At 74.1% G+C, this 227382-nt stretch carries 199 protein-coding genes, 3 tRNA genes and 3 pseudogenes (2 of these 205 running past the window's edge); 104 read left to right on the top strand and 101 right to left on the bottom strand.

The window, feature by feature from the left end; translation table 11 throughout:
- From pstC to IFT72_RS09830, 5 genes are all read right to left on the bottom strand, one after another.
- Window positions 1-495, bottom strand: the 5' portion of a protein-coding gene (pstC, locus tag IFT72_RS09850; RefSeq protein ID WP_056057090.1) for a phosphate ABC transporter permease subunit PstC. It extends 450 nt beyond the left edge of the window; only the first 495 of its 945 coding nucleotides appear in the window; it begins with the start codon at window positions 493-495; its stop codon lies off the left edge, out of view.
- Window positions 496-640: 145 nt separating this feature from the next.
- Window positions 641-1735, bottom strand: coding sequence for a phosphate ABC transporter substrate-binding protein PstS (gene pstS / locus IFT72_RS09845; RefSeq protein WP_185233708.1), 1095 nt, complete (start codon window positions 1733-1735; stop codon window positions 641-643).
- A gap of 278 nt (window positions 1736-2013) precedes the next feature.
- Complete coding sequence (locus IFT72_RS16510; RefSeq protein ID WP_167260204.1) at window positions 2014-2955, bottom strand: NUDIX hydrolase; 942 nt, start codon at window positions 2953-2955, stop codon at window positions 2014-2016.
- On the bottom strand, window positions 2952-5120 hold the full coding sequence (locus IFT72_RS09835; RefSeq protein ID WP_056057086.1) for an RNA degradosome polyphosphate kinase: 2169 nt from the start codon (window positions 5118-5120) through the stop codon (window positions 2952-2954). The genes IFT72_RS16510 and IFT72_RS09835 overlap by 4 nt, the downstream gene beginning before the upstream one ends.
- A gap of 36 nt (window positions 5121-5156) precedes the next feature.
- A complete protein-coding gene (locus IFT72_RS09830; RefSeq protein ID WP_192046280.1) occupies window positions 5157-6125 on the bottom strand; it encodes a DMT family transporter in 969 nt (322 codons plus the stop codon).
- 33 nt (window positions 6126-6158) lie between these two features.
- Here IFT72_RS09830 and IFT72_RS09825 point away from each other — a divergent pair, with 33 nt between their 5' ends.
- A complete protein-coding gene (locus IFT72_RS09825; RefSeq protein ID WP_192046279.1) occupies window positions 6159-6782 on the top strand; it encodes a TetR/AcrR family transcriptional regulator in 624 nt (207 codons plus the stop codon).
- Window positions 6783-6791: 9 nt separating this feature from the next.
- On the opposite strand, the gene IFT72_RS09820 is transcribed toward IFT72_RS09825, so the two are convergent.
- From IFT72_RS09820 to IFT72_RS09795, 6 genes are all read right to left on the bottom strand, one after another.
- Window positions 6792-7823, bottom strand: coding sequence for a DUF418 domain-containing protein (locus IFT72_RS09820; protein ID WP_192046278.1), 1032 nt, complete (start codon window positions 7821-7823; stop codon window positions 6792-6794).
- A complete protein-coding gene (locus IFT72_RS09815) occupies window positions 7820-8881 on the bottom strand; it encodes a glycosyltransferase family 4 protein (protein WP_192046277.1) in 1062 nt (353 codons plus the stop codon). Before IFT72_RS09815 ends, IFT72_RS09820 begins: the two co-directional genes overlap by 4 nt.
- Window positions 8882-9018: 137 nt before the next feature.
- On the bottom strand, window positions 9019-9240 hold the full coding sequence (locus IFT72_RS09810; protein ID WP_056057078.1) for a hypothetical protein: 222 nt from the start codon (window positions 9238-9240) through the stop codon (window positions 9019-9021).
- A gap of 137 nt (window positions 9241-9377) precedes the next feature.
- Window positions 9378-10517: a hypothetical protein gene (locus IFT72_RS09805; protein ID WP_192046276.1), complete on the bottom strand. Its 1140-nt coding sequence runs from the start codon at window positions 10515-10517 to the stop codon at window positions 9378-9380.
- A gap of 34 nt (window positions 10518-10551) precedes the next feature.
- Complete coding sequence (gene mshD / locus IFT72_RS09800; RefSeq protein ID WP_192046275.1) at window positions 10552-11385, bottom strand: mycothiol synthase; 834 nt, start codon at window positions 11383-11385, stop codon at window positions 10552-10554.
- A complete protein-coding gene (locus IFT72_RS09795; protein ID WP_192046274.1) occupies window positions 11382-12062 on the bottom strand; it encodes a winged helix-turn-helix domain-containing protein in 681 nt (226 codons plus the stop codon). The genes mshD and IFT72_RS09795 overlap by 4 nt, the downstream gene beginning before the upstream one ends.
- Window positions 12063-12170: 108 nt before the next feature.
- Between IFT72_RS09795 and IFT72_RS09790 the strand changes: the two genes are divergently transcribed.
- The 4 genes from IFT72_RS09790 to IFT72_RS09775 all read left to right on the top strand — a co-directional run bounded on the left by IFT72_RS09790 (window position 12171) and on the right by IFT72_RS09775 (window position 15618).
- Window positions 12171-12464 carry a hypothetical protein gene (locus tag IFT72_RS09790; protein WP_185233695.1) on the top strand — a complete coding sequence of 98 codons (294 nt, stop codon included), beginning with the start codon at window positions 12171-12173 and terminating at the stop codon, window positions 12462-12464.
- 207 nt (window positions 12465-12671) lie between these two features.
- A complete protein-coding gene (locus tag IFT72_RS09785) occupies window positions 12672-13307 on the top strand; it encodes an FABP family protein (protein WP_056057068.1) in 636 nt (211 codons plus the stop codon).
- Between the two features lie 55 nt (window positions 13308-13362).
- Entirely contained in the window at window positions 13363-14496 is a 1134-nt protein-coding gene (locus IFT72_RS09780) for a folate-binding protein YgfZ (RefSeq protein ID WP_192046377.1), read from the top strand.
- Window positions 14497-14505: 9 nt separating this feature from the next.
- Window positions 14506-15618, top strand: coding sequence for an aromatic acid exporter family protein (locus IFT72_RS09775; protein WP_192046273.1), 1113 nt, complete (start codon window positions 14506-14508; stop codon window positions 15616-15618).
- A 16-nt stretch (window positions 15619-15634) separates the two neighbouring features.
- On the opposite strand, the gene IFT72_RS09770 is transcribed toward IFT72_RS09775, so the two are convergent.
- Window positions 15635-16411: a class I SAM-dependent methyltransferase gene (locus tag IFT72_RS09770; RefSeq protein ID WP_192046272.1), complete on the bottom strand. Its 777-nt coding sequence runs from the start codon at window positions 16409-16411 to the stop codon at window positions 15635-15637.
- Between the two features lie 45 nt (window positions 16412-16456).
- Here IFT72_RS09770 and IFT72_RS09765 point away from each other — a divergent pair, with 45 nt between their 5' ends.
- The gene (locus tag IFT72_RS09765) at window positions 16457-17209 is read left to right on the top strand and encodes a phosphoglyceromutase (RefSeq protein ID WP_185233693.1); all 753 of its coding nucleotides are present in this window, start codon (window positions 16457-16459) and stop codon (window positions 17207-17209) included.
- A 90-nt stretch (window positions 17210-17299) separates the two neighbouring features.
- Here the strand turns inward: IFT72_RS09765 and IFT72_RS09760 are convergent, their stop codons facing one another.
- Together IFT72_RS09760 and phoU are read right to left on the bottom strand one after the other, a co-directional pair.
- On the bottom strand, window positions 17300-17833 hold the full coding sequence (locus IFT72_RS09760; RefSeq protein WP_056057058.1) for an AAA family ATPase: 534 nt from the start codon (window positions 17831-17833) through the stop codon (window positions 17300-17302).
- Window positions 17834-17855: 22 nt separating this feature from the next.
- Window positions 17856-18509, bottom strand: coding sequence for a phosphate signaling complex protein PhoU (gene phoU, locus IFT72_RS09755; RefSeq protein ID WP_056057055.1), 654 nt, complete (start codon window positions 18507-18509; stop codon window positions 17856-17858).
- 208 nt (window positions 18510-18717) lie between these two features.
- Here phoU and IFT72_RS09750 point away from each other — a divergent pair, with 208 nt between their 5' ends.
- Together IFT72_RS09750 and IFT72_RS09745 are read left to right on the top strand one after the other, a co-directional pair.
- Entirely contained in the window at window positions 18718-19908 is a 1191-nt protein-coding gene (locus tag IFT72_RS09750; RefSeq protein WP_056057053.1) for a cell wall metabolism sensor histidine kinase WalK, read from the top strand.
- A complete protein-coding gene (locus IFT72_RS09745) occupies window positions 19905-20591 on the top strand; it encodes a response regulator transcription factor (protein ID WP_056057051.1) in 687 nt (228 codons plus the stop codon). Before IFT72_RS09750 ends, IFT72_RS09745 begins: the two co-directional genes overlap by 4 nt.
- Before the next feature lie 111 nt (window positions 20592-20702).
- On the opposite strand, the gene IFT72_RS09740 is transcribed toward IFT72_RS09745, so the two are convergent.
- Window positions 20703-21311 carry a hypothetical protein gene (locus IFT72_RS09740; protein ID WP_192046271.1) on the bottom strand — a complete coding sequence of 203 codons (609 nt, stop codon included), beginning with the start codon at window positions 21309-21311 and terminating at the stop codon, window positions 20703-20705.
- Window positions 21312-21420: 109 nt separating this feature from the next.
- Between IFT72_RS09740 and IFT72_RS09735 the strand changes: the two genes are divergently transcribed.
- From IFT72_RS09735 to rlmB, 4 genes and pseudogenes are all read left to right on the top strand, one after another.
- Window positions 21421-21903 carry a CarD family transcriptional regulator gene (locus IFT72_RS09735; RefSeq protein WP_043597211.1) on the top strand — a complete coding sequence of 161 codons (483 nt, stop codon included), beginning with the start codon at window positions 21421-21423 and terminating at the stop codon, window positions 21901-21903.
- A pseudogene (ispD, locus tag IFT72_RS09730) lies at window positions 21893-23122 on the top strand (2-C-methyl-D-erythritol 4-phosphate cytidylyltransferase); the annotation flags it as partial. The gene IFT72_RS09735 and the pseudogene ispD, both read left to right, overlap by 11 nt.
- Window positions 23123-23270: 148 nt before the next feature.
- Window positions 23271-24689, top strand: coding sequence for a cysteine--tRNA ligase (gene cysS / locus IFT72_RS09725; protein ID WP_192046269.1), 1419 nt, complete (start codon window positions 23271-23273; stop codon window positions 24687-24689).
- Window positions 24686-25726: a 23S rRNA (guanosine(2251)-2'-O)-methyltransferase RlmB gene (gene rlmB, locus IFT72_RS09720; RefSeq protein ID WP_056057046.1), complete on the top strand. Its 1041-nt coding sequence runs from the start codon at window positions 24686-24688 to the stop codon at window positions 25724-25726. Before cysS ends, rlmB begins: the two co-directional genes overlap by 4 nt.
- A gap of 90 nt (window positions 25727-25816) precedes the next feature.
- Here the strand turns inward: rlmB and IFT72_RS09715 are convergent, their stop codons facing one another.
- Together IFT72_RS09715 and IFT72_RS09710 are read right to left on the bottom strand one after the other, a co-directional pair.
- The gene (locus IFT72_RS09715; protein ID WP_192046268.1) at window positions 25817-27109 is read right to left on the bottom strand and encodes a DUF4032 domain-containing protein; all 1293 of its coding nucleotides are present in this window, start codon (window positions 27107-27109) and stop codon (window positions 25817-25819) included.
- Between the two features lie 134 nt (window positions 27110-27243).
- The gene (locus IFT72_RS09710) at window positions 27244-28344 is read right to left on the bottom strand and encodes an ABC transporter ATP-binding protein (protein ID WP_056057042.1); all 1101 of its coding nucleotides are present in this window, start codon (window positions 28342-28344) and stop codon (window positions 27244-27246) included.
- A gap of 308 nt (window positions 28345-28652) precedes the next feature.
- Here IFT72_RS09710 and IFT72_RS09705 point away from each other — a divergent pair, with 308 nt between their 5' ends.
- Window positions 28653-29615, top strand: coding sequence for a thioredoxin domain-containing protein (locus tag IFT72_RS09705; protein ID WP_167260176.1), 963 nt, complete (start codon window positions 28653-28655; stop codon window positions 29613-29615).
- Window positions 29616-29658: 43 nt separating this feature from the next.
- On the opposite strand, the gene IFT72_RS09700 is transcribed toward IFT72_RS09705, so the two are convergent.
- The gene (locus IFT72_RS09700) at window positions 29659-30252 is read right to left on the bottom strand and encodes a YfcE family phosphodiesterase (RefSeq protein WP_192046267.1); all 594 of its coding nucleotides are present in this window, start codon (window positions 30250-30252) and stop codon (window positions 29659-29661) included.
- A gap of 31 nt (window positions 30253-30283) precedes the next feature.
- On the opposite strand from IFT72_RS09700, the gene IFT72_RS09695 reads away from it, so the two are divergent.
- From IFT72_RS09695 to IFT72_RS09680, 4 genes and pseudogenes are all read left to right on the top strand, one after another.
- Window positions 30284-31060 carry a glycosyltransferase family 2 protein gene (locus tag IFT72_RS09695; RefSeq protein ID WP_056057039.1) on the top strand — a complete coding sequence of 259 codons (777 nt, stop codon included), beginning with the start codon at window positions 30284-30286 and terminating at the stop codon, window positions 31058-31060.
- Between the two features lie 178 nt (window positions 31061-31238).
- Complete coding sequence (locus tag IFT72_RS09690) at window positions 31239-32372, top strand: AI-2E family transporter (protein WP_185233682.1); 1134 nt, start codon at window positions 31239-31241, stop codon at window positions 32370-32372.
- A gap of 272 nt (window positions 32373-32644) precedes the next feature.
- On the top strand, window positions 32645-34420 hold the full coding sequence (locus IFT72_RS09685) for an MDR family MFS transporter (RefSeq protein WP_167261332.1): 1776 nt from the start codon (window positions 32645-32647) through the stop codon (window positions 34418-34420).
- A pseudogene (locus IFT72_RS09680) lies at window positions 34401-34742 on the top strand (MarR family transcriptional regulator); the annotation flags it as partial. The gene IFT72_RS09685 and the pseudogene IFT72_RS09680, both read left to right, overlap by 20 nt.
- 317 nt (window positions 34743-35059) lie before the next feature.
- Here IFT72_RS09680 and IFT72_RS09675 read toward each other — a convergent pair.
- Together IFT72_RS09675 and IFT72_RS09670 are read right to left on the bottom strand one after the other, a co-directional pair.
- Window positions 35060-36103, bottom strand: coding sequence for an NAD(P)-dependent alcohol dehydrogenase (locus IFT72_RS09675; RefSeq protein ID WP_167260167.1), 1044 nt, complete (start codon window positions 36101-36103; stop codon window positions 35060-35062).
- A 255-nt stretch (window positions 36104-36358) separates the two neighbouring features.
- Window positions 36359-37300 carry an ROK family protein gene (locus IFT72_RS09670; protein ID WP_056059020.1) on the bottom strand — a complete coding sequence of 314 codons (942 nt, stop codon included), beginning with the start codon at window positions 37298-37300 and terminating at the stop codon, window positions 36359-36361.
- Between the two features lie 57 nt (window positions 37301-37357).
- On the opposite strand from IFT72_RS09670, the gene IFT72_RS09665 reads away from it, so the two are divergent.
- The gene (locus IFT72_RS09665; protein ID WP_192046265.1) at window positions 37358-38260 is read left to right on the top strand and encodes a carbohydrate kinase family protein; all 903 of its coding nucleotides are present in this window, start codon (window positions 37358-37360) and stop codon (window positions 38258-38260) included.
- Window positions 38261-38267: 7 nt separating this feature from the next.
- Here IFT72_RS09665 and IFT72_RS09660 read toward each other — a convergent pair whose 3' ends face one another.
- From IFT72_RS09660 to IFT72_RS16040, 3 genes are all read right to left on the bottom strand, one after another.
- Window positions 38268-39269, bottom strand: coding sequence for an NADP-dependent oxidoreductase (locus IFT72_RS09660; protein ID WP_192046264.1), 1002 nt, complete (start codon window positions 39267-39269; stop codon window positions 38268-38270).
- A 153-nt stretch (window positions 39270-39422) separates the two neighbouring features.
- Entirely contained in the window at window positions 39423-40316 is an 894-nt protein-coding gene (locus IFT72_RS09655; protein WP_056057026.1) for a neutral zinc metallopeptidase, read from the bottom strand.
- An 80-nt stretch (window positions 40317-40396) separates the two neighbouring features.
- The gene (locus tag IFT72_RS16040; RefSeq protein WP_192046376.1) at window positions 40397-40807 is read right to left on the bottom strand and encodes a DUF5997 family protein; all 411 of its coding nucleotides are present in this window, start codon (window positions 40805-40807) and stop codon (window positions 40397-40399) included.
- A gap of 75 nt (window positions 40808-40882) precedes the next feature.
- Here IFT72_RS16040 and IFT72_RS09645 point away from each other — a divergent pair, with 75 nt between their 5' ends.
- The 4 genes from IFT72_RS09645 (at window position 40883) to IFT72_RS09630 (ending at window position 42833) form a co-directional block, all read left to right on the top strand.
- Window positions 40883-41605, top strand: coding sequence for a LysR substrate-binding domain-containing protein (locus IFT72_RS09645; RefSeq protein WP_192046263.1), 723 nt, complete (start codon window positions 40883-40885; stop codon window positions 41603-41605).
- A gap of 158 nt (window positions 41606-41763) precedes the next feature.
- Window positions 41764-42240 carry a DUF1905 domain-containing protein gene (locus IFT72_RS16645; protein WP_192046262.1) on the top strand — a complete coding sequence of 159 codons (477 nt, stop codon included), beginning with the start codon at window positions 41764-41766 and terminating at the stop codon, window positions 42238-42240.
- Between the two features lie 132 nt (window positions 42241-42372).
- The gene (locus IFT72_RS09635) at window positions 42373-42582 is read left to right on the top strand and encodes a DUF2945 domain-containing protein (RefSeq protein ID WP_056057022.1); all 210 of its coding nucleotides are present in this window, start codon (window positions 42373-42375) and stop codon (window positions 42580-42582) included.
- 11 nt (window positions 42583-42593) lie between these two features.
- Window positions 42594-42833 carry a hypothetical protein gene (locus IFT72_RS09630; RefSeq protein WP_056057020.1) on the top strand — a complete coding sequence of 80 codons (240 nt, stop codon included), beginning with the start codon at window positions 42594-42596 and terminating at the stop codon, window positions 42831-42833.
- Between the two features lie 27 nt (window positions 42834-42860).
- On the opposite strand, the gene IFT72_RS09625 is transcribed toward IFT72_RS09630, so the two are convergent.
- Window positions 42861-44174, bottom strand: a complete 1314-nt coding sequence (locus IFT72_RS09625) for an MFS transporter (protein ID WP_192046261.1) — start codon at window positions 44172-44174, stop codon at window positions 42861-42863.
- A gap of 145 nt (window positions 44175-44319) precedes the next feature.
- Here IFT72_RS09625 and IFT72_RS09620 point away from each other — a divergent pair, with 145 nt between their 5' ends.
- Window positions 44320-45027 carry a TetR/AcrR family transcriptional regulator gene (locus IFT72_RS09620; protein ID WP_192046260.1) on the top strand — a complete coding sequence of 236 codons (708 nt, stop codon included), beginning with the start codon at window positions 44320-44322 and terminating at the stop codon, window positions 45025-45027.
- Window positions 45028-45030: 3 nt separating this feature from the next.
- Here IFT72_RS09620 and IFT72_RS09615 read toward each other — a convergent pair whose 3' ends face one another.
- Window positions 45031-45873, bottom strand: a complete 843-nt coding sequence (locus IFT72_RS09615; protein WP_056057014.1) for an ABC transporter permease — start codon at window positions 45871-45873, stop codon at window positions 45031-45033.
- A complete protein-coding gene (locus IFT72_RS09610) occupies window positions 45870-46901 on the bottom strand; it encodes an ATP-binding cassette domain-containing protein (RefSeq protein WP_192046259.1) in 1032 nt (343 codons plus the stop codon). Before IFT72_RS09610 ends, IFT72_RS09615 begins: the two co-directional genes overlap by 4 nt.
- Before the next feature lie 245 nt (window positions 46902-47146).
- On the opposite strand from IFT72_RS09610, the gene IFT72_RS09605 reads away from it, so the two are divergent.
- Window positions 47147-50722, top strand: a complete 3576-nt coding sequence (locus IFT72_RS09605) for a bifunctional proline dehydrogenase/L-glutamate gamma-semialdehyde dehydrogenase (RefSeq protein WP_192046258.1) — start codon at window positions 47147-47149, stop codon at window positions 50720-50722.
- A 118-nt stretch (window positions 50723-50840) separates the two neighbouring features.
- Here the strand turns inward: IFT72_RS09605 and IFT72_RS09600 are convergent, their stop codons facing one another.
- The 4 genes from IFT72_RS09600 to IFT72_RS09585 form a co-directional block, all read right to left on the bottom strand.
- Window positions 50841-51824 (bottom strand): NAD-dependent epimerase/dehydratase family protein, encoded by a 984-nt coding sequence (locus tag IFT72_RS09600; RefSeq protein WP_192046257.1) that lies wholly within the window; start codon window positions 51822-51824, stop codon window positions 50841-50843.
- A 139-nt stretch (window positions 51825-51963) separates the two neighbouring features.
- Complete coding sequence (locus tag IFT72_RS09595; protein WP_371741242.1) at window positions 51964-54738, bottom strand: alpha/beta fold hydrolase; 2775 nt, start codon at window positions 54736-54738, stop codon at window positions 51964-51966.
- A complete protein-coding gene (locus tag IFT72_RS09590; protein ID WP_156370250.1) occupies window positions 54735-55697 on the bottom strand; it encodes a 3-oxoacyl-ACP synthase III in 963 nt (320 codons plus the stop codon). Before IFT72_RS09590 ends, IFT72_RS09595 begins: the two co-directional genes overlap by 4 nt.
- A 624-nt stretch (window positions 55698-56321) precedes the next feature.
- On the bottom strand, window positions 56322-56603 hold the full coding sequence (locus IFT72_RS09585) for a hypothetical protein (protein WP_156370098.1): 282 nt from the start codon (window positions 56601-56603) through the stop codon (window positions 56322-56324).
- 76 nt (window positions 56604-56679) lie between these two features.
- On the opposite strand from IFT72_RS09585, the gene IFT72_RS09580 reads away from it, so the two are divergent.
- Window positions 56680-56925 (top strand): hypothetical protein, encoded by a 246-nt coding sequence (locus IFT72_RS09580; protein WP_056057002.1) that lies wholly within the window; start codon window positions 56680-56682, stop codon window positions 56923-56925.
- Here IFT72_RS09580 and IFT72_RS16505 read toward each other — a convergent pair.
- Window positions 56922-58148 (bottom strand): FUSC family protein, encoded by a 1227-nt coding sequence (locus IFT72_RS16505; RefSeq protein ID WP_192046255.1) that lies wholly within the window; start codon window positions 58146-58148, stop codon window positions 56922-56924. The genes IFT72_RS09580 and IFT72_RS16505 overlap by 4 nt on opposite strands.
- A 103-nt stretch (window positions 58149-58251) precedes the next feature.
- Between IFT72_RS16505 and IFT72_RS09570 the strand changes: the two genes are divergently transcribed.
- Window positions 58252-58800, top strand: coding sequence for a MarR family transcriptional regulator (locus IFT72_RS09570; RefSeq protein ID WP_192046254.1), 549 nt, complete (start codon window positions 58252-58254; stop codon window positions 58798-58800).
- A gap of 19 nt (window positions 58801-58819) precedes the next feature.
- Here the strand turns inward: IFT72_RS09570 and IFT72_RS09565 are convergent, their stop codons facing one another.
- Together IFT72_RS09565 and IFT72_RS09560 are read right to left on the bottom strand one after the other, a co-directional pair.
- The gene (locus IFT72_RS09565) at window positions 58820-60250 is read right to left on the bottom strand and encodes a family 16 glycosylhydrolase (protein ID WP_192046253.1); all 1431 of its coding nucleotides are present in this window, start codon (window positions 60248-60250) and stop codon (window positions 58820-58822) included.
- Between the two features lie 344 nt (window positions 60251-60594).
- A tRNA-Thr gene (locus IFT72_RS09560) sits at window positions 60595-60668 on the bottom strand.
- A gap of 155 nt (window positions 60669-60823) precedes the next feature.
- Between IFT72_RS09560 and IFT72_RS09555 the strand changes: the two genes are divergently transcribed.
- The gene (locus tag IFT72_RS09555) at window positions 60824-61006 is read left to right on the top strand and encodes a hypothetical protein (protein ID WP_056056995.1); all 183 of its coding nucleotides are present in this window, start codon (window positions 60824-60826) and stop codon (window positions 61004-61006) included.
- A gap of 9 nt (window positions 61007-61015) precedes the next feature.
- On the opposite strand, the gene IFT72_RS09550 is transcribed toward IFT72_RS09555, so the two are convergent.
- Window positions 61016-61570, bottom strand: coding sequence for a nitroreductase family protein (locus IFT72_RS09550; protein ID WP_192046252.1), 555 nt, complete (start codon window positions 61568-61570; stop codon window positions 61016-61018).
- Window positions 61567-62004, bottom strand: a complete 438-nt coding sequence (msrB, locus tag IFT72_RS09545) for a peptide-methionine (R)-S-oxide reductase MsrB (protein WP_192046251.1) — start codon at window positions 62002-62004, stop codon at window positions 61567-61569. The genes IFT72_RS09550 and msrB overlap by 4 nt, the downstream gene beginning before the upstream one ends.
- 100 nt (window positions 62005-62104) lie before the next feature.
- Here msrB and IFT72_RS09540 point away from each other — a divergent pair, with 100 nt between their 5' ends.
- The 5 genes from IFT72_RS09540 (at window position 62105) to groL (ending at window position 66457) form a co-directional block, all read left to right on the top strand.
- Window positions 62105-63091: a DUF2332 domain-containing protein gene (locus IFT72_RS09540; RefSeq protein ID WP_192046250.1), complete on the top strand. Its 987-nt coding sequence runs from the start codon at window positions 62105-62107 to the stop codon at window positions 63089-63091.
- A 77-nt stretch (window positions 63092-63168) separates the two neighbouring features.
- Window positions 63169-63462, top strand: a complete 294-nt coding sequence (locus IFT72_RS09535; RefSeq protein ID WP_156370092.1) for a DUF3263 domain-containing protein — start codon at window positions 63169-63171, stop codon at window positions 63460-63462.
- 20 nt (window positions 63463-63482) lie between these two features.
- Entirely contained in the window at window positions 63483-64115 is a 633-nt protein-coding gene (locus IFT72_RS09530; protein ID WP_185233649.1) for a LytR C-terminal domain-containing protein, read from the top strand.
- A gap of 312 nt (window positions 64116-64427) precedes the next feature.
- Window positions 64428-64631, top strand: coding sequence for a cold-shock protein (locus tag IFT72_RS09525; RefSeq protein ID WP_056056985.1), 204 nt, complete (start codon window positions 64428-64430; stop codon window positions 64629-64631).
- A 206-nt stretch (window positions 64632-64837) separates the two neighbouring features.
- Window positions 64838-66457, top strand: coding sequence for a chaperonin GroEL (gene groL, locus IFT72_RS09520; protein ID WP_056056983.1), 1620 nt, complete (start codon window positions 64838-64840; stop codon window positions 66455-66457).
- A 614-nt stretch (window positions 66458-67071) separates the two neighbouring features.
- On the opposite strand, the gene IFT72_RS09515 is transcribed toward groL, so the two are convergent.
- From IFT72_RS09515 to IFT72_RS09490, 6 genes are all read right to left on the bottom strand, one after another.
- Entirely contained in the window at window positions 67072-68823 is a 1752-nt protein-coding gene (locus IFT72_RS09515) for a cell wall metabolism sensor histidine kinase WalK (protein WP_185233647.1), read from the bottom strand.
- Window positions 68824-68931: 108 nt separating this feature from the next.
- Complete coding sequence (locus IFT72_RS09510; RefSeq protein ID WP_056056979.1) at window positions 68932-69624, bottom strand: response regulator transcription factor; 693 nt, start codon at window positions 69622-69624, stop codon at window positions 68932-68934.
- Window positions 69625-69705: 81 nt separating this feature from the next.
- A complete protein-coding gene (locus IFT72_RS09505; protein ID WP_056056976.1) occupies window positions 69706-70269 on the bottom strand; it encodes a hypothetical protein in 564 nt (187 codons plus the stop codon).
- A complete protein-coding gene (locus tag IFT72_RS09500) occupies window positions 70266-71903 on the bottom strand; it encodes a DNA repair helicase XPB (RefSeq protein WP_056056974.1) in 1638 nt (545 codons plus the stop codon). The genes IFT72_RS09505 and IFT72_RS09500 overlap by 4 nt, the downstream gene beginning before the upstream one ends.
- A 67-nt stretch (window positions 71904-71970) precedes the next feature.
- Window positions 71971-73839: a helicase-associated domain-containing protein gene (locus IFT72_RS09495; protein WP_192046249.1), complete on the bottom strand. Its 1869-nt coding sequence runs from the start codon at window positions 73837-73839 to the stop codon at window positions 71971-71973.
- A gap of 39 nt (window positions 73840-73878) precedes the next feature.
- Window positions 73879-74157, bottom strand: a complete 279-nt coding sequence (locus IFT72_RS09490) for a hypothetical protein (protein WP_156370090.1) — start codon at window positions 74155-74157, stop codon at window positions 73879-73881.
- A gap of 150 nt (window positions 74158-74307) precedes the next feature.
- Here IFT72_RS09490 and IFT72_RS09485 point away from each other — a divergent pair, with 150 nt between their 5' ends.
- Window positions 74308-74685 (top strand): cold-shock protein, encoded by a 378-nt coding sequence (locus tag IFT72_RS09485; RefSeq protein ID WP_192046248.1) that lies wholly within the window; start codon window positions 74308-74310, stop codon window positions 74683-74685.
- A complete protein-coding gene (locus tag IFT72_RS09480) occupies window positions 74678-75325 on the top strand; it encodes a DUF3027 domain-containing protein (protein WP_192046247.1) in 648 nt (215 codons plus the stop codon). The genes IFT72_RS09485 and IFT72_RS09480 overlap by 8 nt, the downstream gene beginning before the upstream one ends.
- A gap of 102 nt (window positions 75326-75427) precedes the next feature.
- On the opposite strand, the gene serC is transcribed toward IFT72_RS09480, so the two are convergent.
- The gene (gene serC / locus IFT72_RS09475; protein ID WP_192046246.1) at window positions 75428-76540 is read right to left on the bottom strand and encodes a phosphoserine transaminase; all 1113 of its coding nucleotides are present in this window, start codon (window positions 76538-76540) and stop codon (window positions 75428-75430) included.
- Window positions 76541-76626: 86 nt separating this feature from the next.
- On the opposite strand from serC, the gene IFT72_RS09470 reads away from it, so the two are divergent.
- From IFT72_RS09470 to IFT72_RS09390, 17 genes are all read left to right on the top strand, one after another.
- Window positions 76627-77319, top strand: a complete 693-nt coding sequence (locus IFT72_RS09470) for a metal-dependent transcriptional regulator (RefSeq protein ID WP_056056961.1) — start codon at window positions 76627-76629, stop codon at window positions 77317-77319.
- A 257-nt stretch (window positions 77320-77576) separates the two neighbouring features.
- Entirely contained in the window at window positions 77577-78533 is a 957-nt protein-coding gene (locus IFT72_RS09465) for a C40 family peptidase (RefSeq protein WP_192046245.1), read from the top strand.
- Window positions 78534-78853: 320 nt separating this feature from the next.
- Window positions 78854-79348, top strand: coding sequence for an HNH endonuclease (locus IFT72_RS09460; RefSeq protein WP_056056958.1), 495 nt, complete (start codon window positions 78854-78856; stop codon window positions 79346-79348).
- A gap of 34 nt (window positions 79349-79382) precedes the next feature.
- Window positions 79383-79457, top strand: a tRNA-Arg gene (locus tag IFT72_RS09455).
- Window positions 79458-79914: 457 nt separating this feature from the next.
- A complete protein-coding gene (locus IFT72_RS09450) occupies window positions 79915-81360 on the top strand; it encodes a sugar porter family MFS transporter (RefSeq protein WP_185233633.1) in 1446 nt (481 codons plus the stop codon).
- Complete coding sequence (iolC, locus tag IFT72_RS09445; RefSeq protein WP_371741241.1) at window positions 81357-82325, top strand: 5-dehydro-2-deoxygluconokinase; 969 nt, start codon at window positions 81357-81359, stop codon at window positions 82323-82325. Before IFT72_RS09450 ends, iolC begins: the two co-directional genes overlap by 4 nt.
- Window positions 82318-83247 carry a deoxyribose-phosphate aldolase gene (locus IFT72_RS09440; RefSeq protein ID WP_192046244.1) on the top strand — a complete coding sequence of 310 codons (930 nt, stop codon included), beginning with the start codon at window positions 82318-82320 and terminating at the stop codon, window positions 83245-83247. Before iolC ends, IFT72_RS09440 begins: the two co-directional genes overlap by 8 nt.
- Window positions 83248-83282: 35 nt before the next feature.
- Entirely contained in the window at window positions 83283-84824 is a 1542-nt protein-coding gene (locus tag IFT72_RS09435) for a CoA-acylating methylmalonate-semialdehyde dehydrogenase (protein ID WP_185233631.1), read from the top strand.
- Window positions 84825-84836: 12 nt separating this feature from the next.
- Complete coding sequence (gene iolB, locus IFT72_RS09430) at window positions 84837-85763, top strand: 5-deoxy-glucuronate isomerase (RefSeq protein WP_192046373.1); 927 nt, start codon at window positions 84837-84839, stop codon at window positions 85761-85763.
- Window positions 85760-87658, top strand: a complete 1899-nt coding sequence (gene iolD, locus IFT72_RS09425) for a 3D-(3,5/4)-trihydroxycyclohexane-1,2-dione acylhydrolase (decyclizing) (RefSeq protein WP_192046243.1) — start codon at window positions 85760-85762, stop codon at window positions 87656-87658. The genes iolB and iolD overlap by 4 nt, the downstream gene beginning before the upstream one ends.
- Window positions 87659-87705: 47 nt before the next feature.
- The gene (locus IFT72_RS09420; RefSeq protein WP_192046242.1) at window positions 87706-88674 is read left to right on the top strand and encodes a sugar phosphate isomerase/epimerase; all 969 of its coding nucleotides are present in this window, start codon (window positions 87706-87708) and stop codon (window positions 88672-88674) included.
- A 33-nt stretch (window positions 88675-88707) separates the two neighbouring features.
- Entirely contained in the window at window positions 88708-89769 is a 1062-nt protein-coding gene (locus tag IFT72_RS09415) for a Gfo/Idh/MocA family protein (RefSeq protein WP_192046241.1), read from the top strand.
- Between the two features lie 6 nt (window positions 89770-89775).
- The gene (locus IFT72_RS09410) at window positions 89776-90645 is read left to right on the top strand and encodes a sugar phosphate isomerase/epimerase family protein (protein WP_185234123.1); all 870 of its coding nucleotides are present in this window, start codon (window positions 89776-89778) and stop codon (window positions 90643-90645) included.
- A gap of 59 nt (window positions 90646-90704) precedes the next feature.
- Window positions 90705-91853 (top strand): transaldolase family protein, encoded by a 1149-nt coding sequence (locus IFT72_RS09405; protein WP_192046240.1) that lies wholly within the window; start codon window positions 90705-90707, stop codon window positions 91851-91853.
- Between the two features lie 122 nt (window positions 91854-91975).
- Window positions 91976-92395, top strand: a complete 420-nt coding sequence (locus IFT72_RS09400; protein ID WP_192046239.1) for a tautomerase family protein — start codon at window positions 91976-91978, stop codon at window positions 92393-92395.
- Window positions 92396-92437: 42 nt separating this feature from the next.
- Window positions 92438-93277: an alpha/beta fold hydrolase gene (locus tag IFT72_RS09395; RefSeq protein ID WP_192046238.1), complete on the top strand. Its 840-nt coding sequence runs from the start codon at window positions 92438-92440 to the stop codon at window positions 93275-93277.
- 417 nt (window positions 93278-93694) lie between these two features.
- Window positions 93695-94321, top strand: coding sequence for a hypothetical protein (locus IFT72_RS09390; protein ID WP_192046237.1), 627 nt, complete (start codon window positions 93695-93697; stop codon window positions 94319-94321).
- A 39-nt stretch (window positions 94322-94360) separates the two neighbouring features.
- Here the strand turns inward: IFT72_RS09390 and IFT72_RS09385 are convergent, their stop codons facing one another.
- On the bottom strand, window positions 94361-95179 hold the full coding sequence (locus IFT72_RS09385; protein ID WP_192046236.1) for a GntR family transcriptional regulator: 819 nt from the start codon (window positions 95177-95179) through the stop codon (window positions 94361-94363).
- A 256-nt stretch (window positions 95180-95435) separates the two neighbouring features.
- Between IFT72_RS09385 and IFT72_RS09380 the strand changes: the two genes are divergently transcribed.
- The 5 genes from IFT72_RS09380 (at window position 95436) to IFT72_RS09365 (ending at window position 98979) form a co-directional block, all read left to right on the top strand.
- Complete coding sequence (locus IFT72_RS09380) at window positions 95436-96491, top strand: methionine ABC transporter ATP-binding protein (RefSeq protein WP_192046235.1); 1056 nt, start codon at window positions 95436-95438, stop codon at window positions 96489-96491.
- Window positions 96488-97081, top strand: coding sequence for a methionine ABC transporter permease (locus IFT72_RS09375; protein WP_244634319.1), 594 nt, complete (start codon window positions 96488-96490; stop codon window positions 97079-97081). Before IFT72_RS09380 ends, IFT72_RS09375 begins: the two co-directional genes overlap by 4 nt.
- Before the next feature lie 21 nt (window positions 97082-97102).
- The gene (locus IFT72_RS16030; protein ID WP_244634318.1) at window positions 97103-97270 is read left to right on the top strand and encodes a hypothetical protein; all 168 of its coding nucleotides are present in this window, start codon (window positions 97103-97105) and stop codon (window positions 97268-97270) included.
- Window positions 97271-97436: 166 nt separating this feature from the next.
- Complete coding sequence (locus IFT72_RS09370; protein ID WP_192046234.1) at window positions 97437-98384, top strand: MetQ/NlpA family ABC transporter substrate-binding protein; 948 nt, start codon at window positions 97437-97439, stop codon at window positions 98382-98384.
- A 91-nt stretch (window positions 98385-98475) separates the two neighbouring features.
- The gene (locus IFT72_RS09365; protein ID WP_056056933.1) at window positions 98476-98979 is read left to right on the top strand and encodes a pyridoxamine 5'-phosphate oxidase family protein; all 504 of its coding nucleotides are present in this window, start codon (window positions 98476-98478) and stop codon (window positions 98977-98979) included.
- An 89-nt stretch (window positions 98980-99068) separates the two neighbouring features.
- On the opposite strand, the gene IFT72_RS16025 is transcribed toward IFT72_RS09365, so the two are convergent.
- The 7 genes from IFT72_RS16025 to IFT72_RS09330 form a co-directional block, all read right to left on the bottom strand.
- A complete protein-coding gene (locus IFT72_RS16025; protein ID WP_192046233.1) occupies window positions 99069-99581 on the bottom strand; it encodes a GNAT family N-acetyltransferase in 513 nt (170 codons plus the stop codon).
- Entirely contained in the window at window positions 99578-100807 is a 1230-nt protein-coding gene (locus IFT72_RS09355) for an MFS transporter (protein WP_371741237.1), read from the bottom strand. Before IFT72_RS09355 ends, IFT72_RS16025 begins: the two co-directional genes overlap by 4 nt.
- Complete coding sequence (locus tag IFT72_RS09350) at window positions 100804-101682, bottom strand: helix-turn-helix transcriptional regulator (protein WP_192046232.1); 879 nt, start codon at window positions 101680-101682, stop codon at window positions 100804-100806. The genes IFT72_RS09355 and IFT72_RS09350 overlap by 4 nt, the downstream gene beginning before the upstream one ends.
- Window positions 101683-101757: 75 nt before the next feature.
- Window positions 101758-103668 carry a beta-galactosidase family protein gene (locus tag IFT72_RS09345; RefSeq protein ID WP_192046231.1) on the bottom strand — a complete coding sequence of 637 codons (1911 nt, stop codon included), beginning with the start codon at window positions 103666-103668 and terminating at the stop codon, window positions 101758-101760.
- A gap of 110 nt (window positions 103669-103778) precedes the next feature.
- Window positions 103779-105134 carry an ABC transporter substrate-binding protein gene (locus IFT72_RS09340; RefSeq protein WP_192046230.1) on the bottom strand — a complete coding sequence of 452 codons (1356 nt, stop codon included), beginning with the start codon at window positions 105132-105134 and terminating at the stop codon, window positions 103779-103781.
- A 109-nt stretch (window positions 105135-105243) separates the two neighbouring features.
- Window positions 105244-106191, bottom strand: a complete 948-nt coding sequence (locus IFT72_RS09335) for a carbohydrate ABC transporter permease (protein ID WP_056056922.1) — start codon at window positions 106189-106191, stop codon at window positions 105244-105246.
- Between the two features lie 2 nt (window positions 106192-106193).
- Window positions 106194-107141, bottom strand: a complete 948-nt coding sequence (locus IFT72_RS09330) for a carbohydrate ABC transporter permease (RefSeq protein ID WP_056058994.1) — start codon at window positions 107139-107141, stop codon at window positions 106194-106196.
- 76 nt (window positions 107142-107217) lie between these two features.
- Between IFT72_RS09330 and IFT72_RS09325 the strand changes: the two genes are divergently transcribed.
- From IFT72_RS09325 to IFT72_RS09315, 3 genes are all read left to right on the top strand, one after another.
- Window positions 107218-108267, top strand: a complete 1050-nt coding sequence (locus tag IFT72_RS09325) for a LacI family DNA-binding transcriptional regulator (RefSeq protein ID WP_185233606.1) — start codon at window positions 107218-107220, stop codon at window positions 108265-108267.
- A gap of 204 nt (window positions 108268-108471) precedes the next feature.
- Window positions 108472-110127, top strand: a complete 1656-nt coding sequence (locus IFT72_RS09320) for a hypothetical protein (RefSeq protein WP_192046229.1) — start codon at window positions 108472-108474, stop codon at window positions 110125-110127.
- Window positions 110128-110357: 230 nt separating this feature from the next.
- The gene (locus tag IFT72_RS09315) at window positions 110358-112817 is read left to right on the top strand and encodes a polysaccharide biosynthesis C-terminal domain-containing protein (protein ID WP_192046228.1); all 2460 of its coding nucleotides are present in this window, start codon (window positions 110358-110360) and stop codon (window positions 112815-112817) included.
- 79 nt (window positions 112818-112896) lie between these two features.
- On the opposite strand, the gene IFT72_RS09310 is transcribed toward IFT72_RS09315, so the two are convergent.
- The 4 genes from IFT72_RS09310 to IFT72_RS16640 are packed head-to-tail and all read right to left on the bottom strand — an operon-like array spanning window position 112897 to window position 119760.
- Window positions 112897-114150, bottom strand: coding sequence for a hypothetical protein (locus IFT72_RS09310; protein WP_192046227.1), 1254 nt, complete (start codon window positions 114148-114150; stop codon window positions 112897-112899).
- Window positions 114147-115307 carry a glycosyltransferase gene (locus IFT72_RS15680; protein WP_197981326.1) on the bottom strand — a complete coding sequence of 387 codons (1161 nt, stop codon included), beginning with the start codon at window positions 115305-115307 and terminating at the stop codon, window positions 114147-114149. Before IFT72_RS15680 ends, IFT72_RS09310 begins: the two co-directional genes overlap by 4 nt.
- Window positions 115304-117592, bottom strand: a complete 2289-nt coding sequence (locus IFT72_RS15675; RefSeq protein WP_197981325.1) for an acyltransferase family protein — start codon at window positions 117590-117592, stop codon at window positions 115304-115306. The genes IFT72_RS15680 and IFT72_RS15675 overlap by 4 nt, the downstream gene beginning before the upstream one ends.
- Window positions 117589-119760: an acyltransferase family protein gene (locus IFT72_RS16640; RefSeq protein WP_197981324.1), complete on the bottom strand. Its 2172-nt coding sequence runs from the start codon at window positions 119758-119760 to the stop codon at window positions 117589-117591. Before IFT72_RS16640 ends, IFT72_RS15675 begins: the two co-directional genes overlap by 4 nt.
- Window positions 119761-119990: 230 nt before the next feature.
- Between IFT72_RS16640 and IFT72_RS09295 the strand changes: the two genes are divergently transcribed.
- On the top strand, window positions 119991-121307 hold the full coding sequence (locus IFT72_RS09295) for an O-antigen ligase (protein ID WP_192046226.1): 1317 nt from the start codon (window positions 119991-119993) through the stop codon (window positions 121305-121307).
- A gap of 16 nt (window positions 121308-121323) precedes the next feature.
- On the opposite strand, the gene IFT72_RS09290 is transcribed toward IFT72_RS09295, so the two are convergent.
- The 7 genes from IFT72_RS09290 to IFT72_RS09260 all read right to left on the bottom strand — a co-directional run bounded on the left by IFT72_RS09290 (window position 121324) and on the right by IFT72_RS09260 (window position 129527).
- Window positions 121324-122214, bottom strand: coding sequence for a nucleotidyltransferase family protein (locus IFT72_RS09290; RefSeq protein WP_192046225.1), 891 nt, complete (start codon window positions 122212-122214; stop codon window positions 121324-121326).
- On the bottom strand, window positions 122211-123968 hold the full coding sequence (locus IFT72_RS16635) for a polysaccharide biosynthesis tyrosine autokinase (protein ID WP_192046224.1): 1758 nt from the start codon (window positions 123966-123968) through the stop codon (window positions 122211-122213). The genes IFT72_RS09290 and IFT72_RS16635 overlap by 4 nt, the downstream gene beginning before the upstream one ends.
- Before the next feature lie 196 nt (window positions 123969-124164).
- Window positions 124165-125238, bottom strand: a complete 1074-nt coding sequence (locus tag IFT72_RS09280) for a glycosyltransferase family A protein (protein ID WP_192046223.1) — start codon at window positions 125236-125238, stop codon at window positions 124165-124167.
- Window positions 125235-126029 carry a WecB/TagA/CpsF family glycosyltransferase gene (locus IFT72_RS09275; RefSeq protein WP_192046222.1) on the bottom strand — a complete coding sequence of 265 codons (795 nt, stop codon included), beginning with the start codon at window positions 126027-126029 and terminating at the stop codon, window positions 125235-125237. The genes IFT72_RS09280 and IFT72_RS09275 overlap by 4 nt, the downstream gene beginning before the upstream one ends.
- Window positions 126029-127624: a sugar transferase gene (locus tag IFT72_RS09270; protein ID WP_192046221.1), complete on the bottom strand. Its 1596-nt coding sequence runs from the start codon at window positions 127622-127624 to the stop codon at window positions 126029-126031. The genes IFT72_RS09275 and IFT72_RS09270 overlap by 1 nt, the downstream gene beginning before the upstream one ends.
- Entirely contained in the window at window positions 127621-128838 is a 1218-nt protein-coding gene (locus IFT72_RS16630; protein WP_192046220.1) for an LCP family protein, read from the bottom strand. Before IFT72_RS16630 ends, IFT72_RS09270 begins: the two co-directional genes overlap by 4 nt.
- Window positions 128835-129527 carry a hypothetical protein gene (locus IFT72_RS09260; RefSeq protein ID WP_192046219.1) on the bottom strand — a complete coding sequence of 231 codons (693 nt, stop codon included), beginning with the start codon at window positions 129525-129527 and terminating at the stop codon, window positions 128835-128837. Before IFT72_RS09260 ends, IFT72_RS16630 begins: the two co-directional genes overlap by 4 nt.
- 129 nt (window positions 129528-129656) lie before the next feature.
- Here IFT72_RS09260 and IFT72_RS09255 point away from each other — a divergent pair, with 129 nt between their 5' ends.
- Complete coding sequence (locus IFT72_RS09255) at window positions 129657-130049, top strand: PqqD family protein (RefSeq protein ID WP_192046218.1); 393 nt, start codon at window positions 129657-129659, stop codon at window positions 130047-130049.
- Here IFT72_RS09255 and IFT72_RS09250 read toward each other — a convergent pair.
- Window positions 130046-132655 (bottom strand): LuxR family transcriptional regulator, encoded by a 2610-nt coding sequence (locus IFT72_RS09250; protein ID WP_192046217.1) that lies wholly within the window; start codon window positions 132653-132655, stop codon window positions 130046-130048. The genes IFT72_RS09255 and IFT72_RS09250 overlap by 4 nt on opposite strands.
- A gap of 243 nt (window positions 132656-132898) precedes the next feature.
- Here IFT72_RS09250 and tatA point away from each other — a divergent pair, with 243 nt between their 5' ends.
- Window positions 132899-133135: a twin-arginine translocase TatA/TatE family subunit gene (tatA, locus tag IFT72_RS09245; RefSeq protein WP_192046216.1), complete on the top strand. Its 237-nt coding sequence runs from the start codon at window positions 132899-132901 to the stop codon at window positions 133133-133135.
- On the opposite strand, the gene IFT72_RS09240 is transcribed toward tatA, so the two are convergent.
- Window positions 133132-134352, bottom strand: coding sequence for a GDSL-type esterase/lipase family protein (locus IFT72_RS09240; protein ID WP_192046215.1), 1221 nt, complete (start codon window positions 134350-134352; stop codon window positions 133132-133134). The genes tatA and IFT72_RS09240 overlap by 4 nt on opposite strands.
- 240 nt (window positions 134353-134592) lie before the next feature.
- Between IFT72_RS09240 and IFT72_RS09235 the strand changes: the two genes are divergently transcribed.
- The 7 genes from IFT72_RS09235 to IFT72_RS09205 all read left to right on the top strand — a co-directional run bounded on the left by IFT72_RS09235 (window position 134593) and on the right by IFT72_RS09205 (window position 144549).
- Window positions 134593-137022 carry an excinuclease ABC subunit UvrA gene (locus IFT72_RS09235; RefSeq protein ID WP_192046214.1) on the top strand — a complete coding sequence of 810 codons (2430 nt, stop codon included), beginning with the start codon at window positions 134593-134595 and terminating at the stop codon, window positions 137020-137022.
- An 84-nt stretch (window positions 137023-137106) separates the two neighbouring features.
- The gene (locus IFT72_RS09230; RefSeq protein ID WP_056056879.1) at window positions 137107-137769 is read left to right on the top strand and encodes a TetR/AcrR family transcriptional regulator; all 663 of its coding nucleotides are present in this window, start codon (window positions 137107-137109) and stop codon (window positions 137767-137769) included.
- Between the two features lie 149 nt (window positions 137770-137918).
- On the top strand, window positions 137919-140507 hold the full coding sequence (locus IFT72_RS09225) for an MMPL family transporter (protein WP_192046213.1): 2589 nt from the start codon (window positions 137919-137921) through the stop codon (window positions 140505-140507).
- A 210-nt stretch (window positions 140508-140717) separates the two neighbouring features.
- A complete protein-coding gene (locus tag IFT72_RS09220; RefSeq protein ID WP_192046212.1) occupies window positions 140718-141419 on the top strand; it encodes a TetR/AcrR family transcriptional regulator in 702 nt (233 codons plus the stop codon).
- Complete coding sequence (locus IFT72_RS09215) at window positions 141416-143176, top strand: MDR family MFS transporter (RefSeq protein WP_192046211.1); 1761 nt, start codon at window positions 141416-141418, stop codon at window positions 143174-143176. Before IFT72_RS09220 ends, IFT72_RS09215 begins: the two co-directional genes overlap by 4 nt.
- Complete coding sequence (locus IFT72_RS09210; protein ID WP_192046210.1) at window positions 143173-143598, top strand: DoxX family membrane protein; 426 nt, start codon at window positions 143173-143175, stop codon at window positions 143596-143598. Before IFT72_RS09215 ends, IFT72_RS09210 begins: the two co-directional genes overlap by 4 nt.
- An 84-nt stretch (window positions 143599-143682) precedes the next feature.
- On the top strand, window positions 143683-144549 hold the full coding sequence (locus IFT72_RS09205) for an SDR family NAD(P)-dependent oxidoreductase (protein WP_192046209.1): 867 nt from the start codon (window positions 143683-143685) through the stop codon (window positions 144547-144549).
- Window positions 144550-144575: 26 nt separating this feature from the next.
- On the opposite strand, the gene IFT72_RS09200 is transcribed toward IFT72_RS09205, so the two are convergent.
- Window positions 144576-144911, bottom strand: a complete 336-nt coding sequence (locus tag IFT72_RS09200; RefSeq protein ID WP_185233569.1) for a hypothetical protein — start codon at window positions 144909-144911, stop codon at window positions 144576-144578.
- A gap of 72 nt (window positions 144912-144983) precedes the next feature.
- Here IFT72_RS09200 and IFT72_RS09195 point away from each other — a divergent pair, with 72 nt between their 5' ends.
- The 4 genes from IFT72_RS09195 (at window position 144984) to IFT72_RS09180 (ending at window position 151086) form a co-directional block, all read left to right on the top strand.
- Complete coding sequence (locus IFT72_RS09195) at window positions 144984-147635, top strand: phosphoenolpyruvate carboxylase (RefSeq protein ID WP_192046208.1); 2652 nt, start codon at window positions 144984-144986, stop codon at window positions 147633-147635.
- Window positions 147636-147720: 85 nt separating this feature from the next.
- Window positions 147721-149085: a sensor histidine kinase gene (locus IFT72_RS09190; RefSeq protein WP_192046207.1), complete on the top strand. Its 1365-nt coding sequence runs from the start codon at window positions 147721-147723 to the stop codon at window positions 149083-149085.
- A complete protein-coding gene (locus IFT72_RS09185) occupies window positions 149073-149831 on the top strand; it encodes a response regulator (RefSeq protein ID WP_192046206.1) in 759 nt (252 codons plus the stop codon). The genes IFT72_RS09190 and IFT72_RS09185 overlap by 13 nt, the downstream gene beginning before the upstream one ends.
- A 232-nt stretch (window positions 149832-150063) precedes the next feature.
- On the top strand, window positions 150064-151086 hold the full coding sequence (locus IFT72_RS09180; RefSeq protein ID WP_244634390.1) for a BMP family protein: 1023 nt from the start codon (window positions 150064-150066) through the stop codon (window positions 151084-151086).
- Between the two features lie 198 nt (window positions 151087-151284).
- On the opposite strand, the gene IFT72_RS09175 is transcribed toward IFT72_RS09180, so the two are convergent.
- The 3 genes from IFT72_RS09175 to IFT72_RS09165 all read right to left on the bottom strand — a co-directional run bounded on the left by IFT72_RS09175 (window position 151285) and on the right by IFT72_RS09165 (window position 155952).
- Window positions 151285-152109: a carbon-nitrogen hydrolase family protein gene (locus tag IFT72_RS09175; RefSeq protein WP_192046205.1), complete on the bottom strand. Its 825-nt coding sequence runs from the start codon at window positions 152107-152109 to the stop codon at window positions 151285-151287.
- Window positions 152110-152194: 85 nt separating this feature from the next.
- A complete protein-coding gene (locus tag IFT72_RS09170; RefSeq protein WP_192046371.1) occupies window positions 152195-154999 on the bottom strand; it encodes a molybdopterin cofactor-binding domain-containing protein in 2805 nt (934 codons plus the stop codon).
- 62 nt (window positions 155000-155061) lie between these two features.
- On the bottom strand, window positions 155062-155952 hold the full coding sequence (locus tag IFT72_RS09165; RefSeq protein ID WP_192046204.1) for an FAD binding domain-containing protein: 891 nt from the start codon (window positions 155950-155952) through the stop codon (window positions 155062-155064).
- Window positions 155953-155994: 42 nt separating this feature from the next.
- Here IFT72_RS09165 and uraD point away from each other — a divergent pair, with 42 nt between their 5' ends.
- Window positions 155995-156537 carry a 2-oxo-4-hydroxy-4-carboxy-5-ureidoimidazoline decarboxylase gene (gene uraD / locus IFT72_RS09160; protein WP_192046203.1) on the top strand — a complete coding sequence of 181 codons (543 nt, stop codon included), beginning with the start codon at window positions 155995-155997 and terminating at the stop codon, window positions 156535-156537.
- Window positions 156534-156860 (top strand): hydroxyisourate hydrolase, encoded by a 327-nt coding sequence (gene uraH / locus IFT72_RS09155; protein ID WP_056056861.1) that lies wholly within the window; start codon window positions 156534-156536, stop codon window positions 156858-156860. Before uraD ends, uraH begins: the two co-directional genes overlap by 4 nt.
- A gap of 77 nt (window positions 156861-156937) precedes the next feature.
- On the opposite strand, the gene IFT72_RS09150 is transcribed toward uraH, so the two are convergent.
- Window positions 156938-157453 (bottom strand): nucleoside deaminase, encoded by a 516-nt coding sequence (locus IFT72_RS09150; RefSeq protein ID WP_185233549.1) that lies wholly within the window; start codon window positions 157451-157453, stop codon window positions 156938-156940.
- A gap of 71 nt (window positions 157454-157524) precedes the next feature.
- Entirely contained in the window at window positions 157525-158433 is a 909-nt protein-coding gene (gene pucL / locus IFT72_RS09145) for a factor-independent urate hydroxylase (RefSeq protein ID WP_082514567.1), read from the bottom strand.
- Window positions 158434-158695: 262 nt separating this feature from the next.
- Between pucL and IFT72_RS09140 the strand changes: the two genes are divergently transcribed.
- Both IFT72_RS09140 and IFT72_RS09135 read left to right on the top strand, forming a co-directional pair.
- Window positions 158696-159832 carry an acetamidase/formamidase family protein gene (locus tag IFT72_RS09140; protein ID WP_244634388.1) on the top strand — a complete coding sequence of 379 codons (1137 nt, stop codon included), beginning with the start codon at window positions 158696-158698 and terminating at the stop codon, window positions 159830-159832.
- Window positions 159825-161462: an AtzH-like domain-containing protein gene (locus tag IFT72_RS09135; RefSeq protein WP_371741235.1), complete on the top strand. Its 1638-nt coding sequence runs from the start codon at window positions 159825-159827 to the stop codon at window positions 161460-161462. The genes IFT72_RS09140 and IFT72_RS09135 overlap by 8 nt, the downstream gene beginning before the upstream one ends.
- Window positions 161463-161575: 113 nt before the next feature.
- Here the strand turns inward: IFT72_RS09135 and IFT72_RS09130 are convergent, their stop codons facing one another.
- Window positions 161576-162262 (bottom strand): NTP transferase domain-containing protein, encoded by a 687-nt coding sequence (locus IFT72_RS09130; RefSeq protein WP_371741234.1) that lies wholly within the window; start codon window positions 162260-162262, stop codon window positions 161576-161578.
- A 79-nt stretch (window positions 162263-162341) separates the two neighbouring features.
- Between IFT72_RS09130 and IFT72_RS09125 the strand changes: the two genes are divergently transcribed.
- The 3 genes from IFT72_RS09125 to IFT72_RS09115 are packed head-to-tail and all read left to right on the top strand — an operon-like array spanning window position 162342 to window position 165804.
- Window positions 162342-163631, top strand: a complete 1290-nt coding sequence (locus IFT72_RS09125) for an alanine--glyoxylate aminotransferase family protein (RefSeq protein WP_244634316.1) — start codon at window positions 162342-162344, stop codon at window positions 163629-163631.
- On the top strand, window positions 163628-164890 hold the full coding sequence (locus tag IFT72_RS09120; protein WP_192046200.1) for an allantoate amidohydrolase: 1263 nt from the start codon (window positions 163628-163630) through the stop codon (window positions 164888-164890). The genes IFT72_RS09125 and IFT72_RS09120 overlap by 4 nt, the downstream gene beginning before the upstream one ends.
- Window positions 164887-165804 carry a MurR/RpiR family transcriptional regulator gene (locus IFT72_RS09115; RefSeq protein ID WP_197981443.1) on the top strand — a complete coding sequence of 306 codons (918 nt, stop codon included), beginning with the start codon at window positions 164887-164889 and terminating at the stop codon, window positions 165802-165804. Before IFT72_RS09120 ends, IFT72_RS09115 begins: the two co-directional genes overlap by 4 nt.
- Before the next feature lie 195 nt (window positions 165805-165999).
- Here the strand turns inward: IFT72_RS09115 and IFT72_RS09110 are convergent, their stop codons facing one another.
- The 10 genes from IFT72_RS09110 to IFT72_RS09065 all read right to left on the bottom strand — a co-directional run bounded on the left by IFT72_RS09110 (window position 166000) and on the right by IFT72_RS09065 (window position 176363).
- Window positions 166000-166611 (bottom strand): TetR/AcrR family transcriptional regulator, encoded by a 612-nt coding sequence (locus IFT72_RS09110; RefSeq protein ID WP_082514564.1) that lies wholly within the window; start codon window positions 166609-166611, stop codon window positions 166000-166002.
- Between the two features lie 304 nt (window positions 166612-166915).
- Entirely contained in the window at window positions 166916-168331 is a 1416-nt protein-coding gene (gene allB, locus IFT72_RS09105; protein ID WP_371741232.1) for an allantoinase AllB, read from the bottom strand.
- Window positions 168324-169100: a YoaK family protein gene (locus tag IFT72_RS09100; protein WP_371741231.1), complete on the bottom strand. Its 777-nt coding sequence runs from the start codon at window positions 169098-169100 to the stop codon at window positions 168324-168326. Before IFT72_RS09100 ends, allB begins: the two co-directional genes overlap by 8 nt.
- A 106-nt stretch (window positions 169101-169206) precedes the next feature.
- Complete coding sequence (locus IFT72_RS09095) at window positions 169207-169803, bottom strand: pyridoxamine 5'-phosphate oxidase family protein (RefSeq protein WP_192046199.1); 597 nt, start codon at window positions 169801-169803, stop codon at window positions 169207-169209.
- On the bottom strand, window positions 169800-170627 hold the full coding sequence (locus IFT72_RS09090; protein WP_371741230.1) for a creatininase family protein: 828 nt from the start codon (window positions 170625-170627) through the stop codon (window positions 169800-169802). Before IFT72_RS09090 ends, IFT72_RS09095 begins: the two co-directional genes overlap by 4 nt.
- Window positions 170624-172054: an FAD-binding protein gene (locus IFT72_RS09085; protein WP_192046198.1), complete on the bottom strand. Its 1431-nt coding sequence runs from the start codon at window positions 172052-172054 to the stop codon at window positions 170624-170626. The genes IFT72_RS09090 and IFT72_RS09085 overlap by 4 nt, the downstream gene beginning before the upstream one ends.
- A gap of 3 nt (window positions 172055-172057) precedes the next feature.
- On the bottom strand, window positions 172058-173239 hold the full coding sequence (locus IFT72_RS09080; RefSeq protein WP_185233542.1) for an ABC transporter substrate-binding protein: 1182 nt from the start codon (window positions 173237-173239) through the stop codon (window positions 172058-172060).
- A gap of 177 nt (window positions 173240-173416) precedes the next feature.
- Window positions 173417-174301: an ABC transporter permease gene (locus IFT72_RS16000; RefSeq protein WP_056056848.1), complete on the bottom strand. Its 885-nt coding sequence runs from the start codon at window positions 174299-174301 to the stop codon at window positions 173417-173419.
- Entirely contained in the window at window positions 174301-175083 is a 783-nt protein-coding gene (locus IFT72_RS09070) for an ABC transporter ATP-binding protein (RefSeq protein ID WP_167260018.1), read from the bottom strand. Before IFT72_RS09070 ends, IFT72_RS16000 begins: the two co-directional genes overlap by 1 nt.
- A 5-nt stretch (window positions 175084-175088) precedes the next feature.
- Window positions 175089-176363: an amidohydrolase family protein gene (locus tag IFT72_RS09065; RefSeq protein ID WP_192046197.1), complete on the bottom strand. Its 1275-nt coding sequence runs from the start codon at window positions 176361-176363 to the stop codon at window positions 175089-175091.
- A gap of 299 nt (window positions 176364-176662) precedes the next feature.
- Between IFT72_RS09065 and IFT72_RS16625 the strand changes: the two genes are divergently transcribed.
- Together IFT72_RS16625 and IFT72_RS09055 are read left to right on the top strand one after the other, a co-directional pair.
- The gene (locus IFT72_RS16625) at window positions 176663-177295 is read left to right on the top strand and encodes a helix-turn-helix domain-containing protein (RefSeq protein ID WP_371741228.1); all 633 of its coding nucleotides are present in this window, start codon (window positions 176663-176665) and stop codon (window positions 177293-177295) included.
- A complete protein-coding gene (locus IFT72_RS09055; RefSeq protein WP_082514562.1) occupies window positions 177292-178254 on the top strand; it encodes a PDR/VanB family oxidoreductase in 963 nt (320 codons plus the stop codon). The genes IFT72_RS16625 and IFT72_RS09055 overlap by 4 nt, the downstream gene beginning before the upstream one ends.
- A 337-nt stretch (window positions 178255-178591) precedes the next feature.
- On the opposite strand, the gene IFT72_RS09050 is transcribed toward IFT72_RS09055, so the two are convergent.
- Window positions 178592-180073 (bottom strand): amidohydrolase family protein, encoded by a 1482-nt coding sequence (locus tag IFT72_RS09050; protein WP_192046196.1) that lies wholly within the window; start codon window positions 180071-180073, stop codon window positions 178592-178594.
- 93 nt (window positions 180074-180166) lie between these two features.
- Here IFT72_RS09050 and IFT72_RS09045 point away from each other — a divergent pair, with 93 nt between their 5' ends.
- Window positions 180167-180412 (top strand): glutaredoxin domain-containing protein, encoded by a 246-nt coding sequence (locus IFT72_RS09045; RefSeq protein WP_056056842.1) that lies wholly within the window; start codon window positions 180167-180169, stop codon window positions 180410-180412.
- A gap of 77 nt (window positions 180413-180489) precedes the next feature.
- Here IFT72_RS09045 and IFT72_RS09040 read toward each other — a convergent pair whose 3' ends face one another.
- Both IFT72_RS09040 and IFT72_RS09035 read right to left on the bottom strand, forming a co-directional pair.
- Complete coding sequence (locus tag IFT72_RS09040) at window positions 180490-181470, bottom strand: epimerase (protein ID WP_192046195.1); 981 nt, start codon at window positions 181468-181470, stop codon at window positions 180490-180492.
- The gene (locus IFT72_RS09035) at window positions 181467-182153 is read right to left on the bottom strand and encodes a DUF4166 domain-containing protein (protein ID WP_371741226.1); all 687 of its coding nucleotides are present in this window, start codon (window positions 182151-182153) and stop codon (window positions 181467-181469) included. The genes IFT72_RS09040 and IFT72_RS09035 overlap by 4 nt, the downstream gene beginning before the upstream one ends.
- Before the next feature lie 39 nt (window positions 182154-182192).
- Here IFT72_RS09035 and IFT72_RS09030 point away from each other — a divergent pair, with 39 nt between their 5' ends.
- Window positions 182193-183080 carry a sulfurtransferase gene (locus IFT72_RS09030; RefSeq protein WP_192046194.1) on the top strand — a complete coding sequence of 296 codons (888 nt, stop codon included), beginning with the start codon at window positions 182193-182195 and terminating at the stop codon, window positions 183078-183080.
- A gap of 203 nt (window positions 183081-183283) precedes the next feature.
- On the opposite strand, the gene IFT72_RS09025 is transcribed toward IFT72_RS09030, so the two are convergent.
- A complete protein-coding gene (locus IFT72_RS09025; RefSeq protein ID WP_056056834.1) occupies window positions 183284-183679 on the bottom strand; it encodes a hypothetical protein in 396 nt (131 codons plus the stop codon).
- A gap of 327 nt (window positions 183680-184006) precedes the next feature.
- Between IFT72_RS09025 and IFT72_RS09020 the strand changes: the two genes are divergently transcribed.
- A complete protein-coding gene (locus tag IFT72_RS09020; RefSeq protein WP_370543619.1) occupies window positions 184007-187771 on the top strand; it encodes an AAA family ATPase in 3765 nt (1254 codons plus the stop codon).
- A gap of 5 nt (window positions 187772-187776) precedes the next feature.
- On the top strand, window positions 187777-188007 hold the full coding sequence (locus IFT72_RS09015) for a hypothetical protein (RefSeq protein ID WP_056056832.1): 231 nt from the start codon (window positions 187777-187779) through the stop codon (window positions 188005-188007).
- Between the two features lie 93 nt (window positions 188008-188100).
- Here IFT72_RS09015 and mscL read toward each other — a convergent pair whose 3' ends face one another.
- The 3 genes from mscL to IFT72_RS09000 all read right to left on the bottom strand — a co-directional run bounded on the left by mscL (window position 188101) and on the right by IFT72_RS09000 (window position 189705).
- Complete coding sequence (gene mscL / locus IFT72_RS09010; RefSeq protein WP_192046193.1) at window positions 188101-188607, bottom strand: large conductance mechanosensitive channel protein MscL; 507 nt, start codon at window positions 188605-188607, stop codon at window positions 188101-188103.
- 65 nt (window positions 188608-188672) lie between these two features.
- Complete coding sequence (locus IFT72_RS09005) at window positions 188673-189056, bottom strand: FmdB family zinc ribbon protein (protein ID WP_192046192.1); 384 nt, start codon at window positions 189054-189056, stop codon at window positions 188673-188675.
- Window positions 189057-189126: 70 nt separating this feature from the next.
- Window positions 189127-189705 (bottom strand): 5-formyltetrahydrofolate cyclo-ligase, encoded by a 579-nt coding sequence (locus IFT72_RS09000; RefSeq protein WP_056056825.1) that lies wholly within the window; start codon window positions 189703-189705, stop codon window positions 189127-189129.
- Window positions 189706-189770: 65 nt separating this feature from the next.
- On the opposite strand from IFT72_RS09000, the gene galU reads away from it, so the two are divergent.
- The 7 genes from galU (at window position 189771) to IFT72_RS08965 (ending at window position 197344) form a co-directional block, all read left to right on the top strand.
- On the top strand, window positions 189771-190667 hold the full coding sequence (gene galU, locus IFT72_RS08995; RefSeq protein WP_056056823.1) for a UTP--glucose-1-phosphate uridylyltransferase GalU: 897 nt from the start codon (window positions 189771-189773) through the stop codon (window positions 190665-190667).
- A gap of 13 nt (window positions 190668-190680) precedes the next feature.
- Complete coding sequence (locus IFT72_RS08990) at window positions 190681-191328, top strand: GNAT family N-acetyltransferase (protein WP_056056821.1); 648 nt, start codon at window positions 190681-190683, stop codon at window positions 191326-191328.
- 88 nt (window positions 191329-191416) lie between these two features.
- Complete coding sequence (locus IFT72_RS08985) at window positions 191417-192484, top strand: hypothetical protein (RefSeq protein WP_192046191.1); 1068 nt, start codon at window positions 191417-191419, stop codon at window positions 192482-192484.
- 66 nt (window positions 192485-192550) lie between these two features.
- Window positions 192551-192623, top strand: a tRNA-Ala gene (locus IFT72_RS08980).
- A 285-nt stretch (window positions 192624-192908) separates the two neighbouring features.
- The gene (locus IFT72_RS08975) at window positions 192909-193898 is read left to right on the top strand and encodes a hypothetical protein (protein WP_192046190.1); all 990 of its coding nucleotides are present in this window, start codon (window positions 192909-192911) and stop codon (window positions 193896-193898) included.
- Window positions 193899-194208: 310 nt separating this feature from the next.
- Complete coding sequence (locus IFT72_RS08970) at window positions 194209-195654, top strand: right-handed parallel beta-helix repeat-containing protein (RefSeq protein WP_192046189.1); 1446 nt, start codon at window positions 194209-194211, stop codon at window positions 195652-195654.
- 118 nt (window positions 195655-195772) lie between these two features.
- Window positions 195773-197344 carry a methyltransferase gene (locus tag IFT72_RS08965; RefSeq protein ID WP_192046188.1) on the top strand — a complete coding sequence of 524 codons (1572 nt, stop codon included), beginning with the start codon at window positions 195773-195775 and terminating at the stop codon, window positions 197342-197344.
- A 135-nt stretch (window positions 197345-197479) separates the two neighbouring features.
- Here IFT72_RS08965 and IFT72_RS08960 read toward each other — a convergent pair whose 3' ends face one another.
- Entirely contained in the window at window positions 197480-198385 is a 906-nt protein-coding gene (locus IFT72_RS08960; protein WP_185233510.1) for an NAD(P)-dependent oxidoreductase, read from the bottom strand.
- 189 nt (window positions 198386-198574) lie between these two features.
- Here IFT72_RS08960 and IFT72_RS08955 point away from each other — a divergent pair, with 189 nt between their 5' ends.
- The 3 genes and pseudogenes from IFT72_RS08955 to IFT72_RS16620 form a co-directional block, all read left to right on the top strand.
- Window positions 198575-198772, top strand: coding sequence for a hypothetical protein (locus tag IFT72_RS08955; RefSeq protein WP_056056812.1), 198 nt, complete (start codon window positions 198575-198577; stop codon window positions 198770-198772).
- A gap of 416 nt (window positions 198773-199188) precedes the next feature.
- Window positions 199189-201759 (top strand): RNA helicase, encoded by a 2571-nt coding sequence (locus IFT72_RS08950; protein WP_192046187.1) that lies wholly within the window; start codon window positions 199189-199191, stop codon window positions 201757-201759.
- 97 nt (window positions 201760-201856) lie between these two features.
- Window positions 201857-202596 (top strand): annotated as a pseudogene (locus IFT72_RS16620) (SDR family oxidoreductase); the annotation flags it as partial.
- Window positions 202597-202608: 12 nt separating this feature from the next.
- On the opposite strand, the gene IFT72_RS08940 reads toward IFT72_RS16620, so the two are convergent.
- From IFT72_RS08940 to IFT72_RS08930, 3 genes are all read right to left on the bottom strand, one after another.
- Window positions 202609-203133: a ribonuclease H gene (locus IFT72_RS08940; RefSeq protein WP_192046185.1), complete on the bottom strand. Its 525-nt coding sequence runs from the start codon at window positions 203131-203133 to the stop codon at window positions 202609-202611.
- 75 nt (window positions 203134-203208) lie between these two features.
- Complete coding sequence (locus IFT72_RS08935; RefSeq protein WP_192046184.1) at window positions 203209-204039, bottom strand: aldo/keto reductase; 831 nt, start codon at window positions 204037-204039, stop codon at window positions 203209-203211.
- A gap of 28 nt (window positions 204040-204067) precedes the next feature.
- Window positions 204068-205276, bottom strand: a complete 1209-nt coding sequence (locus tag IFT72_RS08930) for an MFS transporter (RefSeq protein ID WP_192046183.1) — start codon at window positions 205274-205276, stop codon at window positions 204068-204070.
- 374 nt (window positions 205277-205650) lie between these two features.
- On the opposite strand from IFT72_RS08930, the gene nrdH reads away from it, so the two are divergent.
- The 4 genes from nrdH (at window position 205651) to nrdF (ending at window position 209627) form a co-directional block, all read left to right on the top strand.
- On the top strand, window positions 205651-205884 hold the full coding sequence (gene nrdH, locus IFT72_RS08925; protein ID WP_056056800.1) for a glutaredoxin-like protein NrdH: 234 nt from the start codon (window positions 205651-205653) through the stop codon (window positions 205882-205884).
- Between the two features lie 50 nt (window positions 205885-205934).
- Window positions 205935-206351: a class Ib ribonucleoside-diphosphate reductase assembly flavoprotein NrdI gene (gene nrdI, locus IFT72_RS08920; RefSeq protein WP_056056798.1), complete on the top strand. Its 417-nt coding sequence runs from the start codon at window positions 205935-205937 to the stop codon at window positions 206349-206351.
- A gap of 32 nt (window positions 206352-206383) precedes the next feature.
- A complete protein-coding gene (gene nrdE / locus IFT72_RS08915) occupies window positions 206384-208489 on the top strand; it encodes a class 1b ribonucleoside-diphosphate reductase subunit alpha (protein WP_056058956.1) in 2106 nt (701 codons plus the stop codon).
- Between the two features lie 112 nt (window positions 208490-208601).
- Complete coding sequence (gene nrdF / locus IFT72_RS08910; RefSeq protein ID WP_056056795.1) at window positions 208602-209627, top strand: class 1b ribonucleoside-diphosphate reductase subunit beta; 1026 nt, start codon at window positions 208602-208604, stop codon at window positions 209625-209627.
- A 739-nt stretch (window positions 209628-210366) separates the two neighbouring features.
- On the opposite strand, the gene IFT72_RS08905 is transcribed toward nrdF, so the two are convergent.
- Genes IFT72_RS08905 through IFT72_RS08895 form a run of 3 tightly spaced genes read right to left on the bottom strand, consistent with a single transcriptional unit; the run spans window position 210367 to window position 213558 of the window.
- The gene (locus IFT72_RS08905) at window positions 210367-211689 is read right to left on the bottom strand and encodes a kynureninase (protein WP_192046182.1); all 1323 of its coding nucleotides are present in this window, start codon (window positions 211687-211689) and stop codon (window positions 210367-210369) included.
- Entirely contained in the window at window positions 211686-212741 is a 1056-nt protein-coding gene (locus IFT72_RS08900; protein WP_192046181.1) for an amidohydrolase, read from the bottom strand. Before IFT72_RS08900 ends, IFT72_RS08905 begins: the two co-directional genes overlap by 4 nt.
- 34 nt (window positions 212742-212775) lie before the next feature.
- Entirely contained in the window at window positions 212776-213558 is a 783-nt protein-coding gene (locus IFT72_RS08895; protein ID WP_371741225.1) for a class I SAM-dependent methyltransferase, read from the bottom strand.
- A gap of 72 nt (window positions 213559-213630) precedes the next feature.
- On the opposite strand from IFT72_RS08895, the gene msuE reads away from it, so the two are divergent.
- Together msuE and IFT72_RS08885 are read left to right on the top strand one after the other, a co-directional pair.
- Window positions 213631-214287: an FMN reductase gene (msuE, locus tag IFT72_RS08890; RefSeq protein ID WP_197981322.1), complete on the top strand. Its 657-nt coding sequence runs from the start codon at window positions 213631-213633 to the stop codon at window positions 214285-214287.
- 22 nt (window positions 214288-214309) lie between these two features.
- Window positions 214310-214711: a hypothetical protein gene (locus IFT72_RS08885; RefSeq protein WP_192046180.1), complete on the top strand. Its 402-nt coding sequence runs from the start codon at window positions 214310-214312 to the stop codon at window positions 214709-214711.
- A 104-nt stretch (window positions 214712-214815) separates the two neighbouring features.
- Here the strand turns inward: IFT72_RS08885 and IFT72_RS08880 are convergent, their stop codons facing one another.
- The 7 genes from IFT72_RS08880 to hrpA all read right to left on the bottom strand — a co-directional run bounded on the left by IFT72_RS08880 (window position 214816) and on the right by hrpA (window position 225970).
- The gene (locus IFT72_RS08880) at window positions 214816-216351 is read right to left on the bottom strand and encodes an alpha-N-arabinofuranosidase (protein WP_192046179.1); all 1536 of its coding nucleotides are present in this window, start codon (window positions 216349-216351) and stop codon (window positions 214816-214818) included.
- 91 nt (window positions 216352-216442) lie between these two features.
- Complete coding sequence (locus IFT72_RS08875) at window positions 216443-217360, bottom strand: carbohydrate ABC transporter permease (protein WP_255465501.1); 918 nt, start codon at window positions 217358-217360, stop codon at window positions 216443-216445.
- Complete coding sequence (locus tag IFT72_RS08870) at window positions 217357-218325, bottom strand: carbohydrate ABC transporter permease (RefSeq protein ID WP_371741224.1); 969 nt, start codon at window positions 218323-218325, stop codon at window positions 217357-217359. Before IFT72_RS08870 ends, IFT72_RS08875 begins: the two co-directional genes overlap by 4 nt.
- 71 nt (window positions 218326-218396) lie before the next feature.
- Window positions 218397-219776: an extracellular solute-binding protein gene (locus tag IFT72_RS08865; RefSeq protein WP_192046178.1), complete on the bottom strand. Its 1380-nt coding sequence runs from the start codon at window positions 219774-219776 to the stop codon at window positions 218397-218399.
- A 169-nt stretch (window positions 219777-219945) separates the two neighbouring features.
- Window positions 219946-220842 carry a glucose 1-dehydrogenase gene (locus tag IFT72_RS08860; protein ID WP_056056776.1) on the bottom strand — a complete coding sequence of 299 codons (897 nt, stop codon included), beginning with the start codon at window positions 220840-220842 and terminating at the stop codon, window positions 219946-219948.
- Window positions 220843-220974: 132 nt separating this feature from the next.
- Window positions 220975-221991, bottom strand: a complete 1017-nt coding sequence (locus IFT72_RS08855) for a LacI family DNA-binding transcriptional regulator (protein ID WP_192046177.1) — start codon at window positions 221989-221991, stop codon at window positions 220975-220977.
- 58 nt (window positions 221992-222049) lie between these two features.
- Window positions 222050-225970 carry an ATP-dependent RNA helicase HrpA gene (hrpA, locus tag IFT72_RS08850; RefSeq protein ID WP_192046176.1) on the bottom strand — a complete coding sequence of 1307 codons (3921 nt, stop codon included), beginning with the start codon at window positions 225968-225970 and terminating at the stop codon, window positions 222050-222052.
- Between the two features lie 138 nt (window positions 225971-226108).
- On the opposite strand from hrpA, the gene IFT72_RS08845 reads away from it, so the two are divergent.
- On the top strand, window positions 226109-226618 hold the full coding sequence (locus IFT72_RS08845; protein WP_192046175.1) for a hypothetical protein: 510 nt from the start codon (window positions 226109-226111) through the stop codon (window positions 226616-226618).
- A gap of 763 nt (window positions 226619-227381) precedes the next feature.
- Window position 227382: a 1-nt sliver of a helix-turn-helix transcriptional regulator gene (locus IFT72_RS08840; RefSeq protein WP_192046174.1), read on the top strand. It continues 473 nt past the right edge of the window; a 1-nt sliver of its 474-nt coding sequence is all that appears in the window; the start codon is cut by the window's right edge — 1 of its three bases falls inside, at window position 227382; its stop codon lies beyond the right edge, outside the window.

The raw sequence follows: 227382 nt of genomic DNA, 5'->3' as shown, positions 1-227382 counted from the left end.
GATGGTCTTGCCGGTGCCCGAGACGGGGCCGGCGAAGAGCGGCACCCAGCCGAACCAGTCGACGAGGTTCGCGTAGAAGGGCTGCACGAAGGGAGCGAGCACGAGGACGCCCCAGAGGCCGAAGACGACGCTGGGCACGGCGGCGAGCAGGTCGATGACGTAGCCGAGGCCCTGGCTGATGCGGCGCGGCGCGTAGTGAGAGATGAAGAGCGCGATGCCGAGGGCGAGCGGCGTGGCGATCAGCAGGGCGATCAGCGACGCCCACACCGTGCCGAAGACGAGCGGCCCGACGTACGACCAGAAGTTGGTGGCGTCGTTCGGCAGCGTGCCGGCCTCGGCGACGAACGCCGGCAGGCTCTGCACGACCAGGAAGAGCGCGACGGCGGCGAGCACCACGAGGATGAGGATGCCGGAGAAGAGGGTGGCCCCCGAGAAGACGCGGTCGCCGGGGCGCACCGTGGACTTCGTCGTGGGGGTGGTGGCGGCGACGGTCATTCCCTGGTTCTTCCTGCTCGGGTGAGTGTCTCGGCGGCGGGCCTTCGGGTGGGCCACCGTCGGGGCGGAGCGCTGCGGCGGGCCGCAGCAGGGGAGCGGCCTGGGCCGCGCGGGAGCGCGCGACCCAGGCCGGGTGCAGCAGGTGCTACTTGATGGTGGCGATCGCCTCGGCGACCTTCGAGGCGAGGTCGCTCGACAGCGGAGCGGAGCCGGCCTGCTCAGCAGCGGCCTTCTGGCCCTCGTCGCTGGCGACGTACTCGGCGTACGCCTTGACGACGGCGCCCTTCTCGGCGTCGGCGTACTCGGAGCAGGTGATCAGGTAGCTGACCAGGACGAGCGGGTACGAGCCAGCCTCGTCGTAGGTGCGGTCGAGCTTGATCGCGAGGTCGTTCGACTCGCGGCCCTCGGCGAGGGGCGAGGCGGCGACGGCCTGCGACGCGCCGTCGGCGGTCAGCTCGCTGGCCTCGCCGCCGACCATCAGCTTGGCGGCCGAGAGGTCGCCGATGCCCGACTCGTCGGCGTAGCCGATCGAGTTGGTCGAGTTGTTGATCGCGTCGACGACGCCCGACGTGCCCTTGGCGGCGTCACCGGTGCTGTACGGGAAGGTCTGGCCCGACTCGGCGTCCCAGACGTCGCCGGCGTTCGCCTTGACGTACTCGGTGAAGTTCTGCGTCGTGCCCGAGTCGTCGGAACGGTGGATCGCCGTGATCGACTCGCTCGGCAGGTCGGCGTCGGGGTTCAGGGCGACGATGGCGTCGTCGTCCCACGTGGTGATCGTGCCCTTGAAGATGCCGGCGATGGTCGCCGCGTCGAGGGTCAGGTCGTCGACGCCCTCGACGTTGTAGGCCAGGGCGATGGGCGAGATGTAGACGGGCAGGTCGATGCCCTTCGTGCCGGGAGCGCAGGCGGCGAACTCGCTGGCGAGCTCCTCGTCCTTGAGCGCGGCGTCGGAGCCGGCGAAGTCGGCGGCGCCCGAGATGAAGCTGGTGCGGCCCGAGCCGGAGCCCTGCGGGTCGTAGTTGACGGTGACGTCGGGGTTGGCGGTCTGGAAGCCCGCGGCCCAGGTGGTCTCGGCGGTGCCCTGGGCGGACGAGCCGATGCCGTTGATGGTGCCCGAGAGGTCGGAGGCGCTGGCGGAGTCGCCGGCCTCCGCGCCGCCCTCGTTGCCGGCGCAGGACGCGAGGAGCATGGTGCCGACCGCGGCGATCGCGAAGATGCTGCCGGTGCGCTTGAAGTTCACAGAGGTTCCTTCGTGGAGTGTGTTGGCTGTGTGTGCGGGCCAGGTGCCGGCCCGTGCGTGACGCTACGGCGGCTGGTTGACCACGGTCGTCTGCGCCGGTGAACGGGAGGTTAACGAGGCGGGAACATCGGCCGGGCATCCGGCCCGCCGCGGGCGCGACGGGCTGCGGCGACGCGGGCGCCGTGCTGCCGCCCGGAGACGACGGAGCCCCCGGGGCCACCGCCTCGACGGCGGCCCCGGGGGCTCGACACCGACCCGCGGGCCGGGTGGGGTCGGCCTCAGCCCACCGGCCCGTGGGTCTCGACGGCGACGAGGGCGCCGCCCTCGACGGAGACGTGCAGCACCGTGAACTCGGCGGGGCTCAGCGAGGAGGCGCGGCGCAGGTCGAGCCGCTCGCCCCCCTTCGTGCTCGTGGCGATCTGACGCAGCAGCTCCGGAAGCACCGGGGCGTGCGTGCAGAACACCGCTGGCACCCTCTTCTTCAGCCTCTTCGCGACGACCCCGACGACGTCGTCGTCGTGGCGCTCGAAGGCGTCCTGGCTGAGCGAGTCGGTCTGCTTGACGCCCACGTGGGTCAGGGCGGAGAGCGGCTCGAGGGTCGCGAGGCAGCGGGCCGCGGTGCTGCTGATGAGCCGCTGCGGGGCCCACGCGGCGATGGCGGGGGCGATCGTCTTGGCCTGCCGGCGCCCCTGCGGCAGGAGCGGGCGGGTCGCGTCGGAGCCGCTCCACTCGGCCGGCGACGTGGTCTTGGCGTGCCGCAGCGCCACGAGGGCGAAGGTGCGCGCCGCCCCGCGCTCGACGCGGTCGGCGAACCGGTCGAGCACCTCGGCGTCGCGCTCGTAGGTGAGGGCGGCCCGCGCCTCGGCGAGCGGCACCCAGCGGATCGCGGCGACCTCGCTGTTGGGCACGAACGTGCCCGCGGCGGCGAACGACTCGTCGGTGACCTCGGCGGCCCAGTAGTGCACGACCTTGTCGCGCCCGCCGGGCATGACGTACTCGGCCGTGCCGAGCGGCGCCCCGAGCGAGACGCGGTAGCCGGTCTCTTCGTGGATCTCGCGCACCGCGGTCTGCGGCGTCGACTCGCCGGGGTCGACCTTGCCCTTGGGCAGCGAGACGTCACCGTGGTGGTCGCGGTGGATGAGCAGCACGCGCACGGCGCCCCCGACGTACCGGAAGCACACGGCGCCCGCCGCGACGACCGTCGTGGAGGCCACCGTCACCGGCTGCTCTTCTTCCGCTGCGTGATCATCTTCATCAGCGAATTCTGCATGTCGACGAGCGGCTTGTCCGCCTCGTCTCGGGCGTGGCGCGTCCAGGTGCCGTCGGCGGCGAGCCACCACGAGGCCGTCTCGTCGCTCATCGCGCGCTCGAAGAGCGAGCCGACCTCGTCGAGGTGGTCGGGCTGGGTGAGGCGCACGAGCGCCTCCACCCGACGGTCGAGGTTGCGGTGCATCATGTCGGCGCTGCCGATGAAGACCTGCGGGTCGCCGTCGTTCGCGAACCAGAAGAGCCGCGAGTGCTCGAGGTAGCGCCCGAGGATCGAGCGCACCCGGATGGTCTCGCTGAGCCCGGGCTGCCCGGGCTTGATGGTGCAGATGCCGCGCACCCACACGTCGACCGGCACGCCGGCCTGGCTGGCGCGGTAGAGGGCGTCGATGATCTGCTCGTCGACGATCGAGTTGATCTTGATGCGGATGCCGGAGGCGCGGCCCGCCTGGGCGTGCTCGATCTCGGTCTGGATCTGCTTGAGCAGCCCGCGCCGCAGGTAGCGGGGAGCGACGAGCAGGCGCTTGAACTTCTTCTCGATGGCGTAGCCGGAGAGCTCGTTGAAGAGCCGCGTCAGGTCCTTCCCGACCTGGTCGTCGGCGGTGAAGAGGCCCATGTCTTCGTAGATGCGGCTGGTCTTCGGGTTGTAGTTGCCCGTGCCGATGTGCGTGTAGTGCTTCAGCGTGCCCTTCTCCTGGCGGATCACCAGGGCGAGCTTGCAGTGGGTCTTGAGCCCGACCAGGCCGTAGACGACGTGCACGCCGGCCTTCTCGAGCTTGCGGGCCCAGGTGATGTTGTTCTGCTCGTCGAAGCGCGCCTTCACCTCGACGAGGGCCAGCACCTGCTTGCCGGCCTCGGCGGCGTCGATCAGCGCCTCGATGATGGGGCTGTCGCCGCTCGTGCGGTAGAGGGTCTGCTTGATGGCGAGCACGTTCGGGTCGGCCGCGGCCTGCTCCAGGAAGGCCTGGACGCTCGTCGCGAACGACTCGTAGGGGTGGTGCACGAGGATGTCGCGGCGCGCGATGCTCGCGAACATGTCGGGCTTCATGTTCGGCTCGGTCGGCTGCAGCTGGACGGCCGTCGTGGGCAGGTGCTTGGGGTACTTGAGGTCGGGCCGCGGCATCTTCGTGATCTCGAAGAGGCCCGCGAGGTCGAGCGGCGCCGGCAGGCGGTAGACCTCCTGGTCGGTGACGTCGAGCTCGCGCACGAGCAGCTCGAGCGTGACCGGGTCCATGTCGTCGGTGATCTCGAGACGGATCGGCGGGCCGAACCGGCGACGGAGCAGCTCGCGCTCGAGCGCCTGGATGAGGTTCTCCGACTCGTCCTCGTCGACCTCGACGTCCTCGTTGCGGGTCACGCGGAAGACGTGGTGCTCGACGACCTCCATGCCGGGGAAGAGGTCTTGCAGGTGGTTCGCGATCAGGTCTTCCAGGGGGATGAACCGCACCCGACCGCTGTCGTTGTCGGGCAGCTGCACGAAGCGCGGCAGCATCTGCGGCACCTTGAGTCGCGCGAACTCCTGGCGCATCGTCTTGGGGTTGCGCACCCGCACCGAGAGGTTGAGCGACAGGCCCGAGATGTACGGGAAGGGGTGGGCCGGGTCGACGGCTAGCGGCATCAGCACGGGGAAGATCTGCTCGGTGAAGATCTCGCGCATGCGCACCCGGTCGGCCTCCTCGAGGTCGGACCAGTTCTCGATGTGGATGCCGGCGTCGTCGAGGGCGGGCCGCACGAGGTCGAGGAAGGCCCGGGCGTGCCGCTCCTGCAGGTCGTGGGCCGCCGCGCTGATGTCGGCGAGCACCTCGTTCGGGCCGCGGCCGACGTTGGTCGGCACGGCGAGGCCGGTGGCGATGCGGCGCTTGAGGCCGGCCACGCGGACCATGAAGAACTCGTCGAGGTTGCTCGCGAAGATGGCGAGGAAGTTCGCCCGCTCGAGCAGCGGCGTCGACGGGTCCTCGGCGAGCTCGAGCACGCGCTGGTTGAACGCGAGCCAGCTCAGCTCGCGGTCGAGGTACCGCTCGGCGGGCAGCGTGCCCTCCTCGAAGCTGACGATCTCGTCGAAGTCGTCGAGGAAATCAGGGGTGACGCCGGCGCCGTCGACGCGTGGTTCGCTGTCCATGCCCCCCATCGTGCCACCCGCGGTGACCGGTCGGGGTCACCGACGGTGAACGGCAGGTGACGGAGGCGCGGGGCGGGCACCGGGGGAGGGCTCCTCGGGTGCTGCCCCGCGCCTCCCGCGCTCCCCGCCCAGCACGAGGGCGCTGCCCGCCGCGCTGAGGGCGAAGCCCCCGAGCGTGGCGAGCGAGAACGGCTCGCCGAGCAGGAGGGCGCCGGTCAGCGCCGTCGTCGGCGCGACCAGGAAGAGGAGCGCGTTGACGGCCGTCACGCCGAGGCGCCGCAGCAGCCACCAGTACAGGCCGTAGGCGGCGAGGGTCGGCAGGGCCGCGGCGAGGAGGGCGGCCAGCCAGAACGAGGCGTCGAGGGGCGGCCGCAGGGTGCCGGTGGCGACGGCGAGCACGACGAGGGCGAGCGCCGTGACGGAGACGTGCAGGGTCAGGGTGGTCAGCACGGGGAGGCGCACGGGCGCGCGGCGCTCGACCAGCGTGCCGGCGACCAGGCAGGCCATCGCCAGGGCGGGCAGCGCGTACGCGGCGGGCGCGGCGGAGGAGTCCCCCAGCTGCGAGCCCACGACCAGCACGACGCCGAGCGCTCCGAGCGCGAGCCCCGCCCACTGCCCGCCGCGCACCCGGAGCCCGAGCAGCGGGCCGACGAGCGTCGCGACGACCAGCGGCTGCACGGCGTCGACGAGCGCCGTCGTGCCCGTCGCCACCCCGGCGGCCACGGCCGCGTAGACGAAGACGCAGTAGCCGAACTGAGCCAGGAGCCCGACGACGGCCTGCTGCCCGAGGTCGCCGTGGGTGACGCCGCGCAGGCCGCCCCGGAGGCCGGTGACGACGAGCAGCACGAGGGCGAGCGGGGCGAACCGCCAGACCAGGAGGGTCGTCGCCGGCACGTCGACGGTCGCGAGGGCGGCGAGCGTGAAGCCCGAGCTCCAGGCCAGGACGAACGCGGCCGCCCCGCCGACCACGACGAGGCCACTCGGTACACCGATCTGTTTACTCATGGCCTCGACTATACACATCGGTATAGTCGAGGCATGGTCGATCTCGACAGCCCCGTCGGCAGCCTCGCCGTCCCCGCCCTGCCCGCGCTCACGCCGGGGGCCCGTCGCGTGCTCGACGCCGCCTCCGACCTCTTCTACGACCAGGGCATCCACGCGGTCGGCGTCGACACCATCGCCGAGGCGGCCGGGGTCACGAAGAAGACGCTCTACGACCGCTTCGGCTCGAAGGAGGCGCTGGTCGTGTCGTACCTCCGCCACCGCGACGCCCGGTGGCGGGAGCACCTCGCGGCCCACCTGGCGCGGGTCGCCGAGCCCGGGGTCGCGCGGGTCCTCGCCGTGTTCGACGCCGCCGTCGACTGGTCGCGGCAGCACGGCGGCAAGGGCTGCAGCGCGATCAACGCGCGGGCGGAGGTCGGCGACGGGCACGACGGCAACGCCGTCTTCCCCGAGGCGGCGCGGCAGAAGGGCTGGCTGCTCACGCTCTTCGCCGAGCTCTGCCGCGAGGCGGGGCTCGCCCGCCCCGACGACCTGGCCCGGACGCTCATGCTCGTGCACGAGGGGGCGATCGTCACGGTCGGGATGGAGACCTTCGACCAGCCCCTCGAGCACGCCCGCACCGTCGCGCGCTCGCTGCTGGAGGCGACGCCGCGAGCGTGACGGCCCGCGTCAGAGCACTCCTCCCCGGAAGGGAGCCCGTCGACGCCACGTGACGGTGCGCCAGGCCCACTCGACGGGGCCGTAGCGGAAGTGCGTGAGCCAGGCCCGGCTGACGACGGACTGCACCGTCAGCACGACCAGCGCCGTGACGACGGCGGGCAGCGGCGAGGTCATGCGCGTCCAGTCGAGGGCGGGCACGCCCGCCACGAGGGCGACGACGACGACCGACGCCCCCACGTAGTTCGACAGGGCCATCCGGCCGAGGGGCTCGAACGCGGCCGCGACGACGACCCGAGCGCGCGTGGACCACAGCAGGGTCAGCGCCGCCGTGTACGTCACGGCCAGGGTCAGCCCGGCGACGCCGCCCGCGGTCGTGAACCGGGGGTCGCCGGGCTGGGTGGTCTGCCAGGCGACGGCCGCCACGCTCGCCACGGCGGCGACCCCCAGCGTCGCCACGACGGGCCTGCCGCCGCGCTCGAGTGCGCGGGGGAGGCCCCAGGAGGCGGCGGCGGCACCCAGGAGCACCAGGCCGGGCAGCGACGCCAGCCCGCCGCCGAACAGGGCGTAGGCCGCGACGGTGCCGACGGTGCCCAGCGCCAGGGTCAGCCACCGGGGCGCCCAGAGCACGACCGGGAGCGCGAGCAGCCCGACGACCGCGTACTCGCGCAGGACCTCGCCGGGGTAGACGAGTGCGTGCAGGCAGCCGATGCCCAGGAGGGCGAGGAGGCGGAGGCCGACCGGCAGCCACGGGGCCGTGCCGCGGCGCCGCGCCGAGTCGACGACGAGCTGGAGGCTGAGGCCGAAGAGGACGACGAAGATCGGGACGAAGCGGGTCTGCACGGCGAACTCGAGCAGGGTCTGCGTGGTGCTCGCGGGGGCGTCGGCGTCGAACGGCACCGCGCTGCCCAGCCGGGTGATGTCGGGGACGTTGACGAGGAGGATCCCGCAGAGGGCGAACCCCCGCAGGCTGTCCAGCAGTCGCCACCGGGTGGAGGCGGGGGTGCCGTCGACGGGGGACGGAGCGGTGCGGGTCGTGGTCATCGTCGTCGCCCCTCGGTCAGCAGGCGGTCGTAGACGGCGAGGTACTCGCCCGTCATGCGGGTCACGTGCGCGCGCTCGAGGCCGCGGCGGGCGCGCTCGCCGAGCTCGGCGCGGGCCGTCTCGTCGCCGAGCAGGTGGTCGAGGGCCCGGGCCAGGGCGTCGACGTCGCCGGAGGGGAAGACCAGGCCGGCCGCGCCGTGGTCGACGGCCTCCGGCAGGCCGTCGGCCGAGCTGACGACGCACGCGAGGCCCGCCTCGCGCTGCTCGCCCACGACGAGGGGGAACGGGTCGCGGCGCGACGCCGTCACCGCGATGTCGGCGCCGTACAGGTGGGGCCTCGGGTCGGCGACCGAGCCGACCGTGTGCACGCGGTCTCTCCACGGGGCGCCGGCCGCCGCCTCCAGCGTGTCGGGCTCGTCGACGTTGCCGACGAACCAGAGCTGGGCGTCGGGGTGCGCCTCCGCGACCCGGCCGAACGCCGCGACGAGCACGTCGGAGCCCTTGCGGCGCGTCACCGAGCCGACGGCGACGACGGCGGGGTGCCCGAGGTCGGCGGCCGCCGGGCGCCCGGGGCGCCGGGGGCTGCCGATCGTCGCGTTCGTGACGGTGCAGGTCTTGCGGCGCGCGAGGGGTCGGCGCTGCATGGCACGCTCCACGGCCCCGCTCACGCAGACGACGGCGTCGGAGAGGCCCATGACGCCGACCCCCCGCTGGAACTCGTTGTGGACCGTCGCCACCGACGGCACCCGGGGGGCGGCCACGGAGGCGAGCACGGCGGGCGTGAGGGTGTGCGAGTGGACGACGTCGGGGTCGAGGCGGCGGAGCAGGCCCCGGACGCGGCGGAGGGTGGCGGGCAGCTGGCGGGGCGCCCGGCGGCTGAAGTCGACCTCCGCCGTCGAGACGCCGTGGGCGTGGAGCAGGTCGTACCAGTCGCCTCCTGCCGAGACGACCCAGACCTCGTGCCCCTGGGCGGCCTGCGTCGTGGCGAGGTCGACGACGACGTTGACGATGCCGTTGGCGGTGTTCGACATGGAGTCGGTCAGGTGGACGATCCGCATGGGGCCCCTCGGTCGGTCACCCGATCGGGACGTCGGGCAGAACTGAGATCGAAGATATCACATGTCGACCACGGGGTCGCGAGACGACGAACGCCCCCGCGACTCCGCGGGGGCGTTCGGCACAGCTCGAGCTGGTGCTACTTCTTCTCCTCGAGCTTCAGCGCGAGGCCGAGCCCGAAGAACGTGGGCGCCCAGTGGCCGATGAAGATGCCCCAGCGGTCGGACTGGGCCTTGTCGTTCGAGTCCTTGCCCTGCGACGCGAGCCAGGCCACGAGGGCGATGACGATGGAGGCGAAGCCGCCCCAGTAGGCGTGCTTGCTCTGGACTCCGAGGTCGGAGAGGAAACGGACGGGGTTCATGGTGTTCTCCTGCAGCTCGTGGGGATCGTGCGGTCCCCACAATCCACTCCGTCGCGCTGGGAGCCAGGTGGCAGCCCGGAGACCGGGCCGGAGTAGCCCCCGGAGGCGTCGACGACGTACCCCGATGTACCCCGGCCCTAGAGGAAGGGGCCGGCCTCGAACGCGGCGCCCTCGGGAGTCACGTCCGTGACGACCCCGGCCACGCGGACGGGCACGGGCGAGACCGAGCCGAAGGTGCCCGTCGCCCCCGACGCGTCGCGGGCGTCGGCGCTGTAGGAGGCGGCGCCCTCGGTCACCGAGGTGACGTCCCAGCCGGTGCCGTCCCACGCGCCCACGTCGTACGTCGGGGCCGTCTCGAGGGTCCACTTCTGGTTCGAGAGCTCGTAGCCGCCGTCGCCGTTGAGGAGGGCGAAGCTGCACCCCTCGGGGCGGGGGTCGGGGCTGCCGACGCAGCCGGAGACCCAGCCGTCGACGGCCGCCCGGGCCGAGGCCTCGCCCGCCTCGGTCAGCTCGGCCACGAGGACCGCCGGCGTGCCGCGGCTGCCGGCGCCCGAGGCCGTGCCGGTCGCGGCGGGTGCGCCCCAGAGGTCGCCGCCGCCGCCGAGCTCGACGTCGTAGCTGCCCGGCAGCGCACGCAGCTCCACGGTGGCCGAGTCGCCTCGCGGCAGCTCGGCGCCGGCGACCGAGACGGTCGCGGACGACGGCGCGCCGACCTGGACGGTCAGCGTCCCGAGCTCCACCGGCTGCAGCTCCCACCGCGGGAAGACCAGGAGGTCGCGGCCGTCGCTCACGAGGGCGAACGACTGCTGCCACCGGGGGCCCGCCTCGCCGCCCTGCTGCACCGTCGCCTCCACCGTGGCCGACTCGCCGTCGACGACCGCCGGGGCGACGTCGAAGTCGCTCACCCGGTCGCTCGCCGCGGCGTAGGCCTCGTCGGTGAGGAGGACGTCGTCGTCGCCGACCTCCGTGCCGTCGAGGGCGAAGGCTCGCTCGGCGTCGCCCTGCTGCACGGCTTCGAGGTACGCCGCCACGGCGGCCTCGGGGCGGTGCGACGCCGCCGTCCGCCCGACCCCGACGGCGGCCGCCGCCGCGAGCAGGAAGAGCAGCACGCCCGCGCCGATCAGCACGAGCCGACGACGCCGGCGCCGCGGCGCCGCGGGGGAGCCCGCGACCCCGGCGGTGCCCTCGGCCCCGTCTGCCCCCTCGGCCCCGTCGGCCCGTCCGGCCTGCCCGCCGTCGCGCGGCTCGTCCGCCGGCGTCCCCTGTGTCTCGCTCATGTCTCTCCCCCTGGAGTCGTCCTGACCGGCGGCGTCAGCGCCGCAGGGTCCACTGCACGTCGACCGCGTGGTCGACGAATCCCCGGCCGGCGTAGAGCCTCAGGGCCGGCTCGTTGTCGCCCTCGACGTAGAGGGCCGCGGTGTCGGCGCCGCGCTCGGCGAGGCGGGCGAAGCCGGCGTCGACCACCGCGCCTCCCAGCCCCTCGCCCTGGTGGTCGGGGCTCACCGCGACGGCGTAGAACTCGCCGGGCTGGCCCGCCTCGAGCTTGAGCCAGCACGACGCGAGCAGCTCGTCGCCCCGCCACAGCAGGAGCAGGTCGCCCGCGTCGAACCACGGCTCGGCGCGGCGCGCGTCGAGGTCGGCCTGGTCGATCGAGCCCTGCTCGGGGTGGCTCGCGAAGGCGCGGGCGTTGAGGTCGAGCCAGGCCGCGTCGTCGGTGCCCGGACGGAACACGGCGACGCGGTCGCCCTCGCGGAGGCGCGGGGTGCGCGGGGCCACCGGCGCGCGCTGCTGCAGCAGGCGCCGGGTCTCGTCGAGCCCGAAGCGCGCGGCGAGCACGCGGGAGCCCGGGTGGTCGCCGTGCGCCCAGAACGCGGTGGGGCCGGTCGTCTCGTCGAGGACACGCTGCACTATCAGGGCGCCGAGGCCCTCGCGACGGTGGTCGGGGTGCACGACCAGCTCGACCTCGGTGCCGGCCGGGCCGCCGTCGCCGCCGCTGACGGACCGCAGCACCGCGGCCGCGTGCGGCGCCTCGACGACCCGGGCCTCGCCGGAGCGCACCTCGACGAGGGCCTGGTCGTTGACCGGCGGGCTGCCGTCGACCGCCTGGGCCGCGCGGGCGAGCGCCTCGACGTCGGTGGGGGTCACGCGCCCGGCCCCGGCAGGTCGTCGTCGTACACGTTGAAGCGGTAGCCGACGTTGCGCACCGTGCCGATCAGCGACTCGAGGTCGCCGAGCTTGGCGCGGAGGCGCCGCACGTGCACGTCGACCGTGCGGGTGCCGCCGAAGTAGTCGTAGCCCCACACCTCGCTGAGCAGCTGCTCGCGCGTGAAGACCCGGGAGGGGTGCGTCGCGAAGAAGCGGAGCAGCTCGAACTCCTTGAAGGTGAGGTCGAGCGGGCGGCCGTGCACCTTGGCCGAGTAGCTCGCCTCGTCGATGACGACGCCCGAGGCGTGGATCTTCGAGCCGGTCTGCGACTGCGCCAGCCGACCCGTCACGAGGCGGATGCGGGCGTCGACCTCGGCGGGGCCGGCCGTCTCGAGGATGACGTCGTCGACGCCCCACTCGGAGTTGACCGCCGTGAGGCCCCCCTCGGTGAGCACGAGCACGAGGGGCACCGTGACGCCCGTCGTGCGGAGGATCTTGCAGAGCGACTTGGCGCTCGCGAGGTCGGTCCGGGCGTCGACGAAGATGAGGTCGCTCGAGGGCGCGTTCACCAGCTGTGCGGGTTCGGCCGGGATCTGCCGGGTACGGTGGCTGAGGAGAGCCAGAGCCGGGAGCACGTCAGGGCTGCCCGCAGAGGTCAAGACCAACAGCTGCGCCACACGGACCTCCAGTGAATGTATGGTCGGCAGTCTAAAACACGAGTGATGCCCGGCTCGACCACGTGTCGACGCCCCTCGGTGCTCGGGCCACGAACGGAGAACCGCGCAGTGACCACCCCGGCCGTCCCGCCCACCAGCCGCCGCGTGCGACTCAAGCCGCTGACCGTGGTGCCCGTGTGGGCCTTCACGCTGATCGTCGCGGTCGTCGTCTCGATCGCCGCCCCCGGCGACGACTTCTACGTGTGGCTCCCGCTCGTGCTGGCCACGAGCATCATCCTGAGCTTCGTGCTGCAGCTCGCCGCCAGCGAGAAGGACGGCCTGGTCTCGCGCTGCGTCCTCACGCTCTGCGGCAGCCTGGTCATCCTCGCCGTGGCGACCGGCGTGCTCGCGCTCGTCCACTGAGCCCGGTGCCCCGCCGCCGCTGGGCAGCCCCTGGGCACCGCCTCCCGCCCCTCCCGCCGACGGTGCCGCGCGGGTAGTCTTGCGGCATGGATTCCTTGCTCGCCCTCGAGATGTTCTACGTGGGGCTCCTCGCCCTCGCGTCGCTGGCCATCGCCTTCGTCTCCGTCGTCGTCCTCGTCAAGCTCTTCAAGGGCCAGCGCTAGACTCGTGATCGACATCCCCACCGACCTCCCGGCGGAGCTCGTCCCGCTGTCCTGGCTCATCGGCGTGTGGGAGGGCACGGGCGTCGTCGACTACAAGATCGGCGAGGGCGACCCCGACGCCCCTGTCGACGGCGCGCCCCCAGCCGTCCGTCGCACGCACGAGTTCGGCCAGCGCGTCAGCTTCAGCCACGACGGCCTGCCCTACCTCAACTACAGCTCGTTCAGCTGGCTGCTCGACGACGAGCGCACGCCCCTGGCGAGCGAGACCGGCTACTGGCGCCTCGAGCGCCCCGCCGAGGTGGGCGACCGCGGGCCCGGCATGCTGCCCGGCCAGGGCGTCGCGCCGTTCCGGTCGGCGCAGACCGTCGAGATCCTCCGCCGCCCCGACGACGGGTTCGGCCTCGAGGTGCAGCTCGTGCACCCCACAGGCGTCAACGAGCTCTACCTCGGCCGCGTCAAGGGCCCGCGCATCGACCTGTCGACCGACGCCGTGCTCCGCTCGAGCAACGCGAAGGAGTACTCGGCCGCCACGCGCATGTACGGCCTCGTCGAGAACCACCTGCTCTGGGCCTGGGACATCGCGGCCCTCGGCCAGGAGCTCCGCACCCACGCCTCCGGGCGCCTGGCCCGCGTTGACTGACGCCCCGGCCGCCGGAGTCGCGGGGGCGCCGTCCGCCGGCCCCGCCCCCGTCGTCGTGTCGCCCTTCGCGGCGCGCGACGGCTTCGTCGACGACGGCAGCGGGGTCGCCGCGCACTACGGCAACCCCCTCACCGAGCAGCGGGCGCTCGTCCGCGGCGTCGCGGTCGTCGACCTCTCCGACCGGGGCGTGCTCACCGTCAGCGGCCCCGACCGCCTCAGCTGGCTGAACTCCCTCACGAGCCAGGCCCTGCTCGGGCTGGAGCCCGGCCGGTCGACCGAGACCCTCCTGCTCGACGCCAACGGCCGGCTCGAGCACGCCGCCCGCGTCGTCGACGACGGCGAGACCACCTGGCTGCTCGTCGACCGCGACGAGGCGGAGCCCCTGCGCGCCTGGCTCGACCGGATGCGCTTCATGCTCCGCGTCGAGGTCGCCGACCGCACGGCCGACGTCGCGACGATCGGCGCCCTGGCCGAGGTCGAGCTGCCCGTCCCGGTGCTCGCCCCCGCCGGCGTGCCCGTCGTCTGGGTCGACCCCTGGCGCGAGGTCGCCCCCGGCGGCCACGGCTACGCCGACGCCGAGACGCACCCCGGCCGCGACTGGAGCTACCGCGAGGTGCTCGTCGACCGGGCCGACCTGGCGGCCCTCGCGGCGTCCGACCTGCCCGCCGCCGGCACCCTCGCCCTCGAGGCCCTGCGCATCGAGGCGTGGCGCCCGCGCCTCTCGACCGAGGTCGACGAGCGCAGCATCCCGCACGAGCTCGACTGGCTCCGCTCCGCGGTCCACCTGGCCAAGGGCTGCTACCGCGGTCAGGAGACCGTCGCCAAGGTGCACAACATCGGGCACCCGCCGCGGCGCCTGGTGATGCTGCACCTCGACGGCTCCGACACCGTGCTGCCCGCCCCCGGCGACCCCGTCGTCACCGCGGCGGCCGTCGCCGAGGCGACCGCCGCCGGCACCCCGCTCGCCGACCTGGCCCCCGTGGGCCGCGTCACGAGCTCCGCCGTCCACCACGAGCTCGGCCCCGTCGCGCTCGCCGTGGTCAAGCGCACCACCGACGAGACCGCGCCCCTCGCGGTGCTCTCGGCCGACATCGTCGTCGCCGCCGCTCCGCAGACGATCGTGCCGGCCTCCGCGGGCGCCGCCGCCGGGGTGCCCCGGCTGCCGCGCCTGGGAGCCGTCCGCCGCTAGGCGGCCCGGGTGGCGACCCGGCAGCCGGGTGCCGTCCGGCGGGCGGCCTCGCGCGCCTCCCGCGGCTTCGACCCCCGGGCGGCGACCCGTCGCACGCTGACGTCGATGCCGGCGATCGTGCAGATCGTCGTGGCCGCCAGCGCGTCGTACGCGATCACGCACCTGGGGCTCGGCCACGCGGTGCCGCTGCTCGCCGTCACGATCACGATCTCGTCGCTCGGCCTGGCCCGCGACGCCCGGCCCCGCGTCGTGCTCGAGAACGCGGTCGGGGTGCTGATCGGCATCGCCCTCAGCGAGGTCATGCTGCTCGTGCTCGGCAAGGGCCTCTGGCAGGTCGCGGCCGTGCTGCTGGTCGTGCTCGCGGTCGCGCGGTTCGCGTCGCCGAGCAGCGCCTTCGCCGCGGCGGCCGCCACCCAGTCGATGCTCGTCATGCTGCTGCCCGACCCGGAGGGCGGCCCCTTCGTGCGCAGCGTCGACGGCGCGGTCGGCGGGCTCGTCGCCCTCGCGGTGACGGCGATCGTGCCCCGCGACCCGGTCGGGCTGGCGCGGGCCGACGCCCGGGCCCTCTTCGCCGAGGTGGGGGCGGCCTTCGAGGCGCTCGTCGTCGCGCTCCGCACCGACGACGTCCGCCGGGCCGACGAGGCGCTCCGGCGCCTGAGGTCGACGCAGCCGCTGCTCGACGACTGGGCGTCGACGCTCGAGTCGGCCGTCTCGATCTCGCGCCTCTCGCCCTTCCTGAGGTCGCGCCTCCCTCACCTCCGTCAGCAGCAGTCGCTGCGGCTCCACGTCGACCTCGCGGTGCGCAACCTCCGGGTGATCGCCCGTCGGGTCGACACGTCGCTCGGCGACGGGCGCGACCGGCTCGGCCTCGCCGACCTCGTCGAGAGCACCGGCCGCGCGGTCGTCGTGCTCGGCGGGTCGGTCGACGACGTCGAGCGGCTGCCCGCGGCGAGGGAGGCGCTCAGCGCGGTCGCCCGCCGCCTCGACCCGGCCGTCGTCGCGCCCGGCGCCCCGGTCACCGAGGCGATCGTGGTGCTGATGATGCGCCCGCTCGTCATCGACCTGCTGATGGCCACGGGCCTGCCGCACGACGAGGCTCGCCGCCGCCTCGCCGTCGTCTGACCTCGGCTGCGCGGGCTCAGGGGCGGGGCTCCACCGCGCTCCAGGGCAGGGTCAGCTCGCCGAGCCGCCAGCGGGTCCGGCCGTGCCGCACGGGCCAGCCGGCGGCCCGCAGGCCCTCCACCGTCGCGATCCAGCGCTGCACCGGTCCGTAGACCGAGAGCGGGGCCGCGATCGCCCACTGCCGGTCGAGGTCGACCAGCAGGTCGTGCACGCGCTCGCCCGGCACGTTGCGGTGGATGAGCGCCTTGGGCAGCCGCTCGGCGACGACCGACGGGGCCTCGAGCGAGGCGAGGTGCAGTGCGACCGTGAACGTCTGCGGCCCCGCCTCGGTGACGTCGACCCAGCTCGCGACGCGGCCGACCTCGTTGCAGGTGCCCTCGACGAGCACCCCGCCGGGCTGCAGCCGCGACGTCATCAGCCGCCACGACGCGTCGACCTGCGACTCGTCGTACTGCCGCAGCACGTTCAGGGCCCGGATCACGGCCGGGCGTCGGCCGCCGTCGAGCGGCACCTCGAAGCCCCCGAGCCGGAAGCTCACGCCGGGCCGCGCCGAGAGCGACGCGAGCCGCACCCGCTCCGGGTCGATCTCGATGCCGACCACCTCGACGTCGGGACGGACCTTCCGGAGGCGCTGGTGCAGCTCCAGGGGAGTGGTCGCGCTGGCCCCGTAGCCGAGGTCGACGACCAGCGGGTCGTCGGCACGGCGCAGCACGGGGTGCGCGGCGATCCACCGGTCGACGCGGCGGAGCCGGTTGGTGCCGGTCGTGCCGCGCGTGATCGATCCGATGGGCATGGCTCCGAGTCTGACAGCCCGGGGCGTCGGCGATACGCTGGAGGCATGACTTCGACGCTCATCCTCCTCCGTCACGGCAACAGCGAGTGGAACCAGGCGAACCTCTTCACGGGGTGGGTCGACGTGCGCCTCAGCGAGCAGGGCCGCGCCGAGGCGAAGCGCGCCGGCGAGCTCCTCGTCGAGCACCAGATGCAGCCCGACGTCCTGTACACGTCGCGCCTCACCCGCGCCATCCAGACCGCCGACATCGCCCTCGAGGAGGCCGACCGCCTCTGGATCGACGTGAAGCGCTCGTGGCGGCTCAACGAGCGCCACTACGGCGCCCTCCAGGGCAAGGACAAAGCGCAGACCCTCGAGCAGTACGGCCCCGAGCAGTTCCAGACCTGGCGTCGGTCGTTCGACGTGCCGCCGCCGCCCCTCGACGACGACAGCGAGTTCTCGCAGGCGCACGACGTCCGCTACGCCGAGCTCGGCGTCGACGCCCCGCGCACCGAGTCGCTCGCCCTCGTGATCGAGCGCATGATCCCCTACTGGGAGAGCGACATCACCGCGAGCCTCGCCGAGGGCAAGGTCGTGCTGGTCACCGCCCACGGCAACTCGCTGCGCGCGCTCGTGAAGCACCTCGACGGCATCAGCGACGACGAGATCTCCGAGCTCAACATCCCCACCGGCATCCCGCTCGTCTACGAGCTCGACGACGACTTCCGCCCCACCGGCCCCGGCCGCTACCTCGACCCGCAGGCCGCCGCCGCCGGTGCGGCCGCCGTCGCGGCGCAGGGGGAGAAAAAGGGCCTGTAGGCGCGACCTCGCCACCGGAGCCCGCCCCCGCCGTCGTGCGGGGGCGGGCTCCGTCGTGTCACACGCCGTGCGTGTCACACGCAGTGCCCGTCACACGAAGTGCGCGCTGATCTCCATCACGAGGGAGTCGACGTCGACCTCGCCGCTCGTGTCGACGCGCACGACCGGCCAGGCGCCGAGCGGCCCCGCGCCCTCGACCCGGTCGGCCCAGCCGGCGGCCAGCTCGTCGGCCGTGCCGTGCACGGGGTGACGGCCGCCGCCCTCGACGCGGGCCGCCGAGCGGGCGAGCGCGAGCTCGGGAGCCACCTCGCACCACACCTCGAGCACGCGGGGCGAGCCGGCCTGCTCGACGCCGGCGCGCACGCCGTCGAGGTCGTCGTCGGGCCGCCAGCCCGCGTCGACCACGACGCCGGCCTCGACCTCGCCGGCCATCGCCCAGACGGCGTCCACGGCGATGCGCCGCACCGCCTGCGGGGCGATCATCGGCCCGGCCAGGTCGGCCAGCGCCTCCTGCACGGGGTCGACCGCGAGCAGGGGGCAGCCGAGCACGCCGGCCAGCGTGGCCGAGACGGTGGTCTTGCCCGAGCCGGGCAGACCGTTGACGAGGATCGCGACAGAAGCCATCCCCCCATCATCCCGCAGCGGGTCAGACCTCGGCGGCCACCCAGTCGCCGGTCGCGAGGTACTGGACCTTCTTGGCGATGGAGACCGCGTGGTCGGCGAAGCGCTCGTGGTAGCGCGACGCGAGGGTCGAATCGACGGTGTCGACCGCCGCGCCCTTCCAGGTCTCGCCGAGCACCTTGTCGAAGACGCTGAGGTGCAGCTCGTCGATGCGGTCGTCGTCGTTGCGGATCTCCTCCGCGAGGCGGACGTCCTCCGTCGTGAGCAGCTCGGTGAGCTTCTTCGCGATGGCGACGTCGAGGCGGCCGAGCTCCTGGAACGTCGGGCGCAGCGACTTCGGCACGACCTTCTCGGGGAAGCGGTACCGGGCGAGCTGGGCGATGTGCTCGGCCATGTCGCCCATGCGCTCGAGCGACGCGCTGATGCGCAGGGCGCTGACCACGATGCGGAGGTCGCGGGCGACGGGGTTCTGGCGGGCCAGGATGTCGATGGCGAGCTCGTCGAGGGCGATCGCGCGCTCGTCGATGCGGTCGTCGTCGGCGATGACCTTCTCGGCCAGCGTCACGTCGGAGTCGTTGAAGGCCGTGGTGGCGTTCTCGATCGAGACGGCGACGAGGCCCGCGATCTCGACGAGGCGCTCCTGCACCTCTTGCAGTTCCTGCTGGAATACCTCGCGCATGGGAGTCTGGGCCTCTCGTCGTTCCGGGGGTGTCCGGGTCTCGGGGCGACCGCCCCGTGCTGTGCCGGCGGAGCCGCCCGCACAGTCCCGTCGACTCTCACGGGTGGAGGTTAACGGTCGGTGACGGGAGGCCCAACAGTGCCCAAAGTACAGCGCTCCGGCTGGCTCTCGTCCGTTCCCGCCCCGGGCGTTCACTATCGTGACCTGCATGGAACCAACCTGGTTGGTGCCGGCCTCGCTGCTCTTCGGCGTCCTGGTCGGCGCCGCGGTCGTGATGGTGGTGGTGTCGGCTCAGCGCCGGGCCGCCCGCGTCGCGGCACTCGTCGAGACGACGCTGCCGGACGGCATCGACGCGGTGCTCGACGCCCTCTCGTCGGCCGGGCTCGTCGTCGACCCGTCGGGCAACGTGCTGAAGGCCTCGCCGTTCGCCCGTCAGCTCGGCCTGGTCTCCGCCCAGGAGCACCTCGTGCACCCCGAGGTCGAGGCCCTCGTCGACCTGGCGCGGCGGAGCGACGACCCGCAGGAGGCGCAGCTCACCCTGGCGCGCCTCCCCGGTTCCGAGGCCACCGTCGCCCTCGGCGTGCGGGCGGCAGTGCTGGGCGGCCGCTACGTGCTCGTGCTCGCCGAGGACCACACCGAGGGCCGCCGGCTCGACGACATGCGCCGTGACTTCGTGGCCAACATCAGCCACGAGCTGAAGACCCCGATCGGCGCGGTGGGCCTGCTCGCCGAGGCGCTCGACGCGGCCTCGGCCGACCCCGAGCGCGTCCGCCACTTCGCCGGCCGCCTGACGCGCGAGGCCGACCGGCTCGGCCGCCTCACCCAGGACATCATCGAGCTCTCGCGGCTGCAGGCCACCGACGCGCTCGAGTCGAGCGACCCCGTCGACGTGCGGGCGGTCGTCGACACCGCCGTCGACCGCAACCGGGTCGAGGCCGAGGTGCGGGGCATCTCGCTCGTCGTCCGGGGCGGCAAGAAGGCGCAGGTGCTCGGCGACGAGACGATGCTCGTCACCGCCGTCGACAACCTCGTCTCGAACGCCATCGCCTACTCGCCCGACGGGTCGCGGATCGGCATCGGCGCGACCGTCGACGACGAGGGCGGCGTCTCGATCGCGGTCAGCGACCAGGGCTACGGCATCCCGGAGCACGAGCTCGACCGCGTCTTCGAGCGCTTCTACCGCGTCGACCAGGCCCGGTCGCGCCGCACCGGGGGCACCGGCCTCGGCCTCGCGATCGTCAAGCACGTCGTCCAGAACCACGGCGGCGAGGTGCGCGTCTGGTCGCAGGTCGGCAGCGGGTCGACCTTCACGATCCGGCTGCCCGAGTTCGAGGCCCGCCCCGACACCCGTTCCGTCCCTGTCATGGTCACCACACGAGGAGACACCGATACCCGATGAGCACCCACATCCTGATCGTCGAGGACGAGGAGTCGCTGAGCGAGCCCCTGGCCTTCATCCTCGAGCGCGAGGGCTACCGCGTCACCGTCGCCGAGGACGGCCCGTCCGCCCTGGCCCTGTTCGACAAGTCGGGCGCCGACCTCGTGCTGCTCGACCTGATGCTGCCCGGCATCCCCGGCACGGAGGTCTGCCGGGTGCTGCGCTCGAGGTCGCAGGTGCCCATCATCATGCTGACCGCGAAGGACAGCGAGGTGGACATCGTCGTGGGGCTCGAGCTCGGCGCCGACGACTACGTCACCAAGCCGTACTCGACGCGGGAGCTGCTGGCGCGCATCCGGGCGGTCCTCCGTCGCCGGGCCGACGACGGCGACGACCTCGCCGACGGCATGCTCGAGGCGGGCGACATCCGCATGGACGTCGAGCGCCACGTCGTGACGGTGCGCGGCGAGGACGTCGCGATGCCGCTCAAGGAGTTCGAGCTGCTCGAGCTGCTGATGCGCAACGCCGGCCGCGTGCTGACGCGCGGCCAGCTGATCGACCGGGTCTGGGGCTCCGACTACTTCGGCGACACCAAGACCCTCGACGTGCACATCAAGCGCATCCGCTCGAAGATCGAGCCCGTGCCCTCCGAGCCCAAGGCGCTCGTGACCGTGCGCGGGCTCGGGTACCGCATCGAGGCCTGAGGCGCCCTCGGCGGGCGGCCCCCGTCCGCCCGCCGCCGCACGAGAGGCCCGGCCCCGCTGACGCGGGCCGGGCCTCTGGTCGTCTCGGCGCCGTTCGGGCGCCGCGTGCCGCTACGGGGTCGGCGTGGCCGAGGGCGTGCCGTCCTCGGGCGACGGGAGCGTCGTCGACTCGGCGGAGGGCGCCGTGGTCTCGCCCGGCGTCGGGAGCAGGGTCGCGTACTCGGAGAGCTCGCCGGTCAGCACGGGCACCTGCAGGCTCTTGCCGGTCTCGGTGCCGTACTGGACGAAGACGGGCAGCAGCGCGCCGGGGGTGACGTCGAGGTCGCTCATCACGAACTGCTCCTGACCGACCTCGGTGCCGAGGTCGACCTGCGAGTTCGCGTCGACGTCGACGGTCTGCGTCTCGTCGCCCGACTCGGTCTCGTACTGGAAGCTCACCTGCGCCGCGTCGTCGCCGCTGTTGACGATGGACATGACGAGGCTGGCCTCGGCGCCGTCCTCGGTCAGGGCCAGCGCGTTGAGCACCTTGACGTCGCCGACCGTGACGCTCGTGCCGTCGCTGGCGTCGTAGAACTGGGTCGTGCGCTGGGGGCTGATGAAGTTGCAGCCGGCGGCGACGACGAGCACGGCGGCACCCACGGTGGCGGCGGCGAGGGCGCGGGCGCCTCGACGGTCAATTGCAGATGCGACTCGCACGAGTGCCTCCAGGATCCAGTTCACGGCAAAGGTCTGCCCCAGCTTAGCGAGGGCAGAGCGGGGCGGTTCGTCAGGGCAGCCTTACCACCGACCTTCCATGGTATCCTGGGCGTCGCAGAATGGAGCCTGATTCATGCAGTTCGAGGTCGGAGAGACCGTCGTCTACCCCCATCACGGGGCCGCGACGATCTCTGAAGTCAAGAAGCGGATCATCAAGGGCGAAGAGAAGCTGTACCTCAAGCTTCGCGTCACCCAGGGTGATCTGACCATCGAGGTACCCGCAGACAACGTCGACCTGGTCGGCGTCCGGGACGTCATCGGCAAAGAGGGGCTCGACCGCGTGTTCGACGTCCTCCGTGCGCCGTTCACGGAAGAACCCACCAACTGGTCCCGCCGCTACAAGGCGAACCTGGAGAAGCTCGCGTCGGGCGACGTCATCAAGGTGTCCGAGGTCGTCCGCGACCTGTGGCGCCGCGACCAGGACCGCGGGTTGTCCGCCGGCGAGAAGCGCATGCTCGCCAAGGCCCGCCAGATCCTGATCAGCGAGCTCGCCCTCGCGGAGAAGACCGACGAAGAGAAGGCGTCGAGCGTCCTCGACGAGGTTCTTGCGTCCTAGCACCACCGACGACCGCACGGTCGGCTCCCTGACGGGGGTCGGTCGGGCGGTCGTCGTCGTCGCGGCCGGGAGCGGCACGCGTCTCGGCCTCGGCACGCCGAAGGCCTTCGTCGAGGTGGCCGGGCGCAGCATCCTGGCCCGCTCGCTCGACGCCGTGCTCGCCTCCGCGGTGCCCACCCAGATCGTCGTGGTCGTGCCGCAGGAGCAGCTCGCCGACGCCACGGAGCTCGTCGTCGCGGCGGCCGGGCACGTCGCCGACCACGTCGCGGTGGTCGCGGGAGGCGCCAGCCGACAGGCCAGCGTCGCCGCCGGCCTCGGGGCGGTCGCCCCCGACGTCGCGACCGTCCTGGTGCACGACTGCGCGCGCCCCTTCACCCCCACCGCCCAGTTCGACCTCGTCGCGTCGACGGTCGAGGCGACCGGCCGCGGCGTCGTGCCGGGGCTCCCCGTCAGCGACACGATCAAGCGCGTGGACGCGGCCGGCACGGTGCTCGACACCGTCGACCGCTCCGAGCTGGTCGCGATGCAGACCCCCCAGGGCTTCCCGCGGGCGGCCCTCGACGCCGCCTACGCCGCGGCCCGGGCCGAGCACACCGACGACGCCGCCCTGTTCGCGGCGGCCGGCCACGAGGTCGTCGTCGTCGAGGGCGACCCGGTCGCGTTCAAGATCACCACCCGGTGGGACCTCCAGCGCGCCGAGACGATCGCGGCGCAGCAGGCCGCGGCGGTCGGCGCTCCCGACCCGCGCCTCCGGCCCGACCCCGCCCTCCGCACCGGGCTCGGCATCGACGTCCACGCGTTCGACCCGGCCGCGCCGCTGCACCTCGGCCTCCTGCACTTCGAGGGCGAGGCGGGCCTGGCCGGCCACAGCGACGGCGACGCCGTCGCGCACGCCGTCGTCGACGCCCTCCTCTCGGCCGCCGGCCTCGGCGACATCGGCTCGATGTTCGGCACCGACGACCCGCGCTTCGCCGGCGCGAGCGGCGAGGTCTTCCTCACCGCGGCCGTCGAGCGCCTGACGCACGCGGGCGTCGACGTCGTCGACGTCGCCGTCCAGGTCGTCGGCAACCGGCCCCGACTCTCCGCCCGCCGCCTCGAGATGGAGGAGCGGCTGATGCAGGTCGTCGGCGCTCCCGTCAGCGTGTCGGCCACGACCACCGACGGGCTCGGCTTCACCGGGCGCGGCGAGGGGCTGACGGCGATCGCGACCGCGCTGGTGTCGGTCGTCGACCCGGCGGCGCGCACCGCGCCTCCCCGGGGCCCTGGCTCCGCCTCCGCCCCGGCACGGGGCGCCGTCGCCCCGACCTCGCTCACCGACGACGGGTCGTCCGACCCGTCCGCCGACGACCACTGAATAGGCTGACCGCGTGACCATCCGCCTCTACGACTCCCGCGAGCAGGCGCTCGTCGACTTCGTCCCCCTCGAGCCCGGCCGGGTGGGGCTGTACGTCTGCGGGCCCACCGTGCAGTCGTCGCCGCACATCGGCCACCTGCGCAGCGCGCTGGTCTACGACCTGTGGCGCCGCTGGTTCACCTACCGCGGCCTCGACGTCACCCTGGTGCGCAACGTCACCGACATCGACGACAAGATCCTCGCGCTCTCGAGCGGCACCGACGAGGAGTGGTGGGCGCGCGCCTACCGCTACGAGCTCGAGTTCACCGCGGGGTACCAGGCGCTCGGCGTGCTGCCGCCGACCTACGAGCCGCGCGCGACCGCGAGCGTCACCGAGATGCAGCAGATCGTCGCGACGCTGATCGAGCGCGGGCACGCCTACGCCGCGCCCGACGGCTCGGGCGACGTGTACTTCGACACCGCGAGCTGGCCGAGCTACGGCGCCCTGACCAACCAGGGCCTCGACGACATGGCCCCCGCGGCCGACGCCGACCCGCGCGGCAAGCGCGACCCCCGCGACTTCGCGCTCTGGAAGGGCGCGAAGGCCGACGAGCCCGCCTCGGCGAGCTGGTCGTCGCCGTGGGGCGACGGCCGGCCCGGCTGGCACATCGAGTGCTCGGCGATGTCGAAGCGCTACCTGGGCAGCGCCTTCGACATCCACGGCGGCGGCCTCGATCTGCGGTTCCCGCACCACGAGAACGAGCTGGCCCAGTCGACCGCGGCCGGCGACGCCTTCGCGCACCACTGGCTGCACAACGGCCTCGTCGCCGTCGACGGCCAGAAGATGTCGAAGTCGCTCGGCAACTCGATCTTCGCCGCCGACTTCCTCGCCCTCGCCCGGCCGGTCGTCGTCCGCTACTTCCTCAGCGCGGCGCACTACCGCTCGACCATCGACTACCACGACGGCGCGCTCGTCGAGGCGGAGGCCGCGCTCGACCGCGTCGAGACGTTCCTCTCCCGCGCCGAGCGCCGTCTGGCCGACACCCGCTTCGCCGGTGTCGGCGCCCGTGTCGTGCCCGACGAGTTCGCCGAGGCGATGGACGACGACCTCAACGTGCCGCAGGCGATCGCCGTGCTGCACGACGCCGTCCGGTCGGGCAACGTCGCCCTCGACGACGGCGACCTCGACACGGCCGCCCGCGACCGCCAGCACGTCGCCGCCATGGTGGCCGTGCTGGGCATCGACCCGCTGGCGCCCGAGTGGCGCGGAGACGACGAGGGCGACGCGCACCGCGCGCTCGGCACCCTCGTCGAGACCCTCCTCGCCAGCCGCCAGGAAGCCAGGGCCGCGCGCGACTTCGCGCAGGCCGACCGCGTACGCGAGATGCTGGCGTCCGCCGGCGTCACCATCGAAGACACCCCCAGCGGGTCGCATTGGAGCCTCGAACAGTGAAGAACACCAGCGGAGCGAACAAGGGGCGGCCGAGCAGCAGCGCCGTCCGCAAGGGCAGCAAGGGCAAGCAGGTCGGCAGCGGCGGCCAGGGGCGCCAAGCGCTCGAGGGCAAGAAGCCCACGCCCGCCGCGGAGGACCGCCCGTACCACCCCGCGGGCAAGGCGAAGGCGGCGCGCGAGCGCCTCGACGCCGCCCGGGGCCGCGGCGGCAACGGCCCCCGCGCCGGGTCGCCGATCGCCGGCCGCGGCGGGCAGGACGCCCCGCGCCGCAAGCCGAAGAGCTCCGACGACAGCGAGATGGTCACCGGCCGCAACTCGGTGCTCGAGGCCCTGCGCACGCGCATCCCCGCCTCGACGCTCTACATCGCGGCGCGCATCGAGATGGACGACCGCACGAAGGAGATCCTCAACCTCGCGACGCGTCGCGGGCTGCCGATCCTCGAGGTCATGCGCCCCGAGCTCGACCGCCTCACGGGCCCCGACTCGGTGCACCAGGGCGTCGCCCTCAAGGTGCCGCCGTACGAGTACGCGCACCCGGTCGACCTGCTCGAGGGCTCGATCAAGCGTCGCCAGAACCCGCTCTTCGTCGCGCTCGACGGCATCACCGACCCGCGCAACCTCGGCGCCATCATCCGCTCGGTCGCCGCGTTCGGCGGCCAGGGCGTCATCATCCCGCAGCGTCGCTCGGTCGGCCTCACCGCCTCGGCGTGGAAGACCTCGGCCGGCGCCGCGGCGCGCATCCCCGTCGCGATGGCCTCGAACTTGACGCAGACCCTCAAGTCGTTCAAGGACCAGGGCGTCTTCGTGCTGGGCCTCGACGGCGACGGCGACGTCATGCTGCCGGGCCTCGAGCTCGCCGACCGCCCGCTCGTGGTCGTCGTGGGCAGCGAGGGCAAGGGCCTCTCGCGCATCGTCGCCGAGACCTGCGACGCCATCGTGTCGATCCCGATCACGGGCGCCGTCGAGTCGCTGAACGCCGGCATGGCCGCGAGCGTCACGCTCTACGAGATCTCGAAGCTGCGCGCCGAGCGCTCGTAGCGCTCGTCAGCCCCGACACAGAGGAGGCGCGGTGCCGGTCGACCGGCACCGCGCCTCCTCTGCGTGGTCACGGAAGGGACCGCGTCGGGGTCAGACCTTCGAGCGCCAGTCGTCGTCGTCCTCGGCCTCGAGCAGCTCGGCGTCGGGCAGGGTGATCGACTCGGTGGCCGGGTCGATGACGGTGCGCTCGTCACGGCGGTGCCGCAGCACGTCGTTGATGTACGAGGTCAGCGCCTCGGCGATGGGCACGTCGCGGTTCTCCTGCTGCGAGCGGTACCAGCGGTGCTCGAGCAGCTGGTGGAAGACCTCCGCCGGCTCGAGGCGGCCGCGGAGGTCGCGGGGGATGGACCGGACGACCGGCTCGAACACCCGGGCGGCCCACTCGTGCGCCACCATCTCCTCGTCCGCGTCGGTGTTGCCGGTGCGCAGCCGGTAGGCGTCGAGGTCGTTGAGGAGGCGCCGGGCCTGGTTCTCCTCCACGTCGAGGCCGGTGAGGCGCAGCAGGCGGCGGGAGTGGTGGCCGGCGTCGACGACCTTGGGCTGGATGCGCACCTGGGTGCCGCCCTCGGCCGTCTTGATCGCGAGCTCCTCGATGTCGAAGCCGAGGTCGTTGAGCCGCTCGACCCGGTCGGTGATGCGCCAGCGCTCCGAGCTGGAGAACGTCTCGCTGCCGGTGAGCTCCGTCCAGAGGCTGCGGTACTTCGCGACGATGCCGTTGCTGACGTCGACGGCGTCGAGGTTGTCGTCGAGGCGTCCGCCGGCCTCGAGGTCGAGCAGCTCGCCGGCGATGTTGACGCGGGCGACCTCGAGGTCGTTCTCGCGCTGGCCGTTCGAGAGCCCGCCCGGGTAGAGCTTGCCGGTCTCGGCGTCGACCAGGTACGCCGCGAAGGCCCCCGCGTCGCGCCGGAAGAGCGTGTTCGAGAGCGAGACGTCGCCCCAGTAGAAGCCGATGACGTGCAGGCGCACGAGCAGCAGGGCCAGCGCGTCGACGAGCCGCTTCGCGGTGTCGGGGCGGAGGGTCTGCGAGTACAGCGCCCGGTAGGGCAGCGAGAACTTGAGGTGCCGCGTGACGAGCACGGGGTTGAGGGGCGAGCCGTCGACGTCGCGCCGGTTCGTGATGACCGCCAGGGGGTCGACGCAGGGGATGTCCATCCGCTGCAGGGTGCGGAGCATCTCGTACTCGCCCCGGGCCATCTCGCCCGAGGTCTCCTTGATCGCGATCACGTAGCCGCTGAGGTGCGCGAAGCGCACCAGGTGCCGCGAGATGCCCTTCGGCAGGGCCGCGATGGCCTCGTCGGGCCACTCGTCGAGGGGGAGGGACCACGGCAGGTCGAGCAGCGCCGGGTCGACGGTGGCCGAGGTGATGTTGAGGGAGTCGCTCATGGGTCTTCTCTGGTCGGACGGCCGGGGCGCGCCGGGCGATCGGGGGTGGTCGGGGGCGGAACGGGCGATCGGCCCGCCGGGTCGCTCGGAGAGGTTCTCCTGGCGACGCGACGGGCCGATCGGGGGTGCGGGGGCTACGCGCTGACGACGGCCTTGTCGCCGAGGCGCTGGCCGCTCTCGGTGTCGAAGACGTGCACGTGGTGCGCCTGCGGCGTGATGTAGATCGTGTCGCCGAGGCCCGGGTGGTTGCGGCCGTCGACGCGCACGACGATGTCGACGCGCGCGCCGTCGACCTCGGTGTGGCCGTAGAGGTAGCCGTCGGCGCCGAGCTCCTCGACCACGTCGACGGTGACCGCGAGGCCCTCGCCGGTGGTGTTGACCACGACGTCCTCGGGGCGGACGCCCACGGTGACGCTCTTGCCGTTGGCCTGGCCGACGGTGTCGCGGTCGACCGAGGTGACGGCCGTGCCGAACTTGATGCCGCCGTCGACGACGTCGGCGGGCAGGAGGTTCATGGCCGGCGAGCCGATGAAGCCGGCGACGAAGACGTTCTGCGGCTTCTCGTACAGGTCGCGGGGGGTGCCGACCTGCTGCAGGACGCCGTCCTTGAGGACCGCGATGCGGTCGCCCATGGTCAGGGCCTCGGTCTGGTCGTGGGTGACGTAGACCGTGGTGACGCCGAGGCGACGCTGCAGCGAGGCGATCTGGGTGCGGGTCTGGACGCGGAGCTTGGCGTCGAGGTTCGACAGCGGCTCGTCCATGAGGAAGACCTGGGGCTGGCGCACGATGGCGCGGCCCATGGCGACGCGCTGACGCTGACCACCGGAGAGGGCCTTGGGCTTGCGCGAGAGGTAGGGCTCGAGGTCGAGCAGCTTCGCGGCCTCGAGGACGCGGGTCGCGCGCTCCTCCTTGCCGACGCCGGCGATCTTGAGCGCGAAGCCCATGTTCTCGGCGACGGTCATGTGCGGGTACAGCGCGTAGTTCTGGAACACCATCGCGATGTCGCGGTCCTTCGGCGGCACGTCGGTGACGTTGCGGTCGCCGATGAAGATGTCGCCGCTGTTGACCTCTTCGAGGCCGGCCAGCATGCGGAGGGTGGTCGACTTGCCGCAGCCCGAGGGGCCCACGAGGACGAGGAACTCGCCGTCGGCGACCTCGAGGTCGATGGCGTCGACCGCTGCGCGGGTCGAGCCGGGGTAGAGACGGGTTGCCTTGCTGAACGTCACGGACGCCATGATTCGTTTCTCCTTCACCGGCAGGTACGTGCCGGACGATCCGTTGTGAATGGACGGTGATCAACCGTGTCGGTCGACGATGACCACCGCGCCTCAGCATGCCACAGAACGGCCCCTGGCAGGGCCCCCGGACGGGTGGCCGGAGGGGGGTCGGGGGGATGGTGTCCGGACATCTCCCAGCGCGCTCTCCTAGGATCACGGGGGGCCGGAGGCGCGCCACGTGCTCTCCGACCCGCTCCGCCCTACCCGTCTGCCCCTCAACGACGCGACGCCCCGACCCCCGTCGCGCATCGGAGAACCGCACCCCCATGACTGAGAACGACAAGTCGCTGACCAAGAACCAGCGTCGGGCCGCCGCCCGCGAGAAGGCGCAGCTCGCCCGCAAGAAGCAGAAGCGCCGTCAGCGGACGAGCCGCTGGGTGCTGCAGGGCGGCCTCGGCCTGGTCGTCGTCGCGATCGTCGTCGGCGTCGTCCTGGTCATCACGAACAGCATCAAGCCGGCCGGCCCCGGCCCCGCCAACATGGCCAGCGACGGCATCCGCATCGGCCAGGACTTCGTCGCGCAGACGACCCCCGCGCTCGACGCGGGCGACGAGCCCGTCGCGACGGAGACCACGGCGGCCTCCGACACCGTCGACATCGTCGTCTACCTCGACTACCTCTGCCCGATCTGCGGCCAGTTCGAGGCGGCCAACAACGACTACATCGCCGGCCTCGTGTCGTCGGGCGCCGCGACGGTCGAGTACCACCCGATCGCGATCCTGACCAACAGCTCGCTGGGCACGAAGTACTCGAACCGGGCCGCGAACGCCGCCGCCTGCGTCGCGAACTACTCGCCCGACTCCTTCTTCGACTTCAACACGGCCATGTTCGACCAGCAGCCGGAGGAGGGCACGCGCGGCCTCGACGACTCGCAGCTCGCCGACATCGCCACGGGCGTCGACGGCGTGCAGCAGGCCTCGGCGATCGAGACCTGCATCGACGACCAGGAGTTCGCCTCCTGGGTCAGCGCCTCGACCGAGCGCGTGCTCGACGGGCCGCTGCCGAACAGCGACGTCGAGACCTTCCGCGGCACGCCCACCGTCCTGGTCAACGGCCAGCAGTACGACCCGAGCCTGCCGTTCACCAACGAGGAGTTCCGCAACTTCGTCGTGACCGCGGCCGGCAACAGCTACTCCGACTCGGCGACGTCGACGGCCACGCCGACGCCCGAGCCCACCGAGTCGGCCCCGGCCGAGACGCCGGCCCCGGCCGAGACGCCCGCCTCCTAGCTGCGACGCCTCCCGGGCCGACAGCCCCCGGCTCGCGCCGCCGTCAGTCGCGGCGGCGCGGGTGGGGCACGATCACGTCGATCTCCCGCACCGGCCCCGCGGGCAGGTCGGCCCGGCGCGACCGGGTCGTCGGCCGGAGCGGCAGCTCGTGCAGCACGACGTCGCGCACGGTGCCCGCGTCGAGCACGAGGCTGAGGTACGTGGCCCGCGGCTGTCGCCGCTTGTCGGTCGGTGACCCGGGGTTGAGCAGGCGCGTGCCGGAGGCGGTGGTCGAGTCCCACGGGATGTGGCTGTGGCCGAAGAGCAGCAGGTCGGTCTCGGGGTGGAGGCGGTCCGCCCGGGCCTCCCGCGCCTCCTTCTGTCCCGTCTCGTGGACGACGGCGACGCGGACGCCGTCGATCGTCTCGCGGGCCACCTCCGGCAGCCGGGCCCGGAGCTCGTCGCCGTCGTTGTTGCCCCAGACGCCGACCAGGCGTCGGGAGCGACGCTCGAACTCGTCGAGGATCGCGATGCCGGTCCAGTCGCCGGCGTGCACGACGACGTCGGCGGCCTCGACCGCCGCCCAGAGCTCGTCGGGCACGGCGCGGGCCTTCTGCGGCACGTGGGTGTCGGACACGACGACGACGGTGGTGGTCACCGGCCCAGGCTAGGCGCGGTTGACTGGGCCGGTGCGAGTCTCCGTCGTGATCCCGGTCCGTGACGACGCGCGGCACCTCGAGGCCTGCCTCCGGTCGCTCGCGCGCCAGACGCGGCTGCCCGACGAGGTGCTCGTGGTCGACAACGGCAGCACCGACGACACCGTGGCGGTCGCGACCGCGGCGGGTGCGCGCGTCGTCACCGAGCCCGTCGTCGGGATCGCGGCCGCCGCCTCCACCGGGTACGACGCCGCGACCGGCGACCTGATCGGCCGCTGCGACGCCGACAGCGTGCTGCCGCGCACCTGGGTCGCCGAGCTCGCGGCCACCCTCGAGGCCGACGGCGACGTGCTCGCGGTCACGACGAACGCCCGCTTCTACGACGCGCCCGTGGGGGCCCAGAGGCTGCTCTCGGCGGCGTACGTCGGCGCGTACCACTGGCTCGTGGGCTCGGCGCTGGCGCACTGGCCGCTGTTCGGGTCGACCATGATGATGCGCCGGTCGGCGTGGGCCGCCGTGAGCGACGTCGTGCACCGCCGCGACACGGGGCTGCACGACGACATGGACCTCGCCCTCCACCTCGGCGACCTGGCGCCGACGCGGGGTGGCCGCCTCGTCTACCGGCGCGACGTCGTGGCGGGCATCTCGGCGCGGCCGTTCGACCGGGGCGCCGACCCGGGGCTGCGGACGCGGCGCGCGCTGCGGGTCTTCGCGGTGCACGGGCGCTCGGGGGTGCCGTTCACCCGCTGGTGGCGGGCCGACCCGCTGCGCACGCGCGCCGTCTGGCGTCGTCTGCGGCCCCGCGCCTGACGGGCCCCGCGGCTCCGCCCGGCGGCTCCGCCCGGCGGCTCCTCTCCCGTCGCCCGCGTGGCTGGTGGCCCTCCGGGCCCCTCAGGTAGTTCGATGAGACGGTCGCGCACCGCGCGACGTCGTCGCACGCCCTCCGGCCGCGCACCATGACCACCAGACAGAACGACGAGGACGAACCGTGGGACTCTTCCGCACCAAGGACGCCGAGGTGGTCGAGCACAACGCCGCCGTCCAGAGCAGCATCTGGACCGACGCGTTCGGCCGCCTGGCCATCCGCAGCCTGCAGATCATCGCCGTCGTCGTCGTCGGCATCGCCGTGATCTACACCTTCCTCTCGCTGAGCCTCGTCACGCTGCCCGTGCTGCTCGCGCTGATCTTCGCCTCGGCGATGTACCCGCTGATCGCCTTCCTGCGCCGGCACCGGGTGCCGAGCCTCCTCGCCACGATCATCGCCCTGCTCGGCGTCGTGGTCGTGCTGGGCCTCGTCGGCTGGCTGCTCGTCTGGGCCGTCGAGAACCAGGCGTCGACGCTCGCCAAGTCGGCGACGGAGGGCTTCAACCAGCTTCAGGACTGGATCACCACCCTGCCGTTCTCGATCACCGACGACCAGATCGAGTCCGTGCGGAACACCGTCGTCGACTTCGTGACGAGCGCGCAGTTCGGCTCGGGCGCCCTCGCCGGCGCGAGTGCGATCGGCAGCTTCGCGACCGGACTCGTGCTGATGATCGTCGTGCTGTTCTTCTTCCTCAAGGACGGCCCGGCCATCTGGGAGTTCCTCCTCCGCCCGTTCAAGGGCGAGCAGTACGCCCGGGCCCGTCGCATCGGCGACAAGACGGTCGCCACCCTCGGCGGCTACGTGCGCGGCACGGCCACCGTCGCCGCGGTCGACGCGATCGGCATCGGCATCGGCCTCGCGATCATCGGCGTGCCGCTGGCGCTGCCCCTGGCCGTGGTCGTCTTCCTCACCGCGTTCATCCCGCTCGTCGGCGCCACCGCCGCGGGCATCCTCGCGGCGCTCGTCGCCCTCGTGGCCAACGGGCCCGTGGCCGCCATCTGGGTCATCGCGGTCGTCGTGCTCGTCAACCAGCTCGAGGGCAACTTCCTCCAGCCGGTGCTGATGGGCCGCACCCTGCAGCTGCACGGCCTCGTCATCCTGGTCGCCCTGACCGCCGGCACCATCCTCGGCGGCGTGGTCGGCGCGGTCATCGCCGTGCCGCTGATGGCCGTGGTCTGGGGCATCACGCAGGTGTGGAACGGCGAGCACCAGCCGGCGGAGATGTTCCGGAAGAAACGGCCGGAGGAAGTGCGCTAGCCCGCGAGGGCCTGCCGGAGGCGCGGTGTGCGGAGGACGCACACCGCGCCTCCGTCGTGTGCGGACGTATCTCGGGAAAAAGTCTGCACGATCTGCAGCGAGATGGTTGCGTTCCGTCAACTACGGCGTATGGTTGACGTTCAGCAACTACCTGACCAACGGCGGTCAGCGACCCCCATCTCAGAACGACCACGGAGCGCACCTTGTCGCAGACCACCACCGCCGCGGGCACGAAGCCCGCGGCTCCCCACGAACCGGGCGAAGCGCCCGGCATGAGCCACCGCGAAGTCCTCACGGCCCTGTCGGGCCTGCTGATGGGCATGCTCGTGGCGATCCTCTCGTCGACCGTCGTGTCGACCTCGCTGCCGCGCATCGTCAGCGACCTCAACGGCAGCCAGACCTCGTACACCTGGGTCATCACCGCCACGCTGCTCGCGACGACCGTCAGCACGCCCCTCTGGGGCAAGTTCTCCGACCTCACGAACCGCAAGGTGCTGCTGCAGGTGGCCCTCGTGCTGTTCGTGCTCGCGTCGGTCGCGGCCGGCTTCTCGCAGGACACCGCGACGCTGATCACCTTCCGCGTCTTCCAGGGCCTCGGCGCCGGCGGCCTCACCGCCCTGGTGCAGGTCGTCATGAGCGACATCATCAGCCCGCGTGAGCGCGGCCGGTACATGGGCTACCTCGGCGCCGTGATGAGCGTCGGCACGATCGGCGGCCCGCTGCTCGGCGGCGTGCTCACCGACACCATCGGCTGGCGCTGGAACTTCTTCGTCGGCGTGCCCGTCGGCATCGCCGCGCTGATCGTCATCCAGCGCACGCTGCACCTGCCCGCCAAGCCGAAGAAGAAGGTCGTGGTCGACTACTGGGGCGCCGGGCTGATCGCCGGCGGCGTCTCGCTGCTGCTCATCTGGGTGTCGCTCGGCGGCAAGCAGTTCGAGTGGGCCTCGGCCACCAGCTGGCTGATGGGCCTCGGCGCAGCTGTGCTGCTCGCCCTCGCCGTCGTCGTGGAGTTCCGCTCGAAGGAGCCGATCATCCCGCTCACGCTGTTCAAGAACCGCACCTTCACCTTCGCGGTGATCGCCTCGCTGAGCGTCGGCGTCGCGATGTTCGGCACCAGCGTCTTCCTCGGCCAGTACATGCAGCTGGCCCGCGGCCAGTCGCCGACCATGGCCGGCATCCTGACCCTGCCGATGGTGCTCGGCCTGCTGATCTCGTCGATGGTCGCCGGTGCGCTCATCTCGAAGTACGGCAAGTGGAAGCCCTACATGATCGTGGGCTCCATCCTCCTCGCCGCCGGCCTCTTCCTCATGTCGACCATCGAGTACGACACGAACTTCGCCGTCGTCTCGGTCTTCATGGCGATGATGGGGCTCGGCATCGGCATGGTCATGCAGAACCTCGTGCTCGTCGTGCAGAACTCCGTCGACGTGAGCGTCGTCGGCGCCGCCTCCTCGAGCGTCGCGTTCTTCCGCAGCCTCGGCGGCACGATCGGCGTCTCGGTCATGGGCGCCGTGCTCGGCACGAAGGTCTCGGGCTACATCACCGACGGCCTCACCGACGCCGGCGTCGACCCGAGCGCGCTCGGCAGCGGCGAGTCGACCACGAGCATCCCCGACCTCAGCACCGTGCCCGGCCCGATCCGCACCATCATCGAGTCGGCCTACGGCCAGGGCGTCGCCGACGTCTTCCTCATCGCGGCCCCGCTCGCGATCATCACCATCGTGTTCGTCTGCCTGCTGCCGAACGTCGAGCTCGGCACGAAGTCCGGCATCCAGCGCGCCGCCGCGGCCGGCCCCCAGGGAGGCGCGGCACCGGTCGACGGAGCCGCCGCCTCCCCGGCGACCAAGGGCGCCGCGGCGACCGCCGGGCTCGCGCCCGCGGTCTCGAGCGCCCCGGCCGAGGCGCAGCCGCGCACCGGGACCGTCGATACGATCATCGCGACCGGGGCCGCCGAGGTGGCGGGCCACCCCGTGTCCGACGACGAGCTGAGCGAGAGCCCGGTGTTCTCGTCCCTGGTCGAGGAGAAGGATGTCGCAGCCGATCGATGACGGCCAGCCGGGAGGCGCGGTGCTCGACGCCCCGCGCCTCCCCGAGGCCGACGACGAGGGCCGAGAAGGCCTGATGGCCAGCGTGGTCGACGAGATCGGCTCGCTCATGGTGGAGGCCAAGCGCACCATCGCCGCAGCGGCCTCCCGCTTCGACCCCGACGTGCCGCCGACGGCGTTCTACGTGCTGCGCTACGTGATGAAGCACCAGCCCTGCACGGCCGGCGAGATCGTCCGTGCGATGGCGATGGACAAGAGCGCCGTGAGTCGGCAGGTCGCCCTGCTGCGCGACGCCGGGTTCGTCGACGTCGTGGCCGACGCCTCCGACGGCCGCGTCTCGACGCTGCGCAGCACCGAGCGGGCCGAGGCGCGCATGCTCGAGGTCCGGCACGAGAACCGCGCCGTGTTCCGCAGCCACGTCGAGGGCTGGACGGACGACGAGCTCGCCCAGTTCTCGGGCTGGCTGCACCGCTTCAACACGCCCGCCGGCCCGCGGTAGGCGACCCGCGACTCCTCGGGGTCGACGGCGGGCGACCACGACAGCGACGGGCTGACACCGTCGCCCGGGGTCGGCGGACCCGCCCGGGGACGACGACGGCCCCCTCCCTGGTCGGGAGGGGGCCGTCGTCGTGTCGCGGGCGACTAGATCGTGGCGGTGTCGATCACGAAGCGGTAGCGCACCTTGCTCGCGACGACGCGCTCGTAGGCCTCGTCGACCTGGTCGGCGCTGATCGTCTCGATCTCCGCGCCGATGTGGTGCTCGGCGCAGAAGTCGAGCATCTCCTGCGTCTCGCGGATGCCGCCGATGTTGGAGCCGGCGAGGCTGCGACGGCCCATGATGAGCGAGCCGGCGCGGAACGACTGCGGGTTCTCGGGCAGGCCGACGAAGACCATGGTGCCGTTGAGGCGCAGCGTGCGGGCGTAGGCGTCGATGTCCATGTCGGCCGAGATCGTGTTGATGATCAGGTCGAACGAGCTCTTCAGCTCGTCGAAGGTCGACGGGTCGCTCGACGCGTAGTAGTGGTCGGCGCCGAGCTTGAGGCCGTCCTCCTGCTTGGAGAGCGTCTGGCTGATGACGGTGACCTCGGCGCCCATGGCGTGGGCGATCTTGACGGCCATGTGGCCGAGCCCGCCCATGCCGACGACGGCGACCTTCGTGCCGGGGCCGGTGCCCCAGTGCTTCAGGGGCGAGTAGGTGGTGATGCCGGCGCAGAGCAGCGGCGCGGCCTCGTCGAGGGCGATGCCCTCGGGGATCGACAGCACGTAGTTCTCGTTCGCGACGATCTGCTTGCTGTAGCCGCCGTAGGTCTCTTCGCCCGTGTACTCGCGGCCGTTGTAGGTGGGCACGTTGCCCTTGACGCAGAACTGCTCTTCGCCGGCGAGGCAGTTCTCGCACTCGCGGCAGCTGTCGACGAAGCAGCCGATGCCGACGCGGTCGCCGACCTTGTGCTTCGTGACCTCGGAGCCGACCTCGGTGACGACGCCGGCGATCTCGTGGCCGGGCACCATCGGGAAGATGGCCTTGCCCCACTCCTCGCGGGCCTGGTGGATGTCGCTGTGGCAGATGCCGGCGAAGGCGATGTCGATCTGCACGTCGTGGGCGCCGACGTCGCGACGCTGGATGGTGCTGCGCTCGAACGAGGCGCCGGCCGAGGCGGCGACGAGAGCGGGGACGGTGGTGGGCACGGGGTTACCTCCGGGGGTTGCGGGTGTCTCGCGCGCCTGTGGGCGCGCTGATCTCCGACGACGCTGTGGGGGACGACACGAGCCTAGGCGCGCCTCCTGGGGGCTGCTCCTGCCGGGAACCGTTCTCACGGGCCGGGTGCCGCGGGCGCGCGACCGCGGGCGAGTTCGACCCGCGCGGGCCAGTACGCGCGCCCGCTCGCGTCGAACTCGCCCACCGGGGCGGTCTGCTGCAGGCAGAGTCGGGGGAGGCGCGGGTCAGCCGAGCAGGCCGGCCTGCCACACGAGCGCGGCCGCCCCGACGAGCGGGCTCTCGTCGCTCAGCCCGGAGCGCACGACGCGCACCCGGCGCGCGTAGTCGTTGACCGGGGCCTCGTCGACGGTGCGGCGGACGAGGTCGAGGTAGTCGGCGCTGACGCGGGAGAACCCGCCGCCGATGGCGACGACGTCGAGGTCGAGCAGGGTGCTGACCGACGACACGGCCTCGCCGACGGCGTTCGCCGAGCGGCGCACGGCCGCGACGGCGAGGGGGTCGCCCTCGAGGTAGCCGGCCGCCAGGTCTTCGCCGCGCTCGCCCTGCCAGCCCTGCGCACGGGCCCACGCCACGACGTTCGGGCCGGAGGCGATGACCTCGAGCGTCGCCGCCGAGGCGTTCTGGCCGGCCGGGCGGTCGGCGATCTGGATCTGGCCGATGTGCCCCGCGTTGCCGGTGCCGCCCGAGAGCAGGCGCCCGTTGACGATGAGGCCGCCGCCGACGCCGGTCGAGACCGTGATGGCCAGGGCGTTGTCGGCCCCCTGCGTCGCGCCCACCCAGTGCTCGGCCAGGGCGAGGCTGACGCCGTCGAGCCTCAGCGTGACCGCGCCGCCGGGGGCGACGACGCCCGCGGTGAGCTCGGCGACCAGGTCGCGGAGCGGGAAGCCGCGCCACGAGGGGAGGTTGATGGGCGAGACCGTGCCGTGCACGAGGTCGACCGGGCCGGCGCTGCCGATGCCCGCGCCGACGACGACGTCGTCGGGGCCGACGGCGGCCAGGGCGTGCGCCACGACGTCGCGCACCGCCCCGGCCAGCTCGTCGCTGCTCGAGGCGCGGCCGGTCGGGCGGCGGTCGCGGCTGCCCGGGGCGAGCGTGCCGTCGGCGGCCACCAGGGCGGCCTCGACCTTCGTGCCGCCGACGTCGACGGCGAGAGCGTAGTCAGTCACGGCGACAGCGTACCGGGGCCCGTCGCCCGTGACGGCGGGCCTCGGTAGGCTGCCCGCATGGACCAGACCGCAGGCCGGGTCGTCGTCGTCGGCGACGCCCTCATCGACGAGATCCGCACCCCCGCCGGCTCCGACGACCACGTCGGCGGTGCCGGCCTCAACGTCGCCGTCGGCCTCGCCCGGCTCGGCGTGCCGACCACCCTGCTCGCCGCCGTGGGCGACGACGCCGACGGCGCGGCGATCCGCGCGCACCTCGCCGAGCACGGCGTCGAGCTGGTCGCGACCGTCAACCCGCTCGGCACCGGCCGCGCGGTCTCCGAGCGCGTCGACGGCGAGCCGAGCTACTCGTTCACCGAGGCAGCCGTCGCGCGGGGCCTCGACTTCTCGCCCGAGCAGGTCGAGGCGATCACCGTGGCGCCCCTCGTCGCCGTCAGCTCGTACCCGTTCGACGACGCCTGGCTCACCGAGCGCCTGCTGCAGCACGTGGGCGCCGAACCGCCGCGGCTGGTGGTCGACCCGAACCCGCGGCCCGGGTTCCTCCGCGACGTCGACGACTTCCGCGCCGGGTTCGCCCGTGCGGCCGCCGTCTCGCTGCTCGTCAAGATCGGCTCCGACGACGCCGAGCTCGTGGCGGGCACCTCGCTCGAGGGCTGGCAGGAGGCGCTGCTCGCGTCGGGCGCCGGGGCCGTGCTGGCCACGCGGGGCGCTGACGGAGCCGACCTCCAGCTCGCGGGCGGCCCGGTGCTGCACCGTGACGTGGCCGTCTCGGCGGGCGAGGTGGTCGACACGATGGGCACGGGCGACGCGACGTTCGCGTCGATCGTCGCCAGCCTGCTCGCCGGCACGAGCGGTCCCGGCTCGACCGACTGGGCTGCCGCGCTGACCGACGCCATGGCGGTCGCCGCCGCCACCGTGCGCGCGCCGGGGGCGCTGCTGCGCCGCCCCGGCGACGTGAGCTAGGGGCGCGTCAGTCCCGCGCCTCCGCGACGGCCCGGGCCTTGCCCGACAGGTACCAGTGCGACCGCGCGCCGGTCTCGACCGGCTGCATGCCGACGACGACCTTGCCGCGGGAGTGCTTCTCGGCGAGGTCGTCGAACGCCTGCGCCACCGCGTCGAACGGGTAGAAGCCCGAGATGAGCACTCGCACCTTGTTCTCGGCGATCAGCTTGGCGAGGGCGCCGAGGATCATCGCCGGCTCGGCGTCGTCGCGCTCGGCCGTGATGAAGCGCACCTCGACGTCGAGGCGGTCGTCGCTCGAGCTGAACCGGCTGGCCGGCACGCCGAGGGCGGTCGCGAGCTCCGGGTTGTCGCCGCCGTGGTTGTCGATGAACGCCGTGACGGGGCGCGTCACCGCCGCCTCGATGCGCTCCTGGATGCCGTCGCCGTAGGTGATCGGGATCACGCCGATCGACCGCAGGTAGTCGTGGTTGCGGGGGCTGCAGGTGCCGATCACGGTCGCTCCCGCGGCCTTGGCGAGCTGGCACTCGATGTGCCCCACGCCGCCGGCCGCGGCGGTCACGACGACGACGTCCTCCGCGCCGAGGTGCAGCCCGCGGACGATGTCGTAGGCGGTGACCCCGGCGAGGTAGAGGCCGCCGGCGACCTCCCACTCGACGTTCATCGGCTTCTTGACGACCGCCGTGGCGGGCACGGTGACCCAGGTCGCGTGCGCCCCGCCGCCGATCGAGTGGCCGAGCACCTCGGCCCCGATCGCGAGGTCGCGCACCGCGGCGCCGCGCTTCTTGACGATGCCCGCGAAGCAGGAGCCCTGCCGGGCGGGGAACTCGAGGGGGAGGCGGTCGACGAAGTCGCCCTGCCGGATGAAGTTCTCGATGTGGTTGAGCCCCGCCGCCACGACCTCGACGACGACCTCGTCGTCGGCGGGGACGGGGAGCTCCTGGGCGACGAAGTGCAGCTCGTCGATGTCTCCGTACCGGTCGAACTCGACCGCCTTGCCCGAACGTGCCATGTCGTGCCTCCTCGCAGCGTGCCCTGAGTCTGCTCCGACCGGGGGACGACAGGTCGGGAGCTGGCTGGGAGTTCTCACGGAGCGGCCAGTGGTCGTCGGCCGGCCGGCGACGCGCACGGCCTCAGCGTGGTCGCGGGTGCCGGCCCGCGCCTCCTACAGCTGGGCGGCGGGCACGCTGAAGGTGTCGCAGGCCCCGGGCCCGCCGGCGCGCCCGGCCTCGAACCAGCGCTGACGCTGCTCGGCCGAGCCGTGCGTCCACGTGTCGGGGTCGACCTGGCCGCTCTGCGCCTGGATGCGGTCGTCGCCGACAGCGGCCGCCGCGTCGAGGGCGTCGGCGACCTGGGCGTCGGTGACCGGCTCGAGGAAGGTCGTGCCCTGGTCGTCCTGGATGGTGGAGGCGGCGCCGACCCACGCGCCGGCGTAGCAGTCGGCCTGCACCTCGAGCCGGATGGTGTCGGAGCCCGGCCCGGTCGCACTGCGGTCGGCCCGGTCGAACGCCCCGGTCAGCTGCTGGATGTGGTGGCCCCACTCGTGCCCCACGACGTACATCTGGGCGAGCGGGCCGCCCGTCGCGCCGAACTGCTCGCGCAGCTGCTCGAAGAAGTCGGTGTCGACGTAGAGGGTCTGGTCGGGCGGGCAGTAGAACGGGCCGGTCGCGCTCGAGGCCGAGCCGCAGCCCGTGTCGACGGCGGCCGTGAAGAGGGCGAACTCGGGCGTCACGTACTGCGCGCCGAGCTGCGGGGCCGCGGTGGCCCAGTAGGTGTCGAGGGAGTCGGCGGCGCCGGCCATGCGGCACTGGACGTCCTCGTTGGCCTGCGCACCGGTGGTGCAGTTCGCCACGCCCTGCTCGCCGGACTGCGCACCGCCGTCGGAGCCGGTGCCGCCGCCGAGCACGCCGCTGACGTCGACGCCGGTGAACTGCCCGATCAGCACGACGATGATCACGCCGACGATGCCGACCCCGCCGCCGGCGACGCCGATCGTGCGGCCGCGGCCTCGCCGCGTGACCTTGCTGCTGTCGATGCGGGCGTCGTCGTTGAAGGACATGGCTCAGAAGCTACGCGACGGGGGAGCCCGCCGCCCGCCAGCGGCCGCCCGGGGCGGGGCGGGGACGGGCTGGGGTCTGCCTACTTGCCGGAGCGCTCGGCCTCGCGGCGCTCCGCCTCGTCGCGCTCGGCGCGCAGGGCGGCGCGGCCGGCGTCGCGCTCCTTGACGCGCTGCTCCTCCTCGCGCACCTCGGCCATGTTGGCGCGCTCGGTGACGAGCCAGGCCGGCATCTGCTCGAGCAGGGCGTGGATCTCGTCGGTGGTCAGCGCCTCCTCGACGCCGCCCCGGGCGAGGCCCGAGATGGTGACGCCGAGCTTCTGCGCGACGACGGGGCGGGGGTGCGGGCCGGTGCGGCGCAGCTCGGCCAGCCACTCGGGCGGGTTCGCCGTGAGCTCGGCGAACTCGTCGCGCGTGATCGGGGTCGACTGGAACGACTCGGGCGTCGCCGGCAGGTGCACCCCGAGCTTCTTCGCGGCCGTGAAGGGCTTCAGGGTCTGCGGGGCCTTGCCGCNGGGCGGCCCGGCGGGCCCGCCGGGGCGCGACGGGGGCACCGGTAGCCTGGGCCGATGACGCCCGAGCCGACCCGCGCCTCCTTCCGCCTGGGGTTCGTGCCCGGGGTGACGCTCGCGAAGTGGTCGCGGATGTGGGAGGAGCGGCGCGGCGACCTGCCCCTCGACGTCGTCGAGGTCGACGGCGACGAGCCCCTCGCGGCCCTCGGCGGCGACGAGCCGGTCGTGATGCTGCTCGGCCGCCTGCCGCTGACCACCGGCGACGACTTCTCGGTGATCCCCCTCTACGAGGAGCGGATCGTCGTCGTCGTGCACAAGGAGCACCCGATCGCGGCGCTCGGCAAGGAGGAGGAGGTCGCGCTCGCCGACCTCGACGGCGAGCACCGCCACGACCTCGACCCCGCCCTCTCGCTCGCCGAGGCCGTGGCCGTCGTCGCCACGGGCGCCGGCGTCGCCGTCATGCCGCAGTCGCTCGCCCGCCTGCACGGCGTCAAGGGCACCACGCACCGCTTCGTCGCCGACCTCGACCCCACGACGATCGCGCTGGTCTGGCCCGAGGGCCAGCTCGACGACGACATCGACGACTTCATCGGCGTCGTGCGCGGCCGCACCGCCAACAGCAGCAGGTCGAGGAGGCGCGAGGACGAGCCCGCACCGGCGAAGGCCCGCAAGGGGTCGGCTCCCGACCCGCGCGGCACCGGCAAGGGGAAGACGCCGGCCAAGGGCCGCGGCGGGCCCCAGCGCGGCACCGGCCGCAGCCGCCCGCGCCGCAGCCGCTAACGCGGCGCAGCGCCGCGCCGCGCGCAGCGCACCCCGTTCCGTTCATCGCACCCCGTCCTGCAGGGGTGCGATGAACGGAACGGGGTTCGTGCGTCGGCAGGGTCGGCAGGCGTCCGCAGGGTGGTGGCCGCCCGCGCCGCCGCCCTAGGATCGCGACCGTGAGCACCCCCGCCGACGGCCCGGCCGCCCCCGCACCCGTCACCTTCACCACGACCGTGCACCAGGCGCGCGTGTCGGCCACCGGCCTGGTCGTCCCGCCCGAGGTCGTCGCCGCCCTCGGCGCGGGCGGCCGCCCTCCGGTCGTCGTCACCGTCGGGGGCCACACCTACCGCAGCACCGTCGGCGTGATGGGCGGGCTGTCGCTCGTGCCGCTGTCGGCGGCTCACCGCGCCGCGGCGGGCGTCGAGGGCGGGCAGCAGGTGGAGGTCACGCTGGGGCTCGACACGGAGCCCCGCACGGTCGAGCTGCCCGCCGCCCTCGACGAGGCGATCGGCGGCGACGACGGGTCCCGCGCCTCCTGGGCGGCCCTCCCTCCGGGCAAGCAGAAGGCCATGGCCCTGTCGGTCACCGACGCGAAGACCGAGGCCACCCGCGCCCGGCGGGTCGAGGCTGCGCTCGCCGCGCTGCGCCCGTAGGCGGTGCGCGGCCGTCGTCGTACCCCGCCTCCCGACGAGCCGAGAACCCCGGGGAGTCGCGGCGTAGCGTGCACGGCACCGCACCATCACCGACCCGCGGCTCGACCCCGGGCCGCCAGCCAGGAGGCAACGATGACGTTCAGCAAGGGTGACCATGTGACGTGGAACACGCCGCAGGGCGAGACCCACGGCACCGTCAAGGAGAAGCGCGTGAAGGAGTTCGAGTTCGACGGCCAGACCTTCAAGGCCTCGGGCGACGAGCCGTACTTCATCGTCGAGTCCGACAAGTCCGGGTCGGAGGCGGCCCACAAGGAGTCCGCCCTGACCGCCGCGAAGAAGTAGGAGCGAAGACCATGGCAGACCTCACCGACGTCGTCTGGAACGACGAGGCCCGCGACAAGATCCTCACCGACGCCGACCGCGTGCTGCAGGAGGCCGTCCGCGACGTGGCCGCCGAGACCGGCGAGGGCGACTCGTGGGAGGACGCCTTCGCGGCCCTCAACGAGCGCCTCAAGGGCCGCTTCATCGACTACGAGCCCGGCCCGGACGTGCGCAAGTACGCCGAGGCCATCGTCCGCGGCGACTACCGCTGACCCAGCCACGACGGGGGCGGTCCGACCTCAGGGTCGGGCCGCCCCCGTCGCGTCCGCGGGGCCCGCGTCCGCCGGGTCGGCACGCCCGGCGGGCACGCGCGGCGCGTCGACCCGGCGCACCCGCGGCGTCGCGGCCACGGCGAGGGCGACGACCGTCACGAGCCCCGCGAGCGCGGTGAGCGTCAGCGGCTCGCCGATCACCCGCGACAGAGGCCCGACGGCGAGCTCGCCCGCGGGCATCCCGGCGAGCGAGGCGAGCGTCAGGCAGGCGAAGACGCGCCCCAGGTACGAGCGGGGCACCTGCAGCTGCACGGCCACGTCGAGGGGCACGGTGAAGACCTCGAGGCCCACGCTCGCGACGAACAGCCCGACGCAGAGCCAGAAGAACCAGTGCAGCGGGTCGATCAGGGGCGGGTCGAGCACGTAGGGCAGGTCGACCAGGGTGCCCGCCAGCAGCATCAGCGGTGCGACGAGGGCGACGGCCCCGAGCGCCGCGGTGGCCAGGCGCAGCCGCCCCCGCAGCGACCCCGCCCAGACGGCGCCGACGACGAGCCCGGCCGTCTGCACGGCCCCGGCGAACCCCCAGGCGACGCGCCCGAACGACTGGTCGGCGATCAGCGGGCCGAGCACGTGCACCCCGCCGGCGAACGCGAACTGGTAGACGAACGTCAGCACGACGGTCGCGGTGAGCCAGCGCGAGCGGGAGACGAACGCGACGCCGGCGGCCAGGTCGCGCAGCAGCGAGGCCCCGCCGGAGGCGCGGGACGGCCCCCCGGGGACGCGCACGAACACGACGGCCGCCGCCCCGAACAGCACGGCCCCGACGATCAGCCCGGCGCCCGTGCCGAACACCCCGACGACGGCGCCGCCGAGGGCCGTGCCGACGACGAGGCCGGCGTTCATGCTCGTGCGCGCCAGCACCGTCCCGTCGCGGACGGCCTCGTCGGGGACGACGTCGCGGAGCAGCGCACTCGTCGCGGGGCCGAAGAACGCGGCGGCGGCGCCGTTGACCGCCGCCGCGACGGCGAGGGTGACCAGGGTCTCGCGGTCGGCGAGGAGGAGCACGCCGGCCACGGTGAGCGACGCGGCGGAGAGCACCGACGAGCCGACGGTCACGACGCGACGGGGCAGGCGGTCGGACACCGCGCCTCCCACGAGCACGAGCACGACGTTCGGCACGGAGCGGGCGGCGACGACGAGGCCGACGCCCACCGCGTCGGCGCCGAGGTCGATCGCCGCGAAGACGAGGGCGAGGGGCGCGAGCCCGCTGCTGACCCACGACAGCAGCCGCCCGACCCACAGGGCGCGGAACGCCGGGATGCGCAGCAGCGACCATCTCACCCGGCGCACTCTACGCGCGGCGGCCGCGAGCTCCCCCCGCCCGGCCCTGCGGCCCGTGCGCGGCCGCCGCCCGTGCCCGCCGCCCTCGGCCTCCCGCGACGTCACACGCCGTCGCCCCGCGGGCACCCGACCTAGGCTGGGCGCGATGAGCGCCGAGACCGACGACCCCGTCGCCCGCACGCCGGGCCGCTACCGCAAGGGCATCGCCAAGCGGGAGGCCATCCTCGACGCCGCCCTGCCGGTGTTCGGCAAGGTGGGGTTCCACGGCGCGTCGCTCCGCGAGGTCGCCCGGCAGTGCGGGGTCTCTCACCAGTCGCTGATGCACTACTTCCCGACCAAGGACGCCCTGCTGATGGCGGTCCTCCGCCGCCGCGACGAGCGGCTGCGCCAGCACTTCGACGACGTCGGCGGCATGCGCCTCGCCGAGCTCGTCGAGCTGGCCGAGTACAACGTCGACGTGCCCGCGGTGATCTCGCTGTTCATCACGGCCTCGGCCGAGGCCACGTCGAGCGACCACCCCGCCCACGACTACTACGCCGACCACTACGACCGCATCGTGTCGTCGACGTCGGCGTACCTCGGCGTCGCCGAGCGCCGGGGCTGGCTGCGCGACGGGTTCACCGCCGGGACCGCGGCCCGCGTCGTGCTCGCCGTGCAGGACGGCCTGCAGCTGCAGTGGCTGTACCGCCGCGACGAGGTGCACGTCGCCGAGACGATGAGGCTCGTCGTGGCGACCCTGCTCACGGTGCCGACCGACGAGCTCGACGCCGCCGTGCGGGCCGAGGTCGCCGACCGCGACGGGGGCGATGCGCCCGGCCGGCCGGCGACTCCTGCCCGGCCCGCGACTCCCTGAGGTCTACTTCGAGCTGATCCGCTGGAACTTCCGCACCGCGAGCGGCACGAAGACGACGAGCATCACCCCGATGCCGACGAGCACCGTGAGGTAGGGGTGCTGCAGCGTCCAGATGTCGGGCACCGGGGTGCTGCCGACGTTGCCGAACGACTGACGGGCGGCCTGCACGAGCGCCGAGACGGGGTTCCACTCCGCGAAGACGCGGAGCACCGTCGGCAGGGTGTCGCTCGGCACGAACGCGTTCGAGATGAAGGTGAGGGGGAAGAGGATCATGAACGACGCGTTGTTGATCGTCTCCGGCGTCTTGACGCTCATGCCGAGCAGGGCCATCACCCAGCTGAACGAGTAGCTGAAGAGCAGCAGCAGGGCCACCCCGCCGACGAACGACAGGGGCGAGGCGTTCACCCGCCAGCCGACGGCCAGCCCGGTGAGCATCATGATCACCATCGAGATGCTGTTCAGCACGAGGTCGCTGTTCGTGCGCCCGATGAGGACGGCGGAGGCGCTCATCGGCAGGGTGCGGAAGCGGTCGATGATGCCCTCCTTCAAGTCCTGCGCCATGGCGGCGCCGGAGAAGGTCGAGCCGAAGACCACGGTCTGGGCGAAGATGCCCGCCATGAGGAACTGCGTGTAGTCGGTGCCCTCGACGGAGATGGCGCCGCCGTAGACCTGGCTGAACAGCAGTACGAACATGATCGGCTGCAGCACGGCGAAGATCAGCATGTCGGGCGAGCGCTTCACCTTGATCAGGTTGCGCTTCGTCACCGTCCAGCCGTCGGACGCCCAGGTGCCGAGCCCGGCGCTCGACGAGGGCACGAGGGTCTGGGTGAGGGCCGTGGCGGTCATCGGCGGGCCTCCTTCTCCCGCGCCGAACGGCCCTTCCGGCCGGTCGCGGCGCCGGCGTCGTCGGGGGAGTCGTCGTCGGCCACGGCCCTCCGCCCGGTCAGCTGGAGGAAGACGTCGTCGAGGGTGGGGCGCCGCATGCCCGCGTCGTGCAGCTCGATGCCCGCCGCGCCCAGGTCGGCCAGCGACCGCTGGAGCGCCGTGGGGCCGTCGGTCACGGCCACCTCGACCTGCCGCCCGTCGCCGCTGACCGTGGGCTCGGCGTCGCCGTGGCGCCGCAGCACCTCGGCGGCCTGGCCGGAGCGGGCCTCGTCGACCAGCGCGACGACGAGCCGGTGCCCGCCGACCTGCGCCTTGAGGTGGTCGGCCGTGCCCTCCGCGATGACGCGGCCCTCGTCGATGACGGCGATGTCGTCGGCGAGGCGGTCGGCCTCCTCCAGGTACTGGGTGGTCAGCAGCACCGTGGTGCCGCCCGCGACGAGCGACGTGATGATCTCCCACAGGGCCAGACGGCTGCGGGGGTCGAGGCCCGTCGTCGGCTCGTCGAGGAAGAGCACGCGGGGGTTGGTCACGAGGGCGCCCGCGAGGTCGATGCGCCGTCGCATGCCTCCGGAGAAGCCCTTCACCGGGCGGTCGCCGGCGGCGCTCAGGTCGAAGACCTCGATCAGCTCGCGGGCCCGCTGCCGCGACACCTTCGCGCCCAGGTGGTAGAGCCGACCGATCATGTCGAGGTTCTCGAAGCCGGTGAGGTTCTCGTCGACGGCCGCGTACTGGCCCGAGACGCCGATCGTGCGACGCGTGGCCTGCGGGTCGGCGACGACGTCGATGCCCGCGATCGTCGCCGTGCCCGCGTCGGGCACCTCGAGGGTGGTGAGCATCTTCACCGTCGTGGTCTTGCCCGCGCCGTTGGGGCCGAGCAGCGCCTTCACCGTGCCCTCGGGCACGACGAGGTCGAGCCCGGTGAGCGCGTGCACCGGCCCGGACTTCGAGCGGTACGTCTTCGTCAGGCCCCGCGCCTCGATCATCGCCATGGTGGCCTCCGCCGGTCGCCGGGCCGCCACCGAACGCCTCGGTGCGGTCCCGTGCTGGGCAGCAAAATATCAGCCCGCGGGGCCGTGCGCCAGTGACGATCCGTCGGCTGTGGACGGCTCATCGCCGCGCCACGTCACGGCCTCGCGACGAGCTGCGTCCCCGTCGGTGCCCCCGACACCCGCCCCACGTTACGGTCTCGTGACGAACCTTGCCGCGTGGCAAGTTCTGGTCGTACCGTTCTCGCATGACCTCCCTCGACCAGACGGCCGGGCCGTCCTCCGCTCCCTCGACGACGAGCCCCGCGGCCGGCAGCGCCGCCCCCGCCGGGTCGCCGGCCCTGCCCGCCGACCTGGGCGCCGCCTCCGTCGCCCTCGCCCGCCGCTGGGCGCAGGAGGCGTCGCACGCCCCCAGCACCGGCTCGGCCCAGCTTCTCGCGCAGGTGCTCAAGGACGAGTCGGGCCTCGCGTTCACCATCGGCTTCGTCGACCGGGTGGTCCGCCCCGAAGACCTCAGCGTCGCCGCCCGCAACCTCGCCGGCCTCGCGCACCGCGTGCCGGCCTTCCTGCCCTGGTACATGCGCCTCGCCGTGCGCTGCGGCGGCGTGCTCGCCCCGGTGCTGCCCGGCGTCGTCGTGCCGGTCGCCCGCCGCGTGCTGCGCGGCATGGTCGGCCACCTCGTGGCCGACGCCCGGCCGGCGAAGCTCGGCGCCGCCATCTCCGGGATCAAGCGCGAGGGCACCCGCCTCAACCTCAACCTGCTCGGCGAGGCCGTCCTCGGTGACGGCGAGGCCGAGCACCGCCTGGCCGGCACCCGCGCCCTGCTCGCCCGCGACGACGTCGACTACGTCTCGATCAAGGTGTCGTCGATCGTCAGCCAGCTCTCGATGTGGGCCTTCGACGAGACCGTCGAGCGCGTCGTCGAGAAGCTCACCCCGCTCTACGAGCTCGCCGCCCGCTCCGCCCGGCCGAAGTTCATCAACCTCGACATGGAGGAGTACCGCGACCTCGACCTGACCATCGCGGTCTTCACGCGCCTCCTCGACCAGCCGCGCCTGCGCGGGCTCGAGGCCGGCATCGTGCTGCAGACCTACCTGCCCGACGCGCTCGGCGCCCTGCAGCACCTCACCGAGTGGGCCACGGCCCGCGTCGACGCCGGCGGCGCCGCGATCAAGGTGCGCGTCGTCAAGGGCGCCAACCTCGCGATGGAGACCGTCGACGCGACCCTGCACGAGTGGCCGCTCGCGACCTACGGCACGAAGCAGCAGAGCGACACGAACTACAAGCGCGTGCTGGCCTGGGCGCTCACGCCCGAGCGCACGCGCGCGGTGAAGGTCGGTGTCGCCGGCCACAACCTCTTCGACATCGCGTTCGCGCACCTGCTCGCGACGGCGCGCGGCGTGCACGACCGCGTCGAGTTCGAGATGCTGCTCGGCATGGCCGAGGGCCAGGCCGAGCTCGTCAAGGCCGACGTCGGCGGGCTGCTGCTCTACACGCCCGTCGTGCACCCCCGCGAGTTCGACGTCGCGATCAGCTACCTGATCCGCCGGCTGGAGGAGAACGCCTCGAGCGAGAACTTCATGTCGGCCGTCTTCGAGCTCGCCTCGAACGAGGCCCTGTTCGCCCGCGAGGAGGGCCGGTTCCTCGCCTCGCTCGCCGAGGTCGACGACGTCGTGCCCGCGCCCCACCGGGTCCAGAGCCGCCTCGAGGAGGCGCGGGGCGCCTCCCCGGAGCCGGTCGCCGGCGCCTCGGCCCCCTTCGAGAACGAGCCCGACACCGACCCGGCGCTCGCCGCGAACCGGGCGTGGGGCCGGGAGATCCTCGGCAGGGCCCGCACCAGCACGCTCGGCACCGCCGCGATCGAGGCGGCCCGCGTCACGGACGCCGCGACGGTGGACGAGATCGTCGCGGGCGCCGTCGCCGCCGCGCCCGGCTGGGCCGCGCTCGGCGGGCGCGGCCGCGCCGAGGTGCTGCGCCGCGCGGCCGCCTCGCTGCGCGCCCGTCGGGCCGACCTGATCGAGGTCGCCGCGAGTGAGACCGGCAAGACGATCGCGGAGGGCGACGTCGAGGTCAGCGAGGCCGTCGACTTCGCCACCTGGTACGCCCACCTCGCCGAGCAGCTCGACGAGGTCGACGGCGCCGAGTTCGTGCCCGCGCGCCTCACGGTGGTCACCCCGCCGTGGAACTTCCCCGTCGCGATCCCGGCCGGCTCGGTGCTGTCGGCGCTCGCCGCGGGCAGCAGCGTCGTCATCAAGCCGGCCGGCCAGGCGAAGCGCTGCGGCGCCGTCATGGTCGAGGCCCTCTGGGAGGCCGGCGTGCCCCGCGACGTGCTGCGGCTCGTCGACGTCGAGGAGGGCGAGCTCGGCCGGCACCTCGTCGCGCACCCGTCGGTCGACCGCGTCGTCCTGACCGGGGCCTTCGAGACCGCCGCCCTCTTCCGCTCGTGGCGTGACGACCTCCCGCTGCTCGCGGAGACCAGCGGCAAGAACGCGATCATCGTCACGCCGAGCGCCGACCTCGACCTCGCCGCGGGCGACGTCATCAAGTCAGCCTTCGGCCACGCGGGGCAGAAGTGCTCGGCGGCGAGCCTGGTGATCCTCGTCGGGTCGGTCGGCAGCTCGGAGCGGTTCCGCCGTCAGCTCGTCGACGCGGCCTCGACGATGCGCGTCGGCTACCCGACCGACCCCACGACGCAGATGGGCCCGATCGTGGAGCCCGCCGCGGGCAAGCTGCTCGGCGGCCTGACGACGCTCGGCGCGGGGGAGTCGTGGCTCGTCGAGCCGCGGCAGCTCGACGACTCCGGCCGGCTGTGGGCGCCCGGCATCCGCGCCGGCGTCCGCCCGGGCAGCGAGTTCCACCTCACCGAGTACTTCGGGCCCGTGCTCGGCGTGATGACGGCCGAGACCCTCGACGAGGCGATCGAGCTGCAGAACGCGACCGACTACGGCCTCACGGCCGGGCTGCACACCCTCGACGCCGCCGAGCTCGGCACCTGGCTCGACCGGGTCGACGCCGGCAACCTGTACGTCAACCGCGGCATCACCGGGGCGATCGTGCGCCGCCAGCCGTTCGGCGGCTGGAAGAAGTCGTCGGTCGGCGCCGGGGCCAAGGCCGGCGGGCCGAACTACCTCGTGCACCTCGGGTCGTGGACGCCCGGCGAGCTCACCGGCCCCCAGGAGGCGCGGCCCGGCCAGGCCGTCTCCGCCGCCCTCTCGGCCGCGGCGCCCCTGCTCGCCGACGCCGCGCAGCGGGCGGCGGTGGCCGCGGCCGCGGCCTCCGACGAGCAGCACTGGGCCGACGAGTTCGGCGTCGCCCGCGACGTCAGCGCCCTGGGCCTCGAGCGCGACCTGCTGCGCTACCGCGCCCTGCCGGTGACCGTGCGCGTCGCCGAGGGGGCCTCGCCCGCCGACGCCGTGCGGGTGCTGCTCGCCGGGCTGCGTGCCGGGGCTCCGCTCACCGTGTCGACGGCGGTCGGCCTGCCCGCCGGGCTCGCCCCGGCCCTAGGCCTCGCGGCCGGCTCGCTCGTCGTCGAGGACGACGCGACCTGGCACGACCGGGTGCGCGCGGGTGCGGTGCAGACCGAGCGCGTGCGGCTGGTGACCGGGGCGGGCGACGCGGGAGGCGCCTCCTCGGGGCCTGCCGCTGCCTCGGCCGCCTCGGAGCTCGCCTCCGCGCTCGGCGGCGACCCCGCCGTCGCGGTGTTCGCGGCCCCGGTGACGCCGTCGGGCCGGCTCGAGCTGCTGCCGTTCCTCCGCGAGCAGGCCGTGTCGATCACGGCGCACCGCTTCGGCAACCCCGACGCCTGGAGCGAGGGAGTCATCTAGCTCACAGCGAGGTGCCCCGATCGGGGCCCTGGGCACAGCTCACGGCCCCGATCGGGGCACCTCGTTCGTCGTCGGCGCGGTCGCACCGCACCGCGTCGCACCGCACCGCACCGCGCGGTCAGACGGCGGGCGCCCCCGCGGCGTACCAGGCCGCGAGACGGCGCAGGCCCTCGTCGAGGTCGACGGCCGGCGCCCAGCGCAGGTCGTGCTGCGTGCGGCGCTGGTCGAACCAGTGCGCGGTCGACAGCTGCTCGGCGAGGAAGCGTGTCATCGGCGGCTCGTCGCTGCCCGGGCGCACGGCCCAGGCGCGCTCGACCAGCGACCCCGCCGCCCGGGCGACCCCGGCCGGGACGCGGAGGCGCGGTGCCGGCACCTCGGCCGCGGCGCAGATGCCGCCCATCAGGTCGGCGACCGTGCGCGGCTCGCCGTTCGTCAGCACGTAGGCGCCGCCCGACACGGCGTCGACGCGCTCGAGCGCGGCGGCGATGCCCGAGGCGGCGTTGTCGACGTAGGTCGAGTCGATCAGCGCCGCGCCGTGGTCGAGCAGCGGCAGGCGGCCCGAGCGGGCGCGATCGACGATGCGCTCGACGAGCTGCGTGTCGCCGGGGCCCCAGACGAGGTGCGGTCGCACGGCGACGACGCGCAGCTCGGGCGTCGCGGCGGCGAGCGCGAGCCGCTCGGCGGCGGCCTTGGTGCGGGCGTAGTGGCCGCGGGCGTGCTCGGGCGACGCGGGCTCGGCGTCCTCCCCGACGATCGACGAGCCGCCGTGGGCCACCGACGGCGACGACACGGCCACCAGCCGGGGCACGCGGGAGGCGCGCATCGCGTCCACCAGCGACCTCGTGCCCTGGACGTTGACGGCCTCGAAGTCCGCAGGGGCACCGGCCAGCGAGACCTTCGCGGCCAGGTGGACGACCGCCTCCTGCCCGTCGACCGCGGCGGCGACGGCCGCCGGGTCGGTCATCGAGCCGGCGACGTCGCGGACGCCCGCCACGCCCGAGGCGCGGCGCTGGAACGTGGTGACCTCGTGCCCGGCGTCGGCCACGGCCCGGGCGACGGCGCCGCCGAGCAGCCCGCTCGCGCCGGTGACGAGCACCCTCACGGGGTCGGCCCCGTCACGGCCGGCGTCGGCGGGGCCGGCGTCGGCCGGGCGGGCGTGTGCGACCAGGTCGGGCGTGCGCGCAGGCCCGGTGGTGTCGAACTCGCCCGTTCGTGAGCCGGCCGGCGGCCGACGAGCACCCTCACGGGCGCACCATCCGCCCGCCCGAGAGCACCGAGCCGGCCCAGGCGGCGAGCCGCGCGCGGTCGATCTTGCTGTTGTGGCGCACGTCGGTCGGCAGGTCGGGGACGACCAGCACGGCCGCGACGCGGTGCCCGACGGCGGCGTGCACGGCCTCCCGCACGGCGGCGGCGAGCGGCGCGGCGGCCAGCCCCGGGCGGCGCGACCGGGCGGCGGTCTCGACGACCACGACGACCTGCTGCGTGCCCGCGGGCCCCACGCCCACGACGGCGGCGCGGGCGACGTCGGCCATCGCCTCCACCGCCTGCTCCGCGGCGACGGGGGTCAGCGGCCCCGACGCGGTGGTGAGCACGTGCGGCAGCCGGCCCTCGACCCAGAGGCGGCCCCGGTCGTCGAGGTGCCCGACGTCGCCGGTGCGGTGCCAGCGCTCGGACGCGCCCGCGGTGGCGCCCGGCACGCCGCGCACGCTCGCGCGGTCGGTCAGCCAGAGGCGGTCGTAGCCGCGCTTGAGGTGCGGCGCCGAGACGACGATCTCGCCCGTGACGCCGGGGGCGTCGGAGGTCGTGTCGGAGGCGCTCCCCCGGTCGTCGAGGGGAGCGATCAGCACGCGGGTGGTCGCCGCCGGCACGCCGACGCACACCCCGTTCGCGGCGGGGTCCACCGCGGCCGCACGGACGCCGTCGAGCGTGACGTCGGTCATCAGCAGGCCCTCGGTCATGCCGTACGGCGTGTGCGGCGTCGCCCAGGGCATGAGCTCGCCGGCGGCCGCGAGGAGGCGCTCGGAGACGGGCGCCCCCGCCGACAGGAAGGTCTCGACCCCGGCCAGGGCGGTGCGGTCGCGAGCGTCGAGCTCGCCGGCCGTCGCGACGACGTTCGTGAGGGCGGCGGGGGAGAGGAAGACGACGGTGGCGTCGACCGCGGCCCCCGCCGCGGCGACGGCGCGGGCCGTCAGGGTGCGCGGCGAGGTGACGTCCATGTCGGGGGTCACGCTCGTCGCCCCGAGCGCCGGGCCGAGCAGCGCGAACGGGGCGAAGCCGGCGACGAGGCCTGTGCCGGGGCCGACGCCGTACTGGTCGGCGAGGGCGTCGCGCAGCGCGGTCAGCTGGCCGTGCGTGTAGACGACGCCCTTCGCCGGGCCGGTCGAGCCCGAGGTGAAGAGGATCGCCGCGGGGGCGTCGGCGGCGGGCGCGTCGGGCAGCGAGGCGAGAGCGCGCCCGGCACGACGGCCCAGCGCGGCGATCTCGGGCAGCGACGTCTCGACGCCGAGGGCGGCCGCGACCACCGGCGACAGCCGCTGGGTCGAGACGACCCGGCCGGGCCAGCCGAGCGCGCGCGCCGCGGTGAGGCCGGGCAGCTGGCCGATGACGTGGTCCGGCCACGAGCCGCGGACGGCCCGCGTCAGCCCCTGCACGCCGAGGCCCGCGTCGGCGACGACGACCACCGCGCCGAGGCGCACGCAGGCGTAGAGCACGGCGGTGAGGTCGGCGCCGGGCTGCACCAGCAGCGACACGCGGTCGCCGGGGCGGACGCCGTGCTTCCGCAGCCCGAGGGCGATCTCGGTCACGCGACGGCTGAGCAGCCGCCAGCTGACCCGACGGGGGCCGGAGGCGCGGGCGGCGCCGTGCGGCACCATCTCGATCAGGGCGGTGTCGTCGCTCTCGGCGAGCGTGTCGAGGTGGTGCCAGAGCGGGCGGTCCTGCGCGGCGGGCGGCGCCTCCTGCGCGTCGCTCGCCGCGGCGGCAGTGGCGGCCGAGGGCACGGCGGCCGCGACGCGGTCGCCGAGCCAGGTCTCGACGGCGGACGCGTAGTCGACGTCCTCGGCGAGGAGGTGCCCGGCGCCCTCGAACCGGTGCACGTCGGCGTGCGGGAGGCGGTCGGCGAGGTCGTCGAGGTAACGGTCGCCGAAGATCGGGTCGCGCGGGCCCCAGAGCATCAGCGCGGGCACCTCGAGGCGGGTCAGGGCGTCGGCGACGCGGTCGAGCTCGGGCCGGCTCGGGTGGCGCTGGTCGACGGGGATGTCGGCGACGAAGCCGCCGATGCCGCCGCGTCGCTCGGCGCCGCGGTAGGGCGCGCGGTAGCCCGCGGCGACCTCCGGGGGGAGGCGCGGGTGCGCGATCGCGAGCGTCACGTCGAGGAACCCGGTCGTGGCGACGGTCGCCCGACCCAGCACGCCCCGGGCGAGCGTCAGCCGCAGCGGAGCCGGGATCGGCTCGTCGGCGGGCTGGTGGATCGCGGTGTTGAGCAGCATCAGCCCCGAGAGCAGCTCGGGGTGGTCGACGGCCCAGCCCATCGAGACGACGCCGCCCCAGTCGTGGCCGAGCGTGACGACGGGCCCGGCGAGGCCGAGGTGCTCGGTGAGCGCCGAGAGGTCGGCGACGCGCTGCGGCAGCCCGCGCTCGACCCCGGTGCGCTCGGAGAAGCCCATGTCGAGCTGGTCGACGGCGACCACGCGCCAGGCGGCACCGCCGGCGGCGGCGGTCGCGAGGGTGCGGGCGGCGAGACGACGCCAGAGGTACGACCAGGTCGGGTTGCCGTGCACGCAGAGCACGGTGCCCACCGGCTCGACGCCGAGCGCCTCGAGGGAGCCCGCCGTGTCGAGGAGGTGCCAGGTGCGGTCGACCGGCTCCGCGCCTCCGGCACGGCCCTCGCCCCCGGTGCCTGCGGTGCCCGCGGGCACCGTCACGAGACGGGACCACGCCGGGTCGAGCCCGTCGAGCCCCGCGGGCGGCAGCGTCGCGGGCGACGTCGCCCGGGCGGCGCGGGGGAGGCGACTCACCAGGCGAGTTCCATCATCGCCGTGTTGATGCCCGAGCCCACGCCCATCAGCAGCACACGGTCGCCCTTCGAGAGGGTCTTGGACTCCTCGACGAGGGTGATGGGGATGGAGGCGGGGCCCACGTTGCCGAGGGTCGGGTACGTGAGCGGGACGCGCCCGCGGTCGATGCCCGCGGCCTTCACGAAGGCGCCCGTGTGCACGTCGCTGACCTGGTGCATGATGTAGCGGTCCATGCCCTGCCACTCCCAGTCGCGCTTCGCCTCGCGCCAGGCGCTGACGACGAGCTCCATGCCGCGCTTGAGCAGGGCCTTCGCGTCGGTGAACATGCCGTCGACGCTGCCGACGCAGAGGTCGTAGTTCTCGGTCGCGGCGCGCGTGACGCCGCCGACGATGCGGTGGCCCTCGGGGTGGCGGTCGGCGCGGCCGAGCACGGCGGCCGCGGCGCCGGAGCCCAGCGTGAGGCTCGCGAACTCGCTCATGAAGTCGTCGCGCCCGTAGCCCTTGGTGAGGAGGCGCTCGATCGTGTTGACCTGGACGTCGTCGGCGTCCTCGCCGTCGATGATCACGGCGTACTCGATCTGGCCGGCGTCGATCAGCTGCGCGGCGAGGGTCATGCCGTTGACGAAGCCGAGGCAGGCGTTCGCGATGTCGAAGTTCGTGGCCGACGACGGCAGGCCCAGACCGTGGTGCAGGCGGACGGCGACGGACGGCTCGAGGTGCGGGCGCGTGACGGAGGTGTTGATCAGCAGGCCCACCTGGTCGGGCCGGATGCCCGCCTCGGCCATGGCGCGCTTGCCCGCGTCGACGGCGGCGTCGTCGAAGCTCTGGTCGGCGCCCCAGTTGCGGCGCTCGTGCACGCCGGCGACGCGCTGCAGCAGGCCGGTGGGCAGCTTCAGGCGCTTCAACACGGGGCGGAGCTTCTCGTCGATGCTCGCGGAGGTCGTGACCCGGTCGGCCATGGTGCTCGTGACGGCGAGCAGGGCGACGTTGCTGTGGCGGGTCGTGGCGTTGCCGCTCGTGGCGTCTCCGGTCAACGGGGCTCCCTGTCGAGTTGTGCCTGGGCTGGCTGTGTCTGGGCGTGCTGTGTCTGGGTCGTGCTGGGTCTGGGTCGTGCTGGGTCTGCTCGTTGCTGGTTCTGTGTCGCGACCGCGTGCGTCTCGTCCGACCGTCGTCCGGGCACGAGCGAGCGAGGGGCTGTCGGGGGCCGGGGCGTCGGGTGCACGGCGAGGGTGCATCCCGCCTACTTTACGGCTGTCGTCGCTGGGCGGTTGCCAGGTTGCCGGGGCACAGACATGCCGATCAGGGCATGGACCGAGCAGGGGAGGCACGGGTCTGCCGACCGCGACGGTGCGTCCCGCGGGCCCCGCCGACGTCTGCGCTCCGGTGCTCAGCCGTCGGGCGGAGCAGGAGTGGTCGCCGAGAACGCTCCTCCACTCGGGAGTGGAACAGTCGTCCGCGAGTCGTCCGCGAGTCGTGCCAGCGACACGGTGCTCCTCCACTCCGGAGTGGATCAGCCATGCGGGACCGCCCCGCGGGTGGGCGCGGTCGAGGGCACCGGAGCAGAGCTGAGCCGCCCGGGTCGATCAGGCGCGTGGACCCCGGGGCAGCTTCACGACGCGACGCCGGTCGTCGCGCGACCACCACACGAGGTCGGCCACCGCCCACACGACGGCCCCGGCGACGGCGAGCAGCACGACGACCGTGACGACGGTCACCGACCCTCCGCCGACGGCGAGGGCGGCGACGATGCTCGCCGCGACGAGCAGGGCGCAGACGATCGTGACGACGGGGCGCACCAGGCCGCCCTGCTTCGTCAGCAGCCAGTTCGGCACGTCGGGGTCGATCTCGACAGTCTTCCGTCTCACGGGGCCAGGCTACGGGGCCGACCCGGCCCGCGCCTCCGGGGCCCTGCTGCCCGTCGGGTCGACTACGGTCGTCGGCATGAGCGAGCTGCGCCGACCCTGGTTCACCCTGACCAAGACCGGGTCGGTGCTGCCGCCCGCGCTCGAGATCGCGGTCGGGCTGCTCGGCCTGGTCGTGCAGGTGCTGACCCTCGCGAGCGACCGGGAGACGCCCGGCACCACCGTGATCGTCATGGTGGTCGCCGTCGCGCTGGTCGCCCAGGGCGTCGCCGACCTCGTCTGGTGGGGCCGTGACGGACGCCGCGAGGCGGTCCGCCAGGGCTAGCTCGTCCGACTCGGCGCCGGGCGGGCAACCGCCGTGGCAACCGCCGTCGACGTCGCCGTCGCCGCGACAGGCGCAGCCGCCGGCGGCAGGGCGGCCCGCCGCAGCCGGTGCGTCGCCAGCAGCAGCAGCACCGCCACGCCGACGCCCACGCCGGTGTCGACGGCCCGCCAGGCGACCAGCGACGCGATGTCGACCGGCCCGGCCAGGGCCCGCATGCCGAGGGCCATCGGCGTGATGAACAGCAGGGTCAGCCCGTAGTTGCGGGCGACGACGAGCTCCGCGGCGAACTGCAGCACGCCGAAGGCGACGATCAGGCCGACCTCCCCGGGGCGGAGCGCGAGCAGCGCGGCCGCGACGCCCACGCCGAGCAGCGTGCCGACGAGCCGGTGGCCGGCCCGCACGAGCTGGGTCGACGTGGCCCGGCCGACCACCGGCACGACCGCCGACACCATCGCCCAGTACGGGTTCTCGAAGCCGAGCGCGACGCTGACGAGGCCCGCCACCAGGCTGCCGACGAGGCAGACCGCGGCGTGCAGGAGCGCCCGGCGACGGTCGAGGGCCGGGGCGGTCGTGACCGCGCGGGCGCGCGCGGCCCGGTCGCGCCGTCGGCCGGAGGGCAGCAGCAGCACGGCCGCCGACGCCGCCAGCGCCACGAGCAGGCTCGCCGGCGCGACCACCGCGGCGACGCCCACGGACGAGGAGGCGGCGGGCAGGAACGCGCACACGCCGAGCCCGAAGACGGGGAAGAGGGGCCCCGGGGGGGCCCACCGCCGCACGTCGGCGATCAGCGACCCGAGGCCCGCGACCGCCGCGATGACGACGACGACGAGCACGACGTCGGCTCCGATCGTCGAGAGCACGGCGCCGAGCAGCACGCAGGCGACGAGGACGGCCCCGGCCTCGAGCTGCATCCGCAGCCGCGGGCCCACGGGCAGACCGCGTCCGAAGGCCGACGCGAAGGCGCCGAACACGGCGTAGGGCGCCCAGGCGAGGTGGCCCGTGGCCGCGAGCACGACGAGCGGGAGCACGACGCTGACGGCGACCCGCGCGGCCGGCACGTGGGCGCCGTCGTGCGGGCCGAGGCGCACGAAGTCGCGGGGTCGGGGGAGCACGGCCGGCCGGGCGGCGGGGGCGGGCGGGGCAGGGGGAGGAACGGGGGAGGAGGGCGCGACGGGAGCGCCGGGGGCGGGGCTGGCGGCGGGCTCGGGGCGGGACGGTGCCACGGGGGTCCTCTCGACGACGGTGGGCGTTCGTCGTCGAACTGCTTCACGGGTGAACTAGATGGTCGTCGGTAGTCTACCCGTGAACCACCGGTACCCTCGACGCGTGAGCCCCGCCGCCCCCGCCCGCGCCGACCCCGGCCCCGCCGACCCCGCCCGCGTCGACACCGCCCGACCCGACGCGATCGAGCGCGTCCACGACCGCTGGCGGCGCCTCCGGCCCGACCTCGACGTGTCGCCGCTGCTCGTCGTCGGCCGCGTGACGCGCCTGGGCCGCCTGATCCAGCGGCGCAGCGACGAGCTGCTGCGCGACGTGGGGCTCGGGCGGGCCGACTTCGACGTGCTCGCCGCCCTCGTCCGCCACGACGCGCCCCTGACCCCGACGGCCCTGGCCGACGAGACGCTGCTGTCGGCGCCCGCCGTCACCAAGCGCCTCCGCGTGCTGCTCGACGCCGGGCTCGTGGCCCGGGAGGCCAACCCGGCCGACGGCCGCGGCTGGCTCGTCGTGCCGACGGAGCCGGGGCGCCGACGACTCGCCGAGGCCCTGGACGTGCAGGTCGCCGCCGAGGCCGCGATGATCGCGGGCCTCGACGGCGACGAGCGGGACGCCCTGCTGCGGGGCCTCCCGGCCCTGCTGCGCGAGCTCGAGGGCTAGCGCCCCGGGAGGGCGCCGGTCAGCGGCGCTCGCAGACCAGGCCGTCGCGGTCGACGTCGAGCCTCGCGTTCGCGGCGTAGACGGTCGCCGAGACGGTCGTCCCGGCCGGCTGGGCGAGGGTCCGCGTGCCGACCTGGTCGCGAGCGCTGGTGCTCTTCGCGACGCCGGCGGGGTGCTCGGAGTTCAGGGCGCCGCAGCTGAAGTACGTCGTCGGGAGCACCAGCAGCGACGCGGAGGTGCGGGAGGCGGTGGTGTAGCCGGCCGCCGACCCCGTCGCCACGACGGTGACGCGACGGTCGACGTCGCCGGCCCTGACGCGGAAGGTGCTGCCGGTCGCGCCGGGCACCGGGGTGCCGTCGACGCGCCACGACCAGGTGACCGCCGTGCCCGGGGTCCAGCCGTCGGCGCTCGCCCGCAGGGTCGAGCCCACCTTGACGTCGCCCCTGACCGTCGGGGTCGTGGTCGTCAGGGTCTTGGGGGCCGGCGCCGGCGCGGGGGTCGGCTTCGGGGCGGGCGCCGGAGTCGGGGTGGGCGCGGGAGTCGGCGTGGGCGTGGGCGTGGGCTTCGGAGCCGGAGCCGGAGTCGGAGCGGGCGCGGTCACCGGCGCGCTCGTCGCGGTCGAGGGTGCGTAGGAGTACTGCGACACCCAGTCGATCTGCAGGTGGCCGTCGACCGACGCGGCCGGCTTCGTGCCGTCCGTCGCCGTCTGCAGCACCCAGTGCATCGGCGTGCGGGGGACGTTCGTCGTGGTCGTCGCGACCGTGACGCCGTCGAGCAGGTAGCTGATGCGCCCCGGCGTCCAGTCGATCGTGTAGGTGTGCCAGGCCTGGTACGAGACGCCCGTGTCGTGCACGAGGTCGTTGTTCCACGGGGTGCCGAGCTGGTGGTTGTAGGCGTGGGTGGTGCCCTCGAGCCCGCCCTCGGGGAAGTTGATCTCGCCGTTGGCCCAGACGTTCTCGTCGTCCCAGAGCAGGAAGGCCGTGCCGTAGCCCGGGAGGGCGTCGGCGCGCATGCGCACCGAGTACCGGCCGTACGTCTGGCCGCCCCACCTCCCGTTCACGAGCGGGATGGGCGCCGCGGAGCGCGGCACGCCGTCGGCGCCCGTGTGCAGGTGCATGTCGAGCACTCCGCCGCTGACGGAGAGGGTGTCGGCGTCGTAGGCGCCGATCTTCCACGTGTCGGGGAACCCGTCGTACGTCATCCACTGCGACGCGTACGGCCCGGGGAACGAGCCGGCGGCGAGCGGCGTGCTGAAGTCGTCCTTCAGCACCTGCTTCCAGCCGGGCAGGTCGCCGGTGACGAGGGTGGTGGAGGCGGCGGCCGCGTCGAGGGTCGTGGTGGCGGCCGATGCGCTGGCCGTGCTCGCCGCGACGAGGCCGGTGGCGACGACGAGGCCCGCCGTGACGGCGGCGACGACCGGGATGCCCCGGCGGTGGTGACGGGTGTTCATGGCGTGGTGGACCCTTCCGTGGCGTGTGGGAAGGGCAAGCGGGTGCGCGTGGAGCGGGTGGACCGGGTCGCGGGGCTCGGGAGGAGCGGGTCGCGACGACGGGCCGGGGGGAGGAGCTCACGCCGGGGAGGTCGGGTCCCTGGCGTCCTCCCAGCGTGCTCCGTGCCGCCGGGGGTCGTCAGCCCCAGCTCGGGTCGCCCTCGCGCGGGGGTGCGCGACGGGGTCTGTCGGCATCGCTGTACCCCGGTCGACGACGGACGGTGCCGCGGAGGAGGAGGAGGCGGAGGAGCGGCGGGGGACGGGAGAGGCCCCGTGCCGCCGGAGGGCGGGCACGGGGCCGGGGGAGCCGCCTGTCGGATTCGAACCGACGACCTTCGCTTTACAAGAGCACTGCGCTACCGGACTGCGCCAAGGCGGCGGGCTCGGCCATCCTACCGACCACGGCGCTCGCCGCGGGCGCTGCGGGGCGCACCGCCGAGGCTCGGCGCAGGATTGGCGCGGGCGACGGCGACGTGGTGAAGTAGACGGGCGGCGTCGGCCGCGCGCCACCGCCCGTGACGACGAGGAGCCACCATGACCAACATCCTGACCGCGATCGGATCGATCGTCCTGCTCTTCGTGAGCTTCGCGCTCTTCGCGTACTCGTTCGGCTCGGGCGAGCCCAACGCGCTCGTCTTCTTCGCCGGCATCGTGCTGATGACGGCGTCGTTCGGCATCCCGATGACCGTCCTGGGCAACAGCCGCCGCACTTGGTAGCGGCCGCCGTCAGCCCGCGGTCAGCGGCCTGACGTAGTCGGCCGGGTCGAGCAGGCGGCGGGGCTTCGCCTCGCGCTCGCCGTGGCCCCCGACGTACAGCCAGCCCAGCAGCTTCTCGTCGCCCGTCAGCCCGTGGGCGGCCTGCACGACCGGGTGCCGGGTCTCCGACCCGGTCTTCCAGATCACGCCCCAGCCCTCGTCGTCGAGCACGAGCGACAGCAGGTGGGCGACGCCCGAGGCGACCGACTCCTGCTCCCACTCGGGCACCTTCCGGCTCTCCACCGGCGACGACACCACCGCGATCACGAGCGGCGCGCGGAGCGACTTCTCCTCCGCCTTGCGGGTCGACTTCTCGTCCGCCCCGGTCGCCGCCGACAGCGACCGGCCGATCACGCGACGGTCGTCGCCGCGCAGCTCGACCAGGCGCCACGGGTGCAGGCCCGAGTGGTCGGCCACCGTCGACGCGGCCTGGACGTAGCTGAGCAGCTGCTCGCGCGTCGGGGCCTCGTCGGTGACCTTCGACCGTGACCGTCGCCGACGGGCAGCGTCGGCGACGCCGGTCACTTCGAGTCCGTCGAGGCGGCGTCGCCCTCGGTGAACGACAGCGAGATCGAGTTCATGCAGTAGCGGTCACCCGTCGGGGTGCCGAAGCCGTCGGGGAAGACGTGGCCGAGGTGCGAACCGCAGTTCGCGCAGCGGACCTCGGTGCGGACCATGCCGAGGCTGGAGTCCTCGATCAGGTCGACGGCGTCGGGCCGGACGGACTCGTAGAAGCTCGGCCAGCCGCAGCCGCTGTCGAACTTGGTGCCGCTCTGGAAGAGCTCGGCGCCGCAGGCGGCGCAGGCGTAGGTGCCGGCGCGCTCCTCGTCGAGCAGCTCGCCCGTCCACGGGCGCTCCGTCGCGGCCTGGCGGAGCACCGAGTACTCCTCCGGGGTGAGCTCGCGGCGCCATTCTTCGTCGGTCTTCTCGACCTTGTACGTGCTGTTGTCGTTCGTCATGGGTGCACTCCTGACACGTTCGGGGACTCCCCATCCAACACTGTCCCGCTGAGCCCCATTCCCCGGGTGACGCCCCGCGGCGCTCCCTAGACTCGGGCCCGTGACGCTCGCCGACCGCTTCCTCGCCTACTCGGCGCAGGCCGCCGCCGAGGGGTCGCCCGGCTGGGCCGAGCTGGCCGCCGGCCTCGCCGCCGACGAGGCCGCGCTGGCCGTCGTCGAGAGGGCGCCGGAGTCGCGGCGCCAGCCCGTCCTGGTGCTCGCGACGTGCCGGTGGCTGGGCGCGCCCCCGGGGCCCTGGCCGCGCCTCCGGAGCTGGCTGCTCGACCACGCCGACGCCGTGGTCGCGGAGCTCGGCCGACGCTCCGTGCAGACGAACGACCTGCGCCGGAGCGGCCCGGTCTCGCTCGCCCTGGCCTGCCTCGACGAGCCGGTCGCGCTGCTCGAGGTGGGGGCCTCGGCAGGCCTCTGCCTGCTGCCCGACCTCGTCTCGTACCGGGCCGGCGACGTCCGGTGGGGCGACCCGCTCAGCCCCGTGCAGCTGACGCTCGACGTGACGGACGGCCGCGGCGACGACGCACCCGGCGGAGCGGGCGCCGGGCTCGGCGCGGTCGAGCTGCCGGAGGTGGTCTGGCGCGCCGGGCTCGACCTCGACCCCGTCGACGTCCGCGACGACGCGGCCGTCGCCTGGCTGCGCGCACTGCTGCCGCCCGGGGCGCCGGAGCGGGCCGACCTGCTCGAGCGGGCGGTCGCGCTCGCCCGCACCGCGCCTCCCCGGGTCGCCCGCGGCGACGCCGTCGACGACCTCGAGGCGCTCGCGGCGACGGCGCCCGCCGACGCACGCCTCGTGGTCGTCTCGACCGGCACGCTCGTCTACCTGCCCGGCCGACGACGACAGCAGTTCGTCGACACGATCAGGGGGCTCGGCGCCACCTGGGTCTCGTACGAGCGGATCGGCCTGCTCGACGACGTCGGGCCCGTCGACCCGGGCCTCGTCGAGCGCACGTCGGCCTTCGCGGTGCTCGCCCTCGACGGGCGGCCGCTCGCCGTCGGCGACGCCCACGGCACCCGCCTCACGACCGTCGGCTGAACGGGCCGAACCGCGCCCCGCCTCCCCGGCCACGGCCCGCCCCGACGTTATGGTGACGAAGATCGAGAGGGCGGGACGTGACCGACGAGGGCAGCAGGGGCACCGGTGTGCGCGCGGGTGCGTTGTCGACCCTCGACCGCGCGATCCTCGACCTGGAGCAGTCGCCGCCGGCCACGCCGGGCCAGAAGGAGGCGCTGATCCGGCGAGAGCTCGGGCTCGGCGTCGCGCGCTACCAGCAGTTGCTCAACTCCCTCATCGACCGACCTGCTGCACTGGCCTACGCGCCCCTGGTGGTCGGTCGCCTGCAGCGCCTGCGCGACCAGCGCGCCCGGGCCCGCGCCGACCGTTCGTTCGGGCCCACGCCCCGCTGACCCGGAAGACCACGGAGACCATGCCGAAGTACCCCCGCGACCGTTTCGACGAGGTGCCCCGCGACCTGGAGAGGGTCGGGGCGCACCGCTCCGAGCCCCGCCGGGGGCGCGGCTGGGTGGTCGTCGCCTGGGCGGCCCTCGCCACCGGCCTCCTCGTCGGCGCCGGGGTGGTCGCCCTGGGCGTCCTCAACGACAGCTTCCAGTTCGTCGCCCCCAGCGCGAGCAGCTCGGCCGAGGCCGGCGACGCGACGACCGAGCCGTCCGACGAGGCGACCGACGGCGACGGGGCCGCGACCGACGGGTCGACCGACGCCGCCGGCGAGACGCCCGCCGTGACGCCGACCCCGACGGCCACCGCGGCCGACCCCTCCGACGTGCCCGCCTCGACGACGATCGCCGTGCTCAACGCGACGACGACGAGCGGCCTCGCCGGCCGGGCCGCGACGACGCTCGACACCGCCGGCTGGACGGTCGGCAGCCAGGGCAACGCGCCCGAGCGCTCCGCCACCTCCACCGTCTACTACGCCACGGCCGCCGACCGCGCGGCCGCGCTCGGCGTCGCCGAGTCGCTCGGCATCGACGCGACGCAGCAGAGCACGGCCTTCCCGGGGGCGACCATCACCGTCGTGCTCGGCACCGACTTCTCGTCGTAGCGGGCGAGCGCGGGGGCGGTGCGACCGGGGCAGGGGCCCCGCTCCGCGCCTCCTCGGGGGCTTCCTCGTGCCCCTTCTGTTTCGGGCGTGTAAAGGATCGGGCCGACGGGCGCCCGCGGGTTCGTTCTGCGGCCTTCGGGGCTGTCGTCGGCGCCGGGGGCCGCACTAGCATCTGGTCTTGGTCGCCCCCTACGGCCCGCCCGCCCCGCCCCGAACGAGCGAGGCTGCACCGTTCGGGTGCGCAGGCCACTGCGTCGACCCGGCCCCGGCACCGACCGGCCGCCGTACGAACACAGCAAGGGGAGCAGCACCATGGCACACGGGACCGTCAAGTGGTTCAACGCGGAGAAGGGCTTCGGCTTCATCACGGTCGAGGGAGGCGGGCAGGACGTCTTCGTGCACTACTCGGCCATCGACATGAGCGGCTACAAGGTGCTCGAGGAGGGCCAGGCGGTCGTCTTCGAGGTGGGCACCGGGAGCAAGGGGCCGCAGGCGGAGTCGGTGCGGCTCGCCTGAGCCCCGCCCCTCGGCCCCTCGGCCCCTCCGACACGACGCCGTCCGCCCTCCCGGGGCGGGCGGCGTCGTCACGTCCGGGGGCTCGCCGTGGGCCTGCCCGGACGGCTTGCACTCACAAGGTGGGAGTGCCAGAATCGCTCTGGCACTCGCCGCAGGTGAGTGCCAAGTACCTCTGCTTCATGACGTCCGGGAGGGACGAGTAACACATGGCTAAGATCATTGCTTTTGACGAAGAGGCCCGTCGCGGCCTCGAGCGTGGCCTGAACATCCTGGCCGACGCGGTGAAGGTCACGCTCGGCCCCCGCGGCCGCAACGTCGTCCTCGAGAAGAAGTGGGGCGCCCCCACCATCACGAACGACGGCGTCTCCATCGCCAAGGAGATCGAGCTCGACGACCCGTTCGAGAAGATCGGTGCCGAGCTCGTCAAGGAGGTCGCCAAGAAGACCGACGACGTCGCCGGCGACGGCACCACCACCGCCACCGTGCTCGCCCAGGCGCTCGTCCGTGAGGGCCTCCGCAACGTCGCCGCCGGTGCCGACCCCATCTCGCTCAAGCGCGGCATCGAGAAGGCCGCCGCCGCGGTCTCCGCTCAGCTCCTCGCCGACGCGAAGGACATCGAGACCAAGGAGCAGATCGCGGCGACCGCCTCGATCTCCGCCGCCGACCCCACCATCGGTGCGCTCATCGCCGAGGCCATCGACAAGGTCGGCAAGGAGGGCGTCGTCACCGTCGAGGAGTCGAACACCTTCGGCACCGAGCTCGAGCTGACCGAGGGCATGCGCTTCGACAAGGGCTACCTGTCGCAGTACTTCGTCACCGACCCCGAGCGCCAGGAGGCCGTCTTCGAGGACGCCTACGTGCTCATCGTCAACTCGAAGATCTCCAACATCAAGGACCTCCTGCCGATCGTCGACAAGGTGATCCAGTCGGGCAAGCAGCTCCTGATCATCGCGGAGGACGTCGACGGCGAGGCCCTGGCCACGCTCGTCGTGAACAAGATCCGCGGCATCTTCAAGTCGGTCGCCGTCAAGGCCCCCGGCTTCGGCGACCGTCGCAAGGCGCAGCTGCAGGACATCGCCATCCTCACCGGTGGCCAGGTCATCGCGGAGGAGGTCGGCCTCAAGCTCGAGAACGCCACGCTCGACCTGCTCGGCCGTGCCCGCAAGGTCGTCATCACGAAGGACGAGACCACGATCGTCGAGGGTGCCGGCGACGCCGAGCAGATCGCCGGCCGCGTGCGTCAGATCCGCAGCGAGATCGAGGCGACCGACAGCGACTACGACCGCGAGAAGCTCCAGGAGCGCCTCGCCAAGCTCGCCGGCGGCGTCGCCGTCATCAAGGCGGGTGCCGCGACCGAGGTGGAGCTCAAGGAGCGCAAGCACCGCATCGAGGACGCCGTCCGCAACGCGAAGGCCGCCGTCGAGGAGGGCATCGTCGCCGGTGGTGGCGTCGCGCTCATCCAGGCCGGCAAGACCGCTCTCGCCGAGCTGCAGCTCGAGGGCGACGAGGCGACCGGGGCGAACATCGTCCGTGTCGCGATCGACGCTCCCCTGAAGCAGATCGCCTTCAACGCGGGCATGGAGCCCGGCGTCGTCGCCGACAAGGTCCGCGGCCTCCCGATCGGTCACGGCCTCAACGCCGCGACCGGCGAGTACGTCGACATGATCGCCGCCGGCATCATCGACCCGGCCAAGGTGACCCGCTCTGCCCTGCAGAACGCCGCCTCCATCGCTGGTCTGTTCCTGACCACCGAGGCCGTCGTCGCCGAGAAGCCCGAGAAGAACCCGGCCCCGGCCGGCGACCCCACGGGTGGCATGGACTTCTAGTCCGCACGGTTCCACGCTCAAGGGCGGTTCCCCTCCGGGGGAGCCGCCCTTCGGCGTTCCCGGGGGCCGGCCCCGGCCGCCCGTCGTCCGCCCGGCCGCTCGGCGTCAGCCCGGCCTCCCGGCCGCCCGGCCTCCCGGCCTCCCGGCCACCCCGCGTCCGCCGGGCCGCTCGGGTCGGGGCTCGTGATCTGAGAGTGATCCTGGGCCACGGGCTCTGCGGCACCACGTTCTCGGGGGCTGTCGCCGTGGACTCTCTCGTTCTGGGCTGGTCCGTCCGCTCCGCGGCTGTCCGTGCCCGTGCCCGCGCCCGTCGAGAGTCCGTCGGCCCGGACAGTGTCAGCCGGGCGTTTCCTGGGGGAGGGCTGCCCGTGGCCGCGGAAGAACGCGAGCGATCCGTCCGCCGTCGACCAGATCACGGGGATCCCCGGCGTTCGATCGCCCGATCTCTCTCAAATTACGACGTGGCGGACGTCGGGTGAGCGGGGCGGGCGCGCCGGGGGGAGGCGAGCCGGGAGTCGGGGTCGGGCAGGCCAGAGGCGCGCAGGGGCCGCGAGCGGGACGGAGCGAGGGAGGCGCGGGCTACGCGATCGGGACGGAGCGGGCGGAGGCGGGGGCTACGCGAGCGTGACGGAGCCGGGGGAGGCGGGGGCCTGGCCGGGCACGCCGGTCGCCGGCGTCTCGGGCGGGACGCCGTTCTCGGGGAAGAGCGGCAGGGCCACGCGGAAGGTGGCTCCGCCCCCGGGGGTGTCGAAGACGTCGACGCTGCCCCGGTGAGCCGCCACGATGCCCGACACGATCGCCAGCCCCAGGCCCGAGCCGCCGGTGTCACGGGTGCGCGACGAGTCGGCGCGCCAGAAGCGCTGGAAGATCTTCTCGCGGATCTGCGGCGGGATCCCCTCACCGTGGTCGACGATGTCGATGGTCGCCACGCCCCGGCCCGGGTCGGACTGCACCACGAGCTCGATGGGGCTGTCGTGCTCCGTGAAGCGCATCGCGTTGCCCATCAGGTTCGTGATCACCTGCCGCAGCTTGTTCTCCTCGCCGAGCACGACGGCGGGCGCCTCGGGGCCGTGGCCGGCCGTGCCGTCACCGGTGCCGGCGGCGGCCTCGTCGGCGGCCCGCGTGGCGCGGGCCCGCAGGCTGCGCAGCCGGGCGAGGGTCGCGCCCGCGAACGACACGGGGCCCGTCGCCCCGGGGTCGAGGGCCGTCTCGGGGACGCTGGCGGGCGCGTCCGGGCCGACGGGCGCCTCCTCGCCGGTCTCCGACACGACCGGGTCGTGCACGACCACCGCGATGTCGCGGTCGGGGTTCGACGCCATGGTGTCCAGGGCGGAGTCGCGGGCGATCGTCACGAGGTCGACCGGGCCCAGCTCGAGCGGCTTCGACTCGTCGAGGCGGGCCAGCGCCAGGAGGTCCTGCACGAGCACGCCCATGCGGATCGCCTCCTTCTCGATGCGGTCCATCGCCTGGGCGACGTCCTCCGGCTTCGTGAGGGCGCCCATCCGGTAGAGCTCGGCGTAGCCCCGGAGGCTGACGAGGGGCGTGCGCAGCTCGTGGCTCGCGTCGCCGACGAACCGGCGCATCTGGTCGATGGTGCGCGCCCGGTCGTCGAACGCGCTGTCGATCCGGCTGAGCATGGAGTTGAGCGAGCGGTTGAGGCGCCCGACCTCGGTGTTCGGCGTCGTCGAGTCGAGCCGCTGGCTGAAGTCGCCGTCCGCGAACCGCGCCGCGGTCGCCTCGACGTCGCGCAGCGGGGAGAAGGTCGAGGTGACGAGCAGGCGGGTGAGCGCCGCGCCGAGAACGACGACCGAGACGCCGAAGCCCAGGAAGATGCCGCTGAACCGGCCGATCAGGGCCGTGGTGACCGCGAGGTTCGTGCCGGTGACGATGGTCGCGTCGATGCGCTCGACCGACCCGCCCGACGTCGTCTGCAGCGTGGTGTTGTAGGCGAAGACCCGCCACTGCTGGTCGTGGGCCTCGTTGAAGACGCTCTCGGCCTCGTCGTTGGTCTCGTCGGCGGGGATGTGCACGGACGAGAGGTCGGGGGCCGTGCCCGCGGCCAGCTCGTCGCTGTTGTCGCAGATCTGGGTGCCGTCGGCCCGGTACAGGGCGACGTAGCTGCTGCGCGTGTCGCCGAACGTGACGGTGCACGACTGCGCGTTCGTCGTGTTCGGCGTCGCGCCGGTGAAGCCCTTGGCCGCGGCCTCGAGCGACATGTCGACCTGGCCGTAGAGGTACGTGCTCAGCACGGTCATCGTGCCGAGGCCGGCGACGAGCAGCCCGAGGGTCACCAGCGTGACCGTGATGCCGGTGATCTTCGTGCGGATGGAGATCTCGTTCCACCACTGCGACAGGCGTGCGTGCATAGAGGGGTCAATCTAGCGCGAGGCGCCTGGGAGCCGGTGAGGCCCCCAGGCGCCCGGGAGAGTGCTGGAGCGGGATGCGCGACGCCGGCGGGGCGGCGCGCTGGCCGATCAGGCCTTGGCGGCCTTGAGCATGTAGCCGAAGCCGCGCTTCGTCTGGATGATCGGCTCGGCCGAGAACTGGTCGAGCTTGCGTCGCAGGTACGAGATGTAGCTCTCGACGATGCCGGCGTCGCCGTTGAAGTCGTACTCCCACACGTGGTCGAGGATCTGGGCCTTCGACAGCACGCGGTTCGGGTTGAGCATCAGGTAGCGGAGCAGCTTGAACTCGGTCGGGCTGAGCTCGATCGCCGTGTCGCCGATGGTGACCTCGTGGGTGTCCTGGTCCATGGTGAGCTCGCCGGCGCGGATGATCGCGTCCTCGTCCTCGTTCATGGTGCGGCGCAGGATCGCCTTGATGCGCGCCACGATCTCGTCGAGGCTGAACGGCTTCGTCACGTAGTCGTCGCCGCCGACGGTGAGGCCGGTGATCTTGTCCTCCGTGTCGTCCTTCGCGGTGAGGAAGAGGATGGGGGAGGTGTAGCCCGACGAGCGAAGGCGCTTGGTGACGCCGAAGCCGTTCATGTCAGGCAGCATCACGTCGAGGATGATCAGGTCCGGCTCCTCCTCGAGCACGGCCGAGATGGCCTGCGCGCCGTTGCCGACCGCTCGCACCGCGAAGCCGGCGAAGCGCAGGCTCGTGGTCAGCAGGTCGCGGATGTTGGGCTCGTCGTCGACGATCAGGATCTTGGGGCCGTCACTCATGCACGCAAGTATCTGCGCGCCTCCTCGGTGTTGTCTGTGAGCCGAGCGCGAGTCACCCGGGTGAGCGCAGCGTGCCCGCCCTCACCGGGCCGTGTGCTCGCCGGGCCAGTCGGTGTTGGGCACGAGCGCGATGCGCGTCGTCAGCTCGAGCAGCTCGTCGGGCACGGCGAGGGTGAAGGCCACGCCGTCGCGGTGCTCGAGGACGGCGGTGTAGCCGGAGGCGCGGGCGATCTGCCACCCGGGGAAGGCCTCGACCGGGGCCGAGACGACCCGCGCCTCCTCCGCGTCGTCCAGCTCGCCGAGGGCGCTCAGGCCGGCGAAGAGGTGGTCCTTGACCGGCGAGCCCGCCAGGAGGTCGGAGCGCTCGAGCACCTCGGGGTCGGGGCTCCAGGTGACGACGCTCAGCACGGAGCCGGCGTGCAGCCCGCCCTGCACCTCGTAGCTGCGCTCGACCGAGACCACCACCGAGGCGTCCCACTCCGCGACGCGCGCCTGCTGGCCGACGAACGCCAGCGCGTCGTGGTCGAGGGAGGCGACCAGCGGCCCGAAGGTCGCCGTCGCCGACTGGTCGGCCAGGAACACCCGCCGCAGGCTGTCGCGCCAGAGCTCGTCGTCGCCCAGCGACAGGTCGTGCGCGTCGCTCATGCCGCCAGCGCGGGGGAGTCGAGGATCGTGTAGCTGTAGCCCTGCTCGGCGAGGAAGCGCTGACGGTTCTGCGCGAACTCCTGGTCGACCGTGTCGCGGCTGACGAGCGTGTAGAACGACGCCGGCAGGCCGGACTTCTTGGGGCGGAGCAGGCGGCCGAGGCGCTGGGCCTCCTCCTGCCGGGAGCCGAAGGAGCCGCTGACCTGGATCGCGACGGTCGCCTCGGGCAGGTCGACGGAGAAGTTGGCCACCTTCGACACGACGAGCACCTTGAGCTCGCCGTCGCGGAACGCCTGGAAGAGCCGCTCGCGCTCGTCGATCGGCGTCGCGCCCGTGAGCGTCGGGGCGTCGAGCACGGCGGCGAGCTCGTCGAGCTGGTCGAGGTACTGGCCGATGACGAGGATCTGCTCGCCCTCGTGGCGGTGCACCAGGTGCGAGACGACGTCGAGCTTGGCCGGCGCCGTGGCGGCGAGGCGGTAGCGCTCGTCGTCGGGGGCGGCGGCGTACTCGAGCCGGTCGTGCTGGGGCAGGTCGACCCGCACCTCGTAGCAGCTGGCCGGCGAGATGTAGCCCTGCGCCTCGATCTCCTTCCACGGGGCGTCGAAGCGCTTGGGGCCGATCAGGCTGAAGACGTCGCTCTCGCGGCCGTCCTCGCGCACGAGCGTCGCGGTGAGGCCGAGCCGCCGCCGGGCCTGCAGCTCGGCGGTCAGCTTGAAGACCGGTGCGGGGAGCAGGTGCACCTCGTCGTAGACCACGAGGCCCCAGTCGAGGGCGTCGAGCAGCGAGAGGTGCGTGTACTGGCCGCCGCGTCGGGCGGTGAGGATCTGGTACGTCGCGATGGTGACCGGCTTGACCTCCTTGACGGAGCCCGAGTACTCGCCGATCTCGTCCTCCGTCAGGGAGGTGCGCTTGAGGAGCTCGTCGCGCCACTGGCGCGCGCTCACGGTGTTCGTGACGAGGATGAGCGTCGTCGTGCCGGCCTTCGCCATCGCGCCCGCCCCGACGAGGGTCTTGCCCGCGCCGCAGGGGAGGACCACGACGCCCGAGCCCCCCTCGAAGAAGTTGTCGATGGCCTGCTGCTGGTAGCCGCGGAGCTCCCAGCCGTCGGGGTCGAGCTCGATCGCGTGCGGGGTGCCGGGGGTGTAGCCGGCGTGGTCCTCCGCGGGCCAGCCGAGCTTGACCAGCTGCTGCTTGACCTCGCCGCGGGCCCAGGGCAGGAGCTCCCACTCGGTGTCGCTGCGGCGGACGCCGAGCAGCTCGCCGACCTTCTTGGCCCGCGTGACCTCGCTGAGCACCGAGGAGTCGGTGCCCCGCAGCACGAGGGCGCCCTCGTCGTCGCGCTCGATCACGATGCGGCCGTAGCGCGCGACCGTCTCGGCGATGTCGACGCTGACGCTCTGCGGCACCGGGAACTTGGAGTACTTCTCGAGGGTGCCGAGCATGTCGTCGGCCGTGTGGCCGGCGGCCCGGGCGTTCCAGAGGCCGAGTCGGGTGATGCGGTAGGTGTGGACGTGCTCGGGGGCACGCTCGAGCTCCGCGAAGACCGCGAGGTCGTGGCGGGCGTCGCCTGCGTCGGGGTGCGCGACCTCGAGCAGGACGGTTCGATCGCTCTGCACGATCAGGGGGCCGGTCATGAGGATCGAGTCTAGGCGGGGCCCCCGACACCGCTCACAGGGTGACGGGGAGCGGCCCGGTGCCGGCTCAGGTGGCGCTCGACACCGCGACGACGTGCGACAGCGGCAGCGTGCGCTCGACGTCGGACTTCTTGTCGCGGCCCCGGACGCGTCCGCCGCCGATGCCGGTGGGCTCCATCTCGAGGTGGGTGGTGCTGCCGTCGGGCATGGCGATGGTCACGGTGACCGTGAGCCGGCCCTTCACGGCGGCGTCGAGCTGCCGGGCGATCCAGGCGCGGTCGGTCGTCTCGGGGCTGCCGCCCGACGCCGCCGCGGCGCCGGCTTCGCGGAGGCGCTCGACCATCTCGCGGAGCGGGTCGCGGGCCTCGACCGGGGCCGGTCGCCGCGGGCGACGGCGCACCGGCGGCGCCGACTCGTCCCCGTCGGGGTCGACCAGCACGACCGGGTACCGCTCGTCGCTGAGCGCCCAGAACACCGTCTCGCGCTCGAAGCGGCTGGCGACGCGCTGGCCGTCGAGCCGCTGGAGCCCGAGGGGCGAGAGCGCGTGGTCGACCTCGAGGGTGTCGACGTCGGAGCGCTCGACGGCGCTGACGACCGAGACCGTGCCCTCGGGCAGGTCGGTGGCCGCCGGGTCGGCGGCGGCGACGCGGAAGCGCCCGTGCCGCTCGGCCGACTGCTGGATCAGGTACTCGAGCGGCTGCGGGATGCCCGAGAGCGAGATGCCGGAGAGGAACTCGCGCAGGCTGTCGGCCGTCTCGCCCCGGGTCAGCGCCCGCTGGATGCCGCCCTCGGTGATGCGGTAGGTGGCGGCGAGGCCGGCGCTCTCGACGTCGGCGACGACGCGGAGGCGGGCGTCGAGCGCCGGGGCGAGCGGGCCGGGCGAGACGACGGTGAGGTCGTGCTGCAGGTACACCTCGTCGATCGCATCGGGCAGGAGCTCGGCGACGCGGGCCCGCGCGGCCTCGGGCCCCTCGCGGAAGAGCGCGACGGCGGCGGAGGTCGGCGAGCCGCCCGAGGTGAGGCCGAGCAGCTGGGCCGCCCGCTCGAAGGAGGTGAGGCGCTCGCCGATCCACGCGCCTCCTGCCGGGTAGGCCCACGCGGTGAACTCGGCCAGGGGCTCGCCCCACGACGTCTCGACCCGCTGCGACAGCACGGCGAGGATCTCGGTCGGCAGGGTCGCGAGCCACGCCCGGGTGAGCTGCTCCCAGCGGTCGGGCCAGGAGGCGGCGAGCCAGTCGACGGCGTCGGCGGTGGTCGCGTAGCCGTCGGGCCCCGAGGCGGCGAGCCCGGCCCGCGCCGCGATCGCGAGCACGACGGGCACGTCGTCGACGTCGAGGTGCGCGGCCTCGGCCAGGCGGCGCGTCTCGGGCAGGGCGAGCCCGCCCTTGGCGAGCTCGCGGGCCGGCGAGCGGTCGAGGGCGCGCAGGATCTCGGCGACCTCGATCACCACGGCGTAGAGCCGCTCGGCCGACCGGGCGTCGACGGCGGCGCGGTCGACGTCGCCGACGCTCTCGAGCACGACGGGCGGGTGCACGGCGCCGAGCCGCGCGGGGGAGAGCTCGGGGTCGTCGTCGAGCCGCTCGCCCACCGCGTCGAGGGTGCTGAGGGAGTCGCCGGTGCGGACGGCGAGGAAGAGGTCGACGAGGTGGTCGCCGGCCGCCCGCACGCCGTCGCTGTCGACGTCGAAGACGGTGTCGAGCCGCGCGGCCAGCGCATCGGCGTCGCCCGGGACGCGGGCCGCCTGGAGCACGAGCAGCTCCGTCCGGTCGAGGCGCGTCAGCGCGTCACGGACGGACGAGGGGTCGAGGAGGGTGTCGGCGAGGTCGAAGGCGTCGTTCACCGAGGAGGCGCGGACGAGCCGCGGGGCGAGCCTCCGCACCAGCTCGTCGGGCGGGGTGTCGCGGAGGACTCCGGCGAGGTCGAGAGCACTGGACATGGGCGGGTCCTCCTGGGGGCGCGCAGCCGTCGGCTGCGGCTAGCGTGTGGTGCCTCGGGTCTCTCGACCGCGTCGGACGACGGTGGCCACGACGAAGGCGATGATGAGCAGGATCGCGATGGGGAAGCCGACCAGCGGCAGGACGGTCACCGCGGGCCAGACGCCCGCCGTGTAGTCGGAGACGCCGACGAGGGTGCCGACGATGCGGGCCAGGAAGGCCAGCACGGAGAGCCCCACGACGGCGGCGATCATGGAGACCAGGACGCGTTCAGTACGATGGACGCCGCCGGACACGGTCGGGTCTTTGATCTCTGCCACGTGCACAGGATAGTGGGGCGTGCTCGGAGAGCGCGCCCTAAGCTGAGGTCTCCGTCCGGCAGACCCGGGCGGTGGAGCCCCCGGGAGCCGCGGCCGAGGCCGCGCACCCCCACCGAGCACCGACACCAACCCCCGACGAGGAGTCACGTCATGCCCACCGGCAAGGTCAAGTTCTACGACGACGAGAAGGGCTTCGGCTTCATCACCAGCGATGAGGGCGCCGAGGTGTTCCTGCACGCGTCGGCCCTGCCCGCCGGCACCGTGGGCGTCAAGGCCGGCACCCGGCTCGAGTTCGGCATCGCCGACGGCAAGCGCGGTGCCCAGGCCCTCTCCGTCCGGGTGCTCGAGGCCGCCCCGAGCCTCGCCAAGATGAACCGTCGCTCCGCCGACGACATGGCCGTCATCGTCGAGGACCTCGTGAAGGTGCTCGACAAGGCCGGCGGCGACCTGCGGCACGGCCGCTACCCGCAGAACGGCGCCCGCATCGCCGTGCTGCTCCGCACCGTCGCGGACTCGTTCGATGTCTGACGCCGCCGCGCAGCCGACCGGGTCGGCCCACGCCGAGCTCGCTCGCCGGGCGCTCACCGAGATCACCCCGCCCGACACCATCGGTGCCGAGCTCGAGCCGGTCGACGAGGTCGACGGCGTCGTCAGCGTGCGCTTCGCCACCCTGCTGCCCGGCTACCCGGGCTGGGCCTGGACGGTCAGCGTCGCGCAGGTCGAGGGCCAGGAGCCCACCGTGCTCGAGGTCGAGCTGCTGCCCGGCGACGACGCCCTCGTCGCGCCCGAGTGGGTGCCGTGGGCCGACCGCCTCGCCGCCCAGGGGGCGGACGACGAGTCCGACGAGGACGAGGACGACGAGGACGAGGAGTCCGACGACGAGGACGACGAGTCTGACGAGGACGAGGACGAGGACGAGGACGAGGACGACGAGTCTGACGACGACTCCGACGACGACGACGACTCGGACGACGACGAGCCCCAGGCGGTCGTGCACGGCGGCGACGTCGACGGCGTCGACATCGACGGGCTCGACTCGCACGACCGTTCGGACGACGACTCCGACGACGACGAAGACTCCGACTCCGACGACTCGGACGACGACTCCGACTCCGACGCGGCGCCCCGCGAGGAGAGCTCGCCGCGCCGTCGGCGTCGCCGCCGCTGACCCGGTCGACCCGACCCGCGACTCCTCGGGCCCCCGGCCCGCGACGACGCCCCCGCCACCTCTCGGTGACGGGGGCGTCCCGCGGTCTCGGCGAGGTGGGGCCTAGAGGGCGCCGACCACGTGCTCGATCGAGCGGATCAGCTGGCGCACGTCGTCGGGCTCGATGGCCGTGAACGTCGCGACGCGGAGCTGGTTGCGGCCGAGCTTGCGGTACGGCTCGGTGTCGACGATGCCGTTGGCGCGCAGCGCCGCGGCCACGGCGGCGGCGTCGATCGACTCGGCGAAGTCGATCGTCGCGACGACCTGCGACCGGTGCGACGGGTCGACGACGAAGGGCGTGGCGTACTCGGAGGCGGTGGCCCAGTCGTACAGCGCCGACGACGACTCGCGGGTGCGGGCGTCGGCCCAGGCGAGGCCGCCGTTGTCGAGGATCCAGCGGGTCTGGTCCTCGAGGAGCAGCAGGGTCGTGAGGGCGGGGGTGTTCAGGGTCTGGTCGAGGCGCGAGTTGTCGATCGCGTTCTTCAGGCTGAGGAACTCGGGCACGTAGCGGCCGCTCGCGGCGATGCGCTCGACGCGCTCGATCGCCGCCGGCGAGAAGAGCGCCAGCCAGAGGCCGCCGTCGGAGGCGAAGTTCTTCTGCGGCGCGAAGTAGTAGACGTCGGCCTGCGAGGCGTCGAAGTCGACGCCGCCGGCCGCGCTGGTGGCGTCGACGACGGTGAGGGCCCCCGCGTCGCCGGCGACCCGGGTGACGGGCGCCATGACGCCGGTCGACGTCTCGTTGTGCGGCCAGGCGTAGACGTCGACGCCCTCGAGCACCTCGACCTCGGCGCGCGAGCCGGGCTCGGCGCGGACGACGTGCGGGGCCTCGAGCCACGGCGTCGCCGTCGCGGCGGCGAACTTCGAGCCGAACTCGCCGAACGTGAGGTTCTCGGCCCGGCGCTCGACGAGGCCGAACGCCGCGGCGTCCCAGAAGGCGGTCGAGCCGCCGTTGCCGAGCACGACCTCGTAGCCGTCGGGCAGGTCGAAGAGCTCGGCGAGGCCCGCGCGCACGCGGCTCACGAGCTGCTTGACCGGGGCCTGGCGGTGCGACGTGCCGAGCAGGGAGGCCCCGGCCGTCACGAGGTGCTCGAGCTGAGCGCCGCGGATCTTCGAGGGGCCGCAGCCGAAGCGGCCGTCGGTGGGGAGCAGGTCTGTGGGAATGGAGATGTCCGCCATGGGTCGATCGTAGTGGGGCGCGCGAGGCTCCCCGTCGGGCCGGGTAAGCTTGCGACGTTGTCCGCGCATCACCTGGGGAGGCCCCGTTGACCGATCTCGTCGACACCACAGAGATGTACCTCCGCACGATCCTCGACCTCGAAGAAGAGGGCATCGTGCCGCTCCGGGCGCGCATCTCCGAGCGACTCGGCCACTCCGGCCCGACGGTCTCGCAGACCATCGCCCGCATGGAGCGCGACGGGCTCGTCGTCGTCTCCGGCGACCGCCACCTCGAGCTCACGACCGAGGGGCGCAGCAAGGCCACCCACGTGATGCGCAAGCACCGCCTGGCCGAGCGCCTGCTCGCCGACGTGATCGGGCTCGACTGGGCCTACGTGCACGACGAGGCCTGCCGGTGGGAGCACGTCATGAGCGAGCAGGTCGAGCGCCGTCTGCTCGAGATGCTCGACCACCCCACCGAGTCGCCCTACGGCAACCCCATCCCCGGGCTCGACGAGCTCGGCGACTCGCCGGCCGGGCGGTTCCTCGACGGCGTCGTCAACCTCGTCTCGGTGCTCGCCGAGAACCCCGAGGGCGTCACGCGCCCCGTGCGTCGCCTCGCCGAGCCGGTTCAGTTCGAGCCCGAGCTGCTGCAGCAGCTGCACGACGCGGGCGTCACCCCGGGCGGCGTCGCGACCGTGACCAAGTCGGGCACCTACGTGCTCGTCCGCGTCGAGGGCCACGACGAGGGCCTCGAGCTGCCGACCGAGGTCGCGCAGCACATCTACGTCACGGCCTAGCCGGGGGAGGCGCCCGGCCGGCTCCCAGGAGGCGCACGGCGGGCACATCGGTCCTTTACCGATTCGTTACAAAAGTCCTCCTCGAGGATGATTTCACCGCCTCCCTCGGGTATGGTCGCTGAGTCCCCGCGCCAGGAAGCCGGCGTGGAGGCCCGTGGCAGGACGTCTCGTGCACCCGTCTCCTGTCGCTTGTCGTGAACTGACGAACGGATGGGGCAACTTCCCTAGGGTTGTCGAGACGCAGGAGACCCGCCCTCTTGACCCTCACCGAGCCCACCCAGCCCGGAGGCGCACCCGACGCCCTCCGCACTCCCCGCACCGACCTCCAGGCCCGCACCGACCTCACGCCCCGCAGCGCTCTCCCGACCCGAGCCGACCTCCCGACGCGCTCCTCCGTCCGTGCCGCCGCCCTCGCGGCAGCGGCCGCCGAGGCCGCCGCCGCCCGACCGACCCGCCGGTCGCGAGGCAAGCGGACCGTCGCCACGGCCGCCGTCATGACCCTCACCGCCGGCCTGTTCGGCACGATGGCCCTGCCGGCCTTCGCCCAGACGGCGCCGGCCTCGACCGGCTCGAGCGAGGCCGCCGCCGAGTCGGCGTCGCGCCAGGCCGACGGCCAGACCGTCGCGGTCGACGCCACGGTCGCCGCCGCCGACGCGTCGCGCGACGGCTACACCGCCACCTCGCAGGAGTCGCTCGACGCCGCGGCCGCCGCGGTGGCCCTCGCCTCGCAGCGCGAGGCCGAGCGAGCCCAGCTCGCCGCGTCCTACGACAGCTACACCGGCCCCACCGCGTCGGAGTACCTCTCCGGCTCGGGCACGGCCGCCGCGGCGACCTCGACCGCCACGGGCACGACCGCGACCCCCGGCGCGTTCAGCCTCGCGAACGTCTACCAGACGGCGCTGCAGTACGTCGGCACGCCCTACGTCTTCGGCGGCGCGACCCCGGCCGGCTTCGACTGCTCGGGCTTCGTCATGTTCGTCTACGCGCAGTACGGCATCTCGATGCCGCACTCGGTGACCGCGCAGGGCGCGCTCGGCACGCCGATCTCGGCCTCCGAGGCCCAGCCCGGCGACGTCGTCATCTTCAACGACGGGTCGCACGACGGCTTCTACGCCGGCAACGGGATGATCCTCGACGCGCCGAAGCCCGGCGGCTCGGTCAGCGTCCGCCCGCTGTGGACGAGCGCCGTGCACTACGTGCGCTTCGGGGTCTGAGCCGACCCGCGCCTCCCGCACCGCGCCTCCCGCGCTCGTGAACGGACTGTGAAGAGCCGCCCCGCCTCTAGGCAGGGCGGCTCTCGCGGGTTAACCTGGCGCTCTCGGAGCACTGCTGAGACCAGGAGCGTCACATGAGCCGTTCGACCGCCGCCCGCACCATGGGTGCGTCGTCGAGCGAGCACATACGACACCCCGCCCGATGACCAGAGCACCGTCACGCGTGACGGTGCTCTTCTCGTCTCCGGACTGCTGGCCCAGCTCTCACCGAGGGCAGTCGAATCCCTGGAAGCCGTCCAGGGTGCTTCGAAAGGGAAAGCATGCGCACTCTCGTCCTCAACGCCGGTTACGAGCCCCTCGCGGTCGTCTCGTTCCGACGAGCCCTCGTGCTCGTCATGACCCAGAAGGCGACGGTGCTGGCCGCCGACGCCGAGCACCCCGTGGTCAGCACCGGCTTCGCCTACGACCGCCCGTCGGTGATCGTGCTGACGCGCTACGTGAAGATCCCGCACTCGCGGTCGGTGCCGGTGTCGCGGCGCGGAGTGCTGCGGCGCGACGCCCACCGCTGCGCCTACTGCGGCGCGACGGCGTCGACCATCGACCACGTGCAGCCGCGGTCGCGCGGCGGCGCCGACAGCTGGGAGAACCTCGTCGCCTGCTGCCTGCGCTGCAACAACGTCAAGAGCGACCGGACGCCGGCCGAGATGGGCTGGTCGCTGCGCTGGCAGCCGAAGGCGCCGCACGGGGTCGGCTGGGTCGTGCGCGGGGTCGAGCGGCCGCAGGAGGAGTGGGACGCGTTCCTCGCGGCCGCGTAGGCGCGGGCGCGGGTTCGGTAGACTCGCCGGGTCAGCCTCTGTAGCTCAATGGAAGAGCAGTTCCGTCCTAAGGAAAGGGTTGGGGGTTCGAGTCCCTCCAGGGGCACCACCGCGACTCCCGCCCTCGTCACGAGGTCGCTGAGGGGCCCGCCCGCGCTGAGGCCACGATGTCTCGCGGAGAACGCTCCGGGCGTCGCCCTCCCGGGGCACGTGACTCGAGAGGGACGTGACCTGCTCGGCAGGACCGCTCCCCGTCCCGGTGCTCGTCCGGCCGACCGTGGCCGTGAGCACGCGAGCCTCGTGGCGGCGAGGGGACACGCGGGCTGACGACCGAGCTCCGCGCGCCCCGCTCAGACCGCCTCTCCGACGCCTGTCCAGTGTCGGTGCTGCTCGCCAGACTGGCCATGACCCGGGTTCTCCAGGACGTGTCCGCCCGAGACGCTCGTCTCGCCTCCGCGAACATTGACAGGACATACAGACATGCGTAGTCTCATCACGTCGTCGAGGTCCAGGGCGGCCCCGCAGCGACGAAGCTGGGGAGAGCAACCACTACCAACGGAGGACTCGTGGTCACCAACACGTCAGGGAGCAGCCCTCGGACGGCGCTCCCCGCCCTGGTCTCAGGGCCGCACACGAAGAGACTGGGGACGGTAGCGGTCATCGCCACCTTCGGTGGTCTCCTCTTCGGCTACGACACCGGCGTCATCAACGGTGCCCTCGACTCGATGGAGGAGAGCCTCGGGCTGACCCCCGCCAGCGAGGGGATCATGGTCTCGGCCATCCTCGTCGGCGCCGCGGTCGGCGCGTTCTTCATCGGCCGCGTCTCCGACGCGTTCGGGCGCAAGCCCACGATCAACACCCTCGCGATCCTCTTCTTCTTCGCCGCCCTGGCCTGCGTGCTCGCCCCGACCTGGGAGTTCCTGACGGGAGCACGGTTCTTCCTCGGCATCGCGGTCGGTGGGGCATCGGTCACCGTCCCGGTCTTCCTCGCCGAGCTCGCGCCGACCGAGCAGCGCGGCGGGCTCGTCAGCCGCAACGAACTCATGATCGTCTCGGGCCAGCTGGCCGCCTTCACCATCAACGCCGTCATCGGCAGCGTCTGGGGCGAGCACGACAACGTGTGGCGGTACATGCTCTCCGTCGCCGTCCTGCCCGCCATCGCCCTCTTCGTCGGCATGTTCCGGGTCCCCGAGAGCCCGCGCTGGCTCATCGCCAAGGGCCGTGACGACGACGCGCTCGCCGTGCTCAAGCAGATCCGTGCCGACGACCGGGCCGTCGCCGAGATGGCCGAGGTCCGCCTCCTCGCCGCGGAGGAGAAGGAGGCCAAGAGCGCCCGTCTCGCCGACCTCGTGGCGGAGCCCTGGCTCCGCAAGATCCTGTTCATCGGGATCGGGCTGGCCATCGCCCAGCAGCTCACCGGCATCAACTCGATCATGTACTACGGCACCCAGGTGCTCCAGCAGTCCGGCTTCTCCCAGAGCGGTGCCCTCATCGCCAACGTCGGGGCCGGCGTCATCGCGGTCGTCGCGATGCTCGTCGCCCTGCGCGTGATCAACAAGGTCGGCCGACGCAACATGCTCATGTTCGGCTTCGCCGGCGTGACCGTCTTCCACCTGCTGATCGGCCTGTCGTCGCTCCTCATCCCCGAGGGCCTCGGGCGCGCGATCGTCGTGCTGATCTTCGTCATCTGCTTCGTCGGCACCATGCAAGGCACCATCGGGCCGCTGGTCTGGCTGATGCTCTCCGAGATCTTCCCGCTGAAGCTGCGCGGCGTCGGGATGGGCCTCACCGTGCTCATCCTCTGGCTGACCAACTTCGCCGTCAGCCTGCTGTTCCCCATCCTCGTGGCGGGCATCGGCATCTCGACGACGTTCTTCATCTTCGCGGTGCTGAACGCCGCCTCCCTCGTCTTCGCCGCCACCCGGGTGCCCGAGACGAACGGGCGCTCGCTCGAGCAGCTCGAGGAGGACTTCAGCACCGGAGCCATCTACGTCGTGAAGGACGCCAAGTGACCACCGAGAACAGCACGAGCCCGCTCGACGTCCTCACCATGGGCCGCATCGGCGTCGACATCTACCCGCAGCAGTCCGGCGTGCCCCTCGAGCAGGTCGAGACGTTCAGCAAGTCCGTCGGGGGCAGCGCCACCAACGTGGCCGTCGCGGCCGCACGGTACGGCCGCCGAGCAGCGGTCCTGACGCGGACGGGCAACGACCCGTTCGGCCGCTACGCGGTCCAGGAGCTGGAGAGGCTCGGCGTCTCGACCCGACTGATCTCCACGGTCGAGGGCCTGGCCACGCCCGTGACGTTCTGCGAGATCTTCCCGCCCGACGACTTCCCGCTCTACTTCTACCGCCAGCCGAAGGCCCCTGACCTGATGATCAGCGCGGGCACGCTGGACCTCGCCGCCATCGAGCAGGCAGGGGTCTTCTGGACGACCGTCACCGGCCTCAGCGAGGAGCCGAGCCGCCAGGCGCACCACATCGCCTGGCAGACCCGGGCGCGTCGGCCGCTGACGATCCTCGACCTCGACTACCGGCCGATGTTCTGGAGCAGCCCCGACGCCGCCCACCGCGAGGTCGAGCGCGCCCTCGAGCACGTCACGGTCGCCGTCGGCAACCGCGAGGAGTGCGAGGTCGCCGTCGGTGAGACCGATCCCGACCGGGCCGCCGACGCGCTCCTCGAGCGGGGCGTCGAGCTCGCCGTCGTGAAGCAGGGGCCGAAGGGCGTGCTGGCCAAGACCCGCGACGAGCGCGTGGAGGTGCCCGCGCACCTCGTCGAGGTCATCAACGGCCTCGGCTCCGGCGACGGCTTCGGCGGCGCCCTCTGCCACGGCCTGCTCGAGGGCTGGTCGCTCGACCGAACCCTCCGCTTCGCGAACGCGGCCGGCGGCATCGTCGCCACCCGCTTCGAGTGCTCCACCGCCATGCCGACGACCGCGGAGGTCGAGGCCGTCCTCGAGGAGGCGCACCGTGCCTGAGCAGACCACCAGCGTCGACGAGGCGGTCACCGCCCCGCAGTTCGACCGTCTCCGGGAGATCCGGGCGACCGAGCCGGAGCGTCTCGGCGAGGTCCTCGCCTCGCGCACGCGCCGCCGGCCGCTCGAGCGTGACGGCAAGCTCTTCATCGTCGCGGCCGACCACCCGGCACGGGGCGCCCTGGGCGTCCGAGCCGACGCGACCGCGATGGCCGACCGGTACGACCTCCTCCGCCGCCTCGTCGTGGCCCTCGGTCGACCGGGCGTGGACGGAGTCCTCGGCACGCCGGACATCGTCGAGGACCTCGCCCTGCTCGGTGCACTGGACGGCAAGGTCGTCGTCGGCAGCATGAACCGGGGCGGCCTGCAGGGCGCCTCGTTCGAGCTCGACGACCGCTTCACCGCCTACTCGGCGGGGTCGATCGCGGCCTCGGGACTCGACTTCGCGAAGCTGCTCGTGCGCATCGGCCTCGGCGACCCGGGCACCGCGGCGACGCTCGAGGCGACCGCCCGCGCCGTCACGGAGTCCGCGGCGCTGCGCCTCCCGATCATGCTCGAGCCCTTCATGAGCGACCGGCGCGACGGACGGGTCGTCAACGACCTCACCGCCGACGCCGTCATCAAGTCCGTCGCCGTCGCCTCCGGCCTGGGGGAGTCGTCGGCCTACAGCTGGCTGAAGCTGCCCGTGGTCGACGAGATGGAGCGGGTGATGGCGTCGACGACGCTGCCGACCCTCCTGCTCGGGGGCGACCCCACCGGCCACCCCGACGAGACCTACGCCCGCTGGGGCGACGCCCTCGCCCTCCCCGGGGTCCGCGGCCTCGTCGTCGGACGCACCCTGCTCTACCCCGGCGACGGCGACGTCGCCGCGGCCGTCGACGTGGCCGCCGGCCTCGTGCACACGGCCGAGCCCGCCCGACGCTGACCGCGCCTCCTCTCGAGATCCGGAACGGAACCACCATGACCACCACCACCAGCACCACGTCCGCCGCCGGCACCGTCGCCGCCGACGGCCGCCCCCTCGTCGCGCACTGGATCGACAACGCGGAGGTGCCCGGCACGAGCGGCCGCACCGCCCCCGTCTACGACCCCGCCCTCGGCGTCGTCACGAAGGACGTCTCGCTCGCCGACCAGTCCGAGATCGACGCTGCCGTCGCCTCCGCCGCCCGGGCCTTCCCCGCCTGGCGCGATCTGTCGATCACGAAGCGGCAGCAGATCATGTTCCGCTTCCGTGAGCTGCTCAACGAGCGCAAGGGCGAGCTCGCCGAGATCCTCACGTCCGAGCACGGCAAGGTGCTCAGCGACGCCCTCGGCGAGATCACGCGCGGACTCGAGGTCGTCGAGCTGGCGACGGGGTTCCCGCACCTGATCAAGGGCGAGTTCTCCCAGCAGGTCTCGACCGGGGTCGACGTCTACTCGACGAAGGCGCCCCTCGGCGTCGTCGGGATCATCAGCCCGTTCAACTTCCCCGCGATGGTGCCGATGTGGTTCTTCCCCATCGCGATCGCCGTCGGGAACACCGTCGTCCTCAAGCCCAGCGAGAAGGACCCGTCCAGCGCGATGTTCCTCGCCCGCCTCTTCGCCGAGGCCGGTCTGCCCGAGGGCGTGTTCAACGTCCTCCACGGCGACAAGGAAGCCGTCGACGGACTGCTCACCCACCCCGAGGTCAAGAGCATCTCGTTCGTCGGGTCCACCCCGATCGCGCAGTACATCTACGAGACCGCCGCCCAGCACGGCAAGCGCGTCCAGGCGCTCGGCGGCGCGAAGAACCACATGCTCGTGCTGCCCGACGCGGACCTCGACCTCGTCGCCGACAGCGCCATCAACGCCGGTTTCGGGTCGGCGGGCGAACGCTGCATGGCGATCAGCGTCGTCGTCGCGGTGGAGCCCGTCGCCGACGAGCTGATCGAGAAGATCACCGAGCGCATGGCCGGCCTCACGGTCGGCGACGGCCGACGGAGCTGCGACATGGGCCCCCTGGTCACCGAGCAGCACCGCGACAAGGTCGCGAGCTACATCGACGTCGCCCTCGAGGACGGCGCCGTCGTCGTCGTCGACGGCCGCGGAGTCGAGGTCGACGGCGAGGCCGACGGCTTCTGGCTCGGCCCCACCCTGATCGACCAGGTGCCCCTGACCAGCCGCGTCTACACGGAGGAGATCTTCGGGCCCGTCCTCTCCGTCGTGAGGGTCGCCTCCTACGAGGAGGGCGTCGCGCTCATCAACGCCGGCGCGTACGGCAACGGCACCGCGATCTTCACCAACGACGGAGGCGCGGCGCGGCGCTTCCAGGCCGAGATCGAGGTCGGGATGATCGGCATCAACGTGCCCATCCCCGTGCCCGTCGCCTACTACTCGTTCGGCGGCTTCAAGGACAGCATCTTCGGCTCGGACAAGGCCTACGGGATGCAGGGCTTCGAGTTCTTCACCCGCGAGAAGGCGATCACGTCGCGCTGGCTCGACCCGAGCCACGGCGGCGTCGACCTCGGGTTCCCCCAGAACTGACCGGTGGACGACATGGACGACGAGACGCGCTGGTTCTTCCCCCGCGGCGACCTGGCCCACGACGACTGGCAGACCGTGGTCGACGGCGAGCTCGACGGCTGGCAGCACACCGGCCTGCGCGTCGGGGAGCTCGCCGACGGTGCCGAGCTGCGGCTGGCCCCACGGCAGGTGGAGCGCATGGTCGTGCCGCTGACCGGCGACGTCGTCGTCGAGTGGAGCGACGAGCGAGGCGGCTCGGGGACGGTCGAGCTCGCCGGGCGGCCCTCCGTCTTCGAGGGGCCGGCCGACGTCGTCTACCTCGGGGTCGGCACGGAGGCGCGCCTCACCGGATCGGGGCGCGTCGCGGTCGCCGAGGCGCCCGCCGACCAGGTGCTCGACGTGCAGGTGCTGCGTGCCGCCGACATCCCCGTCGAGATCAGGGGCGCGGGCCGCTCCACCCGACAGGTGCACAACTTCGGGACACCGGCGGGCCTGCACGCCCAGAAGTTGATCGTCTGCGAGGTGGTGACCCCGGCCGAGAACTGGTCGTCGTACCCGCCGCACAAGCACGACGAGTCGGTGCCCGGGACGGAGTCCCGGCTCGAGGAGATCTACTACTTCGAGTCCGCCGTCAGCCGTGGCCTCGACGCCCCCGGCCAGGCCGACCCGTTCGGCATGTTCGCCACCTACGGCTCGCCTGCCGGGCAGATCCAGGTGGACCAGCTCGTCCGCACCGGCGACGTCGCCCTCGTGCCCTTCGGCTACCACGGCCCGGCCGTCGCCGCCCCCGGGTACGACCTGTACTACCTCAACGTCATGGCCGGCCCCGACCCCGAGCGTGCGTGGCTCATCACCGACGACCCCGCCCACGGCTGGGTCCGCAGCCAGTGGGAGTCGCAGGACCCGGACCCGCGCCTTCCCTACCTCCCCTCAGCAGCACCGAAAGGACCCCGTCCGTGACGACGAAGCGACTCACCGTCGGCCAGGCACTGGTCGAGTTCCTGGCCGCCCAGTGGACCGTCGACGGCGACGTGCGGGAACGCACGATCCCCGGCATGTTCGGCATCTTCGGCCACGGGAACGTCGCCGGCGTCGGCCAGGCCCTGAAGCAGTACCACGTCGACCGCCCCGGCCTGATGCCGTACCTGCAGGCTCGCAACGAGCAGGCCATGGTCCACGAGGCCGTCGGCTACGCCCGGATGCACCGGAGGCGCGCCACCTACGCGAGCACCGCCTCCGTCGGCCCCGGCGCCGCCAACATGCTCACCGCAGCGGCCCTGGCGACGACCAACCGCCTCCCTGCGCTGCTGCTGCCGAGCGACACCTTCGCGACGCGGGTCAGCGACCCGGTGCTGCAGCAGATCGAGATGCCGCACGACACCTCCCTGCAGGTGACCGACGCGTTCCGGCCGCTGTCGCGCTTCTTCGACCGGGTCGACCGGCCGGAGCAGCTGTTCTCGATCGCCCTCGCCGCCATGAGGGTGCTGACCGACCCTGCCGAGACCGGGGCCGTCACGATCGCCCTCCCGGAGGACGTCCAGGCCGAGTGGCTCGACGTCCCCGAGGAGTTCCTGCAGCCGCGGGAGTGGCACGTCCGTCGCCCCGTCCCCGAGCGCGGGCCGCTCGAGCGAGCCGTCGCCGCCATCCGGTCCGCGAAGCGCCCCGTCATCGTCGCCGGCGGGGGAGTGCTCTACTCCGGCGCCGAGCAGCAGCTCGACGCCTTCGCCCGGTCGACGGGGATCCCCGTCGGGACCACGCAGGCCGGGGGAGGCGCGCTCGCCTGGGACCACCCCCAGCACCTCGGCGGCATCGGCGCCACCGGCACGACCGCCGCGAACCGCATCGCGGCCGAGGCGGACGTCGTCATCGGCATCGGCACGCGCTACAGCGACTTCACCACCGCCTCCCGCACTGCCTTCCAGGAGGCGGGCGTGCAGTTCGTGAACGTCAACATCGCGTCCTTCGACGCCTACAAGCACGGCTCCCAGCTGCCCGTCGTGGCCGACGCCCGCGAGGCGATCGACGCCCTCGGCGCAGCCCTCGCGGAGCACACGGTCCCCGCCGAGCACGCGACGCGCGTCGCCGCCGAGAAGGCCGCGTGGGACGACCTGGTCGACGAGGCGTTCCTGCCGTCCGGTCTCGCACTGCCCGGCCAGCCCGAGATCATCGGCGCGGTCCAGGCCGCCAGCGACCCCACCGACGTCGTCGTCCAGGCGGCGGGGTCGCTCCCCGGCGACCTGCACAAGCTCTGGCGCGTCCGCGACCCGCTCGGCTACCACGTCGAGTACGCGTTCTCGTGCATGGGCTACGAGATCGCCGGCGGCCTCGGCGTCAAGCGCGGCGCCCCTGATCGCGACGTCATCGTCATGGTCGGCGACGGCTCGTACCTCATGCTCCACACCGAGCTCGTCACCGCCGTCGCCGAGGGCGTCAAGATCATCGTCGTGCTCATCCAGAACCACGGCTACGCCTCGATCGGGCACCTGTCCGAGACGGTCGGCGCCGACCGGTTCGGCACCCTGTACCGCAGGCTCGACCCCGACTCCCTCGACTTCCAGGGCACCGAGGTCCTCCCGGTCGACCTGGCGATGAACGCCCGCAGCTACGGGGTCGACGTCATCGAGGTGCAGCCCACCGAGGACGCCGTCGCCGACCTCACCGCCGCGCTGGCCACGGCCAAGGCGTCGCCCACGACCACCCTCATCCACATCAACAGCGACCCCCTCGTCTACGCCCCCGACGGCGAGGGCTGGTGGGACGTCCCCGTCGCTCAGGTCTCCACCCTCGACGCCACCGAGGCGGCCCTCGCCGACTACCGCGAGCACCGGTCGGCCCAGCGACCGCTCCTCGGCTGACTCCCTCCCCTCGACCTCACGACACGCTCACGAAAGGCACCGCCGCCATGACCGACACCGTCACCGATCCCGACGCCACACCCGTCGAGACCCCCTCCGCGACGACCGACCGGGGGCTGCGCATCGGCACAGCCCCCGACTCGTGGGGGGTGTGGTTCCCGGAGCACCCCAGCCAGATCCCGTGGCCGCGGTTCCTCGACGAGGTGCAGCAGGCCGGCTACCGGTGGATCGAGCTCGGCCCGTACGGCTACCTCCCCACCGATCCCCACCAGCTCGAGGACGAACTCGGCCAGCGCGGCCTCATGCTCTCGGCCGGGACGGTCTTCACCGGCTTCCACAAGGGCGACGACCAGTGGCAGCGCGCCTGGGACCAGGCCCTCGCCGTCGCGGGGCTGGCCTCGGCGCTCGGCGCCGAGCACCTCGTCGTCATCCCCGATCTCTGGCGCAGCGACGCCACCAGCGAGGTCCTGGAGGCGCGCACCCTCACCGACGACCAGTGGACGGCGCTCGGCTCCGGCCACGACAAGCTCGGCAAGGCGCTGCTCGAGGAGTTCGGGGTGAAGCAGCAGTTCCACACCCACGCCGACAGCCACGTGGGCACCCACCAGGAGACCGAGCGGTTCCTGGCCGAGACCGACGCCCGCTACACGAACCTCTGCCTCGACACCGGCCACTTCGCGTACTACGGCGGCGACGCCGTCCGCCTCGTCGAGACCCATCCCGACCGGATCGGCTACCTGCACCTCAAGCAGGTCGACTCCGACCTCCGCTTCACGGTCCTGAAGAACGACGTGCCCTTCGGCGACGCCGTCGCGATGGGCGTGATGGTCGAGCCCCCGAAGGGGGTGCCCGACCTGGCGCCGATCATCGAGGCGGTCAGCGACATCGACCCCGACATCTTCGCCATCGTCGAACAGGACATGTTCCCGGTCGAGTCGATCGACCTGCCGCTCGGCATCGCCACCCGGACCCGGGAGCACATCGTCAGCTGCTCGCGTCGCGTCCGTACCCACTAGTCGTCCCGTCACGCCGTTCGAAGGAGAACACCCATGAGCATCCCCAGCACCGGAAACCTCCGCGTCGCCGTCGTCGGCGCGGGCATGATGGGCGCCGACCACGTGTCGCGCATCACGCAGCGCATCAGCGGAGCGGAGGTCGTCGCCGTCGTCGACCCCGACGTCGCCCGCGTCACGGCAGCCGCGGATCTCGCTCCCGGCGCCGAGACCTTCGCGTCGTTCGAGGAGGCACTCGCCGCCACGCGCCTCGACGCGGTCATCATCGCGACCCCGGGGTTCCTGCACGAGCCCGTCATCCTCCCGGCCCTGGAGGCCGGACTCGCGATCCTCAGCGAGAAGCCCTTGTCCGACACCGTCGAGTCGAGCCTCCGCATCATCGAGGCCGAGCAGAGGCTCGACCGTCCGCACATCCAGGTGGGCTTCATGCGTCGCTTCGACGCAGGCTACCTCGAGCTGCGCGAGCTCGTCGCGTCGGGGGCCCACGGCGCGCTGCTCGCCCTGCACTGCGCCCACCGGAACCCGTCGACGCCTCCCAACTTCTCCGAGTCGGCCCTCATCACGGACTCGGTCATCCACGAGATCGACGTCGTGCCGTTCGTCGTGGGCGAGCCGATCGTGTCGATCGAGGTCAAGAAGCCCCGCCGCAACTCCCTCGCCCCCGACGGGCTGCGCGACCCGCAGTTCGTGCTCCTCGAGACCGCCTCGGGCGTGCTGGCGATCGTCGAGATCAACGTGAACGTGCAGTTCGGCTACCAGGTGACGACGGACGCCGTGTTCGAGAGCGGCGTGGCGTCCATCGGACGCCCGCAGGGCATCGAGGTGGCCGCGGCGGGCAGCACCGGCCAGGGCATCACGCCATCGTTCAAGGAGCGCTTCGGCGCGGCGTACGACGTCGAGGTCCAGCGCTGGGTCGACGCCGCGCACGCCGGCACCATCGACGGCCCCTCGGCGTGGGACGGCTACCTCGCGAGCGTCGTCGCCGACGCGGGCGTCGTCGCGCAGGCGTCGGGTGAGAAGGTGCCGGTGCGGTACGCGCTCGACAAGCCGGCCTTCTACGAGGTCTCGCCCGCCTCCTCCGTCCTCGCGGGGGCGTAGAGCATGGTGAAGATCGCCCTCGACCCGACGCCGCTGCACCACACCCACTCGCTGCTGGAGCTGCCCCGCAAGGTCGCCGAGCTCGGCTACGACCACCTCCAGCTGACCCCGCACGCGGACTTCATCCCGTTCTTCCGGCACCCGAAGGCCGACGACGACCTCGTCGACGCCTTCGCGGCTGCCTGCAGGGAAGCGGGGGTGCAGATCGCGTCCGTGCTGCCGGTGCTGCGCTGGTCCGGCCCGGACGAGGAGTCGCGACGCGCGGCCGTCAAGCAGTGGAAGCGGGTCATCGAGATCACGGCTCGTCTCGGCGTCGGCGTCATCAACACCGAGTTCAGCGGGCGCCCCGAGCGGCAGGAGGAGTCCGAGCGACAGTTCTACTGGTCGATGGAGGAGCTCCTGCCGATCTTCGAGCGCGAGGGGATCCAGGTGTACATCGACCCCCATCCCGACGACTTCGTCGAGGACGGCCTCGAGGCGCTGCGGGTCATCCGCGGACTGAACTCGCGGAGCGTCGGTCTCGCCTACGTGGCCTGCCACACGTTCCACTACGGCGGCGACATGGCCGGGATCATGGCGGCGGCGGGGCAGTCGCTGGGGCTGGTGCACATCGCCGACACGTTCGACCACAACCGATCGCACGGCCTGCGCTACATCAGCAACCCGCCCGGCACCGCGGCCCGGGTGCACCAGCACCTCAAGATCGGCGACGGGGACGTCGACTGGGACGGCTTCTTCGGCGGCCTGTCCGAGATCGGCTTCCTCGACCGGCCGGACACGATCGCCGTGTCGAGCGTCTTCGCCGAGGACGAGTCGGTCGACGAGGTCAGCCGGTACCAGCTCGAGCAGATCCGCTCCCGCATCGCCGCGGCCTGAGCCCCGCAGCACAGAAGAGAGCCGCCACGACGGGGGCTCGACGACCTCAGAGGAGAGCAATGAGCTCCACCACCGACACCAGCTCCGCCACCGGCACCAGCTCCGCCACCGACACCGGCATCTCCGCGCCGTCGTCCGACGACCGGCCGAGCCTGCTCCGCGCCGCACAGGACACCCCCACCAGCCTCTGGAACGACTCGGCGGACCCCGCCGAACTGGCTGCCTCGATCGCGTTCGGCGCCGTCGGTGCGACCTGCAACCCGGTGATCGCCTACACGGTGATCAAGAACAACATCGACACCTGGGGCCCTCGTCTGCGCGAGATGGCCGACGAGCACCCGACCGCCGGCGAGTCCGAGCTGGGCTGGCTCGCCGTCGAGGAACTGAGCGTCCAGGCGGCGAAGCTGCTCGAGCCCGCCTTCCGGGCATCGGGCGGTCGGGACGGTCGGCTGTCGATGCAGACCGACCCCCGCCTCCACCGGGACGCCGCGGCGCTCGTCGAGCAGGCCGTGCACTTCTCGGGGCTCGCGGACAACATCATCGTGAAGATCCCGGCGACGAAGGTCGGCATCGAGGCGATGGAGGAGGCCACGTACCGCGGCGTGAGCATCAACGCGACGGTCTCGTTCACGGTCGCGCAGGCGCTCGCCGTCGGCGCCGCGATCGAGCGCGGCCTCGACCGCCGCACGGCCGACGGGCTCGTGGACCACGAGTTCGGCTCGGTCGTGACCATCATGGGCGGTCGCCTGGACGACTGGCTCAAGGCCGTGGCGAAGCGCGACCACGTGCTGATCGAGCCCGGCCATCTCGAGTGGGCCGGCGTCGCGGCGCTCAAGAAGGCCCACCACGAGTTCGTGGCGCGCGGCTACCGGTCGCGGATCCTCTCGGCCGCGTTCCGCAACCACCTGCAGTGGAGCGAGCTCGTCGGCGGAGACCTCGTCGTCTCGCCTCCGTTCCAGTGGCAGGTCGACATCAACGCGAACTCGGTGCCCGCCGAGCACCGCATCGACGTGCCCGTCGACCAGGCCGTCCTCGACGCGCTGAGCGAGAAGCTCCCCGAGGAGTGGCACCGGGCCTACGACGTCGACGGCATGACGATCGACGAGTTCGAGCACTTCGGAGCGTGCGTGGTCACCCTGCGGCAGTTCCTCGAGGCCGATGCGCAGCTCGACGCCCTGGTGCGCGACGTCATCGTCCCTGCCGTCTGAGGCGCGGCGGGGGAGGCGCGGTGTCCGTCACGGACACCGCGCCTCCCTCATTCGACGTGGCACACGAGACCTTACTTTGTTAGCATGTAAGGACATTGCTCTCCGACAGAAGGACCCACCCCATGCCCCTCGTCCGCATCGACCTCATGTCCGGCCGTTCGCCGGAACAGGTCACCGCCATCGCCGACTCGATCCACGCCTCGATCGTCGAGGTCTACGGCATCCCCGTCCGCGACCGGTTCCAGGTCGTCACCGAGCTGCCCACGGGCCGCATCGTCGCCGAGGACGCCGGGCTGGGCTTCGAGCGGACCGACGGGGTCGTCATGATCCAGATCTTCACGCAGAGGGGGCGGAGCGACGAGACGAAGCAGGCCCTCTACGCCCGCATCGCCGCGGGGCTCCACGACCTGGGCGTCGCCGGCGAGGACGTCTTCATCGGGTACGTCGAGAACGGCCCCCAGGACTGGTCGTTCGGCTTCGGCGTCGCGCAGTACATGAACGGCGAGCTGAAGGTCCCCGCCGCGGCGCCCGCGGTCGGGTGACGCGGGCGCGCGCGCTCGCCCCTCGCTGCCTAGGCTGAGCCGATGGACCGCCTGACCCGCTACGAGCGTGACGGCCTCGTGTTCGAGACCACCGACTCCGGCCCCGCGGAGGGCGAGGTGGTCGTGCTGCTGCACGGGTTCCCCGCCACCCGGGCCAGCTGGCGCGACGTCGTGCCCCGGCTCGAGGCGGCGGGGCTGCGCTGCCTCGTGCCGCTGCAGCGCGGCTACTCGCCGGGCGCGCGACCGCGGGGGAGGCGCGCCTACCGGTCGACGGAGCTGGTCGCCGACGTCGTGGCCCTGCTCGACGAGGCCGGCGTCGACCGTGCCCACGTGGTCGGACACGACTGGGGCGGGGCCGTCGCGTGGAAGCTCGCCGCCGAGCACCCCGACCGGGTCGCCAGCCTCACGGTGCTGTCGACGCCGCACCCCGCCGCCCTGGCCGCCTCGCTGACGTCGTCGTCGCAGGCGCTGCGCTCCTGGTACATGGGCGCCTTCCAGCTGCCGTGGCTGCCCGAGGCGCTGCTCCGCCGCCGGCTGGCGCCCGTGCTGCAGGGCACGGGGCTGCCCGCCGAGCGGGCGGAGGAGTACGCGGACGCGATGCGCGACTCCCGGGCCCTCACCGGGGCGATCGCCTGGTACCGTGCCCTCTGGCTGCCGGGGGGAGGCGCGAGGCCGTCGCTGGCGACCGGTCGCGTCACCGTCCCCACCCGGTACCTGTGGGGTCGCCACGACACCGCGCTCGGGCGCCGCGCCGCCGAGCTCACGGAGCGTCACGTGTCGGGGCCGTACCGGTTCGTCGAGCTCGACGAGGGGCACTGGCTGCCCGAGGTCGCGCCGCGCGTCGTCGCGGAGGCCGTGCTGGACGCCGTGCGGGCGGACTGAACGACGAGGCCCGCGGCCTGACGGCGGCCCCGAGCCAGGGGCGGAGAGGGAACTGAGGTGGGGCCGGCATCGCGGACCCCTCCGCGGCGACCCCACCGCGAGGCCAGGGACCCGAATCCCACGACCTCGTGCGAACGGCTGAGCCGCCCGATGAGAGAGACAGTACAGGCTGTGAGCGCGAACAGGCGCGACGATGCCTCGACATGAAGAGGGTGTGACGCCCCTCGCGGTTCGGGCCGAGAGGGGCGTCCGTCCGCCGTCGGAGCGAGCCGACGGTGGGGCACATCGATCGGGGTACATCGAGGGCTAGGTGCCTCCAGGGGACAGCGCTCGACACTACGCTCCCGTCCGCCGCTCGCTCACAGGAATGCCTCGACGCGGCGTCCGCGCCCCCCGGGGCGCCGGTACGGTCGGGGGATGACCGACGCCACGCCCCCGGCCCTGTCCACCCGTCTGGTCGTCGCCGGCTCCCTCTTCGGCGGAGCGGCGCTCCTCTTCCTCCTGCGGCTCGTCGTCGTCGCGGCCGCGTCGTCGGCGTTCGTCTTCGTCACCGTGCTGCCGGTGCTGCTCTTCGCCGCCGCCCTCGTCGTGTCGGTCGCGCTCTGGCTGGTGAGCGGCAGCCGGTCCCAGCCGGGCATCGCGGGCCCCAGCCGCCCGGGCCGGCTCGGCCTGCGCATCGCCGCCGTGGCCCTCGTCGTGGTGCCGGCCCTGACCGCGGTGCTGCCGGCGCGCTCGCTGCTCGGCTGGCAGGTCGCCGTGCTCTCCAGCGCCGTGGAGTTCATCGGCCTGGTCGCGCTCGTGCTCGCCGCCGTCGTCGTCGTGCGGGTGCGCGTCGTGCCGGCGCTCGCCGGGTGGTCGCTGCTCGTCTGGGCCGCCCTCGCCGTGGTGCGGCAGCTCTTCTTCACGTCGCCCGTGTGGCTGGGCGAGGCCAGCGTCCTGATCGCCTGGGGAGGGCAGATCCTCGCCGTCCTCTCGGCGGCCTTCGTCGCGGTCGCCTGGCTGCTCGTCGGCCTGCGGCGGGCCCCGGAGGCGCGGGTCGGCTGACCGGAGCGGGCTCCGGTGGACTCGTGGCGCCGGTCGCGCCTACTTGTCGACGAGGGTGACCGAGAACGAGTAGAGGTCGGGGCGGTAGCAGTGGTACCCGACCTCGACCGCTCGCCCGGAAGCGTCGTAGGCCGTCCGGGTCATGGTGAGCAGCGGCCCGGCGGGCTCGATCTCGAGCAGCTCAGCCTCGCCGCGGGTGGCTGCACGGGCGCCGATCCGCTGCTTCGCCACCCGCATGGTCACCCCGCGGGCCCGCAGCAGCTGGTACAGCCCGTGGGCGGCCAGGTCGTCGGAGGCGAACTCGGCGAGGTCGCGCGGGAGGTAGTTCTCGAGCACCGCGACCGGCACGTCGTCGGCGAGCCGGAGGCGCCGGATGTGGTCGACGGCCGTCCCCGGGGGCAGGCCGAGCGCCGTCGCGACCTTGACGTCGGCGGGCACGACCTCGTGGCCCAGCAGCCGCGTCGACGGCGTCTGCCCGCTCGCGGCCAGGTCCTCGTAGAGGCTCGTCAGCTGCACGTCGCGCATCACCGGTCCGTGCACGACCTGGGTGCCGATGCCGCGGCGCCGCACGACCAGCCCCTTGTCGACGAGCTCCTGGATGGCGCGCCGGATCGTCGGGCGCGAGAGCCCCAGGCGCTCGCCCAGACCGACCTCGTTCTCGAGGCGTGAGCCGGGCGGCAGCTGACCGCTGAGGACGGCGGACTCGAGGCGGACGGAGATCTGGTACCAGAGCGGCACCGGGCCCCCGCGGTCCAGGTCGGCGAAGAGGTCCGCGGGCAGCTCTCCGAGGGGACCGGACGCGGCGGTCGGCTCGGCCGCCCCGGGCGTCGTTCCGGGCGTCGTCGCGGCGTCGGTCATCGTGCCCCCTCCGGGTCGTCGGACCTCCATGTGCGGACAACCCTACGCGTCGGTGCCCGCCCGGCGGGGCAGACCCGCCCCGCCGGGGGCGCGATCGGTCGGCGCGGGCCCGTGACGACGCACGGGGACGCGCGACGACGCACGGGGTCACGGGGCGACACATGACGTGATGATCCCTCGCGGGCCGACCCGCGCCTCCCTATGCTCGGCGGCACCCGGCGGGAGGCCCCCCGCCGCACCGACCCAGGAGGACACCATGATCAGCCTCGAGGCGCTGACCAAGGTCCACGTGACCGGCACGACGCGCACCACGGTGCTCGACCACGTCGACTTCTCCGTCGGCGCCGGCGAGATCGCGGCCGTCGTCGGCCCGAGCGGAGCGGGCAAGAGCACGTTGGCGGAGTGCGTCACGCTGCTGCAGCGCCCCACCTCGGGCCGGGTCGTCGTCAACGGCGACGACCTCACGGCCCTCGGCGAGCGCGACCTGCGGGTCGCGCGGCGCCGCATCGGCACGGTCTTCCAGTCGGACGGGCTCTTCGGGCGTCGCACGGCGGCCCAGAACGTCGCGCTGCCGCTCGAGTACCTCGGCGTCACGCGCGCCGAGGCGCGTCGCCGGGTCGCCGAGCTGCTCGACCGGGTCGGCCTCGGGCACCGGGCCGACGCCCGGCCGCACGAGCTGTCGGGCGGGCAGCGGCAACGCGTCGGCATCGCCCGGGCGCTCGCGCTCCGGCCCAGCGTGCTGCTGGCCGACGAGGCCACCTCCGGCCTCGACCCCGCCTCGACGGCGTCGATCGTGGGCCTGCTGCGCGAGCTGCGCGACGACCTCGGCCTGTCGATCCTCTTCGTCACGCACGAGATGGACACCGTGCTGCAGATCGCCGACAGCGTCGCCCGTCTCGACCACGGCCGCGTCGTCGAGCGGGGGCGGCTGCTCGACCTGCTGCGCGACCCCGCGTCGCCGCTCGGCACGGCGCTCCGCCCGGCCCGGCAGGCGGCCGAGGCCCCGCCCGGCGCGGGGCCGTGGCGGCTCGACTACGTCTCGGCCGACGTGCCGGCCGACTGGCCCTCCCGGCTCGGCGAGGCGCTCGGCGCCCCGGTGGCCCTGCTCGGCGCCTCGGTCGAGAGCCTGGGAGGCGCCACCGTCGGCCACGTCACCGTGGCCGTCCCCGAGGCGGTCACCGACCGCCTCCCCGGGGTCGCCGCGGCGCTCGGGCTCGCGGCCCGCCGCGCCGGGCAGGGCGCCGCCCCCGCTCAGACCCTGGACGTCGTGGGCGTCGTGGCCGGCGTGGCCGGCGCGGAGCTGGTCCGATGAGCGCCGTCCTCGCCGCCGGCGCGCCCGCCGCCTACGACAACTCGGTGCCCCTCGCCGAGATCCCCGCGCTCGTGCTGCCCGCGCTCGGCGACACCTTCCTCATGGTCGGCATCGTGATGGCGATCGTCGTCGTGCTGGGCGTGCCCCTCGGCGCGCTCGTGCACAACCTCGGCCCGGCCGGCCTCGCCCCCGCCCCCGCGGTGCACACCGTGCTCAGCGGGGTCGTGAGCATCGGCCGCTCCCTGCCCTTCCTCATCCTGATGGCGTCGATCGTGCCGTTCACCCGCTTCGTCACGGGCACGAACATCGGCATCGCCGCGGCGGTCGTCCCGATGTCGATCGCCGGCGTCGCCTTCTTCACGAGGATCGTCGAGAACTCGCTCCGCAGCGTCCCCTCCGACCGGGTGCGCGTCGCGACGGCGAGCGGGGCCTCCCCGCTGCAGATCGTCCGCACCGCCCAGCTCTCGGAGGCGCTGCCGAGCCTCATCGGCGGCCTCACGATCAACACGATCGCCATGATCGAGTACTCGGCGATCGCCGGCACCATCGGCGCGGGCGGCATCGGCTACGTCGCCGTCACCTACGGCTAACAGCGCTTCGACCACACGGTGATGATCGTCACGATCGTCCTCCTCGTGGCCACCGTCGCCGCGGTGCAGCTGATCGGCGACGCCGCCGTCCGGGCCACCAGCCCGGAGCCGGTGCCGCGCCGACGCTGGTGGCGTCGCCGCTCCGACGGGCCGACGCCCGTCGCCGTCACGGCCGTCACCGCCGTGTGACGTCGGCCGGGGCCCCTGGCGCACCGCGCCTCCGGCCCGTCGGCCCCGACTCCTCTCGTCTCCTCGTCTGCTCCTCTCCTCCTCACCGGACCCGGCCCCGCCGTGGTCGCCGGTGTGCCGCCACGCCCTCCGCAGCCCCGGCTGCCCGCTCCGAAGGACCCTGCTCATGCCCGAGAACACGCCCGCCGCCGCCGACCCCGCCCGCACGGCCTCCGCCGCGGCCTCCGCCCACGCCCACGACCACGGCTTCGAGCTGAAGCGGCGTCGTCGCTGGCCCTGGATCGCGGGCGGGGCGGCGGTCGTCGTCGCCGTCGCGGTCGCGGTCGTGGTGCCGCTCGTCCGCCCCGACGTGCCGGCCGTGGCCGAGGCGGGCGCGACCCTGACGGTCGCGACCGCCGAGGGCAACGCCTCGGAGCAGGCGCTCGTCCAGTTCGTCGCCGACGAGGTGGCCCCGAAGTACGGCATCTCGGTCGAGTTCGAGGGGCTGAGCGACAGCAACACGATCAACCGCGCGGTCAGCGAGGGCGAGATCGCCGGCACCGTCTACCAGCACTCCCTCTGGCTCGACCAGGTGCTCGCGGCCAACCCCGACTTCCGCGAGGAGGCGGCGACGCCGGTCTTCCGCTGGGGCTTCGGCCTCTGGTCGTCGAAGTACACCGACGTCAGCCAGATCCCCGACGGGGCGACGATCTCGCTCTACTCCGACCCGGCCAACGAGGCGCAGGGGCTGTCGGTGCTGGAGCGCGCCGGCCTGATCACGCTGAAGGACGGCGTCGACGTGGGCCACGCCACCCAGGACGACATCGCGTCGAACCCCAAGGGCCTCCGCTTCACCCTGCTCGACTTCGCGGCCCAGTCGCGGGCGCTGCCCGACCTCGACGCCGCCGTCGGCTACACCGAGTACTACCTGGCGGCCGGCGTCCCGATCGAGCAGCAGATCTTCGCCCCCGCCGCCCCCGACGAGTTCGCCGGCCAGCTCACGATCGGCAGCGACTTCGCCGACGAGGCGGCGGTGCGCAAGCTCGTCGAGGCGTTCCGCGACCCCGCCGTGCAGGATTTCCTCGCGACCGACCCGCGGGTCGCGGGCATCCTGCTGCCCCTCGACGCGGAGTAGACCGAAGGCTGGGCGCTCGCCCCCCGGGGAGAGCAGAGTGGGGGCGACCCCGGGCGCCCACCGTGCCCGGCCCTGCGCGAAGGAGCACACCGTGACCGACACCACCGGCACCACCAGCACCCACGACGACGACGTCGCCAAGCTCGCGGGGCTGCTCCGCGGCTTCGACTTCGCGATGCTCACGACCATCGACGAGAAGGGCGCCCTCGTCGGCCACCCGATGACCGTGCAGGAGGCCGAGTTCGACGGCGACCTGTGGTTCATCGTCGGGCAGGACTCCTCGGCCGTGCACCACCTGGGGCGCGAGCGGACGGTCGGCGTGACGCTGAGCTCGAACGACTCCTGGGTGTCGCTCGCCGGCACCGCCGCGGTGGTCGACGACCACGCGAAGCTCGAGGAGCTGTGGAACAGCCGCGTCGAGGCGTGGTTCCCCGACGGGCCCGCCGACCCCAACGTCGGCCTGGTGAAGTTCAGCGCCGACAGCGCCGAGTACTGGGACACCCCCGGCGGCAAGGTCGCCTCGGTGCTCTCCTTCGTCAAGTCGAAGGTGACCGGCGAGGCCCTCGAGGGCGAGAACGAGAAGATCGAGCTGTAGCGACGACCGTCGCGGCGAGACGCCGCGCCGCCGGAGGGCCCGGCACCCGAGCGGTGCCGGGCCCTCCGACGTCCGTCGACGAGCCGGTGTCAGAGCTCCCGGCCGAGCGACACCGTCTCCGGCTCGTCGGCGTAGTGGCCGTAGTCGGGCACCGGCTCGTACCCGGCCGAGCGGTAGAGCCGGATCGCCTCGGGGTGCGCCGTGTTGGTCTCGAGCACCATCCAGGTCACGCCGGAGTCGCGGGCCGACTCCTCGAGCCAGCCCAGCAGTCGTCGCGAGACTCCCCGGCCGCGGTGCCCGGGCTGCACGAACAGCCGCTTGAGCTCGCCGCGCCCGTCGGGCAGCAGTCGCCAGGCTCCCATGCCGACGGGCTGCCCCTCCCGCGAGCCCTCGCGGTCCGAGCCCGCCGGCTGCGGGCCCTCCGACAGGTACGCCACCGCGAACGCCCCGCGCGGCGGCTCGAACTCCGCGGCGTCGATCGGGCTCTCGTCGCGGCCGCCGTAGATCTCGACGTAGAGCTGCTGGAGGCCCTCGACGAGTTGCTGCACGTCGGGGTGGTCGTACGGGCGGGCGACGATGACGAGGTCGTGCGGTGTGGTCACCCGACCAGTCTGGCGGGGAAGGCGGTGCGCCGCCCCCACAGCGTGAGCACGAACGCCGCCGAGCCCCCGACGATCATGACGACGGGCAGCACGAGCCCGTCGGCGTGCTGGAGCAGCACCGCTCCGACGATGCCGGCCGCGAAGATCGCGACGTTGAACGCCACGGGCAGGAACGAGTTCGCGACGTCCTGCTCCGCGCCTCCCGCCGTCGTCAGGGCGGCCTGCAGCTGCGCCGAGGCGCCGCCGAAGGTGAGGCCCCAGAGCACGGCGGCGACGACGACCGCGGCGGTGACGTCGCGGCCGACGAGCAGCACGACCCCGGCCAGCACGAAGACGGCGAGGCTGCCGTGCAGCAGCGGCCGCGGGTGGCGGTCGAGCAGGGCCCCCGTCAGCACGACGCCCCCGATCGACGCGACGCCGTAGAGCAGCAGGAGGAGCTCGACCGAGAGGTCCGCGCTCGTCGACCGCAGGTACGGGGCGACGTAGGTGTAGATCGTGTTGTGCCCGAGCATCCAGGTGGCGATCACCGCGAGGATGACCGCGACGCCGGGCAGCCGTGCCACGCGGAGCAGGGGGAGGCGGCGGGCCGCCGCGTCGCCGGTCGCCGCGGGCGCCGTGGCGGCGGGCACCACGAGGGCGATGAGCACCGCGACCACCGTGGCCACGAGCGACAGCCCGCCGAACGACCAGCGCCAGTCGAGCGTGCTGCCGATCCACGAGCCGAGCGGCGTGCCGAACGCGAAGCCGAGCGGGGCGCCGGTGGAGACGATCGCGAGCGACAGCCCCGCCCGCGACGGCGGGCTGATCCGGCGGCCGTACGCCGCGAGCATGCCCCAGATGACGCCGGAGAAAGCCCCGGCGACGAAGCGGGAGGCCAGCGACAGGGCCACCTCGGTCGAGCCCGCCGTCACGGCGTTGGCGACGACGAGCCCCGCGACCGCGCCGAGCAGCAGGGGCTTGCGGCGGAGGCCGCGGGTCAGCGTGATGGCCGGCACGGTCACGACGACGGTGCCGAGGGCGTACGCGCTGATCAGGAGCCCGACCGAGCCCTCGCCGGTGTCGAGGCCCGCGGCGATCTGCGGCAGCAGCCCGGCCGGCATGGTCTCCATCGCGACCAGCACGAAGCCGATGGCGGCGAGCAGCACGAGGGCGACGACCGGCAGGCGCGTCACCTCGCCCTGCGGCGGCCGAGGGTCGACCGGGGCCGTCGCGCGGGTCGCGCTCACGAGCGCTCCGGCACGGCGTCGACGCCCTCGGTGGCTGCCCACGAGGCCAGGAGCGCGAGCCCCTCGGCCGACGGGCTGCCCGGCGCCGCCGGGTAGACGGTCATCGAGTGACCCGGGGCGTCCTGCAGCTCCATGACCAGGTAGTCGAGCTCGAGCAGACCCACGACGGGGTGACGGAACGACTTGGCTCCCGAGTAGTGTCGGCGCACCTCGTGGGCGGCCCAGCGCGCGCGGAACTCGTCGCTGCGCACCGAGAGCTCGCCGACCAGCTCGGCGAGGCCCCGGTCTCGGGGGTCGCGGCCGGCGTCACGGCGCAGGATGGCCACGTTGACGGCGGCCGCGCGCTCCCAGTCGGGGTAGAACTCCCGCGCCCGCGGGTCGAGGAAGATGAAGCGCGAGTGGTTCGCGGGCCGCTCGTCGCCGCGGTACATCTCGGAGTAGAGGGCGACGCCGAGGGCGTTGGCGGCCACCATGTCCATGCGCGTGTTCGTGACGAACGCGGGCGCCGCGGTGACCGCGTCGAGGAGGTGCTGCACCGGCGCCGCCAACGCGGCCCCGCGTGCCTCGACGACGGGCCCGCGGCGTCGGGTGGGCGCGAACGAGCGGGCCAGGTCGTACAGGTGGTCGTGCTCGGCGCGGGTCAGCTCGAGGGCGCCGGCGATGGCGTCGAGGACGCTGTCGGAGACGCCGCCGAGGTCGCCCCGCTCGAGGCGCGTGTAGTAGTCGACGCTCACCCCGGCGAGCGTCGCGACCTCGTCGCGGCGCAGCCCCGGCACGCGCCGGCGACCACCGCCGCGACCGAGGCCGGCCTGCTCGGGGGTGATGCGCGCCCGGCGGCTGGAGAGGAAGTCGCGCACGTCAGCTCGGGGGTCCATGCCGACGACGATACGGGCGGCCCGGCTGCGGAGGCAGGCCCTGCGAGGGCCCGCCTCGGGGGCTCGCCGCCCCCGCTACGACTCCAGGTGCCCCAGGTCGGGCTCGGCCACGAACGACACCTCGGGCCGAGCCGCGGCGCCGGTCTCGAAGACGACCAGGTCGTTGTCGCCGGCCCGCAGCTGCTCGCCGGGCACGTAGAGCGTGTGCTGGGGGCCGCGCGTCCAGTACCGACCGAGCGCGAAGCCGTTCACGAAGGCCACGCCCTTGCCCCACGAGCGCGTGTCGAGGTAGAGGTCGGCGGGCTCGTCGACGGTGACGGTCGCATGCGCGAACACGGGCCCGTCGAGGAAGCGCACCGAGCCCGCGGCGCGGTCGGCACGACGGGTGACCGTCGCCACCATCGCGTCGAGGTCGAGCGGCAGCGACTCCCACTCGAGCAGCTCTGTGCCGTCGAGCAGGGCGGGGCCGACGAGGCCCTTCGCCTCGCCGATGTGGCGGCCGTAGTTGACGCGGCCCTGGTCCTCGACGAGCACCTCGAGCCGCGCGCCGGGCGGCACGACGATCGAGCGCTCGTGCTGGTCGCGCTGCAGCACGCCGACGCGGCGGCCGTCGACCGAGACGACGGCGCGGTCGCGCACGCCCGCGAACGAGAGCGCCCGGGGGCCGTCGCCGGCCGGCAGCGCCACGCGGTGCAGCGAGAACCCGCGGAAGGCGCTGAGCTCGTCCATGGTGGGCACGGCCGCGGTGCGGTGCCACTGCCCGGCGGCGGGGGCCACGGCGGCACGGCGACGGGTCGCGGTCGCGACCGACGCGCGCGTGTCGACCCGCGACTCCTGCCCGGCCGCCCCGGCCTGCCCGCGGTCGTCAGCGTCGCCCGCGTCGCCGACCAGCTGGTCGAGCGGCACGACGGCGTCGAAGTCGGTCCGCAGCACGGGCGCCGGCGTGCGGCGCGCGGGCAGCTCGTCGGGCACCGGCGCCCAGCGGGCGATGACGTCGCGGAACGCGAAGAACTTGTCGGTGGGGAAGCCCGCCTCGTCGAGGGGGGCGTCGTAGTCGTACGAGGTGACGTGCGACTGGTACGTGCCCTTGTGGTTCGCGCCGTTGGTGAAGCCGAAGTTGGTGCCGCCGTGGAACATGTAGATGTTCACCGAGGCCCCGGCCGCGAGCAGCGCGTCGAGCTCGCCCGACGCCTCGGCGACGGGGGTCGTGTGGTGGTGCTCGCCCCAGTGGTCGAACCAGCCGTCCCAGAACTCCGAGCACATCAGCGGGCCCGTCGGCTGGTGGCGACGCAGGGTCGCGAGGCGCTCGTCGGCGCGCGAGCCGAAGGAGCCCGTGCGGTGCAGGTCGGGCAGGCTGCCGCGCGAGAGCATCTCGTCGGTGGGCTGGTCGACCGTGGTCAGCGGCACGGTCACGCCGGAGGCGCGGGTCAGGTCGACGAGGTGGCGCAGGTACTCCGAGTCGTCGCCGTACGCGCCGTACTCGTTCTCGATCTGCACGAGCACGACGGGGCCGCCGGCGTCGATCTGCCGCGGCACGACGATCTCGTAGACGTGGGCGAGGAACTCGTCGACGGCGGCCAGGTAGAGGGGCTCGCTGCGGCGGACGCCGACCGCGGGGTCGTCGAAGAGCCAGCCGGGCAGCCCGCCGCCGTCCCACTCCGCGCAGATGTAGGGGCCGGGGCGCACGATCGCGTGCATGCCCTCGGCGGCCACCAGGTCGAGGAACCGGCCGAGGTCGAGGCCGCCGGTCGCGTCGAACTCGCCGCGCTGGGGAGAGTGGGCGTTCCAGGCGACGTACGTCTCGATGGTGTTCAGCCCCATCAGCCGCGCCTTGTGGATGCGGTCGGCCCACTGGTCGGGGTGGACGCGGAAGTAGTGCAGCGCGCCGGCGAGGACGCGGTGCGGGGCGCCGTCGAGCTCGAAGTGCTCGGGGCCGACGACGAAGCGGCGGCTGGTGGCGGCGGAGGCGGGCACGGGGCTCGACATGTGGCGTGTCCTGTCGGTGGCGGGGAGTGCGGGGGGAGGTGCGGCGGACGCACGGCGGGGAGGCGCGACCTGCGTCGTGCCTCCCCGCCCGGTGCCCGGGAGCGCGGGCGTTACTTCGTGGTGACGTCGAAGCCCTGCTGCGTGCCGTAGTCGGCGGACGCCTTGCCCCACGCCTCGAGGACGGGGTCGAGCGAGGTGCCGTTCGAGTAGGCCGACGACGCGCTGTCGCTGTAGATGCTGTTCGCGTAGACCTGGAAGGGCAGGTACTGCCAGTCGGGCACCACGTCGGCAGCGGCCTGAGACAGGACCTCGTTGATCTTCTGGCCGCCGAAGTACTCGGGGGCCTCGGCGAGGAAGGCCGGGTCGTTCAGGTCGGACGTGGTCGAGGGGAACCCGCCGGCGTCGAACGAGATCTGCTTGCCCTCCTCCTCCGCGGTCGCGAACTTGGTGAACTCCGCCGCGACGAGCTTGTTCGACGACTGCTCCATCACGGCGATGGACGATCCGCCGTTCTCGGCGGTCGCGGTGTCGCCCTCGGTGTACTGGGGCATGGGGGCGACGCGCCACTGGCCGGAGCCCTCGGCGGCCTGCGCCTCGAGGTTGCCGGGCATCCAGGCGCCCGTCAGCAGCGTGGCGATCGAGCCGTCGCTGAGGCCGCGGAACCACTCGTCCGTCCAGCCGGGGGTCTGCGCGAGCGAGCCGTTCTCGACCAGCGTGTTCCAGGTCGAGGTCCACTTCTTCGCGCCCTCGTCCTGCAGGTCGATCGAGACCGTCTCGCCGTCCACCTTGTACGGCTGACCGCCGGCCTGCCAGATCATGCTCGTGGTGAAGCCGGCGTCGCCGGTGTCGCTGGTGATGAACTGGTTCGGATCGGCCGAGTGCATGGTCTCGGCGGCCGCGACGTACTCGTCCCACGTCGTCGGCACGGCGATGCCGTACTTGTCGAAGACGTCCTGGCGGTAGAACATCGCCATGGGGCCGGAGTCCTGGGGGAGCGCGTAGACGGCGTCGCCGTCGGTGACGGAGTTCCAGGTGGAGGCGGTGAAGTCGTCCTCGAGGTCGTCGTAGCCGAAGCCGCTCAGGTCGGCCAGCGAGTCGCTGAGCGAGAACTGCGGGATCGCGAAGTACTCGACCTGGGCCACGTCGGGCGCGCCCTTGCCGGCCTTGATGGCGTTCTGCAGCTTGGTGTACTGGTCGGCGCCGGTGCCGACGTTCTGCACGTCGACGGTGATGTCGGGGTACTTGGCCTCGAAGGCCTCGGCGATGGGCTCGACGGCCGGGGCCCAGGCCCAGACGGTGATGGTCGACTTCTCCGTCAGGGCCGCGGCGAGCTCGTCGGCCGACGCCGTGTCGGGGCTCGAGCCGCCGCCGGAGCCGGAGGAGCAGGCCGCGAGCGAGCCGGCGAGGACGACGCCCAGGCCCAGCGCGATGGCGCGCTTGGCGGAGCGGGGGAGGGAACGGGACATTGTGGTGCCTTTCACTTCATCGTGGAGGTGGTGCCGTGGTGATGGTGCGGGTGATGGTGCGGGTGGTGGTGCAGGGGGGAGGACGAGGGAGGCGCGGGTCGCGACGGCGTCAGGCCTTGACGCCGCCGGCCGACAGGCCGGACTGCCAGTAGCGCTGGAGGAAGAGGAACGCGACCACGATCGGGATGATCGCGAGGAACGACCCGGTGATGACGAGGTTGTAGATCGGGTCGCCGCCGACGGTGGTCGACTGGGCGTTCCACTGGTTCAGGCCGACCGTCAGCGGGTACCAGCGCGAGTCGCTCAGCATGATCAGCGGCAGGAAGTAGTTGTTCCAGGTCGCGACGATCGAGAACAGCAGCACCGTGATGAGGCCGGGGCTGAGGAGGCGCAGGCTGATCGTGAAGAAGGTGCGCACCTCGCTGGAGCCGTCCATCCGGGCGGCCTCGAGGATCTCGTTCGGCACGGAGTCGACCGCGTACGTCCAGATCAGGTACAGGCCGAAGGGGCTGATCAGGGAGGGCAGGATGATCGCCCACGGGGTGTTCGTCAGGCCCATCTGGCTGAACATCAGGAAGGTCGGGACGGCCAGGGCCGTGCCGGGGATGGCCACGGCGCCGAGCACGACGGCGAAGACCGCCTTCTTGCCGGGGAAGTCGAACTTGGCCAGCCCGTAGCCGGCCAGGGTGGCGAGCAGCGTGGCGCCGCCGGCGCCGACGACGACGTAGAGGAGCGTGTTGCCGAGCCAGCGGATGAACTCGCCGTCGCCGTAGGTGAAGACGCCCGCGATGTTGTCGAAGAGGGCGAAGTCGCCGCTGAACCAGAGCCCGAACGAGCTGAAGAGGGCCTCCTGCGTCTTGGTCGAGTTGACCAGGAGCCAGAAGAGGGGCAGCACCGAGTAGATGAGCAGCAGCGCCATGACGAGCGTGAGCAGCACGCTGCGCTTGTCGCGCGGGGCGCCGGCGCGGCGCTTGCGGTCGCGCGTCTCGCGCGTGGGGGTGACGGTCGGGGTGCCGGCGTCGGGCGCCGCGAGGGGGGAACCGGTGAGGGTCGACATGGTCAGGCGTCCTTCCGCGAGCCGACGAGCTGGACCACGTAGGCGACGACCATCGTCAGGACGCCCATGATGATCGCGATCGCGGCGGAGTAGTTGAACTGCTGGCCTGCGAACGAGAGGTTGTAGGCGTACATGTTCGGGGTGAAGTACGTGCTGATCGAGTTCGGCGCGAGCGTCTGCAGGATGTTCGGCTCGTTGAAGAGCTGGAAGCTGCCGATGATCGAGAAGATGATGCCGATCACGATGGCCCCGCGGATGGCGGGCAGCTTGATGTTCTTCACGATGCGGAGCGGGCCGGCGCCGTCGAGCTCGGCGGCCTCGTAGAGGTCGGGCGAGATGACGCGGAGGGCGGCGTAGAACAGCAGCATGTTGTAGCCGACGAACTCCCACGTGACGATGTTGCCGATCGACGCGAGGATCCAGCCCTGCGAGAGCAGGTCGGGGAGGGCCCACCCCGTGAGGTCCTCGAGGTTGCCGACGAGCCCGAAGCGATTGCCGTAGATGAAGCCCCACATGAGGGCGGCGACCACGGCGGGGACGGCGTAGGGCAGGAAGATCGCGATGCGGAAGAACGACGTGAGGTGCAGCCGGGCCGAGTCGAGGGCCAGCGCGGCGACCAGGGCGATGATCAGCATGATCGGCACCTGCACGACGAGGAAGAGCGCGACGCGGCCGAGGGCGTCCCAGAAGTTCGGGTCGCTGAGCGCCTGCGCGTAGTTCGCGATGCCGACGAAGGCGTTGCCGCCGATCATCTTCTCCTGGAACAGGCTGAGGTAGATCGCGTAGACGACCGGGGCGACGAGCACCACGAGGAAGACGGCGAGGAAGGGGAGGACGAAGCCCCAGCCCGTCCAGCGACGCTTGTCGCGACGGATCGGGGCGCCGCCGCCCACGGAGCTCGGGGCTGCCTCGGCCCTCGGCCGGGCTGCCGGTGTCGACAACGTCGTCATGTCCATCCACTTCGTCGGGGTTCGTCTCGCAGCCACTGATTGGGTGTTTGCGTAAACATCTGGGATGCTCGCAACCATGACACCTTCGACGCCGATCGTCAAGTCGAGCAGCCGGCGCCCCTCCCGCACGCGCACCGTCTCGATGGCGGACGTCGCGGCGCGCGCCGGCGTGTCGTCGCAGACGGTCTCGAGGGTCTCGAACGGCGCCGCCAACGTCGAGGCGGGCACGCGTCAGCGGGTGCTCGACGCGATGGCCGAGCTCGGCTACCGGCCGAACAGCGCCGCCCGGGCGCTGAAGACCGGGCGCTTCCGCAGCATCGGCGTGATCATGTTCACGCTCTCGACCCTCGGCAACATGAAGACCCTCGACGCCATCGTCACGGCCGCCTCGGGCGCGGGCTACACGATCACCCTGATGCCGGTCGCGCACCCCACCGAGGGCGAGGTGGCGGGCGCGTTCAGCCGCCTGCAGGAGGAGGCGGTCGACGGGGTCGTCATCATCATCGAGGCGCAGATGCTCGACCGCGCCGACCTCATCGTCCCGGTCGGCCTGCCCGTCGTCATCATCGACTCCGACGCGGTCGACCCCTACGTCGTCGTCGACACCGACCAGGAGCAGGGCATGCGCCTGGCCACGCAGCACCTGCTCGACCTCGGCCACACCCGCGTCGTGCACGTGGCCGGGCCCGCCACCTCGTACTCGGCCACGCGCCGCGCGACGTCGTGGCTCGACACGATGCGCGACGCCGGGCTCGAGCCGGAGGCGCCCCTCGGCGGGGACTGGACCACCGCCTCCGGCTACCGCATCGGGCTCGAGATCGGTCGTCGCGACGACGTCACGGGCGTCGTGGCGGCGAACGACCAGATGGCGCTCGGCGTGATGCACGCGCTGCACGAGCTCGGCCGCTCCATCCCCGGCGACGTCAGCGTGGTCGGGTTCGACGACACGGAGGAGTCCGGCTCGTTCTGGCCGCCGCTCACGACCGTGCACCAGAACTTCGGCGAGATCGGGCTGCGGTCGATGCACGTGCTGCTCGAGATGCTCGAGGGGCAGGAGCCGTCGGCCGACCGCATCGTGCCGACCCACCTCGTCGTCCGCGAGAGCGCGGGGCCGCCGCGCGCCTGACCGCGCCCTGCTCTCGGCCCCGCGACTCCGCCCGGCCCCGCGTCGCCGCCAGGTGACGGAGCGGGTGAAATGTCGGTGCGCCGACGGCGCGGGGGCGCGGGAGTCGCGGTGACGGACCCCGGCGGAGGGGTCAGGGTGCCGACACGAGCCAGACGGGAGACGTCTGGTCGTCGTCGACCCCCCCTTACGAAGAGGACCCCCACCGTGACCGATCGTCATCGCTCCCTGCCCGTGAACCCGGCCGCCCCGCCGTCCGTCGTCGAGGGGCACGCCGGGCCCTCGCGCCGCTCCGTCGTCACCGCCGCGGCCTGGGCCGTGCCCGTCGTGAGCATCGCCCTCGCGACCCCCGCCCACGCGGCGTCGTCGAACGCCCGCATCACCATCGGCTTCCCCGACGAGGCGCCCCGCGGCCTCGGCGCGGACCTGTCGGACGCGAGCGTGCTCGTCGTGTCGCAGAACGGCGTGCCGCTGCCGGGCGAGACCGTCACGTTCACGGTCACGGGCCCCGCCTCCTTCCCCGACGGCGCCCTCACCTTCACGACCGTCACGAACGCCGCGGGCGTCGCCGTCGCGAGCGGCCTCCTCGCGAGCCTCCTCGCGGGCGGCGTCGTCACCCTCACCGCGACGGCGTCGGGCGTGGCCCCCGTGCAGACCACGATCACGGTCGTGCAGACGGGCCTGTTCGCGGTGCCGGTCACCGCGGGTGACCGCGAGCAGCCTGCTGCCCGCCAGATCCCTGACGCGACCGGAGACGTGGCCGACGTCTCGTCGGCCACGTCGTACGTGCCTGGTCAGCCCGGCCGCACCGCGTCGACGGTCGTCACGACGACGGGCGAGGTCTGGACGACCGCGTCGACGAACGGAACGGCCAGCCCCTGGCGGCTCGCGGCCACGGGAGCGGACCCCGCAGTGGCCGGAGCGACCGCCTTCGGCTACGCCACGACCTTCAGCACGCACTACTTCGTGAAGGACGGCGCGCTCTGGTGGGTGGGCAACACCGGGCTCGCCGCCGCACAGCTGGTCGCCCCCACCGCGGGCACCGTGACGCAGGTCGACGCGGCCAACGGCTCGTTCGGCGGCGGCACCACGCCCATGGCGGTCACGGCGGTCACGAGCGCCGGCGAGGTCTGGGCGGTGACGACCTTCGCCTCGGTGCAGGCCATCCGACTGATCGACACCGGAGCGGCTCCGACGGTCCGCCCCGCCACCACGGTGGTCGGGTCCAGCAGCGTCAGCCAGCACCGCTACGTCAAGGGCGGCCAGCTCTGGCAGGTCGTCGGCGGGCCGAGCTCGGCGTCCAGCCCGGAGCGTCAGCTCGACGGCGTCGACGATGTCGTCCAGATCGAGGCCGCCGCCGCGTTCCATCCGGACATGCCCGGACAGATCGCCGCCACCGCCGTCACCGCGGGCGGTGCCCTCTGGGCCATGGCCGACACCGCCGGCAACGAGACGCCCTGGGAGCTCCGTGACGAGGGCGTGCAGCCCGGCGTGCGACCCGCCACGGCCATCGGCGGCAATGCGACCGGCAGCGTGCACTACTACGCCAAGGACGGCCAGCTCTGGCGCGCCTGGTCGTACGGCGGCGGCTTCGACCCGAACGCTCGCAAGGCCGAGGCCGCGACCGGTCAGGTCACGGCCATCACCGCCGCCAGCGCCTACCGCGCCGGCGAGGACCCGCAGATCGCCTACACGATGGTCACGAGCACCGGGCAGGTGTGGGGCCACTCGTACATCGCGACCGACAACGACGGGGCCTGGCTGCTCGGCACGGGCGCGTCGGCGACCCTCGCACCGGCCACGGCCATCGGCGGCGCCCCCGACGGCAGCACGCACCTGTTCGCGGGCACCGTGCCCGCGTAGGCCGCCCTCCCCGCCGACCCGCCGCCACCGCGGCCTCGGCGCGACCCGAGCCCCCTGCCCGACCCGGGTGGGGGGCTCGCGGCGTCCCGGGGTGAAGGCCGGGGTGAGGTCGCGGGGCCGGGGCCGCGGGGCCAGGCCCGAGCCCCCCGGGCGCGCGACGGGGGAGTCGCACCCTGGGAGTCCTGCTCCGTCCCGTCCCGCCGAGGACCGTCCCCGACCGAGGTGCCCCGATGCCCGACCCGACCGCCGCCGACCGTCCCGCGCCCGCCGCGCCTCCTGCACCTCACCCGCCCGCTCCCGGGCGCGGAGGGGCGCGCGGCCCGGTCTCGTCCGCCGCGGCCCGGCTCGGCGGCTTCGTCGCCCTGCCGCTGCTCACCGCCGTCGCGCCCCTGCTCGTCCTCCCCGCGATCACGGCCGCCTTCGGGCAGGGGGCGTGGGTCAGCGTCGCGGTGGCCCAGTCGCTCGGCGCCGCCGCGGCCGTCGTCGTCGAGCTCGGCTGGGGCCTCACCGGCACCCAGCGGGCGGCGCGACAGGGCCCGGAGGCGCGCCGTCGCCTCCTCGCGCTCGTGACGGCGACCAAGCTCGTCGCGGCGGTGCCGACGCTCGCGGTGGTCGCCCTCGCCGTCGCCCTGCTCGTGCCCCGCCACCCCGTCGAGGCGCTGCTGATCGCGGCGGGCGGCGCCCTCAGCAGCCTCAACGCCACCTGGCTCTTCATCGGCACGGGGCGCCCGTCCCTCGTGCTCGCCGTCGAGGCGGGGCCGCGCATCGCCGCGATGGTGGTCGCGGCCCTGGCCGTGTCGCTCGGCGGCTCGCTCTGGTGGTTCGTCGCCGCGTGCCTGCTGCCCTCGGTCGTCTGCCCGGTCGTCGGGCTCGCGGTCGTCGGGGTGCGGCCCCGGCACGCGGCCGGGCTGACGCCCCGGCGCGTGCTCGGCGCCCTCGCCGGGCAGCGCCACGCGCTCACCGGGCGCGCGCTGAGCGCCGCCTACATCGCCCTCCCGGTGGTGCTCGTCGGCGCGGTGGCGGGCACCTCGGTGACCGCCGTCTTCGCCGCGGCGGAGCGGCTGCAGCGCATGCTCCTCTCCGGCCTGCAGGCCGTGCCGAACGCGCTCCAGGGCTGGGTCGGGGCCCCGGCCGGCGTCGAGCACCGGCTCGACCGTGCCCGCGTCGCGATCGTCGTGAACGGCCTGGTCGGGGCCGCGGCGGGTGTCGTGCTGACCGTGGCCGGCCCGTGGCTGTCGGCCGTCGTGTTCTCCGGCGTCGCGACGCTCGGCCACCGCGAGGCCGCGATCAGCGCGACCCTCGTCGTGGTCGTGAGCCTGTCGCGGGCGGTCGGCGGCATCGCGCTCGTCGTGGTGGGGGAGGTGCGGGGGCTCGCGCGGAGCGCGCTCGTCGGGGCGCTCGTCGGCGTTCCGCTCATCCTGCTGCTGGGCCACCAGGGCGGCGTCGTCGGTGCCCTCGCGGGCGAGGTGGTCGCCGAGGCGGCCGTGCTCGTCGTGCAGCTGCGGTCGCTCGGGCGGGCCGTCGCGGAGCGGCGCGGACGCTCGGCAGCGCGCGCCCTCGGCGCCGCGGGGGCGGGCGGCGACGCGCACGGCGCGGCGACCGGAGCCGGGCTCCGGGTGCTCCAGTGGCGCGTCCACGACCCGGGCTACCCCCGCAACGTGCGGGTGCGCGAGCACCTCGAGGCCCGCGGCCACCGCGTCGACCTCCACGAGCGGGCGCGCGGCCCCCGACGCCACCTCGTCGACCTCCGGGCGCTCGTCGTGCGCTCGCGGGCGGCGGACGTCGTGCTCGTCTCCGAGATGTCGCTCGACTTCGTCGCCGCGGCGTGGGCCGTCGCCCGGGTGCGCCGCCTGCCCCTGGTCGTCGACGTGTTCATCGGCAAGCACGAGACCCTCGTGGGCGACCAGGGCTTCCGGGCCCCGTGGTCTCCGCGCGCGTTGCTCTGGGCGCTCGTCGACCGGGTCGCCGTCCGCGCCGCCGACGTCGCGCTCGTCGACACGCGGGTGCGGGCCGAGCACCTCGGCCGGCGGCACCCGCGCGCGACCGTCCTGTCGCTGCCGGTGGGAGCGCCGACCTGGGCGCGCGAGCGGCCCCTGAGGGCCGACCCGCGCCTCCGCCTGCTCTTCTACGGGTCGTTCCTGCCCCTGCACGGCGTGCCCACGATCGTCCGCGGGGTCGCGGCGACGCGACGGGCCGACGTCGCCCTGACCGTCGTCGGCAGCGCCGACCGGGCCGGGGGCGAGGCCGACGCCGCGGCCCTCGCGGCGGAGCTCGGCGTCGGCGACCGCGTCGCCTTCCTGCCGGCCACGAGCCCGGAGCGCCTCGGCGAGCTGATCGGCGAGCACGACGTCGTGCTCGGCCTGTTCGGCGACTCCGAGAAGGCGGGCTCGGTGATCGCCAACAAGGTCTGGCAGGGGCTCGCGGCCGGGCGCGTCGTCGTCACGCGCGAGAGCGCGGCGCTCGACGAGCTCCGCGACCTCGTCGGCGGACAGCTGGTGACCGTGCCCGCCGCCGATCCGGAGGCGCTGGCGCGGGTGGTCGAGGGTCTGGCCGACCGGCGCCCGGGCGCGGTCGGCGGGGCCCGTGCACGACTGGACGCCTACGTGCGCGCCGAGTTCCGGGGGCTCGACGACGCGCTCGCCGCGGCCGTGACGGCGGCCGTCGGGCGTCGCCGCGGCGCTCGCCGCTGACGCTGACGCTGACGCTGACGGGGCCGCTGACGCTGACGCTGACGCTGACGCTGACGGGGCCGCGGTCGCGGCCGCCCGGTCAGCGCTGACGCACGAGGCCGGCGGCGACGAGCTCGGCGACGGCGGCCAGCACGAGCTCGCGGGCCCGGGCGACCGCCTCGGGCCCGTCGCCCGGCAGGCCGTGCTCGCGCACGACGGCGGCCACGGACTCGTCGAGCGTGCGGCCGGCCCGGGCCGCGTGCCACACGGCGACGCCGATGCCCGAGAGGGTCCGCAGGGAGTCGCGGTGCAGCACCACGACGGAGCCGGCGTCCGCCACCCAGTCGTCCACCGCCGTCGCGACGAGGACGCCCCCGCCGTGCGTCGGGCCCGGCGCCCCCGGGGAGGCGCGGTGCGCGTCGAGCCCGACCGTCGCCTCCCCGGGGCCCTCGCCCCCCGGCGTCGCGGCCGGTGCCGACACGGCGAGCAGCTCGCGCACGGCCGGTTCGAGGGTCGTTGCCTCGGCGTAGCGCACGACGAGCAGGCCGCCGGTGCGCTCGAGCAGGGCCTGCAGCCGGCGCAGCGGGCGGGCGCGGGCGCCGAGGTAGCTGATCTGCGGAAAGAGCCGGGCGGCGGCCTCGGCGAGGCCGATCGGGCCGACCGTCACCTCCGTCGCGGCGGGGTCGCGGTCGAGCAGCACGACGCGCGCGAGCGTCAGGGGCCCGTCGGGAGCGCGTCGGAGCCCCGCCGCGTCGGGCGAGACCTGCGCCTTGGGCCGCGATGCCCCCGGCGCGGCCGGGCCCCGCACCGAGAGGGGCTTGGGGTAGCGCACCACCAGGCCGTCGTCGTCGACGGCGACGGTCTCGTCGGTCACGTAGCCGAGGGTGCGGCCGAGGGCGCGGGAGGCGGTCGTCTTGCCGTGCCCGGACGGGGCCACGTACGCGACGACGGCGCCCGTGACGGGGTCGGCGACGCCGCCCGCGTGCAGCAGGAGGAGGTCGTCGCGGCGCTGGTCGATGGCGAGCTGCGTGACCACGGTCGTGACGGTCTCCGTGAGCTGGTCGAGCGCGTCGGCCACGACGAGGGCGGGCGCGTCGGCGTGTGCGTCGGAGTCGGCGCCCGCCGGGGCGTCGTCGTCGCCGTCGCCGCGCAGCACGGCCACGGCGTCGCACTCCGAGCGGGGTCGACGCTCGAGGACGGGCTCGCACCACGCCCACGACGTCGCGAGGTCGGCGCGCTGCCCGGCGTCGAGGCCCACGAGCCCGACCACCACCCGGCAGCCGATCGCGGTGACGGTCAGGGCGTCGAGGGCGTCGAGGGCGTCGAGGAGGGCGGGGTCGGTCTGGTGGCTCACGGTCGTCGCCCTCTCGGTGCGGCGCGGCGCCGCAGTTCATCGTAGGTCCGCAGCACGGGGCCGAAGACGGCGTCGGGGGTGGCCCGGCGCGCCAGCCACCCGGCGGCGAGGGAGACCTGCTCGGTCGTCCTCGTCCGGTCGGCGAGGGCGGTGGTCAGCAGGCGGGCCGCGGTCTCGTCGTCGGCGTCGTCGGGCACGACCACCGCGCGGCCGTCGCCCAGCGCGCCGGGCGCGCCCGAGGCCGCCGTCGCGACGACCGGCCGGTGCCGGGCGAAGGCCTCGAGCACGACGAGGGGGAGCCCCTCCCAGGCCGAGGTCATGAGGAGGGCGTCGGCCGCGTCGATCCTCGCCGGCACGTCGTCGGCGTGGCCGGCGAAGACGACGGGCGCCCCGAGGCGGGAGGCGAGCGCCCGGGCCTCGTCGAGCAGGGGACCGTCGCCGTGCCACACCGCCTCGACGTCGACGACCCGGGCCGCCGCCGCCACCACGCGGACGAAGCGGAGCGGGTCCTTCTGCTCGACGAGCCGGCCCAGGCCGACGATCCGCAGGGGGCGGCCGCCCGGCGGCGGGACGGGCAGCACGGGCCGGTCTGTCGTCCGGGCCGGTGCGTTGCCGACGACGAGGACGCCGTCCCGACGACCGAACCGGTCGGCGATCATCGCCCCGACGTGGTCGCTGACCGCGAACACGGCGGCGCTCCGGAACGACAACGCCCGGAGGCCGGCGCGGGGCAGGTAGGTGTGGGCGTGCTCGACGACGGGCACGCCGTGCCGGGCGCCGACCAGGAGGCACTGCAGGGCCTCGCGGCGCTGGTGCGCGTGGAGGACGTGGGGGCGGACCTCCCGGCAGGCCCGGTCGAGTGCGCGCAGGCCCGCGACGAAGCGCCCGAGGGAGCCCCCGACGGCGACCGTCCCGGGGTGGACGTGCACGCGCGCGGGCCCGAGGGCCCGCCGGGCGTCCGCGGCCAGCGGGCCGTCGACGCCGAGCAGGTGCGCCTCGGCGCCGCGTGCGGCGAGCCAGGCGCTCAGCTGCACGGCGACCGCCTGGGCGCCGCCGGCTGTGAACGAGTCGAGCACGTGGACCACGCGGAGCGGCGCCCCGGGGCCCTCGTCGCCGGCCGGGCCGACCGCGTCGGGCCCCGTCGTCAGCCCGCTCACCGGGCGTCCCCCGCCCCGTCGAGCAGGGCCGCCCGGAGGACGAGCGCCAGCGAGGCCGACCACCGCTCGGCGAGGTGCCCGGCGTCGACCTTGACCAGGCCGTCGCCGACGAAGGCCGGGCAGCGCAGCTCGTCCGTGCACGTCCAGGGCGCCGTGTCGACGAACCGGGCGCGCAGCGGCGCCCCGGGCGTCGAGCCGTCGGCGAGGCCGGCCACGGCCTCCTGCTCCGCGGCCGTCTTGTCGACCCACGCGCGGGAGGGCGTGCTGAGGCACGTCGCGGGCCCCCGGGGGCGCACGGCGCACTCCGCGGCGGGTGCGGACTCGGGCGGCGAGCTGAGCACGACGACGGTCGCGCCGGCCGCCGCGAGCTCGGCCACGGTGCGGGCCGTGCCCTCCCGCCAGGCTCCCGCCGCGTCGGCCTCGTCGCCCCGCCCGGTCAGCCGCTGGTACGCGCCGAGGGAGCTCGACAGCACGACGAGGTCGGGGGCCTCGGCGACCACGCGCTCCACGGCGGCGTCGCGGGCGGCCGCGCAGTCGTCGGCGAAGGAGGCGCGCTCGAGCCGGTCGGTCGTGCGCACGTCGACGGCGGGGCAGCTCTGCAGGCCCTGGCCGACCACCCGCCAGCCCTCCGGCACCAGCGCGCCGGTGATCCCCGGCAGCCAGCTGGTCGCGATGGAGTCGCCGAGCACGACGGCGGTGCGCTCGGCGTGCTCGGGGCCCGCGGTGCAGGCCGCCGCGGCCTCCGCCACGGACCGGGGGGAGGCGCCCACCGGGTCGACGAGGCAGCCGGGGCCGGCCGAGGCGGCCGCGCCGTCGGCCCACGACACGTCGTCCGGCGACGGCGAGAGGGCCGGCCAGCCCTCCGCGTCCGCCGCCTCCTGCACGGCGGCGCGCAGGGCGGCCTCGTCGGGGAACGGCGCGGCGGCGGCACGCTCCGCGGGAGCCCGCGCGGGCAGCGGGAACGTCGCCGGGCCGACGAGCTGCACGGCGGAGAGGCCGAGCACCGCCACCGCCACCGTCGCCCCGGCGAGGAGGCCGTGCGACCGGCGCGGCGCCTCCGTCCGGGCCTCCGCGCGCGACTCGGCCCGCGACTCCGCCCGGGGGTCGGCCGAGCGGCCACGCCGACCGACGGCGCCGTGGCGGAGGGGCTGCTCGACGAACCGGTGGGTGAGGGCGGCGAGGCCGACCGACAGCGTGGCCGCGAGCCCCGCGACGGCGAGGCCGCGGTCGGGCCACACGGCCGAGAGCAGGACGAACACGGGCAGGTGCCAGAGGTAGAGGGAGTACGAGACGCGGCCGAGCCAGCGCATCGGCGGGTTGTCGAGCAGCACGACGGGGGCGAGGCGCCGCCCGCCGGAGGCACCTCCCGACGCGAGCAGGGCGGCGGTGCCGAGCACGACCGGCAGCGCGGCGACGCCGGGGAAGGCGTGCTCGGGGCCGACGAGCACGGCCGACGCGAGGATCGCGAGCAGGCCGCCCGACCAGAGCACGGTGCGCCCTGCCCGGCCCGCCCGGGCGAGGGCGGGGGCCGCCACGGCGACGGCCGCCCCCACGCCCAGCTCCCAGGCGCGCGACTGGAACGAGAAGTAGGCCCAGCCCTGGCGCAGCTCGGTCTCCGCGACGGAGGCCCCGAACGAGGCGGCGGTCGCCGCGAGCACGACCACCAGCAGCACGCTGCGCCCGGTGCCCGGGCGGGGCGTCGTCGACCCGGCCGCGGTGCGCCGTCGCGAGCGCCGACGTGACCAGGCCCAGACCACGAACAGCCAGGGCCAGAGCACGTAGAACTGCTCCTCGACGGCGAGCGACCAGTAGTGCAGCAGGGGCGAGCCGGTGCCGTCGCCGCCGAAGTAGCTCACCCCGCGCCGCACCAGGTGCCAGTTCTGCACCATGAGCACGGACGCGACCCCGTCGCCGAGCACGCGGAGGGCGCCGACGCGGTGCAGGACGAGGGCCGACGCGACGACGGTGACGACCACGACGAGCAGCGCGGCCGGCACGATGCGGCGGGTGCGCCGCAGGTAGAAGGCCAGCAGGTCGACGCGACCGGTGGTCTCGGCCTCCCGCAGCAGGAGCCCGGTGATGAGGAAGCCGGAGAGGACGAAGAAGACGTCCACGCCGACGAACCCGCCGGAGGGGGCGCCGACGAGGTGGTCGGCGAGCACCAGCAGCACGGCGAGCGCCCGGAGCCCCTCGACGTCGGGGCGGAAGCGGAGCGCGAGGTGCGGGGCGGGGCGTGCGGGGCGCGGGGCGGCGGGCGCGGCGGGGGCGGCGGCGAGGAGGCTCACAGGCCGACGACCCCCTCGGCGACCAGCGCCTCCCGCACGACCGGGGTGATCTTGCGCATCCAGTCGCTCGTCGGGTGCAGGGCGTCCTTCTTCGTCAGGGTGTCCCCGGCGAAGGCGGGGCACGAGCCCTGCGCGTCGCAGAACCACGGGCGCACGTCGACGAAGACGGCGCCGACCGCCTCGGCGGTCGCGACCTGGTCCTGGGCCATGGAGGGCCAGCTCGACGCGGAGACACGGCTCACGCAGGCCTCGGGCCCGGCGAACTGGCTGAAGCACTCCCGGACGTCGGAGCCGGCGGGGGGAGGCGACAGGACGACGGTCTGGCCGGCGCTGGCCCCGAGGCGCTCGAGCATCGACCGGAACGCGCCCGACCAGGCGCCGAGGGTGGCCTGGCGGCCGGTGGCGGCGTCGACCTCGCGGGTGAAGGTGTTGCCGACGAAGACGACGTCGGGCCGGGTCTCCTCGACCACGCGGTACTCGGTCTCGCGGCGGTCGCGGCAGGCCGCCGCGCGGGCGGCGTCGTCCGAGAGCTCGAGGTCGACGAACGGGCAGGCGTACATCGACACGATGCGCAGCGACCACTCCCCGGTGCCGACGATCTCGGCGAGGGCGGGCACGTACGCCTGGGCGATCGAGTCGCCGACGAGCACGGCCCGACGGGGAGCGTCGGGGTCGCCGAAGGTGCACTCCGCGGCGGGCAGCAGCGTCACCGACCCGCAGCGCCCCGCGTTGCCCGGGGCGGCTCCCTCGCGGCCGCTCTCCGCGGCAGGGGCGACCGCCTCGGGCCAGCTCTCGGCGTCGAGCGCGGCGGAGATCTCGGCCGTCAGCTGCGCCTGGGCGGCACCGGCCTCCGGGGCGCCGCCCCCCTCGCCCTCGGGCGGGGCGGGCACGACGGCCGCGGTCGGCGCGGCGGAGTCGGCCGGCGCACCGCCCGACGACGCGATCGCCGTGCCCGTGACCGCGAGCACGGCGACCGTCGCGGCCACGGCCACGACGAGCGGCCGGGAGCGCCGGGAGGCGGCGGCGCGACGACCGCTCCGGCGGCGGTCCGTCGAGGGCAGCAGCCACGAGCTGCGCAGCACGGGCTGCTCGACGAGGCGGTGCGACACGGCCGAGAGCACGGCGGTGACGAGGAGCACGAGCGTCGTCACGAGCGCCTCGGGAGCGGCGTCGCCCAGCAGGAAGCGCAGGTAGGGCGCGAACAGCACGACGACGGGGAAGTGCCAGAGGTAGATCGAGTACGACGCGTCGCCGACCGCGCGCGAGACCGGGTTCGTCAGCACGACCAGCGAGCGCTGCGGGTGGTCGATGCCGGCGGCGAGCACGAGCAGCGTGCCCAGGGTCGGCACCAGCGCGCCCGGGGCGGGGAAGCCGGCCGACTCGCTGACCGTGGCGAAGCCGACGACGATCACCGCGACTCCGGCCCAGCCCAGGGCGGGGCGCGACCAGCCCGGCAGGTGACGGCCGACGGCGGGCGCGGCGAGGGCGAGGCCGGCGCCGAGGGCGAGCTCCCAGGCTCGCGTGGCGGTCGAGAAGTAGGCGACGGTCGGCGACGACGCCGACTGCACGAGGGCCACCGCGAAGGAGGCGCCCGCCACGACCGCGATCGCCGCTCCGGCGTAGAGGCGCGCCCGCAGGCCCAGCTCGCCGCGCCGACGACGCGTCGCGAGCGCGACGGCGCCGATCACGAGCAGGGGCCAGACGACGTAGAACTGCTCCTCGACCGCCAGCGACCAGAAGTGCTGGAGCGGCGAGACGGGGCCGTCGGCCGTGAAGTAGTCGGTGCCGGTGGCGGCGAACCGCCAGTTGGCGACGAAGCCGAGCGAGGCGGCGGCGTCGCGGAGGACGACGCCGCCGCGGCCCGAGCCGTACAGGGCGAACGTCGCGGCGACCGTAGCGGCCAGCACGACGAGGGCGGCGGGCAGGATGCGCCGTGCCCGGCGGCGGTAGAACATCGAGAGCGAGATCGTCCCCGTCCGTGCCCGCTCGCGGACGAGGAGCTCGGTGATCAGGAAGCCGCTCACCACGAAGAAGACGTCGACGCCGGTGAACCCGCCGCTCGGCCGGTCGGTGGCGTGGGCGACGACGACGGCGACGACGGCGAGGGCCCGGAGGCCCTGCACGTCGAGACGGTGCGGGGTCGGCGGGTGGGCGGCAGAGCGGGTCACGGGTCCTCCTCGGGTGATCGACACCCGGTGATCCTGCGGGGCGTGACGACCGCCTCCCCCGGTCCCCCCGGGCTCTGACGGGGGCGGGGGCACGGCGCTTCATCCCGGGACTCACCCCGGGCGAAGCGCGGGGTGGAAGGGGCGCCGCCCGGCCCCGCGGAGGCGGGCGGAGGGCCCGGCGGCGGCCGGGCGACGTGGTGCGATGGCCCCTCCCGAACGGAGACCGCCCCATGCTGATGACCCTCCTCCTGCTCGCGAGCGCCGGCCTGCTGGTGCTCGCCGTCTTCCTCCTCGTCGTGCCCGCCTGGTGCGTCCGCGCGGCGGCCCTCGCCGTGACCGTCGCCGTCGTCGTGGCCGTCGGCAACAACAGCGCACCGCCCGCCGCGTGGGTGGCCGGCTTCGTCTTCTCGGCCGTGCTCCTCCTCGTGGCCCTGGCGCGCGGCGGCCTCGAGCGGCGCGTCGGCGGCGTGCCCTTCCTGCTCGTCTCCGGTCTCTGGGCCTGGCTCGCCGTGGGCGCGCTCGTCGCGGGGACGTACTCGGTGCCCCGCCTCGTCGCGTACTTCGGGCTCGCCGTCGTCGTCGCGCTCGTCGCCGGCCAGCTCACCCGTCGGGAGGTGCACCTCGTGCTCGGCGCCGTGGTCGCGGTCGCGGTGGTGCAGGTCGGCATCGCCCTGGCCGAGCTCGCGGTCGGCGAGCCGCTGCTGTGGGGCCTCCGCGGCGGCACGCGCCTCAACCCCTTCCTCGGCGACGCCGTCGACCGCGTGCAGGGCACCCTCGGCCACCCGATCATCCTCGGCCTGCTCGAGGGGCTCGCCGTCCTCCTCGTCTGGGCCGACCCGTGGCAGCTCTCCCGCCGGGCCCGGTGGGCCCTGCTCGCCGTGTGCGCGGGCGGCGTGCTGCTCTCGGGCACGAGGAGCATCGCGGCCTGCCTCGTCGTGGCCGTCGGCGTGCACCTGCTCCTCCGGTCGAGGCTCGCCGCCTGGCTGCGCAACGTCGCGATCGCGGCGGTGGTCGGCAGCGGGGTGCTGCTGCTCGACCTCGGCCTCTCCGAGATCGTCGACGACCTGCTCGCCTCGGGCTCGTGGGTGCACCGCCTCGAGTCGGTGCAGGCGGTGCCCGCCCTGCTGGCCCGGCCGCTCGCGGAGTCGCTCTGGGGCACCGGCTTCGGCAGCGAGGTCGGGCTGTTCCGTGACGGGCACATCCGACTGACCTTCGGGCTCGAGGTCGTCGACAACTTCTACGTGTACCTGCTCGGCACCACGGGGGTGCTGGGGCTGTCGGTCTTCCTGCTCGTCGCCGTGGTGACCTTCGCCCGCGGCGACCGCCTGACCCGTGCCGTGGTCGTGCTCTTCCTCGGCATGGGCGCCTCCTTCGACCTCGTCGTCTGGCTCGGGGTCGGCGTGCTGATGTCGCTCTTCTTCGCCCTGCCGGGCGCCGCGGCGCTGGCCGCGTCGGACCGGGCGGAGCAGCAGGGCCGGGACCGCGAGGACGCGAGCGTCGAGGACGACCCGGCCCGCGAGGACCGCCGCCCGGCGCTCGTCGCCTGAGGCGGTCGCCGGGGCCTCAGCCGTGCCGCGCGTCGCGCCAGGCCGTGGGCAGCCCGCGCAGGCCCCGCGCCCAGCGCACGACGTAGGCGCGCAGCAGGTCGACGCCCCGGAGATCGGCGCCGAGGCCGTCCTTCACGAGGGTCGCCCGCGGCGGCAGCAGCGCGAGGCGCACGGCGTGCAGCCGCTCGCGGGCGCTTGCGTCGCGGAAGGCCACGAGCCGACGCGTCAGGGGCGAGGCCGACCGGGTGCGCAGCCGCCACTCGGCGGACGGGGCGCCCCAGGCGAGGTCGAGCGGACCCGCGGCCTCCTCGACGAAGGGGCGCAGCGGCGCGAGGGCGCGCAGGCGACGCGCGGCGTCGACGAGCTCCGCGACGGGGAGCGCCCGCGCGTGCTCGACCAGGCGGTCGTGCTCGTCGGCGTGGCGCTCGACCCAGGGGCTGCGGAGGCAGTGCAGGGCCAGCACGAGGAGGGTGTCGACCCGGCCGGGCACCGCGACGTCGCGGCCGGCCCGGTCGAGCACCACGCGGCGGGCCCAGAGGGCGTCGAACGCCGCCCCGGGGTCGTCGTCGAGCCCCGGGAAGCGGTGGTGCACGTCGAGGTCGCAGCTCCAGCCCGGGTGGAACCAGGTGTCGGAGTGGCGGGGGAAGGCCGTGAGGTCGGCGTCGGCGGGGCGGGTGCGCCAGCCCCGTCGTGCCAGCTCCGCCCCGAACCGGGCGGCGTCGTCCCGGCCGCGGAGCAGGACGTCGACGTCGGCGCTGACGCGGGGCGGCCGGAGGCCGTGGTGGGCGGCCCCGTCGCCCTTGACGACGAGGGCCCGCAGGCCGACGCCGCCGGCCACGTCGGCGACGAGGGCGTGGGCCAGCTCGACGACGGGGGCGGCGGCCACGACGACGGCCGGCCCGGTCACCGCGTGCGCTCGCGCTCGCGGATCTCGCGACGGGTGAGCGCGCCGCCCGGGGCCTCGACGGGGGAGGCGGGCACCGCGGGGGACGTGGGCGCCGCGGGCGAGGCGGGTGAAGCGGGGACCCGGGCAGGAGCCGGCGCCACACCGGGAGCAGCAGCGGCAGCAGCAGCCGCGGCACCAGCCGGGGCCGGGACCGGGGCCGGGGCCGGGGCCGCAGGAGGCGTCGGGGCGACCACGGGCGCGGGGGCCGTCACGGCCTCGCGGGAGGCGGGCGCCGTGCCGGAGCCCGCGCCGGCCCCGACGGCCCCGCCCGTCCCGACGTCGCCCTCGTAGTAGTAGTAGCTGCCGCCGAAGTAGCCGTACTCGCGGGCGTCGCGGCCCTTGGTGGGCACGCGGTTCAGCACCACGCCGAGCACGTCGCCGCCGCCCCGCGTGACGAGCTGGAGCGCCCGGTCGAGCTGGTCGAAGGTGGTGCGCGCGGCGGAGGCGGTCATCAGCACGCCGTCGGCCTTGGCGGCCAGCACGACGGCGTCGGTGACGGCGAGCACCGGGGGAGCGTCGAGGATGACGGTCGCGTGCTCGGCGAGGGTCGAGACGAGGTCCTGGAAGGTCTGCGACCCGAGCAGCTCGCTCGGGTTCGGGGGGATGCGCCCCGCGCCGACGACCCAGAGGTTCGACGCGGCCTCCGTCTGCTGCATGACCTGGTGCAGCTGCGCCCGGCCGGAGAGCACGTCGGTGAGGCCCGCGCCCTCGGAGACGCCGAGCACCTTCGAGAGGGTCGGCCGGCGCAGGTCGCAGTCGATGACGACGACCCGCTGGTCGGACGACACGGCGAGCGACTCCGCGAGGTTGGCCGCCAGCGTCGACTTGCCGTCGCCCGGCTGCGGGCTGGTCATCACGATCACCCGCGGCTGCGCGTCGACCTTGACGTAGGCGAGGTTGGTGCGGAGCTCGCGCAGCGCCTCCGACATGGCGAAGTTCACGTGGCGGTCGTCGGCGGTGGCGTTCGGCAGCGCCGCGACGAGGCCGCCGTGCTCGGCCAGCGCGTCGTTCTGCGGGATGGTGCCGATCACGCCTACGCCGAACCGCGACTCCACCTCGGCCGCGGAGCGGATCCGGCGGTCGAGCGTGTTGCGGACGAGCAGGTAGACGCCGGCGAGCATGAGGCCGGAGAGCCCGCCGAGCAGGAGGGCCACCTCCACGTTCGGCGACGCGGGCGACGTCGGCACCGACGCCGACGAGAGCGCGACGAACGACGTGGCCGAGCCGCCCGTGTCGGTGCTCTCCTCCTGCATCGCGGCGATCTGCTCGCCCATCGCGGCGAGCCAGGCGTCGGTCAGCGCCGCGGCGTCGGCCGGGGTCGAGCCGCGGGAGGTCACGGTGATGATGGCCGTGTCCTCGGGCAGCGACGTGGTCACGCGCCCGAGCAGCGACGCCGGCGACGCCGCTCCGCCGAGCGCCGCCGCGGCCGACTCGGCCACCGCGAGCGAGCCGCCGAGCTCGACGTAGGACTGCGCCTGCGACTTCGCCAGCTGGTCGGCGGCGAAGGCGAGGTTGGCGTCGCCGCCGGCGGCGACCTGCACGACGCCGGACGCGCTCGACTCGTAGACGCGGGTCTGGGTGAGGGTCCAGCCGGCGCCGGCGGTCACGCCGAGCAGCACGATGAGGAAGGCGCCCAGCCAGTACGACCGCACGATGCGCAGGTAGTCCTGCAGGTCGAGGGTCCTGGGGCGGGGCTCGGTGTCGGGTCGGTCCACGGGCTTCTCCTGTCGCGGTGGCGGTGCTGCTGGTGTCGCGGGGCGGGTGCCGGCCGGCGGCCGGAGGGCGTCCGGAGGCGGGCGCCGGGTCGTTCCTACCGCGCGTGGCGAGGGGCTCCGGGGGCTGGCCGCGCGCCGATCCCCGGGGGCACGGGGCAGACGGGCACCGGGGCCGACGGGGCTTTCACCCCGGGTCTCACCCCGGGTGGACCGCGCGGCGTGCCGGCGCGGCGGGCCCGCGCCGGAGCCCGGAGCGGAGCCGGGCCCGGCCCCGCGCGTCGTGCGCGGCGTACAGCACGCGGAGCGCCGCGGTCGTCGCGGCGGGTGCCACGAGGGCGCCCCGGAGCACGCCCCAGGCCAGGGGGTCGCGTCGTCGCACGGCGCCGAGGTCGACGCCGCCGAGGGCCCGTCGAGCCCGGCGGAGCCCGTCGCGGCGCACCGCCGCGGGGGCGCCGAGGCGCACGGGCAGGGCGACGAGCGCCAGGCAGAGGAAGGTCGTGGTGAAGCGCTGGCGCACGCGCTCGTCGGCGGCCGCGCCGCCCCGCGCCCCGGCCGCCGCGAGCACGAGGTCGTGGGCCCGCTCGAGGTTGGCGAGACGCGGCGTCGAGACCCGCGTGATCGACCCCGGGCGGTGGGTCCAGTGGTAGAGCACCTCGGGCACGAACCGCACCCGGGAGGCGCGGGCCAGCACCGCCGCCGCCCCCGCGACGTCGCTCTGCGACGTCAGCTCGGGGAAGGGCGCGTCGCCGAGCAGCCGGCGTCGCAGCAGCTTCGACCAGAGGAACCCGTCGACCTGTCGGTCGAGGAGGAGCGCGAGGGCGACGTCGCCGGTCACCGTCCGGCGCTCCACGAGGCCGTCGACGACCTTGCCGGGCACCCCGGCCGCCCGTCGGTGGTCGGCCCGGCACCAGACGACGTCGACGGGGTCGCCGTCGTCGTCGCCCGTGGCGGCGGTGAGGACGGCGAGCGCGTCGTCCTCCCACTCGTCGTCGTGGTCGACGAACCACACGAAGTCGCCGACGGCGTGACGGAGCGCCCGGTTCCGGCTGCGGGCGACGCCCGCGTTCTCGTCGGCGACGACCACGACGGCGGACGGGCGCGACGCGGCCCACGTGACCAGCGCCTCCCCGGTGCCGTCGCCGGAGGCGTCGTCGACGACGATGACCTGCGCGCCCTCGGCGAGGCAGCCGTCGAGCCGGGCGAGGAAGGCGGGCAGGTGGGCGCCCGGCCGGTGCACGGCCGAGACGACGGTGACCCGGGGCGCGCTCACGAGCGCCGCCCGCGGGCCGCGAGGAGCGAGCCCAGCACGACGCCGACGAAGGCCGGGCCGCGCACGAGGTAGCGGTGCGCCAGGCGGCGCGGCTCCTGGGCGAGCCGCCAGAGCCACTCGCCGCCGAGGCGCTGCACGAGGCGCGGGGCACGCGCCCGGGTGCCCGCCGCGAACTCGACGGCGGCGCCGGCGCCGACGTAGACGCCCGGGGGGAGGCGGTCGCGCCACTCGAGGAACCAGGCCTCCTGCTTCGGCGAGCCGAGGCAGACGAAGACGACGTCGGGCCGCTCGACGCGCAGTGCGTCGGCGACGGCTCGGCACCCGGCGTCGTCGACCGAGCGCACGAACGGGAAGGGCACGGTGACGAGCCGGACGCCCGGCGACGACGCCCTCAGCCTGGCCGCCGCGTCGTCGCTGACGCCCGCGGCGCCCCCGACGATCGCGACGCGCCAGCCGTTCCGCGCCGCCCGGGCGACGACGTCGCCGAGGAGGTCGGCGCCCGTGAGCCGCTGGATGCGCTGGTCGCCGAGCAGACGGGCGAGGCCGACGAGGGGGGCGCCGTCGGCGATCCGCAGGGAGGCGGCACGGTGCGCGGCGGCGGTGCGCGGGTCGGTGCGGAGGGCCAGCACCTGGTCGACGTTCGGGGTCATGACCAGGTGGCGGCCGCCCGAGGCGACCAGCGCCTCCATCTCGTCGAGGAGCTCGTCGGGGCCGCCCCGGAAGAGCGGCTGCCCGTCGAGGTGCGTGCCCCGGGCGCCGACGCGCAGCAGGGGCGCGGTGAGGAGCGACATCAGTAGGCCCCCCGTGCTCGGAGGACGGCGCCGACGGTGCGGCCGAGGATGGCGAGGTCGCCCGAGAGGGTCCAGTTCTCGACGTAGAGGAGGTCGATGACGAGCCCCTCCTCCCAGTCGAGGTCGGCGCGGCCGCTGACCTGCCACGCTCCGGTCAGGCCGGGGCGGGTGAGCAGGCGACGGTGGGCCGTGCGGTCGTAGGCCGCGACCTCGCGCGGCAGCGGCGGGCGGGGTCCCACGAGGCTCATGTCGCCCCGCAGCACGTTGACCAGCTGCGGCAGCTCGTCGATCGAGAACCGGCGGATGACGCGGCCGACCCGCGTGACCCGGGGGTCGTCGCGCATCTTGAAGAGCGGGCCGCGGGCGTCGTCGTCGTCGGAGACGAGGGCCGTGACGAGGGCGTCGGCCCCGGTCACCATGCTGCGGAACTTGTAGAGGGTGAACTCGGCGCCGTCGACGCCGACGCGGGTCTGGCGGAACACCGCGGGGCCGGGCGAGGTCAGGCGGATCGCCGCGGCCACCCCGGCGAGGAGCGGCGCGAGGGCCACGAGGCCCACGGCGGAGAGCGCGACGTCCATCAGGCGCTTGAGCACCGACTGGCGCCCGCCGAGCTGGACCCGGTCGACGCGGATGAGCTGGTGCCCGCCGACGGCGACGGGCTGCAGGCGCCGGCTCGACACCGGGCCGACCTGCGGTGACACGATCAGCTGCACGTCGGTGCCCTCGAGGGCCCACGAGAGGCGGCGCACGAACTCGTCGCCGACGAGCCCGCTGCCGACGACGACGACGCCCTCGGCTCCCTCGGCGGCCAGCCGTCGCTCGACGAGCGAGACGAGCTCGGCGGTGCGGGCGACGTGGGCCACCGGGGCGTCGTCGAGGTCGTCCAGGACGACCTCCGCGACCACGTCCAGCCCCGACGACGAGTCACGGGCGAGCACGTGGCGGAGGCCGGCCACGCCGGCGGCCGTGCCGACGACCACGGTGCGCGTGCCGAGGCGCCGAGCGGCCCGCAGCGACCGGACGTGCGCCCGCCACGCGAGCCGGTTCAGCAGCAGCACGGCCAGCCCGGCGGGCACGGCGACGAGCAGCCAGCCGCGGGAGATCTGCGTCTGCGTCGCCGCGGAGAAGAGGCTCACGCCGACCGCGACGACCACCGTCGCGCGCAGCAGGTCGCGGAACGCCGCGGCGCCGCTCGCGAAGAGGTCGTCGGGCCGGACGTCGGCCCGGGCGACGAGGAGGAGCAGCGTCCAGGCCGCCGTGAGCGCGACCGAGACGGTGCCGTAGCCCACGCCGCCGTCGCCGATCGCGAGCCCCTGGGGGCCGCGCCCGAACCAGGCGAGCTGCGCGGCGGACGTCGCGACGAGCAGGGCGGCCGCCTCGGTGACGGCCATCGGGACGACGGGCAGCGCACGTCGGGGGAGTCGCGGTGCCGGCCCCCGGGGCGGGGTGCGGTCGTCGGCGCGGTCGTCGGGGCGCTCGGCGGGCCGGCTGGCGGGGCGGACGGCCGGTCGCTCGGCGGGTCGGGCCCGGCCCGTGGCGGCCGGGTCGGTCGTGGCGGGGCCCGTGGTGGTCGGGCCCGGGAGGGTGCTGGTCATGGTCGCTCCGGGGTGAGGTCTGCCGCGTCGCTCCAGCGGCGCAGGTCGTCGTCGGCGATGGCGGCGGAGACGGCGGTCGTCGCCGCCTCGTCGGGCAGGACGACGGACTGGCCGCCGCCCCGCACGCCGCCGCCGGCGGTGGGGAGGGTGAAGAAGGCGACGTCGTCGGCCCGGACGCCGCGCAGCTCGTAGCCGAGGCGGGTCGTCTCGGCGGGGCCGAGCCCCGCGTCGACCGTCACCCAGCGGGTCGTCGTGCTGACGAACGAGGCCAGGCGACCGGGGTCGGCGAGGCCGTCGCGGAGCAGCCCGTCGATGACGCCGCGGAGGAACGCCTGCTGGTTGCGCACGCGCTGGTGGTCGGCGTCGGCGAACGCGTACCGCTCGCGGACGAAGGCCAGGGCCCGCTCGCCGGCGACGACGTTCGGGCCGGCGGCGAAGTCGTGGCCCGGCACGTTGCGGCTGCTGAACGCGACGGGGGAGTCGACCTCGACGCCGCCGAGCGCCGTCGACATCGACGCGAAGCCCTCGAAGTCGACCAGGGCCACGTGGGCCACGCGGGTGTCGAGCAGCTGCTCGACCGTCTGCACGAGCAGCGGCGCGCCGCCCCAGGCGTAGGCCGCGTTGACCTTCGCCTCGCCGTGGCCCGGCACGTCGACCCAGAGGTCGCGCATGATCGAGACCACGGTCACCTCGCGGCGGTCGCCGGAGACGTTGACGAGCATCATCGTGTCGGAGCGCTGGCCCGTGGGCCCGGCCTCGTCGACCGGGTCGAGGTCGCCGTCGCGGCTGTCGGAGCCGATGAGCAGCACGTTGAGGGCCCCGTCGGCCGGAGGCGCGGGTCGGCTGCCGGACGGGAAGGGATCGGCCTCGAAGGTGGTCACGCCCGACCGCCAGCCGAGCTGCACGAGGGCGCCGGCCAGCAGCGGCAGCCCGACGAGGACGACGAGCACGGCGGACAGGCGGCGGAGGGCGCGTCGGCGACGGGGGCTCCGGGGAGACCGTCGGCCGGGCCGGGCCTCGGCCCGGGAGCCCGCGGTGCTGCGGGAGCCTCCGGAGCCGCGAGGCCCCGGGCGGGAGGACGACGCGTGCGGCTGGTGGCTGCGCCGCCGCCGGGGCGGCAGCGACACGGGCTCCCCGGCGTTCTCCGGGAAGACGAGCGCCAGGCCGTCGGTCACCGGGGCGGCCTCGTCGCGGGGCGGCACGGTGCCGGTCACGACGCACCCGCGAGGGCCCGGGCGATGACGAACACCGCGTCCTGCGTGCGCAGGTCGAGCAGCTCGAAGGCCCCCGGCACCGTCGAGACCGGGTCGTCGAGGTCGGCGCGGTGGCCGTCGACGTCGGCGAGGCCGGCGCGGAGGGCGGCGGCCCGCTCGACGAACGCCCGGCCCTGGAGGGCCCCGGTCTCGGCGTGCACGGCGAGGCCGGCCAGCTCGAGGAAGGTGAAGGTGCGCTTGAGGAGTCCGGGCGCGAGGTCGAGCACGCGGTCGGAGTGGCTCCGCTCCGCCGTGACGACGAGGTCGACGTCGTCGAGCTCGGCCGGGGTCAGCTGCCGGGCACGGTGGTCGGCCGCGTCGATGCCGTGCGACCGGAGCAGCTCGAGGGTGCCGTGCGCGGCGCCGGCGCCGACCCGGGCCCGGGTGCCGCAGCTCGTGACCCGGAAGTCGCCGGGGGCGAGGCGCTCGAGCTCCGCGCCGAGCAGTCTCTCGATCAACGGCGACCGGGCCTCGTTGGCCCGGCAGACGACGACGATCTCGAAGGGGCCGTCCGCCCGGGCGGGCTCGGCGGGCTCGGTCGCGGTGGCCCAGGGCAGGCGGTGGGCGGCGGGTCGGGTCTCGGGGCGTGGCACCGTGATCAGCTCCTCGGGGTCGGTGTCAGAGGCGTGCACCGTAGGCAGCGCCGTCACCCCCGGGAGGCGCGGGTCGGGCGTCGCGACGGGCCGCGGCCCCCGAGATGTCACCCCGCCCTTCACCGGGGTGACATGTCGCATGACACCCCGGGTGCCGCGGCCGGTCCGCCGTGGGAGGATGGCCGGATGACCGACGGCGAGGGGACCGGCCGAGGGCCCGGCGAGGGGCGCGTCGCCCCGGCCGCCGACGGCCCCGGAGCCTCCGGCGGCCCCGCCCGCCGCGGAGCCCCCACGGTCGACGGCCGCCTCGTCGTCCGCGTGTCACCGCGCGTGGCGGTCGCCCGTGACGGCGACGCGCTCGTCGTGGCCCAGCTCGACCGCAGCGCGCTCCGCCGGCTCGAGGGCACGGCGGCGGAGCTCTGGGCGCGGCTCGACGGCGTCGCCGCGGTCGACGACCTCGTCGACGCGTCGCTCGCCGACAACCCCGGGGCCGACCCCGCGGCGGTGCGTGAGCAGGTCGCGGCCTTCGTCGACCAGCTGCTGGCCGAGGGGCTGGTCGAGCGGGCGGAGCGGGCCTAGGAGGCCGTGGCCGCCTGCTCGCGGCTCACGGGGGCCAGGAGCCGCCACTCGTAGGCGACGCGCAGGGCCGCCGGCCGGGTGCTCACGCCGAGCTTGCGGTAGAGGCTCCGCACCTGGCTCTTGACGGTGTTGTGGGAGACCCCGAGGGTGCGGGCGATGTCCTCGACGGAGCCGGCGCCGCGCAGCTGCGCGAGCACGACGGCCTCGCGTCGCGTGAGCTTCGGCACGGTGAGGCCGCTCGAGTAGATGCGGGGAGCGTCGGCGAGCACGGGGTCGAGGTCGACGCCCGTCTGCCGGGCGAGGGAGCGGAGCTCCTCGGCGGGGACGAGCCACCACGGCAGGCGGAGGTCGTGGCGGGCCGACACCGAGACGGCCTGCTCGAGCGCCGTCCGCGCGACGTCGAGGTCGCCGACCCGGCCGCTGGCGACCGCCCGGACGAGCTGCAGCTCGAGCTGCGGGCGGGGCGCGAGCCGGCCCCGCCAGACCATGCGGTCGGCCACGACCCGGGCGTCGGCCGCCGCGCCCGCGAAGAGCAGCGCGCGGGCGTGCGCCCCGGCGACCGACTCGCGGCCGTCGACGAAGGGCCGCAGGGCGCCGAGGGCCGAGCGCGCCTGCTTCGAGAGCAGGAGGAAGTCGGACTTCAGGGCGGTCAGGAGCCCGTGCAGGTGGTTGCTCGCGACGCCCTGCGGGTGCGCGGCCTCCGCGTCGCGGACGACGCTGAAGCCGGTGGCCCCGTCGCCGTGGGCCAGGTGCCGCAGGGCCGTCAGCCAGGCGACGACGGGCCACTCCTCCACCGAGGCCGGCATGCTCGCCGCCGTGCGGATGCGGCGCCGGGCCTCCCGGTCGTCGCCCGCGTCGAGCGCGGCGACGCCGGCCGCGAGGTGGGCGGGCAGCGCCCAGACCGTGTGCCGCCAGTCCGACCAGCGCTCGTCGCCCTCCGCCGCGACGACGAGCGCCCGCGCCTCGCCCAGCCGGCCGTCGAGGGCGTGGACGAGGGCTGCGGTGCCGAGGGCCCGCAGGCGCACCGGGTCGGTCGCCTCGTCGAGGCGGCCGACCGCGCCGAACTCGAGCAGCGCCTCGTCGTACGCGCCCTCGTGGAAGAGCGAGAGGCCGATCTGCAGGTGGGCGTCGGCCAGTCGGCGCGCGAGCTCGGGGGTGCGGGGCACCCGGAGCTGGGCCATCGACTCGCGGGTGCGTCGGGCGAGGGCCGCGGCCCTCCCGACGCTGCCCGCCCGCCGCAGCGCCGCGATGCGCACCGCGGCGAGCCGGAGGGCGCCGGTGGGGCCCGCGTCCTTCTGCAGCTCGCGCGCGGCCGTGTCGGCGGCGGCGAGGGTGCCCGCGGCGGCCAGCCAGCTGCGACCGCGGAACGCCGAGAGCTTGCCGAGCAGGCAGAGCAGCCACGGGTCGGCGCGCAGCGACGCCTCCGGCACGGTCTCGAGCACGGACAGGACCTCGTCGGCGTGGTCGCGGGTCAGCTCGGCGTGGTGCCGCTCGAGCACCTCGCCGAGCAGGGGCCAGTCGTGGGCCGCGGCCGCGAGCCCCAGGGCCTCCCGGGCGTCGCCGTCGTCGAGCAGCTGGCGGGCACCGGCCACCTGCACGCGCCGGGCCTCCTGCCGCTGGGCCTCGTCGACCCGGCGCTCGAGCAGGACCCGACGGACGACCGGCACCAGCACGAGGTGCCGCGTGCTGCCGACGACCGTCCACCCGCCGACGCCCGACCGCTCGACGACGTCGAGCAGCTCGGCCGCGGCGTCGTGGTCGCCGGTGACGGCCTCGAGCAGCTCGGGCGAGAGGAAGGGGAGCTCGGCGGCGGCCCGGAGCGCGTCGGCCCCGACCAGCGACTCCGCCTCCGTCGACACGTCGCGGGTCAGCTCGCCCTCGAGCCGGGCCACCAGCGGGGCGAGGTCCCGACGTCGCCAGAGGCGCCGCGGCTGCAGGGCCAGCTCGTGGGCCAGGCGCTGCACGGCGACGGCCCAGCCGCCGAGCGCGTCGTCGACGAGCGAGAGCGCGGCGTCGTCGAAGCAGACCCCGCGGGCGGTGAGCATCGCCGCGACCTCGCCCCGGTCGAGCTCGAAGACGTCGGGGGCGACGAGCTCGACGTCGAGGTCGGCGCCGGCGGCGCGCTCGAAGGTCGTCCGCACCCGGCCGACCAGCACGACGTGGAGGTGGTCGTGGCGCAGCACGAGGCGCTCGACGTCGGCCGCGAGCCGCGGGTCGTCGAGGCGGTCGACGTCGTCGAGCACGACCGTCACCGGCCCGGCGGCGCCGCCGAGCGCCTCGTCGAGCGCGGCCAGGGGGGCGCCGCCCAGGTCGCCGGCGGCCGGGTCGAGCAGGCGGGCCACGCCGGCCCAGACGTCGGCGACGGCCTGGTCGCCCCGGACCGTCCACCAGGCGCCCCTGACGGGCGCCTCGTCGAGCCAGGCCGCGACCGCGGTCGTCTTGCCGACGCCGGCGGGCCCCCGCACCACGACGACCGAGGCCTCCGCCGCACGGCTGAGGGCCTCCGAGACGCCCTCGCGGCGCAGCACGTGGCGGCGGGTGCGGGGGCGACCGCGGAGGCCCTGGTCGGGGGAGCGGTGCTCGGCGAGCGTGGACGTGGGTGACATGGGGGCCTCTCCTGTGGAAGATATCCAGTGCAGGAACACAAAATATCACACTCATCACGCCGGAGGTGAGATCTCCTCCTCACCGACGTGAGACCGGGTGACCGGCGGGGTGGAGGCGGGGGTGGCATCGCGGGGCGCCTCGGCGAGGGCGACGGGGCCGGCTCGTCGGGCGACCGTCCGGCACGGCCTACGGTGCGGCACGACCCGGGACCTCCGGGGCGCCCCACGACCCAAGGAGTCCCCATGCTCGCCAACCTCGGCGGAATGCACCTGCTGATCATCCTCGGCATCGTCCTGCTGCTCTTCGGCTCGACGAAGCTCCCGGCCCTCGCGAAGGGCCTCGGCCAGTCGATCAGCATCTTCAAGAAGGAGACCGAGAAGGGCGCCGAGGCCGACGCGGCGTCGGCGGCAGCCCCGACGGTGGCCGCGACCGCCGCCCCCGCGACCACGGCGCCGGCCCCGGCCGACCCGGCGCGCTAGGCGGCTCGGCGCCAGAGCTCCCGCTCGATGTCGAGGGCCAGCTCGCGGAGGGCGTCGAGCGGCAGGCCCCGCACGTCGCGGGGCTCCGGGTCGAAGACGCAGAGCGCCCCGATGCGGATGCCCTCCGCGGTGTGCACCGGGTAGCCGGCGTAGAACCGGATGTCGTTGCGGGGCACCGTCAGGGTCGTCTGCCAGGCGTCCGCCACGACGAAGGGCTCGTCGGCGTCGACCGTCGTCGCGCAGAACGACTCGCTGAGCGGCACGGCCGTGCTCGAGCCGAGGGTGCTCACGACGTTCCACTGGTGGTCGTCGAGCACGAGGTTGAACGCGGCGCCGTCGGTCTCGAACAGGGCCCTGGCCTGGTCGGTGATCTGCTGGAAGGCCGCCTCCGGCTCGGGCTGCACGACGCCCGACGCGGCGATCGCCTCGAGCCGCGTCGGCTCGGGCTGCGGGCGGCTCCGGGCCCGCTGCGGCGAGTCGATGCGCGCCCGCTGGGCGTGCAGCAGGGGCGCGACGTGCTCGCTGAGCGCCTCCGCCCAGGTCTCGTAGAGCTCGGCGGTGGCCTCCGCGCGCCCCGGCGACCGGTCGTCGTCGACGGGCTCCGCGCCTCCCCCTCCCGGCAGCGTCAGGTGGGTGACCCGGGCGTGCTCGGCGCAGACCCCCGCCGAGACCTCGGCCAGCAGGGCCGAGTGGCGCTCGGCGAGCGCCGTCGGCTGCACGCCGAACGTGCCCAGCGCGTCGGCCAGGGGAGTGGAGGCGACGACCACCCTCGCGCACGGCCTCGTGCGCTCGAGCAGGGCCGACACGAGGCCGTCGAGGTCGCGGGCGCAGGCGCGGGGCGACCGCAGGGTCATCGCCTCGGCGGCCCCGAGCGTCACCACCACGACGTCCCAGTTCTCGAGGAAGGCGTCGCCGAGCACGGTGTGCAGCGACGGCACCCGGTGCGTCGGGTCGGCGAGGGCCGCGACGTGCGAGCCCCGGCCGGTGCGGCGGGCCAGGCGCCGCGCGAGCCGGCCCGGGAGCGCGACGGAGTGCGAGCTCGTGCCCCAGCCGACGGCGGGGCCGGCGCCCACGATGAGGACCCGGTCGGGGTCGAGGCCCGCCCCGGCGCCGAAGGGCACGTCGCGGGGCCGCGGCGTCGTCGTCGACCGCGCGCAGAGCCAGGCGTACCGGGCCGCGAGGGCGGGGGAGAGGAGGAGGCGCCCGGCCGGGTTCACGACGTCGCCCCGGCGCCGCGCGCCCTCGTGCGCCCCGAGCCGCCCTGCGTCGTCTCGCCCATCGTGCTGTCTCCCTGATCCGGTGTCGCCGGCGACGAGTCGGTGTGCAGCGGTGCTGCCTCGTGCCCGACGCCTCGGGCGTCGTCCCCCCACGCTAGCCACGCGCGCCCGGGCAGACAAGGTGGTCTGCCCGGGAGTCTCCCCGGCCCCGCCGCGGACCGGCCGCCTACCATCGACCGGATGCCTGCCGACCGCACCCGCGCCTCCTCGTCCGCCCCCGACCCGGTCGACGGCTTCGTGCGGGTGCGGGGCGCCCGCGAGAACAACCTGCGGGCCGTCGACGTCGACGTGCCCCGCGACCGCATCGTCGCGTTCACCGGGGTCTCCGGCTCGGGCAAGTCGTCGCTCGCCTTCGGCACCGTGTTCGCCGAGGCGCAGCGGAGGTTCCTCGAGTCGGTGGCCCCCTACGCCCGCCGGCTGATCGCGCAGGGGTCGACGCCCCGGGTCGACTCGATCACGGGCCTGCCGCCGGCCGTCGCGCTGCAGCAGCGCCGCGGCGCGCCCAGCTCGCGCTCGTCGGTCGGCACGGTCACGACGCTGTCGAACTCCGTCCGCATGCTGTGGTCGCGAGCGGGCACCTACCCCGAGGGGGCCGACCGCCTCGAGTCCGACTCGTTCTCGCCGAACACCGTGGCCGGCGCGTGCCCGCGCTGCCACGGCCTCGGGGTGGCGCACGAGGTGACCGAGGCCTCCGCCGTCCGTGACCCGTCGCTGAGCATCCGCGACGGCGCGATCGCGGCGTGGCCGGGCGCCTGGCAGGGCAAGAACCTCCGCGACGTCACCGCCGTGCTGGGCTACGACATCGACCGGCCGTGGCGGGAGCTGTCGCGGGAGGACCGCGACTGGCTGCTCTTCACCGAGGAGCAGCCGGTGGTCGAGGTGCAGCCCCAGCGCGACCGCGTCGCCAAGCCGTACAAGGGCCGCTTCTGGAGCGCGCGGCAGTTCGTGCTGCACACCCTCGCCGACTCGCAGAGCGAGACGCAGCGCACGAAGGTGCTGCAGTTCGTCGAGTCGGGGCCGTGCTCGCTCTGCGGCGGCACCGGCCTCACCCGGGCGGCGCTCGCGGTGACGGTCGCGGGCCGCACGGTCGCCGAGCTGAACGCGCTGCCGCTCACCGAGGTCGCCGAGCTGCTGCGGCCGATCGCGGCGATCACCGACGCCGGCGTCGCGACGTCGCGGGCGTCGTCGGGCGAGCGCACCGAGGTCGCGGTCGCGATCAGCCGCGACCTGCTCGCGCGGGTCGAGGTGCTGACCGAGCTCGGCCTCGGCTACCTCAGCCTCGGCCGGGCCACCCCGACGCTCTCGCCCGGCGAGATGCAGCGCCTGCGCATCGCGACGCAGCTGCGCTCGGGCCTGTTCGGCGTCGTCTACGTGCTCGACGAGCCGAGCGCGGGGCTGCACCCGGCCGACGCCGAGCCCCTCGTCGAGGTGCTCGAGCAGCTCGTCGCGAGCGGCAACAGCGTCTTCGTCGTCGAGCACGACATGGACGTCGTGCGCCGCGCCGACTGGGTCGTCGACGTCGGGCCCGCCGCCGGGGCCGGCGGCGGCGAGGTGCTCTACAGCGGCCCGGTCGCCGGGCTGGCCGACGTCGAGGCGTCGGTGACCCGCCGCTTCCTGGGAGCCGAGGAGGCGCGCCCCGCCCCCCGCGAGCCGCGTACGCCGGCCGCGTGGCTGGAGCTCCGCGACGTCACGCGGCACAACCTCCGAGCGCTCGACGTCGACGTGCCCCTCGGCGTGCTGACCGCGGTCACGGGCGTCTCCGGCTCCGGCAAGTCGACCCTCGTCGGCCACGTCGTCGCCGAGCGCGCGGTCGAGCACCCCGGCGTCGACCGCGTCGTGCAGGTCGACCAGAAGCCGATCGGGCGGACCCCGCGGTCGAACCTCGCGACGTACACCGGCCTCTTCGACGCGGTCCGCGCCTCCTTCGCGGCCACCGACGAGGCGCGGGCCCGGGGCTGGGGCGCCGGCCGCTTCTCGTTCAACGTCGTCGGTGGCCGGTGCGAGGTCTGCCAGGGCGAGGGGTCGGTCTCGGTCGAGCTGCTCTTCCTGCCCGGCTCGTACGCGCCGTGCCCGGAGTGCCACGGGTCGCGCTACGCGCCCGAGACGCTCGAGGTCACCTGGCACGGCGCCACGGTCGCCGACGTGCTCGGCATGACCGTCGAGGAGGCCGCGGGCTTCCTCGCCGAGGTGCCCGCCGCCGCCCGGGCGCTCGAGGCCCTGCGGCAGGTGGGCCTCGGCTACCTGCGGCTCGGGCAGCCGGCCCCCGAGCTGTCGGGCGGCGAGGCGCAGCGCATCAAGCTGGCGACCGAGCTGCAGCGCGCCCGCGGAGGCCACACGCTGTACCTCCTCGACGAGCCGACGACGGGGCTGCACCCGGCCGACGTCGAGCTGCTCGTCGCCCAGCTGCAGCGGCTCGTCGACGCCGGCGGCACCGTGGTGCTCGTCGAGCACGCGATGGACGTCGTCGCGGCGGCCGACCACGTGATCGACCTCGGCCCGGGCGGCGGCGACGCGGGCGGGCAGGTCGTCGCGAGCGGCACCCCGCGCGAGGTCGCGGCGAGCACGGCGAGCCGGACGGCGCCGTACCTCGCGCGGCGGCTCCGGCCCTGACGACGGCCCGGGGCTCAGGGGGGGCCTGGGAATGCGCCCAGAGCAGGGTGCACCGAGTGCGTGGGTGCACTTAGTGTAATCACCGTGACCGCCGCTCCCGCCCTCGACCGACGTGCCGCCCTCAAGGCGCGGCACCGGCAGGCGATCCTCGACGCGGCCGACGCCCTCATCGCCGAGCGGGGCGCCCCGAGGTTCAGCGTCGACGAGCTCGCCGAGCGCGCCGACGTGTCGCGCCGCACGATCTTCAACCACTTCTCCGGCCTCGACCAGGTGGTGCTGACCCTCGGCACCGTCGCCATCACGAACGCCGTCGAGGAGTTCCAGACCGCCACCGCGGCCGTGGCGACCCCCGCCGCGGTGCTCACCCGCGCCTCCCTGTTCGACGAGGTCACGCTCGCCCTCCGCAGCATCGACCTGCCGGCCGTGATCGCCTACCTCTGGCGCGTGCTCGAGGGCGGCAGCGAGGGGCCGGGCGAGCCGAACGTCATGCAGGACGTCTTCTCGCGGGCGACCGAGCACCTCTCGGCCGACGCGGCCCGCCGAAGCTCCGAGGTCGACGACCTCGACGTCGAGCTGCTCGTCAGCTCGCTGATGCACGGCATCGCCGTGATCGCTGTGCACTGGGTGCGCCGCACCGACGGCGCGCTCGACGACGCGTCGCGGGCGGTCTGGGGCGAGCTGCTCGACCGGCTGGTCGAGACGGTGCGCACGGGCTACCCGGCGGCCCGCGGCCCCGACGGGCCCTGACCCGCACCGACCGCCCCCGGCGCCCCGACCCGGCGCCCCCCGACCCGCCGCACCCCGGCTGCTCCGCCCCTCCTCCCGACGACGCGAGGCCCACCGCACCCCGGCCACCACCGCACGGCCACCACCGCCCCACCTGGAGGACCACCACCATGGCGACACTGCTCTACCGACTCGGCCGCCTCGCGGCCCGACGCGCCTGGCTGGTGATCGTGGCGTGGGTCGTCGTGCTCGGCCTCGCCGGCGGCGCCTTCGCGCTGTTCGGCGGCACGCTGACCTCCGCCGTCAGCATCCCCGGCACCGCGACCCAGGCGGTGAGCGACGAGCTCTCGGAGAAGTTCCCGGCGGCGAGCGGCGGCTCGGGCTCGGTGGTCTTCACCACCTCCGACGACTCGGCGTTCACCGACGAGCAGAAGACCGAGATCGCCGACCTGCTCACCCGCACGGAGGAGCTCGACGACGTCAAGGGCACCACGAACCCCTTCGACACCCAGGCGCAGCTCGCGGAGCAGGCGCAGAAGGTCACCGACGGGCGCGCCCAGATCGACGCGGGCACGGCGCAGCTCGAGGCCGGGCAGGCGCAGATCGACGCCGCGCAGGCGCAGCTGACCGCCGGCCAGCAGCAGCTGGACGCGGCGAGGGCCCAGGCCGAGGCCGCGGGCCAGCTCGCCGCCGCCCAGGCGCAGCTCGACGCGCAGCAGGCCCAGATCACCGCGGGCCAGCAGCAGATCGACGAGCAGCAGGCCACGCTCGACGCCAGCCGCACCGAGCTCGAGACGCAGTCGGCCACCCTGGAGGACGGCGCCGACCTGCTCGCCCTCGCGGAGGAGATCCGCCAGGTCTCGAAGGACGAGACGACCGCGGTCGCCAGCATCCAGTTCGACAAGGCCCTCAACCTCGTGACCACGGAGTCGAAGGACGCCCTCGTGGAGGAGATGCAGGGCGCCGACATCGCCGGCGTCGACGTCGAGGTGTCGAACGACATCGCCGCGAGCATCCCCGAGATCCTGGGCCCGGGCGAGGTCGGCGGCGTCGTCATCGCCGCGATCGTGCTCTTCGTCATGCTCGGCACCCTCATCGGCGCCGGCCTGCCGCTCGTCAACGCCCTGATCGGCGTCGGCGTCGGCGTGCTCGCCTCGCTCGCCCTCTCGGGCACCGTCGAGATGCTGTCGGTCACCCCCGTGCTGGGCGTGATGCTCGGCCTCGCGGTCGGCATCGACTACTCGCTCTTCATCCTCAACCGCCACCGGCAGCAACTGCGCGACTGGGTGCCCCTCGAGGAGTCGATCGGGCTCGCCAACGGCACCTCGGGCAACGCCGTCGTCTTCGCCGGCTCGACCGTGCTCATCGCCCTCCTGGCGCTGAACCTCACGGGCATCCCCTTCCTCGGCCTGATGGGCACCGTCGGCGCGGTCTGCGTCTTCGTCGCCATCCTCATCGCCGTCACGCTCACCCCGGCGCTGCTGCGCCTGGTCGGCATGCGCATCCTCACCAAGAAGGTGCGCGCCCGCGTCGGCCAGACCGGCCCGGTGAAGGTGCCCACCTCGCCGATGCGCACCGGCCGTGCCGTGCTCACGCTGGTCGCCGGCGTCGCCGTGCTGCTGATCGTCGCGATCCCCGCGCTGTCGATGCGCCTCGGCCTGCCGGCCGGCTCGTCGGAGCCCGTCGACTCGAGCGCTTACACGGCGTACAAGCTGATCGACGACAAGTTCGGCGCCGGCGTCAACGGCCCGCTGATCGTCGTCGCCGACCTCGACCAGGCCGTCTCGGAGGACGACCTCGTCGCCGAGCAGGTGCGCATCGGCACCGAGATCAAGGGCGAGGACGACGTCGTGGCGGTGGCCCCGATCGGCGCCTCGGACGACGACCGCACCCTCGCCTTCCAGGTGATCCCGCAGGGCGGCCCGTCGAGCGAGTCGACCGAGCAGCTCGTCCGCGACCTCCGCGGGCTCGACGTCGAGGGCGTCTCCGCGCTCGGCGTCGCGGGCAACGCCTCGGGCAACATCGACGTCAGCGAGAAGCTCGCCTCGGCGCTGCCGCTCTACCTGCTCGTGGTCGTCGGGCTGTCGCTGATCATCCTGATCTTCGTGTTCCGGTCGATCCTCGTGCCGATCACGGCGACGCTCGGCTTCGTGCTGTCGCTGTTCGCGGCCTTCGGCGGCGTCACCGCGGTGTTCCAGTGGGGCTGGCTCGCGCCGGTCTTCGGCGTGCACGACCCGGGGCCCATCCTGAGCTTCCTGCCGATCCTGATGGTCGGCGTGCTCTTCGGGCTCGCGATGGACTACCAGCTCTTCCTCGTCAGCGGCATGCGCGAGTCGTTCGCGCACGGTGCCCCGGCCCGCCTCGCCGTCCAGCGCGGCGTGCACGCCGGGCGGACGGTCGTCATCGCGGCGGCCCTGATCATGACCGCGGTCTTCTCCGGCTTCGTCTTCTCGAACTCGGTGATGATCCAGTCGATCGGCCTCGGCCTCGCGCTCGGTGTGCTCGTCGACGCGTTCGTCGTCCGCCTGCTGCTGATCCCGGCCGTGATGCACCTGCTCGGCGACGCCGCGTGGTGGATCCCCAAGTGGCTCGACCGCGTCCTGCCCGACGTCGACGTGGAGGGCGCCTCGCTCGAGCGCTCGCACCCGGCGGCGGCGCACACGGCCGACGAGCACCACTCGCACGTCGCGGCCGACGCCGAGGTCGACGCGCCGGTGACGGCGACGTCGCACGACGGCGACGGCGCGCACCGGGCCTAGCCCGGGCCCCGCGAGCGCGGGGGAGCGACCGTGGGAGGCACGGTGCCGGTCTGACCGGCACCGCGCCTCCTCTGCGTGGCCGGGCCGTCTCGGCGATCTCTCAGCTGCTGAGAGTTGCACTCTGCTTCCCAGGGTGCAATTCTCTTCGTCGGGCAACCCGCCCTCGGCGACGTCGCCGGCCCGCACCGCGACGACCGAGAGGAGGCACCCGTGACCGACAGCACGATCGAGAGCGGCCCCGAGGCGCTCGGCAAGGCCGCGCTCCGGCGGCTGCGCGTGCGCTCGGAGCTCGTGGCCGAGGCCCGTCGGCTCACCGCCGCGGAGGGCCTGGCCGGCTTCACGATCGACGAGCTCTGCACGACGGTCGGCATCTCGCGCCGCACCTTCTTCAACCACTTCGCCTCGAAGGACGACGTGGTCGTGGGCATCGCCCTCGACGACGACGACGAGCCGCTGGAGGCCTACGCCGCGACCCGCCGCGACCCGGCGCTGCCGCCGTTCGCCACGACCTTCGACGACCTGTCGGCGATGCTCGTCGAGCGGATCCAGCACGTCGGCCTCACCCGCGCCCGCGCCGCCGAGTTCAAGGCCGCGCTCGACCGCGAGCCGCGCCTGCTCGGCAGCGTGATGCGCCAGGGCGACGAGCAGCAGCGGCGCATCGCCGCCGCCGTGGCCGCGCACGAGGGCCTCGACGTCTCCGACCCCCGCGTCGACGTCGTCGTGACCCTGATGACCGGCCTCGCGCAGCGCTCGATGGCCGTCTTCTTCACCGCTCAGGGCGACCAGGCCCAGCGCTTCGACGCGGTGCTCACCGAGCAGCTGCGGCTCGCCCGCGAGCTGCTGGCCGCCGGCGCCGCCCCCGTGACACCCCCGCTCCGCACCACCGACCGAGAGGCGCCTCGACCCGCATGACGACCACCACCGAGAAGCGGGCCGACGCCCCCTTCCTGCTCACCCAGAGGCGCATCTGGATCATCTTCGGCGCGCTGATCTCCGGCATGCTGCTGTCGAGCCTCGACCAGACGATCGTCTCCACGGCCATGCCGACCATCGTCGGCGAGCTCGGCGGCGTCGAGCACCAGGCCTGGATCACCACGGCCTACCTGCTCGCGACGACCATCGTCATGCCGATCTACGGCAAGTTCGGCGACGTGCTCGGCCGGCGCAGCCTCTTCCTCGTCGCCATCGCGATCTTCACCCTCGCGAGCATCGGCTGCGCCTTCGCCACCGACTTCTGGATGTTCGTCGTCTTCCGGGCGATCCAGGGCCTCGGCGGCGGCGGGCTGATGATCCTGTCGCAGGCGATCATCGCCGACATCGTGCCCGCCTCCGAGCGCGGCAAGTACCTCGGCCCGCTCGGCGCCGTCTTCGGCCTGTCGGCCATCGGCGGCCCCCTGCTCGGCGGCTTCTTCGTCGACCACCTCACCTGGCAGTGGGCGTTCTACATCAACGTGCCCGTCGGGGTCGCCGCGTTCGTCATCGCCTGGATGGCCCTGACCCTGCCCAGCAAGAAGGCCACGAAGAAGGTCGACTGGCTCGGCGTCGTGCTGCTCTCGGCGGCCACCACCTGCCTCATCTTCTTCACCGAGTTCGGCGGGCAGGCCGACCACGGCTGGGGCGCTCCCGAGACCTGGCTGTGGGGCGCCGGCGTGCTCGTCGCGGTCAGCCTCTTCGTGCTCGTCGAGTCGCGGGCCGACGACCCGATCATCCCCCTCTCGTTCTTCCGCAACCGCGTGTTCGTGCTCGCCACGGCCGTCGGCTTCGTGCTCGGGATCGGCATGTTCTCGGCCATCGCGTTCGTGCCGACCTTCCTGCAGATGTCGTCGGGCGCCTCCGCGGCGGTCTCCGGCCTGCTGCTGCTGCCGATGATGGCGGGCCTCATCGGCACCTCGATCATCTCGGGCAACCTGATCACGAAGACCGGTCGCTACAAGATGTTCCCCATCGTCGGCACGGTGCTCACCGGCATCGCGATGGCGCTCTTCACGACGCTCACGGCCGACACCCCCCTGTGGCTGATCTGCGTGTTCCTGCTGGTCTTCGGCGCGGGCCTCGGCCTGATCATGCAGGTCGTCGTGCTCGTCGTGCAGAACTCGGTCGACGCCGCGAACGTCGGCACCGCGACCAGCACGAACAACTACTTCCGCGAGGTGGGCGCCGCGCTCGGCGTCGCCATCTTCGGGGCGCTCTTCACGAGCCGCCTCACCGAGAACCTCACCAGCGTCTTCACCGGCGCCGGGGCCTCGGCGGGCGACGCCGCGCAGTCGACGGCGACCCTCGACCCCGCGGCCCTGAACGAGCTGCCCGAGGCGATCCGTCGCCAGGTCGTCGAGGGCTACGCCGACGCGCTGGCGCCGGTCTTCGCCTACCTCATCCCGTTCATCGCCGTGGCGTTCGTGCTCGCGCTCTTCCTGCCGCAGATCGCCCTCAGCGACGTGGCCGGCATGGTCGCCCGCGGTGAGGCCGTCACGGGCGAGGAGGCCGACCGGCTCGAGGCGGAGGCGCGGGGCCGCACCGCAGGGGCGCCCGCCGCCACGTCCGCCGCCGGCGAGACCGCCACCGCCGCCGCCGTCGCCACCGGCGCGCCCGTCGCCCCGCTCGACGGCGCCGTGGGCGACACCGACCCGCACCCCGACTCCCCCCGCACCGACCGAACGGACCGACCATGACCTCGCGCAAGCTCCCCCGCACCTCGGTGCCCCGCACGATCGGCCGGGTGCTGCTCGGCTCCGCGCTGGTCTTCGCCGGCACCAGCCACCTCACCTTCGGCCGCGAGGACTTCCGCGCGCAGGTGCCCGAGTTCGTCCCGCTCAGCGAGGACGTCACGGTGCTCGCCTCGGGCGTCGCCGAGATCTCGCTCGGCGCCGCGCTGATCGCCCTGCGCGGCCGTCGCGTCACGGTCGGCTGGGTCGCCGCGATCTTCTTCACGCTGATCTTCCCCGGCAACATCGCGCAGCTCATCCACCACCGCGACGCGTTCGGGCTCGACACCGACACCAAGCGCGGCCTGCGCCTGCTCGGCCAGCCGCTGCTGATCGCCTGGGCGCTCTGGTCGACCGGAGCCTGGCGCGACCGGAAGCGCCGCCGCTAGCCGCACCGCGCCTCCCGCGCTCCGCCCCGCGCCCCTCCTCCCGCACCCAGGCGGGGCGGGGGGCGCGCGGCTATCGTGCACGGCATGACCGTCACGCTGCCCGCCCCCGCCCGACTCGACGACCGCACGGTCGTGATCACCGGCGCGAGCTCGGGCATCGGCCGCGCGGCGGCGGTCGCCCTGTCGGGCCTCGGCGCCACCGTCGCCGTCGTCGGGCGCAACGCCGAGCGCACCCGCCGCGTCGCCGACGAGGTCGGCGGCCAGGCCTACCTCGCCGACTTCACCGACCTCGCCGCCGTGCGCTCGCTCGGCGAGCAGCTGCTCGCCGACCACCCGCGCATCCACGTGCTGGCGAACAACGCCGGCGGCCTGATGCCCGAGCGCGGCACCACCGGCGACGGCTTCGAGACGACGCTGCAGAGCAACCACCTCGCGGCCTTCCTGCTGACCTCGATCCTGCTGCCGCGCCTCACCGAGACCGCGCAGGACGTCCCGCCGGGCGCCGTCCGCATCGTCCAGACGTCGAGCGCCGGCAACCTGATGGGCCGCGTCGACCTCGACGACCTCGACAGCTCGCGCGGCCCCTGGCTCGGCGGCATGCGGGCGTACGGCACGTCGAAGCTCGCGAACGTGCTCTTCACGCGCGAGCTGGCGCGCCGCCTCCGCGGCACCGCGGTCGACGCCTTCGCCTTCCACCCCGGCTTCGTCGCCTCGAGCTTCGGCGGCGGCGGCCCCGTCGTCAGCCTCGCCAAGAACCTCGCGATCAGCACCGAACAGGGCGCCGAGCCCCTCGTCCGGCTCGCGGCCGCGGCCTCGGTGCCCGCCCCGAGCGGCAACTACTTCGACCGCCTGAAGGCCCCCGGCCGCGTCGCGGCGCAGGCCGGCGACCGCGAGCTCTCGCGCGGCCTGTGGGAGCGCAGCGCGGCGATGGTCGGCGTCTCCGCCGCCTGACGCCCGCCGCCGCGGGGCGGGCGCGGCTACGGGCGGCTGCCGGCCTCGACGACGGTCTCGACCAGGCGCACGTGCGAGACGGCGACGCGGGTCGGCTGGCCGGCGAACGCCGCGGCCCGGCCCTCGCTGGCGAGGTACGTCTGCTCGAGGGCGGTGAACGCGGCGGCGTCGCCGGGCACGCTGACCGCCCAGGTGAACTGCTCGGCCTCGCGGTCGGCGTACGCGAACTCGACCGTGAAGCCCTGGGCGGTGCGCACGGGCACGATCTCGGCGTGGAACCACGCGAGGAAGTCGTCGAGCACCCCCGGCACCAGGTCGTAGCGGCGCAGCTGGACGGTCTTCGCGGAGGGCTCGGGGGTCATGCCGCCACCCTAGGGCGACCCCGGGGCCCCCGATGTTCGTCACACTCCGCCCGCGTGCCACAGAATGGTCGCGTGACGGACACCGAGACCCCCCGACGCCCTGACGGCACCTCCCGCGACGACGTCCGGGGCGAGGTCGACGCGGCCCTCCGCGCCGACGTGAGCTTCCTCGGCAGCCTCCTCGGGCGCGTGCTCACCGAGGCGGGCGGCCCCGAGCTGCTCGCCGACGTCGAGGCCCTGCGCGCCGCCGTGATCGGCGCCTACGAGGGCGACACCGACGAGGTGGCGAGGGCCCGCGCCCGCGACCTCGTCGAGTCGCTCGACCACGAGCGCGCCGAGCAGGTCGCCCGCGCCTTCACCTGCTACTTCCACCTCAGCAACCTCGCGGAGGAGCACCACCGCGTGCGCGTGCTGACGCGCCGCGGCTCGGGCCCCGACTCCCTGCCGGCCGCCGTCGAGCGGCTGGTCGACGAGCTCGGCGCCGACGAGGCGTCGCGGCGCCTCGCCGAGCTGCGCTTCCAGCCCGTCTTCACGGCGCACCCGACGGAGGCCCGCCGCCGCGCCGTCGCGTCGACCATCCGCCGCATCAGCGACCTGCTCGCCGAGCGCGACATCTCCGCCAACGAGGTGACCGGCGCCGAGACGCAGCGCCGCCTCCTGGAGGAGATCGACACGCTGTGGCGCACCTCGCCGCTCCGCACGACGCGCCCGACCCCGCTCGACGAGGTCCGCACCGCGATGAACGTCTTCGACCAGACGCTCTTCGAGGTCGTGCCGACCGTCTACCGCCTGCTCGACGACCGCCTCCAGGGCGACGGCGCCGGTCGCGAGCCGGTGCGCGCCCCCGCCTTCATGCGCCTCAGCAGCTGGATCGGCGGCGACCGCGACGGCAACCCGCACGTCACCGCCGAGGTCACGCGGGCCGCGGCCGAGATCGCCTCCGAGCACGTGCTGATCGGCCTGCAGCGCGCGACCACGCGCATCGGCAGCACCCTCACCCTCGACGAGGCCGACACCCCCGGCGACGAGGGCCTCGTGGCGCTCGCCGAGCAGCAGCGGCAGCTCGAGCCCGACGTCGCCTCGCGCATCGGCATCCGCTCGCCGAACGAGAGCCACCGCCGCGTGCTGCTGTTCGTCGCGGCCCGCCTCGAGGCGACCCGCCTCGGCCAGGAGCCCCTCGCCTACGGCCGCCCCGACGAGCTGCTCGACGACCTCCGCACCGTGCAGCGCTCGCTGCGGGCCGCGGGGGCCGACCGCGCCGCGAACGGCGAGCTGCAGAACCTCGTGTGGCAGGTCGAGACCTTCGGGTTCCACCTCGCCGAGCTCGAGGTGCGCCAGCACTCGCAGGTGCACCGGAACGCCCTCGAGGAGGCGCGGGCCGGCGGCGAGCTCAGCCCCACCACCGTCGAGGTGCTGGAGGTGTTCCGCGTGGTCGCCGAGCTGCAGCAGCGCTTCGGGCGCCAGGCCGCCTCGCGCTACATCGTCTCGTTCACGCAGTCGTCAGCCGACCTCGCGAACGTCGTCGAGCTGGCCGAGCTCGCGCTCGGCTCGGCCGAGGCGGCACCCGTGCTCGACGTCATCCCGCTCTTCGAGACGTTCGCGGACCTCGAGGCGTCGACGCGCATCCTCGAGGAGGCCCTGCAGACCGAGCCCGTGCAGCGTCGCCTCGCCGCGAACGGCCGTCGGCTCGAGGTCATGCTCGGCTACTCCGACTCGTCGAAGGACGTCGGGCCGGTCAGCGCCAGCTTCGCGCTGTACGACGCCCAGGCGCGCATCGCCGAGTGGGCCGAGCGCAACGGGATCGTGCTGACGCTCTTCCACGGCCGCGGCGGCTCGATGGGCCGCGGCGGCGGGCCGGCCCACGAGGCCGTCCGGGCCCAGCCGCCCGGATCGGTGGAGGGGCGGTTCAAGATCACGGAGCAGGGCGAGGTGATCCTGGCGCACTACGGCAACAAGACCATCGCCGCGCGGCACATCGAGCAGATGGCCGCCGCGACCCTGCAGGCGTCGAGCCCCGCCACGGCCGCGCGCAACGCCGCCGCGGCGGAGCGCTTCGCCCCGCTCGCGAGCGCGATGGACGCCGCCTCGAAGGAGGCCTTCTTCGGCCTCGTCAAGGCGGACGGCTTCGCCCAGTGGTTCGCCACGGTCACCCCGATGGAGGAGGTGGGCCTGCTCGCGCTCGGCTCCCGCCCCGCGCGGCGCGGCCTCTCGGTCGAGTCGCTGGAGGACCTGCGGGCGATCCCGTGGGTGTTCGCCTGGACCCAGGCGCGCATCAACCTCGCGGGCTGGTACGGCCTCGGCTCCGCCCTCGCCGCGGTGGGCGACGTCGAGCTGCTGCGCGAGGCGTACGCGTCGTGGCCGCTCTTCACGACGATGATCAAGAACGTCGAGCTGTCGTTCGCCAAGACCGACGACCACATCGCCCGCGAGTACCTCGGCCTGGCCGAGCGCACCGACCTCGCCGACCGGGTGCTCGCCGAGATGGCGCTGACCCGCGAGTGGGTGCTCCGCGTCAGCGGCCACGCCGAGGTGCTCGAGGGGCGACCGGTGCTCAAGCGCTCGGTGCGCCTCCGCAGCCCGTACGTCGACGCGCTGTCGCTGCTGCAGCTGCGGGCGCTGCGGGGCATCCGCCGCGCGGTCGAGAAGGACCCGGCCGACGCCGACCACCGCCTCCTCCTGCTCACCGTCAACGGGATCGCCGCGGGGCTGCAGAACACCGGATGACGCCGGGCACCGGCACGGGCGCGGGGCCGGGATCTCCGACCTTCGGTCGATCCGGGGCCCGCGGGCCGCTCCGTAGGCTCGCCGCATGACCGCGACAGCACGCCCCGCGAGCCCGCCCCTGAGCCCCGCCGACGTCGGCCGCCCGGTCGACGACGACCGCCCGGGCGCTGCGGCGCGCCTCTGGTCGGAGACCTGGCGCTGGGTCGTCGCCGCGGTCGTGGGCCTCCTGCTCTTCGTGGTCGTCTGGTTCTCGGACCCCGCGGTGTCCGAGGGCCTCGGCGAGCCCCGCTTCACGCTGCTGGTGCTGCTCGACCTCGTTCTCGGGTCGGCCGCCCTCGTGCTCGTGCCCTTCCGGCGGCACGCGCCCCTGGTGGTGGCCCTCGTCGCCGTGGCGCTCTGCGGGGCCTCCGCGCTCGGCATCGGCGCCGCGGTGCTCGCCACCGTCTCGCTGGCGACCCGTCGTCGCCCGGTCGAGATCGGCCTCGTGTCGGTCGTCTTCGTCGGGGCGTCGGTGCTCGGCGACCGCATCGTCACGCAGGCCTCGGCAGCGACGCCCCTCTGGCAGCTGGTCGCGGTCTCGGCGCTCGTCGTCGCCCTCCTCGTCGCCGTGGGCCTCTACGTCGGGGGCCGCCGCGAGCTGCTGCGCTCGCTCCGCGAGCGGGCCCGCCTCGCCGAGGAGGAGCAGTCGCTGCGCCTCGCCCAGGCCCGCGACCACGAGCGCACGCGGATCGCCCGCGAGATGCACGACGTGCTCGCCCACCGGCTCTCGCTCGTGGCGCTGCACGCCGGGGCGCTCGAGTACCGCGAGGGGCTCGGCGAGGCCGAGACCCGGGCGACGGCCGGGGTCATCCGGGACAACGCCCGGGCGGCGCTCACCGAGCTGCGCGAGGTGCTCGGCGTGCTGCGCGACGGGGCGCGCGGGGGCGACGGGCCCGACGCCGACCCCGACGGCGACCCCGACTCCGACGACACCGCCGCCAGCGCCGCGGCCGTGCCGCCCCAGCCGACGCTGGCGGGCCTGGACGGCCTGCTCGACGAGGCCCGCGCGGCCGGCGCCGCGGTGACGCTGCGGGTCGACGACGACACGCGCCGCGGGCTGGAGGCGCTGCCGACGTCGACCTCCCGCCACGCCTTCCGCGTCGTGCAGGAGTGCCTCACGAACGCGCGCCGTCACGCACCGGGGCAGCCGGTGACGGTCAGCCTCTCGGGGCGCCCGGGGCGCGAGCTGCGGGTGCGGGTCGAGAACCCGACCACGAGCGCGACGGGTGGCGGCGACGGCCTCGGCGGCGGCGGCGACGGCGACGGCGACGGCGACGGCCTGAGCGTGCCCGGCCGGGGCCACGGCCTGACGGGCCTGGAGGAGCGGGCCCGGCTGGCGGGCGGCTCGCTGACCGTCGAGCACGCCGACGGCCGGTTCACCGTGGAGGCGCGGCTGCCGTGGACGAGGTGACCCGCGACTCCCCGGGGCCGGCCCCCGTGCGCGTCGTCGTGGTCGACGACGAGCGCCTGGTGCGCGAGGGCCTGCTGCTGCTCCTCGGCGGCGACCCGGGCATCGAGGTGGTGGGCCAGGCGGAGGACGGCCTGGCCGCCGAGGCCGTCATCGCCCGCACCCGGCCCGACGTCGTGCTGATGGACATCCGCATGCCGCGCTGCAACGGACTCGACGCCACCGCCCGCGAGCTGCGGCGGCGGCCCGACCTCGCGGTGCTCGTGCTGACGACCTTCGACGCCGACGACATGGTGCTCGGGGCGCTGCGGAGCGGTGCCCGCGGCTTCGTGCTCAAGGACACGCCGCCGGCCGAGCTGGTCGCCGCCGTGCACGCGGCCGCCGAGGGGCGGTCGACGCTCTCGCCGTCGGTGCTCGACCGGGTGATCGAGGTGGCGGCCGGGCGCGGCGGGGGAGCGAGGCCAGGAGCGGGGCCAGGAGCGGGGCAGGGCGCGGGCCCGGTCGCCAGCACGGGCGTGGACGCCGCCGCGGTGGTCGGCGAGGTCGAGCGCTTCGAGCGGTTGACCGAGCGGGAGGCGGAGGTCGCCCGGGCGGTGGCGCGCGGCCTCACGAACGCGCAGGTCGCGGCCGACCTGTTCATCACGCTCGCGACGGTGAAGACGCACGTCGGCCACGTCTACGAGAAGCTCGAGGTGGAGGGGCGGGTCGACCTGGCGATGCTGGTGCACCGGGTCGGCGGGGCGCGCTGACGTCACGCCCCGCCCTCGAGGGCGCGCGCGTCGGCGTCACGGAGGCGGCACGGCGGCCGATCGGTGCCATGATGCTGCTCACCCCTGCAGCATCCCCCAGCCCGGAGGTCTCCCCGTCGTGTCAGTCCGCCCCGCCCGCACCGGCAGCCCCGCCGCCGTCGTCCGCCCCGCCGCCCCGGCCCGCGCGTCGTCCGCTCGTCGCCCCTCGCGCCTCCTCGGGGGCGTCGTCGGCCTGTCGGCCCTCGTGCTGCTCAGCGCCTGCGCGTCCGCGCCGAGCGACGACGTCGCCGCGACCGACAGCACGCACTGCGCCCGCATGGTCACGAACTCGGGCGGCCTCGACGACCGGTCGTTCAACCAGTCGAGCTGGGCGGGCCTCCAGGCGGCCCAGGCCGAGGACGGCATCGACGCGAAGGTGCTCGTGTCGACGAGCGAGACCGACCTGGCCCCCAACGTCGAGCAGGCCGTGGGCTCGGGCTGCGGCTTCGTGCTGACGGTCGGCTACGAGCTCGCCGCGGCGACGCAGGAGCAGGCCGCCGCGAACCCCGACATCGACTTCGCGATCGTCGACGAGAGCGTCGAGGGCGAGAACGTCAAGCCCATCCTGTTCGACACGGCGCAGGCCTCGTACCTCGCCGGCTACCTCGCGGCCGGGGTCAGCAAGACCGGCGCGGTGGCGACCTTCGGCGGCGGCAACCAGCCGCCCGTGACGCTGTTCATGGACGGCTTCTCGGACGGCGTCGACGCCTACAACGCCGCGCACGGCACCGCGGTCGAGCTGCTCGGCTGGTCGAAGGAGGCGCAGGACGGGTCGTTCACCGGCGACTTCGAGGACGTCAACAAGGGCAAGCAGCTGGCGCAGGCGCTGATCGACCAGGGCGCCGACGTGATCATGCCGGTGGCCGGGCAGGTCGGCGAGGGCGCCGCCTCCGCGGCCCTCGACGCGGGCGGCGTCTCGGTGATCTGGGTCGACAACGACGGCTACGACACGCTCCCCGAGGAGTACCGGCCCATCATGCTCACCTCGGTGATCAAGGACACGGAGCAGGCCGTGCAGCAGATCGCCGTCTCGTCGACCGACGACTCGTTCACGGCGGAGCCCTACGTCGGCACGCTCGACAACGGCGGCGTCGACATCGCGCCGTTCCACGACCTCGCCTCGTCGGTCCCCGCCGAGCTGCAGGCCGAGCTCGACGCGGTGCGCGCGAGCATCGTCAGCGGCGAGCTCGTCGTCGAGTCGCCCAGCGCGCCGTAGCGGGTCAGGGCGCCGGAGCGCGGCCAGAGCGGCCAGAGCTGGCGCTGCCGCGGCCGACCTGCGGGTCCCGTCGCCCGGGAAGCACCCACGCCTACCGCTGATCCACTCTGGAGTGGATCAGCGGTGGCGGCGGACCCTCCTCGAGGCCCCGAGGGCGCTCTCGAACCGCCGAGCGACAGGCCGGTCCGGAGGCGCGGGTCAGCCCTGCGGCCCGCTCGCGACCGCGAAGCGCTGGTTCGCCAGCACGGGCAGCGATCCGCGGGCGGCGTCGACCTGGGCGAGGTCGACGTCGACGACGCGGAGCTCGGCCGCTGCGCCGAGCTCGACGAGAACCTCGCCGAGCGGCGACACGACGACGCTGTGCCCGACCCCGGTGGGCGCCCCGCCCGAGGGCTCGACCCCCTGCGTCGCGGGGTCGCCCTGGCCCACGGCCACGACGACGGTGGTCGTGTCGACGGCCCGGGCCCGGGTGAGCAGCCGCCACTGCTCGACCTTGCCGGGGCCCGCGCCCCACGACGCGCAGACGAGGCTGACGCGGGCGCCCGCCGCGGCCGTCGCGAGGAACAGCGCGGGGAAGCGCACGTCGTAGCAGGTGGCCAGCCCGACGGTCTCGCCCGCCACCCGTACGGTGACGGCCCGGTCGCCCGGCTGCACCGACTCCGACTCGGCGTAGCCGAAGGCGTCGAAGACGTGCACCTTGTCGTAGTGGGCCCCGTCGCCGGGCGTGGGCCCTGCGACCAGCAGGGTATTGCGCACCCGGCCGTCGTCGCCGGGCGTGAACGTGCCGACGACGATCGTCGTGCCGAGCCGGGCGGCGAGACCCCGCACCGACGACGCCCAGGGGCCGTCGAGCGGCTCGGCGACCGTGCCGAGGTCGGCGCCGCCGAAGGCGCAGAGCGTCGCCTCGGGGAAGACGACGAGCTCGGCGCCGTCGGCCGCGGCGAGCTCGGCGACGCGCTCCACCTCCCGGAGGTTCGCGGCCGGGTCGGCGGTGCTGATGATCTGGGCGAGGGCGATGCGCATGGTGCTCCGTACTGTAGGCCAGCGGCCGCGCGCGCTCACCCCCGGCCGCGCCCGCTCAGCCCCCGCCGCGCCCGGCCACGCCCGCTCACCCCCGCGCGAGCCGCCAGAGCCGGTCGCGCGACATGGGCAGCTCGTGCGGCCGCACGCCCAGGGCGTCCCGGATCGCGTTCGCGAGCGCCGGGGCGACCGGGTTGTACGGCGCCTCGCTCATCGACTTCGCGCCGAGCGGCCCGAGGTCGTCGTGGGTCGCCGCGAAGAGCACCTCGGTGCGCGGCACGTCCGAGAACTTGGGCACGCGGTAGTTGCGGAGAGCGGTCGTGGTGACCCGCCCCTCCTCGTCGAGCAGGACCTCCTCGTAGAGCGCCGTGCCGATCGCCTGCGCGGTGCCGCCCTCGACCTGCCCGCGCAGCTGTTCGGGGTTCAGCACGGTGCCGGCGTCGGCCGCCTGGATCGAGCGCAGCATGCGCACCTCTCCGGTCGACCGGTCGACGGCGACGCGGAACGCGTGCACGTTGAACGCGACCGAGCGCGGCGTGCCGTCGTGGCTGCCGTCGGCCGAGAGCGGACCGGCGGCGAGCAGCTGCCCGGCGTCGACGACGACGTGCTCGGGGTCGCCCCCGGGGGTGCGGGAGGCGCGGGTCACGACGACGCCCCCGGTCACCACCTCGGGCAGCGGGCCTCCGTCGACGACCGACGCCGCGCCTCCGGTGAGGTCGAGCGCCCGCTCCACCATCGCGGCCCTGAGCTTCTGCGCCGCGGCGAGCAGCGCCTTGCCGGCCACGACGACCCCGGCCGACCCGAAGGCGCCGGTGTCGTACCGCGCCACGTCGGTGTCGCTCTGCCGGATCGTCACGCGGTCGGGCGTGGTGCCGAGCACGGTCGCGACCAGCTGGCCGTGCACCGTGGTCGTGCCGTTGCCGAACTCGGCCGTGCCGACGGCCACGTCGTACCCGCCGTCGGGCCGCAGCGCGACCGACGTGTCGGCGAAGTGGCCGCGGGGCGGCATGGTCGCGATCATCGCGAGGGCCATGCCGGTGCCGACGCTCCAGCTCGGGCCCTCGGGCACGACGTCGGCGGCGGCCACCGCGGGGTCGTCGCTCGGGGTCGCCAGGGCCCGCTCGACGAGGTCGAGGCACTGGTCGAGGCCGTAGCTGCCGTAGAGCAGGTCCGTCTCCTCGTCGGGGTCGGTGACGACCATCGGGTCGCCCGGCACGACGACGTTGCGGCGGCGCAGCTCGAACGGGTCGAGGCCGAGCTCGCGGGCCAGCTCGTCCATCGCCGACTCGACGCCGAAGACGACCTGGCCGAGGCCGTAGCCGCGGAACGCCCCCGACGGCAGGTTGTTCGTGTAGACGCTCTCGGCGTCGACCCGCTTGTTCGCGCAGCGGTACACGGAGGTCGACTCGTGCACCGAGTGGTACATGACCCCGATGCCGTGGTTGCCGTAGGCGCCCGTGTCCATCAGCTGGTCGACGTGCATCGCCGTGAGCAGGCCGTCGCGGGTGGCCCCGAGCCGCACGCGCACGCGCATCGGGTGCCGGGTCGGCACGACCGTGAACTCGTCGTCGCGGCTCATCTCGTACTGCACGGCCCGGCCGGTGCGCAGCACGGCGAGCGTCACGAGGTCCTCGGTCAAGAGCTCCTGCTTGCCGCCGAACCCGCCACCGACCCGCTTGGTGAAGACCCGGACGGACTCCTGCGGCAGGCCGAAGACGTGCGCCACCTCGTCCCGGACGAGGAAGGGCACCTGGCTCGAGGTGCGGAGCACGAGGCGCCCGTCGTCGTCGAGCCAGCCCCGCGTGGCGTGCGTCTCGAGCGCCGCGTGGCTGACCCGCTGCGTGCGCCACGTGCCCTCGACGGTGACGTCGGCGGCGGCGAGCGCGGCCTCGACGTCGCCCGTCTCGCCGTGCATCGCGGCCACGGTGTTGCGCTCGGGGAAGGCGATGCGCGAGACCTCGCTCGTCTTCTCGCCGTGCAGCAGCGGGGCTCCGGGGCGCCGGGCCTGCTCGGGGTCGAAGACGGCGGGCAGCAGCTCGTACTCGACGACGACGGCGTCGAGGGCGAGACGCGCCTCGCGCACCGACTCGGCCACGACGGCCGCGACGCGCTGGCCGCGGAACCGCAGCACGGGGTCGATCACGAGCGAGTCGTCGGGGTCGTCCTCGCGGTCTTCGTGGCGGCCGGTGGAGAACAGCGTCGCGGGGGAGTCGTGGTGCGTGAGGACGGCGTGCACGCCCGGCATGGCCTCGGCGGCCGAGACGTCGATCGACACGACGCGTGCGTGCGGGTGGGGGCTGCCGAGCACGGCGAGGTGCAGCAGCTTCGTCGGCGAGCGGAAGTCGAGGGTGTACTCCTCGCCGCCGGTCACGACCCGGAGGGCGGCCGGGGCCGTCGTCGACTGCCCGACGGCCGCGCCCGCGGCCGGCGTCGTCGTGTTGGCGACGCCGCAGATCGCGTCGCCGATCGCCCGGTAGCCGGTGCAGCGACAGAGGTTGCCCTTGAGCAGCCGGGGCAGGTCGTCGTGGTCGGCCTCGGTGAGGGTCGACGCGGTCACGACCATGCCCGCGGTGCAGAAGCCGCACTGGAAGCCCGCGGCGTCGACGAAGGCCTGCTGCACGGGGTGCGGGTGCTCGACCGTGCCGAGGCCGGCGGCCGTGGTGACGGCGCGGCCGTCGAGGCGGTGCGCCGGCCAGATGCACGAGTGCACGGGCTCGCCGTCGACGAGCACCGAGCAGGCTCCGCAGTCGCCCGCGTCACAGCCCTTCTTCACCGAGTGCACGCCGGCCTCGCGGAGCACCGTGCGCAGCACCTGGCCGGGCGCCACCGGCGCGTCGACCGGTCGCCCGTCGACCTCGAACGAGACCGTCCTGCCGGAGGCGCGGCTCGGCACGGCCGCCTCGCTGGCGGTCGCCGGGCCGGTCACGCCGCCGCCGCTGGCTGCTCCTGGGGTGCTCACGCCGTGCCTCCTCGGGTCGGGGTGCCGGTCGACCGGGCCGGGCCCGGTCGGTGGACGAAGGGCCGCGCGGGCGGCGTCGGGGCGGGCGACAGCGCCTCGGCCCGCAGCTCGTGCGCGAAGAGGGCGCTGACGTGCCGTCGCCAGTCGGGGGCGCCGTGCGGGTCGTCGTACCAGGTGTCGACGCGGGCGAGCGCGTCGGCGAGGGCCCGTTCGCCGGGCACCTCGTCGAAGCGCAGCTGCTCGGGGCGCGTCGTGCCCGCCGTGACGGTGAGCACCCACTCGCCGTCGGGCGCCGTGCGGCTCGTGACGAGCGTTCCCGAGCGGCCCAGGGGGCTCAGGGCGACGCGGCGGAACCCGGTGCGCGAGCGCAGCGACCCGAGGGGCACCTCGAGCGACCGCAGCACCTCGCCGTGGCGCAGGGTGTTCTCGCGCACGCCCGTGACGAGCTCGACCACGGGCTCGCGGCGCTCGCCGCCGTCGGGGGTCCAGACGACGGCCACGGCGTCGAGGGTGCTGAGCAGCGACGTCATCGCGCCGGCGGGCAGGCTCGTCGCGACGTTGCCGCCGACCGTCGCCGTGTTCCAGATCTTGAACGAGGCGAGCAGGCTCTCGGCGCACTGGCGCACGAGCGGGTGCGCCGTCCAGCCGGGCTCCGCCGGCAGCCGCGTCAGCTCGGCCAGCGTGCACGTGGCCGCGATGCTCAGCACGTCGCCGACGACCTCGAGCGGGGCCCAGCCCAGGGTGGTCAGGTCGACGAGGCCGGTCAGCCCCGGCTGCGGCTCGGAGTACAGCCAGGTGCCGCCGCCGAGGGGCAGCTCGCCGGGGCCGAAGCGGACCTCGCCCCGCGTCGTCGGGGTGCGCACCTCGCGCACGGTGATCAGGTCCACGACGGCACCCGCCCCCCGGTCGCGGTCAGTACAGTGGCGACCATGATCGACCTCCCCGAGAGCGAGCTGCGCGAGCGGCTGGCCACCGCATTGTCCGTGCAGCGCTGGGTCGACGAGGTGGCCGCGGCCGCGCCGTTCGACGACGTCGACGCCCTCGTCGGGGCCGCCACGGCCGCGGGCAGCCCGCTCAGCGAGGCCGAGGTCGACGAGGCCATGGCGCACCACCCGCGCATCGGCGAGGCGCCGACGGGCGAGGGCGCCGCGCAGGAGTTCAGCCGACGCGAGCAGGAGGCGTCGGCGCAGACCGACGACCCGCAGCTCGCCAAGGCGCTGGCCGAGGGCAACGCCACGTACGAGGAGCGCTTCGGCCGCGTCTTCCTCATCCGCGCCGCGGGGCGCAGCCGCGCCGAGATCGTCGACGAGCTCGAGCGTCGGCTGAAGCTCGACGACGAGACCGAGAAGCAGGTCGTGGGCGAGCAGCTGGTCGAGATCGCCGCGCTGCGGCTGCGCCAGATGTTCGCCGCCGCGACGGCCGAGACCGGCCGCACCAGCGAGACCGCGTCGCCGCGGGAGCCCGCCGCGTGAGCCACGTCACGACGCACGTGCTCGACGCGGCGCTCGGCCGCCCGGCCGCCGGCGTCGCCGTCGACCTCTCCGACGAGGCGGGCACGCTGCTCGGCCAGGGAGTCACCGACGCCGACGGTCGCGTCGCGGACCTCGGGCCGGAGGCGCTGGTCGCGGGGGTCTACCGGCTCACGTTCCACACCGCAGCGTACTTCGAGGCCGCGGGCCGCGACTCCTTCTGGCCGCGCGTCGTGCTTGAGTTCCAGCTCGCCGACGCGTCGGCCCACCACCACGTGCCGCTGCTGCTGAGCCCGTTCGCCTTCACGACGTACCGCGGCAGCTGACCCGCCGGCCTGGGCGACCGCGGGCCGGGCGACCGGGGGCCGGGCGCCCCCGGCGGTGACGGGCCCTCGCACGGCGCTCAGTAGTCGGTGCGGTGGTCGTGGGCGAGCCAGGCCTCGAACGGCGCCGCGGCGTCGTCGGGGCGCGCGGCGACGACCGGGAGATCCCAGGTGGAGCGGTCGCGGCCGAACAGCTCGTAGAACTCGAGGTCGTCGAAGCCGCCCCGGGCCGCGTCGTGGCGGTCGGCGGCGTAGACCACGCGGTCGACCCGTGCCCAGAGCGACGCCGAGAGGCAGAGCGGGCACGGCTCGCACGACGTGTAGAGCGTCGCGCCGGCGAGCGAGAAGTCGCCGACGACCTGGCACGCCGCGCGGATCGCCGTGACCTCGGCGTGCGCGGTCGGGTCGAGGTTCGCCGTGACGCGGTTCTGGCCCTCGGCCACGAGCTCGCCGTCGCGCACGATCAGCGCGCCGAACGGCCCCCCGCCGGCGGCGACGTTCTCGACCGCGAGCTCGATGGTGCGGGCGAGCCAGCGGGCGTCGTCGGCCTCGGTGGCGGTCGCTCGGGTGACGGGTGTGGTGCTCTCTGCGCTCACGGCGCCTCCTGCTCGGTCGGGTGCCGCGGGGGCGGCGGGCGGTGCGGGTCGGGTGGCCACGGCGACGGGGCTCAGGCGAGCCCGGCCGACGCCCGCCAGGCGTCGCCCGCGGGGGCGGCGTCGTCGCGCGTGAGGGTGGCCTCGATCAGACCGTAGGGCCGATCGGCGGCCCAGAACACCTCGTTGTCGTTCGACAGGCCGAAGCGGTCGAGGTCGTAGGCGAAGTGGTGCTTGTTGGGGGCCTTGAGGCGGATCTCGGCGATCTCGGGGTGGGCCTCGAGCACCGCCTTGCCCATGTGCCAGAGCGTCTGCTGGAGCGCCAGCGACTGGAGGGTGGCGAACTCGCGCACCATCAGCGTCTTGACCGAGGCGTACAGGGCGTCCCAGTCGCGGTCGGGGTCGGCCGCCGCCGCGCCGGAGAGCCGCCACTTCGCGTCGAGCGCCGTCGCCATCACGCGGTCGTGGGTCTCGGGCAGGGTGGTGAACTCGTCGGTGAGGAACCCGGCGAACTCCGACCCGGTCGACTTCAGCAGCACGAGCTCCTTCAGGCCGGCCACGACGTGCTCGTCGTCGGCGTCGACCGTGACGGCGGCCGTGCGGACCTCCTGCCCCGTGCGCAGCCAGGTGTGGTCGTGCTCGACGCCGTCGACGACGGCCCGGGCCCACGCGAACTCCTCGATCTCGACGCGCGCGCCGACGACGGGGCCCACGTCGGCGACGAAGTGGCGCGCCAGGTCGAGGCCGAAGCCCTCCACCGACTGCACGCCGTGGGACTTGGCGAACGCGAAGGCGGTGTTCTTCTGCGTGTCTGTGGGCAGCACAGCCGACTGGTCGCCGGCGAGGTGGGCGGCCTCGAACGGGCCGCGGAGCGCGGTCGTCACGTTGAGGTCGCGGATCTCGTGCCGGGGGGAGTCGCGCACGATGCGCACCAGGCGGGACTCCGCCTTGCCGTACTGGTTGTCGCCGAGGATGATCGCCATGGCCGTGATCCTCACACGCTCGTGTGAACGCCGTGTTTCACGATGGGCCGTTTGTGAACGGATTGTTTCAGGACGGCCCTCGGGAGGGACGGCTCGTCGCCTAGGGTCGGGAGTCACCCGGGGCCGCCACGGGCCCCGCGCGACCAGAGAGGCCGTCGCCGTGCACCCCGCCCCCGCCCCCGCTCCTCCGCCCGCCGCCCCGCCCGCCGCGGCGGCCGTCTCACCCGCCGCGTCCGCCGCACCGCCCCGCCCGGCCTGGCCCCTGCAGCCGGGGGAGGGCCCCGTCGCCGCCGGCCACTACCTCCCCGCGACGCCCGAGACGACGCTCTGGGGCCGCCTGCCCTGCGCCGCCGACACGGCGGTGCTGACGGTCGAGCCGGGCACGCGCGTCACGATCGACACGGTCAGCCACGAGGGCGTGCTCGACGACCAGGGCCGCGACCCGGTGCGCTTCTTCGCCGCCCACGGCGTCGCCGCCGACGACGTGCTGCGCGACGCGGTCGCGATCGCCGCCTCCGACGCCCACGGCCGCGACCCGCTCGTCGACGGGCCGCACCTCGTCACCGGCCCGGTCGCGGTGCGCGGGGCGCAGCCGGGCGACGTGCTCAGCGTGACGCTCGTCGAGGCCCTGCCGCGCGTGCCGTACGGCGTCGTCTCGAACCGGCACGGGCGCGGGGCCCTCGCCGGCGAGTACCCGCTGCAGGAGGGCCCGGTCAGCGTCTTCGCGGCGGTGGACGTCGAGCCCGACGGCTCGCTCATCGGCACGCTGCCGGTGGTGCCCGGGGGCGAGCACGTCGTGCGCTTCCCGCTGCGGCCCTTCCTCGGCATCATGGGCGTCGCCGCCGCGGGCGCCGAGCGCCCCCACTCGGTGCCGCCCGGGGCCTTCGGCGGCAACGTCGACATCGCTCTCCTCACGGCCGGCACGACGCTGCACCTGCCCGTGCAGGTGCCCGACGCGCTCGTCTACGTCGGCGACCCCCACTTCGCCCAGGGCGACGGCGAGGTCGCGCTGACCGCGATGGAGGCGTCGCTGCGCGTGACCGTGCAGCTCGACCTCGTGCGACGCGACGACGCGCTCGCGATGTTCGGCGAGCTCGCCGGGCCGCTCGGCGAGACCGTGGACGACCTCGTGCCGACGGGGCTCGACGCCGACCTCGACGAGGCGGTGCGCGCCTGCGTCCGCGCGGCGATCGCCCTGCTGCGGGCCCGCTGGGGCATGGACGAGTCGCTGGCCTACGCCTACCTCTCGGCCGCCACCGACTTCGACATCTCGCAGGTGGTCGACCTCGTGAAGGGCGTGCACGCCCGGGTGCGCAAGGCGGACTTCGCCGGCGTCCCGCTGGTGGGCGGCGACCGCGCCGCGACGCGGCTCGACCGCGAGGAGGCGGCCCGTGCCTGACGAGACCGCTCCCGCCCCGCAGCCGGTCACCCCGCTGCCGGCCGCCCCGCTGTCGATCACCACCCTCGAGGGCGGCGAGCTGCCCGAGGGCCTGCTCGACGCCGTCGTCGCCTACGAGGACGCCCTGCGCCGCGACGACGCCGCGGCACTGGCCGACGCGTTCGAGCCGGGCCCGGGCAGCGTCCGCGTCGACGCGCAGGGCGTGCTCGTCGGGCACGACGCGATCACGGCGTTCCGGGCCCGGCGGGGCGGTGCCCCGGCCCGTCGCGTCGACGAGTGCCACGTGCGCGTGCTCGACCCCGGCTCGGCCGTCGTGGTCACTGTCAACGCACCGACCGGCGGCGGCCGCGGCGTCGTCACCCAGCTGTGGAGGCGCGGGGCCGGGCAGCCGTGGCGGATCGCGACCGCGCACGTGCAGGCCCCGCGCCCCGCGGTCGACACGCGGGTGTGGCGGGTGGTGAGCGGGCCCCTGGTGCCGGCCCGCGCCTCCTCGGGGCCGCTGGCGGGGCGGACCGTCGCCGTCAAGGACCTCTTCGCCGTGGCGGGGCACGCGGTCGGCGCGGGCGTGCCCGCCTGGCTCGCCGAGCAGCCGGTCGAGACGGCCTCGGCCCCGGCCGTCGAGCTGCTGCTCGCCGCCGGGGCGAGCGTCGCCGGCCTGGCCCAGACCGACGAGTTCGCGTACAGCGTCGCCGGCCGCAACGGGTCGTGGGGCACCCCGCCCAACGGGGCCGTGCCGGGTGCGCTGCCGGGCGGCTCGTCGAGCGGCCCCGCCTCCGCGGTCGCGCTGGGGCAGGCGGACGTCGGGCTCGGCACGGACACGGGAGGCTCGGTGCGGGTCCCCGCCTCGTACCAGGGGCTCTGGGGGCTGCGGACGTCGCACGGCGCCGTGCCGCGGGAGGGCCTGCTGCCGCTGGCGCCGAGCTTCGACACGGTGGGCTGGCTGACGCGCGACCCGGCGACGCTGCGGGCAGCGGCGGAGGCGTCGCTGGGGGCGGCGCCCGGCGGGTCGGCGGGGCGCGCGCGGTCGGGTCCCTCGGGGGCTACGGGGCCGTCGGTCGTCGTCGATCCCCGGGTGCTCGCCGCGGTCGAGCCCGACGTCGCCACGGCCTTCACCGGGGTCGTCGACGCGCTCGTCGACGACGGGCGGCTGTCCGGCCTCGCGGCCGTCGCGGTCGGCGACCTCGACACGCTGTTCGAGCTGTTCCGGGTCGTGCAGGCCGCCGAGGCCTGGCGCAGCCACGGGCGGTGGATCGAGGCGCACCCCGGCGTCCTCTCCCCGGACGTCGCGGCGCGGTTCGCCGTCGGGGCGAGCGTCGACGCCGAGCAGGAGCAGGAGGCGCGGGTCGGCCTGGCGGAGGCCCGTCGCGCCCTCGACGCGGTGCTCGGCGACGCTGTGCTCGTGCTGCCGTCGGCCTCGTCGTCGGCGCCCCGGCTCGACGCCTCGCCGGAGGAGGTCGACCGCGTGCGCGGGGCGACGCTCCGCCTCACCTGCCTCGCGGGCGTCACCGGGCGCCCCGCCGTCTCGGCCCCGATGCTGCGCGTCGCGGGCGGGCCGGTGGGGCTCTGCCTGGTGGGGCCGCGCGGCTCGGACCTCGCGCTCGTCGACCTGGCGGCGTCGCTCGTCGGCTGAGGCGCGGCGGCGGCGGCGCCGTCGGGGCGATCGAGGTGACTCGTCCGGGGCCCGCAGCGCCACGGAGGGCCCCGGACGAGTCGCCTCGGGGCGCGACGGCGTCGCGCTCGCCGTCAGGCGGGGCGGTCGACGTCGGCGCCGTCCCACAGGTCGGAGGCGTCGACGCGCTCGGCGCCGTGCGCGTGCAGCCAGCTCCGGGCGCCGGAGTCGCCGTGCAGCGTGGCCGCCAGCGGCGCCCAGTGGTCGCGACCGATCACCACGGGGTGCCCCGGGCGGCCTCCGAACACCGCCTGCCGCAGGGCGCTCGCCGAGCGTGCGCCCTCGCCGTCCAGCAGCCGCGCGACCGCGGCCGGCGGCAGCCCCGGGAGGTCGACCAGCGAGACCAGCGCGCACCGCGCCTCCTCGGCTCCTCCTCCCGCACCGCCCGCCGCGTCGGCCAGCGCCCGGGCGACCTCCGGCCCCGCCGCGGCCGCCAACCCCGCGCGGAGCGACGCGGCGAGCCCCTCGGCCCAGTCGCCGGCGACGACCACGAGGAGGCGCGGGTCGGCCGGCACGAGACCGCGCGCCTCGCCAGCCCGCGCGCCGAGCACCACGACCACCACGTCGCAGCCCCCGTCGAGCAGCGCCGCGCACCCCCGCTCGAGCCAGGGCGTGCCGTCGGGGTCACGGACGAGCGCCTTCGGCCGCCCCGCTCGCGTGCCGGCCCCGGCGGCCAGGAGCACGCCGACGACCCGGCCGCCGGGGGCGCTGCCCGCCGGTACGCCGGAGGGCGACGAGGGGGCACGGGTCGGCTCGGTCACGCCCCGATCCTCGCAGCCTCGCCGCCGCCCCCGCCCGCACGGCAACACCCCTGAAACACGGGTTGCGTACGATGGCGGCATGAAACGAGCCTTCCAGTCGATCGACCCGCCCGCTCGCCTGCTGATGGGCCCCGGCCCGATCACCGCCGACCCGCGCGTGCTGCGGGCGATGTCGGCGCAGCTGGTCGGCCAGTACGACCCGTGGATGACCGCGACCATGGACGAGACCCAGGCCCTCTACCGCCAGGTCTTCCAGACCGGCAACGAGCAGACCGTGCTCGTCGACGGCACCTCCCGGGCCGGCATCGAGGCGGCCCTCGTCTCGCTGATCGAGCCGGGCGACCGGGTGCTCGTGCCCGTGTTCGGTCGCTTCGGCCACCTGCTCGTCGAGATCGCCGGGCGGTGCGGCGCCGAGGTGCACACGATCGAGGTGCCCTGGGGCCAGGTCTTCACCGCCGAGGCGATCGAGCGGGCGATCGTCGAGACGCGCCCCGCGCTGCTCGCGGTCGTGCACGGTGACACCTCGACGACCATCGCCCAGCCGCTCGAGGGGCTCGGCGAGGTCTGCGCCCGCCACGGCGTCCTCTTCTACACCGACGTCACGGCCTCGATCGCGGGCAACGCCTTCGACGCCGACGCGCTCGGCCTCGACGCCGTCACCGCCGGGCTGCAGAAGTGCCTCGGCGGGCCCTCCGGCTCGGCCCCGGCCACCTTCTCCGACCGGGCCGTCGAGCGCATCCGGGCCCGCGCCTCCGTCGAGGCCGGCATCCGCAGCGCGGGCGACCCGACCAGCGAGCGGCGCATCGCGTCGAACTACTTCGACCTCGCGATGATCTTCGACTACTGGGGCCCGCAGCGGCTCAACCACCACACCGAGGCCACGACGATGCTCTACGGCGCCCGCGAGTGCGCCCGGCTCGTCGTCGACGAGGGGCTCGACGCCGCCGTCGAGCGGCACCGCCTGCACGGCGCGGCGATGCTCGCCGGGGTGCGTGGGCTCGGCCTCGGCGTCTTCGGCGACGTCGAGCACAAGATGAACAACGTCGTCGCCGTCGAGATCCCCGACGGGGTCGACGGCGACGCGGTCCGCGGGCAGCTGCTCGCCGACTTCGGCCTCGAGATCGGCACGAGCTTCGGGCCGCTGCACGGCAAGGTCTGGCGCATCGGCACGATGGGCTACAACGCCCGTCGCGACACCGTGCTGACGACGCTCTCGGCGCTCGAGTCGGTGCTGCGCCGGGCGGGCGCCCGGGTCGCGACGGGCGGCGGGGTCGACGCCGCCTACGACGTGTACGCCGACGCCGACCGGGTCGCGGCCCTGGCCGCGGCGACGGCCGGAGGCGCGGAGCAGGCGGGAGGCGCGGCGTGAGCCCCGCAGGCACGCCCGGCTCCGACGCGCAGACGATCCTCGACCGGTGCGACGAGCTCGCCCGGGAGAGCAGCGCGGCCCACGGCATCACGCGCGTCTACCTCAGCCCGGAGCACGCCCGGGTCAACGCGATCGCCGCCGGCTGGATGGAGGCCGCGGGCATGACGACCTGGCAGGACGCCGCGGGCAACCAGCGCGGCCGATACGAGGCCGGGACGCCGGGCGCACCCGCGGTGCTGCTCGGCTCGCACCTCGACACGGTGCCCGACGCCGGCCGCTACGACGGCGTCCTCGGCGTGCTGCTCGCGATCGCCGTCGTCGAGCGCCTGCACCGCGAGGGCACCCGCCTGCCGGTCGCGGTCGAGGTCGCGGCGTTCGGCGACGAGGAGGGCACGCGCTTCGGCACGGCCCTGCTCGGCTCCCGCGCGCTCGCCGGCACCTGGGACGACGCGTGGTGGCAGCTCGTCGACGACCAGGGCACCGCGCTGCGCGACGCGTTCACCGCCTTCGGGCTCGACCCCGCGGCCGTGGCCGACGCCGCGCCTCCCCGGGGGTCGCTCGTCGGCTACCTCGAGGCGCACATCGAGCAGGGCCCCTACCTCGAGGAGGCCGACCGGGCCCTCGCCGTCGTCTCGTCGATCGCCGGGGCACGACGCTTCGAGCTCACCGTCACGGGCGTCGCCGGGCACGCCGGGGGAGTCCCCTTCCATCGCCGGCACGACGCGCTCGCCGGCGCCAGCGAGATCGTGCTCGCGGTCGAGCGCCTCGCCCGCGACGCGGGTTGCGTGGCGACGGTGGGCCGGCTGCAGGCGTTCCCGGGCGGGGTCAACGTCATCCCCGGCCTGGTCGAGGCCAGCGTCGACCTGCGGGGCGAGCACGACGCCGAGCGGGACGCCGTGTGGGAGGCGGTGCTCGCCGAGGCCGCGGAGGTCGCCGAGCGCCGCGGCCTCACCGTCGAGGCGCGCGAGACGCACAGCGCCCCCGCCGTGGTCGCCTCGCCCGCCCTCCGCGACGTCGTGCGCGAGGGCATCGCGGCGACGGGCGACGCCGACCCGATGACCCTGTTCTCGAAGGCCGGCCACGACGCGATGGCCGTCGCCGAGCTCACCGACTGGGCGATGCTCTTCGTCCGCTGCGGGGCCGGCGGCATCAGCCACCACCCCGACGAGATCGTCGGCCTCGCCGACGTGGCGGTCGCGCTCGACGCGTTCGAGGCCGCGGTGCGCGCCCTGGCGGCCCGGACGGCGGAGGCGGCGTGAGCGCGAGCGCGGACGCGGTCGCCGAGCCGGCGGGTCCCGTGCCGACCGGCGCTCCGGCCGCCCCGGCCGAGGGCGGCATCCGCGACCGGATCGACTCCGGCTACGGAGCCCTCAGCCCGCAGGAGCAGCGCGCCGCCGACTTCATCCTCGACCACCTCGACGACCTGGCGGTCGTCACGGCGACCGAGATCGCCGAGCAGAGCGGGGTGTCGAAGGCGACGGTGTCGCGGCTGTTCCGCCGTCTCGGGTTCACCGACGCCCAGGAGGTGCGCGAGCAGGCCCGCGCCGCGCGCGGCCGGGGCGTCCCCGTCGGGCCGACCACCGCCTCCGGCGACCTCGCCCCCCACGCGGCCTCCGAGCAGCGCAACCTGCAGCGGATGCTCGACGGCCTCGCCGACGGCCGCCTCGCCGACGCCGCCCGCCTGGTGGCCGACGCCCAGCGCGTCGTGGTCGTCGGGTTCCGCAACAGCTACCCCGTCGCGATGCACCTGCGACAGCAGCTCGTGCAGGTGCGCGACGACGTGCGCCTCGCCCCGCAGCCGGGCCAGTCGGTCGGGGAGGAGCTCGTGGGGCTGAGCCCGCGCGACGTCGTCGTGCTCGTCGGGTTCCGGCGACGGCCGGCCGGGTTCTCGGGCGTCGTCCGTTCGCTGGCCGAGCGCGGCGTGCCCGTCGTGCTCGTCGGCGACGCGTCGGCCCGCGCGGCGGAGGTCGCCGTGCGCCTCGAGTGCCCGGTCGACAGCCCCTCGCCGTTCGACAGCTACGCGGCGGCGATGAGCCTCGTGGCGCTCTTCGCGGCGGCCGTGCTGGCCGAGCACCCGCGCACCGGCCGCACCCGCGTCGGCGACGTCACCGGGCTCTACGCCGACCTGGCCGAGCTGGAGCAGCGGGCCGGCACGGAGGGCGCCGGCGCCTGAGCCCCGCCGGGCGTCCCCGCCGGGGCGTCCTCGCCGGTGCGGCGGGTCGCCGTCCTCGTGGGCGGGTCGCCGCCGACCCGCCCACGAGGGCACCGACCCGCCGACTCGACGAACGAGCGCGCCCACGAGGACACGGACCCGCCGACTCGACGCTGAGGCGAGGCGGCTCGGTCGGGGCGTCTCAGGCGGGGCGCCTCAGGCGGTGCGGGTCAGCGCCGCGAGCACCTCGGCCATGACCTCGCCCGGGCCGACCTCGCCGGTGGCGGGGGCGTCGAACGCCGAGCCGAGCGCGACGTCGATGAGCAGCCGGGCGAGCGTGTCGGACGACAGCCCGGTCACCTGTCGCGCCTGGCCCTGCAGCACGACGTCGACGAGACCGCGCAGCGTGTCGAGCACCGCCCGCCGCCGGTCGACGAAGGCCGCCATCACGGCCTCGTCGGCGAGGGCCTGAGCGCGGAACTCGCTCATCAGGGTGAAGTCGTCGGCCGTGACCTGCGCGTAGGGCGCGAAGGCGTCGCGCACGGCGGCGGGGAGGTCGGAGAGCGGCGTGCCCGGCAGCATCATGTGCTCGAGGGCGCCGAGGGCCCCCTCGGTCTCCTGCGTCAGGAGGGTGATGACGAGGTCCGACTTCGACTCGAAGTTGGAGTAGACCGCCCCCTTGCTGAAGCCCGCGGCCTTCGCGACGTCGTCGAGGGTGGTCGCGTGGACGCCGCGCTGCGAGAAGAGGGTCGAGGCCGCCTGGAGCAGCCGTTCGCGCACCTCGGCGCGGGGCGGTCGTGAGGTCCGCTCTCGTTCCGTGGTCGCCATGACCGCCACCCTAGCGGGCTCCGGCGCCCCGTCGGGCACGCGCCGGGGTGACCCCCGGAAGGGGGGTCACCGGGGTGCATACCGGAGAGTATCGGGGGCGCTACCATCGAGGTACCTGACGCACCCGAGACGCCAGGCCTGGTGCACCCGGAGCACCAGAGAGCGACGCGAGCGCGCGGCGCGGCACACCCCGACCTGCCCGAACAGGTCGCCCGTCGCGCGCTCGAGTCAGCACCCGTGCGGGCACCCGCGTCGCCACCGGCGCGCTGACAGCACCCCAGCGTTCCCGCTGGTGCGCCCCGCCTCAGGGGCGGGTCAGCAACCGGGCCGGAGGCGCGGCGTCGGTCACGCGCACGCCCCCCACCCAGGTCGCGGCGACGAGCCCGACGAGCTCCGCGCCGTCGAAGGCCGAGACCGGGTTGCGGTGCGCGAGCGCCGTCACGTCGACGGTGAAGGGCTCCTCCGGCGCGAAGGCGACCAGGTCGGCCGCGGCCCCCACCGCGATGCGGCCCTTGGCCGGGGACGCCCCGGAGCCGCGGCCGAGCCCGACGAGGTCGGCCGTGCCGCTGCTCATCCAGCCGAGCACGCGCTCGAGCGGGACGCCGCGCGCCCGCGCCCCCGACCAGACGGCCCGGAAGCTCAGCTCGAGACCGGCGATGCCGCCCCAGGCGAGGCCGAAGTCGCCGTCGCCCGCGAACTTCAGCTCGGGCGTCGACGGCGAGTGGTCGGACGCGACGACGTCGATCGTGCCGTCGACGAGGGCGGCCCAGAGCAGCTCGCGGTTCGCCTCGTCACGGATGGGCGGGCAGCACTTGAACTGCGTGGCGCCGTCGGCGATCGAGCCGGCGTCGAAGGTGAGGTAGTGCGGGCAGGTCTCGACCGTGAGCCTCAGGCCCTCGGCCTTGGCCGCGCGGATGGTGTCGAGCGCGCCCGCCGACGAGAGGTGCAGCACGTGCGCGCGGCCGCCGGTCTCGCGCAGGGCCTCGACGACGTGCTCGATCGCGGTGGTCTCGACCACCTCGGGGCGGGAGCGCACGAAGTCGTCGTACACCGCGCCTCCGGCGGGCCCCTCGGGCAGACCGGCCGCGGCGGCGTCGAGCTCGCCCGGGTCCTCCGCGTGGACGATCAGCAGGCCGTCGAAGGCCGCGAGCTCGCGGGCCGCCGCGTGCAGCTGCTCGGTCGTGAGGTGCGGGAACTCGTCGACGCCCGAGGGCGACAGGAAGGCCTTGAATCCGAAGACGCCGGCGTCGTGGAGGGCCCGGAGGTCGCCCGTTCCCAGGTTGCCCGGCACGGCGCCGCCCCAGAAGCCGACGTCGACGACGGACTGCGGCGCCGCGGCCGCGCGCTTGAGCTGGAGGGCGGCGACGGTCGTGGTCGGCGGGACGCTGTTCAGCGGCATGTCGACGATCGTCGTGACGCCGCCGGCGGCAGCGGCCCGGGTGGCGGAGGCGAAGCCCTCCCACTCGGTGCGGCCCGGCTCGTTGACGTGCACGTGGCTGTCGACCACCCCGGGCATCAGCACCTGGTCGGCCGGCAGCGTGACGTCGGGGCCGCCCGGGCGCGCGGCGACGGCGTCGAGCGACCCGATCGCGACCACCACCCCGTCGCGGACGTGCACCGACGCGGCCCGCCAGGCGCCGTCGACGAGCACGCGCTCGGCCCGCACGACGAGGTCCCCGACGAGGTCCCCGGCGAGGTCGTCGGCGACCGCGTCAGCCACGGGGCGCCCCCTCGGCCCCGGCGGCGACCGCCTCGGCCGCCTTCACCCGCTCGCGCATCAGGTGCCCGGTCAGCGCGACGAGCAGCGTCAGGCCCCCGGCCGCGCCCATGCCGACGCCGATGTGCACCTGCAGCAGCAGGGCCCCGACGCCCGCGCCGACGAGGATCATCAGCACCGCGAGCACGCGCCGCGGGAAGTTCTTGCCGTCGCCGCCGGCGAGCTTCGACTCCGACGCGAGCCCGACGATGGTCGAGGTGACGACGACGGTGGTCACGTCGGCCACCGCGATCTTGCGGGCGGCCGCGGCCTGGAGCCCCATGGCCGCGCCGAGCAGGCCGGTGATCGTGTAGGCCCAGGGCGACCCCTCCTCGGGCAGCACCCAGAAGCACGAGAGGCCGAGCACGAAGAGCACGCCGCCGGTGACCGAGAAGGCGACCGTGCTGCGGCCCGACCAGCCCTTCCGGCTGCCGCGCAGCAGCCGCCCGCCGCCCGCCGCGCCGACGAGGAACGCCACGAGGGCGACCACGGGGCCGACGATCGGCAGCCCGTCGGCCTGGGCGATCGCCATGCCGAGGATGACCACGTTGCCGGTCATGTTCGCCGTGAAGACGCGGTCGAGGCCGAGGTAGCCGACGGCGTCGATGATGCCGGTGGTGAAGGTCAGCGCGAGCATCATCACGAGGTGCGTGCGGGCCTGGTCACGGCGGAGGCGCGTGACCGGGTTCCGGCTGGCGCGCTCGGGGGCGGGGGGTGCGGCGGTGTCGGTCACGGCGGTCCTTTCGTGGGGCGGTACGAGTCTGGCAGCCCCGCGGCGGGGCCCGGGCGAGCCCGGCTCAGCACCGCGAGCCCGACGCAGCACCGCGGGGCGGGCCGGCTCACCCGGCGCGGTGGGAGTGGGCCCAGCCCCCGTCGCCGAGCACCCACTCCTCGCGACGGCTCGCGGTGTCGGGCGCGCTCGACCAGGCGGTCACGCGGGTGGGGCGCACGACGAAGCCGGCCCAGGTCGGGGGCGGTTCGAGACCCGTGCCTCCCGCGGTGGCGACCCGCGCCTCCCTCTCGGCCTCGGCCGCGGCCCAGCGGGCGCGCCGCTCGGCGAGCGGCAGCGCGGCGAAGTCGTGGGTGTTGAGCCAGGCGAGCTGCTGCAGGTAGGGCGAGCGGGCGGCGTACGCCGCGGCCACGGCCGGGGGGTCGGCGGGCTCGGCCCGGCCCCGCACCACGAGCTGGTGCGTGAAGCCGGGCCAGAGCGCCGTGACGGCGACCAGCGGGTTCGCCCGGATCTGGGCGACCTTGCGGCTGGTCGCGTCGGTGTGGAACGACAGCCCGTCGCGGGCCACCGACGAGAGCAGCACGGTGCGGGCGTCGGGGCCCCCGTCGGCGTCGACCGTCGACAGGGTCACCTGGGGGCGGTCGGGGTCGTCGTCGGGCGGCAGCCACGCCTCGAGCACGGCCCAGGCCTCGTCGGGCAGCCTCACGCGGCGGGCCCGCCCGGCGGCCGGTGCCGGAAGCGCGCGATCTCGGCGAGCTGGGCCACCCCGTTCCGCACCGCCGTGGCGTGCAGCTCGGCGCCCCAGGCGGCGTTCGCCCCGCTGGCGTCGCCGACCACGCCGTCCGGCCCGAAGTCGTCGCTCGTCCAGCCGAAGTGCACCGGGCCGCCGTTGAAGCGCACGTACTCGGTGTCGAGCAGGTGGTCGGGGATCCACCGCCGGGCCTGGCCCATGTCGACGAGGTCGGGCCGGAGGTGCAGGATCATCGACGTCTCGCTGTGCCCGCCGTGCACGCCGAAGCCGTGCTCGTCGGGCCCGTTCACGCCGTCGCCCGCCACCATGCCGGTGCCCATCAGGAAGGTGCGGAGACCGAAGCGCCGCCGCAGCTCGCGGAGGGCCACCTGCAGCAGCGCGATGTTGCCGCCGTGCCCGTTGTAGAAGACGAGGGTCCGGGCGGGCGTGGCCGCGACCGAGCGGCCGATGTCGACGACGGTCCGCAGCAGGGTCTCGGCCGTGAGCCAGACCGTGCCCGGGGCCCAGTGGTGCTCGTCCGACTTCGTGTAGGCGAGCGGGGGCAGCAGCCAGACGTCCTGCCCGCCGGCCGCCGCCTCCTCGACGACCGCCCGGCTGATCAGGTCGGCCATCAGCCAGTCGGTGGCGAGCGGCAGGTGCGGGCCGTGGTGCTCGATCGCGCCGGTGGGCAGCACCACGATGCTGTCCTCGCCGAGCGCGGCCGACAGGGCCGGCCCGCTCAGCTCGACGAGGTCGCGCGAGCGCGAGCGGACGCGGGGCCGGGGCCGCAGGTCGCTCACGAGACCTTCGCCCCGGTGTCGACGCCGACCGCTCCCGGCGCCCCGTGGCCGCCCTTCACGCCCGGGTCGGGCCCGCCGACCGTCGCGGGGTCGACGAGCTTGCCGGGGTTGAGCAGCCCCTCGGGGTCCGTCGTCGCGGCCAGGGCGCGGGTGCGCTCGGGCTCGAAGTCCACGTACCACTGGTGGGGGTTGTGGTAGCCGACGCCGAGGGCACGGAGCTTCGCGAAGCCCGCGTACACCTCGGCGGCCGAGCGGTAGACGCCGGCGAGCATGCCGATCGGCCGCCCGTGCTGCGACTCGATGTGCAGCATGCCGCCCTCGTAGACCGCGTGCACCTCGTCGATGCGGTCGACCAGCGCGTCGCCCGAGACCTCGACGTGGAAGTACGTGTCGGGGTACGCCTTCTGCAGCCACTCGATCGGGTGGTTGTACGACATCATGCTGATCTTCATGGCGGTCTGGGGGCCCTCCCGCACGTCCTCGACGCGGCCCCCCGCCTCCTCGACCATCCGGGTGGCCTCCTCGACGGTGGCGGCGTCGAGGATGGCGCGCAGGCTGACGCGCCCGGCGGGGATGCCCGGGTCGTCGGGCAGCGCGTCGGCGAGCGTCGGCAGGTCGGCGCTGACGAGACGGGGCGTCGGCTCGAGGGCCGCGAACGGCCGGATCAGCGACAGGGCCTGCTCGAAGTGGTCGAAGCTCGCGAAGAACCCGCGCCAGTCCTGCAGCGGCTCGAGCGCGACGGTCGCCCGGGCGATGACGCCGGCCGTGCCGTAGTTGTGGACGTACGGCTGCGCGTCGTCGCCCTCCACGTGCACGAGCCGGGCGTCGGGCACGGCGTGCACGACGTCGAGCGCCGTGACGAAGCCGGAGCTGTTCGAGCCGTGCTTGATCGACCCGGTGCCGCCGGAGCCGCCGGCGAGGAAGCCGCCGATGGTGGACTGCGCGGTCGACGGGTACATCAGGATCTGCTGCCCGGTCTTCGCGGCGGCCTGCTCGAGGGCGACCATCGTCGCGCCGGCCTCGGCGGTGATCCAGCCGACCCCCACCTCGACGACGGCGCGCGCCCGGGTCAGGTCGAGCACGAGGCCGCCGGCCATCGGGATCGCCTGGCCGTAGTTGCCGGTGCCCTTGCCGCGGGGCGTGACGGGCACGCCGTGCCGCACGGCGGCCGCGACGACCGCCGCGACCTGCTCGGCGTCGGCGGGGTAGGCGACGAGGTCGGCGAGGCCGAGGGGCAGCTGCTCGCTGATCACCGGCGAGAGGCGCGAGCCGTCGAGGCTCGCCCTCTCACGGGCGGCGAGCTCGACCGAGACCCCGCGGTCGCCGAGCAGCTCGCGCAGCTCGGCCTCGAGGGCGGCGGTGGCGGAGGCGGTGGTGCCTGTGCCGGTGGTGCCGCCGGCACCGGTGGCGGTCCGCGTGTCGGGCACGGCTCAGAACCCCAGGCTGATCGAGTCGTCGAGGAACTCGTTCGTGTAGAGGTCGCTCGGGGCGAGGCCCTCCTTCAGCGTCGAGCCCTGCGCCTCGAAGATCTCGGTGTCGAGGTCGATGATCTTCTGCATCCGCTCCTCGTCCATGTCGCCGACGTAGCCGTTGTCGCCGTCGGTCGCGATGCCGAGCGCCTTCATCTGCTTCACGGCGTACGCGGCGACGTCGGCGTCGTAGACCCAGCCGGTGTCGTACTGCTCGACCAGGTCGACGATCTTCTCGTTCGTGGCCTCGGGCGAGGCGAAGTAGTCGACGTCGGCCTGCTGCAGCACCGGCACGAGCTTCTCCAGGCAGGGGCTGAGCTCCTCGAGGTCGCCCGTCTTGACGGCCATGGCCTCGGGGTAGATCGGGTAGCCGGTGTCGTTGATCAGCTGGTACTCGAGCGGCTTGCCCCAGGCCGAGACCTGGTTCTCGTAGACGAACGGCTCGGCCGTGGCGAAGCCCTGCTGGGCGTCCTTCCCCTGCGACACGACGAACTTCGACGGGGTGCCGTCGTAGCTGCCGTCGGTGACGCCCTCGGGGAGGATGTCGTTGCCGATCAGGTAGTCCATGTAGGCGGCGCCGGAGAAGTACCGCACGACGCCGTCGTCCTTCGCCAGCTCCTCCCCGAGCTCCTCGATCGTCGTCACGTCGGGGTAGGTCTCCGGGTCCCACATGATCATCTGCGGCGAGATGTCGTTCTCGGCGAAGACCGCCGTGGTCGGCAGGTCGGCCGAGTTCTGCACGGCGACGTCGGTGGTGACGTAGCCCATGGTGATGTCGTCGTCCTGGTACATCTGCGAGGTGACGGTGTTGAAGCCGATCGCCGGGCCGCCGGCCCGGATCTCCACCTTGACGCCGGTCGGCTGGCCGCCGGCCATGAGGTCGCTCGTCACCGTCTTCTGGTCGGCGTCGACGGTGTAGTCGTCGCTGAGCAGCTGGTACGCGTGGCCGTGCTCGGCCTCCGGGTTCCAGTCGGTCTGGATCACGACGGTCGCGGGGCAGACGCCCGAGAGGTCGACGCCCGAGCCGCTCGCGGCGGCCTGGGGCGCGGCGTCGTCGGAGGGCCCGGCGGAGCAGGCCGAGAGGGCGGCGGCCGTCACGACGACGAGTCCGAGGGCCGTGAGGGTGCGGGAGGTGCGGGGCATGGGGTTCTCCTGTCAGGGGGTGGAGCAGGGGAGCGGGCAGAGCGGTGCTGTGCTGTGGGCGGAACGGTGAGGGGAGGTGTGGGAGGGGACGTGCGGAGGGGAAGAGAGAGGGAGGCAGGGGGAGCGCCGGAGGCGCGGGTCGACCGGGCGGTCCGCCGCGGTCGTGTCGGTGGCCGGCTAGTTCGCCGTGAACCACTTGCCCGTCGCGACCCGGCCGAGCCAGCCGAACGCGACGAAGACCACGACGCCGAGGACGCTCGCGACGACGATCGCGGCGAACATCTCGGCGCCGTTGAGCCGCTGGTTCATCACCGAGATCAGGACGCCGAGGCCGCCGTCGCCGCGCTGGAAGAACTGGTCGGCGACGATCGCGCCGATCACCGAGAGCCCGGCCGAGTTGCGGAGGCCGATGAAGATCGACGGCAGCGCGGCGGGGAACCGCAGCTTGGTCAGCAGGGTGAGGCGCGAGGCGCCCTGCAGCTGGAAGAGCTCGCGCTGGCCCTTGTCGACCGACTGCAGGCCGAACAGGGTGTTCGACACCATCGGGAAGAGGGCGAACATGACCGTGACGATGATGCGCGACGGCATCTCGTAGCCGAAGAGCGACCCGATCAGCGGCACGAGCGCCAGGATCGGGATGCACTGCAGCACGACCGCGTACGGGAAGAGCGCGCTCTCGATCCAGCGCGCCTGCACCATGAGCACCGCCCAGGCGACCCCGATCACGATGGCGATCGCCAGGCCGATCACCGCGATCAGCGTCGTGTTGCCGAGCGCCTCGAGCAGGTCGGGGCGGAAGTCGGCGTCGAGCAGGACGGCGTTGAGCACGAGGTGCGGGTACGGCACCAGGAAGGGCAGCCCGCGCACCTGGTCGTAGTACAGCGCGATCAGGTAGCCGACGCCGATCAGCGCCACGAAGACGACGATCGGCAGCACGACGTCGCGCGTCCGCGCCGCGCGGGGCGTCAGGGCCCGGCGCGGGGCGCGGGGGCCGGTCAGCCGGGGCTGCGCGGCGGGCGCCGTGCTCGGCTCGGCGGGGGAGACCCGGGTGTCGATCGCCATCAGCGGTGCCCTTCTCGGAGTGCGTGCGAGACCTCGCCGACCAGCTCGGCGAACTCGGGGGTGAAGCGCAGGTCGGGGTCGCGGGGCATCGGGAACGGCACGTCGAACTCGCCGACGATGCCGCCGGGCCGGCCCGACATGACGATGACGCGCGTGGAGAGGTAGACGGCCTCGGAGACCGAGTGCGTGATGAAGAGGCCGGCGAACGACTTCTCGACGAAGAGCCGCAGCAGCTCGTCGTTGAGGCGCTCGCGGGTGATCTCGTCGAGGGCGCCGAACGGCTCGTCGAAGAGGAACAGCTCGGGGTCGAGGGTCAGCGACCGGGCGAGCGAGGCGCGCATCTTCATGCCGCCCGAGAGCTCCTTCGGCAGCGACGTCTCGAAGCCCGACAGGCCGACGAGGTCGATGGCCTCGGCGGCGGCGCGGCGCCGGTCGGCCTTCGAGGCCCCGTTCAGCTCGGCGAGCAGCTCGACGTTGTCGCGGACGTTCCGCCACGGCAGCAGGGTCGCGTCCTGGAAGACGTAGCCGATGCGGTCGGTGTCGACCTCGGCCCGCCCCGCCGAGGCGCTCTCCAGGCCGGAGGCGATCCGGAGCAGGGTCGACTTGCCGCAGCCCGAGGGGCCGACGACCGTGACGAACTCGCCGCGGTCGACGGTGAGGTCGACGCCCTCGAGCGCGACCGTGCCGTTCGGGAACCGCATGGCGACGTCGCGGAAGTCGAGCAGCGTGCCGACGGTCGTCGGCGCCGGGGCGCTCGGGCGGGGGGTGGCGGTGGTGGTCATGCGGGTCACCTGGTCTCCGTGAGGGTGCGGTCGGTGGGGGCGGCGCTCCGGGCGCGCTCGGCGGCGGGGGCGGCGACGTGCCGCGTGACGACGCTCTCGGCGACGACGCGGCCGGCGTGCAGCACGGTGCGGTCGGCGGGCGCCGAGGCCACGGCCTCCGCCAGCGAGGAGGCGCGGATCGCCAGCAGGTCCGCCCGCGCCCCCGCCACGGCTCCGGCCACGGGCAGGCCCATGACCGACCGCGCCCCGTCGCTCACCGCGTGCCAGGCCTCGTCGATCGTCAGGTGGCCGGCGACGACGAGCAGCATCGCCGTCTCGAGGGCGTCGCTCCGGCCGAGGGGGTTGAAGGGGTCGCGCACGTTGTCGGCGCCGGCCGCCAGCCGCACCCCGGCGTCGAGCAGCTCGCGCACGGCGGTGAGGCCGCGGGGCGTGGCGACCGGCGACTCCCACCCCTGCAGGTAGAGGTTCGTGATCGGGTTCGCGATCACGCCGACGTCGGCACGGCGGACCGCCTCGACCACCTCGTCGCGCTGGGCGGCGGGCATGCTGCCGAGGCGCACGCAGTGGCCGGCCGAGACCGGCGTCGTCCAGTCCTCCACGCGGCGCGCGAGGGCGAGCAGGGTGTCGGGCCCGTGCAGGCTCTCGTCGGTGTGCAGGTCGACGCCGACGCCGCGGCGCTCGGCGATGTCGAGCAGGCGGTGCAGGTCGCGCTCGGGCTCGCGGGAGAGGTGCGGGGCGCCGCCGACGAGGTCGACGCCGAGGTCGAGGACGGCCTCGACGTCGCGGTCGGGGCTGTCCTGCGAGGCGAGGGCGACGATCTCGACGTCGACGAGGTCGCGCAGCTCGTCGCGCACCCGCACCAGCGCCTCCGCCCCGCGCGTCGCCTCGGTGCCGAGCAGCACGTCGACGTGGGTGCGCACCGCGGTGGTGCCCTGGGCCAGCATCGCGAGCAGCTGGCGGCGGGCGCGGTCGGCCACGTCGTCGACGGTCATCGTCGCGGCGTGCACGCGCCAGGAGGCGATGGCGAGCTCGAGGTCGCCCATCGGGGGCCGGATGGCGTCCCAGGAGAGGGCCTTGTCGAGGTGGGCGTGCGGCTCGGCGGGGGCGGTGAGCAGCAGGTGGCCGGCGAGGTCGAGGGTCTCGGCCTCGGGGGCCCGTGCCGCCGTGCCCGCCGGGAGGACCGCCTCCACCGTGTCGCCGGCCAGGACGACGTCGACCACCGAGCCGTCGGGCAGGGTGGCCGCGGTCAGCAGCGAGATCGGGCGGGGGAGTCGGCTCACGGGTCGTCCTCGGGTCTGTCGGCCGGTGGCCCCTCGGGTGGGAGGGCCGGACGGTGCAGGGTGCAGAATGTTGATCGCATCAACATGGTTCAATCTAAGGACGGCTCGTTTCGGGCACGTGACGCGGCCGTTTCGCCGTGTTAATTGCGGGCCGGGCCGTCCGACCGCCGTGGTAGACCTCGTCTGTCCACCCGATCCAGGAGGCTCCCGTCACGTCCCTCGACGACCTCGACACCGTGGCCCCCGCCGCCGAGTCGGCAGCGACCCCGGCGCCGGCATCGGCCCCGGGGCCCGCCGCGGTGACCGCCGCGCCCGCCGCGCCCGCCGCACCCGCCGCGGTGCCCGCCGCGCCCGCCGCCGCGCCCGTCGACCCGCAGGCGCTCGCCGTGGGCTCGCGCATCCGGCGGCTGCGCCGGGCCCGGGGCCTCACCCTCGTGCAGCTCGCCGGCGAGGCCGAGCTGTCGCACCCCTTCCTCAGCCAGCTCGAGCGCGGGCTCGCCCGGCCGAGCCTGGTCTCGCTCGAGCGCATCGCGCGGGCGCTCGGCACGAGCCAGGTCGAGATCCTCGCCGCGGCCGACGACGACCGCCCCGGCGACCAGCCCGGCGTCGTGCACGTCGCCGCGGCCGAGGGCTCGACCGGGCGCTACGGCCAGGCCTCGGCGCGGCTGCTGACGCACGGCGACCGTGCCTTCCACCCGATGGAGATGACCGGCTACAACCGCGACCCGGGCGACTTCTTCGAGCACGCGGAGGACGAGTTCGTCCACGTGCTCGCCGGTCGCCTGCGCGTGGAGCTCGGCGACGAGGGCGTGCACGTGCTCGGCCCCGGCGACTCCCTCTACTACGTCGGGGGCACCGCCCACCGCTGGGCCGCCGTCGACGACGACGGCTACCGCCTGTTCGTCGTCAAGCAGAGACCGGAGACCCTGTGACCGCCCCCACCCGACTGCCCGACACCGCCCTCGACGTCGTCGTGACGGCCCGCACCCGCTCCGCCGACCGGGTCGAGCTCTTCGAGTTCGCCGCGCCCGACGGCCGCCCCCTGCCGCGCTGGCAGCCCGGGGCCCACGTCGACGTGGCCCTGCCCGGCGGCGAGGTGCGGCAGTACTCGCTCTGCGGCGACCCCGACGCGCCCACCTGGCGGGTCGGCGTGCTGCGCGAGACGGACGGACGAGGAGGCTCGGCCTGGCTGCACGACTCCCTGGCCGTCGGCGACGCGGTGCGGCTGGCCGGGCCCCGCAACCACTTCGAGTTCGAGCCCCGTCGCGGCACCTCGTACGTGTTCGTCGCGGGCGGCATCGGCGTCACGCCGATCTCGGCGATGGCGCGCGCGGCGGCGCGTGCGGGCGTCGAGTACGTGATCCACTACGCCGGCCGCAGCCGCGCCTCCCTCGCCCTGCTCGACGAGCTGGCCGAGCTGCACGGCGACCGGCTGCACGTGCACGCCGCCGACGAGGGCGACCGGCTCGACGTCGACGCCCTGTTCGCCGGGATGGCCGCGTTCACGACGACCTACTGCTGCGGGCCCGAGCGGCTGGTCTCGGCCGTCGAGGCGGCCGGTGCCGGGCGGCAGGTCGTCGTCGAGCGCTTCGAGCCGAAGGAGGTCGGCGAGCCGGTGCGGCACGAGTCGTTCGAGGTCGAGCTCGCCGCCTCGGGCCTGACGGTCACGGTGCCGCCCGACCGCTCGGTGCTCGACGTCGTCGAGGAGGCCGGCGTGCTGGTGCTGTCGAGCTGCCGCGAGGGCACCTGCGGCACCTGCGAGACGCCCGTGCTCGAGGGCGAGGTGGACCACCGCGACTCGATCCTGACGCCCGACGAGCAGGCCGCCGGCGACCGCATGTTCCCCTGCGTCTCGCGGGCCGCCTGCCCCCGGCTGGTCCTCGACCTGTAGCGCCCGCGCGCCCCGCCTCCCGCCCCGGCTTGCCTCGCGCCTCCCGCCCCGCGCCTCCCGTCCCGACTCGACCCGCGCCTCCCCTCGCGCCCGCAAATGCCGACCAGGCGTCCGGCACGCGTGGCTCAGCTCCTGCAGATGCCGACCGATCGGGCCCCAGAGAGGCTCTGGTGGCGGGTATTCCATGCGCCAGAGGCGCCTCGGTCGGCAATTGCGGGTGGGGGAGTCGCGTCGGACGGGCGCAGGTCGGGTTCTGCAGTCAGGGTGGCCAGGGGCCAGGGGCCAGGGGCCAGGGGCCAGGGGCCAGGGGCCAGCGGTCAGGGCGGCCGGTGGCCGGCTAGCGGCCGACGCGCTCGCGGAGGGCCGCGACCAGCTCGCGCTCGTCGGCCCCGAGGAGGCGCCCGTCACGCACCACAGGGCGGCCCGCCACGAGCACGTGGCGCGGACGCCGCCCCGGGCTCGCCCAGAGCAGCCCCGCGACCGGGTCGGCGACCCCGGCGTCCGCGACCCCCGAGACGTCCCAGAGGCAGAGGTCGGCGGCGGCACCGGGCCGGAGGTGGCCGAGCTCGGGGCGGCCCAGCCCGGCGGCCGAGCCGGAGGTGGCGAGCCCGAGCGCGTCCCGGGCCGTCAGCGTCAGCGTCGGCGACGAGGCAGCGCCCGCAGCGCCCGCCGCGCCCCCGGCGCCCGCCGGCCGCGGCGCCAGCGGCGCGACCTGCATCGCGAGCCGCGCGTCCGCCAGCAGGTGCCCCGCGTCGTTGCTCCCGCCGCCGCTCGTGCCGAGCCCGACGACCACCCCCGCCGCGCGCAGCGCCGCGACCGGCGCCACGCCCCAGCCCATCGGCAGGTCGCACCCCGGGGCGTGCGTCGCGGTGACCCCGGCCGCCGCCAGCCGCACCACCTCGCCCGCGTCGACCGCGCAGAGGTGGGCGATCGTGACGTCGTCGGCGAGCCAGCCCCACTCGTCGAGCAGGTCGAGCGGGCGACGCCCCCAGCGCTCGAGGGCGATCGCGACGTCGACCTGCTCGTTCGCCTGCGTGCGCCTCCTCAGCCCGTGGCGGGCCGCGACCTCGGCCAGCAGCTCGAAGGTCTCGCGCCCGTCGCTGTGCACGCCGGCCGGCCCGACGGCGAGCTGGAGCATCCCGTCGGCGCTCACCCCGCCCCGCGGCACCGGCCCCTCCGCCCCGAGCAGCCCCTGCACGATCGCCTCGGCCGACGCCGCGGCGCGCTGCGGGTCGTCGCGCGCCGAGCCCCTCACGAAGACGAGGCGCCCGCCGAGCCCCCGGGCCGTCTCCGCGATGCTCCGGGCGATCGCGACGGTGTCGGCCACGGCGGCGTCGGCCGTGGCCCCGCTGAGGGCGGCCCTGCCGGGGGCGCCCCCGCCGAGGCCGGGCGCGGCGGGCCAGTTGAGCTGGTGGTCCGCGACGGTCGTCACGCCCGCGAGCAGCCCCTCGGCGACCCCGACGGCCGTGGTCGCCGCGACGAGCGACGGGTCGATCACGGCCGAGCCGTACGCCGCGGCCATCGCGGGCAGCCACTCGGCCATCGGCACGTGGCGCGTGCCGGGCAGCGTGCGGAAGCCGCTCTGCAGCAGGTGGTGGTGCGCGTTGACGAGCCCCGGCGTGACGACGCACCCGCCGGCGTCGAGGACGTCGTGCCCGCCGCGCAGCGCGTCCTCGCCCGGGGGCGCCACCACGACGCCGTCCCGCACCCAGAGGCTGTCGGCGGTCTCGGTCGACTCGTCGACGACGACGCGCACGGCGCCGCGGACCTCGAGGAGGCGGCCGGGCAGCAGGGAGGTCGGCAGGGGCGTCGTGGGCATGCGAGATTCCTAGCAGCGCCGTGTGTCGGGCGCGTTTCCGCCCCGTGCGAACAGGGGGAGTCGCCCCCACGCTCCGCAGATAGGCTCGCCCGCATGAGCGACCAGACCCCCGACCGCATCCTCATGTTCGGCGCCGACTGGTGCCGCGACTGCCGCCGCTCGAAGGCGCTGCTCGACCGCGAGGGCGTGGAGTACGACTACGTCGACGTCGAGGCCGTGGAGGACGGCGCCGACCGGGCGTACGCGATCAGCGGTCGCACGCAGATCCCGGTCGTGGTCTTCCCCGACGGCAGCCACCTCGTCGAGCCCACCGACCCCGAGCTCGCCGCGAAGCTCTAGGCGCAGGCAGTAGGCGCGGGCCCAGGCGCAGCCGCAGGCAGGAGGCGGGCGCCCTGGCCCCCGGGTCGCGGGCGGAGCTACCCGCGGCCGCCGATCCGCTGCCGCCGGTCGGCGACGACGCCCTTGACCGCCTCGTCGAGGTGCGGGTGGGTGAACTCGTAGCCACCCTCGACCAGGCGCTCCGGCAGCACCCACCGGCTCTTCAGCACGAGCTCCGTCTCCGTGCGCAGCACGGCCGTGCCGAGCTCGAGCATCCACCGCGTCGCCGGCAGGCCGACGGGCATCCCCACCGCGCGGCGGACGATGCCCATCATCGTGCGGTTGTCGGTCGGGTTCGGCGACGAGAGGTTCACGACCCCGTCGACCTCCTCGTGCTCGCGCAGCCACTCGATGCTGCCGAGCACGTCGTCGACGTGGATCCAGCTGAACTTCTGGCGCCCGCCGCCGGCGCCCTCGCGGTGGTGCGTGCCGGCCGCGAGCCGCGCCCGCGTCGCGGGCCACGGGCCGTCGAGCTGCGGCCCGCCGAGGCCGGCGCGGGCCAGCCCCATCAGCGGCACCAGCGCACTGCCGTCGCCGAGCACGATCGCCATCCGCAGCGCGACCCGACGCGTCGCGGGCAGGTCGGGCGCGAAGAACTCGCGCTCCCAGGCCGTCGCCACGTCGACCGAGAAGCCGGTGCCGACCTGCCCGGTCGACTCGGTCATCGGGCGGTCCTCGGCGTGGCGGTAGATCGTCGCGGTCGACGAGTTGAACCAGACCGCGGGAGGCGCGGTGCACGCGAGCACCGCCTCCGCCAGCTCCCGCGTGGTCTCGACCCTCGACCGGAGGATCTCGGCGCGGTTCTCGGGCCCGTAGCGGCAGTCGACGCTCTTGCCGGCCAGGTTCACGAGCACGTCGGCGCCCTCGAGCAGGGCCGTGATGCCCGCGGTGTCGCCCCAGCTCGCGTCGGAGCCGGAGCGCCCGACGGTGCTCACGCGGGCGCCGCGCGCGCGGTACGCGGCGGCGAGGTGCTGGCCGATGAAGCCGGAGGCCCCGGCGAGGACGACGTGCTCGGTCATGGTGTTGTTCCCCCTGGGTGGCGGTCGGCCGCCGCGGCGCGGGGCTCGATCCGGTAGTCGAAGTGTCCGGAGTACTCGTAGATCCGCCCGACGACCGGGGCGTCGAGCGTCAGTGAGACGCGCTGGCGCCCGGCCGCCGGGTCGAAGGCCTCGTGCAGCGTCACGCGCGGCGAGACCGCCCGGGGCAGCGGGAGGTGCCGGCGACCGACGCGCAGGGCGAGCGCCCCCGACGTGAGCACGAGCCCGCCGTCGACGACGGCCACGGCGAGGTCGGCCGACCAGCGGCGTCGCGTGCCCAGATGGTCGACGAGGCCGCCCGGCCCCGCGGTGATCGCGTCGACCATGCTCCGGTGCGAGTCGGGGTCGTCCGAGAACGCGAACGTGCGCACCGCGCCCACCACGACGTCGCCGGCGGGGTCGACGCCGGGGGTGTTCACGACGCCGAAGGGCACGTCGTGCTGCCAGACGGGGAAGAGCACGCCCTGCCGGCCGAGCACGGCGAGCGCCGGCCAGAGCCAGCGCCGCGGGGTGCCCACGCGGTCGAGGACGCCGTGGCCGACGCCGACCGAGCCGGCCGGGATCGCCGCGAAGTACGGGCGGAGTCGCGGGTGCAGCCCGTCGAGCAGGTCACCGGCCACGGACTCCCACGGCGACGGGGGCGGGGTGGTCGGGGCGACGGACACGTGCCGAGCCTAGGGGCACGGCGTGGGTAGCCTCGGCGCATGGAGACCACCGTGCACCCCCTCGTGACCGCGGCCGAGCTGGAGCGCGAGCTCCGGGGCCCGCGTGCCCCGCGACTCCTCGACGTCCGGTGGCGGCTCGACCGCCCCGACGGCCGCGACGACCACCGCGCCGGGCACCTGCCGGGGGCGGTCTACGTCGACCTCGACTCGGAGCTCGCGGGCCACGGGGCCGCCATCGACGGGCGGCACCCTCTGCCCGGCACGGCCGACCTGCAGGCGTCGGCGCGACGGTGGGGGCTCGGCCGGGGCGACGCCGTCGTCGTCTACGACGACCTGGGCGGGCTCTCCGCGGCGCGGGCCTGGTGGCTGCTGCGCGTCTCGGGGGTGGCCGACGTGCGCCTGCTCGACGGCGGGCTGGCGGCCTGGCGCACCGCGGGCCTGCCCGTGGAGCAGGGCGAGGTGACGCCCGTGCCCGGCGACGTGGTGCTCGAGCCGATCGGGGCGGGGCGCGACGGCCTCGGCGTCGTCGACACGGAGGAGGCCGGGGAGTGGCCGGAGCACGGCGCGCTCGTCGACAGCCGCGCCGCCGAGCGCTTCCGCGGCGACGTCGAGCCGGTCGACCCGCGGGCGGGCCACGTGCCCGGCGCGCTGAGCGTGCCGACGGCCGGCAACCTCGGGCCCGACGGGACGTTCCTCGAGCCGGCGGCCCTCGCGGAGCGCTACCGGGAGGCGGGCGTCGACCTCGAGGGCGACGTGGCCGTGTACTGCGGCTCGGGCGTGACCGCGGCGCACGCGGCCCTGGCGCTCACCCTGGCGGGGGCCCGCCCGGCGCTCTGGCCGGGGTCGTGGAGCGCCTGGTCGTCCGACCCGGCGCGGCCCGTGGCGGTCGGCGACCCGAGCGACGTCCCTGACGACCGACGCCTATGACGACCGACGCCCCTGACGACCGAGGGCGCTGACATCGAGGCGCGTCGCGCCGTTTGACATGCGACATTTCAGCTGTCACACTGGATCCATCAGCGCGGCCGCCGGTGAGCCTCCTCCCCCCTCGGAGGCCCGGCGGCCGCGCTGACCTGCTGTGCCGGCTGACCTGCTGTGCCGGCTGACCTGCTGTGCCGGCTGACCCGCTGCTAGTCGGCGACGATGACGGCGATGGCGCGCTTCAGGGCCTCGCGGTCGGCGCGCAGCTGCGCGACCTCGGCCTCGAGCTCGCTGATGCGGTCGCTCGTCGCGGCGCTGCCCGAGCCCGGGGGGCGGCCCCGGCGGGGCGCGGCGACGGCGGCGGCCTCCTCGAGGCTCTCGTCGGCCTCGGCGGCCTCCGCCGCGACCTCGGGCTCGACGGGCGCCGGGGCGTTGGCCTTCTCGTGGGCCCGGATCCAGCCGCGCAGCGACTGCTCGCCGACCTCGAACTCCTCGGCCGTCTCGCGGATGATCGAGCGGTTGCCCGGCTCGGCCTCTCGCCGCTCCAGCACTCGGGCGAGCGACTTCTCGCGGGTCTCGTCGGTGTACTTCTGCTCGAAGGGCATGGGGGCTCCAGTGTGCGATGTCGTGATGATGGTGTCTTCGTCACCGTGCGCGGGAGCCGGTGATGTGTAGACGGTACTGCATCCATGTAGATCGTCACCGAGTTGTCCACAGGGCGGTGCGGGATGTACCGCGAACGCATGTTGTCGAGCATGATGCGCGAAGCATCGTCATGTACTGCGGGTGTCGCGCAGCACGACGAGCGTGCTGCGCAATGTCGTCGAGCTGCCGGACGGGTGTCGCTCGCCGTGCCCTCGACGGGGGTCGGGGTGCCTGACCGTCCGCCCGTCCTCCCCGACATGTCGGGCAAAGCAGCTTAAGGTGGCCGTGTGTGGCGACCCGACAGACAGCATGACGACGGCGACGACGGGACCAGTCCTGTCGTCGCCCCGACGAGTGCGCCCGGGGTCGTGGCCCCCGGCGCCCTGAGCCTCGGCAGGCCGGGCCTCGAGGTCGGCAACGCCGCGGAGCCGATCCGCGAGGGCTGGCGGCGGACGCTCTCGAGCGTCGGCGGATCGTCGACCCTCCTGCACTTCGGCGACGAGCAGCGGGCGCGCATCGAGCTCAGCACGACGCACCCCGGCGGCCTCGCGCAGTTCATCACCGGCAAGACCACCCTGCTCTCGAGCCTCATCCGCGACGACCTCGCCCTGCGCACGGCGCGCGTCGCCGCGGGCGAGATCGCGGCGAAGGGGCTCGAGCTCGCGACGGTCCGCGGCATCGACGCCGTCCACCTCGCCATCGGCATGGCCGCCTGGTCGTTCGCCGGCGAGGACTTCCGGGCCCCCGTCCTGCTCCGCCCGCTGGCGATCCGCCGTCACGGCCGTGACTTCGAGGTCCGCCTGCTCGGCGAGCCCGTGCTGAACCCCGCGCTCGCCGACGCCCTGCACGACCAGTTCGACATCTCGCTCGACGCCGACGCCTTCGTGGCGCTGGCCGGCCGCGACGGGTCGTTCACGCCGAACCCCGTGATCGACCGCCTCCGCGGCCTCACCGCTCACCTCGACTGGTTCACCGTCCAGCCCCGGCTCGTGGTCTCGACCTTCGCCGAGGTCTCGACCGAGATGGCCCTCGACGCGCGCCAGCTCGACCACCCGGTGCTCGACGCCCTCGCCGGCAACCCGATGGCGCTCCGCCAGGTCGAGGAGGCGTACCGCCCGACGACCGCGACGCCGCAGGACGAGCGCAGCCCCGAGACCGACACCCTGCTGCTCGACGCCGACCCCGAGCAGGAGAACGTCGTCGCGCAGATCGCGGCCGGCAACTCGGTCGTCGTCAAGACGCTGCCCGGCACCGGCGGCACCCAGACCATCGTCAACGCCGTCGGCCGGCTCGTCTCGCAGAACAAGCGCGTGCTGGTCGTCAGCCCCCGCCGGGCGACGCTCCGCGGCATCACCGCCCGCCTCGCCGACATCGGGCTGCCGGGCGTCGCGGTCGCGCCGACGACCCTGCGCCGCGACGTCATCCGCGCCATCGCCCGCGACGAGAAGGCCACCCACCCGCAGATGGGCGAGGTCGACGACGCCCTCGTGCGCCTGCGGAAGGTCCTGGTCGACTACCGCGGCGCGCTGAGCCGCCGCGACCCCGAGCTCCGCGTCTCGGTGCTCGACTGCCTCACCGAGCTCAGCCGCCTCGCCCTCCTGCCCGCCGCCCCGGCCACGACCGCCCGCCTCAGCCGCCGCAGCGTCGAGGCGATGGTCGAGGGCCGTCGCCGGGTCGCCGAGACCATGGTCAACGCCGCCAACCTCGGCGAGTTCCGCTACGGCCCCGGCGACTCGCCCTGGTACGGCTCCCGGTTCACCGACTCCTTCGGGGCCGGCGACGCGCACCAGCTGGCGAAGTCGCTGCACCACCGCGACCTGCCCCGGCTGCTCGAGCGCGCCGACGAGGTCATCGGCAGCACGCGGATGCGCCCCTACGAGTCGGTCGCGGAGCTGGGCGTCTACCTGCGCCTCCTCACGGAGATCCGCGACACCCTCGACAAGTTCCTGCCCGTGGTCTTCGACCGCTCGGTGGCGGAGCTCGTCGCGGCGACGGCGCCGAAGCGCGACGCGCCCGACATGTCGAGCGCCAACCGCCGCCGCCTCAAGAAGCTCGCGAAGGAGTACGTGCGGCCCGGCGTGCACATCGCCGACCTGCACAGCGCCCTGCAGCGCATCCAGCAGCAGCGCATCATGTGGCAGCGCTACGTCGCCGCGGGCACGCCGCCCGAGGTGCCGACCGGCATCGCCGACGCGCACGTGCTGCACCAGCAGGTCTCGCACGACCTCGAGCGCCTCGACGGTCCGCTCGGCCTCGCCGGCGACGAGGGCCTGACCCAGATCGGCGTCGTCGAGCTGCGTCAGCGCCTCGAGGCCCTGGCCGCCGAGAGCGACGTGCTGCAGAACCTGCAGGAGCGCACCGAGCTGATGACGACGCTCCGCGACCTCGAGCTCACGCCGCTCATCACCGACCTCGCCGAGCGCCACGTGCCCGAGCAGCAGGTCGCCGCCGAGCTCGAGCTCGCGTGGTGGCGCTCGGCGCTCGAGTCGCTGCTCGAGGCCGACCGGGCCCTGCTCGGCGCGAACACGGCGATGCTCGACCGCCTCGAGGCCGACTTCCGCCTCGTCGACGAGGCGCACGCCGCCGGCAGCGCCCAGCTGCTCGGGTGGCAGCTCGCCGAGAACTGGAAGATCGGCCTCGTCGACTGGCCCGAGGAGGCCTCGGCGCTGAAGATGCTGCTGCGCCAGCGGCACGTCACCGCGCGCCTGCTGCACGACGCGGCGCCGCACCTGTCGCGCGCCGTCGCGCCGGTGTGGCTCGCCTCGCCCTACGAGGTGCACACGATCGCCGACACGGTGCCCTTCGACACCGTCGTGCTGGTCGACGCGGGCGCCACGACCATCGCCGAGAACGTCGGCGCGATCCGCCGCGGCAAGCAGACCGTCGCCTTCGGCGACCCGGTCACGCAGACCCCCTCCGAGTTCGACGTCGCCGTGACCCCGGGCAAGCAGCCGCCCCGCCACGACGACTCCGAGCTCGACGCCCTGCACGCCGACAGCGCCCTCGCGCGGCTGTCGACCCTGCTGCCGACGCTGTCGCTGACCCGCAGCTACCGGGCCGGCGGAGAAGACCTCGCCGAGCTCGTCAACCGCCGGTTCTACGGCGGCCGCATCGAGTCGCTACCGTGGGCCGGCAGCTTCCTCGGGCACGGCAGCATCGCGCTCGACTACGTCTCGGGCGGCACCGCGGTGCCCGACCCCGAGTCGGGCGCGGTCGAGAGCGTCGACGCCGAGGTCGACCGCGTCGTGTCGCTCGTGCTCGAGCACGCGCGCACGCGCCCCTCCGAGTCGCTGATGGTCATCACGGCCAGCGCGAAGCACGCCGTGCGCGTGCAGCAGGCCGTGCTCACTGCCGTGTCGGGCCACAAGGACCTGACGGAGTTCGTCGTCGGCGACCGGAGCGAGCCGTTCATGGTGGCGACGCTCGAGCAGGCCGTCGCGCAGAGCCGCGACCACGTCGTCTTCTCGATCGGCTACGGCCGCACCCCGCACGGCCGCGTCCTCAGCGACTTCGGGCCGCTCGGCCAGCCCGGCGGCGAGCGTCTGCTCGCCGTCGCGATGACCCGTGCCCGACGCTCGATGGTCATCGTGACCTGCTTCCAGCCCGCCGACATCGACGGCGGCCGGATGGGCCACGGCACGATCGCGCTCTCCGAGATCCTCACCGAGGTGCAGGCGCGCACCGCCGCCGAGCACGTGCCCGACGACTCCGACCCGATGCTCGTCGACCTCGCCCGCCGCCTCGAGGCGCGCGGCATCCCCGTCGCCCTCGGCCACCGCGGCAAGCTCGGCCTCGTCGCCGCGCACGACGGCGTCTGCGTGACGATCGAGACCGACACCACCCTGTCGCGCACCAGCCTCCGCGAGTCGCTGCGGGCCCGCCCCGAGACGCTCCGCCGCCTCGGCTGGCACTACGTGCGGGTGCACGCGTTCCAGCTCTTCACCGACCCCGACTCGGTGGCGCAGCGCGTGGCCGAGGTGCTCGGCATCGACTCCGCCCGCACGCAGGAAGTGCCGAGCGTGCCCGCACGCCAGCACGTCAACCGCGGCTGAGCGCCGTGAGCGACCGCGAGGCCCCCGCCGGAGGCGCGGTGCCGGCCGACGAGGCCGGCCCCGCCCTCGAGGCGGTCGCGGGGGCACCGCTCGTGGTGCGGCGTCGGGGCGGGCGCCGGGTCACCACCGACCCCGTGCCCGGGAGCGATCCGACCCCCGCCCCCGCGCCTCCGGACCGCTCCTCGGGCGAGAACGACCGCCAGCTCCGCGACGACGTGCCGCCGCACTGGGGCTGAGGCGCGGCTGCTGACGGCCCCGTGACGCCCGCGCGCGACGACGCCCCCGACCGGTCTGGTCGGGGGCGTCGTGTCGCCGGGGGAGGAGGGGCGTCAGCGGCTGCCGAGCGGCCCGTTGCCCTCGCCGACGACCGGGACGGAGCCGGTCGGGGCCGCGTGGCTGCCGTGCGACGCGCCGGCGCCCGCGGGCGTCACGGTCTGGCGCAGGAGGTCGCGGATCTCGCTGAGCAGCTCGACGTCGGTCGGCGGCACGTCGACCGGGGCCGGCTCGGAGGCCTGCTGCTTCGCGAAGGTCCGCTTGAGCAGGTTGTTGACCGGCAGCACGAGCACGAAGTACACGACGGCGGCGATCACGACGAAGTTGATCAGTGCCCCGATGACCGCGCCGAACCGGAGCTCGGCGGTGTCGCCGGAGACGGTCGGGATCGAGACGACGAGGGCGTCGTCGAGCATGGACGCGTTGAACGCCGCACCGATCAGGGGGTTGAAGACGTTCGTGACCAGCGAGGTCACGATGGCGGTGAACGCGGCGCCGATGACGACCGCGACCGCGAGGTCGATGACGTTGCCGCGGAGGATGAACTCCTTGAATCCCTTCACGGGATGCTCCTTCGGTCGGTGGTCGGAACGGTCGTCCCGGGGGACCACCTAACCACGGGCCCGGGTCAGGAGGCAGTGGTCGAGCCCCCGGAGGAGCCCGACGACCCGCTCGACGACGTGCCCGGCCCGCTCGACGACGACGCGCCTCCGGAGCCGGACGACGACGACCCGCCCTTGTCGGACGACGACGAGCCGCCCTTGTCGGAGGACGAGGTCGAGCTGGTCTTCTCGGCGGAGCCGGACGAGCTGCCGCTGCCGCCCTTCGCGCCCGAGCTGCGCGAGTCGGTGCGGTAGAAGCCCGAGCCGTTGAAGGTCACGCCGACCGGGCTGAACACCTTGCGGAGCACGCCGGAGCAGACGGGGCACACGGTGAGGCTGTCGTCGGTGAACGACTGGACGACGTCGAAGGCGTTGCCGCACTCGGTGCAGCGGTACGAGTAGGTGGGCACGGATTCCTCACGGTGCGACGGAGACGGGGCGGCGGGCACCCGGGCCCGGCCCGGCGCGGGGAGGCGCGGGTCAGAACTCGTGGATGCCGGAGGGGGTGACGACGCCGTCGACGGCCTGGTCGTGCCGCTCGCGCGGCACCGACTCGACGTACTCGGAGTCGAACACCACAGCATAGACCGGGGGGCGCTTCTCCATCGATCCGAGGGTCTTGTCGAAGTAGCCGCGGCCCCAGCCCATGCGCATGCCCTCGCGGTCGATGCAGGCGGCGGGCACGACGATCAGGTCGACGTCGTTGATCGCCATCGGGCTGAGCACCTCGCCGACCGGCTCGGGCAGGCCGAAGAGGCCGGTGGTCTCGGACTCGCCGTCGCCCACGGCCCAGTCGAGCAGGCCGTCGGGGCGGGAGACGGGGAACAGCACGCGGACGTCGTGCGCGAACGCCCAGTTGAGGAAGGGGCGGGTGTCGGGCTCGTCGGGCGCCGAGAGGTAGGCCGAGACGGAGCGGGCGGAGAGGCCCGTGGCGAGGTCGACGAGGTGCCGGGTGAGGGCCGCGCTGGCCTCCTCGCGCTCCGCGCTGGTGCGGTTCCGGCGGCGCTGTCGCAGCTCGGCTCGCAGGGCTCGCTTGGCGTCGCCGACCTCGTCCGTCATGTCCCCCATCGTACGGTCGCAGATGTGCCCCCCGCGAGAGGGCCGCGCCCTATACGCTGACCGGCATGGGCTTCACGATCTCGAAAGCAGTCATTCCCGCCGCGGGCCTCGGAACTCGGTTCCTGCCCGCCACCAAAGCCATGCCTAAGGAGATGCTCCCCGTCGTCGACAAGCCGGCGATCCAGTACGTCGTCGAGGAGGCCGTCTCGGCCGGCCTGACCGACGTGCTGATGATCACCGGCCGCAACAAGAACGCGCTCGAGAACCACTTCGACCACGTCAGCGAGCTGGAGGAGACCCTGCGCAAGAAGGGCGACCACGACAAGCTCGCCAAGGTCAACCAGAGCACCGACCTCGCCGACATGCACTACGTGCGCCAGGGCGACCCGCTCGGCCTGGGGCACGCCGTGCTCCGCGCCAAGATGCACGTCGGGCGCGAGCCCTTCGCCGTGCTGCTCGGCGACGACATCATCGACGCCCGCGACCCGCTGCTGACCCGCATGATCGAGGTCCAGGGCACGAAGAACGCGACCGTCGTCGCCCTCCTCGAGGTCGACCCGTCGCAGACCCACCTCTACGGCATCGCCACGGTCGAGGAGACCGCGGAGGACGACGTCGTGAAGATCACCGGCCTGGTCGAGAAGCCCGCCCAGGGCGAGGCGCCCAGCAACCTGGCCATCATCGGCCGCTACGTCATCCGCCCCGAGGTGTTCGACGTGCTCGAGAAGCAGGAGCCGGGCAAGGGCGGCGAGATCCAGCTGACCGACGCGCTGATGAAGATGGCCAGCGCCGAGGAGTGGACGGGCGGCGTCTACGGCGTCGTCTTCCGCGGCCGCCGCTACGACACCGGCGACAAGCTCGACTACATCAAGGCGATCGTCCAGCTCGCCTCCGACCGCGACGACATCGGCGGCGAGCTCCGCCCGTGGCTCCAGGAGTTCACCGCGGGTCTCGAGAAGTAAAGAGACCCATCGCGTGACGACCATCCCCACGCTGACGGAGGGGCGGACCACCATCCGGCCCCTCCGTCTGCGTGACACCCGTGACCTCGACGCGGCGCTCTCGGAGAACCGCTCCTGGCTCCGCCAGTGGGAGGCCACGAACCCGTCGGGCTTCACCAGCCACGACGTGCGGGGCAGCATCCGCTCCCTGCAGATCAACGCCCGGGCGGGCCTCGGCCTGCCCTTCGCGATCGAGCTCGACGGGCGCTTCGTCGGGCAGCTCAACGTCAGCGGCATCGCCTACGGGTCGCTCGGCTCGGCCACCATCGGCTACTGGGTGACCCAGTCCGCCGCCGGCCACGGCGTGACGCCGACCGCCGTCGCCCTGGCCACCGACCACTGCTTCGGCAGCCTCGGGCTGCACCGGATGGAGATCTGCATCCGCCCCGAGAACGGCCCGAGCCTCCGCGTCGTCGAGAAGCTCGGCTTCCGCTACGAGGGGCTCCGCCGGCGGTACATCCACATCAACGGCATGTGGCGCGACCACTTCTGCTTCGCGCTCGTGGCCGACGAGGTGCCCGGCGGCGTCCTCCGCCGATGGCGGGAGGGGCTCGTGCCGCCCGGGCAGGGCAGCGTCCCGCCGGAGGCGCTGGCCGAGTCCGCCCGCAGCCTGCCCTGGTAGCCGACCCGCGACTCCTCGGGGCAGATCCGCACCGACACACCTGCGCGGTGCGCCCCCGCGGCGCGTCGTCGCTCATACCCTCGTGACCATGGGACTCGAGTCGTGGGGCGGTGGCGTCGTGCTGGCGCTCGTCGCCGTGCTCTGGCTCGTCTACCTCGTGCCCACCTGGCACCGGCGCCAGGAGTACCTCGCCACCGAGCGCAACGCCGTGCGCCTCCAGCAGACCCTGCGGATCCTCGCCCAGACGGCCGAGCTGCCCGAGGAGGTGCGCATCGAGGCGAACGCCCGGTCCGTCGCCGACGCGCAGCGCATCCTCCGACAGGAGGAGGGCAAGCGGGAGGCGCTGCGCCGCGCCCACGAGGCCGCCCGCCAGCGCGCGCTGACCCGCGAGCTCGCCGCGGCCGCCCCGGTGCTCCGGGCCGCCGACCACGACCCCGCCCTCGCCGCGCGCCGCCTGCGCCGCTCACGGCTCGTCTCGACCCTCGTGCTCGTGGCGTCGGGCCTGGCCGTCGTCGTGGGCGTCGCCTCGTTCGCGAGCGCCTGGCTGCTCGCCGTCGCGGGCCTCGTCTTCGGGGCCGGCTCGGTCGCCGTGCTCTCGCAGCTCGCCGCCGTCTCGCGCGCACGGGCCCGTCGTCAGCGGGTGGTGACGCCCGCCGGCGAGGCGCAGCCGCTGCGCGACTTCTCCGACGGATTCACGTCGGCGCCCGCGGAGGACGCCGCGCCCGCCTCGCGGTCGTGGACGCCCGTGGCCGTGCCGGCGCCGCTGTACCTGCGCCGGGGGCGCCAGCGGCCCGCCGCTGCCCCGGCCGCGCCCGCCGCCGCCAGCCCGGCCGCGGAGCTGCGCTCCGAGTCGGAGCGGTCCGTCCGGGCCCTGCGCGACGCCCAGCGCGCCCAGCACGACGCCCTCCGCGAGGCAGCCCGGGCCGAGGGCGCCCTCAGCGCCGCACGCGCGACCGACACAGGCTCGGCCGCCGCCGCCCGCGCCGAGCGCGCCCGCCGCGCCGTCGCCGACGCCCGAGCCGCGGAGGCCGCCGCCCCCTCACCCGCACCGACCCCGACGGCCCCGAGCCGCTTCGCCCGCATGGGCATCATCGACGACCTCGGCGAGTCGACCTTCCGCGTCGACGAGGCCCTGCAGCGCCGCCGCGCCGTCTGACGCGCCGCCGCTCCGCCCGATTCACGGACCACGCCACGGTGGTGCTATCGTTGCAGAGCAGTTTCCGGGGCTATGGCGCAGTTGGTAGCGCGTCTCGTTCGCAATGAGAAGGTCAGGGGTTCGAATCCCCTTAGCTCCACGGAATGCAGAAAGGCCCGCCTCTGGCGGGCCTTTCTGCATTCCGTTCCTCTTGTCAGAACAACTGAAGGGCCGCTTCGCGGCCTTCCTGGCGGGTGCACTACGTGGTGGACGGGTGGCGGGGCCGCTGTGCGGCCTTCCTGGCGGGTGGGGACGTGCTGGGCAGGGGGCGGGGCGCTTCGCGGTGTTGCCCGGCGAGGGTGGAGCGGGAGCTCGTGGCCCCAGAAGGGGGGCGCGGGGGGAGCTGGGCAGACGGAGCGGTCTGGTGCACGGCATACTCTGTGGGATGAGCGATCCGCAGAAGCCGTCCGACCCGTACGACCCCGCCGCCGCTGGGCCCCCCTCGGTGCCGCAGCCCCCGAGCTACGGCGCCTACCCCGGCTCGGGCCAGCAGGCCCCCGGCGGCGGCGGCGCCCCCGGCTCGGCGCCGCAGCCGGCCTACGGAGCCCCGCAGACGACGCCCCCGGGCGCGTACGGCGCTCCCCAGGCTCACTACGGCCAGGCGGGCCAGCCGGGTCAGCCCTACGCCCCCTACGGCGGCCAGCCGTCGTCGCCGGCCGGCGGCAACGGTCTCGCCATCGCCTCCGTCGTGCTCGGCGGCGTCGGCCTGCTGCTCTCGATCATCGTCTTCGGCGGGGTGCTCGGCCTCGTGGGCCTCGCCCTCGGCATCGTGGCGCTCCTCAAGAAGACCGGCTCGCGCCTCCTCGCGATCATCGGCACGGCGCTCTCGGGCCTCGCCGTCCTGGTCTCCGTCGCGGTGCTCGTCGTCGGCCTCGTGGCCGCCGGCAGCGTCCGCGACTCGATCGACGAGAGCTCCGGCGAGACGGGCGGCTCGAGCGACCCCGGCGTCACGGAGCCCACCGAGTCGACCGACGACGCCTCGGAGGAGGCGGCCAGCGAGAACGCCGTCTTCGGCGACGTCTGGTCGTACGACGACGGCATCTCGGTCAGCGTCTCGGCCCCGCAGCCCTTCACGCCGAGCGAGACCGCCGCCGGCGCCGACCAGGCCGCCGCCGTCGTGTTCACGGTCACCGTGCAGAACGACACCGGCGCGAACTACGACCCGATCGAGACCTACTCGAGCGTGTCGTCGGGCGGCGTCGAGGCGAGCCAGGTCTTCGACTCGGCCCAGGGGCTCATGGGCTCGCCGAGCACGACCGTGCCCGCCGGGCAGTCCGCCACCTGGCAGGAGGTCTACTCCGTCAGCGACCCGGCCCAGCTCGTCTACCAGATCGCTCCGGGCTACGACTACGACGCGGCCGTCTTCACGAACTGACGCTCCGTCGCGACCTGCTCCGTGCCGTCCGTCCCCTCGCGGGGCGGGCGGCACGTCGTCGTCGTGGGTGAGGTCGGACGACGCGGCCCCCCAGCTCTGGGGGCGCTCTGCGGGCGGTTGACCCGCCAACGGGGTGGAGACGCTCCGGGGCCCGCATGGGATGGTCGGATCAGCGCCGAGGGCGCGTCGACGACCGCCGGACGGCCACCCTGCCGGGCGCAGGGGGCGCTCCCCGCGCGTGCCGTCGGCCACCACCACCGACACCGGGGAGACGATGATGGGACGAACGACCACCACCAGGAGACTGGCCGTGACGAGCACCGTGGCGGGCGCCGCCGTGCTGCTGACCGTGGCCGCGACGGTCACCGTGCCCGAGGCGGCGCACGCAGCCTCGACGTCCGTCGCGACCGCCGACGGCGTGCCGCTCGCGGGAGCCACGCTGACCACCGGGGCCTTCACGCTCGGGGTCGACGCCCCGGCCGGCTCCGTCGTCAAGGTGAAGGTCGACGGGAGCTACCTCGGCCAGGACAAGGTCGCGCCCTACGCCTTCCCGATCGCCGTCGCCCCGGGCGCCCACGAGCTCGACGTGCGCTGGGAGGACGCCGCGGTCGGCGGACGCCAGGCCGTCGAGGTGCCGTTCACGGTGCGGGCGGCGGCCGTCGCCGCGCCGGTGGCGGCACCTGCACCTGTGCCGTCGCCCGCACCTGCACCTGCACCCGCGCCGGCACCGGCTCCCGCGCCGGCACCGGCTCCCGCGCCCGCGCCGGCACCGGCTCCCGCGCCGGTCCCCGCCCCGACCCCCGCGCCGGCCCCGGTGGCCTCGCCCGCGCCTCCCGCGTCCTCGACGTCGCCCGTGGCGACGCCGGCAGCGACGACGGTGACGGTGTCGACCTCGGCGGGCCTCACCGCGGCGCTGGCGGCGGCGCGGCCGGGCCAGACGATCGCGCTCCGTGACGGCACGTACACCGGCACCTTCCGGGCCGCGGCGGACGGCACGGCCAGCCAGCCGATCCGCCTCACCGGCTCCCGGGCCGCCGTGCTGACCACCGGCAGCGTCTCGAAGGGCTACGGCCTGCACGTGACCGGCGATCGCTGGATCGTCTCGGGGCTCAGCGTGCAGACCGCCCAGAAGGGCATCGTGCTCGACGGCTCGAGCGGCACCGTCGTCGAGGGCGTCGACGTCGGGCGGATCGGCGACGAGGGCGTCCACCTCCGCACGAACAGCGTCGACGTCACCGTCCGGGGCTCGTCGGTGCACGACACCGGGCTCCGCAAGGCGGGCTTCGGCGAGGGCATCTACGTCGGCAGCGCCGTCAGCAACTGGGGCAGCGTCATGGGCTCGTCGTCGACCCCCGACCGCTCTGACCGCGCGCAGATCATCGGCAACACCATCTCCGACACGGCGGCGGAGGGCATCGACCTCAAGGAGGGCACCACGGGCGGCGTCGTCAGCGGCAACGTCTTCCGCGACGCGGGCCGGTCGGGCGAGAACTCGGCCGACTCGTGGGTCGACGTCAAGGGCGACGGCTACCTCGTCACCGCCAACTCCGGCACGGGCACGAAGCTCGACGCCTTCCAGGTGCACGTCATCTCGGGCTGGGGGCGCGGCAACGCCTTCCGCGACAACACGGTGCTCGGCGGCGTGCCCGGCTACGAGGTCTGGGTGCAGAAGGGCGCGGTCGGCACCGTCGTCGCCTGCCGCACGGCCGGCACGCGCGCCGCGGCCGGGCTGACGAACGGGGCCTGCTCCCGCTGAGGCGGCCGCCGCCGCGGCCCCCGCGGCCCCCGCGGCGTGCGCCGAAGCACCGGCGCCGCTCCCGGGCCGGGCGGCGGCCCTGTCCCGGGCCGCGGCCGCCGCGGGGCAAGATGGTCGGGTGCCGTTCCTCTCCACCGACGCCGACCTCCTCGCCCGCCTGCGTTCCGACCTCTCGTCGGCCGACTTCACCGTCGACCGGCTCGGCAGCGCCGACGCCTGGGGCGCCGCCGCCGGCGCGGCCCTGTTCCGCGGCGAGCGGGTGGCCGCTCGCCGTGCCCTGCTCCGCAGCGTCGACCGCGACCCGTCGCTCCGGCCGGCCGCGACCCTCGCGCTGGCCTTCGTGCTGGGCGTGCCACAGCCGGCGGACGACTTGGCGGAGGCGCTGCCGACGCTCGGCGTGGACGGCGCCGAGGCCCTCGGGCTCGTCGAGCGCCGGCCCGGCGGCGAGGTGGCCGCCCTCGTCGACCTGCGCCCCTACGCCTTCGTCGACGCGGCCGGCGAGGCCTCCTGGTGGATCACCTCCGACCTCGGCGAGCTCGCCCTCGGCGGCGCCCTGCGCGAGGACCACGTCCTCGGGGTCGGCGGCGCCTCGGCCACGCTCGCGGGCCTGATGACGCCCGGCACCGTCGACCGCGCGCTCGACCTCGGCACCGGCTGCGGCATCCAGGCCCTGCACGTCGCCCGCCACGCGCGCCACGTGGTCGCCACCGACATCTCGCGGCGGGCCCTCGAGTTCGCGGCCTTCAACGCCGCGCTCAACCTCGTCGACGGCATCGAGTTCCGCCTCGGCAGCCTGTTCGAGCCCGTGGCCGGCGAGACGTTCGACCACGTCGTCTCGAACCCGCCCTTCGTCATCACGCCCCGGGCCCCGGGCGTGCCCGAGTACGAGTACCGCGACGGCGGCATGGTCGGCGACGACCTGGTCGCCTCCGTCGTGGCGCAGGTCGGGGCCCACCTCGCCCCCGGCGGCGTCGCGCAGCTGCTCGGCAACTGGGAGACCGGAGGCGCGGGCGCCGCGGCCGGCAAGCGGGGGGCGTACTCGGTGGCCGACTGGGCCTCGCGCGGCGACGTGCCCCTCGACGTCTGGGTCGTCGAGCGCGAGGTGCAAGATCCTGCGGCCTACGCGGAGACCTGGATCCGCGACGGGGGCACCCGCCCGGGCACCGACGACTTCGAGCGCCTCTACGAGGCCTGGCTCGGCGACTTCGAGGCCCGGGGCGTCGTCGAGGTCGGCTTCGGCTACGTGACGCTCCAGCGACCCCCGGGCGGAGGCGCGGTGCCCCTGGTGCGCACCGAGCGCCTCCTCGGGGGCCTCGGTTCGAACGACGTCGGGCTGGGCGCTCACCTCGCGGCCACGCTCGACGCCGTCGACGTGCTGCGCGGCCTCGACGACGCGGCGCTGCTCGCGACCCGACTGACGGTCGCCGGCGACGTCACGGAGGAGCGCCACTACTGGCCCGGCAACGACGACCCCACCGTGATCACCCTCGTGCAGGGCGGCGGCTTCGCCCGGCGGGTCGACTCGGGCACCGCGCTCTCGGCCCTGGTGGGCGCCTGCGACGGCGAGCTCAGCGTCGGCGCGATCGTCGGGGCGCTCGCGCACCTGCTGGAGGCCGACGAGTCCGCGCTGACCGCCGAGCTGCTGCCGCAGGTGCGGGAGCTCGTGACGACGGGGATGCTGCGGCCCTGAGACGGACGACGGGCGGGTCCGACCGACCCGGGCGTCGACGGACGCCCGGTCGGGTCGGACTCGCCCGTCGTGCCACGCGCTCCGCGGTCGCGGCCGCGGCCGCGGTCGCGGCCGCCGCGGCCGCCGCCGCCGAGGTCAGTCCTGCTTGCCGACCCGGTCGCCCCAGGTGCGCCAGCTGTACTCCGGCACGAACCCGAGCAGGTCGCGGGCCTTGTCGCTGCTGAGCAGCGAGTCGGTGCCCTCGACGGCCGCGCGGCGCTCCACCTGGGGCCAGAAGCGGTCGGCCAGCACGGCCGTGGGCGTGTTCATGACCGTGTCGGTCGCGGCGATGATGAAGGCCTCGTAGCCGACCAGGTCGCTCTCGAGCGCGCGGCGGACGGCCTGGGCGCCGTCGCGGGCGTCGATGTACGAGAACAGGTTGAAGGTCTTCGCCTCGGGCGTCTCGTCCCACGGGAAGTCCTCGTAGTCGCCGTCGTCCATGACGTTCGAGAAGCGCAGGCCGATCATCTTCAGCTGGCGGTCCCAGCGGGTGAAGTGCCGGGCCATCTCCTCGTCGAGGGCCTTGCCGAGCGAGTACGACGACTCGGGGCGCACGGCGTACTCCTCGTCGAGGGGCAGGTAGGGCGGGTCGAGGTCGAAGGGGATGCCGAGCAGGGTCTCGCTCGAGGCCCAGACGACGTTGCGGATGTGCGCGGCGCGGGCGGCGGCGAAGACGTTGTAGCTGCCGGTCACGTTGTTCGTGAAGAGCGTCGCGTTCGGCACGAGCCCCGGGGCGGGGATCGCGCCGAGGTGCACCACGGCGTCGATCGAGTCGTAGCGGTCGTCGACGTGCGTGAGCGCCTGCACGACCTGCCCGTAGTCGGAGAGGTCGACCTGCACGAAGGTGACGCCGGGCACCGGGTCGGGGCTCGGGACGCGGTCGAGCAGCACGACCTCCCAGCCGTGCTCGGCGAGGTCTCGGACGACCGCGCGGCCGAGCTTGCCGCTGCCGCCGGTGACGGCGACGCGGAGGGGGGCGGGGGAGGGGGCGGGTGACGACATCGTCTGCACTTCCTGGGGAGGGTCTCGAGGGCGCGCGGTGCGCCTCCTCGTTCATACCGTGTCGGGGTGCGGAGGGCCCACAGGGTCCGGCGCCGCCCGGCGTCGCTGGGGGCCGTGCGGGAGGCGCGGGTACCGTGACGAGGACGGCGCGGCCCCGGCCCCGCCACCACCGACAGCGAGAGGACCGCCATGAGCACCGACCCGATCACCGGCAGCACCGACCCCGCCGACCGCGACCTCGACGACCGCACCGACGCGGCCGCCGTGCACGGCGACGACCCCGCCCCCGTCGACGCCCACGGCGCCTCCGAGGCCGACGACGCCGCCCGCGAGGGCGCCGTCGAGCAGGTCGACGACGCGCTGGGCGGGCACATCCCGTTGCGCTAGGCCGGGAGCCCCGGCCCACGATCACCCCCCAGCCACCCTTCCCGGAGCCCGAGCCTCACGCTACGGTAGGGTTCGTGCGCCCGGCTGGTTACCGGGGCATCCCGCGCCCGTCGTGCGGCGTCCGGTCGCTCGGGCTCTCCTGATCCGAACTCGAGCTGGCCGACGTCGTGGGCGCGGTGACACGCCCCTGTCCGAGCCCGGCTCGTCGACGGGGGCGTGTCTCGTCTCCGGGCGTCACGCCTCCCTCGGTCGTTTGCCGAACCGAAACGTTCGTGGCACCATCGAGGAGTCCTCACCTCGGGGCGGTTCAGGGTCCGTGGCGAGGGCCCGTCACGGGGTCGCCCCCCGGCCCCGTGACGGCTCTCCCGCCCCGGGCGGAGGCGCGGGCCCGGTCGATGGGGCAGGATCGACTCACCATGTCGCCCGCTCCCACCGCCCCGCTCGCCGCTCTGCTGCCCGCGACCCCGGGAGCGTCCTCGTACGACCCCGACGTCGCCTACACCTCGTTCGTCGAGTGGGCGGAGAGCCGGGGGCTGCCCCTGTACCCCGCGCAGGACGAGGCCATGATGGAGCTCGTCTCGGGCGCCTCCGTCGTCCTCAGCACGCCGACCGGCACCGGCAAGTCGCTCGTCGCCGCGGGAGCGCACTTCGTGGCGCTGAGCCAGGGGCGGCGCACGTACTACACGGCGCCGATCAAGGCCCTCGTGAGCGAGAAGTTCTTCGCGCTGGTCGAGCTGTTCGGCGCCGAGAACGTCGGCATGGTGACGGGCGACTCGTCGGTCAACCACGACGCCCCGATCATCTGCTGCACCGCCGAGATCCTCGCCAACCTCGCGCTCCGCGAGGGGCCCGACGCCGAGGTCGACCAGGTCGTCATGGACGAGTTCCACTTCTACGGCGACCAGTCGCGCGGCTGGGCCTGGCAGGTGCCCCTGCTGCTGCTGCCCCGGGCGCAGTTCCTGCTGATGTCGGCGACGCTCGGCGACGTGACGCGCATCACCGACGACCTCGCCCGGCGCACGGGCCGGCCCGTCGCTCGGGTCACCGGCGTCGAGCGCCCCGTGCCCTTGCACTACTCGTACGCGCAGACCCCCGTGCAGGAGACCGTCGAGGAGCTCCTCTCCACCGGCGAGGCCCCGGTCTACGTCGTGCACTTCTCGCAGGCCGCCGCGCTCGAGCGGGCGCAGGCGCTGTCGAGCATCAAGGTCGCGACGCGCGAGCAGCGCGACGAGATCGCCGAGCTGATCGGCGGGTTCCGGTTCAGCACCGGCTTCGGCAAGACGCTCGGCCGGCTCGTTCGCTCGGGCATCGGCGTGCACCACGCGGGCATGCTGCCCAAGTACCGCCGTCTCGTCGAGCAGCTCGCCCAGCGCGGCCTGCTCCGCGTCATCTGCGGCACCGACACCCTCGGCGTCGGCATCAACGTGCCGATCCGCACGGTGCTGCTGACCGCGCTGACGAAGTTCGACGGCACGCGCATGCGCCAGCTCAGCGCCCGCGAGTTCCACCAGGTGGCGGGCCGGGCGGGCCGGGCCGGCTACGACACCTCCGGCACCGTGGTGCTGCAGGCGCCCGAGCACGAGATCGACAACCTCAAGGCGATCGAGAAGGCCGGCGACGACCCGAAGAAGAAGCGCAAGATCGTGCGCAAGAAGGCCCCCGAGGGCTTCGTCTCGTGGGGCGAGCCGAGCTTCCACAAGCTCATCGCGGCGGAGCCCGAGCCCCTGGTGTCGCACCTGCAGGTCACGCACGCGATGCTGCTCAACGTGATCGGCCGCGGCGGCGACGTCTTCGCGAACGTCCGGTCGCTCGTCTTCGACAACCACGAGCCCCTCGCGAAGCAGTACGCGATGGCCCGGCAGGCGATCTCGATCTACCGCACGCTCCGCACCGCGGAGGTCGTCGTGCAGGAGCCCGGCGTCGACGGCGCCGCGCCGACCATCCGCCTCACGGTCGACCTGCAGGCGAACTTCGCGCTCAACCAGCCGCTCTCGCCGTTCGCGCTCGCGACGTTCGAGGTGCTCGACCGCGAGTCGCCCAGCTACGCCCTCGACGTCGTCTCGGTCATCGAGGCGACCCTCGACGACCCGCGGCCGATCCTCTCGCAGCAGCAGTTCAAGGCCCGCGGCGAGGCCGTCGCGGCCATGAAGCAGGAGGGCATCGAGTACGACCAGCGCATGGAGCTGCTCGAGGACGTCACGCACCCCAAGCCCCTCGACGAGCTGCTCACGGCGCTCTTCGAGACCTACGCGGCGTCGCAGCCCTGGATCGGCGACTTCGCCCTCAGCCCGAAGTCGGTCGTGCGCGACCTCTACGAGCGGGCCATGACGTTCGGCGACTACGTCGGCTTCTACGGCCTGGCCCGGTCGGAGGGCCTCGTGCTGCGCTACCTCTCCGACGCGTTCCGCGCCCTGCGGCAGACGGTGCCCGACGAGGCCAAGACCGACGAGCTCGCCGACCTGATCGAGTGGCTGGGCGAGCTGGTGCGCCAGGTCGACTCGAGCCTGCTCGACGAGTGGGAGGAGATGCTGAACCCCCGCGAGGTCGAGGCCCACGACGAGATCGTGCCGCCGGTGCTCCGCCGCTTCACGGCGAACGACCGGGCGTTCCGCATCGCGGTGCGCAACGAGATGTTCCGTCGGGTGCAGCTGATGGCCCGCGACGACGCCGAGGCCCTCGGCCAGCTCGACTCGTCGTCGGGGTGGGACGTCGACCGCTGGGGCGAGGCCCTCGACCGCTACTTCGACGAGTACGACACGATCGGCACCGACACCGACGCGCGGGGCCCGCACATGCTCCAGGTCGAGCAGCTGCCGAGCGTGTGGCGCGTGCGGCAGGTGCTCGCCGACCCCGAGGGCGACCACGACTGGGGCATCTCGGCCGTGGTCGACCTGGCCTCGAGCGACGAGCGCGGGGAGGCGGTGGTCACCGTCACGGCCGTCGGTCCCGCCTCCGACCGGGCCCGGTCGACGGTCGTCGAGGAGTAGCATCGTCGCTGGCCGCGGCACCCCGTCGGCCACCCCGGAGCGACCCTCCGACGCACCGCCCGCAGCACCACCGTGCTCCGCTCCACGAGGAGGACCCATGTCCCGTCTGTCCGGCAAAGTCGCGATCGTCACCGGAGCCGCCTCGGGCATCGGGGAGGCCATCGTCCGCCGCTTCGCGGACGAGGGGGCGCGCGTCGTCGCCACCGACATCCTCGACGGCTCGGCCGTCGCCGCGGAGGCCGGCGCGGAGTTCATCCAGCACGACGTCGCGAACGGCGGCGACTGGAAGCGCGTGATGGACCGCATCGCCGACCACTACGGGCGCCTCGACGTGCTGGTCAACAACGCGGGCATCGTCTCGGGCCAGTCGATCGACGTGACGCAGCTCGAGAGCTGGAACAGGGTCTTCGCCGTCAACGTCACGGGCGTGATGCTCGGCACGCGCTTCGCCATCGAGCAGATGCGCGCGAACCCGGCGTCGTCCGGCGGGTCGATCATCAACCTGGCCCCGGCCACGTCCTTCCTCGGCTTCGGCGACGACGCGGCCTACACCGCCAGCAAGCACGCGCTGGTCGGTCTCACCCGCTCCAGTGCCGCGCACGCCGCGCAGGAGGGCTGGGACATCCGCATCAACTCGCTGCACCCCGGCCCGACCGACACCGCGCTCTTCCGGCGCCAGGTCGAGGCGCAGCCCGCGCTGCTCGACGCCTTCAAGACGATGAGCCCGCGCGGCCGCCTGGCCATGCCGGAGGAGGTCGCGGGCCTCGCCCTGCACCTCGCCTCCGACGACTCGGCCTTCTCCACCGGCGCGCAGTTCGTGGTCGACGGCGGGCTGTCNCGGGGCGCGACCTAGAAGAGCGTCGCCGGCGGCTCCGGGGGAGCGGCGACCGGGGAGGTCGTCGCGACCGGCGCACCCGGCCAGCCCGGCCCGCTCGGCACGTCGCTGCGGTTCTGGAACGCCGTCGCGGCGCCGCGGGCGCGGACGTCGGCGGCCTCGTTCATCTCGTGGCCGACGTGGCCGCGCACCCACTCGAAGGTGACAGAGCGCCCCGCGAGGGCGGCGTCGAGCTCCTTGAGGATCTCCACGTTGAGCACGGGCTTGCCGTCGGCCTTGCGCCAGCCCTTGCGCTTCCAGCCCGGCATCCACTCGGTGCAGGCCTTGATCGTGTACTGGCTGTCGCACAGTACGTGGATGGCCTCGTCGGTGCCGGCCGTGGCGCGCAGCAGCTCGAGCACGGCGGTCAGCTCACCCTGGTTGTTCGTGGCCCGGGGCCAGCCCCCGGCGGCCCAGCGGTCGTCGTCGACGTACCAGGCCCAGCCGGCGGGGCCGGGGTTGCCGAGGGCGGATCCGTCAGCGGCGGCGACGATCGTCATGGGTGCTCCTTGCTCGAGATGTGCGCCCACCACGGTACGCGAGCGGGCGCCGCCCCCTCGACCCGCGCCTCCGGCTCAGCCGTTCGTGTCGGGGTGCGAGCCGGTGCGCTGCCCGGAGTCCAGCGCCGCGACCGCCGCGAGGTCGTCGTCGTCGAGCTCGAAGCCGAACACGTCGATGTTCGAGCGGATGCGCGCCGGCGTCACCGACTTCGGGATGACGACGAGCCCCTGCTGCAGGTGCCAGCGGATCACGACCTGCGCGGTCGAGACGCCGTGCCGCTCGGCGAGGCGGAGCAGGGTCGGGTCGTCGAGGATCCTGCCGCGGGCCAGCGGCGACCAGGCCTGGGTCACGATGCCGTGCGCCGCGGCGAACTCCCGCACCTCGTGCTGCTGCAGCCACGGGTGCGCCTCGACCTGGTCGACGACGGGCACGACGTCGGTCTCGCCGAGCAGGCGCTCGAGGTGGTGCACCTGGAAGTTGCTGACGCCGATCGAGCGGGCCCGCCCCTCCTCCCGGATGCGCTCCAGGGCGCGGTAGGTCTCGACGTACCGGTCTTGGGTCGGGGCCGGCCAGTGGATGAGGTACAGCTCGACGTGGTCGGTGCCGAGGGTCTCGAGGCTGCGGTCGAAGGCGCGCAGGGTCTCGTCGTAGCCGTGGTCGGTGTTCCACACCTTCGTGGTGAGGAAGACGTCGTCGCGAGGCACGCCCGAGGCGCGCATCGCCCGGCCGACGCCGCCCTCGTTGTCGTAGAACGACGCCGTGTCGAGGTGGCGGTAGCCCGCCTCCAGCGCCGTCGCGACGACCGTCTCGGCCTCGTCGTCGGGCACCTTGTAGACGCCGAGCCCCAGCTGGGGGATGGTGGTGCCGTCGTTCAGGGCGAGGGTGGGCGTGTCGGTGGGGGCCATCCCTCGATCATGGCACCGGAGTCGCGGGTCAGCTGGGCTGGACGGGCACCGGTTCGGTGTCGGGCAGCGGGCTCGCGTCGCGCCCGCGCAGATCGGGCAGCGAGCGGTGGAAGACGGCGCCCACCACGGCCCCGACGAACGCGAACACGGCGGCCACGAGCAGGCCGCCCTGGCCGCCGATCCGGTCGATCCAGAAGCCGGCGATCGCGGAGCCGAGGGCGGAGCCGATCAGCTGGCCGGTGCCGGCCCAGCCGTAGGCCTCGGCCGTGTCGCTGAACTTCACGCTCGACGACACGATCGCGAACATGACGGCCAGGGCCGGGGCGATGCCGACGCCGGCGACGAGCAGGGCGGCGCTGAGCGGCAGCAGTCCGCTGACGAAGACGGCCAGGGTCATGCCGACGAAGACGATCGCGAGGCGGCGGGCCAGCGCCCACGGGCCCACCGGCACGTGCCCGAGGGCGAGGCCGCCGACGAGCGAGCCGAGGGCGAAGACGGCGAGGGCGATGCCCGAGTCGGCGCTGCCCTCGCCGAAGAGGGCGACGACCCCGGCCTCGACGGCCGCGCAGGCGCCGATGAGGAGGAAGCCGGAGGCGGTGGCCAGCAGCACGGTCGGCCGCGCGAGCACCTTGCCGAAGGCGCGCTTGCTGCGCGGGATGCGCACCCGGCCGACCTCGGGCGAGGCGATGAACCAGGCGCCGCCCCCGACGAGGAAGACGGCGGCGAGCCAGATGGCCTCCTGCGTGCCGACCTGCGTGCCGACGAAGGTGGTGATGACCGGGCCGGCGACCCAGATGATCTCCTGGGCGGAGGCGTCGAGGGAGAACAGGGGGGTCAGCTGCGACGAGTTGACCATCTTCGGGTAGATGGTGCGCACCGCGGGCTGGACGGGAGGCACGCTGAGGCCGGTCACGAAGCCGAGCGCCATGAAGGCGGGCACGGAGAAGTCGTACAGCGTGAAGGTCACCATCGTGACGAAGCAGACGACGAGGGTGAGCAGCAGGACGGGGCGCATGCCCCAGCGGCCCATCCACCGGCTCGTCAGGGGGCCCGAGATGGCCTGCCCGATGCTCGTCGCGGCGAGCACGAGGCCGGCCGCGGCGTACGAGTGGTGGACGTGCTCGACGTGGAGGAGGAACGCGAGCGAGAGCATCCCGAACGGGAAGCGCGCGGTCAGCTGCGCCGCGATGATGCGGCCGACGCCCGGCGTCTTCAGGAGGGAGGTGTAGGTGCTCACGAGGAGTCGAGTCTACGGACGCCCGGAGGCCCTCGACAGCCCTCCGCCGACTCGCCGCGACACGCCGGGGCCCCGAACTGGGGACACCCCTTCGGCGATGTCGGTGGTGGGGACGAACATGTGGAGAACGGCCCAGAACCGGGGAGAACCCGGCTCGTTCTGTGCAGAACGTGTGCGGTTCCCTGTGGAGAACTCGGTCCGGCGAACTACAGGCGTGTAACACCGCATCTAGTTGCGGGGGCAACCCCCGGCCACTAGATGTAGTATCGAACAGTCGCCACGGGCACCACGCCCGCAGGCCCCACAAGCCCACCGCACGGCGTCCGCGCCGCTCACCACCCGGCTCCCGAGCCGACCAGAACACAGGGGATCCCATGGCCATCACCGTCTACACCAAGCCGTCCTGCGTCCAGTGCACCGCGACCTACCGTGCGCTCGACAACAAGGGCATCGAGTACGAGGTGCTCGACGTCACCGCCGACGAGGCCGCGCTCGAGACCGTCAAGGCCCTCGGGTACCTGCAGGCCCCCGTCGTGATCGCCGACGACGACCACTGGAGCGGTTTCCGCCCCGACAAGATCGCCGGCCTGGCCGCCCGCATCTCCTGACCCGCGCCTCCCGGGCCGCGGTCGCCGACGAGACAGGAGGCTCGCCTGACATGACGAACCTCGTCTACTTCTCGAGCGTCTCCGGCAACACCCACCGCTTCGTCATGAAGCTGGGCGTGCCGGCCGAGCGCATCCCGCTGTTCCCCTCGGAACAGCCGCTCCACGTCAGCGACCCCTACGTGCTCGTCCTGCCGACCTACGGCGGGGGCGAGGGCCGGGGCGCCGTGCCGAAGCAGGTCATCCGCTTCCTCAACGACGAGGGCAACCGCTCCCTCATCAGGGGCGTCGTGGCCGCGGGCAACACGAACTTCGGTGAGGGGTACTGCTTGGCCGGCGACATCGTCGCCGCCAAGTGCGACGTGCCCCTCCTCTATCGATTCGAGGTCTTCGGGACTCCCGACGACGTCACAGCCGTAAGAACTGGATTGGAAGAATTTTGGACACAGCAGTCGATGACCTCGAAGTGATCGCCGCCCCGGGGCAGGGTCTCAGCTCCGGGATGGACTACCACTCCCTGAACGCGATGCTGAACCTCTACGGTCCGTCCGGCGAGATCCAGTTCGAGAAGGACCGCGAGGCGGCGAAGCAGTACTTCCTGCAGCACGTCAACCAGAACACGGTCTTCTTCCACAACCTGCGCGAGCGCCTCGACTACCTCGTCGAGAACGAGTACTACGAGCTCGCCACCATCGAGCAGTACGACTTCGCCTTCATCGAGAAGCTGAACGACCTGGCCTACTCGAAGAAGTTCCGCTTCCAGACCTTCCTCGGCGCGTTCAAGTACTACACCTCGTACACGCTCAAGACGTTCGACGGCAAGCGCTACCTCGAGCGCTTCGAAGACCGGGTGGTCATGACGGCCCTCGGCCTCGCCCAGGGCGACGAGCAGCTCGCGATCGACCTGGTGGAGGAGATCATCGGCGGCCGCTTCCAGCCGGCCACCCCGACCTTCCTCAACACGGCGAAGGCCCAGCGCGGCGAGCTCGTCAGCTGCTTCCTGCTGCGCATCGAAGACAACATGGAGTCGATCTCGCGCGGCATCAACTCGTCGCTGCAGCTCTCGAAGCGCGGCGGCGGCGTCGCCCTCTCGCTCTCGAACATCCGTGAGGCCGGCGCCCCGATCAAGCAGATCGAGAACCAGTCGTCGGGCATCATCCCCGTCATGAAGCTCCTCGAAGACAGCTTCAGCTACGCGAACCAGCTCGGTGCCCGTCAGGGCGCGGGGGCCGTGTACCTCAGCGCGCACCACCCCGACATCATGCGGTTCCTCGACACGAAGCGTGAGAACGCCGACGAGAAGATCCGCATCAAGACGCTGTCCCTCGGCGTCGTCGTGCCCGACATCACGTTCGAGCTCGCCAAGAACAACGAGGACATGTACCTCTTCTCGCCGTACGACGTCGAGAAGATCTACGGCGTCCCCTTCGGCGACGTCCCGATCAGCGAGAAGTACCGCGAGATGGTGGCCGACGGCCGCATCAAGAAGACCAAGATCAAGGCCCGCGACTTCTTCCAGACGATCGCGGAGATCCAGTTCGAGTCGGGCTACCCCTACATCGTCTTCGAGGACACCGTCAACGCGGCGAACCCGATCAAGGGCCGCATCAACATGTCGAACCTGTGCTCGGAGATCCTGCAGGTCAACACCCCGACCACGTTCAACGAGGACCTCTCGTACAACGAGATCGGGAAAGACATCTCCTGCAACCTCGGGTCGATGAACATCGCCCTGGCGATGGACGCCCCCGACTTCGGCAAGACGGTCGAGACGGCCATCCGCGGCCTCAGCGCCGTCAGCGACATGAGCCACATCCAGTCGGTGCGCTCGATCGAGGTCGGCAACGACCAGTCGCACGCCATCGGCCTCGGCCAGATGAACCTCCACGGCTACCTGGCTCGTGAGCGCGTGCACTACGGCAGCGAAGAAGCGATCGACTTCACGAACATCTACTTCTACACGGTGCTGTTCCACGCCCTGCGGGCCTCGAACACCATCGCGATCGAGCGGGGCGTGACCTTCGGCGGCTTCGAGGACAGCAAGTACGCCTCCGGCGAGTTCTTCGACAAGTACACCGAGCAGGCCTGGGTGCCGGCGACCGAGCGCGCCGCGGGTCTGTTCGCCGCCTCCGGCGTCGCGATCCCGACGCAGGCCGACTGGCTCGCCCTCAAGGCCAGCGTCATGGAGCACGGCCTGTACAACCAGAACCTGCAGGCGGTGCCCCCGACCGGCTCGATCTCGTACATCAACCACTCGACGTCGTCGATCCACCCGATCGCGTCGAAGATCGAGATCCGCAAGGAAGGCAAGCTCGGCCGCGTCTACTACCCGGCGCCGTTCATGACGAACGACAACCTGGAGTACTACACCGACGCGTACGAGATCGGCCCCGAGAAGATCATCGACACCTACGCCGCGGCGACGCAGCACGTCGACCAGGGCCTCTCGCTGACCCTGTTCTTCAAGGACACCGCGTCGACCCGTGACATCAACAAGGCGCAGATCTACGCATGGCGCAAGGGCATCAAGACGATCTACTACATCCGTCTGCGCCAGCTCGCGCTCGAGGGCACCGAGGTCGACGGCTGCGTCAGCTGCATGCTCTAGTGCTCGTCGCCGTGCCGCTCCTGCGGCGCGGCACCCGGCGGGGGCCGGTCTCGACGACCGGCCCCCGCCTCCTGAACTGAGAACCACGGCACCACACGACGGAAGAGACGACATGACCATCACCGACAAGATCAACAGCGTCGCCGGCGACCCGGTGCACGCCACCGGCAAGTCGATCCCGCTGATCAAGTCGGTCAGTGCGATCAACTGGAACCGCATCCAGGACGACAAGGACGTCGAGGTCTGGAACCGACTCGTCAACAACTTCTGGCTGCCCGAGAAGATCCCGCTGTCGAACGACGTGCAGTCGTGGAACACCCTCACGCCGGAGGAGCAGCAGCTCACCATGCGCGTGTTCACGGGCCTCACGCTGCTCGACACCATCCAGGGCACCGTCGGCGCGATCAGCCTCATCCCGGACGCGATCACCCCGCACGAGGAGGCCGTCTACACGAACATCGCGTTCATGGAGTCGGTGCACGCCAAGAGCTACTCGTCGATCTTCTCGACCCTCGCGTCGACCCCCGAGATCGACGACGCCTTCCGCTGGTCGGTCGAGAACCCGAACCTGCAGAAGAAGGCACAGATCGTGCTCGACTACTACACGGGCGACGACCCCCTGAAGCGCAAGGTCGCCTCGACGCTGCTCGAGTCGTTCCTGTTCTACAGCGGCTTCTACCTGCCGATGTACTGGTCGTCGCGGGCGAAGCTCACCAACACCGCCGACCTGATCCGTCTCATCATCCGCGACGAGGCCGTGCACGGGTACTACATCGGCTACAAGTTCCAGAAGGGCCTCGAAGGAGCCTCCGAGGAGCGCAAGCAGGAGATCAAGGACTACACCTTCAACCTCCTCTTCGAGCTCTACGAGAACGAGATCCAGTACACGCAGGACCTGTACGACGGCGTCGGCCTGACGGAGGACGTCCGCAAGTTCCTGCACTACAACGCCAACAAGGCGCTGATGAACCTCGGCTACGAGCCGATGTTCCCGAAGGACGCCACCGACGTGAACCCGGCGATCCTGTCGGCCCTCTCGCCGAACGCCGACGAGAACCACGACTTCTTCTCCGGGTCGGGTTCGTCGTACGTCATCGGCAAGGCCGTCAACACGGAAGACGAGGACTGGGACTTCTAGTCGAGAGGGGCCCCAGTCTTTGACCGGGGCCCCTTTCGTGCAACGGTCTTCCGCGCCTTCAATGCCTCAGATTTTGCAGATTCGCTTTGGATCTGTCAGAACCACCGTGCAGGACCTCCTACGCGGTTCATCCACAAGCATGAAAGGAGGAATCCGACGTGACACACCACCGCCCTAAAGGCCCGTCAGGGTCTTGGAAGACCGGACAGCGCGTCCCCGAAGACGGCAACTGGGCCGATCAGTACGGGGACGTGACTCGCTTCGAAGTGGGAAGTACGTTCCCGCCGTGCATCGCACGCAAGGGAGAGTGCGCTTTCAGGCACCTCATCCCGTAGTCAAAGAGGCTGCGCCAACAGCCCAAATGAACACTCACTATAGATGGGCGTCGACTTAGGTCGACGCCCATCTCCGTCATTGCTGAGCGCGTCTCCTGCACGGCGGGATCCCCCTAATCATGCGCCTAATCTCGGCTCGGTGCAAACGGAAAGACCTTCTCAACTTGCTGGTTCTAACCCGCCCGGCCCGGCGAATGCGCCGCCGACCATTCCACTGTTGGGTTGCACTTGGTAAGCCCAATCCATTCGGCTCGAGGGCTATTTGTGAAGAGAAGAGTTGCGTGCAGCGCCCTCTTCGAGAGCCACCGGGGACGGCTCCGCTTAGACATGAGGGGCAAGAGAGATCTCAGGCTGCTCGGGGATCGCACTAAAGCGGCACGCGAGTTGTCTGATTTCCGCTTCTTTCAGGGGGTGGTGGGGCCCGGCTCGGGGGCGGAGGCGGCGGCCGGGGCGGCCTGCTGCTCCTGCAGGGCGGTGCGCACGGCGGCCAGGCCGACCCGCACCTCCTCGAAGCTGGTCGAGAGCGGCGACAGGCCGATGCGCAGCCCGTCGGGGTTGCGGAAGTCGGGCACCACGCCCTGCTCCCAGAGCGTCGCGACCACCTCGCGGAACGCCGCGTGCCGGATCATCACGTGGCTGCCCCGCTGCGACGGGTCGCGGGGGCTCGCGACCTCGACGCCGAGCGGCACGAGCCACGCGTCGACGAGCTCGAGCGCGTACTCGGTGAGCGCGACCGACTTGGCACGGACCGCCTCCACCCCGGCCTCGTCGACCAGGTCGAGCATGTCCTGCATCGCGAGCATCCCGACCACCGGCGGCGTGCCGCTGATGAAGCGTCGGATGCCCGGCGACGCCGTGTACCCGTCGGCCATCGCGAAGACGTCGGCGGCGCCCATCCAGCCCTGGATCGGCTGCTCGAGCTCGGCGACCAGGTCGGCCCGGGCGTAGAGGAACGCGGGCGCCCCCGGCCCGCCGTTGAGGTACTTGTAGGTGCAGCCCACCGCGATGTCCACTCCCCACGCGTCGAGCTGCATCGGCACCACGCCCACCGAGTGGCAGAGGTCGGCGACCAGCAGGGCCCCCGCCTCCCGCACCGCGGTCGCGATCGCCTCGAGGTCGGCGACGAACGCCGACCGGTACGACACGTGGTTGACCAGCACGACCGCCGTGTCGGGGCCCAGCACCGGTGCGAGCAGCTCGGGCGTCACGCCGAGGGCCGGGTCGACCGAGACCCAGCGCACGACGGCGCCGCGCTCGCGCGCGATGCCCTCGACGACGAAGCGGTCGGTCGGGAACTGGTCGTCGTCGATGACGATCTCGTGCCGACCGGGCCGCGCCGCGAGCGCCGCCCGGATCGCCTTGTAGAGCAGCACGGTGGTCGAGTCGCCGACGACCGTCTGCCCGGGCGCCGCGCCGAGCGCCACGGCGCCGATGCGGTCGCCGACCTCGGTGGGCAGCGCCATCCAGCGCTCGTCCCACGAACGGATCAGCCGGATGCCCCAGTCGTGCCGCAGCAGCTGCTCGACGCGCGGCCCCGTCGCGAGCAGGGGCCGCCCCAGCGAGTTGCCGTCGAGGTAGGAGACCACGTCGCCCGCGGGCACGAACCTCGCGACCAGCGCGGCGAGCGGGTCGGCCGCGTCGTGCGGCGCCGCCGGCAGGTCGTCGGCGCCGGCGGGGGAGGCGGGCGAGGCGCCGGGGGCGGGCGAGGTGGGGGAGGCGTCGGTCATCGGGTCTTCTCCAGCAGGGTGTCGGGGGTGAGCACGGAGGCGGTGGCCAGCCACGCGGGAGCGTCGCCGTCGGGGCCCGGCGGCGCGGCCGGGATCCACGACGCCCGGCGCGACCAGTGGCGGCCGTCGCTGCCCGCGTCGAGGGTGTCGTCGCTGCCGAGCGCCCGGAGCAGCTCGTCGAGGCCGAGCCCCGCGCGCTGCAGCGCCCGCAGCTCGCGCTCGTTGACCCCCACGGGCAGGTCGCCGTTGCCGAGGTCGCTGCCGTAGAGCACGTGCCCGCCGGCCGCCCGGAACCTCGTGAGGTTCGTGACGGCGATCTCGTGATCCGCGCCTCCCCGGCCGTGGCCGTGGATGTCGAGCGTGCTGATCCACGTGCCGTCGGCGGCACGGTCGACGAGGTCGTCGGTCAGCACCTCGCTGAAGGGGGTGTGCGCGAAGCGCAGCAGGCCGGCGTCGAGGGCACGGCGCACCTGCCCGAGGCCCTGCACGTGGGCGACCGTGAGCAGCTGCACGTCGTCGGCGGCCTCCGCGATCGCCTCGAGCAGCGCCCGGTCGAGCACCGGCCCGACGTCGCCGTTGAGCGCGACCTTGATCACCGACGCCCCGAGGTCGCGCATCCGTCGCACCTCGCGGTGCGCGTCGACCGTGCTCGTGATCGGCACCGCGGCGGTGGCGGGCGCCCAGCCGGCGCGGCTCGGGTAGCCGCCCGGGGCGCCGAGCAGGCCGCCCGCCACCTGGACCTCGGGCCAGGCGTCGTCCATCCGGCCGTGCTCGGGCCAGAGGGAGGCCTCGTCCGGGTCCCAGCCGAGGTCGAGCACCCGGGCGATGCCGCCCGGCCCGAGCTGCGTCGGGTCGACGAGGCCGAGGTGGACGTGCGAGTCGGTGAAGGGCGAGAGCAGCGTGCCGGGCAGGTGCGGCAGCGCCGCCGAGGTCGCTGGGTCGGGGCTGCCGAAGAGGTGCAGCCCCTCGCGCGTGGCCCGCACGACCGACGGCCCGCGCCAGCGGCCCGACCACACGTGGTCGACCGTGACGAGCAGGGCCTCCGGGGTCATGACCCCACCGTACGGGCAGCGCCCGTGCCGCGGCTCAGCCGAGCAGCACGGCCCGGCTGCACCGCGTCACGTACGGCAGGCGGATGAGGTCGACGCCCCGGGTGTCGGGGTGCGTGTCGAGCAGCGCGCCGACGTCGCGCAGCACCTGCGCGCGGTCGTCGTCCGACAGGGTGATGACGTAGCTGCGCGAGGCGATCATCGCGAGGAACTCGTCGCGCTCCAGCTCGTGCACCCACTCGACGTCGTGCCGCTCGACCTCGCTGAACGGCGCCCCGACGACGGGCGCCTCCGACTGCATGTCGCGCTCGGCGGGCTGGTTCAGCACGCGGCTGAGGGCGGCGAGCCACGGCACCGTCTCGTCGCGGATGTTCCAGAGCAGCCCGAGGGTGCCGCCCGGACGCAGCACGCGGGCGACCTCCGGCACGGCGACCACGGGGTCGACCCAGTGCCAGGCCTGGGCGACGAGCACGGCGTCGACCGAGTCGTCGGCGAGCGGCATGCTCTCGGCGCTGCCCGCGAGCGACCGGGCCCGCGGCACGACGCGCTCGAGGATCTCGCGCATGCCCTCGCTCGGCTCCACGGCGACGACCTCGTCGACCTGCTCGAGCAGCACGCGGGTCAGCTTGCCCGTGCCGGCCCCGAGGTCGACGACGTCGCGGGCGCCGTGCGGCAGCAGCCACTCGACGGCCTCGCGGGGGTAGGAGGGGCGGCCGCGTTCGTAGACGTCGGCGGCCAGGCCGAAGGAGGCGGCGTGCAGCGCGAGCACGTCGGCCGGGTCGGCAGGGGCGGAGGCGGAGGCAGGTAGGTGATGCGTCACCAGGTCACTGTCGCACGACTCAGAACGTCACACGCGAACGTTACGACGAGGGGAGGGGCGAGCATGGTCGTCATGACTCAGACACCTCCGCTGCGCGTCGTCGCCGTGTCGGGAACGCTCAGCACGCCCAGCAAGACCGACGCCCTGGTCGACGCGATCCTCGACGAGCTCGCCCTGGTCATGCCGATCGAGCGGCACGTCATCCGGGTCAGCGAGCTCGGTCCGCTCTTCGCCGGGGCGCTCACCCGCGACCAGCTCGACGCGCGGGTCGAGCGCGAGCTGCGGGCCATCGAGGGGGCCGACCTGCTGATCGCGGCCTCGCCGGTCTACCGCGCCTCCTTCACGGGCCTGTTCAAGCACCTCTTCGACTTCGTCGAGCAGTACGCGCTCGTCGACGTGCCGGTGCTGCTCGCCGCCACGGGCGGCAGCGAGCGCCACGCGCTCATCCTCGAGCACTCGCTGCGGCCGCTCTTCGGCTTCTTCCAGGCGTTGACGCTCCCGCTCGGCGTCTACGCGCACGCCAGCGACTTCACCGACCGGCGCGTGACGGCGCCCCTGCTGCAGGAGCGCATCCGCAACGCCATCGCGCGCGGGCTGCCGCTGATCCGCTCGAGCACCGCCGAGAAGCGCCGCATCGAGGAGTCGCTGAGCGGCGCCGCCCTCGACGCCGACGTCGACCTCCGCACCGCCGAGCTCGACGCGACCGTGCCCACCCGGCTGTACAGCTGACCGCCGAGATATCCTGGTCGGCATGCCCGACACGCCCCCTCGCGACATCGCCGTCGCCCGCTCCGAGATCCGCGACGACGAGGCCAAGCGCATGATCGGCCTGGTCGCCGCCGCCGACCTCACCGAGCGCGCCGGCCGCTGGGTCGCCGACGGGGTCGACGACGACGCGGCCCGGGCCCTCGCGGCCGGGGCGGGCCTCGGCGAGGAGGCGCGGCTGGCGCTCCTGGAGAAGCTCGCGGCCTCGCAGGGCCTCGCCTTCGACACCGTCCGCGCCGCCCGTGCCCACCACGGCGAGGCCGTGATCCGCTCGATGACGGCGGCCAGCGCGGCCGCCGACTCGCTGTCGTTCTCGAACACCTTCAGCGACACCATCGAGGAGTCGGTGCGCGACTCCATCTCCCGGCTCTTCCCGCGCCGCAAGTAGCGCCCCCGTCCGACGATCCCCGGCCGACGCCCCACGGCCGAGGGCCGGCGCCGGGCTCACGCCCCGGCACCGGCCCTCGTCCCCTCCCGGGGTCGGCGGGCTCCCTACGCCGTGCCGACCTCGAGCTCCACGACGGCCCACGACAGGGCGGGCAGCGTGAGACGGGCGACGCCGCCGTCCACGCTGACGCCCTCGAGCGGCACGAGGCCCACGGCGTCCTGCGCCTGCTCGGTGTTGCTCGTGAAGCGGTCCCCGCCCTCGGGCACGGTCAGCAGCTCGGCCCGGGTGACGCGGGCGCCCGAGAAGCCGCGGAGGGCGACCTCGACGTCCGCCGCCTCCTCGAGTCCCCGGTTGGCGAGGAAGAACGCGACGCGCCCCGACTCCTCGTCCCAGGTGGCGCTGACGTCGACGAGGTCGGCGTCGCCGTACTTCGGGGTGTCGATCTTGTCGCTCGTCACCACGGTGCGGAGGATCTCGCCGCGGGCGAGCGCGGCCATGCGGGCGAACGGCCAGAAGATCGTCTGGCGCCAGGCCGGCCCGCCCTGCTCGCTGCGGATGGGGGCGATGACGTTGACGAGCTGCGCCTGGTTGGCGATCTTCACCCGGTCGCCGTGACGCAGCAGCGAGTTGAGGAAGGTGCCGACGACGACCGCGTCGGTGACGTTGTACTGGTCCTCGATGAGGCGCGGGTGCTCGACCCAGCCCTTCGAGACGTTGTGGGGCTGGTCGTCGGTGTCGAGGCCTGTCTGGTACCAGACGTTCCACTCGTCGAACGAGATGTCGACCTGCTTCCGGTGCTTGCCCGCGGCCTTGACGCCGTCGATGGTCGAGACGACCTCCTCGATGAAGGCGTCCATGTCGACGGCCGTGGCGAGGAAGCTCGTCGCGTCGCCGTCGTGCTCCTGGTAGTACGCGTGCATCGAGACGTAGTCGACCTCGTCGTACGCGTGGGTGAGCACCTCGTGCTCCCACGAGCCGAAGGTGGGCATGTTCCGGCCCGAGCTGCCGACGGCGACGAGCTCGATGGTCGGGTCGACGAACTTCATCGCCTTGGCGGCCTCCTGGGCGAGGCGGCCGTACTCGCCAGCGGTCTTGTGGCCGATCTGCCACGGGCCGTCGAGCTCGTTGCCGAGGCACCAGAGCTTGATGTCGAACGGGTCCTTCGCCCCGTTGGCGATGCGGCGGTCGCTGAGGGCCGTGCCGCCGGGGTGGTTGGCGTACTCGACGAGCTCCCGGGCCGCGTCGACGCCGCGGGTGCCGAGGTTGACGGCCTCCATGACCTCGGTGCCGGCCAGCGCGCTCCACTCGACGAACTCGTGCAGGCCGAAGGCGTTGGTCTCGACCGTGTGCCACGCGCCGTCGAGGCGGCGCGGGCGCTGGTCGACCGGTCCGACGCCGTCTTCCCAGTTGTAGCCCGACACGAAGTTGCCGCCGGGGTAGCGGATGACGGTGGCGCCGAGCTCCTTCGTCAGCTCGAGCACGTCGTGGCGGAAGCCCTTCTCGTCGGCGGTCTCGTGGCCGGGCTCGTAGATGCCGGTGTAGACGCACCGGCCCATGTGCTCGACGAACGAGCCGAACAGGCGGCGGGGCACGGGGCCGACGACGAACTCGCGGTCGACGGTGATGCGGGCGGTGCTCATGCGGTTATCTCCTGGTGATGGGGGACGGCGATCTGGCGGGGGGACGGTCGGAGGGGGAGCGGGGGAGGCGCGGGGCCGGTCGAGCGGGGAGTCACTGCCCGCCGAACCCGGTGGTCGAGATGCCCTTGATGATCTGGCGCTGGAAGAAGAGGAACACGAGGATCAGCGGCAGGGCCGCGAGGATCGCCGCGGCCATGTTCTGGGCGTACTGGATGCCGTAGGCGCTCTTGATGGTCTGGAGGCCGACGGGGAGGGTGAGCAGCGACGCGTCGTTGGTCACGATGAACGGCCAGAGGAAGTTGTTCCACGCGCCGATGAACACGAAGATCGAGACCGCGCCGAGGATGGGCCGCGAGAGCGGCAGCAGGATGGTGAAGAAGACCCTGATGCGCCCGGCGCCGTCGACGCGGGCGGCGTCCTCCAGCTCGATCGGCACCTGGTCGAAGAACTTCTTCAGCACGAACACCATGGCGGGCGCGATCGCCTGCGGCAGGATGATGCCCCAGTACGTGTCGACCATGTTGAACGCGAGCATCTGGTAGAAGAGCGGCACGATCAGCACCTGCGGCGGCACGATGATCGAGGCGATCGTCGCGACGTACAGCCACTTCTTGCCCCGGAAGTCGAGGCGCGAGAACGCGTAGGCCACGAGCGCCGACGTCGCGACGACGATGAGCGTGATGACGATCGACGTGAACAGGCTGTTGAAGAGCCAGGTCGGGATGTTGCCCTGGTCGAGGATCGCCCGGTACGCGTCGAGGGTGAAGCCGCCGGCCGGCAGCCAGGTCTGCGGCGTCGCCGCGGCGTCGGCCTCGCTCTTGAACGAGGTGGCGAGCGACCAGAGGAAGGGGATGAGCCACAGCGCGGCCATCACCACGAGGATGACGATGCTGACGACGCTCATCACGCCGAAGCGCGACTGGCCGGGCTTGTGCGGGGCACGCTCGCGGCCGCGGCGGGCGGTCGGGGCGCGGAGGTCGTCGGTGGGGGCGAGGGCCGGTGCGGTCACTTCTGGGCTCCCTTGCGGTTGCGGGCCGTGGCCGCGAACTGCGCGATCGAGATCACGACGATGACGGCGAAGAAGATGTACGAGATGGCGCTGGAGTAGCCGAAGCGGTAGCCGGTGAAGCCGGTCTCGAAGATGTACTGCACGGTCGAGCGGGTCGTGCCGGCCGGGCCGCCGTTCGTCATCTGGTAGATCTGGTCGAAGACCTTGAGCGACGCGAGCACCTGGAGGATGACGATCAGGCCGGTGGTGGGGCCGAGCTGGGGGATCGTGATCGACACCAGCGAGCGCCAGCGGCCCGCACCGTCGAGCGACGCCGCCTCGTACTGCTGGTCGGGGATGTTCTGCAGCGCCGCGAGGTAGAGCAGGAAGTTGAACCCGACCGTCCACCAGACGGTGGTGGCGACGACGGCGATCATCGCCGTGTCGGGGTCCTGCAGCCAGGCGGGCTGCGGCAGCCCGACCGTCGCCAGCGCCGAGTTGATCGGGCCGAGCGTCGGGCTGTAGAGCTGGATCCAGAACAGCGACACGACGGTCGACGCCAGCAGGTAGGGCAGGAAGAAGCTCAGGCGCCAGAGCCACTGGCCCGGCAGGCCGGTGTTGACGAGCAGGGCCAGCACGAGCGCGATCACCACGAGCGGGATCGTGCTGAGCACGGTGAACCACAGCGTGTTGAGCATCGAGCGCCACATCGCGGCGTCGGCGAAGGCCTCGGCGTAGTTGGCGAAGCCGATCAGCTCGCCGCCCTGGCCGGTGAGGCTCTGGCCCGTGAGGCTCAGCCAGAACCCGTGCACGAGCGGCCAGACGAGGAAGAGCGCGAAGAGGATCGTGAACGGGGCGGCGAAGCCCCAGCCGATCCCGGTGTCTCTCGGCCCGCCGGAGCGGGTGCGCACCCGGGTGCGGGTGCGGGCGGGCGAGGCCGCGCGGTCGGCGCTGGCCGCCGGGGCGGTCACCGTGGTGGTCGTCACAGATCGACTCCTTCGTCGTCGTGCAGGGAGGTGGGGCGGGAGGGGCGGAGCACGGGGAGGCGCGGGCCGGCTCAGACGGGGGCCGGTCGCGACAGCTGCGTCTCCACCCGGGCGACGAAGGCGCGCATGCCCGCGGCCGCGTCGTCCTTCGCGAGGATCACGGACTGGATGCTGTCGAGGAAGTACGTCTGGAAGTCCGACCCGGAGCCCGAGAACCAGGCCGGCGGGTCGTAGTTGAGGTACTGGGCGGCCTCGGCGTAGTGGGACTGCGGCACGAGCGCGGCGTACTCGGGGCTGTCGACGACCGGGCCGTAGGCGGGGATGTGACCCGCCTCGGCCCACGAGATGCTGTCCTTCAGGATGGTGGAGACCATCCTGTAGACGTCCTCCCGCTTCGCGTCGTCGACCTGGCTCTGCCGCGGCAGCACGAAGGCGTGCGAGTCGGCGTAGACGGCCGGCGTGCCGAAGAGGGTCGGGATGATGCTCGCGTCGTAGGGGATCCCGGCCGCCTCGGCGCTCGGCACCTCCCACACGCCGGTGAAGAGCATCCCGCTCTCGCCGCTGACGAACTCGGCGATGCCGGACTGGATGTCGCTCGCGGTGGCCATCGCGGTGCCGTCGGTCAGCGTCTGCATGAACTCGAGGGCCGTGACCGCGGCGGCCTCGTCGTACTCGACGGTGCCGCCCTCGCGGAGCACCATGTCGGCGCCCTGCTGCTTGTAGAACGTGTAGAACATGCGCCAGAGCTGGGCGCCGTCGTTGAGGTACCCCCACGAGGCGCCGTGCTTGCCGGTGACCGCCTGCATGGCGGCCGCGACCTCGAGGAACTGCTCGGGGCTGCTGATGTCGACGAGGCGGCCGTCGGGCCCGAGGGCCCCGGCCTGCTGGGCGATGTCGGTGTTGTACAGCAGGATGAACGGGTGCGAGTCGAGGGCGACCGAGTACAGCTGGTCGCCGTTGAACCCGGCCTTCCAGACCGCGGGGGCGAAGTCCTGCTCGCGCAGGCCGTACGAGGCGAGCTTCTCGATGTCCCACGGGTCGAGCAGCCCGCCGGGCGCGTAGCCCGGCACGCGCGACGCGTGCATGATCGCGACGTCGGGCGCCCGGCCGCCGGCCGAGGCCATGGCGAGCTTCGTGTAGTACGGCGTGCCCCAGGCGAGCACGGTCTGCGTCGCGTGGAACTCGGGGTTCTGCTCGTTGGCCTGGTCGACGAGGGCCGACATCTTGATGCCGTCGCCCCCGCTCAGCAGATGCCAGAACTTCAGCTGCTCGACGGCCGCTCCGGAGGCGGTGGTCGCGCCGGGCGCACAGCCCGCCAGGCTGCCCACCGCCAGCACGCTCATGATGCCAGCGCCGCCGAGGAGGAGGCTGCGGCGGGAGAGGCCGGCCAGGCCGGTGCGGGCGGGGCCGCCGGGGCGGGGCGGGCCGGACAGGGGCTCAGGGGGTGTCATCGGTGGTCACTCCTTCGTGATGCGTCGACTGCGGACAGCATTACATCGTTGTAACGCGAACGCAAGCGTCGATCCGGAGGCGACCGGCGCCTCCCCGGGGCCGCCCGCCGACGACGGAGGGGCCGCCCGCGACGATGCGCGAGCGGCCCCTCCGGCAGAGCGGTGCGACCTACGGCGTGGGCATGCCGCCGTCGACGTGCAGGGTCTCGCCGACGACGTAGCTCGACTCGCCCGACGCCAGGAAGACGTAGGCGGGCGCGAGCTCGGCGGGCTGGCCCCAGCGGCCGAGGGCGGTCTGGCTGCCGACGTCGGGCAGCGCGTCCGACGGCTGTCCGCCGGCGGGCTGGAGGGGGGTCCAGATCGGGCCGGGGGCGACCGCGTTGACGCGGATGCCCTTCGGCGCGAGCTGCATGGCGAGGCCCTTGGAGAAGGTGTTGATCGCGGCCTTGGTCGACGCGTAGTCGACGAGCATCGGGGCCGGCTGGTACGCCTGGATCGACGTCGTGTTGATGATCGTCGAGCCGGGCACGAGGTGGGGGAGCGCGGCCTTGGTGATCCAGAACATCGCGTAGACGTTGGTCTTGTAGGTCTCGTCGAAGTTCTCGTCGTCGAGCTCGAGGAAGTCCTCGACGTGCTGCTGCTTGCCCGCGTTGTTGACGAGGATGTCGAGGCCGCCGAGCTCGCTGACGGCCTTCTCGACGAGCTGCGTGCAGAACTCGCGGTCGGTGATGTCGCCGGGCAGGGCGACGGCCTTGCGGCCGGCGGCCTCGACGAGGGCGACGATCTTCTGCGCGTCCTCCTCCTCCTCGGCGAGGTAGCTGATGGCGACGTCGGCGCCCTCGCGGGCGTAGGCGATGGCGACGGCCGCGCCGATGCCCGAGTCGCCTCCCGTGATGAGCGCCTTGCGGCCCTCGAGGCGGCCCGAGCCGCGGTAGGTCTCCTCGCCGTGGTCGGCGGGCGACGAGAGCTCCTCGTCGGTGCCGGCGCCCTCGAGGTACTGGGCCTTCGGGGTGATGTCGGCGAACTTCTGGGTGGGGTCTTCGAATGCGTACTGGTCAGCAGACATGGCGGCGCCTCTCGGTCTCGTGCACGGAAGTGCGACGGTAGGCCGACCCGCGACTCCTCGTGACCGCTTGACAGCGGACGGGCAGCCGCCATCCAGAAAGCGAAGCGGGGCGACGGCGGGCGGCGGGCGTCGTCAGCGAGGTGCCCGGCGGGCCGTGCTCGCGCGGGGCACCACCTCGTGCGGGATCACCGCGAGCTCGGGCGCCCGCTCGCGGTCGGCGATGCGCGCGGCGAGCAGCTCGAGGGTGCGCTCGGCGAAGAGGCGCTTGTCGAGGCGGACGGTGGTCAGCGGCGGGCGGGTGAACCGGCCGTCGGCGATGTCGTCGAAGCCGGCGACCGAGACGTCGTCGGGCACCCGCAGGCCGGCGCTCCAGAGGGCGTGGACGGCGCCGATGGCGAGCGAGTCGGTGAAGCAGAAGAGGGCGTCGGGGGCCTCGCGGCGGGCCAGGGCGTCGGCGACCGTGGCGGCGCCGGCCTCCGGCTCCCAGGCGCGGCAGGCCCAGCGCAGGTCGTCGCCGACCGGCAGCCCCGCTGCCTCCATCGCCTGCGACCAGCCGAGCGTGCGCGCCCGGGCCGTGGCGGAGTCGAAGCCGTCGCCGGGGCAGCCGAGCACGGCGATCCGCCGGTGGCCGAGGGCGATCAGGTGCTCGGTCATGTCGCGGGCGGCCGTGACGCTGTCGACGCGCACCTGGTCGACGAGGTGCTGCTCGACCTCGCCGATCACGACGACCGGCGGGAGGTCCTCCGCGCCGACGATGGCGCTCTCGCCGAGGCTGACCGGGTTGAGCACGAGGCCGTCGACGAGGTGCTCGCGGCCGCGCAGCAGCAGCTCGCGCTCGCGCTCGGGCCGCACGCCGGTCTGCTCGAGCTGCACCGACCAGCCGCGCTCGTGGGCGACCTCGACGAACCAGTGCGACATCTCGGCGCTGTACGGGGTCGTCAGGTCGGGGAAGGCCAGGGCGATCGCGCCGGTGCGGCCGTTGCGCAGCCCGCGGGCGCTGAGGTTCGGCACGTAGTCGAGCTGCGCGAGGGCCGCCTCGACCCGGGCACGGGTGTCGGGGGCGACCCGGACGACGCCGTTGATGACGTTCGAGACGGTCTTCGGCGAGACGCCCGCGAGGGCGGCCACGTCCTTCACCGTCGCGCGCATCTGCCCAGGCTAGTGCGGGGGCCGCGCGCGCCCCCGCCCGGGGCCCGGGCGGGGGCGGTCAGGCCGAGGCGAGCACCTTAACGATGCGCTGCAGCGAGACGCTCTCGCTCGGCCGGAGGTCCTGCGCGAAGAGGCTGACACGGAACTCCTCGAGCAGCCACCGGGCGCGGACGAGTGCCGGAGGCGCGGTGGCGGCGGGCGGGAAGGTGCCGCCCGCGGCCTCGTACCGCTCCGTCGCCTGCTGCACCTCGGTGAGCCAGGCCCGGTCGCGCGCCGGCGCCTCGAGCAGCTTCGCCGTGCGGCGCGTGACGCCGACGAGGTAGACGGGCACGCGCTGCAGCTGCTGCAGCCCGGTCGCGGAGACGAAGCCCGGGTAGATCAGCCGCTCGCGCTGCTGCCGCATGTCGGTGAGGGCGGCCAGCAGCGACATGTTCGTCGCCGCCTTCATCGCCTTGTCGGCGTCGCGCGCCGCCGTGAGGGTGCGGGCCACGAGCGACACGGTCTGGAACATCGAGTCCATGACGGCGGCCGAGACCCGGTCGCGCACGGTGAGGAACTCCTTCTTCGTGTACAGCTGGCCGTCCGGCTTGACCCGGTGCAGCACGTCGTCGACGACGGCCACGAGGCAGTCCGCGAAGAGCGCGGCGGTGTTCTGGTACGGGCTCGTGGCGAGGATGAGCTTCTCGGGCGCCGTCAGGTGCTGCTGCACGTAGGCCACCGGGCTCGGCACGGCGAGCATGAGCAGCCGGCGGACACCGCGGGGCGTCTCGAGCGCCTGGTCGGCAGGGGTCGCCATCAGGCGGATCGCCACCGAGGTGCCCTCGTCGACCAGCGCCGGGTACGCGCGGATGACGGTGTCGCCGTGCTTCGTGTCGACGACGGTCGGCAGCTCGTCGAAGTCCCAGCTGGTGATGCCGGAGCGCTCGATGGCGTTCGCCGCGGGGGCGCCCGAGGCGACCGCCTGCGGGCCGCCGCGGCCGCGTCGGGAGCGACCCGCGCCTCCTTCGCCCTGGCCCTGGGTGACGCGGGCGACGCTCTCGCGCATGTCGTCGCTGAGGCGCTCCTGGAGCACGTCGAGCCGCTTGTCGACGCCGACCGTGCGGCCGCGCTCGTCGACGACGGCGTAGCTGACCCGGAGGTGCGCGGGCACGCGCTCGAGGTCGAAGTCGTCGACGGCCACGGGCGTGTAGGTGAGCGTGCGGATGACGGTGGCGACGGTCGCGGTGAACGGCTCGTCGACGTCGGCCGGCGGCTCGGCGGGCAGCTCGGCGGTGATCTTCGACGCCCAGTCGGCGGCGGGCACGACGTTCTTGCGGATCTGCTTCGGCAGCGACTTGATCAGCGCCGTGACCAGCTCGTCGCGGAGCCCCGGCACCTGCCAGTCGAAGCCGACCGGGCGGAGGCGCGCCAGCAGCGGCAGGGGGACGACCACCGTGACGCCGTCGTCGTCGGCCCCCGGCTCGAACTTGTAGCGCAGGGTCAGCGTCTGGTCGCCCTGCCGCCACGTGCTCGGGAAGCCCGCCTCGTCGACGTCGGGCTCGTCGTCGCCGAGCAGGTCGGCGGCGGTCATGGTGAGGAGGTCGGGGGTCTGCTGCTTCGCCGTGCGCCACCAGCCCTCGAAGTCGCGGGTGCTCGTGACGTCGGCGGGGATGCGCCGCTGGAAGAACTCGAACGCGGCGTCGCCGTCCACGAGGATGTCGCGGCGGCGGGTGCGCTCCTCGACCTCGGTCAGCTCGCGGATCAGCTGCTGGTTCTTCGCCTCGAACGCCTGACGGCTCTCCCAGTCGCCCTCGACCAGCGCGTGCCGGATGAACAGCTCGCGGGCATAGCCCGGGTCGATGCGCGAGAACTGGATGCGGCGGCGGGGCACGATCGGCACGCCGTAGAGCGTCACGCGCTCGTAGGCGACGACGGCGCCCTGCTTCTTCTCCCAGTGCGGCTCGCCGTAGCTCTTCTTCACGAGGTCGGGCGCGAGCGGCTCGGCCCAGGCCGGGTCGATGACCCCCGCGACGCGGGCGAACAGCCGGCTCGTCTCGACGAGCTCGGCGCTCATGATCGCGACCGGCGGCTTCTTCGCGAGCGAGCTGCCGGGGAAGAGCACGAAGCGCGTCTGGCGGGCGCCGACGTAGTCCTTCTTCTGCGGGTCGAACAGGCCGATCTGGCTGAGCAGCCCCGCGAGCAGGCTGCGGTGCACCCCGTCGGGGTTCGCGCTGCGCTCGCCGACGTGCAGGCCGAGCGGCCGGGCGGCGCGGGAGAGCTGGCGGAAGACGTCCTGCCACTCGCGCACGCGGAGGTAGTTGAGGAACTCGTCGCGGCAGAGGCGCTTGAACGCGTTGCCGCTGAGCTCCTTCTGCTTGTCCTCCAAGTAGTCGAAGAGGTTGAGCAGGGTGAGGAAGTCGCCCTTGGGGTCGCGGAAGCGCGAGTGCTTCTCGTCGGCCTGCGCGCGGCGCTCGAGGGGGCGCTCGCGGGGGTCCTGGATGCTGAGGGCCGCGACGATCGCGATGACCTCGCGCGTGGTGCCCTGCGTCTTCGACTCGACCACCATGCGGGCGAGGCGGGGGTCGATCGGCAGGCGGGTCAGCTGCTTGCCGACGCGCGTGATCTGACCGCCCTGCGTGACGGCGCCGAGCTCGCGGAGGAGGTCGAGGCCGTCCTTGATGCCCCGGGAGTCCGGCGGCTGCAGGAAGGGGAAGGCCGCGATGTCGCCGAGCCCGAGCGAGATCATCTGCAGGATGACGGCGGCGAGGTTCGTGCGGAGGATCTCGGGCTCGGTGAACTCGGGCCGCTTCTCGAAGTCGGTCTCGCTGTAGAGACGGATCGCGATGCCGCTGCTCGTGCGCCCGGAGCGCCCGGAGCGCTGGTTCGCGCTCGCCTGCGAGATGGCCTCGATGGGGAGGCGCTGCACCTTGGCGCGCGTGGAGTAGCGGCTGATGCGGGCGGTGCCGGCGTCGACGACGTACTTGATGCCGGGCACGGTGAGGCTGGTCTCGGCGACGTTCGTCGCGAGGACGATGCGGCGTCTCGTGCCGGCGGTGGTGCTGGGCTGGAAGACGCGGTGCTGGTCGGCGGCGCTGAGCCGGCCGTAGAGGGGGAGCACCTCGGTGTGCGGGAGGTTCCGGCCCCGGATGGCGTCCTCCGCGTCGCGGATCTCGTTCTCGCCGCTGAGGAAGACGAGCACGTCGCCGCTCGACTCGCGGGCGAGCTCGTCGAGGGCCTCGTTGATGCCCTGGAGGTAGTCCTTGTCGTCCGCCCTCGCGGGCGCGGGGGCGTTCTTCTGTGGGGAGCGTGCGGGCGCGGCGGCGCGGCGCGGCGGGGCCTCGTCGAGCTCGTCGAGGTCGTCGTCGTCATCGCCGCGCGTGCTGGCCGCGTCGTCGGCGACGAGCGGCCGGTAGCGGATCTCGACGGGGTAGGTGCGGCCGGAGACCTCGACGATGGGGGCGCCGTCGAAGTGCGCCGAGAACGACTCGGGGTCGATGGTGGCGCTGGTGATGATCAGCTTGAGGTCGGGGCGGCGGGGCAGCAGCTGCTTGAGGTAGCCGAGCAGGAAGTCGATGGTGAGGCTGCGCTCGTGCGCCTCGTCGATGATGATCGTGTCGTAGCGCTTCAGGTCACGGTCGAAGTGGATCTCGTTGAGCAGGATCCCGTCCGTCATCAGCTTGATCTTCGTGTCGCTCGACACCTTGTCGGTGAAGCGCACCTGGTAGCCGACGAGCCCGCCGACCTCCTGGCCGAGCTCCTCGGCGATGCGCTCGCTGATGGTGCGGGCGGCGATGCGTCGGGGCTGCGTGTGGCCGATGCTGGTGCGGCCGAGCTCGAGGCAGATCTTGGGCAGCTGCGTGGTCTTGCCGGAGCCGGTCGAGCCGGCGACGATCACGACCTGGTGGTCGCGGATCGCGGCGGCGATGTCGTCGCGCCGCTGGCTGACGGGCAGCTCGGCGGGGTAGGAGATCGTGAGCGGAGGCAGGGGAGCGGCAGACATGAGCCCCCCATGGTAAGCCGCGGGGGCTGTGGACGGGGGCTCGCGGCCAGCCCTCCCCAGGTCGTTCGCCGTGGGCGTCCTCCCCGGGCCGGTCGAGGGGCAGGAGTCGCGGGTCGGCCGCCGCGGCACGCTCGCCCCATGAACGTCACCGGTCTCGCCTCTGCTCCCCTCGTCATCGCCACGGACCCCGTGGGCGTCTACCTGCTCGACCTGCTCGCCGAGGGAGGGGGCGGCGGCGGGGCGGTCTCGCGGGAGGCGCTGGTCACCGGGGCCCTGGACCGTCTCGACACGACGGAGGAGGCGGTGACGTCGCGGCTGGCCTCGATGGTCGACGCGGGGTTCGCGATGCGGGTCGAGGGGGGCGGAGCCGAGCCGGCGTGGCGGGGCTGCACGCACGACGAGCTGGCGGCGGCCTTCGACAGCGTGGTCGACGTGCTGCGGGCCCTCGACGAGGCCGGCGACTCGGAGCAGGCGACCGACGCGGTCGCCGCGATCGACGCGGCCTGGGCGACGCGCAGCACCGCGGAGGCACGTCGGGCCGTGGCCGAGGCCTTCCGGCTCTCGCCTGCCGGGCGGCGGCACGCCCGCCGTGTCGCCGAGGGGACGCTGGGCCTGCCCTTCGGTCACCCGCGCCCCGAGGGGGTGTGACGTGAGCGAGGCTGCGATGGGTCGCGCCGTCGGCCGTGACGCCGGCCGCGACGTCGCCTGCGCGGCGGCCGGGGCGGCCGCGGCGGCCGGGGCGGCCGGGGCGGCCGGGGCGGCCGACGAGCGGCTGCGCCCGGAGTCGGTCGCCGAGAACGTCGATCCACTCTGGAGTGGAGGAGCGGGGGCGGCGGCGGCCGGCCGTGCGGACGCGGAGGTGGCTCGGGTGAGCACGGCGGAGTCGGTCGCCGAGAACGTCGATCCACTCTGGAGTGGAGCAGCGGAGGACATGGGTCTGGGCGTTGACGAGGGGCCTGAGGGTGCTGCTCCACTCTGGAGTGGAGCAGCCGAGGACGTGGGTCCTGGCACCGACGAGGGGCCGGAGCAGGTTCCTCCCCTCGGGAGTGAGGCAGCGGGGTCTGACCCGCAGCGTGAGTCGGGGGTTCGTCTTCCACTCTGGAGTGGAGGTGCGACGGGAGCATCCCCCGCGGAGCCCACTACGCCCGAGGGGGCTGCTCCACTCTGGAGTGGAGGAGCGGGGGAGGAGGGAGCGCGGTCGTGGGGGCAGCCGGAGGGGGCTGCTCCACTCTGGAGTGGATCGGCTTTTCTGGCGGGCGACTTCTCCTCGGGGCACGACGGGCTCCCGACGGAGGCGGCGGCGGGGGAGCTCGGCGCCGAGCAGGAGCGGGGCCGGGGCCGGGGCCGGGGCCGCGGGCGGGAGCAGGCGCAGCGGGCTCCGAGCTGGCGGCGCTCGCGGACTCCGTTCGAGG

The sequence above is a fragment of the Frigoribacterium sp. CFBP 8754 genome (assembly GCF_014841815.1).
Classification (GTDB): Bacteria; Actinomycetota; Actinomycetes; order Actinomycetales; family Microbacteriaceae; genus Frigoribacterium; species Frigoribacterium endophyticum.
Note: the sequence above shows the minus strand (reverse complement) of the source record. Positions and strands in the feature narration are given on the sequence as shown.

Excerpts from the sequence above, each read along its gene's own strand:
- IFT72_RS09835 (WP_056057086.1), bottom strand. The coding sequence starts at position 5,120 with ATGGACAGCGAACCACGCGTCGACGGCGCCGGCGTCACCCCTGATTTC.
- IFT72_RS09830 (WP_192046280.1), bottom strand. The coding sequence starts at position 6,125 with ATGAGTAAACAGATCGGTGTACCGAGTGGCCTCGTCGTGGTCGGCGGG.
- IFT72_RS09825 (WP_192046279.1), top strand. The coding sequence starts at position 6,159 with ATGGTCGATCTCGACAGCCCCGTCGGCAGCCTCGCCGTCCCCGCCCTG.
- IFT72_RS09820 (WP_192046278.1), bottom strand. The coding sequence starts at position 7,823 with ATGACCACGACCCGCACCGCTCCGTCCCCCGTCGACGGCACCCCCGCC.
- IFT72_RS09815 (WP_192046277.1), bottom strand. The coding sequence starts at position 8,881 with ATGCGGATCGTCCACCTGACCGACTCCATGTCGAACACCGCCAACGGC.
- IFT72_RS09810 (WP_056057078.1), bottom strand. The coding sequence starts at position 9,240 with ATGAACCCCGTCCGTTTCCTCTCCGACCTCGGAGTCCAGAGCAAGCAC.
- IFT72_RS09805 (WP_192046276.1), bottom strand. The coding sequence starts at position 10,517 with ATGAGCGAGACACAGGGGACGCCGGCGGACGAGCCGCGCGACGGCGGG.
- IFT72_RS09770 (WP_192046272.1), bottom strand. The coding sequence starts at position 16,411 with ATGCCCATCGGATCGATCACGCGCGGCACGACCGGCACCAACCGGCTC.
- IFT72_RS09765 (WP_185233693.1), top strand. The coding sequence starts at position 16,457 with ATGACTTCGACGCTCATCCTCCTCCGTCACGGCAACAGCGAGTGGAAC.
- IFT72_RS09760 (WP_056057058.1), bottom strand. The coding sequence starts at position 17,833 with ATGGCTTCTGTCGCGATCCTCGTCAACGGTCTGCCCGGCTCGGGCAAG.
- phoU (WP_056057055.1), bottom strand. The coding sequence starts at position 18,509 with ATGCGCGAGGTATTCCAGCAGGAACTGCAAGAGGTGCAGGAGCGCCTC.
- IFT72_RS09750 (WP_056057053.1), top strand. The coding sequence starts at position 18,718 with ATGGAACCAACCTGGTTGGTGCCGGCCTCGCTGCTCTTCGGCGTCCTG.
- IFT72_RS09745 (WP_056057051.1), top strand. The coding sequence starts at position 19,905 with ATGAGCACCCACATCCTGATCGTCGAGGACGAGGAGTCGCTGAGCGAG.
- IFT72_RS09735 (WP_043597211.1), top strand. The coding sequence starts at position 21,421 with ATGCAGTTCGAGGTCGGAGAGACCGTCGTCTACCCCCATCACGGGGCC.
- IFT72_RS09715 (WP_192046268.1), bottom strand. The coding sequence starts at position 27,109 with ATGAGCGACTCCCTCAACATCACCTCGGCCACCGTCGACCCGGCGCTG.
- IFT72_RS09710 (WP_056057042.1), bottom strand. The coding sequence starts at position 28,344 with ATGGCGTCCGTGACGTTCAGCAAGGCAACCCGTCTCTACCCCGGCTCG.
- IFT72_RS09705 (WP_167260176.1), top strand. The coding sequence starts at position 28,653 with ATGACTGAGAACGACAAGTCGCTGACCAAGAACCAGCGTCGGGCCGCC.
- IFT72_RS09685 (WP_167261332.1), top strand. The coding sequence starts at position 32,645 with ATGAGCCACCGCGAAGTCCTCACGGCCCTGTCGGGCCTGCTGATGGGC.
- IFT72_RS09665 (WP_192046265.1), top strand. The coding sequence starts at position 37,358 with ATGGACCAGACCGCAGGCCGGGTCGTCGTCGTCGGCGACGCCCTCATC.
- IFT72_RS09660 (WP_192046264.1), bottom strand. The coding sequence starts at position 39,269 with ATGGCACGTTCGGGCAAGGCGGTCGAGTTCGACCGGTACGGAGACATC.
- IFT72_RS09655 (WP_056057026.1), bottom strand. The coding sequence starts at position 40,316 with ATGTCCTTCAACGACGACGCCCGCATCGACAGCAGCAAGGTCACGCGG.
- IFT72_RS09645 (WP_192046263.1), top strand. The coding sequence starts at position 40,883 with ATGACGCCCGAGCCGACCCGCGCCTCCTTCCGCCTGGGGTTCGTGCCC.
- IFT72_RS09635 (WP_056057022.1), top strand. The coding sequence starts at position 42,373 with ATGACGTTCAGCAAGGGTGACCATGTGACGTGGAACACGCCGCAGGGC.
- IFT72_RS09630 (WP_056057020.1), top strand. The coding sequence starts at position 42,594 with ATGGCAGACCTCACCGACGTCGTCTGGAACGACGAGGCCCGCGACAAG.
- IFT72_RS09620 (WP_192046260.1), top strand. The coding sequence starts at position 44,320 with ATGAGCGCCGAGACCGACGACCCCGTCGCCCGCACGCCGGGCCGCTAC.
- IFT72_RS09615 (WP_056057014.1), bottom strand. The coding sequence starts at position 45,873 with ATGACCGCCACGGCCCTCACCCAGACCCTCGTGCCCTCGTCGAGCGCC.
- IFT72_RS09610 (WP_192046259.1), bottom strand. The coding sequence starts at position 46,901 with ATGGCGATGATCGAGGCGCGGGGCCTGACGAAGACGTACCGCTCGAAG.
- IFT72_RS09605 (WP_192046258.1), top strand. The coding sequence starts at position 47,147 with ATGACCTCCCTCGACCAGACGGCCGGGCCGTCCTCCGCTCCCTCGACG.
- IFT72_RS09590 (WP_156370250.1), bottom strand. The coding sequence starts at position 55,697 with ATGGCCGACCGGGTCACGACCTCCGCGAGCATCGACGAGAAGCTCCGC.
- IFT72_RS09580 (WP_056057002.1), top strand. The coding sequence starts at position 56,680 with ATGAGCGAGCTGCGCCGACCCTGGTTCACCCTGACCAAGACCGGGTCG.
- IFT72_RS09565 (WP_192046253.1), bottom strand. The coding sequence starts at position 60,250 with ATGAACACCCGTCACCACCGCCGGGGCATCCCGGTCGTCGCCGCCGTC.
- IFT72_RS09555 (WP_056056995.1), top strand. The coding sequence starts at position 60,824 with ATGACCAACATCCTGACCGCGATCGGATCGATCGTCCTGCTCTTCGTG.
- msrB (WP_192046251.1), bottom strand. The coding sequence starts at position 62,004 with ATGACGAACGACAACAGCACGTACAAGGTCGAGAAGACCGACGAAGAA.
- IFT72_RS09530 (WP_185233649.1), top strand. The coding sequence starts at position 63,483 with ATGCCGAAGTACCCCCGCGACCGTTTCGACGAGGTGCCCCGCGACCTG.
- IFT72_RS09525 (WP_056056985.1), top strand. The coding sequence starts at position 64,428 with ATGGCACACGGGACCGTCAAGTGGTTCAACGCGGAGAAGGGCTTCGGC.
- groL (WP_056056983.1), top strand. The coding sequence starts at position 64,838 with ATGGCTAAGATCATTGCTTTTGACGAAGAGGCCCGTCGCGGCCTCGAG.
- IFT72_RS09515 (WP_185233647.1), bottom strand. The coding sequence starts at position 68,823 with ATGCACGCACGCCTGTCGCAGTGGTGGAACGAGATCTCCATCCGCACG.
- IFT72_RS09510 (WP_056056979.1), bottom strand. The coding sequence starts at position 69,624 with ATGAGTGACGGCCCCAAGATCCTGATCGTCGACGACGAGCCCAACATC.
- IFT72_RS09505 (WP_056056976.1), bottom strand. The coding sequence starts at position 70,269 with ATGAGCGACGCGCACGACCTGTCGCTGGGCGACGACGAGCTCTGGCGC.
- IFT72_RS09500 (WP_056056974.1), bottom strand. The coding sequence starts at position 71,903 with ATGACCGGCCCCCTGATCGTGCAGAGCGATCGAACCGTCCTGCTCGAG.
- IFT72_RS09495 (WP_192046249.1), bottom strand. The coding sequence starts at position 73,839 with ATGTCCAGTGCTCTCGACCTCGCCGGAGTCCTCCGCGACACCCCGCCC.
- IFT72_RS09485 (WP_192046248.1), top strand. The coding sequence starts at position 74,308 with ATGCCCACCGGCAAGGTCAAGTTCTACGACGACGAGAAGGGCTTCGGC.
- IFT72_RS09480 (WP_192046247.1), top strand. The coding sequence starts at position 74,678 with ATGTCTGACGCCGCCGCGCAGCCGACCGGGTCGGCCCACGCCGAGCTC.
- serC (WP_192046246.1), bottom strand. The coding sequence starts at position 76,540 with ATGGCGGACATCTCCATTCCCACAGACCTGCTCCCCACCGACGGCCGC.
- IFT72_RS09460 (WP_056056958.1), top strand. The coding sequence starts at position 78,854 with ATGCGCACTCTCGTCCTCAACGCCGGTTACGAGCCCCTCGCGGTCGTC.
- IFT72_RS09435 (WP_185233631.1), top strand. The coding sequence starts at position 83,283 with ATGACCACCACCACCAGCACCACGTCCGCCGCCGGCACCGTCGCCGCC.
- iolB (WP_192046373.1), top strand. The coding sequence starts at position 84,837 with ATGGACGACGAGACGCGCTGGTTCTTCCCCCGCGGCGACCTGGCCCAC.
- IFT72_RS09420 (WP_192046242.1), top strand. The coding sequence starts at position 87,706 with ATGACCGACACCGTCACCGATCCCGACGCCACACCCGTCGAGACCCCC.
- IFT72_RS09415 (WP_192046241.1), top strand. The coding sequence starts at position 88,708 with ATGAGCATCCCCAGCACCGGAAACCTCCGCGTCGCCGTCGTCGGCGCG.
- IFT72_RS09405 (WP_192046240.1), top strand. The coding sequence starts at position 90,705 with ATGAGCTCCACCACCGACACCAGCTCCGCCACCGGCACCAGCTCCGCC.
- IFT72_RS09400 (WP_192046239.1), top strand. The coding sequence starts at position 91,976 with ATGCCCCTCGTCCGCATCGACCTCATGTCCGGCCGTTCGCCGGAACAG.
- IFT72_RS09395 (WP_192046238.1), top strand. The coding sequence starts at position 92,438 with ATGGACCGCCTGACCCGCTACGAGCGTGACGGCCTCGTGTTCGAGACC.
- IFT72_RS09390 (WP_192046237.1), top strand. The coding sequence starts at position 93,695 with ATGACCGACGCCACGCCCCCGGCCCTGTCCACCCGTCTGGTCGTCGCC.
- IFT72_RS09385 (WP_192046236.1), bottom strand. The coding sequence starts at position 95,179 with ATGACCGACGCCGCGACGACGCCCGGAACGACGCCCGGGGCGGCCGAG.
- IFT72_RS09380 (WP_192046235.1), top strand. The coding sequence starts at position 95,436 with ATGATCAGCCTCGAGGCGCTGACCAAGGTCCACGTGACCGGCACGACG.
- IFT72_RS09375 (WP_244634319.1), top strand. The coding sequence starts at position 96,488 with ATGAGCGCCGTCCTCGCCGCCGGCGCGCCCGCCGCCTACGACAACTCG.
- IFT72_RS16030 (WP_244634318.1), top strand. The coding sequence starts at position 97,103 with ATGATCGTCACGATCGTCCTCCTCGTGGCCACCGTCGCCGCGGTGCAG.
- IFT72_RS09370 (WP_192046234.1), top strand. The coding sequence starts at position 97,437 with ATGCCCGAGAACACGCCCGCCGCCGCCGACCCCGCCCGCACGGCCTCC.
- IFT72_RS09350 (WP_192046232.1), bottom strand. The coding sequence starts at position 101,682 with ATGGACCCCCGAGCTGACGTGCGCGACTTCCTCTCCAGCCGCCGGGCG.
- IFT72_RS09345 (WP_192046231.1), bottom strand. The coding sequence starts at position 103,668 with ATGTCGAGCCCCGTGCCCGCCTCCGCCGCCACCAGCCGCCGCTTCGTC.
- IFT72_RS09340 (WP_192046230.1), bottom strand. The coding sequence starts at position 105,134 with ATGTCCCGTTCCCTCCCCCGCTCCGCCAAGCGCGCCATCGCGCTGGGC.
- IFT72_RS09335 (WP_056056922.1), bottom strand. The coding sequence starts at position 106,191 with ATGTCGACCCTCACCGGTTCCCCCCTCGCGGCGCCCGACGCCGGCACC.
- IFT72_RS09330 (WP_056058994.1), bottom strand. The coding sequence starts at position 107,141 with ATGACGACGTTGTCGACACCGGCAGCCCGGCCGAGGGCCGAGGCAGCC.
- IFT72_RS09325 (WP_185233606.1), top strand. The coding sequence starts at position 107,218 with ATGACACCTTCGACGCCGATCGTCAAGTCGAGCAGCCGGCGCCCCTCC.
- IFT72_RS09315 (WP_192046228.1), top strand. The coding sequence starts at position 110,358 with ATGCCCGACCCGACCGCCGCCGACCGTCCCGCGCCCGCCGCGCCTCCT.
- IFT72_RS09295 (WP_192046226.1), top strand. The coding sequence starts at position 119,991 with ATGCTGATGACCCTCCTCCTGCTCGCGAGCGCCGGCCTGCTGGTGCTC.
- IFT72_RS09275 (WP_192046222.1), bottom strand. The coding sequence starts at position 126,029 with ATGTCGCTCCTCACCGCGCCCCTGCTGCGCGTCGGCGCCCGGGGCACG.
- IFT72_RS09270 (WP_192046221.1), bottom strand. The coding sequence starts at position 127,624 with ATGACCAGCACCCTCCCGGGCCCGACCACCACGGGCCCCGCCACGACC.
- IFT72_RS09255 (WP_192046218.1), top strand. The coding sequence starts at position 129,657 with ATGACCGACGGCGAGGGGACCGGCCGAGGGCCCGGCGAGGGGCGCGTC.
- IFT72_RS09250 (WP_192046217.1), bottom strand. The coding sequence starts at position 132,655 with ATGTCACCCACGTCCACGCTCGCCGAGCACCGCTCCCCCGACCAGGGC.
- tatA (WP_192046216.1), top strand. The coding sequence starts at position 132,899 with ATGCTCGCCAACCTCGGCGGAATGCACCTGCTGATCATCCTCGGCATC.
- IFT72_RS09235 (WP_192046214.1), top strand. The coding sequence starts at position 134,593 with ATGCCTGCCGACCGCACCCGCGCCTCCTCGTCCGCCCCCGACCCGGTC.
- IFT72_RS09225 (WP_192046213.1), top strand. The coding sequence starts at position 137,919 with ATGGCGACACTGCTCTACCGACTCGGCCGCCTCGCGGCCCGACGCGCC.
- IFT72_RS09215 (WP_192046211.1), top strand. The coding sequence starts at position 141,416 with ATGACGACCACCACCGAGAAGCGGGCCGACGCCCCCTTCCTGCTCACC.
- IFT72_RS09210 (WP_192046210.1), top strand. The coding sequence starts at position 143,173 with ATGACCTCGCGCAAGCTCCCCCGCACCTCGGTGCCCCGCACGATCGGC.
- IFT72_RS09205 (WP_192046209.1), top strand. The coding sequence starts at position 143,683 with ATGACCGTCACGCTGCCCGCCCCCGCCCGACTCGACGACCGCACGGTC.
- IFT72_RS09200 (WP_185233569.1), bottom strand. The coding sequence starts at position 144,911 with ATGACCCCCGAGCCCTCCGCGAAGACCGTCCAGCTGCGCCGCTACGAC.
- IFT72_RS09190 (WP_192046207.1), top strand. The coding sequence starts at position 147,721 with ATGACCGCGACAGCACGCCCCGCGAGCCCGCCCCTGAGCCCCGCCGAC.
- IFT72_RS09175 (WP_192046205.1), bottom strand. The coding sequence starts at position 152,109 with ATGCGCATCGCCCTCGCCCAGATCATCAGCACCGCCGACCCGGCCGCG.
- uraD (WP_192046203.1), top strand. The coding sequence starts at position 155,995 with ATGATCGACCTCCCCGAGAGCGAGCTGCGCGAGCGGCTGGCCACCGCA.
- pucL (WP_082514567.1), bottom strand. The coding sequence starts at position 158,433 with ATGGCGATCATCCTCGGCGACAACCAGTACGGCAAGGCGGAGTCCCGC.
- IFT72_RS09125 (WP_244634316.1), top strand. The coding sequence starts at position 162,342 with ATGAAACGAGCCTTCCAGTCGATCGACCCGCCCGCTCGCCTGCTGATG.
- IFT72_RS09110 (WP_082514564.1), bottom strand. The coding sequence starts at position 166,611 with ATGGCGACCACGGAACGAGAGCGGACCTCACGACCGCCCCGCGCCGAG.
- IFT72_RS09080 (WP_185233542.1), bottom strand. The coding sequence starts at position 173,239 with ATGCCCCGCACCTCCCGCACCCTCACGGCCCTCGGACTCGTCGTCGTG.
- IFT72_RS16000 (WP_056056848.1), bottom strand. The coding sequence starts at position 174,301 with ATGGCGATCGACACCCGGGTCTCCCCCGCCGAGCCGAGCACGGCGCCC.
- IFT72_RS09070 (WP_167260018.1), bottom strand. The coding sequence starts at position 175,083 with ATGACCACCACCGCCACCCCCCGCCCGAGCGCCCCGGCGCCGACGACC.
- IFT72_RS09050 (WP_192046196.1), bottom strand. The coding sequence starts at position 180,073 with ATGCCCACGACGCCCCTGCCGACCTCCCTGCTGCCCGGCCGCCTCCTC.
- IFT72_RS09045 (WP_056056842.1), top strand. The coding sequence starts at position 180,167 with ATGAGCGACCAGACCCCCGACCGCATCCTCATGTTCGGCGCCGACTGG.
- IFT72_RS09040 (WP_192046195.1), bottom strand. The coding sequence starts at position 181,470 with ATGACCGAGCACGTCGTCCTCGCCGGGGCCTCCGGCTTCATCGGCCAG.
- IFT72_RS09030 (WP_192046194.1), top strand. The coding sequence starts at position 182,193 with ATGGAGACCACCGTGCACCCCCTCGTGACCGCGGCCGAGCTGGAGCGC.
- IFT72_RS09025 (WP_056056834.1), bottom strand. The coding sequence starts at position 183,679 with ATGCCCTTCGAGCAGAAGTACACCGACGAGACCCGCGAGAAGTCGCTC.
- IFT72_RS09000 (WP_056056825.1), bottom strand. The coding sequence starts at position 189,705 with ATGACGGACGAGGTCGGCGACGCCAAGCGAGCCCTGCGAGCCGAGCTG.
- galU (WP_056056823.1), top strand. The coding sequence starts at position 189,771 with ATGGGCTTCACGATCTCGAAAGCAGTCATTCCCGCCGCGGGCCTCGGA.
- IFT72_RS08985 (WP_192046191.1), top strand. The coding sequence starts at position 191,417 with ATGGGACTCGAGTCGTGGGGCGGTGGCGTCGTGCTGGCGCTCGTCGCC.
- IFT72_RS08975 (WP_192046190.1), top strand. The coding sequence starts at position 192,909 with ATGAGCGATCCGCAGAAGCCGTCCGACCCGTACGACCCCGCCGCCGCT.
- IFT72_RS08960 (WP_185233510.1), bottom strand. The coding sequence starts at position 198,385 with ATGTCGTCACCCGCCCCCTCCCCCGCCCCCCTCCGCGTCGCCGTCACC.
- IFT72_RS08955 (WP_056056812.1), top strand. The coding sequence starts at position 198,575 with ATGAGCACCGACCCGATCACCGGCAGCACCGACCCCGCCGACCGCGAC.
- IFT72_RS08950 (WP_192046187.1), top strand. The coding sequence starts at position 199,189 with ATGTCGCCCGCTCCCACCGCCCCGCTCGCCGCTCTGCTGCCCGCGACC.
- IFT72_RS08940 (WP_192046185.1), bottom strand. The coding sequence starts at position 203,133 with ATGACGATCGTCGCCGCCGCTGACGGATCCGCCCTCGGCAACCCCGGC.
- IFT72_RS08935 (WP_192046184.1), bottom strand. The coding sequence starts at position 204,039 with ATGGCCCCCACCGACACGCCCACCCTCGCCCTGAACGACGGCACCACC.
- nrdH (WP_056056800.1), top strand. The coding sequence starts at position 205,651 with ATGGCCATCACCGTCTACACCAAGCCGTCCTGCGTCCAGTGCACCGCG.
- nrdI (WP_056056798.1), top strand. The coding sequence starts at position 205,935 with ATGACGAACCTCGTCTACTTCTCGAGCGTCTCCGGCAACACCCACCGC.
- nrdE (WP_056058956.1), top strand. The coding sequence starts at position 206,384 with ATGGACTACCACTCCCTGAACGCGATGCTGAACCTCTACGGTCCGTCC.
- nrdF (WP_056056795.1), top strand. The coding sequence starts at position 208,602 with ATGACCATCACCGACAAGATCAACAGCGTCGCCGGCGACCCGGTGCAC.
- IFT72_RS08905 (WP_192046182.1), bottom strand. The coding sequence starts at position 211,689 with ATGACCGACGCCTCCCCCACCTCGCCCGCCCCCGGCGCCTCGCCCGCC.
- IFT72_RS08900 (WP_192046181.1), bottom strand. The coding sequence starts at position 212,741 with ATGACCCCGGAGGCCCTGCTCGTCACGGTCGACCACGTGTGGTCGGGC.
- msuE (WP_197981322.1), top strand. The coding sequence starts at position 213,631 with ATGACTCAGACACCTCCGCTGCGCGTCGTCGCCGTGTCGGGAACGCTC.
- IFT72_RS08885 (WP_192046180.1), top strand. The coding sequence starts at position 214,310 with ATGCCCGACACGCCCCCTCGCGACATCGCCGTCGCCCGCTCCGAGATC.
- IFT72_RS08880 (WP_192046179.1), bottom strand. The coding sequence starts at position 216,351 with ATGAGCACCGCCCGCATCACCGTCGACCGCGAGTTCGTCGTCGGCCCC.
- IFT72_RS08865 (WP_192046178.1), bottom strand. The coding sequence starts at position 219,776 with ATGACACCCCCTGAGCCCCTGTCCGGCCCGCCCCGCCCCGGCGGCCCC.
- IFT72_RS08860 (WP_056056776.1), bottom strand. The coding sequence starts at position 220,842 with ATGTCTGCTGACCAGTACGCATTCGAAGACCCCACCCAGAAGTTCGCC.
- IFT72_RS08855 (WP_192046177.1), bottom strand. The coding sequence starts at position 221,991 with ATGCGCGCGACGGTGAAGGACGTGGCCGCCCTCGCGGGCGTCTCGCCG.
- hrpA (WP_192046176.1), bottom strand. The coding sequence starts at position 225,970 with ATGTCTGCCGCTCCCCTGCCTCCGCTCACGATCTCCTACCCCGCCGAG.
- IFT72_RS08845 (WP_192046175.1), top strand. The coding sequence starts at position 226,109 with ATGAACGTCACCGGTCTCGCCTCTGCTCCCCTCGTCATCGCCACGGAC.